This is a genomic window from Curtobacterium sp. PhB142, from assembly GCF_004341255.1.
GTDB lineage: Bacteria > Actinomycetota > Actinomycetes > Actinomycetales > Microbacteriaceae > Curtobacterium.
On sequence record NZ_SLUT01000004.1, the window covers coordinates 225,933 to 439,932 of the forward strand.

Consider the following 214,000-nt stretch of genomic DNA (forward strand, 5'->3'; position numbering starts at 1 on the left):
CGCGGCGAGCACGGCCTCGGCGCGTTCCGCCGTGACGGGAGCGCCGAACAGGTCGTGCGCCCGACGAGCCGAGTCGAACAGGGTCGCGGCCACCCACAGCTGCCGGTCGACGTCGTCCGCGCCGGTCACGGGCGCGTGGGCACGGTTCACGAAACCCGCGGCGATCGCGGCGTCCTGCTCCGTGCCGGAGACGACGGCGTACACGAACATCAGGGTGTGGGCCAGCCGCTGCTGCGGTCGACGGGCGAAGTCCGAGTGCCGGCGGACCCCCGCCGCGACGACCGGGTCGGCGATCTGCAGCAGGATGGCGCGGCCGCCCGCGGCCACGGGTGTGCTGTCACCGAGGAACCGACGCAGGCTGCGGTCGTGGACGCGACCGGACGACGGACGGGAGGTGGGCCCCACCAGCCGGTTCCGGCGCACCGCGCCAGCGGGGTGACGGCCGTGACTGGAGGGACGTGGCGGGCCCGGCACCGGGCCTCCAGGCCGTGGGGTGGTCACGGTCCACCCCGTCGGCGTCGCGCCCGCAGGACGGTGACGAGATCAGCGACGATCGCCGCGACGAGCGCGACCGCGCCGGTCACGAGGGCGGCCACCAGGTACGTGCCGTCGACCCGGACGTCGCCCGTCAGGGCGAGCAGGGTCGCGACGAGCCAGATCGCGGGGAGCGGCCAGAGGCGGCTCGGTGCTCCGGTGACGACGGCTCCGACCACCGCGACCGCGAGGAGCGGCACCCATCGACCTGCCGGCTCCGACTGCGCGGCGAGGTGTGCGGAGGCCGCGACGAGCAGCATCGCCGCGATCGCCACCAGCCGGGCGGCCGACGGCATGCTGCGGACGCTGGCTCGGACACGACGGAACACGGCCCGATGCTACGGGCCGTGTTCCGCGGATCCCTGGAGGAGGCGCTGATCAGGGGATGCGGATCAGAGCGGCTTGGTGCCGAGGTCGCCTCCCAGGTCCGGCCGGTCCTCGTCGGCGTCGTGCTCCCACAGGTCGGGGGAGCCCTCGCGCGGAGATCCGCCGGTCGGGCCGTCGTCGGTACCGTCGCCGGGCTGCGGCTCGACGGTCTCGCCGGCGACGGCGTCGTTCGTCACGGTCTCGAGGGACTCCTCGGACTCGTCCACCTCGTACGGGCCGACGTGCTCGCGGTCGATGTCGTCGTCGCGGCGCTGCTGGGCCTCGAAGTCGTCGACGGGACTGATGCCGGGATCGCTCATGGTGTCCTCCTGGGTGTGGGTGGTGCCGGGTGTCGGATGGTGTTCAGGCGCTGACGAAGTGGACGTCGCCGGAGCCGAGCGCGAGCTGCTCCGCCAGACCCTTCTCGTCGGTGGCACCCCAGCGTTCGGCGATCTTGCCGTCACGGAACTTCGAGACCTGGATGCCGCGGACCTCGAAGATGCGACCCGTCGGCGCGTGGCCCTGGAACGGACCGGTGTGGGTGCCGCGGATCGTGAACACGGCGGTGATGTAGTCGTCCGTGACGACGAGCGGGTCGGGCTCGAGCGTGAGGTCCGGGAACGCGGTGGTGAACTCGGTCCAGAAGTCGACGATCCCCGCGAGGCCGGGCTGCTGGTCGGGCGCGGGGTCGTGGTCCACGACGTCCTCGGCCCACACCTCGGGGAAGCGGTCGAAGGCCCGCGCCTCCAGGATCTCGCCGAGTCGTTCCTGTGCCTGCTGGTTCTGTTCCGCGGTCATGCGCGCTCCTTCGTTCGGGCCATCCGGTGGTTCGGGCCTGCCGGTGGTTCGGGCCTTCCGGTGTACGCCGGGTCGGTGAGAGCGGCGTCCAGGGTGCGCGAGTTCACCTCCGGGACACCTCCCCGTCACGACGGCCGTGCACACTGCCGGTGCTCGGGGGAGTGGAGCGCGGTCGCCGACGGGTGGTCGAGCGACCGCGCCTTCCCCTGCGTCCCGCGCCGCCCGTTGTCTCGACGTCCATGTCGCCGCGCTAGGCTGCGTGACGGCCGTTGTCTCGACATCGAGCGACCCTCGATGTGGAGTGCGCGACCGGGAAACCGATGCCGATCGCACGAACCGTGCGGGAAGAAGAACAGCGTGGATCTTTTCGAGTATCAGGCCAGGGACCTCTTCGAGTCCTACGGCGTCCCCGTCCTCCAGGGGATCATCGCCGACACCCCGGAAGAGGCGAGAGCGGCGGCCGAGAAGATCGGTGGCGTCGTGGTCGTCAAGGCCCAGGTGAAGGTCGGTGGGCGCGGCAAGGCCGGCGGCGTCAAGGTCGCGAAGACCCCCGACGAGGCGTTCGAGCACGCCCAGGCGATCCTCGGCCTCGACATCAAGGGCCACACCGTGCAGCGCGTCATGATCGCCCAGGGCGCCGACATCGCCGAGGAGTTCTACTTCTCCGTGCTGCTCGACCGGGCCAACCGCTCCTACCTCTCGCTCACCAGCGTCGAGGGCGGCATGGAGATCGAGCAGCTCGCCGTCGAGAAGCCCGAGGCGCTCGCCCGCGTCGAGGTCGACCCGCTCACCGGGATCGACGCGGCCGCCGGTCGCGCGATCGCCGAGCAGGCCGGGTTCCCGGCGGAGCTCGTCGACCAGGTGGCCGACGTCTTCTCGAAGCTCTACGACGTCTACAAGGGCGAGGACGCCACGCTCGTCGAGGTGAACCCCCTCGTCCGCACCGGCGACGGCCAGATCCTGGCGCTCGACGGCAAGGTCTCGCTCGACGAGAACGCCGACTTCCGCCACCCCGCGCACAAGGACCTCGAGGACTCCGCCAGCGAGGACCCGCTCGAGGCCAAGGCGAAGGCCCACGGCCTGAACTACGTCAAGCTCGACGGCCAGGTCGGCGTCATCGGCAACGGTGCGGGCCTCGTCATGTCGACGCTCGACGTCGTCGCCTACGCCGGTGAGCGCCACGGCGGCGTGAAGCCCGCGAACTTCCTCGACATCGGCGGCGGCGCCTCGGCCGAGGTCATGGCCAACGGCCTCGACGTCATCCTCGGCGACCCGCAGGTGAAGAGCGTGTTCGTGAACGTCTTCGGCGGCATCACCGCCTGCGACGCCGTCGCGAACGGCATCGTCGCCGCCCTCGGGATCCTCGGCGACGCGGCCACCAAGCCGCTCGTCGTGCGCCTGGACGGCAACAACGTGGAAGAGGGCCGACGGATCCTGGCGGAGGCAGCGCACCCGCTCGTCACCGTCGCCGCGACCATGGACGACGCGGCCGAGCAGGCCGCCGAACTCGCCGCTGCCGCGGCCTGAAGGGACTGACCATGTCGATCTTCCTCAACAAGGACTCCAAGGTCATCGTCCAGGGCATCACCGGCGGCGAGGGCACCAAGCACACCGCCCTCATGCTCAAGGCCGGCACCCAGGTCGTCGGTGGCGTCAACGCCCGCAAGGCCGGCACCACCGTCACCCACGGTGACGTGTCGCTGCCCGTCTTCGGCACCGTGCGCGAGGCCATCGACACCACCGGTGCCGACGTCTCCATCGTCTTCGTGCCGCCGGCGTTCGCCAAGGACGCCGTGCTCGAGGCCATCGATGCCGCGATCCCGCTCGTCGTCGTCATCACCGAGGGCATCCCGGTGCAGGACGCCGCCGAGTTCTGGGCACACGCCAAGGCGCTCGGCGGGACGACCCGCATCATCGGCCCGAACTGCCCCGGCATCATCACCCCGGGGGAGTCGCTCGTCGGCATCACCCCGGCGACGATCACCGGCAAGGGACCGATCGGCCTCGTCTCGAAGTCGGGCACCCTGACCTACCAGATGATGTACGAGCTGCGGGACCTGGGCTTCTCGACCGCCATCGGCATCGGCGGCGACCCGGTCATCGGGACGACGCACATCGACGCGCTCGCCGCGTTCGAGGCCGACCCCGAGACCGAGGCCATCGTGATGATCGGTGAGATCGGTGGCGACGCCGAGGAGCGCGCAGCCGAGTTCATCAAGGCGCACGTCACGAAGCCGGTCGTCGGGTACGTCGCGGGCTTCACCGCCCCCGAGGGCAAGACGATGGGCCACGCCGGAGCGATCGTGTCCGGTTCCGCCGGCACCGCCGAGGCGAAGAAGCAGGCGCTCGAGGCCGCCGGCGTCAAGGTCGGCAAGACGCCGTCCGAGACCGCTGCGCTGCTGCGTGAGGTCGTCGCCGCCCGCTAGTAGCCATCGCCCGGCACACGGTCGGGACGAAGCCGGGAGGCTCGGTGCGGGTTCCGCGCCGAGCCTCCCGTCGTTCGGGGGTCGGCTCACGTATCCTCGCTGCGATGAACCGCCTGGGAACCGCTCTGCTCGCCGCGATCGAGGCGGTCGTGACGGTCGGCGTCGGCATCGGGATCGCACTGGTGCCGCTCACCCTGCTGTGGGGCTTCGAGTACGGCCTGCAGATCGACTGGGACGTGTTCTGGAAGGCCACCGGCAGCGTCTGGCTCGTCGGCCACGGCGTCGACGTCTCGTTCCTGCTCGGGTCGGCACTGGCGAAGAGCTCCGGGGTCAGCGGTGCCGCCGATCCCATCCACGTGACGCTCGCGGCGCTCGGCTTCGCGGTCGTGACCGCCTGGCTCGGCGCCCGCGCCGGTCGACGCTTCGCGGAGACCGAGCACCGGACCACCGGCCTGCTGGTCGGGACGGCGGTCGTCGCGGCGCTCGGCCTGGGCGTCGCGTTGTCGTCGACCTCCGCCGTCACGCAGCCGACGATCTGGCAGGCCGTGGTCCTGCCCGCACTGTGGTTCGGGATCCCGGCGCTCATCAGCTCGGAGGTCTGCCGACGACGGCGCGACCTGCCGGCGGACCCCGCCACCCAGCGTGTGCTCGACCTGCTCGACCGTGCGCCCGTGCTCTGGCGTGCGATCGCCGGGTTCGGTCTCCGTGCCGGGACCGCCGCCACCGGAGTCGTCGTCGCGTTCGCCGGGGTCGTCGTCGCGCTCCTGCTCTTCACCTCGTTCGCCGAGGTGATCACCCTGTACGAGCAGTCCCACGCCGGCGTGATCGGCGGCATCGCCCTCACCGTCGGGCAGCTCGCGTTCCTGCCGGACTTCGTCGGGTGGGCGACGTCGTGGCTGATCGGCCCCGGGTTCGCCATCGGCACCGGTTCGAGCGTGTCCCCGATCGCCACGACCCTCGGACCGATCCCCGGACTGCCGGTCTTCGGCGCACTGCCGACCTCGGGCCACACCTTCGGCCTGGTCTGGATCCTGGTGCCGGTGGTCGCCGGCTTCGCGATCGGCGGCTCGATGCGCCCGCGACTCGTCCGTGCGCTGGGGAACGCCGACTCCGCACTCCACCGAGCGTTCGCCGGTGTCGCGACGGGCATCGTCGCCGGTGTCCTGACCGGGCTGATCGCCTGGGTGTCGTCCGGATCGTTCGGCCCCGGGCGACTGGCCGACGTCGGCCCGCACGCCCTGGTGGTGGGTGGTTTCGCCGCGCTCGAGATCGGCCTGCCGGCGGTCATCGCCCTCGCCGCTGGCAGCGACCTCGTCCGCCTGCCCGACCGGGGCTGGACACGGGAGCGCTGGACCGAGGCGGACGACGACGACGCGGACCGCAGCGGAGCCGAGGCCGTGACGGGATCGCTCCTCGCCGCGCTCGACCAGGCCGGCGCGGGACGGACCACCGACGTGCACCGGTTCGTGGTCGAGGAGTCCCACGACGGGTCGACCGCTGCCCGCCCCCGCACCGCCGTGGACAGCCCGACGGAACCGATCGCCGACGAACCAGTCGCGCCGGCGCCCGTCGCAACGCCTCGGACGCCCCCGCGCGACCCGGACCACGACGTGGAACTGCCGGCCTGGGCGAAGACCGACGCCGTCGCCTCGGAGCGTCTGTCGGACGAGAGCCCGAGCGAACCCCGCTCGTCGGGACGTGCCGCGATGGGTGCCCTGCGCGATCGACTGCACGGTGCCGCCGACGGTGTGCGCGAGCGGGCCGGTGGACTCCGCGAGCGAGCTGGCGGACTCCGCGACCGGGTGACCGGTGCCGACGCCGAGCCTCAGCGCCCCGCGTCCGCTCCGGAACGGCCCGCCACGTCGACGTCCACGCCCGACCACACCGACGCGCAGCCGGCGTTCCCGTGGAGCACCGAGGAGTTCGTCGCCGGACGGGACGACGTCGACGACGAACCGGCCGCACCCGAGGCCCCCGCCGCCGCTCCCACCCAGGCGGCCCGTCCGACGAACTGGGACGTCACCGACCAGATCCCCGACGAGGAGCTGCCCTGGTGGCGCCGCCCGAAGGACGATCGCTAGCGCCGACGTCACGACGCGCGGGTCCCGGTAGGGTTGGTGCCGTGCTCGAACTGGTCGTCCTGATCTCCGGTACCGGGTCGAACCTCCGAGCCCTGCTCGAAGCGACCTTCGACGCCGAGTACCCCGCCCGTGTCGTCGCCATCGGTGCCGACCGCGATGCCGAGGGTCTCGGTCTGGGCGAGGAGTTCTCGATCCCCACCTTCACGGTGCCGTTCTCGCGCTACGAGACCCGCGCCGAGTGGGGGCAGGCACTCGCCGAGCAGATCCGCCCGTGGTCGCCCGACCTGCTGGTGCTCTCCGGCCTGATGCGCCTGCTGCCCCCGGCCGTGGTGTCCGAGTTCGCCCCGGGCATCATCAACACCCACCCGGCGTACCTGCCCGAGTTCCCCGGCGCCCACGGCGTGCGGGATGCCCTGGCAGCCGGCGTCACGGAGACCGGCGCGAGCGTCATCGCGGTCGACGACGGCGTGGACACCGGCCCGATCCTGGCCCAGGAGCGCGTCCCCGTGCTCCCGGGTGACTCCGAGTCGACGCTGCACGACCGCATCAAGCCGGTCGAGCGCCGCCTGCTCATCCAGACCATCCTCGACATCGCCAACGGCACCACCGACCTGAAGGGCACCCCGAGCGCATGAGCGTGCACGCAGCCGACCCCAGCCTCTACCGCGACCGTGACGTGGTGCCGGTCCGCCGCGCACTCATCTCGGTGAGCGACAAGTCCGGCCTGCTCGAGCTCGCCGGTGCCCTCGCCGAGTCGGGTGTCGAGATCGTGTCGACGGGGTCCACCGCCCAGACGATCCGTGACGCCGGGTACGCCGTCACCGACGTCGCGAGCGTCACCGGGTTCCCGGAGTCGCTCGACGGCCGGGTCAAGACGCTGCACCCGTCGGTGCACGCCGGTCTGCTCGCCGACCTGCGCCTCGAGTCGCACGAGCAGCAGCTCGCCGACCTCGGGATCGCGGCGTTCGAGCTCGTCGTCGTGAACCTGTACCCGTTCGTCGAGACGGTGGCCTCTGGTGCCGACACCGCGACCGTGGTCGAGAACGTCGACATCGGCGGCCCCGCGATGGTCCGTGCGTCGGCGAAGAACCACCCGAACGTCGCGATCGTCGTCTCGCCGTCGTCCTACGCCGAGGTCGTCGAGGCCGTCCGCGCGGGCGGCACCTCGCTCGAGCTCCGCAAGCGTCTGGCGGCCCAGGCCTTCGCGCACACCGCGGCGTACGACACCGCGGTGGCGTCCTACTTCGCCAGCGACGTCGTCGCGGCCGCTGCGGCGCCGACGACCAGCGGCGACATCCAGACGCCCGGTGCGTTCGACGAGCACCTCGGCTTCACCGCAGACCTGTCGGCCACGCTCCGCTACGGCGAGAACGCGCACCAGGCAGCCGCGTTGTACACGAGCACCGACGGCGCCGGCATCGCGCAGGCGACGCAGCTGCACGGCAAGGAGATGTCGTACAACAACTACGTCGACGCCGACGCGGCCGTCCGTGCGGCGTTCGACTTCGACACCCCCGCGGTCGCCATCATCAAGCACGCCAACCCGTGCGGCATCGCGATCGCCCCGGCGGACGCCGCCGACCCGATCGCCTCGGCCCACGCCGCCGCGCACGCCTGCGACCCGCTGTCGGCGTTCGGTGGGGTCATCGCCGCGAACCGTCCGGTCACCGTGGCGATGGCCGAGACCGTGAAGGACATCTTCACCGAGGTCGTCGTCGCCCCGGGCTTCGACCCCGAGGCGCTCGAGATCCTGTCGCGCAAGAAGAACATCCGCCTGCTCACGCTGCCGGCCGACTTCGCCCTGGCACCGCGCGAGGTCAAGCAGATCTCCGGCGGCTTCCTGGTGCAGGACGCCGACCGCTTCACGGCGTTCGACCAGTCCACGTGGACCCTGGTCGCCGGCGCGCCCGCCGACGAACAGACCCTCGCCGACCTGGCCTTCGCGTGGAAGGCGAGCCGTTCGGTCAAGTCGAACGCCATCCTGCTGGCGAACCAGGGCGCGAGCGTCGGGGTCGGCATGGGCCAGGTCAACCGGGTGGATTCGTGCCACCTCGCGGTGAACCGTGCCGGTGACCGCGCGACCGGCAGCGTCGCGGCGTCCGATGCGTTCTTCCCGTTCGCCGACGGCCTGCAGGTGCTGCTCGATGCCGGTGTGCGCGCGGTGGCCCAGCCCGGTGGCAGCGTCCGCGACGACGAGGTCATCGCCGCGGCGACGGCCGCGGGCGTCACGATGTACTTCACGGGTGAGCGTCACTTCTTCCACTGAGGCGAGCACCACTTCTTCCACTGAGGCGAGCACCACTTCGTCCACTGAGGTGAGCACCACTTCGTCCACTGAAGTGAACAAATCGCGGCACCCTATTGCGCGCTGAGAGTCACTGTGAATAGTCTGTAAGGCTCCGCGACAGGCAGCCGACGGTCCCTCGGGACCGGTGGCACCGCGGACACAACGGTGACGAAGACGACGACTGGAGTGACGATGGACAACATGACCGGAACCGTGGCGACGGCCGCCCGTGCAGGTCTCGTGTCCGTCGTGGGGACCACTCCCGCACGGCGATCCCTGATCGCACCGCGACCGCGCGTCGCGGCCGCCGTCTAGCCAGGCCGTTCCCACGGCCTCGCGGCGCCGCACGACCAGCGTCCGCGAACCACCCGCCTGAACCCGGGGGACGAGTGTCTCCCGGTGCCCTCCGGCCCGACCGACGTCACGCGAGTGACGGCGGAGGCGCGACCACGCGCCCGGCCGATGATCACCACGCAACGCCACACCGAGCCTCCAGGTCGAGGCCGCGCACGCACCGCACGCCAGCAGCAAGCAAGCAGCAGGCGGCCAGGGCGCAGCGCGACCCGGGGACCCGGCAGACGCATGAGGACGCAACGCATGTCCAAGTCGCCCACCACGGCGCGCCCGTCCACCTTCCGCGCGATCGCGCGGATCTACCCCTACGTGAAGCCCTACCAGGGGCGCCTCATCGGCGGCATGGCCGCAGCGATGGGAGCCTCCTTGGTGGCGCTCGCAATCCCCTACGTCCTGCAGTGGCTCGTCGACGGCCCGCTGTCATCGAAGGACGGCGCACAGATCTGGCCCGCCGGCCTCGGCGTGCTCGCCCTCGGTGTGCTCGAGGCGTTCTTCATCGCCTCGCGCCGCCGGATGGTGATGCGCCCCTCGACGCGGATCGAGGCCAGCATGCGGAACTCGCTGTACGCGAAGCTGCAGGACCTGCCCGTCGCGTTCCACGACCGGTGGGAGTCGGGGCAGCTGCTGTCCCGTTCCGTGTCGGACCTGTCGTTGATCCGCCGCTGGCTGGCCTTCGGTGTCGTCCTGCTCGTCGTGAACGTCGTGACGATCGTCGTCGGCTTCGTCGTGCTGTTCACCTTCGGGTGGCTGCTCGGGCTGATCTTCCTGATCGCGTCGATCCCGCTGTGGATCAACGGGCTGCTGTTCGAGCGTCGGTACTCCGTCGTCGCGCGCCGCAGCCAGGACCAGGTCGGTGACCTCGCGACGAGTGTCGAGCAGTCGGTGCACGGCATCCGCGTGCTCAAGGCGTTCGGCCGCGGCGGGTCGAAGCTCGAGGAGTTCAGCGAGCAGGCCGAAGCCCTGCGCGGCACGGAGATCAAGAAGGCGAAGGCCATCGCGAGCATCTGGCTGTGGCTGCTGCTCGTGCCGGACGTCGCGTTCGCGCTGTGCCTGCTCGCCGGCATCTGGCTGGCGTCGCAGGGCGAGATGACCGTCGGTCAGCTGTTCGCGTTCTTCGCGACGGCGACGGTGCTGCGGTTCCCGATCGAGTCGATCGGCTTCCTGCTCTCGATGACGTTCGACACCCGCACGGCGGTCGACCGCTTCTTCGAGGTCATGGACTCCGAGAACACCATCACGGACCCGAAGGACCCGAAGACGATCGTGGAGCCGCACGGTGCGCTGTCGTTCAACGGCGTGCACTTCCGGTACCAGGACTCCGCGCCGCAGTACCCGGACCTGATCAACGGCGTCGAGCTGCAGCTGCAGCCGGGCGAGACCATGGCGCTCGTCGGGCTCACGGGCTGCGGCAAGACGACGCTGCTCTCGCTCGTGCCGCGTCTGTACGACGTGACCGGCGGATCGGTGACGATCGACGGGGTCGACATCCGCGACCTCACCCGCGAAGAACTGCGCCGGCACGTCGGCGTCGCCTTCGAGGACGCCACCCTGTTCTCGTCGACCGTGCGTGAGAACGTGCTGCTCGGTCGACCGGACGTGCAGGGTGCCGAGGCCGAGGCGCTCATGCGCGAGGCACTCGACATCGCGCAGGCGTCCTTCGTGGACGACCTGCCCGACGGCGTGGACACCCGGGTGGGCGAAGAGGGGCTGTCGCTGTCCGGTGGACAGCGACAGCGCCTGGCGCTCGCTCGCGCGATCGCCGCGCGGCCGTCGGTGCTCGTGCTCGACGACCCGCTGTCGGCGCTCGACGTCGACACCGAGGCACGGGTCGAGGCGGGCCTGCGGCGCGTGCTCGCCGACACCACGTCGCTCATCGTGGCGCACCGTCCGTCGACGGTGACGCTGGCCGACCGGGTCGCCCTGATGGAGAACGGCGTCGTCACCGCCGTCGGGACCCACCACGACCTGATGGCCACCAACGAGCACTACCGCTACGTCATCTCGTCGCTCGACGACGACGACGCGACCGCACGACAGGAGGCGATGGCATGAGCCAGCAAGAGAAGAACCTGCCGCTGGACACGGCGGCCGGGCCGGGAGGCGCGGATCCCGTCGTCGACGACATCGCCGACGCGCAGTCTGCCGCGCCCGTCACCGCCTCGATCACCACCCTGGGCGTGCGCGGCGAGGAGCGCGAGGACTTCACCAAGGCGGAGAGCAAGCGCCTGCGGCGTCGCTCCCTCGCCCTGCTCGGTTCCCTCGCGGCCCCGCTGAAGCTCCGCCTCGTGCTGCTCGGGATCGTCGTCGTGGTCTCCACGGCGGGCACCGTCGCGGGCCCGGCGCTCATCGCGTGGGGCATCGACAACGCGCTGCCCGCCGTGATGGACCAGAACGACTGGGTGCCGGCGTTCGGCGTCGTCGCGACGTACATCGTCGTGGCCGTCCTCGGCGCGGTGCTCACCGCCTGGTACACCGTGCTCGCCGCACGGATCAGCCAGGCGATCCTGTTCGACCTGCGCAAGCGGGTGTTCCTGCACACGCAGCGGCTGTCGCTCGAGTTCCACGAGACCTACACGTCCGGCCGGATCATCTCCCGCCAGACGAGTGACCTCGACTCGATCCGCGAGCTGCTCGACTCCGGCCTGAACCAGCTCATCCAGGGCGTGCTGTACATGGTGTTCACCGCCGTGGCCCTGGTGTTGCTCGACCCGACGTCCGGGCTCGTGCTCGCGGTGTCGCTCGTGCCGCTCTGGTTCCTGATCCGCTGGTTCCAGAAGAACTCGCAGACGCTGTTCCGCGCCACCCGCGTCACCTCGGCGCGCGTGATCGTGCACTTCGTCGAGACGATGACGGGCATCCGTGCCGTGCAGGCGTTCCGCAAGGAGTCCCGCAACAAGGACGAGTACGGCGGCTTCGTCGAGGACTACCGGCTGGCGAACACGAAGGTGTTCAACCTGTTCGGGACCTTCGACCCGGTGCTCGTGCTCATCGGCAACGCCACGCTCGCCGCGGTCGTCATCGTCGGTGGGTTCCGGATCGTCGGCGGGACGCTCGAGGTCGGTGCGCTGCTCGCGGTCGCGCTGTACGCCAAGCGCTTCTTCGACCCGGCGCAGGAGCTCGCGATGTTCTACAACGGGTACCAGTCGGCCTCGGCGGCGATGGAGAAGATCTCCGGCGTCCTCGAGGAACGGCCGAGCGTGCCGGACCCCGTGAAGCCGGTGAAGCTGGCCGACGCCACGGGCAAGATGGACTTCGACGAGGTCGTGTTCGCGTACAACGCGGGCAAGGTCGTGCTGCCGGAGTTCGACCTGCACATCCCGTCCGGGCAGACCATCGCGCTCGTCGGGTCCACCGGCGCCGGCAAGTCGACGCTCGCCAAGCTCATGGCGCGCTTCTACGACCCGTCGCACGGTTCCGTGCGGCTCGACGGCGTGGACCTGCGCGACCTCGACACGAAGGACATGCGCCGCGCGATCGTCATGGTCACGCAAGAGGCCTACTTGTTCTCCGGCACGGTCGCGGACAACATCGCGCTCGGCAAGCCGGGGGCCTCGCGCGCCGAGATCGAGGCGTCCGCCAAGGCGGTCGGCGCGCACGAGTTCATCATGGCGCTCCCCGACGGGTACGACACCGACGTGAACAAGCGCGGTGGTCGTGTCTCGGCGGGACAGCGGCAGCTGCTCTCGTTCGCGCGGGCGTTCATCGCGGACCCGAAGGTGCTCATCCTCGACGAGGCCACGGCGTCGCTCGACATCCCCTCGGAGCGGCTGGTGCAGGAAGGGCTCGAGACCCTGCTCGCCGACCGCACCGCGGTGATCATCGCGCACCGCCTGTCCACCGTCGCGATCGCCCACCGGGTACTCGTGATGGAGCACGGGAAGATCGTCGAGGACGGCACCCCTGCCGACCTCATCTCGGGTACCGGGCGGTTCGCCCAGCTGCACGCGGCCTGGCGCGACTCGCTCGTGTAGGACGCAGCCGGGCTGCACCACGTGGTTGGCTTGCTCCATGAGCAACGACAGCGTGCAGCCCGGCGGCGTCGCCCTGCGCGACCCCTTCTACGGCGCACCCTTCACCGAGGCCGTCCGGCGGTTCTGGCGGAAGTACACCGTGTTCACCGGACGGGCCTCGCGTGCCGAGTTCTGGTGGTGGTGGATCACGTCGCTCGCGATCGGACTCGTGCTGCAGCTGGTCCCGCAGGCGTTCACGCCGGACACCGCGCTGTTCGAGAACCCCGTCGGGTCCTACCTGTTCGTCCTCTGGGGCCTCGCGACCCTGATCGGGTCGCTCGCCCTCGGTGCCCGACGGCTGCACGACGCCGGCCTGTCCGGCTTCTGGCAGTTCCTGCACGTCGTACCCGGCATCGGCTCGCTCGTCGTGTACGTGCTGTGCCTGATCCCGACGAGCCCGAAGGGCGAGCGCTTCGACCGCTGACCGGCGGCGGACGGACGGCCGACGTGCGCGGGCCCGACGTCAGAACGGGTCGTCCGCATCCGTGGACGGCGACCAGCGGGCACGACGCATGTCGAGCCTCCAGGCCGCCGTCCCCTGCGCGAGGGGCGTGCCCTCCGCGCGGTAGTGCTGGAGCGCACGGGCTTCGTGGTGCAGCGGTGGGTGCCCACCCGCGCGCACCACGCGCCACCAGGGCAGGTCGGCGCCCTCGTGCGCCATCACCTTGCCGACCGCACGCGACGCGCGTGAGCCGAGCGCCGCGGCGACGTCGCCGTACGTCATGACGTGACCCGGCGGGATCATCCGGACCACCTCGGCCACCGCCGCCCCGAAGTCCTGCTCCGGCGCGGGGGCGTCGTCCTCGGGCACGTCGTTGGTGAGTGCGTCGTCGGAGACGTACTAGAGCGTCAGGACCGCGAAGTGGTCGCCGTACTGGGTCTCGCGGACGACCTCGAAGCCCACGGCGCGGAAGAACGCCTCGGGGCTGTCGTCGCCACCGGGCTCGTACACGACCGTCAGGCGTTCCTGCCCGCGGCTGCGCGCTTCGTCGGCCAGGCCGTGCACGGCGAAGCGGCCGACGCCGCGACCCTGCGCCGTGCCGGCGACGTTGACCCGCCAGATGGCGCTGCGCAGCTCTTCCTGCGCGTTGTCCGCGTCGAACGAACCGATGATGAGGCCCAGGACCTCGTCGCCGTCCAGAACCACACGGGTCCACGCGGAGCTCGGCTTGACGTCGGACTCGGCGACCCCGTAGGTGGTCGGCTGCACGAACTGTTCCTGACCCGGCTTGAGCGTCAGGGAGTTCGCCGCGGCAGCGGTCTTCGCGGAGAGTTCTTCGAGACGCAGGTCGGCCATGCGGCCAGGGTAACGGTGCGACCCGTGTGGGGGCCAGCGCGGACGGCAGACCGAGACCGCACCGTTGCCGCGGTATGGTCGCGGAATGGCAGAACATCGGCGTGGAGCGAACCTCCCGTCGATCGGCGGGTTCAACCGCACGGTCGTGCTCGATGCCGTCCGACGCTCGCCGGACGGCCTGAGCCGCGTCGAACTCGCCTCGCGAACGGGCCTCAGCGCGCAGACCGTGTCGAACGTCACCCGGTTCCTGATCGAGGCCGGCATGATCGTCGAGTCCGGCACCGTCGTCGCCGGTCGGGGCAAGCCGCGCACCATCCTGCGGCTCGAACCCGGCAGCCGCTACGCCGTCGGCGTGCACGTCGACCCGGCCGTCGTCACCTACGTGCTCCTCGACCTGGCCGGCACCGTCGTCGCCTCGTCCACCACCTCGACGCCGACCGCCGACGACCCGTCCGAGGTCGTCCGCACCATCGGCTCCGCCGTCGACGGCCTGATCGCCGACGCCGGCGTGGACGTCGACGGGGTGCTCGGCGTCGGGATCGCCAGCCCCGGCCCCATCGACGTCGACGCCGGCATCGTCGTCGACCCGCCGTTCCTGCCCCGGTGGCGGGACGTGCCCCTGCGCGACGCGCTCGCCGAGGCCACGGGCTACCCCGTCCTGCTCGAGAAGGACGTCACGGCCGCTGCGGTCGGCGAGATGTTCCTGGCGGGGGAGTCGTCGGCGCGGAACTTCGCGTTCGTGTACTTCGGCACCGGGTTCGGCGTCGGGCTCGTCGTCGACCACGAACCCGTGCGCGGGGTCGGGTCGAACGCCGGGGACGCCGGGCACATCATGGTCGACCAGCGATCGCTCGCCGGCACCCCGGACGGGTCCGGCACCCGCGGCGAGGTCGGTGCGGCCGTGGCGCCGGATCGGCTCGTGCGGATCGCGCGGGAGCGGGGGGTGGCGTTGTCCGGCAGCGGTGACGCTGCTGGTGCGGTTTCGTCCGGTGGTGCGGTCTCGTCCGGTGGTGCGGTCTCGTCCGATGGCCCGGTCTCGTCCGACGGGTCGGTCGACGCGGTGAACCGTGCCTGGGACGAACTCGCCGAGGCCATCGCCGCCGGCGACGAGGCCGCGATCACGCTCGCCGCCGAAGCCGGCACCGTCATGGGCGACGCCGCCGTCGTCATCGTGAACCTGCTCGACATCGACCGGGTCGTGTTCGGCGGACCATTCTGGTCCCGCATCGCGAGTGCCGCACTGCCTGCCGCCCGCGCGGCGATCGTCGGGTCGCCGTTGCTCGTGCCGAAGCACGCGGTCGACGTGGTCGAGAGCGACCGCGGTGCCGACGTCGCCGCGGTGGGGGCCGCGTGCCTGGTGCTCGACGCCGCGTTGTCACCGCGGGCGAGCGGGCTGCTCATCCGCCGCTGACCGCGGTGCATCCGCCGCTGACGGCGGTCGGGGCGGCTCGCACCGCCCGCTACGCTGCGAACCGACGGATCCGCCAGGTGGGCGGCGAACGACGGGGGACACATGACGGACAACGGCGCCGCGGGCACGATCGACCGACGCTGGGCGAAGGTCCGGCCACTCGTGTTCCGGACGATCATCGGCGCGGTCGTCGCAGCCGGGCTCGTCGGCATCGTGGCGGTGCTGGTCGGCGACTTCGGACGGGTCGCGGTGCAGCTGCTCCTGACGATCGTCGTGGTGGTCGTCTTCGCCCTGCTGTCCTGGTACGACGCCGACGTCTCGTCACGCCGATCGGGCACGTTCGCGTTCGTCAGCATCGCCACGTCGATGTACCTGCTCGTCGCGGGGCTGTACAAGGTGTGGCTCGCCCCGACGGACTCCTCCGGCGATGACGGCCTCTGGCTCGTCGGCGAGCGGTTCTGGCACTGGATCTGGCTCGTCGGCGTCGCCCGCGTGGCGCTCCTGCACGTGCACCTGCTGCTCGTCATCCACCGCCGCTACCCGACACCGGCACTCCAGGTCGTCGCGAAGGCCACCGTCGGGGTCATCGCCCTGCTCGCACTGCTGCTGTCGATCCCGCTGCTCGCACCCGACGTGGACTACGCCCGCGGCTACTGGCGACTCGTCTGGGTGGTGGTCATCCTCGACCTGCTCGGAACGGTCGTCGTCCCGCTCAGCAACGCGCTCTTCCGCCCGCGGGGCGCCGTCCCGGCGGGGGCGGTCGGAGCGTGGCCGACGCCGGAAGCGCCGCCGGCAGCACCCCCGCTGGCGCCCGCGGCACCGATCGCGACGTGGGCCGCCACTCCGGTGCCCGATGCCCCGACGGCTGCCACGGCTGTCACGGCGGCCGGCCCGGTCAGCGCGGACCGGTACCGGTACGAGCCACGTCCGGCGTCGTCGCGTGCCCTGGCGTGGCCGCGGTACGTCGATGGCACGCCACTGCCAGCGCTGCCCGACGGGTCGCCCGACTTCTCCGGGGTTGCACAGGGCTGAGGGGTCGCGGGCGCCGAGGGATCCCGGCGCTGGGGCGCCGCACGACACCTGTCGTTCACCGGGCGGCCACCGGTCGGATGCCCGGGTGCTGAACAGTCGTGCAGGTCTCCCCTCCCCTCCCGAGAAGGACCTGCATGCGCACTCCTGCCCTGCGCCCCCGCTCCGTGCGGATCGGTGCTGCCATCGTCACCGCGCTGGCCCTCGGCGCCGGTGTCGTCACGGCCAGCCCGGCACTCGCCGCCGTCGGTGACGACGACCCGAGCGTCGGCGCCGCCGCCCCGAACGGCCTCGTCGTCAACGAGGTCGAGTCGAACGGCGACGACACCGACTGGGTCGAGCTCGCGAACACGTCGTCGGCGTCGATCGACCTGACCGGCTACGCGTTCCTCGACGACGACAGCACCCACGACGCCTACGTCCTGCCCGCCGGCTCGACGATCGCCCCCGGCGGGTACTTCGTCATCGACCAGCTCTCGGCGACCGCGCCCGGGTTCGACTTCGGGCTCGGCGGCGCCGACACCGCGCGGGTGTACGACCCCGCCGGCGACCTGGTGCTCCGGTACTCGTGGACGAGCCACGCGGTGGTCACGTACGGCCGGTGCGCCGACGGGACCGGTGCGTTGGTCGACACCACCGCGTCGACGAAGGGGGCCGCCAACGACTGCTCCTCGCCCGTGCGCATCAACGAGGTCGAGTCGCAGGACGGCACCCCCGGCGACTGGGTGGAGCTGACCAACGTCGGCAGCACCACGGTCGACCTGGGCGGGTACGTCCTCAAGGACAGCGAGGACGACCACGCGTACACGATCCCCGCCGGCACGACGATCGCGGCCGGGGGCTTCACCGTCCTCGACGAGGCGGACTTCGGCTTCGGACTCGGCAAGGCCGACTCCGCCCGGGTCTTCGATCCGCGGGGTGCGCTGGTCGACTCGTACTCGTGGACGGCCCACGCTGCCGCCACGTACGGCCGCAACCCGGACGGCACCGGCGACTTCGCCGAGACCGCCGAGTCGACGAAGGGCACCGCGAACCGGTTCGCCGGAGTCGTCACCGCCGAGCCGTGGCCCGGCGGCCCGGACGAGACCGTGCTCGACGACGAGGACACCTTCACCGGTGACCTGAGCGGCATCGACTGGACCACGTCCAGCACGTCCGAGGACGGCCAGCTCTGGGCCGTGCAGAACGGCGACGGCCTGCTCTACCACCTGACCTCGGACGGGCGGGGTGGCTGGGCGCCGTCGAACGCCGCGGGCACGGACCTGCGGTACGCCGACGGCACGGGGACCCCGGACGCCGAGGGCGTCACCGTCACGAGCGACGACCCGGGCGCCGTGTACGTGTCGACCGAGCGGGACAACGACGTGTCGAAGACCAGCCGTCCGTCGGTCCTGCGGTACGCCACCACCGACGGGTCCGAGTCGACCCTGCGCGCCACCGACGAGTGGGACCTCGCAGCCGACTTCCCGGGGCTCGGTGCGAACGCTGGCCTCGAGGGCGTCACCTGGATCCCGGACTCGTGGCTCACCGAGCAGGGCTTCGCCGACGAGCACACCGGCGCGGCCTACGCACCGTCGACGTACGCCGGCCACGGCGAGGGGCTCTTCTTCGTCGGCGTCGAGGGCACCGCGAGCGTCTACGCCTACGCCCTGATGGCGGACGGCTCGTTCCAGCGCGTTGCCACCATCGGATCGCCGTTCGCGGTCGTGGCCGACGTGCAGTTCGACCCGACCCTCGACGCGCTCTGGGTGGTGTGCGACGACGCCTGCGCCGGACGCACCGCGCTGTACGAGCTGACCGACGGTGCCTTCACCGCAGCGAAGGTCTTCGAGGCTCCGTCGAACGCGGACCGGACGCTCGCCAACGAGGGCTTCGCGATCTCCGTCGTCTGCACCGACGGGCAGCGTGCAACGTTCTACGCCGACGACAACGACACGGACGGGTTCTCGCTCCGCACCGGGACGTACCCGTGCGAGGGCGGCGGCACCGACCCGGGCACGGACCCGACGCCGACTCCGACTCCGACCCCCACGCCCACCCCCGCTCCGGGTGACGGCGGATCGACGCCTGCGCCGACCCCCGGGACCGGTGGACCGACGCCGACCCCGTCGCCGACCGCTCCGATCGCCCCGGTGGCTCCCTCGGAGACCGGCCTGACCGACACGAACCGTGGGGGCGTCTCGGCCCCGTCGTCCGCCCGCGCGGGAGAGACCATCACGGTCACGGTGGGCACGCAGTACGCCGGCGACCGGGTGAACGTGTGGCTGTACTCGACGCCGACGCTGCTCGGCACCGTGACGGTCGGCGCTGACGGCACGGTGCGCGTCACGATCCCGGCCGATGCTCCGGCTGGCGAGCACCGCATCGTCGTGACCGCTGCGGACGGCACGGTGCTGGGCTGGACCCCGATCACGATCACCGCTGACGGGCAGCTCGCGTTCACGGGCGCCGAGGGCCTCGGTGCCGGAGCACTCGTCGCGTTCCTGCTGCTCGCCGCGGGCGCGGGTGTGCTGATCGCCCGACGTCGTCGCCGGGCCGCCGCGGAGTAGTCCCCACGCCCCACGGGGGCAATTCGTGAGCAGGAATGGTCGGGTTCGCTCAGCGGACCCGACCATTCCTGCTCACCATGCGTGATCAGCAGTCCTCGCCGCCCCCGCAGTAGCGTCGCACCATGAGCATCGACGTCCTCCGGTACACCGCCTTCGCCGCCGAGCCCGGGGGTGGCAACCCCGCCGGACTGGTCCTCGACGCAGCGGCACTGACCGACGACGAGATGCTCGCCGTCGCCCTCGAGGTCGGCTACCCCGAGACCGCGTTCGTCGTCGGCGCCACGGCGACGGGCCCGCACGTCCGCTACTTCTCGCCCGCCGCCGAGGTGCCGTTCTGCGGGCACGCGACGGTCGCGCTCGCGGTGGCGCTCGCCGAACGGCAGGGGCTCGGCCGCCGGGTGTTCACGACGGCCGCCGGCGAGGTCGCCCTCGACGCCACCACCGGCCCGGACGGGGTGGTCCTGGTCGCGATGACGAGCGTCGAACCGGCGACGCGGGACATCGACCCGGCGCTCCTCGGGCGGTTGTTCGACCTGCTCGGGCTCACGGCCGACGACATCGCGCCGGACTTCCCGGTGCTCGAGTCGTTCGCCGGCAACTGGCACCCGGTGCTCGTGCTGCACGACCGGGAGCTCTTCCATCAGTTCCGGTTCGCACCCGGCCCGCTCGCCGACCTCAAGCGCGAGGCCGGCTGGCAGGGGACGGTCACGGTGCTGCTCCGGACCGGGGATCGCGAGTACGAGGCGCGGAACCTGTTCCCCGCCGGCCGCATCACCGAGGACCCGGCGACGGGTTCGGCGGCAGCGTCGACCGGGGCGTACTTGCGCGAGACCGGTGCCGTCGAGCCGGGGGACCGCGTCGTCATCCGGCAGGGGCGCCACGTCGGTCGTCCGAGCCTGCTGCTCGTCGACGTGCCGGAGTCCGGCGGGATCACCGTGACGGGGAGCGCGACACCGATCGACTGACGGACGTTCCTTCCCAGAGCGCGTGCGATGGGAAGCGAAATCGGGCGTACCTGGTCGAAAGTTCCGACCAGGTACGCCCGATTCGACCAGGTACGCCCCAAACAGCAACGCCCCGACGCGCGCGGCGCGAAAAACTCCTTGACACGGATAAGTCCATACGCTGGACTAATCCTGCGCGCGGGCGATGGAGCCCGCGGATGTCACCCGTGCAAAGGAGCACCGATGAAACGCACCCGCATCATCGCCGGACTCGCAGCCGTGGCCGTCGCCGCGGTCGGCCTGGCAGGCTGCTCAGCCTCGGGGTCCGCCTCGAGCGACACGATCAAGATCGCGTACCAGAAGTTCGGAGCCTTCCAGCAGCTCGACGCCCAGATGAAGGTCGTCAAGAAGGAGTACGAGAAGGACAACCCGGGCAAGAAGGTCACGCTCGTCCCGATCCAGGCCCAGGGCAACGACTACTACACGAAGCTCGCGCTCATGAACAAGGCGCCCGCGACGGCTCCCGACGTCATGTACGAGGACACGTTCCTCGTCAAGGCCGACGCCGAGGCCGGCTACCTCCTGCCGCTCGACAAGTACACGGCGAAGTGGAAGGACTGGGACCAGTTCTTCGACAACGCCAAGCAGGCCGGCCAGGGTGACGACGGCAAGATCTACGGCGTCCCGATGGGCACCGACACCCGTGCGCTCTGGTACAACAAGGACATCTTCAAGTCCGTCGGCCTGCCCGTGCCGTGGCAGCCGAAGACCTGGGACGACGTGCTCGCCGCGGCGAAGACGATCAAGGACAAGAAGCCCGACCTCATCCCGTTCAACATCTACTCGGGCAAGGCGCAAGGCGAGGCGTCGACCATGCAGGGCTTCGAGATGCTCCTGTACGGGGCGGACGGCTCCGGCAACACGCTCTACAAGGACAAGAAGTGGGTCACGGGCTCGAAGCAGTTCGAGGACTCGCTGCAGTTCGTGAAGGACGTCTACCAGGGCGGCCTCGGCCCGACACCGCAGCAGGCGCTCGACACGAACGTCGGCACGACCATCGCGCAGACGTGGCTGCCGAAGGGCAAGCTCGCGATCGACCTCGACGGTTCGTGGCAGTCCGGCACGTGGCTCAAGTCCGGCACCGCGCCGTGGGCCGAGTGGAACGACGTGATGGGTCAGGCACCGATGCCGACGCAGAACGGTCAGGACCCGGGCTACAACTCGATGTCCGGCGGCTGGACCCTGGCGGTCGGCGCGAAGTCGAAGAACCCGCAGGCGGCGTTCGACTTCATCACGAGCTTCCTCGACAAGGACGGCTCGCTGAAGTACGACACCGAGAACAGCCAGATCGCCGTCCGCAAGGACGTCGCGGACGATACCGCCTACACCGACGCCAACCCGACCTTCAAGTTCTTCTCCGGACTGGTGGAGAACACGAACTTCCGCCCGGCGACGAGTGACTACTCGCAGGTGTCCAACGCGATCCAGGTCGCGATGGAGTCGGTCATGACCGGACAGCAGACGCCGAAGCAGGCGGCTGCCGTGTACGACAAGGCCGTCACGCAGGTGGTCGGCAAGGAGAACACCGTCTCGGCTGGTTGACGGACGTCACCCACTGACGGACGGGAGGCGCGGGGCGGCCCCGCACCGCGCCTCCCGGTCCGTCCTTCCCCACCTTCGGAACCCCTCCGCACCCGGAAGGCACCCATCGTGTCCAGCACCCCCCTCGCGCCGACGCTGTCGGCGCCCGGTGCGCCGAAGCGCACCGATCCACCCGTGCCGCGCAAGCGGCGACCACTGCGGAACGTCGGTCGAGCGGTCCCGCTCCTGCCCGCCCTCGTCCTGCTCGTCATCTTCCTGCTCGGCCCCGTCATCTCGTCGTTCTACGGGTCGTTCACGAACTCCGCACTCACCGGCGCCGGCGCTGCCGACCAGCAGTTCGTCGGCTTCCAGAACTACGTCGAACTGTTCCAGGACCCGGACTTCCCGAAGTCCGTCATCCTGACGGTCGTGTTCCTGCTCGCCTCGGCGGTCGTGGGACAGAACGTGCTGGGGCTCGGCCTCGCACTCCTGATGCGCTCGGCCAACAAGGCCGTCCGCGCGATCGTCGGCACGTTCGTCGTCGCCGCCTGGGTCCTGCCGGAGATCGTCGCCTCGTTCGCCGCGTACGCGTTCTTCAACGACGAGGGCACGCTCAACGAGTTCCTGAAGTCCATCGGCATCAGCGGACCGAACTGGCTCTACACGTTCCCGATGTTCGCCGTGATCCTGGCCAACATCTGGCGCGGTACGGCCTTCTCGATGCTCGTCTACTCCGCCGCCGTGCAGGAGGTCCCCGAGGAGATCACCGAGTCCGCCGAGGTCGACGGTGCCACGGGGTGGCAGCGCCTCGTCTACATCACCCTGCCGGTGATCCGACGGAGCATCTCCACCAACCTGATGCTGACGACGCTGCAGACGCTGTCGGTCTTCACCCTCATCTTCGTGATGACCGGGGGTGGGCCGGGCACGAACTCGTCGACCCTGCCGATCCTCGCCTACCAAGAGGCGTTCAAGTTCTCGCAGCTCGGCTTCGGGACCGCGATCGCGACCATCCTGCTCGTGGTGGGGGCGGTCTTCTCGATCATCTACATCCGAGCCCTCAAGCCGGAGGTGGACTGATGGCCATCACTGCCCCGTCCCTCGACCCGACCACCACCCGCTCGGTGACCGCTCCCGGTTCGCTGCACATGACGTCGCCCCGCGGCCGCACCATGCGGTGGGTGGCGAACACCGTGCTGCTCGTCATCGCGGTGTGCTTCGCGGTCCCGCTGCTCTGGCTCGTCCTCGCCTCGGTCGACACCCAGGCGTCGCTGTCCGTGAAGCTGCCGACGCAGTTCACGCTCGACAACTTCACCAAGGTGCTCACGCCCGAGCTGTCGTTCATCCCGCTCGCGAACAGCCTGCTGCTCTCCGGCGGCACGGCAGTCGTCACCGTGGTCTTCGCACTGCTCGCCGCCTACCCGCTGTCCCGCTACAAGATGCGGGTCAACAAGCCGTTCCTGTACAGCATCCTGTTCGGGACCGGCCTGCCGATCACCGCCATGATGGTGCCGGTCTACGCGCTGTTCGTGTCGCTCAACCTGATCGACAACGTGTGGGGCTGCATCTTCTTCCTCGCCGCGACGTCGCTGCCGATGGCGATCTGGATGGCGAAGAACTTCATGGACTCCGTGCCGATCTCGCTCGAAGAAGCTGCGTGGACCGACGGGGCGTCGATGATGACCACCCTGACGCGCATCGTCGTCCCGCTCATGCGTCCGGGCATCGCCGTCGTGTTCATCTTCGTGTTCATCCAGGCGTGGGGGAACTTCTTCGTCCCGTTCGTCCTGCTGCTCTCGCCCGACAAGGTGCCCGCCGCGGTGAGCATCTTCAACTTCTTCGGGCAGAACGGGGCGGTCGCGTACGGACAGCTCGCCGCGTTCTCCATCGTCTACTCCGTGCCCGTCATCGCCCTCTACGTGATCGTGTCCCGAGGCCTCGGCGGCGGCAACGCCCTCGCCGGCGGCATCAAGGGCTGATCCGCTGGCTCCGGCCGGCTCTCTCGAAAGGAACCACATGCACCAGGACGAACCGCTCGTCGAGGCCCGGATCGCCCGCCTCGTCCGCGACCGTGTCGACCCCGCCGTCCACCGCCGCTCGGCGCCGGTGACGATCGAGGCGTGGGAGGTGCCGGACGAGCCGGTGCCGTTCGACTCCGCCGTCCAGCAGGCGTACACACCGTTCACCGTGGGCAGCGCCTGGGGTGGCCGGCCGTGGGGGACCACCTGGTTCCGGATCACCGGCACCGTCCCCGCCGACTTCGGTACCGCGCCGGGGACCACTGCGGAACTGCTCGTCGACCTCGGGTTCACCAAGCGGCACCCGGGGTTCCAGGCCGAGGGACTGGCGTACCGGCCCGACGGCTCCACGATCAAGGGCGTGGAGCCGCGGAACGACACCGTGCCCGTCGAGGTCGGTGCAGGGGAGTCGTTCGAGCTGTACGTCGAGGCCGGCGCGAACCCGGACATCGGCGGCGACTCGTTCCAGGGCGCGACGCCCCTCGGGTCGCGCTCCACCGCGGGTGACAAGCCGATCTACCGCGTGCGCGCCCTCGAACTCGTCGAGCGCGACGACACCGTGTGGGAGCTGCAGCAGGACTTCTGGGTCCTGCGCGGCCTGATGGCGGAACTCCCCACGGACGGCACCCGCGGCGCCGACATCCTGCACGCCCTCGAGCTCGCCGCCGACGCCCTCGACCCCGACGACGTCGCCGGCACCGCAGCGGACGCCCGTCAGGTGCTCGCACCCGTACTGGCCGTCCCCGCCAGTGCCGCCGCACACCGGGCGATCGCCGTCGGCCACGCGCACATCGACTCCGCCTGGCTCTGGCCGGTGCGCGAGACGATCCGCAAGTGCGCCCGCACCTTCTCGAACGTCCTCGACCTGATGGACCGCGACCCGGACTTCACCTTCGCGTGCTCGTCCGCGCAGCAGTACGCGTGGATCCGCGACGGCTACCCGTCGATCTGGGCCCGGATCAAGCAGCGCGTCGCCGAGGGCCGGTGGATCCCGGTCGGTGGCATGTGGGTCGAGTCGGACACGAACCTGCCCGGTGGTGAAGCCCTCGCCCGACAGTTCGTCGCCGGCAAGCGCTTCTTCCTCGAGGAGTTCGGCATCGACACCCCCGAGGCCTGGCTGCCCGACTCGTTCGGCTACTCCGGCGCGCTGCCCCAGATCGTCCGCGCCGCCGGCTCGAAGTGGTTCGTCACCCAGAAGCCGTCGTGGAACGAGACGAACGTCATCCCGCACACCTCCTTCCACTGGGAGGGCATCGACGGCTCGCGCGTCCTGACGCACCTGCCGCCGGCCGACACCTACAACTCCGACGTCTCCGCCGCCGATCTGCACCGGGGCGAACGCAACAACAAGGAGCGCGGCGTCGCCAACACCTCGATGCTGCTCTACGGCTTCGGTGACGGTGGCGGCGGACCCACCCGCGAGATGGTCGCCGCCGCCCGACGCCAGCACGACCTGGACGGCTCGCCGCGCGTGCAGCTCGGCACACCCGCCCAGGTCTTCGAGGAGCTCGAACGGGTGCTGCCGACCCCCGGTGTGTGGTCCGGCGAGATGTACCTCGAGTTCCACCGCGGCACCTACACGTCGCAGATCCGCACGAAGCAGGGCAACCGTCGCTCCGAGCACCTGCTCCGCGAAGCCGAGCTGTGGGCGTCGACCGCGGCTGTGCGCCTCGGGCTCGACTACCCCTACGAAGAGCTCGAGCGCGCCTGGCACACCGTCCTGCTGCAGCAGTTCCACGACATCCTGCCGGGGTCCTCGATCGCCTGGGTCTACGAGAACGCCGAGGAGAACTACGCGCAGATCGCCCAGGTGCTCGAGGGGCTGATCGGCAACGCGACGACCGCGCTCGCGAACGGGGGCGCTGCGGCGCTCGCCGGGGTCGGGGCCTCGTCGTCGGCCGCCGCCGGCGGCAGCAGCGCGCTGCTCGACGCGCCGTCCGGCGCCGACGCCGTCGGCGGCAGTGGCTCGTCCGGGAACGTCGTGCGCTTCAACGCCTCGCCGGTCGCGGCGGGAGACGCGGCCGCCCTGGGTGGTTCGCTCGGCTCGGAACCGCGACCCGTGCCTCCCGTCCGCTCCGGCGACCACTTCGTGTTCGACACGGGCGTCGTCACGGCGACCATCGACGGCGCCGGCCACGTCGTGTCGCTCGTCGACCGCGCCAGCGGGCGCGACGCGATCGCACCGGGTGCGGCCGCTGCCGAGTACACCGTCTTCCGCGACACCCCGAACCAGTGGGAGGCGTGGGACATCGACCGTGCGTACCAGCGCAACGGCACCGTCCTGTCAGCGTCGTCGGTCGCGATCGACGGCTCCTCGCTCGTGGTGGAACGGTCCTTCGGGTCGTCGACGCTCACGACCCGGTACTCCGCCGTCGAGGGCGAGGCCGAGCTGGTGATCGAGACCGAGGTCGACTGGCACGAGCACCAGAAGCTGCTGAAGCTCGCGTTCCCGGTGGACGTCCGTGCGTCGTCCGCCTCGAGCGAGATCCAGTTCGGGCACATCGACCGGCCGACCCACCAGAACACCTCGTGGGACCACGCCCGCTTCGAGACGTCGGCGCACCGCTGGGTCCACGTGGCGGAGCCCGGGTTCGGTGTCGCGGTGGCGAACGACTCCACGTACGGACACGACATCACGCGCTCCACGCGGGCCGACGGCGGCACCACGACGCTCGTGCGCGAGTCGCTGCTGCGCGGGCCGACGTTCCCGGACCCGAACGCCGACCAGGGGCACCACGTGTTCCGGACCGTGCTGCGGGTGGGGGCCTCGGTGCTCGACGCCGCCGACTCCGGCTACCGGTTGAACCTGCCGGTGCGCTCGGTCGCGGGGACGACTGGCGTTTCGCCGCTGGTCTCGGTGTCGTCGCCGCAGGTCCTGGTCGAGGCCGTGAAGCTCGCCGAGGACCGCTCCGGTGACGTGGTCGTGCGACTGTACGAGGCCTCCGGTGGTCGGGCGACCGACGTCGGGGTGTCGTTCGGGTTCGACGTCGCTTCGGTGGCGACGGTGGACCTGCTGGAACGCCCGCTGGGGGACTCGTGGGACTCGGGGGAGCCGGTCGTGCTCACGCTCCGGCCCTTCGAGATCGTGACCCTGCGGGTACGCCGGGCCTGAGGCAGCGGGGCCGGTCCCCCTCGGGGGAGAGACCGCGGCGCCGGACGGGACACGGGTGCGTTCCGTCCGGCGCCGCTCTGCGTGTGGTGCGTGCGTGGGTGGGTGGGTACCTGGTCGATTCGGGCGTAACTGGTCGAAAGTTCCGACCAGGTACACCCGATTCCGCTTGGCATCGCGGCCGTTCTGGGAAGGAACGTCCTCCCTCCACAGGCGGGCAGACCTGGAGGCCCGTCCACAGACCTCGACGTCAGCCCGCTGGGCGCATGGCGGGTCGGGCAACGTCTCCTCCATGAACGAACCGCTGCCCATCCTCCGAGCCTCGGCCACGCGTGAGGCCGGACTCGACGCCACCACCCTGCGCCGCCGGACCAGGCTCCAGGGTCCGGGCCGACTCGTCCGGGCAGGGCCGAACGCGTTCGTCGACGGGGCAGCGTGGGACGCGGCCGGGCCACGGCAGCGGTACGTCACCCGCGTGTACGCGCGGCTCGGCCGGCTCGGCTCGCGGGCGACGGCATCGCACGACTCGGCGGCCGCGGTGCACGGGCTGCCCGCGCTCGGCGGGTGGAGCGTCCCGGTGCACGCCACCGTGCCGGAGTCGATGTACCGGGGCAGGACCCCCGAGCTGGTCCTGCACACGAGACCGGTGTCCGGCGCCGAACGGGTCCGGGTCGGCGACCTCGCCGTGACCGCGGTCCCGCGGACGGTGATCGACATCGCCATGAGCGGGGACCTGCGCACGGGGGTCGTCGTGGCAGACGCTGCGCTGCGCAACGGGACCGAGCGCGACGAGCTGTGGCGAGCGGTGCACCCGAGTGCTCGCGGGCGGGCCCGGGCCGCACAGGTCCTCGACCTGGCCGACGGGCGTTCGGGGTCGCCGGCGGAGTCACTCGCGCGCGTGGTCTTCCGCGAGCTCGGGTTGCCCGCTCCCGTGCTGCAGCAGGAGTTCGTCGTCGACGGTCGCCGGTCCGCCGTCGACTTCTGGTTCCCCGCAGAAGGCGTCGTCGTCGAGATCGACGGACGCGCGAAGTACACGCAGGACCGGTACCTCGGCGGTCGCAGCCAGACCGACGTGTTCCTGGACGAGAAACGTCGCCACGCCAGGCTGCTCACGGTGCCTGGTGTGCGGACGATCATCCGGCTCGAGTGGCGGGACCTGTTCGACCTCGATGCGCTGGCGCTCCGGTTCCGCGCCGCGGGGTTGCCGTGTGCGATCCGCCCGGTGCGGAGCGCCCGCCGCACCGCAGTCGGTGGGCGTCGGTGAGCCGGCTCAGCGCGGCGTGGTTAGCGTGGCGGCATGGCAGTGCAGGAGATCTGGCTCGTCCGCCACGGTGAATCGCTCGCGAACGTCGCCGCCGCCCGAGCAGAGGGCGCGGGCGACGACGTCATCGACGTCGAGTACCGGGACGCCGACGTCCCGCTGAGCCCGCTCGGCGAGTCGCAGTCGCGGTCGCTCGGACAGGAACTCGCCGATCGTGGCATCGACGACGTCCCCGTGGCGCTGTGGGTCTCGCCGTACCTGCGTGCGAAGCAGACCATCGAGATCGCGCTCGGGGCCGGCGGGCTGGCCGAGCCCGAGAAACGGGTGGACGAGCGGCTCCGCGACCGCGAGCTCGGTGTGCTCGACCTGCTCACCCTGCAGGGTGTGCGGAACCGGTACCCCGACGAGGAACGTCGCCGGCAGTGGCTCGGCAAGTACTACCACCGGCCAGCGGGCGGCGAGTCCTGGGCCGACGTGATGCTCCGGCTCCGATCGGTACTGGTCGACGTCGAACGGATCGAGGGCACCGAGCGGCTCGTCGTCGCGGCGCACGATGCCGTCGTGATGCTGGTCGTGGCGGTGTGCCTCGACCTCGACGAGCCGGCGCTCATGGAGTTCGCTCGGACGCACGCGGTCGCGAACGCCTCCCTCACCCGACTCCGCCGCGAGCGTGCGGGCGCACCGTGGGTGCTCGAGGAGTTCTCCTCCGTCGGGCACCTCGACGACGACGAGATCACGGCGCACACCGGTCGGAAGGACGACGAGCATGTCCGCTGAGACCGTCACCCCGAACTTCCTGCGGGACTGGCCGCTCCCCGAGCCCGGCGCCGGCAAGTACGGTCGCGGGCAGGTGCTCGTGGTCGGCGGCGCAGCGCGGACGCCCGGAGCCGCGATGCTCTCGGCGCTCGCTGCACTCCGGGTGGGAGCCGGGCGGCTCACCCTCGCGGTGGGGCGGAGCATCGCGAACGAGGTCGCGGTCGCCGTGCCCGAGTCCGGCGTCGAACCGCTCGACGAGGACGCGGACGGTCACGTCGCCGTGGGCGCGATCGAGGGCATCGCCGCCTCCGCCGCGAGTGCGGACGCGCTGCTGGTCGGCCCAGGACTCGACGAGCCGAACGGCACCCGTGACCTGGTGGCCGGACTCGCCGACGTCGTCGGACCACAGACCACCGTCGTGCTCGATGCGTTCGCCCTCGGGGTGGCGGCCGACGTGCGGGACCGTCTGGAACCGCTCCGGGGTCGGCTGGTGATGACACCCAACTCCGGCGAAGCCGAACGGCTCCTCGGTCGGGAGGGCAGCGACGACAACGTGGCCGACGCGATGGCGATCGCGCAGCGGTTCGGTGCGGTCGTGGCCCTGGGCGACGCCATCGCGACGCCGCAGGGGCGGAGCTGGATCAAGGGCACCGGCTCCGGAGGACTCGGTACCAGCGGCAGTGGCGACGTCCTGTCGGGTGCGGTCGCCGGCCTGCTCGCTCGTGGCGCGGAACCGGCACAGGCGGTGGCGTGGGCGTCCTACGTGCACGCGGCTGCCGGTGATCGGCTCGCGGTGCAGGTCGGGCCGCTCGGCTACCTGGCGAGCGAACTCGTGACCGAGATCCCGCGGGTGCTCGTCGAACTCGGCGCCTGAGCTCGCCCGTTCTTTCCCAGAGCGCGCGCGATACCTCATGCTTTCGGGCATACCTGCCAGGAACTTCTGACCAGGTACGCCCGAATCGACCAGGTACGCCGCCGCCCCGCCCCGCGCCGCGCCCCGCGCCCCGCTCAGCCCTGCAGCGCCTCGACGGCCTTCGCGATGCGCCGCGCTCGGGTCTCCGGCGCCTTCGCCTGCGACACCGGGTCGGCGAGCGCTCGCTGCCGCGAGTTCGACAGGGTGTCGAAGGCTGCACGCACCCCAGCGTCCTGCAGCGCCGCCGTCAGGTCGTCGGGCAGGTCGATGACCCGGGGCTGCGTGTCGACGACGAGCGTGACCTCGACGGTGTCCTCGGCCGCGATACCCGCGGCCTCGCGGTGCGACGCGGACAGCGGCACCAGGAACTGCTCGTCCATGACCCCGACGGTGGACCGGTAGGTGTAGCCGCCGTTGATCGTGACCACCACCGGCGGACGCTTCCCCGAGCCGAGCGCATCGATCACGGACGACGGGACCGGGAGCCCTGTCGCCGTCTTCCTCGCCAGCAGGACCGTCGTCGTGAACTGCATCCGTGCCTCCAGTGCGATGTGGACGCGACCGTGCGTCCGAGGTGGGAAACCAGCAGAACGGTACAGGCGTACCCGCTGTTCCGCCACCGTTCACCGCCGCAGCACGGGCCGGAAACCGGCCGCCTCCACGATCGTCCCGGGCCGAGAACCGCGGCCCCACCCGCAGCACCCACCCGAAAGGCACCTCCCGTGCAGCACAAGCGCACCATCGCCGGCATCGCCCTCGCCGCCGCAGCGATCGTCACCCTCGCCGGATGCTCGGCCACGAGCTCGGCCAGCACGACGAAGGACGACACGAACTGGAAGACCGCCACGAGCGCCGAGGCCTCCGGTGGCATGGACGCCCTCGTGAAGGCCGCGAAGGCCGAGGGGCAGCTCAACGTCATCGCGCTGCCGCCGTCGTGGGCCAACTACGGCAAGATCATCGACGGCTTCACGAAGAAGTACGACATCAAGGTCAACTCCGCGAACCCGAACGGCTCCAGCGCCGACGAGGTCGCCGCGGTGAAGTCGCAGAAGGGGCAGTCCACCGCTCCCGACGTGCTCGACCTCGGCAACGCCGTGCTGCAGGAGAACCTGGACCTGCTGACGGACTACAAGGTCGCGAACTGGAGCGACATCCCGGACACGCTCAAGGAGCAGGACGGCGCCTGGACCCGCGACTACACGGGCCTGATGTCGATCGGCTACGACTCGTCGAAGATCACGGACGCCCCGAAGGACCTGACGGACCTGCTCGGCTCCGAGTACAAGGGCAAGGTCTCCATCGCGGGCGACCCGACGCAGGCGAACCAGGCTGCGTCCGCGGTCTACCTGGCCGCGCTCGAGAACGGCGGCTCAGCCGACGACATCACCAAGGGCGTCGACTACTTCGGCAAGCTGAAGCAGGCCGGCAACTTCCAGAACGTGCTGCCCACGCAGGCCACGGTCGCGTCGGGTGAGACCCCCGTGGTCATCCAGTGGTCGTACAACAACCTCGCCTGGGGCCCCGCCGCCGGTGCGAGTGGCAACAAGGACTGGAAGACCGTCGTGCCCGAGGGTCAGGCGCTCGGCTCGTACTACTCGCAGGCGATCAACAAGGACGCCCCGCACCCCGCCGCAGCGCGCCTGTGGCAGGAGTACATCGCGAGCCCCGAGGCACAGAACCTGTACCTGAAGGCCGGTGCGTTCCCGTCGACCCTCGCCGCCCTGGAGGAGTCCGGCAAGGTCGACCAGGACGCCCTCGACGCCGCCGGTGGTGCGCCGAAGGACTACGTCGAGCTGACCGACGCGCAGGTGGCAGACGCCGCGAAGGTGCTGTCCGCCAAGTGGTCCTCGACCATGGGGTCCTGACCAGCATGACCACCGCATCGGCGGGCGCGCCCGCGCCAGCAGCGAGCGCACCGGCGACGAGCGCGACGAGCCCCGTGCTCCCGACGTCCGCACGAGCGCCCGTCGATGCCACCCACGGCGCCGGACCCCGTGTCCGGCGCCGCGTCGGCCTGGCCTGGCTCGGCCTCACCCCGTTCGCCGCGTACGTCCTGCTCTTCCTCGCCGTCCCCGCGGTGATCGCGGTCGGCAGCGGGTTCTTCACCGACGACGGCGCGTTCACCCTCGCGAACCTCGCAGCGTTGGCCGAGCCCTCCGTCCTGCGGGCCTTCGGCGGCTCGTTCGGCCTGTCCGCCGTGTCCGCCGTGATCGGCGCCGTCGTCGGAGCGCTCGTCTGCTGGGCGCTGTCGGCACTGCGGCCCGACGGGCTCGTCCGGTCGATGATCGACTCGGCCGCGAGCGTCCTCGCCCAGTTCGGCGGCGTCATGCTCGCGTTCGCGTTCATCGCCACGATCGGCGTGCAGGGCCTCGTCACGACGTGGCTGGTGTCCCTCGTCGACGTGGACCGCAACGCGACCGGCGCCTTCCTCTACACGGTGCCCGGTCTCGTCATCCCCTACGTCTACTTCCAGGTGCCGCTGATGGTCCTCACGTTCATGCCCGCGCTCGAGGGCGTGAAGACGCAGTGGGGCGAGGCCGCCGCCACCCTCGGCGCCTCCCGCGCCACGTACTGGCGCCGGATCGCCCTGCCCGTGCTCGCACCGGCGTTCTGGGGCTCGTTGCTCCTGCTGTTCGCGAACGGCTTCTCGTCGTTCGCCACCGCCGCGGCACTCATCTCGCAGGGCGGCATCGTGCCGCTCACGATCCGCACGCAGCTCACCAGCGAGACCCTCATCGATCTGCAGAACGTCGCCGGCGTGCTCGCCTTCGGCATGGTCGTCGTGATGGCGGTCGTCATGGGCGCGTACTCGTTGCTGCAGCGCCGGGCCGCAAGGTGGCAGCGATGAGCGCGGCAACGCCGGTGGGGCCGTCGCGTCCGACGTCGGTCGCGTCCGGTCGGACGGGAGGCTCGCCCCGCGTCGGCCGCTTCGGCACGGCCCCGTCATGGGGCACCGCCACGGCCGTGCTCACGGTCGTCGGGATCGTCTTCGCCGTCCCGCTGGCCGCGCTGGTGCAGTTCACCTTCCGCCAGGGCACCGACGACGGTCTGACCTTCGCGCACTGGGCGGCCATCGTCGACCCGGTCAACGCGTTCACCTACCAGCCGGTGTTCGACGGCCTCGGGGCATCGCTGCTCATCGCGGTCATCACCGTCGGCATCGTGCTGTTCGTCCTGCTGCCCGCCCAGATCATCACGGCGTTGCGCTACCCGAAGCTCCGCCGCGTGCTCGAGTTCGTCTGCATCGTCCCGATCACGGTCCCCGTGGTGGTGCTCGTCGTCGGCTTCATCCCCGTGTACCAGGTGGTCTCGCGGGTCTTCGGGTCCGGCGCGTGGACGCTGGCCTTCGCGATCGGCATCGTCACGCTGCCGTTCGCGTTCCGCCCGATCGCAGCCGCCATCACCGCGACGGACATGACGGTGCTGTCCGAGGCCGCCCGGTCGCTCGGCGCCTCGTGGTGGACGGTCACCTGGCGGGTGCTCCTGCCGAACCTCCGCCGGGGCATCACCGCCGCGTGCTTCCTCACCATCACGGTGGTCCTCGGCGAGTACACGCTCGCCGCGTTCCTGTCCCGCACCACCTTCCAGACCGCCCTCGTGCTCGTGCAGCAGACCGACCCGTACGTCGCCGCGATCTTCTCGGTCGCGGCCCTCCTGTTCGGCTTCGTCCTGCTCGTCGTCATCGGCCGCATCGGGACGGGCCGTCGTGCCGGCCGTACCCGCACCGTCCGCACCACCCGCGTCAAGGAGTCCGCATGACCGTCACCGCACCGGCAGCCCCGGCGTCCCTCGCCTCCACCGGCGCCGTCGTCGAGCTCGAGGCCGTCGAGAAGCACTACGGCACGCACCGGGCCCTGGCCGGACTGTCGCTCCGCGTCGAACCGGGCGAGTTCGTGTCCCTGCTCGGCCCGTCGGGCTGCGGCAAGACGACGGCGCTCCGAGCGCTCGCCGGCCTCGAGGCCATCGACGCCGGCGCCATCCGCATCGACGGCCAGGACGTCGCCACCACCCCGGTGAACAAGCGCGACATCGGGATGGTGTTCCAGCAGTACTCGTTGTTCCCGCACATGACGGTGCGGCAGAACGTCGCGTTCGGCCTCGAGATGCGCCGTGTCCCCGCCGCCGAGCGCAGGAGCCGCGTCGTCGAGGCACTCGACATGGTGCACCTGGGCGAGTTCGCCGAGCGCTACCCGCACCAGCTGTCGGGTGGCCAGCAGCAGCGCGTCGCCCTCGCCCGAGCCCTGGTCACGCGGCCCCGCGTCCTCCTGCTCGACGAGCCGCTCTCCGCCCTCGACGCCAAGGTGCGCGTCTCGCTCCGTGAGGAGATCCGCCGCATCCAGAGCGACCTCGGCATCACCACGGTGTTCGTCACCCACGACCAGGAAGAGGCGCTCGCCGTCTCCGACCGCATCGCCGTGATGAACGCCGGCGACATCGAGCAGATCGGCACGCCGGAAGAGCTCTACCGTTCTCCATCGTCGGCGTTCACGGCGGACTTCGTCGGCCAGTCGAACCGGCTGCAGGGCGACCTGCGCGGCGGCGACGTCTTCGTGTACGGGTTCCGCGTGCCCGCGCTCGACGCCTCGGTCGCCGACGGGCCGGTGCTCGCCTACGTCCGACCGGAGGACGTCGCCTTCGCCCCGGAGGGCATCACCGGCACCGTCGTGTCGTCGAGCTTCCTCGGCTCGATCCGCCGCACCACGGTCCGGCTCGACGACGACACCGTCGTGATCGTGCAGCACGAGGTCGGCGACCGTCGCGCCGCCGGCGAGTCCGTCGCCGTCCGCCTGCTCGGCGCCCCCGTCGCGGTCGCCCCGCTCACCTGACCGCGACTGCTCGTTCGACGAAAGCGACAGTCCTCGCCGGGCCAGGCGCGTCCCCTCCGCGAAAGCGACAGTTCCCCGCGGAACGTCGGCGGCACACTGTCGCTTTCGCGGGGTGGGCGCGACCACGGGCGGACGGGAGGCGCGTGGCGGGGCCGCCCCGCGCCTCCAGGCCGGTGGGGTCAGCGCTGGAAGCGCGCCTCGCGCTCGTCGGCCAACGCCGCCGCGACACGGGCACGCATGTTCGCGGGCATGTCGGGCAGGTCGTCGAGCCGGGCCCAGAACGCCTCGGTGTTCTCGCCGTCGGCGGGGTTCGGCGTGCCCGAGACGTACCGGCACGCGAACACCAGGTCGAGGTACTGCGCCCGGTCGCCGTTCGGGTACGTCATCTCCGGCAGCACCTGCACCCACGCCAGCCGTTCGGCGACGGCGACGACGTCGGCCTCTTCCAGGACCTCGCGCTCGGCGGCGACGGCGGGTTCCTCGCCCGGGTCGACGATGCCGGTCACCGGGGTGAAGGCGCCGTTGTCCGCACGACGGACCACGAGCAGCTCCTGGTCGGCACCGGAACCCCGCGTGACCACGGCGGTGACGCCCGTCAGCCACAGCGGATCGGTGCCGATCCTCGAGCGGAGGGACAGGACGAAGTCGGGGGTGGGCATGTCCCCACGCTACCGATCCCGCCCTGTCGGAGACTGGTCATGACCAGTAGCATGGGCGTGTGGAGATCATCATCCTGCCCACGCCGGCTGAGGTCGGTCGCGTCGCCGCGGCCAAGATCGCGTCCGTCGTCGCCAAGAAGCCGTCCGCCGTCATCGGTCTCGCCACCGGATCCAGCCCGCAGGGCATCTACACCGACCTGCAGCGTCGGGTCGGTGCAGGCGAGATCTCGTTCGCCGAGGCTCGCGGGTTCGCCCTCGACGAGTACGTCGGCATCCCGCTCGAGCACCCGGAGTCGTACGCCAGCGTCATCGCGCGCGACGTCGTGGCGCCGCTCGGGTTCGACCCCTCGCGGGTGCGGGTGCCCGACGGTCGTGCCGACGACCTCGAGTTCGCGGCGAAGGAGTACGACGCTGCGATCCGTGCCGCCGGCGGGATCGACGTGCAGATCCTGGGGATCGGCGCGAACGGCCACATCGGGTTCAACGAGCCGACGTCGTCGTTCGCCTCGCGCACCCGGATCAAGACCCTGGCGCCGTCGACCCGTGACGCCAACGCGCGGTTCTTCGACTCGCCCGAGCAGGTCCCGACGCACTGCATGACGCAGGGGCTCGGCACCATCCTCGACGCCCAGCAGCTCGTCCTCGTCGCGCAGGGCTCCGCCAAGGCCGACGCGATCGCCGCCGCGGTCGAGGGGCCGCTCAGCTCGTTCGTCCCCGGTTCGGCGCTGCAGCTGCACGAGCACGCGACGGTCGTCGTCGACGAGGAAGCCGCGGCCGGCCTGCAGCTCGCTGACTACTACCGCTACACGTACGCGAACAAGCCCGCGTGGCAGGTGTTCGAGTAGGACCGACGATCAGCCGTCTGCGCGTTGCCGGAACGCGGTGTGCAGGCGGCTGAGGCCGTCGTCCAGGGTCTCGGCCGAGCACCCGAAGTTCAGCCGCGCGAAGCCCTGACCCTGGCGTCCGAACGCCGGGCCGGAGGCGAGCGCCACCTTCGCCTCGTCGACCAGCAGCGCCGCGGGGTCGTCGCCCCACGGCAGGGCGCGCAGGTCCAGCCACGCCAGGTAGGACGCCTGCGGCTGCCGGTACTCCGCCCCGGGCAGGACGTCACCGATCCGCTCGGCCAGGGTGCGGCGGTTCGCGGCCAGTTCGGTGAGCAGGGACGCGAGCCACGGCCCCCCTTCGCTGAACGCCGCGACGCTCGCGGTGTACCCGAGGATGCCCGTGCGCTCGACGACCTCGGTCGGCAGGGCGTCGAACCAGGCACGGGCCCGCTCCGAGGCGCCGACGATGAGCGCGCACTTCGTGCCAGCGAGGTTCCAGGCCTTGCTCGCGCTCGTCAACGAGACCCCGAGCGCGGCGGCCTCGGGGCAGGAGTCCAGGAACGGCGTGAAGACCGCGTCGGCGTGCACGAGCGGCGCGTGGATCTCGTCCGAGACGACCACGGCGTCCCACTCGGCGGCGAGCTTCGCGAGTGCGACGAGCGACGAGCGGTCGTGCACCAGGCCGAGGGGGTTGTGCGGGTTGCAGAGCAGCACTGTACGCGCGCCGTCGGCGAACGCCTGCGCGAGGCCGTCCAGGTCCATCCGCCAACCGGCCGTGGTGTCGAACGGGTCCGCGGGGCCGTCGGGTGCGAGCAACGGGACCTCGGTCACGGTGCCGCCGGCCTCGGACACGTACTCCCAGAACGGCGGGTACACGGGCGGCATGATGACGACCTGGTCGCCCGGCTCGATGATCCGGCGGAGCATCTCCACCGCAGCGACCGACACGTCGGTGGTGGTGCGGACGAGGTCGGGGTCGACGCGCCAGGCCCACCGGCTCTCGGCGAAGTCCGCGAACGCCTCGGGCAGCGCACGACCGTGGCCGACGTACCCGGTGTCACCGTTGGTGACCGCGGCGACGAGGGCGTCGCGCACCGGCTCCGCGAGCATCGAGTCCATCTCGGCGACGAACATCGGCAGGACGTCCGGCGGGTACGCGGTGTACTTCTCGCTCGTACGGCTGCGGTGCGCATCGAACACGGAGACCATGACGCTCATGCGCCCATCCTGACAGTGCCCGCCGCCGCACGGCAGGATGAACCCGTGGAACACCGCTCGCGCACCGTGCTCCGGGCCGTCCGTGACGCGGTGCTGGTGGCCGTCGGCAGTGTCGCGATCGGCCTGGTCATCGTGATCGCCGGACTGGGGTGGCTCGACGACATGCCCTACCGGGGGTCCTCGACCGAAGCGGCCTACATCGCGGTCGCGGTGGCGGCGGTCGCCGTCTGCGGGTTCGGGGCGCTGGTCGGCCTCGCCGCGATCAGGGCGTCGGTCAGCTCGTCGGACGGAGCCCGGCGAGCAGGATCTCGACGTAGCGCTCCGGATCGCTGACCCGGGTACCGCCGGCGACGGCGGCCTCGCGCAGCCCGCACAGCAGTCGGCGGAGGTCGTCGGCGTCGATGTCGGTCCGGACGATCCCCTCGGTGCGTCCCCGCGCGAGCAGCGCGTCGACGGACACCACCAGGTCGCCGGCGAGGGCAGCGGTGTCCGCGCAGGAGAACCCGCCGTTCGTCAGCAGGTCGCCGAGCGCTGCGTCGTCCACCATGCTCCGGAACGCAGCGGTGACGACCCCGCGGAGCGCATCGGCCGCGTCCGGCAGGACGACGGCGTCGCGGACCTGGTCGAGCATGTCCTCGAGCGCGTCGATCGCGAGCGCTTCGAGCAGGTGCTGCTGGCTCGGGAAGTGCCGGTAGGCGGTCCCGACCCCCACTCCGGCCTCGTGCGCGACGGCGTTGAGCAGGGCCGGTTCTCCCCGGTCGACGAAGGTGCGGGCGACGTCGAGCAGCGCCGTCCGGTTGCGCTGGGCATCGGAGCGCAGCGCCTCGGGTCGAGCCATCGCGATCGTCATGTGGACACTCTATCCGGTTGTGCTAGCGTTCCGGATGAATCATCCGATTGGGTGCGCCGAACGAGCAGGAGACGACGATGGACAGCTTCGAGTGGGAACCGGCAGCGATGCCCGACCAGCACGGCAGGACCGTGGTGGTCACCGGCGCGACCGGTGGGCTCGGCCTCGTCGTCGCCACGACCCTCGCCTCGGCCGGCGCCCGCGTCGTCGCCGGGGTGCGCGACCTCGACAAGGCGGCTCGCGTCCTCCCCGTGGGACTCGACCTGGAGGCGCGGCTCGTCGACACCGCGTCCGTCGCGTCCGTCTCGGCGTTCGCCCGGCAGCTCGCCGAGGACGGCATCGCCGTGGACGCCCTCGTCAACAACGCCGGTGCGACGATCGGCACCTTCGGGCGCACCGACGAAGGAATCGAGCGCACCTGGGCGACGAACGTCGTCGGGCCGGCCGTGCTCGCCGAGGCGATGCTCCCGCTGCTCGGCGGGCCGTCGCCCCGCGTCGTGCTCGTCGGCTCGAACCTGTCGCAGCGCACCCGCCGCGTGCCTGGTCCGGGCGGGGTCGACGGTCCGGACGACTACTCGCAGTTCGGTGTGTACACCGACTCCAAGACCGCGGCCGCAGCGCTGAGCGTCGACCTCGGTGAACGACTCCGTGCTGCCGGTTCGGACATCCGGACGGTCATCGCGCACCCCGGCATCGCGGCGACGGGGATGAACGACCAGGCGGAGACCCTGACGCAGCGCCTCGGCGGCATGGTCGCACGCAGCTTGGCCCGGACCGCTGCGGACGGCGCTCGTTCGACCCTCTGGGCAGCCACCGCCGCGGACGTCACCGAGGGGGTGTTCGTCGGACCGGCGCTCCGTCGTGGTGACCGGCGGCTGCACGTCGTGCCGGTGCAGGGCCCGGCGGCGGACCCGGCGTTCCGCGCTCGCGTCCGGGCCTTCGTGGACCAGGTCGCGGTGCGCGACGGGTCCTGATCATCCGTTCACGTGGGCAGCAGGTGCCGGAGTGCCGCTTCCGTGATGCGCGCCGGCATCGTGTGGCCGCCGTCGAACACCTCGGTCGTCGCGACACCCGGAGGGAACGCGTCGAGGACGCGCCGGACGCCGGCGAGGGGGAACAGTCCGTCGTCCCGTCCCGCCGCGACGAGGACCGGTTGATCAACGGCCGACGCGACCAGGGGGACGTCGCCAGCGGCGGTGAGTCCCGGGACGAACCAGGCCGGGTTGTGGCGGATCCGAGCGTCCTCGAACGAGGCCAGCGTACCGAGTCCGCAGCTGACCACGCCCCGCGTGAGTCGGGCGTCCACGGCGAGTGCGAACAGCGCCACCTGTCCGCCGAGGGAGTGTCCGACGATGCCGAGTTCGGTGTCGGCAGTACTCGTCTCGATCATCCAGGACGTCACCGTGGCGATGTCACGCGAGTGCTTCGCCTGCAGGCTGCTGCCGTCCGCCACACGGAAGAGCGCGTCGAGGCGTTCGTCGGCCGCCGGGTCGTCAGTCCAGTCGCGTCGGCGTTCCTCGAAACCGATCAGATCGGGGATGACCACGCGGGCCCCACTGCGAGCGAGCACCACGCCGTAGGCGAGAGTCGGATCCCCCGCCCGCCCGGCGGCCTCGCTCTTCCCGGAGGTGAAGTCGCCCGCGTGCTGGTGGACGGCGATGACGTCCGTTCCCGTGCCGTGGTCCGGGGTCAGGAGGAAGCACGGGATGGTGTCGCCGTCGGCCGTGTCCAGCTCGACGCGTGCCCACCGCACCGACCCGTCGCGTCCGAGCGGCTCCAGGCGGACCGCCACCGGACGGAGCTCGTCAGGGGACGGCAGCCCGAGCAGGTCGCGGACGCGTCCTCGGGCCGGTTCGTCGGTCGTCGACACCATGCCCGGACGCTACCAGCGGCGGTGAACCCGCCTGTGGGCCCCGAACACGCCGACCGTGGTGAACAGCAGGAGAGGGCTCGGTGACGGATCGCGCGTCCCCCGTCCGAGGGGGCTAGCGTCGCCGACGTGAACCGTTCTCGCGTGCACCGTCGCCCGCTCGTCCGCCCGCTCCCGCTCGCCGCGGTGGCCACGATCGCCGCGCTGCTCGGGACGGGGGTCGTCGCCGCGCCGGCCGTCGCCTCGCCGTCAGGGCAGGCAGCGCAGGCGGGGCGGACCGTCTCCGACCCGGCTCGGTACGTCGACCCGTTCATCGGCACGAGCGGCGACGGCAACACCTGGCCCGGCGCGACCGCACCGTTCGGCATGCTCCAGTGGAGTTCCACCGGCACCGCGGGCGACCAGACCTCGACGCCGGTCGCGAACGGCTACTCGTACGACGTGAACCGGCTGCGCGGCTTCAGCCTGACGCACCTGAACGGTGCCGGCTGCGCGCCGGGGGCCGCCGGTGACGTGCCGATCATGCCGGTCACGACCCCGATCACGACGTCGCCGTCGGCCGACTCCACCGACGCGGTCTACGCCGCCGGCTACTCGCACGACGACGAGTCCGCGAGCCCCGGGCGCTACGGCGTCGCACTCGACAACGGCGTCCGCACCGACCTCGCCGTCACCACCCGGGCCGGGATCGGCGAGTTCGCGTTCCCCGCCGGGAAGGCCGCGAACCTGCTCTTCCGCACATCGAACTCGATCAACGGCAGCGAGGCCGCGACCACCCGCGTCGACGCCCGCACCCGCACAGTGAGCGGCAGCGTCCTCACCGGCGGCTTCTGCAGCCGCCGGGCGAACGGCGGCGGGGCCACCAACCCCGACCGGCGCAGCTACTACCGGCTGTTCTTCACGGCCACCTTCGACAAGGCGTTCACGAGCACCGGCACCTGGCAGGACGGCACGGTCCGACCGGGAGGCACGTCCTCCTCCGGTGGGGAGGGCTACCTGACCGGCGCCGACCGTGCCGGACGCGGCTCCGGCGCATGGGTCGGGTTCGACGCGCGTCGCGGTGCGACGGTGCACGCGAAGATCGGCATCTCGTACGTGAGCGCCGCAGGAGCGATCGCGAACCGCGACGGCGAGGTGACCCAGCGCTCGACCGTCGCCAGCGTGGCGGCCGGCACACGGGCCTCCTGGAACCGCGAACTGTCGCGTCTGCGCGTCGGAGGCGGCACCGCGGACCGCACCACCCAGCTGTACACGTCCGTGTACCACGCGCTCATGCAGCCGAACACGCTGAACGACCGCGACGGCCGCTACCTCGGGCCGGACCAGCGGGTGCACCGCATGGACCGAGGGCACCGCGCCGTCTACGGCACGTACTCCGGGTGGGACCAGTACCGGGCGCAGATCCAACTGCTCGCACTGCTGCGGCCGGACGTCGCCGGGGACATGGCGCAGTCGATGCTGCGGTTCGCCCAGCAGAACGGTGGGGTGTGGGACCGCTGGCTCCACCTCGGGGCGCCGACGCACGTGATGACGGGTGACCCCTCGGCCGCGACCCTCGCCACCTGGTACGCGATGGGGGTCCGGAACTTCGACGTGCGGGCCGCCTACGCCTCGCTGAAGCACCAGGCGACCGTCGAGAACGCCGACGCCGAGAGCGACATCGGGTGCCCGGGCCAGTGCCTGGCCCAACGCCCGGCGCTCGACGAGTACCTGCAGCGTCAGTACGCCGCGAACGACGACTGCTCGTGCTGGGGTGGCGCTGCCGAGACGCTCGAGGACTCGATCTCCGACAGTGCGCTCGGGTACTGGGCGGGTTCCCTCGGGCTGCGCTCGGACGCCCGGGTGTTCGCAGAGCGCGGGACCTACTGGAAGAACACCTTCAACGCCGCCGTCGGGTACCAGGCCGCTCGTCAGGCCGACGGATCGTGGACGCCCGACTGGTCACCCTCGACCGGCACCGGGTTCGCGCAGGGGACGAGTGCGCAGTACACCTGGCTCGTGCCGCAGGACGTACAGGGGCTGTCGACGGCCTTGGGTGGCGACGACGCGGCGGTCGCACGACTCGATGCGTTCTTCCACGACAGCACTGGTGCGTTCGCGGTGACCGGCGGCGACGCCACGAAGTTCGACCCGACCAACGAGCCCGACATCCACACGCCGTGGATGTACAACGCGCTCGGGAAGCCGTGGAAGACGCAGGAGACCGTGCGTCGGGTCGTCGACGACGCCTACACGACCGGGCCGAGCGGGCTGCCGGGCAACGACGACCTGGGCACGATGAGTGCCTGGTACGTCTTCGCGTCGATCGGGTTGTTCCCGCAGACGCCGGGGCGGGCGGAGATGCTCATCGGCAGCCCGACGTTCAGCACGGTCGACATCCGGCGGTCGAGCGGGGAGCGGATCGTCGTTCGGTCCTCCGGCACCGCGCCGTACGTGCACGGTGCTCGGTTGGACGGGCGCACCCTCGAGAGGTCGTGGGTCCCGGCGTCCTTCGTCACCCGCGGTGGCACCCTGTCGCTCCGGGTCGGGGACACGGCGGACACGACGTGGGCGAGCGGCGCTCGGGGGCGCCCGATCGACCGCTGAGTCGGGCCGGACACGTCGGGGTCTCGCCCTCTGGTGGTGCGGTCAACGGCTGGGTCTCCGCATGGCGTCTCGAACAGGCACGGTGGGATGCAGTGTTGATACATTACGATCGACCGACAGAGGGGGACCACCATGACCGAACTCGCCGACTGGGAGACCGAGGGCGCCAAGGCCCGACCGACGACCCCGGACGATCGCAACCGGCCACCAGCACCGGCCGCCCTGCGCGCCACGACCTGGATCGGCGTGCTGCTGCTCATCGCGGCGGTGTTCGTGTTCGTGGGTGCGTCGTCCCTCGGCGTGCGCGAGGACGAGTCCGAGGTGCACTTCCTCACCCGGCTCGTCATCGTGGTCGTCATCGGGGTCGCCGTCGCCGGGCTCGGTGCGGTCGCCCTGCTGCTCCGGCTCGTCGCGGGGGCACTCGTCCGGCGCTGATCAGCGCAGCTCGCGCCCGCCGCCCCACACCCGCTGCACCTCGAGCGCCGGGGACAGCGCCACGAGGTCGGCCGCGTACCCCGGCGCGAGCTGTCCCAGTCGGTCGCCGAGCCCCAGGGCCGCGGCCGGCACGCTCGTCAGGGCCGCGACGGCCTCGGGCAGCGTCCGTCCGGCGAGCGAGACCGCGTTCCGCAACGCCACGTCCTGCGTCAACGTCGACCCCGCGATGGTGTCGGTCCCGGCGACGTGCGCGACGCCGTCCGTCACGGTGACGTCGAGCGATCCCAGCCGGTACGAGCCGTCGGCAGCGCCCGCAGCACCCATGGCGTCGGTGATGAGCGATACCCGGCCCGGGGCAGCGCGGAACAGGGTGTCCGCGACGACCGGGTGCACGTGCACGGCGTCGAGGATGAGCTCGAGCGTCACCCGGTCGTCGGCCACCGCAGCACCGATCGGCCCCGGGGCGCGGTGGTGCAGCCCCGGCATCGCGTTGAACGCGTGGGTCAGCAGCGTCGCACCGGCATCGAACGCGGCACGGGCCTGGTCGTAGGTGCCGACGGTGTGGCCGACGGCGACGGTGACCCCGGCGGCGACGAACCGGCGGACGGCGTCGAGCGCGCCCGGCAGTTCCGGCGCGATGGTGACCTGGCGGATGACGCCCGCGCCGGCCTCGAGCAGTGCGTCGACCGCTGCGGGGGACGGGTCGATGAGGAACGACTCGTTGTGGGCGCCCTTGTTGTGCGGGGACAGGAACGGCCCCTCCAGGTGCACGCCGAGCACGAGCGGGTCGGTCGCCATCACGGAACGGATCCGCGCGAGCGAGTCCGCGAGCGCGGGGACCGGGTTCGCGACGAGGGACAGGACCGACCGGGTCGTGCCGTGGGCCCGGTGGACGGCCAGCGACTCGGCGAAGGAGTCGTCCTCGTACGACTCGGTCGCACCGCCGTGCCCGTGCAGGTCGGTGAACCCGGGCGTCAGGACCGCGTCGCCCAGGTCGACGACCTGGTCCGCCGCGGGGGCTTCGGGGCCGGAGCCGACCGCGTGCACCACGTCACCGGCGAGCAGGACCCAGCCGTCCGCCGTGGACCCGGCCGCGTCGACGACGCGGGATGCGCGCACCAGGGTGCGCTGGGCCTCCCGGCCGGCCTGGAGGCCCGTGGCGGTCATGCGGTCTCCCTGCGGAACGCGATCACGCCGCTCAGGGCGGCGATCACGATGAAGACGAAGCCCACGACCGGGTGGCCGATGGAGATCCAGGTCGCGCCTGCGGCGATGACCAGGGCGACCTCGACGATCGTCTTGCCGACGATGTCGGTCTCGATCGGCGACGCCGGCGAGCGGAAGAAGTACCAGACGACGGCCGCGAACAGCGGGGCGCCGACCATGAACAGGTAGCCGGGCAGGGGGAGTTGCCACGACCAGTAGCCCCAGAACGCCAGGGAGAGCAGGCCGAACGTGCAGACCAGGACGCGGAGCACGCGCCAGACGTCGAACGGCCGTCGCTGCTTGCCGGCGGGTGCCGGGCCGGGGACTGCTTCCCAGTCGACGGGGGACTGCGGGGCGTTCGTCATGGTGCTGCCTACTTGAAGATGATGGTGCGGGCGCCGTCGAGCAGGACGCGGTCCTCGGCGATCCAGCGCACTGCCTGGGTGAGGGTGCGGGACTCTTCGTCCTGGCCGATGGAGACCAGCTCGGCGGGGTCCTTCGTGTGGTCCACGCGCACGACGTTCTGCTCGATGATCGGGCCCTCGTCAAGGTCGCTCGTGACGAAGTGGGCCGTCGCACCGATGAGTTTCACGCCGCGGGCGTGCGCCTGGCGGTAGGGGTTCGCGCCCTTGAAGCCGGGCAGGAACGAGTGGTGGATGTTGACCGCGCGGCCTTCGAGCGCCGCGCAGAGCTCCGGCGACAGGATCTGCATGTAGCGGGCCAGGACGACGAGTTCGATGTCGTGCTCCTCGACCGCTTCGAGGACACGGCGCTCCATGGCCGACTTGCTGTCCGCGTCGGTGACGGGACGGTGCTCGAACGGCACCGAGTAGAACGACGCGAGTTCGGACAGGTCCGGGTGGTTGGACAGCACGAGGGGGACCTCGATCGGCAGCTGCCCACCGCGCTGGCGGTAGAGCAGGTCGTTGAGGCAGTGCCCGGCCTTCGACACGAGGACGAGGGTGCGCAGCGGGCGACCGACGACGTCGAGCTGGACGCGGGCGTCGTACCGGGCGGCGACGGGGGCGAGGGCCGCCTCGAAGGTCGCACGGTCCACCGGCGCCATGACCTGCAGGCGCATGAAGAACGTGTTCGTGTCGACGCTCGAGAACTGCTGCGACTCGGTGATGTTGCCGTTGGCGGCGACGACCGCTCCGGAGACGGCGTGCACGATCCCGGGCTGGTCGTCGCAGACGAGCGTCAGGGTCCAGTGCGTGGGGGTCGGGTCGGTCACCGGATCAGGGTACCGGGCGCGGCGAGCGCGGTGCTTCGTGAGCAGAAATGGTCGAGTGCCGTCACCCGACCCGACCATTTCTGCTCACGAAGCGGGCGCGGCGGCGGCGGCCGTGCGGAGGCGCCGGTCGGTCAGGGTCAGGACCGTCAGGAGCACCGCGACGCCGAGGATCACCCACGCCAGCACGTGCAGGTCCGGGGTGGTCGGGGCCTGGCCGAACACACCACCGATGAGCGACGAGGCCCCGATCGCCCCGATGTACACCGCCGTGCGGGACAGCCCGGCCGCGGTGCCGATGTACGACGCGGGCACGAGCCGGTACAGCGCCGCCTGGTTCGACACCGACGCCAGGGCCTGCGGGACGCCGAACAGTGCCGGCGCCAGGGCGAGCAGCACGACCGGCGACCCGGTGTGCAGGAAGAGCAGGAGTGCCCCGCCGACGATCGGCACCACGGCCGCGACGATCAGGGGTCCGCGCACGGCGGTCTTCCGGGCGACGACGAACGACGCGATCCCGGCCACGATCGCGGCCGGCAGCTGGATGTACCCGGCGACGTCGCTCGAGTACCCGGCGACGTCCTGCACCCACTGCGAGAACCCGTAGGTCATCGTGTACGCGAGCAGGTACGTCAGGAACAGTCGCACGTAGGTGCGGGACAGCGCGCCGTTCCGCGCGAGCATCCGGACGTCCACGAACGGTCGGACCGCGCGCAGCTCCCACAGCACGAGGGCGACGAGCAGCACGATCGCCACCGCGAGCAGCCACCACAGGCCGGCGGACAGGTCGAGCAGGAACACGAGCAGCGCCGAGACGGTGCCCGTCATGAGCAGCATGCCGAACGGGTCGAGCGCCTGCAGGACGGGCAGGGCCTCGTCGTCACGCGGACGGAGACGGTCGGACGGCAGCCACATCGATGCCACGACGATGCCGAACGCCGCCAGGGGCACGTTCACCAGGAAGATCGCGTGCCAGCCGAACGCGGCGATGAGCGCGCCGCCGAGCGGAGGCCCGGCCGCCGCGGACACGAGCGAGGTGATGGACAGCGCTCCGAGCACGAGCGGCGGGGTCGGCTTCCCGATCCGTGCCGAGTGCTGTCGGAGGGTGGTGAGGGCCGCCGGGTACGCCGACGAGGTGCCGATGCCGATGAGGACACGGGCGAACACCGCGCCGCCGAAGCCGGTCAGGAACTCGGGCACGACCCCGGCGACACCGACGATCACGAGCCCGGTCAGGAACACCTTCTTCGGGCCGAAGCGGTCGGCGAGCTTGCCCATCGTCGGCTGCGCGATGGCACTCGCCAGGTACAGGGCGGCGACGAGCCAGATCGCCTGCGCCGCACCGATCCCGAGGTCGCGGGAGATCGGCGTGAGCGCGACGGACACCATCGTGGTGTTGATCGGGTTGAGCAGCGGCCCGACGAGCACCGGGATGAGGAGCTTCGGGCCGAAGCCACTGCCGGTGCTGCCCGGGGCGACGACGGGGGTGGGAGTGGTCGAGGTGGACGTGGGAGTGCTTCTTCCGGGGTCAGCGTTCGGTGAGCGGGGCGAGGATCGCGATCGCTCGGGCGACGGTGTCGCGGTCGGCGTCGGGCAGCGCGGCGAGCCGGTCGGTCAGGACGCGGGTGCGGGCGGTCCAGGCGTCCTCGCGGGCACGGGCGCCCTGGTCGGTCGCGCGGACGAGCGCACGGCGGCCGTCGGCGGGGTCTGGACGCCGTTCGACGAGGCCGAGGTCCTCGAGCGCCTGGACGGTCGCGCCCATCGACTGCGGCCGGACGCCCTCGGCGCGGGCGAGCTCGGCGACCGTGCTCTCGCCGTACCGCAGCAGGCGGCCGAGCGCGGCGGTCTGGGACGCCGTGACCTCGTCGGCCTTGCCGGTCAGCAGCGTGCGACGGATCCGACCGTAGAGCGTCAGCAGGTCGCCGGCGAGCGCGGTCGGATCGGGTGATTCCATACCGGCACGGTACTACTTCGACAGGACAACTTGCAAGGTCGCCTTACGAGTTCCGGGTCTGCCGCTCCGGATCGGCTCAGCGCTCGAACACGACGCGGCGCTTCGTCACCACGAAGCCGGCCCGTTCGAACGCCCGGCGCATCGGGGTGTTCGCCGCGTCCGTCGTGCCGACCACCTTCGGCTCCCCGGCCTCGGCGTGCACGCGCAGCCCCTCGGCGAGCAGCCCGTCGACCACACCGCGCCCACGGTGCTGCGGCAGCACCCCGATGAAACTGATCGCCGCGTCGTACGCCGTCCGCGTCGCCAGGACGAACCCGACCACCAGGCCGCCCGGGTCGAGCGCGATCCGCCAGCCGTCGCGCGACCCCGGCAGCGAGCGGTAGAACTCGAGGTCGTCGGCGGCGGCGCCCCGCGGGCCGAGTTCGTCCACCGAGGCCACGGTGTGGGCGTCGAGGCTCCCCACCGCGACGCGGGCGAACAGGTCCACGAACTCGTCGTCGTCACCGGACCGGAAGCGCAGCGAGGACGGCATCGGCACTCCGTGGTCCGGCGTCCACGCCACACTCACCCGCTCCGTCGATCGTCCGAGCCCTGCCGCCCGGGCGGCCGCCGTGCGCCACGACACCGCGGCGACGGCGTCGGGGTCGTCGTGCCAGTCCACCGCGACGTCGACGATCCACTCCGGCACCACCCCGAACGCAGCGGTCGCCCCCGTGATCAGCCCGGCGGCGATCGCCACCCGCTCGTCCTCGGGCACGTCCGGAGCGACCAGCAGGTCGTCGAGGGTCGACGGCGCCTCGGCGTCCGCGCCACCCCACCAGAGCGCCCGTGCCACCGGACGGCCGTCGCGCTCGGCCAGCCACGACCACCCCGGGCGGTAGTTGTCCGTGCCGGACTCGGCGCGGTACCGGTCCGGACCGATCCACGCGACCGGTTCCGACGTCGAGAACGCGAGCAGGGCCTCCCGGTCGTCCTCGGTGGTCGCGCGGAAGGTGACCGTCACCGCGGGTCGGTCATCGTCGTGATCAGGTGCTCCTGCACGTAGCCGAGCCAGTCGTAGACGTCGCGCAGGCCGACGCCCGCGTCGGCCTCGACCGAACGCTCCTCGTCGTCGGCGTCGACGATCCCGAGGCGGTCGGCGATCGTCAGCCGCAGGTCGGTCAGGGTGCGGAGCCAGGCCTGCTCGTCCTCCGGGTCGAGGGCGCCGTCGCGGGTCCCCGTCAGCCACTCGTGCACGGTCGTCGCGTTCGTGGTCTTCTGCGCCAGCAGGTCGGACTGCGTGTACTTCCGGAACTCCGCGCTGGCGTCGTCGTCGTCCGGGTAGGCGTCCGGGAACATCCGCTCGGCCACCGGGTCCGCCGTCAGGTCGCCGTCGAGCACCTGGCGCAGCTGCTCGGTCAGGGACGTGAGCAACCCGCGCTCGCCGGAGGACATGCCGAGGTGGACGCCGTCGGCCCGGCGGACGAAGGGGATCACGCTTCGGGCGCCTTGTCGACGGTCGCCTGCAGGCCGTAGCCGTGCATCGACTGGACGTGGGCCTCCATCGCCTCGCGCGGACCCGTCGCCACGATGGCCCGACCCTCGGTGTCCACCTGGTGCATGAGCCGTTCCGCCTGCGCGCGGCCGAAGCCGAAGTGCCGCTGGAAGACGTACGTGACGTACGACATCAGGTTCACCGGGTCGTCCCACACGACGGTGACCCACGGGGTGTCCGCGCGCGCACTGGTGCGTTCGTCCGGGGTGGTCCGTTCGTCCACGTCGGGCGAGGTCAGCGTCATGCATCCAGGGTGACACAGGGCGGACGGCTCGGTACGATCGTCACGTCGCGACTGGCGTTGGATGGGTCACCATCGGGGAGCGACACCTGACACGGTGCGCGGCCGTACGCCTGGGCTGCACCGACCGATCGTCCGTGCGCGACCCACCGGTCGTCGCCAACCCACGTAGGAGAACCGTGTCCATCACCGATCTGCCCGCCGTCGACGGCTCCGTCGACACCGACCGCGCAGCCTTCAACGCCCCGCTCACCGAGGTCGACCCCGAGATCGCCGCCGTCCTGCAGCAGGAGCTCGGCCGTCAGCGCGACACCCTCGAGATGATCGCGTCCGAGAACTTCGTGCCGCGCGCCGTGCTCGAGTCCCAGGGCTCCGTCCTCACCAACAAGTACGCCGAGGGCTACCCCGGCAAGCGCTACTACGGCGGCTGCGAGTACGTCGACGTCGCCGAGCAGCTCGCCATCGACCGTGCCAAGGCGCTCTTCGGTGCTGCCTACGCCAACGTCCAGCCGCACTCCGGTGCGACCGCGAACGCGGCCGTCCTGCACGCCATCGCCTCGGCTGGCGACACGATCCTCGGCCTCGAGCTCGCGCACGGCGGGCACCTGACCCACGGCATGAAGCTCAACTTCTCCGGCCGCATCTACAACGCCGTCGCCTACGGCGTCGACCCCGAGACGTTCGAGGTCGACTACGACGACATCCGCGCCAAGGCCATCGAGCACCAGCCGAAGGTCCTCATCGCTGGCTGGTCCGCCTACCCGCGCCAGCTCGACTTCGCGAAGTTCCGTGAGATCGCGGACGAGGTCGGCGCGAAGCTCTGGGTCGACATGGCGCACTTCGCCGGCCTCGTCGCCGCCGGTCTGCACCCGTCCCCGGTCCCGCACGCCCACGTCGTCTCGTCGACCGTGCACAAGACCCTCGGCGGCCCCCGCTCGGGCATCATCCTGTCCAACGACGAGACCCTGTTCAAGAAGCTGAACTCCGCGGTCTTCCCGGGCCAGCAGGGCGGCCCGCTCATGCACGTCATCGCCGCCAAGGCCACCGCGTTCCTGCTCGCCGGCACCCCCGAGTTCAAGGCCCGCCAGGAGCGCACCATCCGCGGTGCCCGCTTGCTCGCGGATCGGCTCACGCAGCCGGACGCCCGCGCGGCCGGCGTCGACGTCCTCACCGGTGGCACCGACGTGCACCTGGTGCTCGTCGACCTGCGCACCTCCGAGGTCGACGGCAAGCAGGCCGAAGACCTGCTGCACGAGGTCGGCATCACCGTGAACCGCAACTCCGTGCCGTTCGACCCGCGTCCGCCGATGGTCACCTCGGGTGTCCGCATCGGCACGTCGGCGCTCGCCACGCGTGGCTTCGGCGACGCCGAGTTCACCGAGGTCGCGGACATCATCGCGCTGACCCTCATGCCGAACCCGGACATCGCAGCGCTCTCGGCCCGGGTGAAGACCCTGACCGACGCGTTCCCCCTCTACGCGTGAGCGACGCCCTGAGCCCCCTGCCCGTCGAGCGATGGGCGGGGGAGGGCACTGCCGTCCGCATCGACGGCACCGCCCTCGCTGCCCGGACCCTCGACGAACTGCGGGTCCGCATCGACCGGCTGCACGAGCACGGCATCCGTCCGGGGCTCGGCACGATCCTGGTCGGGGAGAACCCCGGTTCCCTGTCCTACGTCGCGGGCAAGCACCGCGACTCGGCGCAGATCGGGCTCGACTCGCACCGCATCGACCTGCCGGCGACGGCATCCGCCGCAGACATCCGAGCCGCGATCCTGCAGATGAACGACGACCCCCGGGTCACCGCGTTCATCGTGCAGCTGCCGCTGCCGGAGGGCATCGACCCGACGCCGATGCTCGAGCTGATGGACCCGTCGAAGGACGCCGACGGCCTGCACCCGACGAACCTCGGTGAGCTCGTGCTCGCCGTGCCCAGTGGTGCCGGCACCATCGACGCGCCCCTGCCCTGCACCCCGCGGGGCATCGTCGCGATGCTCGAGGCGTACGACATCCCGATCCGGGGCGCGCACGTCACGATCATCGGGCAGGGCCTGACGGTCGGCCGGCCGCTCGGTCTGCTGCTCACCCGCCTCGAGGCCACCGCCACCCTGACCCACTCCCTGACGGCGGACGTCGCCGCGGAGTGCCGTCGCGCCGACATCGTCATCGCGGCGGCCGGGGTCGCCGGGCTCGTCAAGCCGGACTGGATCCAGCCCGGTGCGGCCGTGATCGACGTCGGCATCACCCGCGTGGTGAACGACGAGACGGGGAAGGCCAAGCTGCACGGCGACGTCGACCCCGCCGTCGCGTCCGTCGCTGGGTTCATGTCGCCGGTGCCCGGCGGCGTCGGCCCGATGACCCGCGCGATGCTCATGAAGAACGTGGTCGAGGCTGCGGAGCGCCACTTGAAGTAGGTGCGGCGGTCGGTGCCGCTGGCGCGCGTTGGCATCGTGAGCAGAAATGGTCGGGTCCCGTCGTGGGACTCGACCATTTCTGCTCACCAGATGCGGCCAGGAGGCACGGCTCGCCCCCGCCCCGCGCGTTCGGGGGACGGGTGCGGAGCCGCCCCCAGTGCTACGGTCGCCGCATGGGGGAGAACGTCCAGACCGCGCCCGTGATGGCGGCCACCGGCAGGAAGCTGCGTCCGCGTGCGTGGGGACTCGTACTCGTCGGGATCGTCGCACTGGTGCTGTCCCCGAACCTGGTGCTCTGGAGCACGTCGACGGGCTACGGCGGGGTCGACGCCGACGACAACTGGATCGACAACGGCGGCAAGGTCCTCGAGACCGCGCCCATCACGGTGCAGGTCGAAGCGCACGTCGCACCGGCCGCACTCGCACTGCTGCTGCTCGTGGTCGTCGTCGGGATCGTCCTGCCGCCGACGCTCGCGCGCTCCGGGCACCGCACCCTCGGCGACATCGTGCGGTACTCGGCGTACCTGGCGGTCCCGGTGTGCATCGTCGTCGGCGTGCTGGTCTACACGGTGTGGCAGGGCCACGTCGTGATGGACCAGCTCCAGCACGAGGTGCTGCACCCGCACGGGTTCCCGTGGGGCGGCGTCACCGTCACCACGGGTCACATGACCCGCTGACGCACGGCCTCGCGCTGGATTGCGCCGAAGTTTCGCGGTCAGCGACACCTCACGGGCCGTGCGCCGCGTGACGTGTCGGTGAGCGCGAAACTCCGCCGGTCAGGCTCAGTCGCGGCGGGCGCCCTGCGCGGCGTGCACCGTGAAGACGTTCGGCTCGCGGTACCCGGCGGCTGCGAAGGCGGCGGTGACGGCCTCGGTGATCGCACCACGCGATCCCCGGTCGACCAACGCGATCGCCGCACCACCGAACCCACCGCCGGTCATCCGCGCACCGACCGCACCGTGCTCGACCGCGGTCGCGACGGCCAGGTCGAGCTCCGGCACGGAGATCTCGAAGTCGTCGCGCATCGACTCGTGCGACGCGACGAGCAGCGAACCGATCGCCCGCGGGCCCTGTTCGCGCAGCGTCCGGACGGTGTCGAGGACTCGTTGGTCCTCGGTCACGACGTGGCGCACGCGGCGCAAGGTCTCGTCGTCGAGCAGCTCCTGCGCACGGGGCAGGTCATCGACGCTCAGGTCACGCAGGGCCTCGACACCGAGCACCTGCGCACCCTTCTCGCACGAGGCCCGACGAGCTGCGTACCCACCGGTGGCGTGGGCGTGCTCGACCCGGGTGTCGATGACCAGGACCTCGAGCCCGTTGGCCTCGAGCGCCAGGTCGACCACGGCGGTGTCGAGCGTGCGGCAGTCCAGGAACACGACGGCGTCCTGCTCGCCGAGCAGTGACGCGGACTGGTCCATGATGCCCGTCGGTGCGCCGACGGCGTGGTTCTCGGAGTACTGCCCCACGCGGGCGAGGGCCTTGCGGTCGAGCCCGAGCTCCCACAGGTCGTTGAAGGCGAGCGCGACGCCGCACTCGATCGCGGCGCTGGACGACAGGCCGGCCCCGACGGGGACGTCGGACTCGATGAAGACGTCGAACCCGGTCTTGTCCGACAGGTCTGCGCCGGCCTGCTCGCGGAGTGCCCAGGCGATGCCGAAGACGTACGCCGACCAGCCGGTCATGTTCGACGGGTCGAGGTCGTCGAGCGACAGTTCGAGCACCGTGTCGGCGTCGAACGCGGACGAGACGCGCAGCAGACGGTCCGGCCGCGGGGCGATCGACGCGGTGGTGCGCCGGTCGATCGCGAACGGCAGGACGTACCCGTCGTTGTAGTCGGTGTGCTCACCGATCAGGTTGACCCGGCCGGGGGCGGAGTACCGCACCGCCGGCTCGTACCCGTAGACCTGCTGGAACGTCATGCTCGCTCGATTCCCTGTCGGATGAACTCGGCTGCCTTCTCGGGCACGAGGTCCCCGATCCAGGCGCCCATGGCGGCTTCGCTGCCGGCCAGGAACTTCAACTTGTCCGCCGCCCGACGCGGCGACGTGATCTGCAGCATGAGCCGCACGGTGTCCCGCCCGACGTGCACCGGTGCCTGGTGCCACGCGGCGATGTACGGGGTCGGGTCGCCGTAGAGCTCGTCGATGCCCCGCGTCAGGCGCAGGTGCATGTGGGCCAGTTCGTCCTTCTCGGCCTCGGTCAGGCCGGCGAAGTCGGGGACGTGGCGGTGCGGCAGCATGTGGATCTCGATGGGCCAGCGTGCGGCGAACGGCACGAAGGCCGTGAAGTGCTCGCCCTGCAGGACGACCCGGTCCGAGGCCCGCTCGTTCGCCAGGTGCTGTTCGAACAGGTCCGGTCCGAAGCGCTCGATGGAGTCGAGCAGCCGCTGCGTGCGGGGCGTGACGTACGGGTACGAGTAGATCTGCCCGTGCGGGTGGTGCAGCGTGACGCCGATCGCTTCGCCGCGGTTCTCGAACGGGAACACCTGCTGGATGCCGGGCATGGCGGAGAGCGCGGCGGTGCGGTCCGCCCAGGCCTCGACCACGGTGCGGGCACGCGACTCGGAGATCGACGCGAAGGACCCCTCGGTCGCGGGCGAGAAGCACACGACCTCGCACCGGCCGACGCTGCGGAGCTGCCGGTTCAGGCCGACGTCGGACAAGGACTGGAGCGAGGACGGAGCGTCATCGGCCTCGAGCAGCGGACCGAACGACGGTGACCGGTTCTCGAACACGGCGACGTCGTAGGTGCTCGGGATCTCGGACGGGTTCTGCGGTGTCTGCGGCGCGAGCGGGTCCTGGTCGGCCGGCGGCAGGAACGCACGGTTCTGCCGGCTCGCGGCGATGGAGACCCACTCGCCGGTCAGGACGTCCTGGCGCATCCGCGCGGTCTCGGGCCGAGGGTCGAGCGCACGCTCGTCGATGGCACGCTCAGCGGGCAGGGTGCTGTCCGCATCGTCGAAGTAGAACAGGTCGCGGCCGTCCGCGAGCTTCGTCACGCGCTTGGTGATCACCGGAACAGCCTAGCGCCGATCCGAAGCGTTGCGAAAGACTTCGGAAGCAAGCGAAACTAGAGCCGTGACCGACGACGACCTCTCCTTCCTGGCCGGATCGCTGCCCGCGCCGCTGCGGCAGGACCGCATCGTCTCCATCGTCGAGGGCGCGCCCGGCATGGTCCGGACCGCCGCGCTGGCCGCGTCGCTCGGCACGAGTGAGGTGACGGTCCGGCAGGACCTCGCGGTCCTCGACCAGGAGGCCCGGATCCGCCGGGTGCACGGCGGAGCGGTCCGCCTCGGGGCCGGGTCCACCGAGCGCCCCTTCGAGGAGACCGCCGTCGAGCACCAGGTGGCCAAGGCCGCCATCGGCCGTGCGGCCGCGGCGCTCGTGCGCTCCGGCGAGTGCGTCGTGCTCGACGTCGGCACCACCCCGGCAGCGGTCGCCGAGGCGCTCGTCGCCCGCACGGAGCTGTCCGACCTCACCGTCGTCACGAACTCGCTGACCACCGCCCTGGCCCTCGAGCGCGCGGTGCCGCGGTTCACCGTGATCGTCACCGGCGGCACCCTCCGACCCCTCCAGCACTCGCTCGTCGCACCGTTCAACAACACCCTGTTGCCGGTGATCGCGGCCGACATCGTGTTCCTCGGTGGCACCGGTGTGGACGTCGCGCACGGTCTGACCAACGTCAACCTGCCCGAGACCGAGGCGAAGCGGGTGCTCGCGGCCACGGCTCGGCGTACCGTCGTCGTCGCGGACGGGTCGAAGTTCGGCCGGGCCCACATCGGGGTCGTCCGCGCGCTCGAGGACATCGACGTCGTCGTCACCGCCGAGGCCGAAGCCGACGCGGTCGCCACGATCCGGGCGGCCGGCGTCGAGGTCGTCGTCGCGGACGGCGAGGACACAGCCGGAAGGAACCACACCCCATGACCGCAGCACCCACCGGTGGCCAGTACCGCCTGCACCACGCCGGACCGGACGGCGTCGTCGAGGCCGTCGTGACCGAGGTCGCCGCCGGCATCCGAGAACTCCGCGTCGCCGGCTTCGACCTGACCGAGCCGTTCCCCGTCACCGAGCAGCCGCCCGGCGCAAACGGCATCGTGCTCGTACCGTGGCCGAACCGCGTCGCCGGCGGGGTCTGGGAACTCGACGGCAAGCGGCAGCAGTTGGACATCTCGGAGCCGAAGTACGGCAACGCGTCGCACGGCCTGCTCCGCTTCGCGCCGTACCGCGTGGTGTCGCAGACCGAGACGGGCATCGTGCAGGAAGCCACGATCCACCCGCAGCACGGCTGGCCGTTCACCCTCGAGACCCGCGTGCACCACGAGCTCGTCGACGACGGCATCCGGGTGACGCACGAGATCACGAACCGTTCCGGAGCCCGCGCACCCTTCGCCGTGGGGGCGCACCCGTACCTGCGCGCCGGCGACACCCCGGCCGACGACCTCGTCGTCACGCTCGACGCCGCCACCGCCTTCACCGTCGACGAGCAGAAGGTGCCGAACGGGTCCGTGTCGGTGGAGGGCACGCCGTTCGACCTGCGCCGGGGACTGCGTGCCGGTGACGCGGGTCTCGACACCGCGTACTCCGACATCACCCCGGATGCCGACGGGGTCCGTCACACGACGCTGCACGGCCCCGAGGGTGACGGCGTGCAGCTCTGGCAGGACGCGTCGTTCCCGTACGTGCAGGTGTTCACCTCACGGGAGTACCCCCGCGGCGACGGGAAGGGTCTGGCCGTGGCGGTCGAGCCGATGACCGCTCCGGCCAACGCCCTGAACTCCGGCGAGGGCCTGCGGTGGCTCGAGCCCGACGAGACCTGGACGGGCACCTGGGGCATCCGCCGCGTCTGGTCCTGATCGTCGTCGTGCACTGAGAAGGCCCCGTCGGATGTCCGGCGGGGCCTTCTGTGTTCGTGGCGGGGAGCTGCTGGTCAGCCGCGGCGCATGCGGAGTGCCTCGACCGCGAGTGATTCGCTGGCGTAGCGCCCGACCTCGTGCGCCCAGGCCGGGTCGTCCCCGCGCAGGGCGATGAAGTCCTTGCGCTGTCGGCACACGTAGCCGAGCACCGCGGTGGCCGTCGCGACCTCGATGAAGTCCTTGCGGATGTGCCGGGTCGTGACCTGCGCGTTGCGACGGAGCGTGTCGAGCAGGAGCTCGTTGCTCATCGTCGTGTTGGTCGCTGCGGCGAGCTCGACGATGCGGCGCGCGTCCCCGGTGCTGCTGGTCTGCGTGGCTTCGATGGGCTCGGTCACGGTGTACCCCGTTCGTTCGTGGTGGTGCGGTGCTGCAGGATCCGGTGATCGGATCCGGGAACGACACTATCGGCGGCAGCCCAACAGTCGGCTGTGCGCAGGCTGTTGTGGGCAGGGGATCTGCCATGAGCCAGCTGGGGACGACTTGTACCCCGAACCCGAACCCGAGGTCAGGCGCAGCGTTCGTCGTCGGAGACAGCGAGCGCGTCGAGGGAGTCCGAGACCCGGTCCGCCAGGTACTGGTAGCCGGCGTCGTTGAGGTGTCCGCCGTCGATCGCCGCGTAGCCCGGGCTGTTCGCCGCGGTGAACCACTGCCCGGCGAGCGCGTCGATGTACGGCACGCCCGCTGCTGCCGCCCCCGCGGAGACCGAGGCGGCGACCCCGACGGTCGACTTCGCCCACGGCAGCGGCGCCGACGGTCCGAGCGCGACGATGACGGCGTCCGGCCAGGTCTGTTCGGCGTCGCGGAGGGTCTTCTCGACGCGGGCCTGCAGGACCGACGCGTCGACGAGCCAGTCGTTCTGGCTGCCCTGCACGATGACGAGTTCGGGATCGACGGTCGCGGCGTGCCGTTCGAGGCGGGGGCCGAACGTGTAGTGCGAGGATCCGGTGCGGCCGGTGTCGACGTAGCCCGTCCCCGGGTAGCCGTCGATCGTGGCCTTCCAGTCCCGGTCGGCCGCGAGGTCCTGCGCCCACCCGTCGATGCCGCTGGTCGAGCCGCGGCCGGAGGTGTACGAGTCGCCGACGATCAACACGTGCGAGCCGGGGGCGATCGCGTCGGAGACCTCGGCGGACGAGACGCTCGACGACGTCGTGACGGGCTGGCAGGCACTCGACACGGTCGGGAGGATGACGAGCAGCCCGCTCACGCCGAGAGCCATAGCTCCGAGCGCGATGCCGGGGAGGAGTCGTCGTGCCATCCGCCACATCTTAGACAACGCAGTCCGGACGGCCGCCGAAGGGAAGGGTGTGTGGGCCCCGTGGGGCTCGAACCCACGACCCTCGGATTAAAAGTCCGGTGCTCTACCAACTGAGCTAGAGGCCCTCACCCGCAAGGCTAGCGGGTGAGGGCCTCTGGGAAGAACCTGGCGTCGAGGGTCAGCCGCGACGCCCGGTGAGCGTCCGCAGCAGCCACAGGACGACGGCCACGATGAGCAGCACGATGCCGACCCACAGCAGGAACTTGAGGCTCGCGGTGAAGCCACCGACGAACAGCAGGATGACCGCGATGACGGCCAGGATGATGAGCAACGGGTTCATGGGGGAGTCCTCTCCTTCACGTTCGGGAGGAGCGCCTCCCGACGAGACACCGTACCCGCGGCGCTGCCGTTGCGTTCTGGGCGAACGGAGGGCGGGCGTGTCACCGGCCGTGCCTACACTGACGCGGTGCCTCGCGATCACCACCGTCCTGTCCACTTCACCGATGCCGAGTTCGCCGCGATCCAGGGCGGCGAGGACCCCGCCGTCGTGAACCGTGTCGCGCACGAGACCGCGAACGCGCTGCTGCACCGGGTGCGTCAGGACCCGGACCCCGCGGTGGTGGAGCGACTCGTGACCTACACCGACGTGCACGGCATCGACGCGATCGCCGAACTCTGGGCACGGGTGGGTGCGCACACCCTGCCGGGTGCCCTGTGGCGGGTGTACCTCGTCCGCACCGTGATCCGGCAGAACCCGGAGGAGATCGCTTACTTCTTCCAGCGCGGCACCGAGCGCATCGGCACGATCGACCAGGCCGTCGCGGGGGCGGAGCAGCCGACGGGCCCTGCCGAGATCCTCACCCTGGCGGACCGCATCCTGCACGGGCTGTACACGGGCGACTTCGCCGTGGCGCTCGACCGTGGGGCGGCGTTCTGCCGGCTGACGGCGGCCGGTGCGACTGCGGTGGCGGACGAGTCCGACCTCACCGCGACCGGCCGCGCGAGCGAGCTGACGCGGCGGGCGCTCCGTCTCACGGAGCTGGCGGCCGACCTGACCGAGGCGGCGGCGCTCTGGCGTCGCGAGAGCCTGGACTAGCGAGGGAACGCGCCGGACCCGCACCGGGCCTCCCGGCCGACTGCGCATGGTGAGCAGAAGATGTCGGGTCGCAACGATGCAAGCGACCATTTCTGCTCACGAAGCGAGACGAGACGAAGCGAGACCGGACGACGCAAGACGGCAGAGAAAAACCGGGCCGCAGAAGCGCCTCTCGGCGCGAGGCCGCTCGAAGCGGCGAATTTTGGAGCCCGGGGCTTGCTGCGGCCCGGCGACACCAACTCTACGACGCGTCGGCTGAGTCCGCTGCCCTGTTCACTCTCGGTGGACAGATCCGGACCCGGGCGTGCCCGGCAGACGGCCCGGACGCGGCGTCCCGACAACTTCTCGGCATCCGATCCAATCCACCACGGGCACCGCGCCGAATCATCAGCGTGACGGACTTGATGACCGTCACGAACGCGAGAGGCCCGGCGTGACCCGGACCGGTATCCGCCGGTCAATTCCCTGTGGGTCACGCTGGCCTCTCGTCTCGACCGCACGACGCGGCGGCTTCGTCCTCCCCGGGGCGCGACCGCAGCACAGCACCACCGCAGCACAGCACCACCAGCACCACCGCATCACCGCAGCACAGCACCACCAGCACCACCACATCACGCAGCACCCCTGACAGAACGGCCACAACCGGTCGCCGAAGCACCCGAGAGGAGGGAAACCTGCAATGCTTGCCCTCGTGGATAGCGACACCGAACGCTGGAGCTCGTCAGAGCCAGCCCAGGCATCGCCGGACGACCTTCTGGCGCGGGTTGCCTCCGGTGACCAAGCCGCCTTCGCGGACCTCTACGACGCCCTCTCCGGCCGGGTCCTCGGACTCGTGACGCGGCTCCTCCGGGACCGCGCCCAGTCCGAAGAGGTCACGCAAGAGGTGTTCCTCGAAGTCTGGCAACAAGCCACCCGGTTCGACCGGAAGCGCGGGACCGCGTCCAGCTGGGTCCTGACCATGGCGCACCGCCGAGCGGTGGACCGGGTCCGGGCGTCGCAGGCCTCGCACGACCGGGACACGAAGATCGGTATCCGCGACCTCGAGTCCGGTTTCGACCAGGTCTCCGAGTCGGTCGAGATCCGCATCGAACACGAACGTGTCGGCCGGGCCCTTGCCAAGCTGACCGAGTTCCAGCGCCAGGCCGTGCAGCTCGCGTACTACGGAGGCTTCTCGCACAGCGAGATGGCCGAGCAACTCGGTGTCCCCATCGGCACCGTCAAGACCCGTCTCCGTGACGGGATGATCCGACTCCGAGACGAAATGGGGGTGACCTCATGACCGAACGACACGACGACCCCGCCCTGCTGACGGGTTCCTACGCACTCGACGCGCTGTCCGACGATGAGCGCATGCTCCTCGAGGACGTCCTCACGACGTCGCCCGAACTCCAGGCCGAGGCCGACTCGCTGCGCGAGACTGCGCTGCAGCTGGCCTTCGCCGCCGCTCCGATCGAGCCGCCGACGTCGCTCCGCGCGTCGCTGCTGGCCCAGATCGCGACGACCCCGCAGGCTGCACCACTGGCCGACACGGCTCCTGCCGTCGACACGACCTCCGTCCAGGAGGCCCGTCCCGAGCCCGCCAGGCACGTCGCCTCGATCGCCGACGGCTCCACCACCGGTGGCCGGGCGACCTCCGAGGCTCGCCGCCGCTGGTTCCAGCGTCCGGCAGTGATGCTGACGGCCGCCGCTGCCGTCGCCGCGGTCTTCTTCGGGGGACTCGGGTTCGGATCGGTCTTCGACCCGAACGGCTCCGGACCGGGCACCGGCACCACGCAGGCATCGAGCGGCCTCGACCGCATCTACGCCGCGTCGGACTTCCAGCGCAGCACCACCAAGGTCGAGGGCGGCGGCACGGCCACGGTCGTGTGGTCGAGCGACCTCGGCAAGTCCGCGGTGATCCTCGACGGTGTCGCCCAGGCGCCGAAGGGCAAGACGTACGAGCTCTGGTACATCGGCTCCCAGAACGAGGGCGGCACGATCAAGTCGGCCGGCCTGGTCGACGGTGTCGCGGACGGCGTGCACTCGGCCGTGCTGAAGGGCTCGATGTCCGACGGCGCGACGATCGGCATGACGGTCGAGCCGGCCGGTGGTTCGGAGCAGCCGACCACGACGCCGATCATGGCGGTCCCGACCACCTCGGCCTGACCCTCCCGGAAGGCCGACCCCGAACGACACCCTCGACGTCGCACGACATCGAGGGTGTCGTTCTGCGTCGGCACGGCCCCCCGCGCCCAGCGCAACCACGAAGGCCCGGTGCGCGTCCGTGGCGGACGTGCACCGGGCCTCCCGGTCGTCCGTCAGGCCGACGGACGGACAGCGATCAACCGAAGCGACCCGAGACGTAGTCCTCGGTGGCCTGGACGGACGGGTTCGAGAACATCGTGGCGGTGTCGTCGAACTCGATGAGCTTGCCCGGCGCACCGGTGCCGGCGATGTTGAAGAACGCCGTCTTGTCGCTGACGCGCGAGGCCTGCTGCATGTTGTGCGTGACGATGACGATCGTGAACTCCTTCTTGAGCTCGCCGATCAGGTCCTCGATGGCAAGGGTGGAGATCGGGTCGAGCGCCGAGCAGGGCTCGTCCATCAGCAGCACGTCGGGCTGCACCGCGATGGCACGGGCGATGCAGAGACGCTGCTGCTGCCCACCGGACAGGCCCATGCCGGGCTTGTCGAGGCGGTCCTTGACCTCGTTCCACAGGTTCGCGCCCTGCAGGGAGCGCTCGACGATGTCGTCGGCCTCGGACTTCGAGACGCGCTTGTTGTTGAGCTTCACGCCCGCGAGCACGTTGTCCTTGATGGACATCGTCGGGAACGGGTTCGGACGCTGGAAGACCATGCCGACCTGGCGACGCACGAGCACCGGGTCGACCCCGGGGCCGTACAGGTCGTCGCCGTCGATCTTGACCGAGCCCTCGACCCATGCGCCGGGGATGACCTCGTGCATGCGGTTCAGGGTGCGGAGGAAGGTGGACTTGCCGCAGCCGGACGGGCCGATGAAGGCGGTGACGGTGCGGGGCTCGATGGTGATGTCGACACCCTCGACCGCCTTGAACTTCGAGTAGTAGACGTTGAGGCCGTCGACCTCGATGCGCTTGGACACGTTGATCCTTCTGGTGGGTGGGGAAGTGGGTTCGCTAGCGCGAGAGCTTGGGGGCGAAGAGTCGGGTGACGAACCGGGCGAGCAGGTTGAGCGCCATCACGATGAGGATGAGCACCAGCGCGGCGGTCCAGGCGCGGTCGACGAACGGCTGCGGGTTGGCGCCCTGCTGCGAGTACTGCGTGTACGCGTACACCGGCAGGGTCATCATCGGGTCCTTGAACAGGTCGTAGTTCATGCTCGCGGTGAACCCGGCGGTGACGAGCAGCGGAGCCGTCTCGCCGATGACGCGGGCGATGGAGAGCATGACGCCGGTGGTGATGCCGGCGAGCGACGTGGGGAGGACGACCTTGAGGATCGTGAGGTACTTCGGCACCCCGAGGGCGTAGGACGCTTCGCGGAGCTCCATCGGCACGATCTTCAGCACCTCTTCGGTGGAGCGCACGACGATCGGGATCATCAGCACCGACAGGGCGACGGAGCCGACCAAGCCGAAGCGGGCACCAGGGCCGAGGAACAGCGCGAACAGCGAGTACGCGAACAGACCGGCGACGATCGAGGGGATGCCCGTCATGACGTCGACGAAAAACGTGATGCCCTTCGCCAGTGCACCGCGGCCGTACTCGACCAGGTAGATCGAGGTGAGCAGCCCGATCGGCACCGAGATGAGCGCCGCGAACAGGGTGATCTCGAGCGTGCCGACCAACGCGTGGATCGCGCCGCCGCCCTCGGAGATCACGCCGCGCATCGAGTACGAGAAGAAGTTCGCGTCGAAGCGGGCCAGGCCGTCGGCAATCACGGTCCAGAGCAGCGACACCAGCGGCAGGACCGCGATGACGAAGGCGGTGATGACGAGCGACGTGACCAGTCGGTTGACGGCCTGACGACCGCCCTCGACGATGCGCGAGACGACCACGATCAGGACGTCGAACAGGACGGTGCCGAGGAACAGGGCGGCGACGACGTTGAAGTCCTTGACCGCACCGCCGGCGTTGAGCAGGGCGAACACGGCCACCAGGGCGACCCAGCTGCCGACCAGCAGCAGCCACGGCACCGAGCGGTGCAGCTTGCCGTTGGCGTAGACGTTGCCGGCGGTGCCGGTCTGACGGAGCGCGAGGGACATCGGGTGCGACCTCTCAGCTGACCCGCGTGCGGACGATGTACCGCGCGAGCATGTTGATGACCAGGGTGATGACGAACAGGATCAGGCCCGTCGCGATCAGGGCGTTCAGGGCGGTCCCCGATGCCTCGGCGAACTGCAGCGCGATGTTCGCGGCGATCGTCGAGGGGTTCTGCGAGGTCAGCATCTGGAAGGTGACGTTCGTCGAGACCGACAGCACCAGGGCGATCGCCATCGTCTCGCCCAGGGCACGTCCGAGCCCGAGCATGATCGCGGAGACGATGCCGGACTTCGCGAACGGCAGCACGGACAGGCGGATCATCTCCCAGCGCGTCGCACCGAGGGCCAGGGCGGCTTCCTCGTTGAGCGTGGGCGCCTGCAGGAAGATCTCGCGCATGACGGCCGTCATGATCGGGATCGCCATCACGGCGAGGACGATCGACGCGGTCAGGATGGTGCGGCCGGTGCCGGACACCTGGCCGGAGAAGAGCGGGAACCAGCCGAGGTGCTCGTTCAGGAAGCCGTAGAACGGCTTCACGAACGGCGCCAGCACCACGATGCCCCAGAGGCCGTAGACGACCGACGGGACCGCGGCGAGCAGGTCGATGACGTAGCCGAGCACCGGCGCGAGGCGTCGCGGTGCGTAGTGCGAGATGAACAGGGCGATGCCGAGGGCGAGCGGGACCGCGATCACGAGCGCGATGAGCGCGGACCAGACGGTGCCGAACACCAGGGGGCCCACGTAGTCCCAGAAGTTCGTGGCGTTGTTCGGCAGGTCGCCGACCTTGGCGGCGAACGCCGGGATGCTCTGCCAGACGAGGAACGCGGCGACGAGCACGAGCACGAAGAGGATGAGGCCGCCGGCGATCACCGAAGCTGCGGAGAACACCCGGTCACCGACGCGGACGACGGCCTTCGGCTTGGTCGGGGTGACGGTGGCCCCTGGCTGGGCCGGTGCGGTCGTCATGGGACTCCTGTCGGAGGAACGCCGGGGGAGGCGACGGGTTCGGGTGGTGGAGCGTGGAGCGTGGAGCGGGGCGCTGGTCGGACGGGCGCTGGCGGTTCAGCCGGGCTGCTCGCGTCGCGACGAGCAAGGGCCCGGACGCCGGTCAGGTGGGTGGGACCGGCGTCCGGGCGCTTGGGGGTCTTACTTGATGGAGTCGACCGCGGCAGCGGCCTTCTCAGCCAGGTCGGACGACAGGGCGGCCGACTTGGCCTCCTTCGCCGCGGCGTCCTGGGCGTCGCCGGTGACGACGTAGTTCAGGAAGCCCTTGACCAGGTCGGCCTTGTCCGAGTCCTTGTACTCCTGGCACGCGATGGCGTAGGAGACGAGGACGAGCGGCCAGGCACCGTCAGCGGTGTCCTTGCGGTCGATGTCGATCGCGAGGTCGTTGTCCTCGCGGCCGGTGGCGACCTTCGAGTCGGCGACGACCTGCGCGGCGCCGTCGGCCGAGATCTCGGTGGCCTTGTCGCCGACCATCAGCTTCGCCTTGTCGAGGTCACCCGCGCCGGAGTCGTCGATGTAGGTGATCGCGTTGGAGGCGCTGCCCATGGCGGAGGCGACACCGGAGGTGCCCTTCGCGCTGTCACCGACCGAGTACGGGAAGGTCTGGCTCGGCTCTTCGGTCCAGACGTCGCCGGCGTTCGCGGAGACGTACTCCGAGAAGTTCTGCGTGGTGCCCGAGTCGTCGGAGCGGTGCACGACCGTGATGTTCGCGTCCGGCAGGTCGACGCCGTCGTTCAGGTCGGCGATCTGCGAGTCGTTCCACTTGGTGATCTTGCCCGAGAAGATGCCCGCGATGGTCTTCGCGTCGAGGGTCAGGTCGCTGACGCCGTCGACCTTGTAGGCGATCGCGATCGGGGAGATGTAGACCGGGATGTCGATGGCCTTGGTGTCGGCCTTGCACAGGTCGAAGGAGCCCGAGAGTTCCTCGTCGTTCAGTGCTGCGTCGGAGCCGGCGAAGTCCGCGGCGCCCGAGATGAAGTTCTTGCGGCCGGCGCCCGAGCCGTCGGGCGAGTAGTTCACCGTGACGCCCTTGGCGACGTCCTGGAAACCGGCGGCCCAGGTGGCCTGCGCGGTCTGCTGGGCGGACGAACCGGAGCCGGTCAGGGTTCCGGTGAGGCTCGAGGAGCCGGTGTTGCTCGAGGAGGACTCGGTGCTGCCCGCGTCCTCGTTCGCCGCGCAGGAGGAGAGCACGACTGCGCCGGCGATCGCGATTGCTGCGATCGAACCGATTCGCTTGATGTTCACAGGGGTCCCTTCGGGGATGGGGTGCAGTGGGACCACTGCGGTCCCTGGGCCGGTGCCGACCCGGGAGCGACTGTAGGGACGCGAGGTGACGGGGATCACGCGCGTTGGTGAACGGAAGGTGAACGAGGGGTTGTACCGACCGGGAGGCGCGGATCGCGTTCCGGGCGCGGCGGACGCCCGGCCCGTGGCCGGGTGCAGGGCGTCCGGTCGCTACGCCGGGATCGTGTTGCGGTGCGTCTCGACGGCGACGAGGGTCTCGCCGGCGATGTGCATCACCGAGAAGTCGCCGACCGAGAGCATCGCGGCGCGGCGGAGGTCGAACCGGCCGGAGTCGTCGGCGGTCGCGGTGGCGATCCGGGCGATGATGTCCGGCAGCACCGGCCCGTGCGAGCAGAGCACCGCGGTCTTGCCCTTGTCGAGCCGGCGGCGGACGATGCCCTTGACGTCGGCGGCGCCGCGGTCGTGGGCGTCCTGGCTGATGTCGGGGGTGCTCGAGACGCCGAGCTTCGTGGTGGCGGACAGCGGTTCGACGGTGGCGAGGCACCGTGCTGCCGTGCTGCTCACGATCTTCTTCGGACCGAACGCGGCGACCGGCGACGCCGCGGCCTTGGCCTGCGAGCGGCCGACGGGCAGGAGCGGACGGGTGGCGTCCGGGCCGTTCCAGTCGGAGCCGGGCACGGTCTTCGCGTGCCGCAGCGCGATCAGGGCGAACGTGCGGTGGTGGCCCGCGGCGGCGCGCTCGTCGAACCGGTCGAGGATCGCCACGTCGCGCTCGTACGTCAGGCGGTTGCGGGCGTCGTCGATCGTGACCCACTCGAGGGCGGCGACCTCGTGGTTCGGGGTGAAGTCACCCGCCCGGGCGTACTCCTTCGACGAGACGCGGGCGGCCCAGTAGTGCACGACCTTGTCGCGGCCGTTCGGCAGCACGTACTCGGCGGTGCCGAGCGGAGCGCCGAGGTGCACGCGGTACCCGGTCTCCTCGTCGATCTCGCGCACGGCGGTCGTCGGGACGGCCTCACCCGGATCGACCTTGCCCTTGGGCAGGGAGACGTCCTTGTGGTGGTCGCGGTGGATGAGCAGCACGAGGGGCGTGCCGTCCTGTTCGCGCCAGACGACTGCGCCGGCGGCGAGGACGGGGCCCGAGGGACCGCCGCTCACCGAGTGGAGCGCTTCCGAGCCGAGATCTTCCGCATGGTCACATTCTGCACGTCTTCGAGCGGACGACCGTCATCGTCGGTCGAGTGCCGCGTCCACTCGCCGTCGGACTCGAGGTGCCACGAGCTCGCGGTGTCGGCCATCGCCAGGTCGAACATCTCGAGCACCTCGTTGATGTGGTCCGGCGCGGTCAACCGCACGAGGGCTTCGACCCGGCGGTCGAGGTTGCGGTGCATCATGTCGGCGCTGCCGATGAACACGGCCGGGTCGCCCTCGTTGTGGAACGCGAACGCGCGGGAGTGCTCGAGGTACCGGCCGACGATGCTCCGCACCCGGATGGTGTCGCTCACCCCTTCCATCCCCGGCTTGAGCGAGCAGATGCCGCGCACCCAGATGTCGACCGGCACACCGGCCTGGCTTGCCAGGTAGAGGGCGTCGATGATCTGCTCGTCGACCATCGAGTTGACCTTGATCCGGATGCCGGACGGCTTGCCGGCGCGGGCGTTGTCCGCCTCGGTCTGAATGCGCTTGAGCAGCCCCTTGCGCAGGTGCAGCGGTGCGACGAGCAGCCGCTTGAACTTCTTCTCGATCGCGTAGCCGGACAGCTCGTTGAACAGGCGCGTCAGGTCCTTGCCCACGGTGTCGTCCGCGGTGAACAGGCCCATGTCCTCGTAGATGCGCGAGGTCTTCGGGTTGTAGTTGCCCGTGCCGATGTGGCTGTAGTGCTTGAGCGTGCCGCCCTCCTGCCGGATGACGAGCACGAGCTTCGAGTGCGTCTTCAGCCCGACCAGGCCGTAGACGACGTGCACGCCGGCCTTCTCGAGCTTGCGGGCCCACGTGATGTTGTTCTGCTCGTCGAAGCGCGCCTTGATCTCGACGAGCGCCAGGACCTGCTTGCCCGCGGCGGCGGCGTCGATCAGGGCCTCGACGATGGGGCTGTCACCGGAGGTGCGGTACAGCGTCTGCTTGATGGCGAGCACGTGCGGGTCGGCCGCGGCCTGCTCGAGGAACGCCTGCACGCTCGTCGCGAAGGACTCGTACGGGTGGTGCACGAGGACGTCGTTCGCCTTGATGGCGCGGAACAGGTCGGGCTTCGTGTTCGGTTCGCCCGGCTGGAACTGCACCGGGGTCGTCGGCACGTGCTTCGGGTAGTGCAGGTCCGGACGGTTGATCTTCGAGATCTCGAACAGGCCGCCGAGGTCGAGCGGCGACGGCAGCCGGAAGACCTCCTGCTCGGTGATGTCGAGCTCGCGCACGAGCAGGTCGAGGGTCACCGGGTCCATGTCCTCGGTGATCTCGAGGCGGATGGGCGGACCGAACCGGCGACGCAGCAGTTCGCGCTCGAGGGCCTGGATGAGGTTCTCGGCCTCGTCCTCCTCGATCTCGACGTCCTCGTTGCGGGTGACCCGGAACACGTGGTGCTCGAGCACCTCCATCCCCGGGAACAGGTCGTCGAGGTGGTTCGCGATGAGGTCTTCGAGGGGGATGAACCGCATCCGCCCGGAGTTGTCGTCCGGCAGCTTGATGAAGCGGGAGAAGTTCTGCGGCACCTTCAGGCGCGCGAACTCCTGCCGCTGCGACTTCGGGTTGCGGACCCGGACCGCCAGGTTGAGCGAGAGCCCGGAGATGTAGGGGAACGGGTGCGCCGGGTCGACCGCCAGGGGCATGAGGACCGGGAAGATCTGCTCGTTGAAGTACTCGCGCATCCGAAGCCGGTCGGCCTCGTCCAGGTCGGACCAGTGCTCGATGTGGATGCCGGCGGCGTCGAGGTCGGGCTTGAGCGAGCCGATGAACGCCTGGGCGTGGCGGTCCTGCAGCTCGTGGGCCTTCTTCGCGATGTCGCGCAGGACGTCGCTCGGTGCGCGGCCGACGTTGGTCGGGACGGCGATGCCGGTGTCGATGCGGCGCTTCAGGCCGGCGACCCGGACCATGAAGAACTCGTCGAGGTTCGACGCGAAGATCGCCAGGAAGTTCGCACGCTCGAGCAGGGGCTGCGTGCGGTCCTCGCCCAGTTCGAGCACCCGCTGGTTGAAGCGCAACCAGCTGAGCTCACGGTCGAAGTAGCGGTCCGACGGCAGCGACTCGTGCTCGATCTCGACGACCTCGTCGAAGTCGTCGAGGTCGGGTGCGACGGATTCGCCGTCGAGCTGCGGTTCGGTGTCCATGTCCACATCCTGCCACCAGGGCACCACGGCCGGAGGGGCTCTGGTGGACGCTGTGGAAACCCGCGGTGAACGGACCGTTTGTGAAGGAACGGTCACGATATACGAACGGTGACATCTGCGCCGGTTTGTGGGTATGGTGGGTCCCGTCAGAGCCTCCGGGGGGATTCCACTGCGCGGGGGTGCAGCTACGAATGAAAGAGGTTCATCATGTCGCGTGTCCTTTCGACCGAGCAGGCCAAGACCGCCATCCGTCAGGTCCAGTCGATCATCAACGGTGGGTTCACCGACCAGATCTCGCAGCTCGACGCCCAGGGCCGGATCCTGTCCGACTCGAACGTCTGGGACGGCCCGCTCGCGGCGACGTTCCGTGGGTCGACCTGGCCGGAGACCAAGGCCGCCCTCGACAAGGCGAAGACCGAGCTCGAGCAGCTCCGCACGCAGCTCGACAAGATCTCGCAGGACATCTTCACCGCGGGTGGCGGCGCGTAAGCAGCCACTCGTTCCGCCCGGACCGTCGCGCTCGCGGCGGTCCGGGCGTTCGCGGTCGGTGGGGCCGCGTGACCAGCACGACCAGTACGACTTCGGGGGATGAACCATGGCTGACCTGCACGGCAACGATCCGGTCGAGTTCGACAACGCCACGGCCGACGCACTCAGCACGGCACTGAACGGCGCGGCCGAGTCGATCGAGGGACAGGCCGGCTCACGGCAGTCCTACGTCACCACCGCGTCGCAAGAGTTCCGCGGGCACTTCTCCGAGCTCTTCGCGCAGAACGCGTCGACGGCAGCGTCCGACGGTTCGACGATCGCCGCGAACCTCCGCACCGTCGCGGGGTGGGTCGACAAGATGAAGGCCGCCGCCGAGCGGGAGAACGCTCGTCGCAAGGAAGCCCGCGACTGGGAAGCGGAGTACGGCGACCGGAACTTCTTCGAGTGGGTGCACGACAAGGTCGCCGGGGCCCCCGTGCCGCCCACCGTCCACCACGAGGACGCGCCGACCTTCGACCAGGCGACCGGACCGAGCACTCCGCGCCAGACACCGAACCCTGGCTCGGGCGGCGGGGGTGGGGGCGGGACGTCGTCCGCGAAGCCCGCCGACCTCCGCTCGTTCGCCACCGGGTCGTCGACGCTGAACCAATCCCTCGACGGCAAGCCGGCCGGTCTGCGCGGCAAGCTCACCGACTTCGCGTCGAAGTGCTCCTGGGGGCACATCGACGCGACGAGCCTGGTGAACGCCTTCGAGCAGTGGATCACCGCCAACGGCCAGGACGTCACGTGGGCGAACACCATCGCCGACGCGTTCGCTGCTGCCGGCGGTGAAAGCGCCGTCTCCACGGTCTCGGATGCCGCGCTCGCCGCAGCCCTGGCTGCCGCGGGGGTCTCGCAGTCCCGCACCGACCTGCAGTTCGATCCACCATCCGCCTACGGGGCCCAGCCGACCACCGGCTTCTCGATGGACCCGGTCAACACCACGACGGGCAACTTCCTCGAACCCGAGCTCGACCTCGGGTTCACCGGTGCATCTGCAGCGCTGCAGGTCACCCGCATGTACAACTCCCTCGACCAACACGTCGGACTCTTCGGTCCGGGATGGGCGTCGATCCTCGAGACCCGGCTGCTCATCGACGACGAAGGCGCGTCGTTCGTCGGCGCCGACGGTCGCCAGGTGCGCTTCCCGCGCGACGGCGAGGGGTGGGCCCGCGGCGTCGGCGAGAACCGCTGGCTCGCGGCCGAGGGCGACCGGCTCGTCGTCCGCGACAACCAGGGCGGGCGCATCGACTTCTCACCGTCCGGGCTGTGGCTCGGACAGCGTGGTGGGGCCGGCACCGCGGTCCGCGTCGAGCGGGACGCCGCCGACGTCGTCGTGCGCCTGGTGCACGAGCGCGGTCGCTCGATCGACGTCGACCACGTCGACGGCCGGGTGGCGGTGCTCCGCGCCTCCGACGGCCGCCGGGTCGAGTACGGGTACGACGATCGCGGCCGACTCGTCTCGGCGACCGATGCCGTCGGCAACCGGATCTACGGCTGGAACGACGACGACCTGATCACCACGGTCACGAGCGCGGCCGGTGTCGTCGAGGTCGACAACACCTACGACGACCAGCGCCGCGTCGTCGAGCAGGTCAGCCCGCACGGCCGCACCGTGCGCTTCGCCTACCTGCCCGGTCGTGTCACGGTGGTGTCCGACCACGACGGATCCAGGTCGAACTCCTACATCGCCGACGCCAAGGGGCGTCTCGTCGGGGTCATCGACTCCGACGACCGCCGCCAGTCGATGAGCTACGACCGCCACGGCAACCTGGTGTCGGCGACCGAGCGCGACGGGTCCGTCACCGTGCACGCGTACGACGACCGCGGCAGGAAGACCCGCACCGTCACGCCGTCCGGCGGTGACCTGACCTACGGGTACGACGAGCAGGACCGCGTCACGACCGTCGTCACCGAGGCCGGCGCCGTCGTCACCTACGAGTACGTGGGCGACGACCGCGACCCGTCGGTGATCACCGACCCGGTCGGCGGCCGGACGGAGCTGACCTGGCGAGACGGCGCGCTCACCCACGTCGTCGACCCGACCGGCGTGGTCCTGACCTTCGACCACGACGCGTTCGGCGAGCTCGTCGCGACCACGAACGCCGTCGGCGCCACCGCTCGGATCGAGCGCGACGCCGCCGGTCGCCCGGTCGCCGCCGTCAGCCCGTCCGGCGCCCGGAGCGAGTACCGCTACGACGCAGCGGGGCTCCTCGTCGAACGGCGTGACGCCGACGGGGCCGTCTGGCGCTTCGAGTACGGCGCCGGCTCACGCATCGCAGCGGTCGTGGACCCACTCGGAGCACGCACCACGTTCGACTACGCCCCGAACGGTGAACTCGCGACGACCATCGACCCGCTGGGTCGGCGTGTCTTGCGGACGTTCGACGACCAGGGGAACCTGGCGGAGCTCGCATTGCCGGGCGGCGCGGTCTGGACGTTCGCGCACGACGCGTTGTCGCGCCTCCAGGCCGTCACCGACCCCGCCGGCGCGACCTGGCGTCGTGAGTACGACGTCGTCGGCGAGCTGACGGCGACCATCGACCCGACGGGGGTCCGCCAGGAGTTCTCGGACGACGTCGCGACCGGCGTCGCGACCCTGCGTGACGCCTTCGACGCGGCGACCGTCCGGTTCGACGAGTACGGCCGACCCGTCGAGTCCACGTCTGACGAGACCGGTTCCGAACTCATCACCTACGACGCCGCCGGTCGCCCCGTCGAACTCGTCGACGGCGAAGGCGGACTGACCCGACTCGAGCGCGACCTCGCCGGTCGCGTCGTCGCGTTGGTCGCCCCCTCGGGCGCGCGCTCCACGTACGAGTACGACGCCTGCGGGCGTCCCGCCGCAGCCACCGACGCCGCGGGGGCGCGGACGACGCTCACCTACGACGCGGACTCCCGTGTCGTGGCCCGGACCCTGCCCACCGACGAGGTCGAGGAGATCACGTACGACGCCGTCGGGCGCGTGGTCACGCAGACGACTCCGGGTTCCGGCACCGCGCGGTTCCGCTACGACCAGGCCGGGAGGCTCGTCTCCAGCCACGACGCACGCTTCGGCCGTCGTCGGTTCCGCTACGACCCCGCGGGCCAGCTGATCCAGGTCGTCAACGGTCTCGACGGGGTCACCTCGTTCGAGTACGACGAGCGCGGGCGCCTGGTGACGATCACCGACCCTGCCGGCGGGACCACTCGACGCGAGTACGACGCCGCCGACCGTGTGGTCGCGGTCACCGACCCGCTCGGCCGGACGACCACCGCGGCCTACGACGCCGCCGGCCGTCAAGTCCGGCAAACGGATGCCGAGGGACGAACGACCGAGTGGACGTACGACGCGGCCGGCCGACAGCGGGCCGTGCTCGTCGACGGTGCGGTGCAGTCGGAGATCTCCCGCGACGCCGTCCACCGCACGGTCGTCGTGTCGGACCACACCCGTGGTGCCGGTCGGACGATCGAGCACGAGCTCCAGCGCGACCGCCGTGGCCTGCTCGTCCGCCGTGCCCGAGGCGACCGGTCCGTCGCGTGGGAGTACGACGCCGACGGCAACCGCACGGCTCGGGTCGACCCGAACGGCACCCGCACCACCTACCGCCGCGATGCCGTCGGCCGCGTCGTCGGGGTGGAACGGGACGGCGCCCCTGCCGGCACGTTCTCCTACGACGCCTCGGGTCGGATCGTCCAGGCGGCCACGGGCGAACTGGTGCAGTCGTGGTCGTACGAGGGCGGCGCACTCGTCGCGCACACCTCGACGACGCTCCACGCTGCCACCACCACGCGCATCGAGCGCGATGCCGACGCGCGGATCACCGCGATCGACGGACCGTCCGGAGTGGTGTCGTACGAGTACGACCCTGCCGGCCAGCTCGTCCGCGCCGGGGACTCGACGTGGACCTACGACGACCGTGGGCGACTCGTCGCCGAGACCGTCGGCGGTGTCGAGACGCGCCACGAGTACGACGCCACCGGACAGATCATCGCGACGATCACCGAGGATGGCCGGACCGAGTACGTCCACGACGGTCTCGGCCGACGAGTCCGGCGGACCGCCGCCGACGGGTCGACCACCGAGTACGCGTGGTCCGACCTCGGTTTCCTCGCGTCGGTGGTCGACCGTGACGCCTCGTACGCTGAGACCGGCCGGCTCGACGTCTGGGTCGATGCCCTGGGTGAGCTCGCCGAGGTGGGCGGGGTCGCGGCGTGGTGGGACTCCGCCGCGGTCGTTCCGTCGCTCATCAGCATCGCCGACACGTTGCTGCTCGACCTGCCGGGGGGTGTCACCGCGATCGGCGATGTCGTGACGCAGCCCGCGTGGCGCAGCGCGCGCCCCACCGATGCTGCGGATCCGTGGGCCGCGCTCGCTGCCGTCACCGACGTCGGACTGCCCGCGGGGGTGGCACTGACCGGTTCCGGCGGGGTGTCCGTCGCGGGGCTGGAGTGGCTCGGCGCCCGTGTGTACGACCCGGCGGCGCGGGGCTTCCTGTCGGTCGATCCGCTCGCGCCGATCCTGGGTGCGGCGTGGTCGGGGAACCCCTACTCGTACGCTGGCAACGACCCGTTGCAGGCCGTCGACCCGCTCGGGTTGCGGCCGGCGACGGACAAGGACCTGCAGGCGTACCGGGATGCGAACCAGGGTGCGATCGCTGGCGCCGGCAAGTGGATCGCCGACCACAAAGAAGCGATCGCGGCGACCGCGATGATCGTCGGGGCTGTGGCCCTCATGTTCGTTCCCGGAGTGAACATCGCAGTGATGGCGTTGGCCGCAGCCGGGTCGGGTGCGCTCATGGCCGGCGGGATCTCGATCATTCAGCAAGGTCCCGACAGCGGAAAAGTGAACTGGGGAGACGTGGGGCGCCAGATGGCGATCGGCGGAGCGGCGGGTTTGGTCGGAGGCGGTGCCGCCGGGGCCATCGCCAAGTACGGAACTCAGGCGACCAGGGCAGCCCTCCCGGCGATTCAGGGCATCGGTAACACGGGCGTTCGGAACGCAGTTCGTGCTGCAGTAGGCACTACGGGTCAACGAGCGGCTTCAGGAGGGTTGCAGCAAGCGACTTCGAACGTGCTCGACTACCGGATCAACGGCGAGGACCAGAACATCGGTGGATACGCGCAAGCGTTCGGCAGCGGCTTCGCTACTGGCGCGGGCGGCAGCGTCTTTGCTGGCAAGCTCGCCGGTGACCTTCGGCTGCCTCTGGTGAATAATGATGGCGTCGTGTCTCGAGCTGCCGGACTGGTCAACGAGGGCGCAGACCTCGCTGTCAATCATGTTGTCGGAGCGGGACAGTCCGTGGCCAACGAGATCGTGCGACCCAACGGTGACCGGGGGGCGGATCTGCTCCCGGATGCTCTGGGCGGACTCATCTCCGGGGCGAAGGGGCCACGTTGGCCCGGACATTGAGAGGGTGTGTGTAATGAGCGACGGTTCAACCGCGCGATCCGTCAGCAACGGTCCAGGTCATGTGAACAGGGAAGCCTACTCGAGGTCGCGTTGGATTCGCTATTTCTCGGCGCTCGGTGTATTGATTCTGATAGTCCTTGCCGTGTTTGTGGCTCCGGCGTCGCTGAATGCCTATGATGCGGCACACCATACCTGGATATCCTGCGAAGTGCAGTCCGCCCATGCGGAGACCGGTAGTAACGTAAGTCGAACGGGAATTGGCGGTTCACGTGCCGAGGTTGAAATACGCACGAAGGGTTGCGGGTCGCTGCTGCTGCGCGAAGGTGTCACCCAGGCGAATTCAAAGCGCGTTGCCACCAGTTTGGAGAAAAGTCCGAAGGTCCAGATCGAAGTAGGGTCGGGGTCCTACGCCATCCGATCGATTCTTGGCTTGATAAACCGCTTACCTACCGCTTACGGGTTCCGCGCTGCATAGCTCGTCGCATTGACTGGGTCATCCACCATCCCGAATCCAACCAAAGAAGGGGGGCGAAAGCCCTGGGTCATCCTCGCCGTTTGGGCATTCGGCGTCGTGGCATCGCTCATGATCCTGCTTGTGTGGCCCTATTGGATGAGCGCGTACGACGAAACGCACCGGAGGGCCGTGGCCTGCGATGTTTCTGATGCAGAAGTCTATGCAGGGTCCACGGTGAGCCGGACCGGCTTGGGTGCCCCGTTCTCGTACGTGAAAGTCGAGACGCGAGATTGTGGCGTACTCATCTTGCAGGGTGTCAAGAAGACAGTACAAGAACGGGTCGCACGAGACTTAGCGACTGGTGGGGAGACGCGGTTTTCTGTAGGCAAAGGGTCATGGTGGTTCCGGAGTGCGCTCAACTTGATAAATCGATACCCAACGGCATTCGATTACGAGCGATGAGTTCGCGTTCCTTGTCCTGATTGTTGGAGCATCCACATCGCCTCTCGTTGCGCGAGGGGAATCCTGCTTAGACTTTCGGTTCCCCTGAAGCTCCGAAGCAGTCCAACGGCCGACTGCATCGGAATCACCGAATACGAGGTCGTGGGATTGGACTCGTCGAGAAAGGCCAAAACAACTGCGTGGTGGCGTTGGGGTGGATCGGGCGTAGCGACTGTCGAGACAGTGAGCTGAATCGGAAGCCAGATTAGTGTCGGCTGACGGCAAGACTTAAATCATGTTTGAATGGACACGAATGGATGAGCCAGGAGCGATCGTGCGGCACCATCGACGTGTAGAACGCAGCAAGGGAAATGGCCGACGGGCCGCGCGGCCCATAAGAAGTACCCGTCGTCGTGTTCTTCGTGACCGCGCCAGCGCGATCGCCGTTCTCACGGGTGTCGTGGTGGTCCCTGTCTTGGCATTCGGTGCCGGCCCGTGGGTATTAGGGCAGTATGACGATGAGCACCGCGTGAACGTTGTCTGTCGCGTGCGGTCCGTTGCTGCGGAAGTTCATTCGTCGAGGGGCGGTTCGCAGCCCCAAGTGAACTTCCACACCGACTGTGGGAATCTGCTTTGGGTTGGCGGGGATCGCTCGAACGTGAACGATGTAGCGTCCGCAGTGAATGCGGGGGCAGAATACCGGTTCGAACTCGGCGCTGGCTCGTTCAAGCTCCGGAAAATGCTCAAGGTTGTGAAAGTGGTCCCTACGATCTACCGTTACACCGAGGTTCCCGGATAGCGTGTAGTCGGCTGGCGGATGGATGGTCGTTGTGCTGTTCTTGCGCGCGCGGACGGGGCAATGCTCCTTGGTGGGACCGAGCCCTTTCCCCGAGTACGACACGCAATGGTGAGTAGGACCGATCGGTGCGTCATGTCTGCGATTCAACAAGCGGAGCGCGGTCAGCGCCCGAAGACCCGCACGAACTCGTTCCACTGCGTCGGCGCACGCTGCTCGAGCCATGCGCACAGTTCCGGGTATGCCGCATCGATGGAGATGACGCTGATGACGCCGCCTTGCCCGTTCACCTTGATGTCCAGGCTGGGAGTCGTACGCCTCGGCTCGGCGACGTTTCTGCCCGATGCCGAGGTAGACGAACAGGAGCTCGAAGAGCACCATGCCGACGGCGGTGAACCCGTGCACTCCACGCCAGGCAGGAACAGCGGATTGAGGGATGCCATCAACGAAGCCGTGTCAGGTGCCGGCGGGCCCAGGGTTGGTCTCCGCAGCCGCTGATGCGGAACAACGAACATTGGAGTTGCAGTTGACGAGATCGGCGCTCGAGCGCGCTGCGCAGAGAAGGCGCGTGCGCAGGAGGCGGATCGTTGCTTCCATCGTCCTGGCGTTCGTTGTCTTGGTTCCGCTGCTCGGCTTCTTCGTCGGACCCATAACCTTGAAGGCGTACGACGCCGGACATCGGGTCGAGCCGATCTGCACAGTCAGCTCGGCGCACAGCAGCATCGGTTCGTCTCGTTCGTTGAAGGGCGTGGGGTCGTCGACATCTCAAGTCGTGTTGGAGACGTCTGACTGTGGAACGCTCGTGCTGCAGTGGGGTGTCACGCGCGACAACGAGGACGACATCGCCCGAAGTGTCGACGAGGGCGGGCGTTACAGATTCGACGTGGGAGAGGGGTCCTACAACATGCGGGGATTCCTGAACGCAATCCGCCAAGCCGTCTACGTGAAGAGCTTCGAGCCCGCTTGACCTCGCATCTGCCATTGACGACCATGCGCTCGACCGAGCCGAAGCTGGACGCTGATCGGAGCGCGGCGCTCAGCAGCCGGTGTTGAGCCCAGTTCCCACCGGGCTCGACTTCTTGCTCGCTGGTATCCGTGTCTGGGCCGGGATGCACGTCACGTTGTAGGTGGACATCGCGACTGGGTCCGCGTCCTTACTCGGGCGGTACTCCACGCAGACCGTTCCGCTGATGTTGGTCGACCTCTTCGTGATCTCCCACGTGCCGAGACGGTGGTGCTCGCCGAGCGGGTTCGCTTGCAAGTAGTCCTCGCTGTCCGCATCCAGCTCGCCTGCTGCGATCTACTCGAGCATGGAGCTGGCGGCAGCCTCGGCATTGGACGTGAGCCCTGGCTTGGTCGCCTTCCGTTGTGCCTGCGACATGTCTGGTTCCGCCGTCTGTACAGGGGCGGAATCGATGTTGGCCCCGCTGCAGCCGGTGATCGCCACCAGAATCGCTCCGAAGGGGAAGCCGAGGGCGCTGGTCGAACGGCGGGTGTTCATCGTCGTGTGCTCCTTTCGTGTCATCCCCCGAAGACCCGCACGAAGTCGTTCCACTGCGCCGGCGCACGCTGCTCGAGCCATCCGCACAGCTCCGGGTAGGCCGCATCGATGGAGATGACGCTGATGACGCCGCGCTGCCCGTTCACCTTGATGTCCAAGCCGCCGAACCGGTTGGTGGTGGGACGGATGTGCTTGATCGCCGTCGGGTCGATGGTCCGTGCTGCGCGGAACATCGGGGTGACCACCAGCTGGGAGTCGTACGCCTCGACGCGACGGCGCTTCTGCCCGACGCCGAGGTAGACGAACAGGATCCCGAACAGCACCATGGCGACAGCGGTGATGAGCATCCCGATCGCGTCAGGGTCGTCGAGCAGCGTGAGCGTGGCGAGGAAGAAGAACCCTCCCACGACGATGAACACGATCCCGATGATCCGGAGCAAGAGGTAGTTCCACCGGCGTGCGCGGACGGTGAAGAGCACGCCGTACGCCTCGTCGCCCACGACGGTGGACGGTGGTCGCTTGCGATCACTCCGGCGGACGAGCGCGCTGACGGCGGCCGGGATCGCGATCATCGCGATCAGCGCGATGAGGACCGGCGAGAGGTTGAGTGTCACCGATCTGCCCCCGGTCGTGCGTACGGACGTCGTCGTTCGGTGGGCCCGAAGCCCTGGTCCCCCTGGATCATGCGTGGAGAGTACCAGCGCGGTTGTGGACAGCGATCGTGCGACGCTCCGGATGCGATACGTTGTATGCCAGTCGGGGTGTGTGGCCCGAACGGGGGCGGCCAGGGTGGCCGATCGACGCGGACCCGACGTCATCGAGCAACTAGCATCGATGTGCTCGACGATTCTCTTGGGGGGAAGACCGTGATCAACCAGCGTGCCGGGAACACCGGAGCACGAAGCACTACTCGCCGGCTCGTGGGGGCGGTCGCCGTCACCGGCATCGCCGCGCTGGTGCTCGCCGGGTGCACGTCCGACGACAAGCCGGTGGCTGACCCGTCACGGATCCTGCAGACGGTCGACACGCGTCTGGCCGCGGACGGCTCGATCACGTCGATCTCCGACACTGCGATCTCGGTCGCGGGCAAGGACTCCTCGTCGGCGACGACCGACCACGACCCCGCCAAGGCGGCTGGCGACCTCCCGCTCCGCATCACGACGCAGTACTCGACGTCCGAGAAGACCGGTACCGACCTCGCCGACCTCGACGGGTAGTCGGGCCGGATCGCGATCGACCTGACGATCGAGAACCTCACGGTCACGTCGAAGAACCTGACCTACGACGTCGCCGGGACCTCTCGCTCGACGCCGGCGCTGGTGGGCGCGCCCTTCAGCGTCGCCGCTTCGACCGTCCTCACCGGCACCGCGGCCGACCGGATCGTCACCGATGCCGCTGACTCCGGTTCGTCCACGGACGGAGTCGTCAGCACGAACGAGGACGGGGACGCGGTCGTCCAGTGGGGCCGCCTGCTGGCACCGCCGACATCCGGCGCGAGCAGCACGCTGCACCTCGTCGCCGACGTCAAGGACTTCACGGCGCCCACGTTCGACGTCGCCGCGCAGCCCGGGCTGTCCACGGACCTGTCCTCCACGGGCGTCGTCAACGCGGCCTTCGGGTCCGACAGTGACTCCGAACTCGCGCTCCAGCGCCGCACGATCGACCTGATCTCGCAGGTGAACGAGGTGCTGGCGCGCGCCGGTGGCACCATCACCGAGGTCCGGTCGAACCTCGAGACCACGTCGAAGACCCTCGGCGTCAGCACCGCCGAGCGGCTCAAGGAGAGCAGCTCGTCCCTGGCAGGCACCATGCGGTCCCTGTCCGGCGAGCTCGGTTCCCTGAACGGCGATCTCGGCACGACCGTCAAGGCGACACAGTCCACCGTGCTGCAGCAGCTCCAGCAGACCACCACGAGTCTCGACAGCCTGCTCGGCGACACCTCGGCGACGGCGCCCGCTCCGGTCCTCGACGGGAACGGATGCGCGGCGACGCCCAAGACCTCGACCGCGGGCGGCAGCGTCTACGGCAACCTGCTCAGTGTCTCGTCGCAGCTCAAGGGCTACGCCGATGCGAGTGAGGCGTGCAAGCAGCAGGTGAGTGCGCAGCTCGCCACTGCCGTCGGCCCGAAGGCTCCGGACGCGACGACCTGCGCCGCGACGGACGCGCGAGACTCGCTGACCTGCACGCTCTACGAGTCGTCCACCGCGATCAACGGTTCGCTGATCGGCCTGGTGAGCACCGGGCAGGCACTCGCCGCGCGGCTGCAGCCGGAGACGGTGGACGCCGCGATCGCGAGCGCTGCCGACCTCGACACGCAGCTCACCCGCATCTCCGACGCACTGGACGAGTACGAGAACGGTGGGGACGGCGGCACCGGTGACGCACTGCGCGCGTTGTCGACGAGCGCGGACCAGATCGGCACGCGAATCGACGCACTGGCGACGGCCGTGCAGACGACGCACGACCGTGCCGAGGCGGCACGTGACCTGCTCGACGGTGCAGGGTTCCCGCTGTCGATGCAGCGCCAGAACTCGGCGGTCGCGGACCAGCTCTGCGCCCTCGCGACGCTCGGACAGCTCGACCAGGCCGATGCTGATCGCCTCCGCGGCTACCTGACGGCCGAGCCCTGCGCCGGTGCGCCCGAGGGAACCGTGCTCCAGCCCGGCCTCGGGTTCACCGACCCGATGGACGAACGACTGGACGACCAGACGACGCGCTGGCAGGAAGTCGTCGACTCGACCAGTGCCGACGCGACGACCGAGGGAACCATCGGCAGCGCGGTCGCCGGCCTGCGGACCGATCTGACCGCGCTCGACGACAGCATCCGCGCTGTCCGTGATGCTGTCCGTGGTGGGAGCGACGACGTGGGTTCCACGATCGAACGCCTTCGCGCAGCGGTCTCGGACGCCGACCGGTCGCAGACGGTCATCGCCACACAGCTCGGGACCGTCCGCCAGACGCAGATCGACCTCGCTGCGGAGGTCCAGAAGACCTTCGAGGACGCCTCCGACCAGTCGTCGGAGACCTTCAAGAAGGCCATCGACGCACAGGTGCGGAAGGTCTCGACCACGGCCTCCGAGAGCAACCAAGCCGTCCGCGACGCCTTCGACAAGTCGATCTCGGGCCTGCAGTCCACCGCTGACGAGGTCACGAAGGACTCGAAGGGCACGATCGACGAGCAGAAGAGCACGCTCGAGCAGGAAGGCTCGGAGCTCTCCTCGGCGGTCGACCGGCAGACGGCGTCCAGCCTCGAGCGGATCGCGGCCAGCACGAGCGCCTCGACGCGTGACGTGCAGGGCGCTTCGACGCTGCTGACCGGCGACCTCAACCGGGTGATGCTCGACCTCGGCGACCGCAAGGTCAACGGCTCCGGCATCCTCGGCGCCATGGCCACGAGCGCGGCGAAGTCCGACTCCGCCGACTACCAGCTCGCCCTGGCGTCGCAGAACGCCGCGGGATACGCGAACGTCCGCGCCGAGGACGTCGCCGGCATCCTGCTCCAGCAGGAGCAGTTCCGTGCATCGCTCGATGCGGCGACGACGCTGCCGGCGTTCCAGCTGAAGGTCCCCGCCAGCGCGACGTCGACCACGCTGTACACCTTCCGGATCGGGGCGGACCGATGAGCGACCAGACGACCGAAGCCACGGCGACCGAGAGCGCCGACGGAACGCGTCCGCGCAGCCGCCGTCCGCTGCTCTTCGTCGGCATCGCGGTGCTCCTGGTCGCCGCGGTGGTCGCCGCCGTCCTGACGTTCCGGGCGTTCGGCAGCAGCACCCCGGCCGAAGCGGTGTCGGCGACCGTGCCGGTGAAGATCACCGTGGCACACGTCCCGACGAAGACGAAGATCGGCATCATCGTCACGCTCGGAGACGGCGAGGGATCCGAGTGGAACGAAGCGGCGCAGGGTGCGCTGGTGGCGGAGCGTCGGCTCGCACTCGGCGGCACCGACGTCGCGCTCGTCACGAAGAACGACGGCGGAACCGCTGCCGGGGGCACGGCCGCGGTCGAGGCCCTCGCGAAGAGCGGGGTCGCGGGCATCGTCGTCGCCTCGTCGGGCAGCCACGTGTCCGGCGCCCTCACGGCTGCTGCGGCGAAGGGCATCCCGGTCGTCCTGCCCTACGCACCGGCGGAGAAGGACTCCTGGTCGACGGCGCCGGCGGCAGGCTCGATCAGCACGGCGATGACCACGGCACTCGGCGACGCCGACGCGCCACTGCTGGTCGACCTGGGCGGCGGTGCTCCGGCGGGCCTGCGGGTCGCGCACGTCCTGGACGGGGACGACACCGCGGACACTGCAGCGCTGGCCACGACCGTCGCCGAACGCACCGGCGCGACGAGCAACGAGGAAGACGCCGATGCCGATGCCGATGCCGATGCCGACGCCGACGCGAAGACGGTGACGCCGGACTCCGACGCCGTCGTCGTCAGCGGCTCCGCGGAACGCCAGGGTGCCTTCGTCGCCGCGCTCCAGGCCGAGGACGTCACGGTGCCGGTCGTCCTCACGCCGGATGCGACGAGCCCGGCGTTCGGCGCCGCACTCGTCGAGGCCGGCGGCAGCCTGAGCGGTTCCTTCCGGACCGTGGGCGTCGCCACCGACGACGCTCGAGCACTCGCCTCCGACGCCGGGGGCCGCGCGATGTCCGCCTTCCTCGGTGGTGTCCGGGTGCTCGCCGGTGACCAGGACGCCGAGAACCTGACCGGTGACCAGCCGTTCTCGGCGGTCGCGGGCGCAGCGGACTCGCGCAGCCACGACGCCGTCATCGCCCTGGTCCGCGCCGTCGGTTCGGCGCGGAGCGTCGAGCCGGCGGACGTCACCGACGCCCTCGCCGCGCTCGACCTCGACGCCGATGCGGGCATCGCCGGCCCCGCGCTCGACTTCACGCAGCAGCAGGCACTCGGGACGCCCGCGACGGTGCTCGCGGCGTCGGCACAGCAGCTCGGTCTCCGTCCGGCCAGCACCGCGTCCGGCGACGGCACCGGGAGCGGAACCGACGCTGCCCGGACCGCGTCGCTCGTCTGGTTCGACGACTCCAGCACGGACTGACCCACCCACGCACCGACCCGGAAGAGGAACGCGAGCATGCGCCTGTTGATCGAGCTCGACGACCGACGTGATGCGGTCGAGGTCGACGGGTGGTCCGGCGCATCCTCGCTCGGGGACCTCGTGTCCGCGGCCATCGGCCTCACGCTCGAACCCGGCACCACCCTGGCGGTCGACGGGCACCGCACCAGCGTCGACACCCCGCTCCGGGACCTCGTGCTGCTCGAGGGATCCCGCATCGGACGAACCCCCGAGGAGCGTCCGCTCGGCACCGACGGCTGGACCGTCACGCTCGCCGGCGGGCTCGAGGCCGGCCCCGTGGTGCCGGTCCCGCGCGGGCGGAAGCTCGTGGTCGGCCGGGCGCCGCAGGCCGACGTCGTGCTCCCCACCGAGAGCGCGTCGTGGGAGCACTGCACCGTCGAGCGCGAGGACGACGGTGTGCGGGTGCGTGATGCGGGATCGACGAACGGCACCGTCGTCGCCGGGGAGCGCATCGACGCCGAGGGCGTCCTGCTCACCGGGACGACGAGCGTCATCGTGGGCGGGGCCGTGCTGCTCGTCCGGCCGGCGCTCGACGAGGTCCCCGTGCCCGCGGCCGGCTCGGTGGCGAACCTGACCCCGGCGGCGACGGCACCGTTCAACCGCCCACCACGCGCCGGCCGGACCTCCGACGCCGAGACGGTCGTGCCGCCCGGACGCAAGGACGTGCCGCCGGCCTCGAAGTTCAGCTGGATCACCGTCGCGGCACCCCTGGTGCTCGCCGGCGCGATGGTGCTCCTGCTCGGCGACGCGCGGTTCGCGCTGTTCGCTCTGCTCTCCCCGGTCACCGCGATCGGCATGTGGTTCGAGCAGAAGCACCGCCGCGCGAAGAACCTGAAGGAGGAGGACACCCGCTTCGCCGAGGCCGTGGAGTCCTTCCGCGGTGAGATCTCCGAAGCCGCGGCCGTCGAGGCCGCCCGCCGCCAGGAGCTCGTGCCCGATCCGGCGACCGTGGTGCGGCGAGCCGAGCTGCCGACCACCCTGCTGTGGCAGCGTCGCTCGGATGACGAGGACTTCCTGAGCCTGCACGCCGGCACCGGGGACGCTCCTTGGCGGCCCGAGGTCGACCAGCGTGCAGCGTCCGCGAAGCTCGAGGACGAGGCGAAGGCCGCGATCGCCGACAGTCGTCTGACGGCCGCGCCGGTGGTTGCCGACCTGTCCGACGCTGGCGTCGTCGGGATCGTCGGCGACCGTCAGGGCGCCCTCGCCTTGGCGCGCAGCCTGCTCACGCAGGCCACCGTGCACTGCGGTCCAGCGGACCTGACGGTGGGTGTCTTCTGCGACGCGGGCCGCGCGGAGGACTGGGGGTGGGCCTCCTGGCTGCCGCACGCGCGTGTGGCGGGGAGCAGTACCGGCGCCCGCTGGATGTCGGCGCAGCGCGACCAGAGCGCGGCGATGCTCCGTGGCCTGCGGGAGTCGCTCGACGAGCTGCCGACGCCGAACCTGCTCGTCGTGGTCGACTCCGAGGTGCTCACCGAGGGACGGGATGCCCCGGCCCGCAACCTGCTCGGCCAGGGCCGCTCGGTACCCGGGCAGTCCCTGCGCCCGGGGGAGCGACCGCGCCGGGTGTGCGGCATCGTCATCGCGACGAACGAGCAGCAGCTCCCCGCCGCCTGTACGTCGATCATCACGGTCGGTGCCGATGCCGCCGCCACGGTCTACCGGCCGGAAGACCGGACCCGTGTCGAGGACGTCGTGCTCGCCGGCCTCAGCGTCGAGACCGCCGAGCGCAGCGCCCGCAGCGTGGCGCACTTCGACGATCCCGAACTGCTCGTGCCGGGGGCGTCCTTGCCCGCGCTCGTCCGCCTGCCGGAGCTGTTGTCGAGCGACGGGATCCTCACGGCGTGGGACACGCGCACGGGCTTCTCGACCCCGATCGGCTCGTCGGAGAGCGGTGTGCTCGAGATCGACCTGGTGCGCGACGGCCCGCACGGTCTGGTCGGCGGAACGACGGGTTCGGGCAAGAGCGAGTTCCTGCGGTCGCTCGTCGCCGGGCTCGCAGCGCGGAACGACCCGACGCGTCTGAACTTCCTGCTCGTCGACTTCAAGGGCGGGGCCGCGTTCGCCGCCTGCGAGCGACTGCCGCACACCATCGGCACGATCAGCAACCTCGACGAGCAGCTCGCCGACCGAGCGATCCGTGCGCTCGAGGCCGAGCTCGAGCGACGCCAGCGGGTGTTCGCCGCGGCCGGAGCCGACATCGACAACCTCGACGCCTACCTGGCGACGAAGCCGGTCGAGCCGATGCCGCGACTGCTGCTGGTCGTCGACGAGTTCGCGATGCTCGCGAAGGACTTCCCGGACGTCCTGACGTCGCTCGTCAGCATCGCCGCCGTCGGCCGCACACTCGGCGTCCACATGATCCTCGCCACCCAGCGGCCGGCCGGTGTGGTGAGCGAGGACATCCTCGCGAACACCAACATGCGGGTCGCCCTGCGGGTGCAGAGCCGCGAGGACTCGACGAACGTCATCGGGGTCCCCGCCGCAGCCGGGATCGGTCGACAACAGACCGGTCGCGCCTACGTCAAGCTCGGGCAGGACGACATCACCCCGGTGCAGACCGCCCTCGTCACCGGCCGAGCCCGTGACGAGCGTGCCGAGCAGCTGGTCTCGGTCCGTCCGACCGACGTGTTCGGTGTCCCCGCGCCGCTGCCGGCACCGGCGCCGACCGCGTCGGACGTCACCGACCTCGACCAGCTGATCGAGGCGATCGGGCAGGCCAACACGGCAGCCGGGTACGCCCCGCCGCGTCCGATCTGGCCCGAGGCGCTCGGCGACCGCGTCGAACTGGCGGAGCTCACCGAGCCAGGCCCGGGCGCCGACCGACGACCCGGCACCGTCCCCGTCGCCCTGGCCGACGACCCGGACCACCAGCGTCAGATCACCACCGGATGGGACCTCGACGAGGGCAACCTCATGCTCATGGGCATCCCCGGCAGCGGGACGAGCACCGCCCTCGCCACGATCGCGCTCCAGCTCGCCGCCGCGTCGAGCCCCGACGAGCTCGACCTCCTCGTGCTCGACATGGGTCCGGGGGACCTCGCTCCGCTCGCACAGCTACCGCACACGACGGCCTACGTCGGCTCCGGTGCCGGCGCGGGGGAGCTGCAGACGCGGTTCCTGCGGCACCTCCGCGTCGAGCTCGAGCGTCGCCGTGCGGCACCCGGTGGGCGCCGTGCCGTGGTGCTCATCGACGGCCTCGCCGCCCTGCGCGACGAGTACCAGGATTTCGAGGGCCAGCAGCTGCTCGACGCGCTCTACCGGGTGTACGCCGAGGGTCCCGCGCTCGGCATCTCGTTCGCGGTCTCGACGACGCGCGCGAAGGCGGTGCCGTCGGCGATGGACGAGGTCACCACGCAGAAGTGGATGTTCCGCCTCGCGGACCCCTACGACTACGCGTCCATCGGGGTCCGCCCCAAGGACGTCCCGCCGCCGGTGCCCGGCCGCTTCATCGACTCGACCAGGCGGCTGCAGTCGCACGTCGCGACGCCGGACGTCCCGCTCGCGCAGGCGGTCGCACGGATCGCGGAGATCCGGTCGGACGGTACGAAGAAGGCCAGTGCGGTCGGCCGGCTGCCCGACGCTGTGCTCGTGGACGAGCTCGGTGCCGGAGCGGTGTTCGCGGGTGAGCCCTGGCGGATCCCGATCGGCATCGCCGAGGACGACCTGCAGCCGGCGTCCGTCGAGGTCTACGACGGCGAACACGTGCTCGTCGCCGGCCCGGCGCGGTCCGGCAAGTCGAGCGTGCTCCTCGCCGTCGCCGAGCTCGCACGGACAGCCGAGGGTGTCCGTCCGGCGGTCTGGGCGATCTGCGACCGCCGGTCGCCGCTCGCCTCGGGTTCGTTCGACCGCATCGCCGTCGGCCCGGACGAGGTCCCGGCCCTGTTGGCTGGACTCCGCCTCGAGCGCGGCCCGGTCCTGCTGCTCATCGACGACGCGGAGCGGTTCGAGGACGGCGACCAGGCCATCGCGACGCTGCTCACGACCGAGCGCCCCGGGCTGTGCGTCGTGGCGGCCGGCCGGTCAGCTGACCTCCGGTCGCTGTACAGCCACTGGACCCGAGCGGTCCGGAAGTCCCGGTGTGGCGTCCTGCTGCAGCCGGACGTCGACTACGACGGCGAGCTGCTCGGTGTCACGCTCCCGCGTCGTGCACCGGTCGCGCTGACCGTCGGCCGCGGCTACGCCGCTTCAGGCGGGACCGTCCGTCTCGTGCAGACCGCGTCTGCTGGCAGCTGACCGAGACGCCGAGACCGTCGGCCGGGAGGCCCGTGGCCGCGTCCGCCACGGACGGCAGGATCGACCCGCAGTCACGACCAGAGCGCGCTCAGTCGCGCGTCGTGATCCCGAAGGGCGAGCTCTCGAGGTTCGTGAAGTTCCCCACCGTCGCCCGCACCGTGCACGACGGCGCGACCGACAGCGCCGTGACGACCAGCCCGTCGGACGACACCGCCAACGCCCCCGAGCAGCCGTCGGCGAACCGCACGCCGGACTCCCCGCCGGCCACATCGACGAGCATCTGCGACGGGCGTCCCGTGGCGGGACTGCGGTACAGCGGGTTGAGCTCGTCGGCGCCGTTCGGCCACACCGGCACGAGCGTCACCGGCAGGGCCGTCTGACTGACCGTGCGGTCGGGCGTCCGGACCTCGACGCCCTGCAGCCGCTGGACCGGGTAGGCGGTCCCGCGCACCGAGTCGTCGGTCACGGCAGCAGTGGTCGCCTCGCCGACGCCGTCGAGCCACGTCTGCAGCGCCGCGCCGTCCGTGACGGAGGCGAGCGGCACGGAGGCCTCGACCGTGACGTCGCCGCCGGCGGGGACCTCGACCCCGGACAGGGCCCAGGCACACGCGGCATCGACACCCGTCAGCGAGGGTTGGTTGCGCTTCGCCGAGATGCCCTCGCCGGACCAGGTGACCGCGGGGCAGGACGCCCCCGAGCGGGAGCCCGGCACGACCTCGAGGAACGGACCGGTCAGGGCCGATGCCTGCGCCGCGTACGTGACGCGCAGGTCGACGGTGCCCTTCGCGGGGTCGATGGTCGCGCGGCGGGTGGTGGCGAGGCCCGTGGGCAGTGGGCGGTCCTGCTGGTAGGCGTTGGCGGCCTGTGCGGTCGCGGTGCCGACGCCTGGCGTCTTCCGCAGCGCACCGGGCAGCCACACGACGCCACCGACGACCAGTGCGGCCACGAGCACGACGCCGATGCCGCCGAACAGGAGCGCACGGTTCGTCAGCCACTCGGGACGGGCGAACCGACGCGCCGGTGGGGGCTCGGCAGCGGGGGCGGCCGGCAGCGGCTGTCGGGCCATCGGCCGGATGACGGTCTGCGATCCGGCCGGGCCCAGTTCCGGAGCCGGCCCTGCCAGGGCTTCGTCCTCTAGTACCCCGGTGTCATCCCGATCAGCATCGCGCTCGGGACGGACCCCGCGGACCACGGTGGCGGGCCGCTCGACCTCGTCGAACGCGTCCGGGTCGCTCGTCGCGGCCAGCGCAGGGGCCGAGGCGAGGGACCGGGCGAGTCGCCGCAGGGTCGCCGCCGCGTCCGCTGCTGCCGGACGGCTGTTCGGGTCCTTCGTCAGCAGGGCGGACACCGCAGACCACAGCGCATCGGGCACGTCGAGCGGCGGCGGGTTCGACGTGACGTGCCGGTACGCCACGGCGAAGTCCGTGCCCGGTCCGGCGAAGGGTGTGCGGCCGGACAACAGCTCGTAGAGCATGACCCCGGCGCCGTAGACGTCCGCAGCGGGACCCGCGCGGCCGTGGCTGATCGACTCGGGCGCCATGTACTGCGGCGTGCCGAGGAGCCCGGTGGTGGTGCGCTCGCGCTCGGCGACGACCGACGCGATGCCGAAGTCGGTGACCCGGACGTCGCCCGTCGCACCGGCGGCCCAGGGGGTCTGGAGCAGCACGTTGTCGGGCTTGACGTCGCGGTGGGTCACGTCGCGTTCGTGTGCCGCGGCGAGGGCATCGAGGGTCTCGGCGGTGATCGTCAGAGCGTCCCGCGGGGTCAGCGGACCGTTCGATGCGAGCAGATCGCGCGCGGACCCACCGGGCACCAGGTCCATGACGATCGCGAGCCGGTCGCCCTCGACGACCAGGTCCCGCACCCGCACGATCGAGGGGTGCTGCAGCGCGAGGAGCACCGAGCGCTCGCGGACGAAGCGTTCGACGATCTGCGGGTCGGCGGCGAGCTCAGCGCGGAGCAGCTTCGCAGCGACGTGCTCGCCGGTCGCGGTGTGTTCTGTCCGCCAGACCTCGCCGGTGGCACCGGTCCCGAGCAGCTCGACCAACCGGTACGACGCACCGAGTGGCTCACCCTGACCGTACTGCGCCACTGCGTCCCCGACTTCCCGATTCCCCCGCTGGCCGACCCCTCGCCGACCACGCAATGTTACCGGCCGGTCGGCGCCTCCGCCTGCCCCGGCGCGGCGTACTGCACGTCGATCGCGTACTGCTCGAACCCGGATCGCCGGTACAGCGCCAGCGCGGGTTCGTTGTCGCCCTCGACGTACAGTGCGGCGGCGGTCAGCCCACGGCCGCTGAGTCGAGCGGTCCCGGCACGCATGAGCACCCCGCCGAGCCGTTGCCCCTGCAGGTCGGGTCGGACAGCGACGGCGTAGAACTCGCCGATGCCGTCCTCGACCTTGAGCCAGCACGAGCCTGCCAGCTGCCCGGAGGCGTCGCGGAGCAGCAGCAGGTCCTCGCCGGAGAACCAGGCGTCCGACTCGCGGGCGTGCAGGTCGTCGAGCGTCATCCGGCCCTGCTCGGGGTGGTGTGCGAAGGCCGCGGCGTTCAGGGCGAGCCAGTCGGCCTCGTCCTCGGTGCCGGGTCGGAAGGCGGACAGGCTGTACCCGGCCGGCACGTCGACGGACGGGGCGTCGGTACCGTCGATCGGCGCCCGGAGCTGCAGCAGTGTCCGAACCGCGCGCCAGCCGAACCGATCGGCCAGGGCCCGCGCTGCGGGGTGGTCCCCGTGTGCCCAGGCGAGCACGGGAGCGGCCCCGCCGCCCAGCGCGAGCGCCTGCGTCACGAGGGCAGTGCCGGTGCCGCGACCACGGGCCTCCCGGTCGACCACGAGTTCCAGCTCGCCGTCACGGACCACGGCGACCCCGTCGTCGACGGCGAGGACGGTCGCGCGCCCGGCGCGGACGTCGACCAGGGTCTGGTCCGAGAACGGCGGTGCTTCACCGGGCACGACGAACCGCGCGAGGTCCGGCACTACTGGCCCATCAGGCGCTCGGCCTCGTCGTCGTAGACGTTGAAGCGGTAGCCGACGTTGCGGACCGTGCCGATGAGCGACTCGAGGTCGCCGAGCTTGGCGCGGAGACGTCGGACGTGCACGTCGACCGTGCGGGTGCCGCCGAAGTAGTCGTAGCCCCAGACCTCGCTGAGCAGCTGCTCGCGCGTGAAGACGCGGGACGGGTGCGTGGCGAAGAAGCGCAGGAGCTCGAACTCCTTGAACGTCAGGTCGAGCGGCCGGCCGCGGACCTTCGCCGAGTAGCTGGCTTCGTCGATGACGACACCCGACGCCTGGATCTTCGAGCTGGACTGCCCCTTGGCCGCACGGCCCGCGGACAGCCGGATGCGGGCGTCGATCTCGGCCGGGCCCGCGCTCTCGAGCACCACGTCGTCGACGTTCCACTCGCTGTTGACGGCGGTCAGGCCACCCTCGGTCACGACGAGCACGATGGGCGTCGTCGAGCCGGACGAGGCGAGGATCTTGCACAGGGCCTTCGCGCTGACCAGGTCGGTGCGGGCGTCCACGAACATCAGGTCGCTCTGCGGCGCGTTGACCAGCTGTGCGGCCTCGGCCGGCACGTGACGGATCCTGTGGCTCAGGAGACCGAGGCTCGGCAGGACGTCGCCGGGCGCGGTCGAGGTGAGTACCAGGAGCTGTGCCACAGGACCTCCGCAGGTGGATGACGTCGTGGACACATCCTAGTGATGCTCGGGAAGTCCTCATCCGGCCGGACGGTTTGCGCGGCAACCCGCAAGCGCGCGCCGGGCGCGGAGCCGCTGCGCCTGCGCGCCGGGCGTGACGCCTGTCATGATGGAACGCGTGACCCAGCCAGTGCAGCCCACCGACCAGCGGCGCCTCAAGCTGACGTCCGTCCTGCCGGTCTGGATCCTGGCCGTCGTCGGGGCGGTGCTCGTCCTGACGCTCGCCGAGCGCGACGCCTTCGCCTGGCTGCTGCTCGTGTTCGTCGCCTGCGTGATGGTGAGCTTCGTGCTCCAGCTCATCACCGCGACGAAGGACGGACTGGTCGAACGGATCAGCATCGCGTCGTCCGGTGCCTTCGTCGTGGTGCTCGTCACCGCGGTGGTGCTCCTGGCGCGTTGAGCCGAGCCGCGTAGACTCCGGGGCATGGATTCGCTGCTTGCGCTCGAGCTGTTCTACGTGGGCCTCCTCGGCCTGGCGTCGCTCGCGATCGCGTTCATCTCGGTCGTCGTCGTCGTGAAGCTGTTCAAGGGTCAGCGTTGATCGAGCTCCCCGAGGGCCTGGCGCCCGAACTGGTCCCGTTGTCGTGGCTCGTCGGCGTCTGGGAGGGCACCGGCGTCGTGGAGTACCCCGTCGGTGACGAAGAGGCACCCCGCACCTACGAGTTCGGCCAGCGCGTGAGCTTCAGCCACGACGGCCTGCCGTACCTCAACTACTCGTCCACGACCTGGCTGCTCGACGACGACAACACCCCGCTCGCCGCCGAGATGGGCTACTGGCGGATCGATCGTCCGACCGAACCCGGCGACCGCGGCCCCGCGATGCTCCTGGGCGAGGGACCGACGCCGTTCACCACCGTCGAGAGCGTCGAGGCGCTGCGCAACACCACCGACGGCTTCGACGTCGAAGCCGCGATCGTGCACCCGACGGGCGTCAACGAGCTCTACGTCGGCCGCGTCCTCAAAGGCCGGATCGACCTGGCCACCGACGCCGTGATGCGCTCGCCGAACGCGAAGGACTACTCCGCCGCGACCCGCCTGTACGGCCTGGTCGAGGGCAAGTTGTTCTGGGCGTGGGACATCGCCGCCCTCGGTCGCGAACTCACCTCGCACGCCTCGGGGCAGCTCGCGAAGGTCGACTGATGTCGGCGTTCGCGGTGCGCGACGGCTTCGTCGCGGCATCTGATGCGCCCGGCGCACCTGCAGCCCACTTCGGCAACCCCCTGGGTGAGCAGCGGCTGCTGGCCCGTGGCCGCGCGGTCGTCGAGCTCGGTCTCGGTGTCGTCACCGTCTCCGGGCCGGACCGCCTGTCGTGGCTCAACTCGATCACCTCGCAGCAGCTGACCGGCCTGCCGACCGGCGTCAGCACCGAGACCCTCGTGCTCGACCAGTCCGGCCGGGTCGAGCACGCCGCCCGCGTGGTCGACGACGGTGCGGTCGTGTGGCTCCTCACCGAGCCGCAGGACGCCGCGCCGCTCGCCACCTGGCTCGACTCGATGCGCTTCATGCTCCGGGTCGAGGTCGCCGACCGTTCGGCCGACTTCGCGACCCTCGGCTGGTTCGGCGAGGCCGCCCCGTTCGCGTCGACCGTCCTGCCGGACCCGCCCGTCGTCGAGTGGGTCGACCCGTGGGCGGCCGTCACGCCCGGTGGATGGAGCTACGCCGACCAGGAGGCCCATCCCGGCTCCGACTGGACCCTCCGCATCGCCGTGGTCACGCCCGGCACCTCGGCCGCGATCGCTGCGTCGGACGAACCCGTCGCGGGGCTGCTCGCGTACGAGGCACTCCGGATCGCCGCCTGGCGTCCGACGCTGTCCGATGCCGACGAGCGCACCATCCCGCACGAGCTCGACTGGCTCCGCTCCGCCGTGCACCTGACGAAGGGCTGCTACCGCGGGCAGGAGACCGTCGCGAAGGTGCACAACCTGGGCCACCCGCCGCGTCGGGTCGTGCAGCTGCACCTCGACGGCTCCGACGCCGTCCTGCCGGCTCCGGGGACTCCCGTGATGCTCGGCGACAAGGAAGTCGGGCGACTGTCGGCCTCGGCGGTCCACCACGAGCTCGGCCCGATCGGGCTGGCCGTGGTCAAGCGTTCCCTCGACCCCACCGCGACGCTGACGCTCATCGCCGACGACGTCGTGGTGACGGCGGCGCAGGAGACCATCGTCCCGCCGGAGGCCGGCGCCACGGCGAACGTCCCTCGGCTGCCCCGGCTCGGAGCCGTCAAGCGCTCCTAGGCTCCGTCCGGCGGTCGTCGGTCGCCTGGTGTGCGCGCAGGTTTCCGACAGACCACGAGTTGATCGACTGGTGTTCCGTCGGGTGATGCGCACGCATCGTGTGCGTGTGCATCTTCCGACAGTGCACGCGGTGATCGACTCGTGGATCGTCGCCAATTCGCCGCCGCCGCCGTGGCGCAGTCCCGCCGCCGCCCCGCCGCCGCGTCAGGCGGGCTCGACCGTGGCCCACGGCACACTGAGCTCGCCGAGCCGCCACCTGGTCGGCCCGTGCAGCACCGGCCAACCGCGGTCGCGCATGCCCCGCACCGTGGCGATCCACCGCTGCCGAGGTCCGTACGTGCCGAGCGGCGCCGCGACCGCCCACGACAGGTCGAGGTCGCGCAGGAACGCGTGCACCCGCTCACCCGGCACGTTCCGGTGGATGAGCGCCTTCGGCAGCCGTTCGGCGACGATCGACGGCACGTCGAGTCCGGCGAGCCGCAGCGACACCGTGAACGTCACGGGCGCGTGCTCGTCGAGCGTCACCCACGAGGCCACCCGCCCGACCTCGTTGCACGTCCCCTCGACCAGCGCGCCGCCGGGCTGCAGTCGGTCCTGCATGATCCGCCACGACCCCACCACGGCGGACTCGTCGTACTGCCGCAGCACGTTGAACGCCCGGATCACGGCGGGTCGACGCTGCCCGGGCGTGGGCGTCTCGAAGCCGCCGAGCCGGAACGTCACACCGTCGCGAGTGCCCGCGTTCGCGAACGCAACGCGTGCCGGTTCGATCTCGATGCCGGTGACCTCGACGTCCGGACGCACCAGGGCGAGACGGTCGCGCAGCTCGAGCGTCGTCGTCGGCGAGGCCCCGTACCCGACGTCGGCGACCAGCGGGTCGTCGGCCTTGCGGAGCGCCGGCAGCGACGCGATCCACCGGTCGACACGGCGGAGCCGGTTGTACCCGGTCGTCCCGCGCGTCACGTTCCCGATGGGCATGACGTCAAGGGTACGGGCCTGCCGACGCTCGGTAGACTCGGGAGCATGACCTCCACGCTCGTCCTGCTCCGTCACGGAAACAGTGACTGGAACCAGAAGAACCTGTTCACCGGTTGGGTCGACGTCCGGCTCAGCGAGCTGGGCGAGAAGGAGGCGAAGCGCGCCGGCGACCTCATCGCCGAATCGGGCATCGTCCCCGACGTCCTGTACACCTCGCTCCTCACCCGCGCGATCCAGACGGCCGACATCGCGCTGCTCCAGGCCGACCTCGCCTGGCTGCCGGTCAAGCGCGACTGGCGCCTCAACGAACGCCACTACGGCGACCTGCAGGGCAAGGACAAGGCCCAGACGCTGGCCGAGTACGGCGAGCAGCAGTTCATGGAGTGGCGCCGGTCGTTCGACGTCCCGCCGCCCCCCATCGCCGACGGCGCCGAGTGGTCGCAGGCCGGTGACCGCCGCTACGCCGACCTCGGCGACCAGCTGCCCCGCACCGAGTCGCTCAAGCTCGTGATCGACCGCCTGCTGCCCTACTGGGAGTCGGACATCACGAAGGACCTGGGCGAGGGCAAGACCGTGCTGGTCACCGCCCACGGCAACTCGCTCCGCGCGCTCGTCAAGCACCTCGACGACATCTCCGACGACGACATCGCCGGGCTGAACATCCCGACGGGCATCCCGCTGGTGTACGAGCTCGACGACGACTTCCGTCCGACGAAGCCGGCGTACTACCTCGACCCCGAGGCCGCTGCCGCCGGCGCTGCCGCCGTGGCCGCCCAGGGCGCCAAGAAGTAGCACCGCGCACACGAACGCTCCGTCCGGTCTCCGGGCGGGGCGTTCGTCGTTCTGCTTGTGGGGGCCGCGAAAGCGACAGTGTGCCGCGAATGTTCCGCCGACCCCTGTCGCTCTGCCGGGAGGAACGGATCACCGCTCCGACGACGTGTCGCTTCGGCAGGGCGGTCGGCTCCTCGAGCCTCGGCTGATCAGACGAAGTGCGACGCGATCTCCTGCACGAGGGCACCGACGTCGTAGGGCTTCGTCGTGTCGACGCGGACCACCGGGACGCCCGGCAGCCCGACCGGCTGCGCATCGTCGCCGTGCTCGTCCCAGAAGGCCAGCACGCCGGCCAGGTCCCCGTGCACCTCGTGCCGCACCGGGACGGTGCCCGGGTCGTACCGGTCGTGCAGCCGATCTGCGGCGGCGGCGCGGTCCGTGTCGCACCACACCTCGACGGCGCGAGGCGACCCGGCGGACGCGAGCCCGGCCTCCAGGAGGTCGCGGTCGCGTGACGGGAGCCAGACGGCGTCGAGGACGACCCCGTTCTCGACGGCCCGCGTCATCGACCACATGGTCTCCATCGCGATGCCACCGAGCGGCCGCGACGCGATCATCGGCCCGACGATGTCGGCGAGGGGCTCCTTGATCCGGTCCTTCGACAGGAACGGGCAACCGAGCACCTCGGCCAGCGCAGCTCCGATCGTGCTCTTGCCGGAACCGGGCATGCCGTTGACGATGATCGCGACCTGAGCCATGCGTCGATCCTCGCAGACCGCGCAGCCGCGGTCAGACCACGGCGCTCAGACCGCGGCGGTCGAACTCGAGGCGCCGGTCCAGTCGCCGGTCGCCAGGTACTCGACCTTCTTGGCGATCGACACCGCGTGGTCCGCGAAGCGCTCGTGGTAGCGGGAGGCCAGGGTGGCGTCGACGGTGTCGATCGGTCCGCCCTTCCACGCCTCGCCGAGCACGAAGTCGAACACGCTCGCGTGCAGCTCGTCGACGGCGTCGTCCTCGTCGCGGATCTCCGCGGCCAGGGCGATGTCCTCGGTCGCGAGCAGCCGCGTGAGCTTCTGCGACATCGCGACGTCGTGCTTGCCCATCTCCTTGAAGGTGCCGCGGAGGCCCTTCGGCACGACCTTCTCGGGGAAGCGCTGGCGGGCGAGCTGCGCGATGTGCTCGGCCATGTCGCCCATGCGCTCGAGCGAGGAGCTCACGCGCAGGGCGGTGACGACGACGCGCAGGTCGCGGGCGACCGGTGCCTGGCGGGCCAGGATGTCGATGGCGATCTCGTCGAGGCTGTTGGCGGCCTCGTCGATCTTCTGGTCATCGGCGATCACCTCCTCGGCGAGGGCGACGTCGGAGTCGCTGAAGGCCTGGGTGGCCCGGGTGATGGCGGACTCGACGAGTCCTGCGATCTCGGTCAGTCGCTCCTGGACGTCCTGGAGTTCCTGCTGGAAGACTTCGCGCATGGGGGAGTACCTCTCTCTGCGTACCGGACGAGTGTCGTCAGCCCAGGTGAACGAACGGTGACGTGGGGCTGAACGCTTCGCGATCCGGCCTTCCGGGACGGGTGAACGGTACCGGAACCCCGCATGACCATCCCTACACTGGCGGCATGGACAACGCGTGGCTCGTGCCACTGTCGATGCTCCTCGGCGGGGTCTTCGGCGCGGGCGTCGTGGTGCTGATCATCACCGCCGAGCGCACGGCTCGTGCAGCAGACGTGGCGGAACGCACCCTGCCGGACGGTGTCGCAGCGGTGATCGCGACGATGCACAACCCGGCGGTGGTCATCGACCCGTCGAACACGGTCGTGGCCGCATCGCCCCAGGCACTGACCGTCGGACTCGTCGTGCGGCGCCGGCTCGTGCACCAGGAACTCCTCGACCTGGTCGACCGGGTGCGCAAGAGCGGCGAGATGGGGGCGGAGGACCTCGAGCTCCCGCGCGGACGGCACGGGGAGCTCATCGGCTACCTCAGCTTCCGGGCCGCGCAGCTCGGCAACCGGTACGTGCTCATCACGGCCGACGACCTGACCGAGAGCCGGCGCATCGACGAGGTCCGCCGTGACTTCGTCGCCAACATCTCGCACGAGCTGAAGACCCCGATCGGCGCCATCGGCCTGCTGTCCGAGACCCTCGTGATCGCGGCCGACGACCCCGCGCACGTGAAGAAGTTCGCCGCGCAGCTCATCACCGAGTCCGAACGGCTCGGCGCCCTGACGAAGGACATCATCGAGCTGTCCCGGCTGCAGTCGGTCGACGCGTTGGAGAACAGCGAGGAGACCGGTGTCGACAAGATCGTGCAGGCCGCGGTCGACGCGAACGAGGTCGTCGCGCGCGCCCGCTCGATCGAGATCATCCGGGCGAAGAAGTCGAAGCTCCGGGTGATGGGCGACCCGGGCCTGCTGCAGGTCGCCGTCTCGAACCTCATCGCCAACGCGGTGAAGTACTCGCCCGACGGCACCCGCGTCGGCGTGGGCGTCCGGTCCGCGAAGGGCTTCGTCGAGATCGCGATCACCGACCAGGGCGTCGGCATCCCCGAGGCCGACCTGGACCGCGTGTTCGAGCGGTTCTACCGTGTCGACCCGGCACGGTCACGGGCCACCGGCGGCACCGGCCTGGGGCTCGCCATCGTCAAGCACGTCGTCGGCAACCACGGCGGCGACGTCCGTGTCTGGTCGCAGCCCGGCAAGGGCTCGACCTTCACCATCCGCCTGCCCGAGGCGGACACCGAACTGACCACCGCACTCGAAGAGCAACTGGAAGAGCAGCCATCGTGACCAAGATCCTCATCGTCGACGACGAGCCGGCCCTGAGCGAGCCCCTGGAGTTCCTGCTGCAGCGTGAGGGGTACGAGACCTCCGTCGCGGCCGACGGCGTGACCGCGCTGTCGAAGTTCGACTCGGAGAACCCGGACCTGGTGCTCCTCGACCTCATGCTGCCGGGGCTCTCCGGCACCGAGGTCTGCCGCCAGATCCGCACCCGGTCGAACGCGCCGATCATCATGTTGACGGCGAAGGACTCCGAGGTCGACATCGTCGTCGGGCTCGAGCTCGGCGCGGACGACTACGTGACGAAGCCGTACTCGACGCGCGAGCTGCTGGCCCGCATCCGTGCGGTCCTGCGCCGACGCACCGAGGACGACCCGGCGGACAGTGGGATCCTGCAGGTCGGGGGCATCCGGATGGACGTCGAGCGGCACACGGTGTCGGTGGACGGGTCGGAGACGGCGATGCCGCTCAAGGAGTTCGAGCTGCTCGAGCTGCTGCTCCGGAACGCCGGCCGGGTGCTCACCCGTGGGCAGCTCATCGACCGGGTGTGGGGCTCCGACTACTTCGGCGACACGAAGACGCTCGACGTGCACATCAAGCGCATCCGCTCGAAGATCGAGCGCGTGCCGTCCACCCCGGAGATCCTGGTGACGGTCCGCGGTCTCGGGTACCGCATCGAGGCCTGAGACGGACGGACAGGAGGCCCGGTGCGAGTCCCTGGGACTCGCACCGGGCCTCCCGTCTGACGCGGTGGCGCTTGCGCGGTGTGGCTACTCGCCGTCCGTCGGCGTGGCCGACGGGGTCTCGACCGGCAGCGTGATCTGGCTGGACGGCTCGGGGGTCGAGGTCGGCGCGAGGGTGGCGTACTCCTCTTGCGCGGTGGTCAGCACCGGCACGTTGGCCGAGACGCCCTCGGCGTCGGGGTACGAGAAGTACACCTTGACGAGCGAACCGGGCTTCGCGTCCGCGCTGTCGAAGTCGAGGGTGTCGTGCTGCGAGTCGTTCGCCAGGTCGACGTGCGAGTTCGCCGGCACCAGCACGGTCTCGGTGTCGCCACCGATCTCGACCGAAACGGTGATGCCGTCGGTGTCGGAGTTGTTCACCAGCGTGCCGATGAACCGCGCGCCCTCGCCGTCGTCCGAGATGAGGATGGCGTTCCGCACGTCGACCTTGCCGGTCGAGACGTTGACGCCGTCGGTGATCTGCTTGATGTCGACGGTGTGCGCGGGCGACATGAACTCGCACCCGGTGGCGCCCAGCGCGATGGTTGCCGCAACGGCGACGGACACGAGTACCCGAGCTCGCAAGAGATTCCTCCGTAAGTCGATGAGGACCAGACGGTCCCGCTCCATCTTAGCGATCACCGGGAAGGCCCAGTGCTGAGGGTCCCCTTACCCGAACACCCCTTGTGGTAAACTGGAAGTCTGGGAACGGAGCCTGATACATGCAATTCGAGGTCGGCGAGACCGTCGTCTACCCCCACCACGGGGCGGCAACCATCTCTGAAGTCAAGACGCGCGTCATCAAGGGCGAGGAAAAGGTCTACCTGAAACTGCGGGTCACGCAGGGTGACCTGACGATCGAGGTACCGGCGGACAACGTCGACCTGGTCGGAGTCCGCGACGTGATCGGCAAGGAAGGGCTCGACAAGGTGTTCGAGGTCCTCCGGGCGCCGTTCACAGAAGAGCCCACCAACTGGTCGCGCCGGTACAAGGCGAACCTCGAGAAGCTCGCTTCCGGGGACGTCATCAAGGTCTCCGAGGTCGTCCGCGACCTCTGGCGACGCGATCAGGACCGCGGCTTGTCCGCGGGCGAGAAGCGGATGCTGGCCAAGGCGCGGCAGATCCTGATCTCCGAGTTGGCCCTGGCCGAGAAGACCGACGAGGACAAGGCATCGACCGTCCTCGACGAAGTCCTCGCGTCCTGAGCGCACTGCACACCACGACGACCGCACGGTTCCCCGAAGGGGTGGACCGGGCGGTCGTCGTCGTTGCAGCCGGGTCCGGAACCCGGCTCGGCATCGGCACCGCGAAGGCGTTCGTGCCCGTCGCGGGGCAGCTCGTGCTCGCGCGGGCGCTCGAGCCGCTGTTCACGTTGTCGGCTCCGACGCTGGTCGTCGTGGTCGCGCCGTCGACCCTGCTCGAGGACTGCCGTCAGGTGGTCGCCTCGGTCGCGGGCGCTGCGGTCGCGTACACGGCGGTGGTTCCGGGAGGCACGGATCGCCACGGCTCGGTCCAGGCCGGCCTGGGCGTGCTGCCGGACTCCGTCACCGCGGTGCTGGTGCACGACGCGGCGCGGTGCCTCACGCCGGCCGCGCAGTTCGACCGGGTGTTCGACGCGGTCGAGGGTTCGGTCGCGACCGGCACCGGTAACGGCGTCGTCCCCGCGCTCCCCGTCACCGACACGGTCAAGCGGGTGTCCGGCGACGTGGTCGTCGAGACCGTCGACCGGTCCGCGCTCGTCGGGGTCCAGACGCCGCAGGGCTTCCCGCTCGACGCACTCCGACGGGCGTACGCGGTGTCGACGCAGTCCGAGACCGATGACGCCGGCGTGTTCCAGGCGGCCGGTGGCACGGTGCGCTTCGTGCCGGGTGACGCCGATGCCTTCAAGATCACGACGCCGTGGGACCTCGGACGAGCAGAGTCGATCGTCCGGTCGCGCGCCACGGTCCCGGGCGACCCCGGTGCCTCGGCGGCCCGGCTCGGGCTCGGGGTCGACGTGCACGCGTTCGACGTCGAGTCGCCGTGCCGCGTCGGCCTGCTCGACTTCCCCGGCGAACCCGGCCTCTCCGGGCACAGCGACGGTGACGCCGTGGCGCACGCGGTGTGCGACGCCCTGCTCTCCGCGGGTGGCCTCGGTGACATCGGTGGGACGTTCGGCACCGCGGACCCCGCCTACGCCGGTGCCGCCGGGGACGTCTTCATCCGCGGTGCCGTCGGGCTGCTCGCCGACGCCGGCCTCGTCCCCGTGTCGGTCACCGTCCAGGTCATCGGGAACCGGCCGCGCATCGGGGCCCGTCGCGCCGAGATGCAGGACGCCCTGTCCGCCGTCGTCGGTGCCCCCGTCGCGGTGTCCGGCACGACGACCGACGGCCTCGGGTTCACCGGCCGGGGCGAGGGGCTCGCCGCGATCGCCACGGCCGTCACCCGACCGGCCTGACGTCCTAGGCTTGGGATCGTGACCGTTCGCCTCTACGACTCCCGCGCCGCAGCCGTCGTCGACCTCGTCCCCCTGGTCGACGGACAGGTCAGCGTCTACGTCTGCGGTCCGACGGTGCAGTCGTCGCCGCACATCGGGCACCTGCGCTCGGCCCTGGTCTACGACATCTGGCGCCGCTGGCTGACGTACCGCGGTCTGCGCGTCACCCTCGTGCGGAACGTCACCGACATCGACGACAAGGTGCTCGATCTGGCCGCCGGCACCGACGAAGCGTGGTTCGCCCGCGCCTACCGCGTCGAGCTCGAGTTCACCGCCGCGTACAACGCCCTCGGCATCCTGCCCCCGACCTACGAGCCGCGGGCAACAGCGAGCGTGCCGCAGATGCACGACATCATCACGAAGCTCATCGACCGCGGTCACGCCTACGTCGCCGCCGACGACTCGGGCGACGTCTACTTCGACACCGGCAGCTGGGAGTCCTACGGGGCACTCACCCGGCAGCGTCGCGAGGACATGGTCGAGGCCGCCGACGCCGACCCCCGCGGCAAGCGGGACGCCCGCGACTTCGCGCTCTGGAAGGGTGCGAAGCCCGGCGAGCCGTCGACCGCGTCGTGGGACTCCCCGTGGGGCCCCGGTCGTCCGGGCTGGCACATCGAGTGCTCCGCCATGTCGCGGCGGTACCTCGGTCCGGCGTTCGACATCCACGGCGGCGGACTCGACCTGCGGTTCCCGCACCACGAGAACGAGCTCGCGCAGTCCACCGCGGCGGGCGACCCGTTCGCGTCGTACTGGTTGCACAACGGGCTCGTCACGGTCGAGGGCCAGAAGATGTCGAAGTCGCTCGGCAACTCGATCTTCGCCGCCGACTTCCTGGCCGCTGCCCGTCCGGCCGTGGTGCGGTACTTCCTGGGCGCCGCGCACTACCGCTCCTCGATCGACCACCACGACGGCTCGTTGGCCGAGGCCGAGGCGGCCTACGACCGCATCGACGGGTTCCTGCAGCGGGCCGAGGTGCGGCTCGAAGGCGTGCACCTCGCCGACGCCCCCGCCGTGCCGGACGCCTTCGCTGCCGCGATGGACGACGACCTCGCAGTGCCCCAGGCGCTGGCCGTCCTGCACGAGACCGTGCGCACCGGCAACGCTGCCCTGGACGCCGACGATGCGGAAACGCTCGGGGTCGCGTACCATCAGGTGGCCGCCATGGTAGAGGTCCTCGGCATCGACCCGCGAGCCGCCCACTGGTCGGGGGGCGGTCAGGACACCTCGGCAGGCCCGCTCGCCGCTCTCGTCGAACGCCTCGTGCAGGAGCGCGCGGACGCCAGGGCAGCACGGGACTTCGCTGCGGCCGACCGCGTGCGCGACGACCTCGCCGCCGCGGGCATCACGATCGAGGACACGCCGTCCGGAACACGCTGGAGCATCGCCTGAACACGGCAGTGCCGAACAGGAGCTACGCATGAAGAACGTCTCGGGAAGCAAGAAGGGTCGGCCCGGCGCCGTCCGCACCGGTCGCAAGGGCAACAAGCAGGTCGGTTCCGGTGGTCAGGGTGCCCAGGCGCTCGAGGGTCGCAAGCCGACCCCGAAGGCCGAGGACCGGCCGTACCACCCCGCCGGCAAGCGCAAGGCGGCGAAGGACCGCTTCGAGGCAGCCAAGGGCCGTCACGGTTCCTCGAGCACCCCGCAGGGCCGCACCGGTCGTCCGCCGGCCCGGAAGACCGATGACTCCGAGCTCGTGACCGGCCGCAACTCCGTGCTCGAGGCGCTGCGCACGAAGACCCCGTCGACGACGCTCTACATCGCGTCGCGCATCGAGGTCGACGACCGCGTCAAGGAGATCCTGACGCTCGCGAACCACCGCAGCGTGCCGATCATCGAGCTCATGCGCCCCGAGCTCGACCGCATCACCGGCCACGACAGCGTGCACCAGGGCGTCGCGCTCAAGGTGCCCGCGTACCAGTACGCCGTGTCCGAGGACATCGTCGAGCAGGCCTTCTCGCGCGACCAGGTCCCGCTGCTCGTCGCGCTCGACGGCATCACCGACCCCCGCAACCTCGGTGCGATCATCCGCTCGACCGCCGCGTTCGGCGGACACGGCGTCATCGTGCCGCAGCGTCGTTCGGTCGGCGTCACCGCGTCGGCGTGGAAGACCTCGGCCGGCGCCGCGGCCCGCACGCCCGTCGCGATGGCCCCGAACCTCACCCAGACGCTGAAGTCCCTCAAGTCGATGGGCCTGTTCGTCCTCGGTCTGGACGGCGACGGCGACGTGGAGCTCGACGGCCTCGCGCTCGCCGACCGCCCGATCGTGATCGTCGTCGGTTCCGAGGGCAAGGGCCTGTCGCGCCTGGTCACCGAGACCTGCGACGCGATCGTGTCGATCCCGATCTCGAGTGCGACTGAGTCCCTCAACGCCGGCATCGCCGCGAGCGTCACCCTGTGGGAGGTCGCCCGGCGCCGTCGCGCCGAGTAAGCCCCGGCGCTTCGTCCGCAGGAACGGTCGCCTCCCCTTGTGGGAGGCGGCCGTTCCTGCGTGCGGTGCCGGCCGGGTCAGGCCGGACGGGTCAAGACACGTCGGATGATGCCCGCCGTGTGGTCACGAGTCGTCGCTGCGCGACGCCTTAGGTGACGGTCCGTGACCGGCCGACGTGCACCTGGCGGGGTGTCGTGACCGCTCGACGTCCAACGGCATCACCGGCGGTGCAGGCGTGACGGTCTGGAGGTGCGGCGCCGGTCTCCGAGACGCGCGCCGGGCCTCCAGGCGGTCGCGTTCACGGACCCCGAACGGTCACGACATGTCGGACGGTGTCCTCCGGGTGGTCACGTGTCGTCGCTGCGCGACGCCGCCGGCGACGGTCTGTGACCAGTCGGCACCCACCCGGCGGGGTGTCGTGACCGACCGGGGACCGCGTCAGACGGTGGTGCGCCAGTCCTGGACGTCGGCGTCGTCGTCTGCGGGTTCCGCGTCGTCGACCACGGGGATCGGCAGCGTCATCGACGAAGTCGGCGGATTGATGAGCAGGCGCTCGTCGCGGCGGTGGCGCAGCACGTCGTTGATGTACGCCGTGGTGGCCTCGGGCAGCGAGACCGACCGCTCCTCTTCCTGCGACATGAACCAGCGGTGCTCGAGCAGTTCGTGGAAGACCTCCGCGGGTTCGAGGCGACCGCGCAGGTCACGGGGGATCGAGCGGACGACGGGCTCGAAGACCCGCGAGACCCACTCGTGCGCCACCATCTCCTCGTCGAGTTCGTCGCGGCCGTTGCGTGCGCGGTACGAGTCGAGGTCGTTGAGCAGGCGTCGGGCCTGGTTCTCGCCGGCGTCCAGGCCGGTCAGCCGCAGCAGGCGTCGCTGGTGGTGTCCGGCGTCGACGACCTTCGGCTGGATCCGCACCTGCGAACCGCCCTCGGTCGTGTGGATCGAGAGCTCCTCGATGTCGAAGCCGAGCTCGTTGAGCCGCTCGACGCGGTCGTTGATGCGCCAGCGTTCCTTGATGTCGAACTGCTCGGTGCCCGTGAGCTCGGTCCAGAGCGTCCGGTACTGCGCCACGATCCGGTTGGAGACGTCCACGGGGTCGGCGTTCTCGTCGAGACGGCCACCCGCCTCGAGGTCGAGGAGCTCGCCGGCGATGTTCACGCGCGCGACCTCGAGGTCGTTCTCGCGCTGCCCGTTCGACAGACCGCCGGGGTAGAGCTTGCCGGTCTCGGCGTCGACCAGGTACGCGGCGAACGAGCCCGCGTCGCGACGGAACAGCGTGTTCGAGAGCGACACGTCGCCCCAGTAGAAGCCGATGACGTGCAGCCGGACGAGCAGCAACGCGAGGGCGTCGACGAGACGGGTCGCGGTCTCCGGGCGCAGGGTCTGCGAGTACAGCGCGCGGTACGGCAGCGAGAAGCGCAGGTGCCGCGTCACGAGCACGGGGTGCAGCTGCTCGCCGTCCGCGTCGACCCGACCGGTGATGACGGCGACGGGGTCGACGCACGGCACGTCCATGCGCTGCAGCGTGCGGAGCATCTCGTACTCGGAGCGCGCGATCTCCTCGCCCGTCTCCTTCACGGCAGCGACGTACCCACTCAGGTGCACGAAGCGCACGAGGTGCCGCGAGATGCCCTTCGGCAGCGCGACGATCGTGTCGTCGGGCCAGTCCGCCAGCGGCAGGTCCCACGGCAGGTCGAGCAGACCGGGGTCAACGGTCGCTGCGGTGATGGACATCGAGTCGGGCACGGTGGATCCTTCGGTGTCGTGGGGGACAGCCGAGAGCCCGCGACCCGCCCTTGTGAGGCGGCGCGGGCTCTCGGGGAGTGCGCTTCGGTTACGCGCTGACGACGGCCTTGTCGTCCAGGCGCTCGCCCGACTCGGTGTCGAAGGCGTGCACGTGGCCCGACTTCGGCGTCACCACGATGGTGTCACCGATCGACGGGTGCGAACGGCCGTCCACGCGGGCGACGATGTCGACGCGCGTGCCCTTGACGTCGGCGTGACCGTAGAGGTAGCCGTCGGCGCCGAGTTCCTCGACCACGTCGACCGTCACCGGGAGGCCCTCGCCCGACTGCGCCACGACGACGTCCTCGGGGCGGATGCCCACGGTGATCTGGGCGGAACGCGCGTTGGAGAGCGTGTCGCGGTCGATCGCGTGGTTGAGCGTGCCGAACTTGATGCCGCCCTCGACGACGTCGGCCGGCAGCAGGTTCATCGCCGGCGAGCCGATGAAGCCCGCGACGAAGACGTTGTTCGGCTTCTCGTACAGGTCGCGCGGCGTGCCGACCTGCTGCAGGATGCCGTCCTTGAGCACCGCGATGCGGTCACCCATGGTCAGTGCCTCGGTCTGGTCGTGCGTGACGTAGACCGTGGTGACGCCGAGACGACGCTGGAGCGACGCGATCTGCGTACGGGTCTGGACGCGGAGCTTGGCGTCGAGGTTCGACAGCGGCTCGTCCATGAGGAACACCTGCGGCTGACGGACGATCGCACGGCCCATCGCGACGCGCTGACGCTGACCACCGGAGAGCGCCTTCGGCTTGCGGCCGAGGTAGTCCTCGAGGTCGAGGAGCTTCGCGGCTTCCTGCACGCGGGTGGCGCGCTCGTCCTTGCCGACACCGGCGATCTTGAGCGCGAAGCCCATGTTCTCGGCGACGGTCATGTGCGGGTACAGCGCGTAGTTCTGGAACACCATCGCGATGTCGCGGTCCTTCGGCGGGACGTCCGTGACGTCGCGGTCGCCGATGCGGATCTGACCGGAGTTGACCTCTTCGAGGCCGGCCAGCATGCGGAGCGAGGTGGACTTGCCACAACCCGAGGGGCCGACGAGGACGAGGAACTCGCCGTCGGCGACGTCCAGGTCGAGGGAGTCGACCGCGGGACGGTTGCCTCCGGGGTAGAGACGGGTTGCCTTGTCATAGGTGACGGACGCCATGAGCGTTCGGTCCTTTCTTCACCGGCAGGTACGTGCCGGACGATCCGAGTGAAGCGGTCAGCCCGCGAGGGCCCCGGATGGTCGTCGTCGACCATCGAGGTTCATACAACACGAGTTCTCGCGGGTGCGCCAGTGTTTTCCCCCTGGCCGGTCGGTTCCCAGAGCGTGGTTGGGTGGTTCCCAGAGCGGCCCACTACAATCGCCGGGTCCGTCCGCCGAGCGGGGGTAGGTCGTGCGGACGCCGATCAGGAGGACGACGCACCGATGACCAACCGCCCCGAGGGTGATGCCCGCGCCGCGCGGAACGAGCGCCGCGAAGCCGCCCGACAGCGAGCGCAGCGCCACAGGACACAGCAGAAGCGCCGCCAGCGCGGAACCCGGCTCGGACTCCAGATCGGACTCGGTGTCGTCCTGCTCGCAGCGGCCGCCGTCGTCACGCTCGTCCTGGTCGACTCCGTGAAGCCAGCAGGCCCCGGGCCCTCGACCATGTCGCAGGGCGGCATCACCCTCGGCGAGGGGCTCAAGCCCGTGACCGCGTCGAGCAGTGCGTCGCCGAGCGCCTCGGCGACCGCTGGTGCGGGCACGGTGCGCATCACGCTGTACGTCGACTACCTCTGCCCGACCTGCGGCGAGTTCGAACAGGCCAACGGCGACTACATCGAGAGCCTCGTCGACTCCGGCGCCGCCACCGTCGACATCCACCCGCTCGCGGTCCTGTCGAACCGGTCGCAGGGCACCAAGTACTCACTGCGCGCCGCGAACGCCGCGGCCTGCGTCGCCGAGCACTCGCCGGACCAGTTCTACGCGGTCAACAAGGCGCTCTACGCCGAGCAGCCGGAAGAAGGCACACCCGGGCTCACCGACGCGCAGCTCACCAAGGTCGTCACCGGGGTCTCCGGCCTGCAGGACCGCCGGGCCGTCACGAGCTGCATCGCCGACCAGGACTACAGCAAGTGGGTCGACGAGCAGACGACCGCGGTGTCCGGCGGCGACATCCCCGGGTCGACCCTGAGCGACTTCCCCGGCACGCCGCTGGTGCTCGTCAACGGGCAGCAGTACGAGCTCACGTCGCCGATCACGAACGACGACTTCCGCACCTTCGTGGTCACCGCGGCCGGTGCCACCGAGGCGACGCCCACCCCGACCCCCACGCCGAGCGCGACGCCGTCCCGCACGCGGAGCGCGACACCGACGCCCACGCCGACGAAGGGCTGATCGCTACAGCGACGAACCAGGGACGCTGAACGTGTCGCAGCTCGTCGCGCCCTGCTGGTAGCCGCGGACGAACCACTTCTGGCGCTGCTCACTCGAGCCGTGCGTGAACGAGTCCGGATCGACCCGGCCGCTCGAGCGCTCCTGGATGCTGTCGTCGCCCACGGCGCTCGCGGCGGACAGGGCATCGGCGATCTCGGACCGGCTGATCGGCTCGAAGAAGGTCTCGCCGTTCGCGTCCTCGGTGTTCGCCGCGTCGCCGACCCAGGCGCCGGCGTAGCAGTCGGCCTGCAGCTCGACGCGGACACTGCCGGACGAGGCCCCGGTGCCCGATCGGTCCGTGCTCGCGAAGGCACCCTGCAGCTGCTGGATGTGGTGGCCCCACTCGTGCGCGACGACGTACATCTGCGCGAGCGGCCCGCCCGACGACCCGTACTTCGACTGCAGGTCGTCGTAGAACGCGGTGTCGAGGTAGATCGCGCGGTCCGGCGGGCAGTAGAAGGGCCCGGTGGCGGCGGACGCCTGACCGCACGACGTGTCGGTCGAGCCGTCGAACAGGAAGAAGTCCGGCGCCGTGTACGAGATCCCGAGCTTCCGGGCCTCGGCCGTCCAGTAGCCGTCGAGTGACTCCGCGGCGCCCTCCATCCGGCACTCGACCTTGAGGTTGGCGTCTCGCCCGGTGCGGCACTCCGGCGCGGCGTCGACCGGCTGGTCCTGCTGCTGGATCTGCGTCGTGCCGCTGCCGCCGTCGACGAACCCGCTGAGGTCGACGCCCGTGAACTGCGCGATCAGGAAGACGACGATCGCCGTGACGCCGACGGCGCCGCCGCCGACCGCGGCCGTCCGACCCCGGCGCTTCACCCTGCCGCCCTTGAGCTGCGAATCGTCGTTGAACGTCATGCCCCCGAATGTACGGCCCACGGGACTCGCACGCCGCACGCATGCCCCGCGCGTACCGTCTGGGACGTCGGCGACCCCGACACGTGTCGTACAACCGGAAGGAACCGCAACCATGGCCACTCCCATCAGCACCGTGATGAGCCCCGCCCGCTACGTGCAGGGCAAGGACGCGATCACCCGCGTCGGCGAGTTCGTCGCCCCCATCGGCAAGCGCCCCCTGATCGTCGCCGACGACGTCGTGTGGGGCATCGTCGAGGCCGCGGTGACGACGAGCTTCCAGGCGGCCGACCTGCGGGTCGAGCGGGTCGGCTTCGGTCGCTTCGCGACGCCGAAGGCGGTCGACGACCTCGTCGAGCAGATCCGGTCGACTGACGCGGACGTCATCGTCGGGCTCGGCGGCGGTTCGGCGATCGACGCGGCCAAGGCCTCCGGGCACCTGGCCGGCATCCGCTGGGCGAGTGTCCCGACGGCGGCGAGCACCGACGCCCCGACCTCGGCGCTCGCGGTGATCTACTCCGAGGAAGGGGAGTTCATCGAGTACCGGTTCTTCCCGCACAACCCCGACCTCGTCCTCATCGACACGAAGCTCGTCGCGAACGCTCCCGTCCAGTTCCTGGTCGCGGGCATCGGCGACGCCCTGGCCACCTGGGTCGAGGCCCGTGCCGCCAAGCGTGCGAACGCCGACACCATGGCCGGCGGGCTGCAGACCGAAACCGGCGTCGCGCTCGCCGAGCTGTCCTGGAAGCTGCTGCACGAGAACGCCCTGCAGGCCATCGAGGCCGTGAAGGCCGGGGTCGTCACGCCCGCGCTCGAGAAGGTCGTCGAGGCGAACACCCTGCTGTCGGGCCTCGGGTTCGAGTCCGGCGGACTGGCGGCAGCGCACGCGATCCACAACGGACTGACCGCCGCTCCGCAGGCGCACGGTCTGGCGCACGGGCAGAAGGTCAACATCGGCACGATCGCGCAGCTCGTGCTCGAGGGTGCACCGGCCGAGGAGATCGAGGACTTCGTCGTCTTCACCACGAAGGTCGGCCTGCCGAACACCCTCACCGAGATCGGCCTGACCGTCGACGACACGACGGAACTCCGCGCCGTGGCCGAGGCCGCGACCGTCGAGGGCGAGACCATCCACAACATGCCGTTCCCGGTCACGCCGGAACTCGTGGTGGACGCGCTCATCGCCGTCGAGGGCATCGCGCGGAGCATCCGCGCCGAGCACGGTCTGCCGGAGCCGGTCCTGTACCAGCACCACTGAGGGACTGCTGCGCTGACGGATCGGGGTCAGGTGCGGACCAGCGGCTCCATCGTCGCCAGGTCCGCACCGATCCCGACGTCCACCAGCTCGATCCGTCCCGCGAGGGTGGCGGCGGGCCCCGTCAGCAGCCCGGCCTTCACCCCGCCGAACGTGACCGTGACGTCGGCGTGCAGCACGTGGTCGTCCGCGATCCCACCGGTGTCGACGTCGATGCCGCTCGGCACGTCGACGGCGACGACGAACGGTGCGCGCTGGTCGCGGGCGAGTTCACGGATGGCGTCGACGACCTCGCGGGCGGGGGAGCGGAGGGCCGCAGGCCCCTGCACCCCGATCCCGAGGATCGCGTCGAGCACCAGGTCGGCGTCGAGTGCCGCGTCCGTCACCGCAGCCTCCGGTCCGGCAGGATCATCGAGGAGGCGCGCCCCGGCGTCCAGCGCCGCTGCCAGGCCCGCCTCGTGCACGCGTGAGCCGACGCGCAGGACCGCCACGTGCCTCCCGGTCGCCGCCAGCCGCGCACCCGCGAACAGGGCGTCGCCACCGTTGTCGCCGCTGCCCACCCGCAGTAGGACGGACCCCGGTCCGTCGCCCGGCCGGACGGCCGGATCGTCGAGCAGGTCGCCGACGATGCGGGCCAGCCCGTCGGCCGCTCGTTGCATGAGGGGCTCACCCGCATCGAGGTGCGGCCGCTCTGCCGCCCGGATCTGGTCACCGCCGTAGCCGTCCATGGCGACCACAGTGCCCCGGTACCCTGGAGGGGACATGTCACTCGTCCCCGAAGCGCCCCGTCCCCGCATCGTGATGTCGCCCGACGGCCTCCGGATCGCGACCTACGACTTCGGCGATCCCGACGCCCCTGCGGTCGTCGCGGTGCACGGGTTCGCCTCCGGCGCGGTGCTGAACTGGCACGCCTCCGGCTGGACCCGCGACCTCGTCCGCGCCGGCTACCGCGTGCTGGCGTTCGACCAGCGCGGGCACGGTGCGAGCGCGAAGCCGCGCGACCCCGGCGCGTACTCGATGGACCTGCTCGTCGCGGACGTCACCACCGTCATCGACACGTACCTGCTCGACGAGGTCGCGTTCCTCGGGTACTCGCTCGGCGCACGCGTCGGCTGGCACACCGCCGAACGGTTGCCGGACCGCATCACCCGCGCGGTGTTCGGCGGCATCCCGGACGCCGACCCGATGCGCCGCGTGCGGGTCGACCAGGCGAAGGCGTACCTGGCGGACGGCACGCCGATCGAAGACCGCGTGACGAACGGCTACCTGACCATGGCCGGGAACGTCGAGGGGAACGACCTCGCAGCGCTCGTGGCGATGGTCGAGGGGATGCGCAACAGCATCGAGCCCACGCCCGACAACGCCCCGGCGCAGCCGATCCTGATGGCGGCCGGCAGCGAGGACGGCATCCGCGACAGCGCCGTGCGGTTGGCGCAGGCGGCCCCGGACGCGTCGTTCTTCGAGATCCCGGGGCGCAACCACTTCAACGCGCCGACGTCGCGGGCGTTCCGCGAAGCCGCGCTGGCGTTCCTGCGTTCCTGACCGCGGCGCGTTGTCCGCCCCGCGCTGAGGGGTACTCGTAGGTCCTCGTTGTCCCGGGACACCGCGCGTACCGTCCCGGCCATGGACTACAGACTCCTCGGCAACAGCGGGACATCGGTGTCGACGCTGACCCTCGGCACCATGACGTTCGGCAGCGAAGCCGACGAACCCACCTCCCACACCATCATCGACACGTTCGTCGCGGCCGGCGGCACCCTGATCGACACGGCCGACGTCTACTCGGGGAACGAGTCCGAGCGGATCATCGGTCGCTGGCTCGCGGCACACCCCACCGAGGCGCAGCAGGTCGTCCTCGCCACCAAGGGCCGCTTCCCGCAGGGTGACGGTCCGAACGACGTCGGCCTGTCGCGCCGGCACCTCCGGGTCGCCCTCGACGCCTCGCTCGAGCGCCTCGGCGTCGAGCACATCGACCTGTACCAGATGCACGCCTGGGACGCCCTGACGCCGATCGAGGAGACGCTGCGGTTCCTCGACGACGCGATCTCCGTCGGCAAGATCGGGTCCTATGGGTTCTCGAACTACCTCGGCTACCAGATCACGAAGGCCGTGTACGAGGCGAAGGCGCACGGTTGGGCCCCGCCGGTCACCCTGCAGCCGCAGTACAACCTGCTCGTCCGCGACATCGAGCACGAGATCGTCCCCGCCAGCCTCGACGCCGGGATCGGCCTGCTGCCCTGGTCGCCCCTGGCCGGCGGCTGGCTGTCCGGCAAGTACCAGCGCGACGAAGCGCCCACCGGCTCCACCCGCCTCGGCGAGAACCCGGCACGCGGCATGGAGGCCTGGGAAGCGCGGAACGGTGACGAGCGCACCTGGGCCGTCCTCGACGCGGTGTCCGCCGTCGCCGACGCGCACGGCGCCTCGCGGTCGCAGGTCGCCCTCGCCTGGCTGCTCGCCCGGCCGGCGGTGACGAGCGTGATCCTCGGCGCCCGGACCGTGTCCCAGCTCGAGGACAACCTCGGTGCGGCCGACCTCGTGCTGACCGACGCGGAGCTCACGCAGCTCACCGACGCCAGCGCGCCGCGCATCGACGACTACCCGTACGGCACCGCGGGCGTCGCACAGCGGGGGCGCAAGATCACCGGCGGGCGCTGAGGATCCGTGCACGTTCGTGCGGATTCGCGCTGATGTGGGCTCCGGGTGTGGACGCACGGTTCGGTGAGGTGTCATCCTCTTCGCACGACCGGCTGGTTACCGCGTCCAGCGCCCGGAACACTCCCTGATCCGTGTTCCACACGCGCCGATGCCCCGGGTGAGTGATCACCCGGGGCATCGCTTCGTGCCCGGCAGTGCGTCGCGATCCCTGCCGCGCATCGTGTACGGCAGTATTCCAGCGTGCTGCTCTGTTTCGTCGACGAATCGTTCAAACCGGACCTCTACGGGTTCGGCGCCGTGATGGCGGATGCCTCGCAGACCCGCTGGCTCACGCAACGCATGCACGAGATCGTCGCCGCGCTCCAGGAGTACGGCGTCGAGCCGCAGACGGAGTTCCACGCCCATCCGATCTTCCACGGAAAGGGAGCATGGAGCGGGGTGCCTCCGCGCGTGCGCGTGAAGGTGTTCCTCGACGTCGTCGAAGCCGTTGTTGCCTCCGGCGCGACCGTGTTGCTCCGCGGCGCTCGGCCGGAGCAACTCCGCCGTTACCAGGACACGCGTGGGTTCCGCGATCGGCACACTCCGGAGCAGGTTGCGTTCCAGCACCTGCTGCAACGGGTGGACAGGAGGGCCGGCGACCTGGAGATGCACGCCCTGGTCATCGCGGACGAACGGTCGGATCGGGACCGTCATCGTGAGCGCTTCGCGGTGTACCAGGCCTACGGGACCCCGGGAACGTACATGCAAACCCGGCTTGAACGGCTTCTCGACACGGTGCACTTCGCGCCGAGCCACTACTCCAGGATGCTGCAGGTCGCTGATCTCGTCGCGTTCGTCTGGGTGCGGTCCCAGACCGTAGACGAACGGGATCATCGTCAGGCGCGGGTCCTCTCCGCACTCGTCTCGGACATCGAGAGCTGCGCGTACAGCGCGGGGGTCTGGCCCTGACGAGTGCGGGGTGGAAGAAGCCCTGGACGCACGACAGCCCCGCTCGCGGCGGGGCTGAAGGCGGTGCGGGCGGCGAAGAGGTCGCGGCCTGCGAATCCAGTATATGGGGCCGGCAGCGGGACTTGAACCCGCAACCCCCGTATTACAAGTACGGTGCGCTACCAATTGCGCCATGCCGGCTGACGCCGCTCATCTTACCGGTGAGGGCGTCGGGGTCTCACTCGGCCGGCTTCTCCGAGAAGTTCAGCGAGATCGAGTTCATGCAGTACCGGTCGCCGGTGGGGGTGCCGAAGCCGTCGGGGAACACGTGGCCCAGGTGCGAACCGCAGTTCGCGCAACGGACCTCGGTGCGCACCATGCCGAGCGACTTGTCGTCGATCAGCTGCACGGCGTCGGGGTTCACCGACTCGTAGAACGACGGCCAGCCGCAGCCGGAGTCGAACTTCGTGCCGCTCTTGAACAGCTCTGCGTTGCAGGCCGCACAGGTGTAGACGCCAGCACGCTCCTCGTCGAGGAGTTCACCGGTCCACGGCCGTTCGGTCCCCGCCTGACGCAGGACGGCGTACTGGTCCGGGGAGAGGTCCTCGCGCCACTGGGCGTCGGACTTGTCGACGTTGTATGCCATTGTTTCCTCCTGCTTCCGGTCGGGTTCTTCCGGGCACTCCCGACCACTTCAGTAAACTCGCGACGATGTCCGAGCATTCCGTGCACCACGCCCGCTGGACCCGTCTGACGACGGACGAACTGTACGGCATCGTGGTGCTCCGGAACCGCGTCTTCGCACTCGAACAACGGGTGACGGCCGAGGACTTCGACGGCCGTGACCGCGAGCCCGAGACCGAGCACTGGTGGTTCGGTACGGACACCGAAGCGGTTGGGTACCTGAGGCTGATCCGACCGGCTGCGGGCGAGGAGCACCCGGCGGATGCACCGCCGCCGTCCTGGGTGATCGGCCGGGTCGCGACGCACCCCGACCACCGTGGGCAGGGCATCGCTGGCCGGCTCGTCGCCGCCGTGCTCGCGGCCCACGGGCACGAACCCGTCGTCCTGCACGCCCAGGAGTACGTCGCCGCGCTCTACGAACGCCACGGCTTCGTCCGGTTCGGGACGCCCTACGACGAAGCCGGCATCCGGCACGTCGGCATGCACCGCCCGGGGCGCTGATGGACACCCTCGGCCGGTACGCCGCCTACGCCGACCGCATCGAGGCCGTGTCCCCGTCCTACGCCGCCTGGGCGCGGTCGCTCGACCCTGCGTTGGTCGCGCTCCTCGACGAGGTCGCCGAGCAGCAGCGGCAGCCGGAACTCTTCTTCGCGGTCGCGCGGCGGCTCGGCGCGGATCCGTCGGACCCCGGTGCGCTGCGCGCGATCGGTCGGGAGGCCCGCCCCGCCCTGGTCGCAGCGCTCGCCTCCGCCACGGTGCAGGCCAACGACCCGCGGCGGCTCGGTCCCGTCGTCCCGCTGTTCGCGGCGCTCGCCGAGCGGGCCTCGCGGCCGCTCGGGTTGGTGGACGCAGGGGGTGCCGCCGGGCTCTGCTCGATCCCGGACCGGGTCACGCTCGACCACCGGAAGTCGGAGTCCCGGGTGCCGGCGGATCGCGCCCCGGTGCTGTCGTCGCGCCCCGACTCCTCGGGGCGCGACGACCACGGCGGGGCGCGCACCGAGGTCGTCCGGATGCACACGGCGGTCGACGACCCGTCGATCCGGCTCGTCGTCGAGGCCTCGGGGACGGTGCCGGCTCCGGCCCGCGCGCCGATCCGCGTCGGTGCGCGGGTGCTGCTCGACCCGAACCCGATCGACCTGTGGGCGGACGGCGCGTTCGACCGTCTGGTCGAAGCGGTCCCACCAGAGGCCCTGGACCGGACCGCCCTGATGCGCGAGGCGGCGCGCGCGACGCTCGCCGTGCCTCCCGTACGGATCCGGGGCACGCTGCCGGGCGACCTCGACCGTGCACTGGACGCCCTGCCGGACGACGTGGAGCCGGTCGTGCTGACCACCGGCACCCTTGTCTACGTGCCGGGTGCCGAGCGCCAGCGGTTCGTGGACCGCGTCCGCGAACGCGGCGTGCACTGGATCGCGCTCGAACGCACCGGGATCCTGCGCGGTGTGGCGGCGACGCTGCCCGACGACGTCGACGTGGCGGATCCGGACGCCTTCGCCACGGCCTCGATCGACGGCACCGCGGTCGCCGTCTCGGACCCGTTCGGCACGCGTGTGCGCTGGTTCCGCGACCCGAACCTGTGACCGGTGTTCGCGACAGTCCAGCGCCGTGCCAGGGTCCGGATGCTCTCCGCCCCTACGATGTGCGAGACCCGTTACCCGACCGTGATCGGAACCGCCGTGACCAGCCCCACCGACGAGCACCGCGCTGACGAGCACCGCGCTGACCAGCACCGCGCTGACCAGCACCGCGCTGACCAGCACCGCGCTGACCAGCTCAGTGAGCTCGCGCAGCGTGTGCTGTCGTTCGAGCACGACCGGGCACGGCACGACCGCACGAAGGAAGCGGAGATCCGGGTCGAGTTCGAGATGTCGGCGGCGCGCTACTACCAGGTGCTGAACCGCGTGATCGACTCGCCCGCGGCACTCGCGTACGACCCGCAGCTCGTCAGCAGGCTGCAGCGGCTCCGGCACGCGCGCACCAGCGCCCGGGCGACGCGCAGCTTCGTCGCGCCCGGTGCTGCTCCCGAAGGACGTGAAGAGGAACGATGAGCACCAGATACCCCCGTGACCGGTTCGACGACGTCGCCGACGGCCCCCGGGTCGGCGCACACCGCGGTGCCCAGCGCCGCGGCCGTGGCTGGATCGCGTTCGCCTGGGCGGCACTCGCCACCGGTGTGCTCGTCGGCATCGGTGTGCTCGTCCTCGCGCTCCTGAACGGCAGCTACTCGTTCAGCGGCTCGGACTCGCCCTCGGCGTCGACGAGCTCGTCGGCCACGTCGAAGCCGTCCGCGTCCGCCACCTCGAAGCCCTCGGCGTCGTCGTCGGCCGGGTCGGGTGCGGACTCCGGAGCCGCTGCCGCGACGCCGGCACAGCAGGGCACGACCACCGTCGTCGTCCTGAACGGCACGACGACCACCGGTCTCGCCGCCCGCGCCAGCGCCACACTGACCGGTGCCGGCTGGCAGGTCGCCTCGACCGGGGACGCCGGCACGACCGGGTCGACCTCGACCGTCGTGTACTACCAGCAGGCCGCACAGGCGGCGGTCGCGCAGGGCATCGCGAAGCAGCTCGGGGTCACCGCCGTGCAGCAGTCGGCAGCGTTCCCGAACGCCGACGTGAGCGTCGTGCTCGGGGCCGACTACACCGGCTGATCCGCATTCCGCGGGCGCTCCCCACCCGCATTTGTGACGGTCGTGTTTCGGGCACGTTGATTTCTGACGGAATCGACGTGAAACAACGTCACACCTCTTGCCTGATCGGCGCGCTTCGAGCAGAGTCCCTTGCAGACGGCGAACACGTCGTTCGCACGGCAGTACCAGGGAGCAAGAGATCATGGCCAACGGAACCGTGAAGTGGTTCAACGCTGAAAAGGGCTTCGGCTTCATCACCGTCGATGGAGGAGGCCAGGACGTGTTCGTGCACTACTCGGCCATCGACATGTCGGGTTACAAGGTCCTCGAGGAGGGCCAGGCAGTGGTGTTCGACGTCGGCACCGGGTCGAAGGGCCCGCAGGCGGAGGCAGTCCGACCGGCCTGAACGCACGACACTCATCGCGAACGCGCCGTCCCGTCAGGGGCGGCGCGTTCGTCGTGCGTGGCCCGCGCTGCATGACGTGCGTGGCGGGCGGTCCGCGGCGGTGGTCGGGGTGCGCTGTTGGCGGGGCGTGTCCTGGGAAGACGTGACGAGCCTCCCGATCGTGTTGCACTCGCACCGGTCGAGTGCCAGAATCGGCGTTGGCACTCGCTCACGTTGAGTGCCAGCACGACCCCACGACGTCCGGGAGGGACGAGAACTCACATGGCTAAGATCATTGCTTTCGACGAGGAGGCCCGCCGTGGCCTCGAGCGCGGCCTGAACCAGCTGGCCGACGCCGTGAAGGTGACGCTCGGCCCGCGCGGCCGCAACGTCGTCCTCGAGAAGAAGTGGGGCGCCCCCACGATCACGAACGACGGTGTCTCCATCGCCAAGGAGATCGAGCTCGACGACCCGTACGAGAAGATCGGTGCGGAGCTCGTCAAGGAGGTCGCCAAGAAGACCGACGACGTCGCCGGTGACGGTACGACCACCGCGACCGTCCTCGCCCAGGCACTCGTCCGCGAGGGCCTCCGCAACGTCGCCGCCGGCGCCGACCCCGTGTCGCTCAAGCGCGGCATCGAGAAGGCCGTCTCCGCCGTCTCCGACCAGCTCCTCGCCAACGCGAAGGACATCGAGACCAAGGACCAGATCGCCGCGACCGCGTCGATCTCGGCTGCAGACCCGACCATCGGCGCGCTCATCGCCGAGGCCATCGACAAGGTCGGCAAGGAAGGTGTCGTCACCGTCGAGGAGTCGAACACCTTCGGCACCGAGCTCGAGCTCACCGAGGGCATGCGCTTCGACAAGGGCTACCTGTCGCAGTACTTCGTCACCGACCCCGAGCGTCAGGAAGCCGTCTTCGAGGACGCCTACATCCTGATCGTCAACTCGAAGATCTCGAACATCAAGGACCTCCTGCCGGTCGTCGACAAGGTGATCCAGGCGGGCAAGCAGCTCCTGATCATCGCCGAGGACGTCGACGGCGAGGCCCTGGCCACGCTCGTCGTGAACAAGATCCGCGGCATCTTCAAGTCCGTCGCCGTCAAGGCCCCGGGCTTCGGCGACCGCCGCAAGGCCATGCTGCAGGACATCGCGATCCTGACCGGTGGCCAGGTCATCTCCGAAGAGGTCGGCCTCAAGCTCGAGAACGCGACGCTCGACCTGCTCGGTCGTGCCCGCAAGGTCGTCATCACCAAGGACGAGACCACGATCGTCGAGGGTGCCGGCGACGCCGAGCAGATCGCCGGCCGTGTCCGTCAGATCCGCGCCGAGATCGACGCGACCGACTCCGACTACGACCGCGAGAAGCTCCAGGAGCGCCTCGCGAAGCTCGCCGGTGGCGTCGCCGTCATCAAGGCCGGTGCCGCGACCGAGGTCGAGCTCAAGGAGCGCAAGCACCGCATCGAGGACGCCGTCCGCAACGCGAAGGCTGCCGTCGAAGAGGGCATCGTCGCCGGTGGTGGCGTCGCCCTCATCCAGGCCGGCAAGGTCGCGCTCGACGCACTCACCCTCGAGGGTGACGAGGCGACCGGTGCGAACATCGTCCGCGTCGCCATCGACGCACCGCTCAAGCAGATCGCGCTGAACGCCGGTCTCGAGCCGGGTGTCGTGGCCGCCAAGGTCCGCGAGCTCGAAGCAGGTTGGGGCCTCAACGCCGCGACCGGCGAGTACGTCGACCTCATCGCCGCGGGCATCATCGACCCGGCCAAGGTCACGCGTTCGGCGCTGCAGAACGCTGCGTCGATCGCTGGTCTGTTCCTGACGACCGAGGTCGTCGTCGCCGACAAGCCCGAGCGCGCCGCGGCCGCTCCGGCCGGCGACCCGACGGGTGGCATGGACTTCTAAGCAGTCCTGTTCGAAGGGCCCCGCACGCTGCGCGTGCGGGGCCCTTCCGCGTGCGGGGGGGCGCTCAGGTTCGCCGAGCGGTCACCAGACGTCGGCAGCGCGAGCGCGTACCGACAGCAGGCGACCGGTCGCCGACGTGCGAACGGGGTGTTCTGGCCGTTGGTGGGCACGCGTGCCGGCTCGGGCGGAGCCCAGTCCTGCACAGGAGGCCCGGCTCGCCTCCTCTTCCACAGCCCGGTCCGCCCGTGCCTCACGTCCCCCTCCCGCGCCTCAAGCTGGCCAGATGCCGACGCCGCGCCGCCTGCCCCGAGCCCTCGAAGTCCGCACCTTCACGGTGGCCGAGGCCGTGGGGAAGGGTGTGCATCCCGAGCGGCTCCGCCGGAGTGACCTCGTCGCGCCGGTCCGAGGTGTTCGCGCGCCGGCAGGGTCGGCGGACTTCCTCGAGGCCGTCGCGCAGGTGATGCGCCCTGATCAGTACTTCAGCCACACCACGGCCGCTCGGCTCTGGGGTGCGCCGCTTCCCGCGTCGATGCGGTCCGAGACGGCCGTCCACGTGACGACGGTTGAGAACGGGGTGCGGATGCGCCGTCCGAACGTCGTCGGGCACCGACGTGCAGAGCCCGAGGTGGCGGAGCACAGGGGCCACCGGGTCAGTGCCCCGTCCGCGATGTGGTTCGAGTGTGCTGCGAGTCTCGACGTCCCCGCGCTCGTTGCGGTCGGTGATCACCTGGTCGGCCGATCCGGATTGGCGACGATCGACGACCTCCGGGCGGCGGTGTTGCCGGGCAGCCGCTACGTCCGCCGGGCGCGGAGCGCGCTTGACCGGATCCGCGTGGGGGCAGAGTCCGCGATGGAGACCTGGCTCCGGCTCGCTGTCGAGGACGCAGGGTTCCCGGAGCCGGAACTCAACCTGGACGTGCACGACCCGAGCGGGCTGTTCCTTGGTCGCGTCGACCTCGTCTGGCCGGCGCTCCGGATCGGTCTCGAGTACGACGGCGACCACCACCGGGAGCGCGACGCGTTCCGTCACGACCAGCGACGCGACAACGGATTCGTGGTGAACGACTGGCTCATCATCCACGCGACGGCTGCCGACGCGGGGCGGCCAGCGGTGCTGTTGGAGCGGCTTCGCCAGGCCTTCGAGGCGCGGACGGTCACGATCCGTCTCCGCCGGACGTGAACTCCCGGCAGTCCGGCGCCACAGAGTGGTCGCAACGTGCTGTCGGGTGCACGTCGAGTGGTCAGGGCTCGTCGCACGGACAGTTGCGGGGCGACGGTTCGTGACCAGTCGGCAAGCGCCCGCGTCAGGCGGCGTAGTCGCGCGGCAGCAGGGGCAGCCAGACGCGGAAGGTCGCGCCGCCACCCTCGGTGTCGAAGACCTCGACCGAGCCGTGGTGCGCCGCCACGATGCCCGACACGATCGCGAGCCCGAGGCCCGAACCACCGGTGTCCCGCGCACGCGAGGTGTCGGCACGCCAGAACCGCTGGAAGATCTTGTCGCGCAGCTGCGCCGGGATCCCCTCACCGTGGTCGATGACGTCGATGTGGGCCATGCCGCGGTCGTCGTCCACCCCGACGCCGATCTCGATCGGGTCGTCGTGCTCGGTGAACCGCATGGCGTTGCCCATCAGGTTCGTGACGATCTGGCGGATCTTGTTCTCCTCCGCCAGCACGATCGGGGGACGCTGGGGCATGACGACCGTCGGCAGTGGCGTCGTCTCGTCGGTGGGGGCGGTACCGGCCTCGATGTCCATCGCCCGGGTCCTCCGAGCACGCAGCCGCGCGATCGTCTGCCGCGAGAACGCGATAGGCCCCGTGGTGTTCGCCGACGTGGGCGATGCCGGGGGGACCTCGCCCGTGTCGGACAAGGAGCCCGACGAGTCCGACGACCCCGACGAGAGCGACGACGACGACGCGGGCGGCCGCACTGCCTGGGGGACGCTCTCGCCCGTCATGGCGTCCTCGACGAGGACCTGGATCTCGCGGTCCGGGTTGGAGGCCATGGTGTCGAGCGCCGAGTCACGGGCGATCGCGACGAGGTCGACCGGGCCGAGCTCGAGCGGCTTGGACTCGTCGATCCGGGCGAGCTGGAGCAGGTCCTGCACGAGCAGGCCCATCCGCTTCGCCTCTTTCTCGATGCGCTCCATCGCCTGGGCGACGTCTTCTTCCTTGCGCAGGGCGCCCATCCGGTACAGCTCGGCGTACCCGCGCAGGGACACCAGCGGGGTGCGGAGTTCGTGCGAGGCGTCGCCGACGAACCGCCGCATCTGGTCGATGGTGCGCTGGCGGTCCTCGAACGCGGTGTCGATGCGCTCGAGCATGACGTTCAGGGAGCGGTTCAGTCTCCCGACCTCGGTGTTCGGGGTGTCGGCCTCGAGGCGCTGGTTGAAGTCACCGGCGGCGAAGCGTGCGGCGGTGTCCTCGACGTCACGCAACGGATCGAACGTGGCGGTGACGAGCAGCCGCGTGAGCATGGCGCCGAGCAGGATCACCGAGATGCCGAAGCCCAGGAAGATGACGGTGAACCGGGCGATGGTCTGGTCCGTGTCGGCGCTCGACACCGCGACGAGCACGAAGCCGGTCTCGGTGGAGCCGCTCGTCTGGTTCTGCAGTGACGCCGGGATGACCTGGGCACGCCACTCGTGGTTGTGCTGGCTGTCGTAGAGCGAGAAGCGCGCACCGTTCTGCGCCGCTGCGGAGAAGTCCAGTTCGCGGATGTCCGGGCGGCTCGATGCCTTCGTCTGGCAGATCTGGTCGCCGTCGGCGTCGTACGCGGCCACGTAGGCGCTCTGCGACAGCACGACCGACAGCTTGCAGTACTGCTCGCCGTCGCTGATGTTCTGGCCCTCGAGCTGCTCCGTGGTGCCCTTGACGTTGTTGTCGAGCTGCGCCATCAGGTACGTCGACAGGACGGTCATCGTGCCGAGCCCGGCGACGAGCAGGCCGAGCGCGACCAGGAGCACCGTGATCCCGGTGATCTTGGTGCGCAGGGAGATCCCGTCCCACCAGCGGCTCATTCGCGTGTGCATGCTGCCCCAACGATAGACAGCGGCCGCCCGGTGAAACCGGACGACCGCCGTGAAGAACGGAGGTGCTACGAGGCCTTGGACGCCTTGAGCATGTACCCGAAGCCGCGCTTGGTCTGGATGATCGGCTCGGCCGAGTACTGGTCGAGCTTGCGACGCAGGTACGAGATGTAGCTCTCGACGATGCCGGCGTCGCCGTTGAAGTCGTACTCCCAGACGTGGTCGAGGATCTGCGCCTTCGACAGCACGCGGTTCGGGTTGAGCATCAGGTAGCGGAGCAGCTTGAACTCGGTGGGGGAGAGCTCGATCTGCGCGTCGCCGATGGTGACCTCGTGCGTGTCCTGGTCCATGGTGAGCTCGCCGGCGCGGATGATCGCGTCTTCCTCGTCGTTCATGGTGCGACGCAGGATGGCCTTGATGCGAGCGACGATCTCGTCGAGGGAGAACGGCTTGGTGACGTAGTCGTCGCCGCCGACGGTGAGGCCGGTGATCTTGTCCTCGGTGTCGTCCTTCGCGGTGAGGAAGAGGATCGGCGAGGTGTACCCGGACGACCGCAGGCGCTTGGTGACGCCGAAGCCGTTCATGTCGGGGAGCATCACGTCGAGGATGATCAGGTCGGGTTCTTCCTCGAGCACGGCCGAGATCGCCTGTGCGCCGTTGCCGACGGCACGGACGGCGAACCCGGCGAAGCGCAACGAGGTCGTCAGGAGGTCGCGGATGTTCGGCTCGTCGTCGACGATCAGGATCTTGGGGCCATCGCTCATGGTCCTATCTTCTGACCGTTCCCTAATGGTTTCCTGAGAGCGGTGCGTACGTCAGCCCACGGGCGCCTGGACCTGGTCGGCATCCAGGATCGTGTAGGAGTACCCCTGCTCGGCGAGGAACCGCTGCCGGTTCTGCGCGAAGTCCTGGTCGACGGTGTCCCGCGCGACGAGCGTGTAGAACGACGCCGGCAGGCCGTCCTTGTTCGGACGGAGCAGTCGACCGAGGCGCTGCGCTTCTTCTTGCCGTGACCCGAACGACCCGGAGACCTGGATCGCGACGGTGGCGTCGGGCAGGTCGATCGAGAAGTTCGCGACCTTCGACACGACGAGCACGTCCACCTCGCCGGCACGGAACGCGTCGTACAGCCGTTCGCGCTCGTCGACGGGCGTCGCACCCGTGATCTCGGCCGCGTCGAGCGACGCCGCCAGTTCGTCGAGCTGGTCGATGTACTGCCCGATCACCAGGATCTGCTCGCCGCGGTGCTTCTCGATGAGCTCGCGGACGACCGGAGTCTTCGCGGGCGAGGTGGCAGCGAGCCGGTAGCGCTCGTCGTCGCTCGAGGCCGCGTACTCCAGGCGTTCCTGGTGCGGCAGGTCGATGCGCACCTCGTAGCACTCGGCCGGGGAGATGTAGCCCTGCGCCTCGATCTCCTTCCACGGAGCGTCGTAGCGCTTCGGGCCGATGAGCGAGAAGACGTCGCCCTCGCGGCCGTCCTCGCGCACGAGCGTCGCGGTCAGGCCCAGGCGTCGGCGGGCCTGCAGGTCGGCGGTCAGCTTGAACACCGGGGCCGGCAGCAGGTGGACCTCGTCGTAGACGATGAGGCCCCAGTCGAGGGCGTCGAGCAGGGACAGGTGCGTGTACTCGCCCTTCCGACGGGCGGTCAGGATCTGGTAGGTCGCGATCGTGACCGGCCGGATCTCCTTGACGCTGCCCGAGTACTCGCCGATGTCCTCGGCCTTCAGGGTCGTGCGCTTGAGGAGCTCGCTGCGCCACTGCCGTGCGGACACGGTGTTCGTCACGAGGATGAGCGTGGTCGCCTTGACGGTCGCCATCGCCCCGGCGCCGACCAGGGTCTTGCCGGCGCCACAGGGCAGCACGACGACTCCGGACCCCTGCGCGAAGAAGGTGTCGACGGCCTGCTCCTGGTACGGGCGCATGTGCCACTCGGCCGTGTCGAGGTCGATCGGGTGCGACTGCCCGGGGGTGTAGCCCGCCAGGTCCTCGGCCGGCCAGCCGAGCTTCACGAGTTCCTGCTTGATCTGCCCGCGTGCCCACGGCTGCAGCTCGACCTCGGAAGGCGTCCGCATGTCGCCGAGCAGTGGCTTGATCCGCTTCGACCGGATGACCTCGGCCAGCACGGACGGGTCCTCGGCGGTCAGGAGCAGGACGGGCAGGCGCTCGAGTTCCTCGGTGGGGGAGTTCGCGATGACCGGGGCGTCCTCGCGTTCCTCACGCCGGATGACGAGTCGGCCGTAGCGGGACACCGTGTCGCGGATGTCCACGGTGACGCTCTGCGGCACCGGGAACTTGGCGAAGCGCTCGAGGGTGGCGATCATCGCCTCGGCGTCGTGTCCGGCGGCCCGTGCGTTCCACAGGCCGAGGCGGGTGATGCGGTAGGTGTGCACGTGCTCGGGGGCGCGTTCGAGTTCGGCGAAGGCCGCGAGCTCGTGGCGTGCGTCCTCGGCGTCGGGGTGTGCGACCTCGAGGAGCACGGTGCGGTCGCTCTGCACGATCAGCGGTCCGTTCATGACCTGCCAGCCTAGCCGTCGTCACCTGCGTTCGGGTGACCGTGCACCTCAGGCGTCGCTCTCGACCGCCACGACGAGCGACAGCGGCAGCGTGCGCTCGACGTCGACGCTGGTGTCGCGCCCTCGGACGCGTCCGGCGGCGACCGAGGTCGGGATGATCGAGAACGGCCGTTCGGAGCCGTCCGGCATCCGCACCGTCAGCCGGATCGGCGTGCGACCGCGCACGGCCAGGTCGATCTGCCGCCCGAGCCACTCCTGCTCGGGTTCCGCATCGCCACGCTGGGTGGTCAGGCGGAGCCGTTCCACGAGTGCGTGCGCCGCCTGCTCCGGCGAGCGTCCGGTGGGGCTGCGCCGACCGGGAGGCCCGTGGTGCGTCTCGGGGCGGGCGCCGGTCGCGAGCACGGCCGGGTAGCGCTGGTCCTCGAGCGCGGTGTGCACGACGTGCGCCGGGTAGCGGGTGGTGAGCGTCGTCAGGTCGCTGCGCTCCCACGCCATCTGCCGGAGTTCGGCGTCGACACCGATCAGGTCGAGCTGGTCCGCGGTGCCGCGGACGACGGTGCCGACCCCGCCCTCGCCGCGGTCGACGACGATGCTGCCGTCGCGTCCGGCGACCTGGTCGACCAGGTAGGCGAGGGGCTGCGGGACGCCGGTCGACGACAGCCGGGTGAGCAGCGCCAGGACGTCGTCACGGGAGTGCCCGGCACGGAACGCCGTGCGCAGGGTGTCCTCGGAGATGCGGTAGCGGGCGGCCAGACCGGGTGCCTCGAGCACGGCGACCGTGCGCAGGGCGGCGTCGTCGACCGGGGCGAGGGGCCCGGGGGCGATCACGGTCAGGTCGTGTTGCAGGTACACCTGGCCGACGGTGCCGGGCAGGTCGTCCGCTGCAGGCCTGGCGTCACCGTCCAGCAGTGCTCGGCCGGTGCTCGTGACGATGCCGTCGACCGCGAGTCCGAGCGACGCGGCGGTGCCGGCGGCGTCGAGCAGCACGGCGTCGAGCCAGCGGGAGCCCGCCGGGTACGCCCAGCGGCCGAGTGCCACGAGGTCGCGCAGGTCGTCGTCGGCGAGTGCGAGGACCTCGTGCACCGCGGGGCCGAGGGTGTCCGCCCAGGCCGACACGAGGGTCGCCCAGCGGTCCGGCCAGTCGGCGACGAGCCAGTCCTGTCCGGCGTCGGTGACCGTCCACCGGCCGGAGCCCGGGTCGGCGAACCCGACCCGGTCGAGCAGTGCGAGGCGGCCGGGCACGACGTCGGCGTCGGTGCCGATGCGCTCGGCCAGGGCCTTGGCGAGCGGCGTGCCGATGCCGCCCTTGACGAGTTCGCGGACGGTGCCGGCGTCCACCGCACGCAGCAGCTCGGCGAGCACGGTCATGCTCGAGAACGCCTGCTCCGCGCCCGTGGTGCGCGCGCGGTCCTGGCCGGCCACGTCGTCGGCGTGGGCGGCGCGGTCGGGGCGATCCGGGCCTCCCGTCGATCGCAGTGCCACGAGGTCGGGGTGGGCGGCCACGCGTGCGGCGACCGCGTCGTCGACGGCGCCGTCCTCGTCCGCCAGGCCGAGCGTGATCGCCGGACCGAGGCGGTCGGCGTCACCGCCGTCGCGGAGCGCCAGGATCGTGGCGCGGGGCAGGTGCTCGACGGCGGCGTCGACCGCGTCGTCGGTGCGGAGCGCCTCGGCCAGGTCGAAGAAGTCGGTGATCCGTTGCGGACCGGTCTCGCCGAGGGCGGCCGGGGGCAGGCTCCGCGCAGCGACGAGTCGTTCGAGGGAGTCGTCCGGCAACGCCCGGAGTCGGGCGGCCAGGTCGGCGGTGGTCGTCATCGTCCGGTGCCAGCGTCCGGGGCGGACGTCAGCGAGCCGTCCGGTTGGCTCGTGCGCGGCGCGTCCAAGTGATGGCGAGGAGCGTGAAGACCAGGACCATGCCGATCGGGAAACCGACGAGCGGGATCGCCATGATCACCGGCCACGGCATGGAGCCCTGCGCGCTCGGGACCGTCAGCCACATGACGATCATCGCCGCCATGCAGAGGAACGCAGCGATGAAGATGCCACCGACCATGAACGCCAGAGCGCGTTCGGTACGATTGAACGTCACCGGGGGTTCTGCGGAATCCTGCGGGTTCCCGGTTGATCGGGTCGGATTGGCCATCGACCCAGGATATCCGACGCACCACGGCCGTACCACGACCTCGAGGAGTCCACGCATGCCCACCGGCAAGGTCAAGTTCTACGACGACGACAAGGGCTTCGGCTTCATCACCGGAGACGACGGCGACCAGGTGTTCCTGCACGCGTCCTCGCTGCCCGAAGGCGTCGTGACCGTGAAGGCGGGATCCCGGCTCGAGTACGGCGTCGTGCAGGGGAAGAAGGGGTCGCAGGCACTGTCCGTGCGGCTCCTCGACCCGCAGCCGTCGTTGTCCCGGATGACCCGTCGCTCTGCAGACGACATGGCCGTGATCGTCGAGGACCTCGTGAAGGAACTCGACCGGATCAGCGGAGACCTCCGCCACGGCCGCTACCCGAAGAACGGCGATCGACTCGCCGCCATCCTGCGGCACGTCGCAGACCAGTTGGAGGCGTGACGCCATGACAGACAGCGACGCAGTACCTGTGGACGCAGTACCCGTTGACTACACCGACCTGGCGCGGACCGCGCTGCTCGAGGTGACCCCCGAGTCGAGCATCGGCGCGCCCGTCGGCACCGTGGACGAGGGCGACGGCGTCGTCTCCGTCCTGTTCGCGAACCGCATGCCGGGCTACCCCGGCTGGCGCTGGACCGTCAGCGTCGCGAAGGTCGGCGACGAGGACCCCACCGTGCTCGAGGTCGAGCTGATGCCCGGCGACGGCTCGCTCGTCGCACCGGAGTGGGTGCCGTGGTCCGAGCGACTGGCCGAGTACCGGGCGGCGCAGGACCACGAGTCGGACGAGGAGTCCGACGACGAGGGCGACGACGACGAGTCGGACGACGAGGACGACGACGACTTCGATGACGAGTCGGACGAGGACGCCGACTACGACGACTCGGACGACGACGAAGCCGACGACGAGTCGGATGACGACGAGGACGACGAGGACGCCGAGTTCGAAGCGGACGAGGACGACCTCGACGAACCGGACGACGACGACATCGATGGTGTGGACGTCGACGCGCTCGCCGACACCGCTGATGCGGACGACGAGGACGTCGACGACGCCCCGCAGCCCCCTCGCCGTCGTCGCGCGCAGCGCGTGCAGCCCGTCGACCCGGACGCCGACCTCGACGGCGCCCAGCTCGATGCCGGTGAGGTCGACCCGGACTTCCACCGCTCCTGACACGCACCCGAACAACGACGAAGCACCACGGGATCCCGTGGTGCTTCGTCGTTTCCGTGGTGTTCGTCGCCGGCTCTGGCCCGCGCGACGGACGGGTCAGCGCAGGGCGTCGACCGTGAAGTCGATCGCCTGCACGAGCTTCGCGACGTCGTCCGGGTCGATCGCGGTGAACGTCGCGACGCGCAGCTGGTTGCGCCCGAGCTTCCGGTACGGCTCGGTGTCGACGATGCCGTTCGCGCGCAGGGTCGCGGCGACGGCCTTGGCGTCGACCGAGTCGTCGAGGTCGATCGTGGCGACGACCTGCGAGCGGGCTGCGGGGTCGGTCACGAACGGCGTCGCGTAGTCGACCGACTCGGCCCAGTCGTACAGCGTCGACGACGAGGTCTTCGTGCGGGTGTCGGCCCAGGCCAGGCCGCCGGACTCGTTGATCCACCGGACCTGGTCGTCGAGCAGCAGCAGCGTCGAGATCGCCGGGGTGTTCAGCGTCTGGTTCAGGCGCGAGTTGTCGACGGCGTTCTTGAGCGACAAGAACTCGGGGATGTACCGACCGCTCGCCGCGATGCGCTCGACGCGCTCGATCGCCGCGGGGGAGAACAGCGCGAGCCACAGGCCGCCGTCGGAGGCGAAGTTCTTCTGCGGGGCGAAGTAGTAGACGTCGGTGGCGTCCACGTCGAACGCGGCACCACCGGCGGCGCTCGTGGCGTCGACGACGGTCAGCGCTCCGGCGTCACCGGCGGCGCGGACGACCGGGGCCATGACACCGGTCGAGGTCTCGTTGTGCGGGTAGGCGTAGACGTCGACGCCGTCGACGGGCTCGAGCGCGGCGAGCGATCCGCCGGGGGCCTCGACGACGTGCGGTGCCTCGAGCCACGGGGCGCCGGCGGCCTTGGCGAACTTCGACCCGAACTCGCCGAAGGACAGGTTCTCTGCGCGACGCTCGATGAGGCCGAACGCGGCGGCGTCCCAGAACGCGGTCGAGCCGCCGTTGCCGAGGACGACCTCGTAGCCCTCGGGGACCTGGAACAGGTCAGCGAGCCCGGAGCGGACGCTGCCGACCAGGTCCTTCACGGGCTTCTGGCGGTGGGACGTGCCGAGGATCGTGGCCCCGCGCGTCACGAGGGACTCGAGCTGCGCGCCGCGGATCTTGGACGGTCCGCAGCCGAAGCGGCCGTCGGTGGGGAGGAGTTCGGCGGGGATGACGATGTCTGCCATGCACCGATCCTACCGAGCGCGATCCCAGTGCTGGTGCGCCTGTACCGGCCGGACGGGGAGGCCTGGAGTGCTGTGGCCACGGCCCTCTTCTTGCCCCGTGCAAGTGTCGGTCGGAGTTCGTCGGTCCGAACAAGTAGGGTGGTGGCCGCTGGGCCCAGACATGAGAGGCGGACCGTGACCGATCTCGTCGACACCACGGAGATGTACCTTCGCACCATCCTCGACTTGGAGGAGGAGGCGATCGTTCCGCTGCGCGCTCGCATCTCGGAGCGCCTCGGCCACTCGGGCCCGACGGTCTCGCAGACCATCGCCCGCATGGAGCGCGACGGCCTGGTCGTCGTCTCCGGCGACCGCCACCTCGAGCTCACCGACGAAGGGCGCTCCCGAGCCACCCACGTCATGCGCAAGCACCGTCTGGCGGAGCGCCTGCTGGCCGACGTCATCGGACTCGACTGGGCGTTCGTCCACGACGAGGCCTGCCGGTGGGAACACGTCATGAGCGAGCAGGTCGAGGTCCGCCTGCTCGAGATGCTCGGCAACCCGACCGAGTCGCCCTACGGCAACCCGATCCCCGGCCTGGCCGAGATCGGCGGCCCCGCAGCCGCCGGGTTCCTCGACGGCGTGCAGAACATCGTCGCCGCGACCGAGGGCACCGACGCCGTCGCGACCGGTGTGATCCGTCGTCTGGGCGAGCCCGTGCAGTTCGAGCCCGAGCTCCTGCACCAGCTCCGCACGGCCGGCGTCATGCCCGGTCGTCTGGCGAGCGTGCAGCGCGCCGGGGCCTACGTCGCCGTCCGCGTCGAGGGTGAGGACTCGGGCATCGAGCTCCCCGTCGAGGTCGCGCAGCACGTGTACATCGAGCGGGAATGATTTCACGCCCCTGAACAGGGCTTCTTTACCGTTTCGTTACAAACGGCCCGTTTCATCTCGACAAGGTAACGACGGCCCCGTACACTCGTCGAGTCCCCGCGCTGCGCCTGAGCCGGAGACCCGTGGCAGGACGTCTCGAACCCGTCTCCTGCCTCGATCGGAAACGATGACGAACGGATGGGGTTGCACGTCGCCGGACACCCACGGCAGCGTGATGACGAGACGCCGGAGACCACACCCTTGACGCAGACCGGTTCCGCCGCGGACGACCAGACGCCCGCCAACCCGACGAACACCGAGAACGCCACCGACGCACCGCTCACCCGGCGGTCCGTCCGCCAGGCGGACACGCGCCCGACCCGCAAGGTCGTCCCGGTCCGCTCCGCCCCGCTCCCCGGTGGTCGTCGTGCCGCACAGGCCGCAGCCACCGCGACCGCAGCCAAGGCGAGCTCGTCGTCGCGCAAGCGCAAGTTCCTCGCCCCCATCGTCCTGACGGTCGCCGCCGGCATGTTCGGCACCGTGGCGGTCGCGCCGGCCTTCGCCGCGCAGACCTCCACCGGCACCGAGGCGGCGAACGCGCAGCGCCAGGTCCGTGCGACGGAGAGCCAGGAGTTCTCGGTGTCCGACGCCGTCGCACTGGCCGGCACGAGCCGCGACGGCTACGGCGCCACGTCGACCGCGACGCTCGACGCACGTGCAGCGGCCAAGCAGGCTGCAGCCGACCAGGCCGAAGCGACCGAGGCAGCCGCTGAGCAGGCCGAGCAGGCAGCATCGGCCACGCAGGCGGCGCGTGCCCAGACCGCCGAGCAGTACGCCTCGTACACCGGCCCGTCCGCCGCCGACTACGTGGCCAGCTCCAGCGCCGCGGACACCCCGTTCTCGCTGCCGGCCGTGGTCGCCACCGCCAAGCAGTACATCGGCACCCCGTACGTCTTCGGTGGCGCCGACCCGTCCGGCTTCGACTGCTCGGGCTACGTCATGTTCGTCTACGCCCAGTACGGCATCAACCTCGCGCACTCCGTGCCGCTGCAGGACCAGGCCGGCACCACGATCCCCGAGTCCGAGGCGCAGCCCGGCGACGTCGTCATCTTCAACAACGAGGCGCACGACGGCTTCTACATGGGCAACGGCATGATCATGGACGCCCCGAAGCCCGGCGGCTCCGTGTCGATCCGTCCGATCTGGACCAGCGACTACCACATCGTCCGCTTCGGCATCTGAGGCATCCGACCCGACCGCGGGGCATCGAACCCGTGAACATCGCCGAAACCGGCCCGTGCACCCTCGTGCCGGGCCGGTTTATGACGTAGCCTGGCGCTGCACCGGTCCGCAAGGCCCCGAGCAGGGAGACCCCATGTCGTTGTTCCGCACGACCCGCACCATGGGTCGGCGCGCGCGCATCGACATACGGTCGACCACCGCCTGCGTGCACGAGCACGCCCCTGCATGACCAGAGCACTGCCCTTCCGGGTGGTGCTCTTCGTGGTTCAGGGGACGTGTGCGCGAGCGACGGTCACCTGCGAAGGACCCCGGTCCGACGCACCCGCAGCGCCTGGAAGCCGTCCAGGCACGTCGGAAGGGAACCAATGCGCACTCTCGTCCTCAACGCCGGTTACGAGCCCCTCGCGGTGATCTCGTTCCGACGAGCCCTCGTGCTGGTCATGAACCAGAAGGCCTCCGTCGTCGCAGCCGACCTCGAACACCCGGTGACCGGGTCGACCTCGAGCTTCGATCGGCCGTCCGTCATCATCCTCACCCGGTACGTGCGCATCCCGCACTCGAGACTCGTGCCGGTGTCGCGCCGCGGAGTCCTGCGCCGTGACGCCAACCGGTGCGCGTACTGCGACCGGCACGCGACGACGATCGACCACGTGCAGCCGAAGTCGCGCGGTGGGCAGGACTCGTGGGAGAACCTCGTGGCCTGCTGCCTGGCGTGCAACAACTTGAAGGGTGACCGCACCCCGCAGGAGATGGGGTGGCGGCTGCGTTTCCGTCCGAAGATCCCGCACGGTTCGTCGTGGGTCGTGCGCGGCATCGAGCGTCCGCAGGCGGAGTGGGACGAGTACCTCGTGGCCGCGTAGCGAGCCGTGTGCCCTCGTCCGTCGTCCCCCCCCCCCTGTCGCTACGCTCAGGTGAGGGCAGCTCAGTCGTAGCGCTCCGCCCGCTCACTCAGGACGAACGGACCCCGTCATGGACACTGCCCCTGCCCACCACAGTGCGATCGAGACCAACGGATGGCAGCGGTTCTGGAACCGCGGCGGCTGGTGGCGCGCCGTGCTGGCCGTCGTCCTCTACCTCGCCGTCTACGAGGGGCTCGGCTGGCTGAACGCCCACACGCTCGCCCGTGGCATCACCGCTGACGAGCTGTTCGCCACACCCCGTGGCGCCATCGTGGGCGTCGCCTTGCCGATCATCGTGATGGGGCTGTTGACCGTGGTCTTCGTCCGTACCCTCGGGTGGGGGCGCGAGGTCTTCGGGCGGCAGCCGCTGCCGGGGCGCGGGTGGATGTGGATCGCCGTGGTCCTGCTGCTCGTGCCGATCGTGATCCGGCTCATCGCGACGAACTGGTCGTCGTACTCGGTCTCCGTGGTCTTCGCGGTGCTGTTCCTCGGCCTGTGCATCGGGTTCGCCGAGGAGCTCATCGCCCGTGGCGTCGCCGTGAACCTCCTCCGACGTGGGCACCACACCGAGCGGACGGTCGCGCTGTTGTCGTCGCTGCTGTTCGGGCTGATGCACGCGTCGAACGCGATCGGCGGGGCGGCGTTGCCGACGGTCGCTGTGACCGTCGTCTACACCTTCGGCATCGGCATGATGTTCTTCCTGTCGATGCGGGTCACCGGCAGCATCGTCCCCGCGATGCTCCTGCACGCCGCGACCGACCCCACCACGATCCTCGCCACGGGCGGCATCGACACCACCGCGGCGACCGCTGGCGATGCTAGCCTGATCGGCTTCGCCGGGATCTTCAACTTCGTCTACCCCGTGCTCGCGCTCCTGGTGCTCTTCTTCATCAAGGGTCGTGTCAGCGGTCGGGCCCCCGAGGCGCAGTCGGCCGGGGCAGCGGCGTGACCACCGACATCGGTCGACGCCGCGAGGTCCCGCGGCTGTTCTGGATCGCGCTCGTCGCCTGCGCGGTCTACGTGGTGATGGCCGCGGGGTTGGGGAACCTGCTCAGCGCCGCGGTTGACGGGGAGAACCACCCGATCGCCGACTGGCTCGCCGGTACCTGGATCCCGGTCGGCATCATGATCATCGTCGGGCTGTACTTCGCCCGTCGCTCCGGCTGGTGGAAGGACATCTGGCACGAGCGTCCCGTTGCGGTCGAGCGTCCTCGGCGCTGGTGGTGGCTCGCCGCACCGTTGCTGTCTCTCGTCTCCACAGTGATCCTGTTCAGCCTCGTGCCGTGGTCCGAGGCCTCTGCCGGGATCATCGTCGTCGTCCTGATCGGGGCCCTCGGTGTCGGCGTCGGCGAGGAACTGTACTTCCGCGGGATCCTCGTCACCGCGCTCCGCGCGCACCACTCCGAGTTCGTCGTCCTCATCGTCTCCTCGGTCGTGTTCGGCCTCGCGCACGTCGTGGGGTACCTGATCGCGGGCCTGCCGCTCGGCTTGATCCTGTTCCAGGTGGCGTTCATCAGCATGGACGGCGCCCTGTACTACGCCGCGCGCCGCGCAACCGGGCGGCTGTGGGTGCCGATGCTCCTGCACGGGCTCAACGACGCTGCGCTGTTCCTGCAGACCGCCGGGCGGAACCACGAGGGTGCCGAACCCCCGGCCACCACCGGGGTCATCGAGATCGTGCTGATCGCGTTGTCCGTCGCGATCGCGATCAGTGTCCTCCGCGAGACGCTCCGGGATCGCCGCGAACGCCGCGCGACCGCCGACACGAGGGAACCGCGCTGACGCGAAGCTCGCGCCGACGAGAAGGGTGCGCGCCCCGCGCGGGTCGTGCGCGGCGCCGAGTGAGCAGAAGGCGACGGGTCGCGGGTGGCGACCCGTCGTCTTGTGCTCACTCGATGACGGCCTGGAGGCACGTGGCGGGGCCGCCACGGGCCTCCAGGCCGTCAGGTGGGTGCGCTCAGAGCGCGCGCTTGCGGCCCGGCAGGAGGAAGACCGCAACGATCCCGAAGGCGATGTAGACGAAGTTGAACAGCGACGCGAAGGTGACCAGTGCGTGCGATCCGCCGATCACGACGGCGTGCGCATCGTTGATGCCGCCCGCTGCCATCAGGGTGGTGGGGTCGGTGAGGGCGTGCAGGAGCATCGGGACGATCAGCCACCGGCTCACCCGGAGCGCGAGGAACATCATCGCGCCGAAGCCCATCGCGTAGCCGACCGTCGCGAACACGAGCAGCGGGTTGCCGCCGCCGAGCAGGTTCTGCAGGTGGATCAACCCGAAGACGACCGACGACAGCACGTAGACCGCGCGTTCGCTGTACCCGTGGTGTTCGAGCAGCTCGACCGTGAGACCGCGGGTGAGGAGTTCTTCGGCGAACCCGACGCAGAGGCCGAAGAACAGGATCGCGAGGACGAGCGTGGGGGTGAAGCGGGACCAGTCGGTGCCGGCGAGCTTCATCACCGGCGGGACGACGGTGATGACGACCGCGATCCACATCCACCGCGGGGCGCGTGCAGTGCGCCGGCGGAACAGGTGCGGCAACCAACCGAGTGAGCGCGCGAACAGCAGCAGGAGCAATCCCATCAGGCCGATCGGCAGGATCGAGGCCAAGAGCACGCTCGCGGGGTCGCCGTACAGGTCGTCGAGGTCGATGAACGGCCGCACGAACAGGCCGATCAGCTGACTGATGCCGAGGTACACGAGCAGGTAGACGGCGGCGAGCAGGACCGAACGCCACCACCCGCCGCGTGCCCAGAAGCGTTGCCACGCGTTCGCGGTCGTCTGATCCGTCATGTGGTTTCCCCTGAGGTGTGTGTCGTGTGCGGTGCCTGGTGGGTGGCAGAGGGTCCCAGCCTGGCGTATCCCGGGTCCGCAGGGAGCACCCGCCGTCCTTGTGCTCACTCGGTGACCGCCGTCCGGGTGTCGGTCCCGCTGAGTAGCGTCGCGGGCATGGGCGAGACACCGAAGATCGACGACGCGACCATCGAGGACCTCCGCGCGCGACTGCGGGCCACGCGCTGGCCGGACGCACCCGCCGGCGCTGGCTGGTCCCTCGGGGCGGACGTCAACGAGCTCCGGTCGCTCATCGAGTACTGGGCCGACGGCTTCGACTTCGACGCGCACCGGGCGGCACTCGCCGCACTGCCCAGCCGACGGCTGACGATCGACGGCACCGGGATCCACGTGCTGCACGCCCGAGCGGGCACGCCCGATGCGCTGCCGCTCCTGCTCGCCCACGGCTGGCCGGACTCCGGGTGGCGGTACCGCAAGGTCCTGCCGATGCTCGTCGAGGCCGGGTTCGACGTGGTCGTGCCGGACATGCCCGGGTACGGGTTCTCCGACGCCCCGCCGCAGCCCCTCGACGCCCGCGCGGTCGCCGGCATGTGGGCCGAGCTGATGACCGAGCTGGGCTACGAGCGCTTCGCGGTCGCCGGCGGGGACATCGGCACGCACGTCGCCCGCTACCTCGCGCTCGACCACGCCGACCGGGTCGTCGCCGTGCACCGCATCGACGGCGGGCTCGCCTGGCCCGGCATCGACCTCGACACGTTGTCGCCGGAGGAACGCGGGTTCGTCGCCGCGACCGCCCGGTGGCGCGACGCCGAGGGTGCCTACGCGATGATGCACCGCACCAAGCCGCAGACCGTCGCGGTCGGCCTGAACGACTCACCCGCCGGACTCGCCGCGTGGATCGTCGAGAAGCTCCGGTCGTGGAGTGACTGCGACGGCGACCTGTGGTCCGTGTACACGCAGGACGAGGTGCTCGCGCTGCTGACCGAGTACTGGGCCACCGGCACGATCGGTTCCGCGATGCGGATGTACCACGCGAACGCCGCCATCCCGCCGGAGCAGTCGGCCCGACGGGTCGAGGCGCCCTCCGGTTTCTCGCTGTTCCCCGGCGACCTGGTGGAGCCGCCGCGGGCGTGGCTCGAGCGGACGACGAACCTGGTGTCGTACCGGATGATGCCGCGCGGGGGACACTTCGCGCCGTTCGAGCAGCCGGCGCTGTACGTCGACGAGCTGACGACCTTCCTGGAGCCGTTCCGCCGCTAGAGTGGACGGGCCAGCCTCTGTAGCTCAATGGAAGAGCAGTTCCGTCCTAAGGAAACGGTTGGGGGTTCGAGTCCCTCCAGGGGCACCGAAGCCGGGCGCCGCGGATCACCCCGCGGCCGGCGGGTCCTCCGGGATCGGGTGCTCGCCCTGCCAGATCGTGTCGACCTGCGCGAACTCGCGCGGTGCGCACTGCGTGTCGAGGACGTCGACGGCTTCGGTCGGCGTCGACCAGATGTACCACGGGCCGGCGCCGGGGCCCGTGCTCGACCACAAGCCGTCGGCGTACCACGACGGCGCCACGTCGCCGATCGGGTGCCCCGCCTGCGCCATGCAGGCCGCGAGCCGGTCGAAGGCGGCGGTGTACTCGGCCAGGGTGATGGTGCCGTCGGCGATCGCAGCCTGCTGCTGGGGCGAGGGCTGCGCGATCCGTGCCGACCGGGCCCACGACGCCCACACGGCGTAGCGGGCACCGCCGCCACCGGAGACCGACACGGCGGCCGCTCCGGATGCGGTCAGCGGGGAGAGGCTCCATCGCGGCATGGAACCCGGCGTGCACGCGACGGCGTCGGCGACGGTCGTCCCGCCGACCTCGACCGTGAAGGTGCCGGGGTCGAGACACTCCCACGTCAGCGTCACCCGGTCGGCTCCCTCCGGCCGAGCGCCGAGGGAGAACGAGGCGTCGCCGTGGGTGACGGTGAACGCGGGGGAGCCGAGCATCGATGCGTGGTTGACCTCGACCGTCCCGTAGCGGGTCGTCGTCGCGAGCAGATCCTCGCGTGCGGCGTCCGCGGTGGCGCCGGGGAGCGCCGCAGCCGTGATCCCTCCGGTGAGTCCGGCGCCGACGGCGAAGGCCGTCACGACCGCGGCGACCGTGCCGCGAGTGGGTCGCCGCCGACGCGCGGGGTGGGCCGTTGCGTCGACGTCGGCGACGAGGGCGTCGCGCATCGCGGCGAGACGAGGGGAGATGCGGTCGTTCACAGTGTGCCTCCGAGGGGTTCCGCTGACGTCGAGTACTGCTGCTGGAGTCGTGCCTTCGCCCGGTGGAGCCGGGACTTCACGGTGCCCGGTGCGACCCCGAGGGCTGCGGCCGCTTCGCGTTCGCCGAGGCCTTCGAGCACGCAGAGCGTGAGGACCCGCTGGTCTGCGATCGGGAGCCCGCGCAATGCTGCGACCGCTTCGGCGTCGGTGAACGACTCTGCGGGGTCGGGAGCGGGGTCGTCGACCGGGAACCTCCCGAGGAAGAGCCGGTGACGGCGGGTGGCGCGGGTCAGGTTGTGCGCGGTGTTCGTCGCCGTGACGAGCAGCCAGGGCAGCATGGAGTCGTCGACGAAGCGGACGCGTTCGCGCTTCCGCCAGGCCTCGAGGAACGCGATGGCCACGACGTCGTCGGCGTCGGCCGGTGTGGGGACGAGGCCGACGGCGTGCCGGCGCAGGCGTGGGGCGTGGCGGTCGAAGACGCGTCCGACCGCTCGGCCGTCGCCGGCGATGCCCAGCGCCCAGTCCGCTCGGTCCCCCGTGATCTGGTTCATGCCCTGTATTGTCCGGGCGCAGCGGATCGGTTCCCGGTTCGCGGGACGAGTTCTCCACAACCGTCGCGCTGGACGGTAGCGACCCCCGGTCTCCCCGTACGATTGACCCCGTGTCCAAGGTCCTGAGCAGTCTCCCCGTCGGCGAACGAGTCGGCATCGCGTTCTCAGGGGGTCTCGACACCTCCTGCGCCGTTGCCTGGATGCGCGAGAAGGGGGCGATCCCCTGCACGTACACGGCTGACATCGGTCAGTACGACGAGCCGGACATCGACGCCGTCCCGAGCCGCGCCCACGAGTACGGTGCCGAGATCGCCCGCCTGGTCGACGCGAAGAGCGCCCTGGTGGAAGAAGGCCTCGTCGCCCTGCAGACCGGCGCGTTCCACATCCGCTCCGGCGGCAAGACGTACTTCAACACGACGCCCCTCGGTCGTGCGGTGACGGGCACGATGCTCGTCCGCGCGATGAAGGAGGACGGCGTCGACATCTGGGGCGACGGCTCCACCTACAAGGGCAACGACATCGAGCGGTTCTACCGCTACGGTCTGATGGCCAACCCGCGTCTGCGCGTCTACAAGCCGTGGCTGGACTCCGAGTTCGTCGAGGAGCTCGGCGGTCGCAAGGAGATGAGCGAGTGGCTCGTCGCCCGCGGCTTCCCGTACCGCGACTCCACCGAGAAGGCGTACTCGACCGACGCCAACATCTGGGGTGCCACGCACGAGGCGAAGAGCCTCGAAGAGCTCTCGAGCGGCCTGGACATCGTCGAGCCGATCATGGGCGTTGCCGCCTGGCGTGACGACGTCGAAGTCGCCACCGAGGTCGTCAGCATCCGCTTCGAGGCCGGACGCCCCGTCGCGATCAACGGCGAGGAGTACACGGACGCCGTCGCACTCGTCTACGAGGCGAACGCGATCGGCGGTCGTCACGGCCTCGGCGCGTCCGACCAGATCGAGAACCGCATCATCGAGGCGAAGAGCCGCGGCATCTACGAGGCACCGGGCATGGCCCTGCTGCACATCGCCTACGAGCGGCTGCTCAACGCGATCCACAACGAGGACACGGTCGCGTCGTACCACAACGAGGGCCGTCGCCTCGGGCGCCTGATGTACGAGGGCCGCTGGCTCGACCCGCAGTCGCTCATGCTCCGCGAGTCCCTGCAGCGCTGGGTCGCGTCGGCCGTCACCGGTGAGGTCACGTTGCGCCTGCGCCGCGGCGACGACTACACGATCCTCGACACCACGGGTCCGGCGCTGTCGTACCACCCCGACAAGCTCTCGATGGAGCGGGTCGGCGACGCCGCCTTCGGTCCGGACGACCGCATCGGTCAGCTCACGATGCGCAACCTCGACATCGCGGACTCCCGCTCACGGCTCGAGCAGTACGCGGCGGCCGGCCTCATCGGCGGTGCGACGGCCGAGCTCGTCGGTGAGCTCGAGGCGGGCGAGTCCGAGGAGATCCTCGGTGGCGCCGTCATCGCCTCGGACGCCGAGGATGCGCTCGGACGCCGGACGGACCTCGCCTCCGAGGGCGCAGCCTTCGACTCCGGCACCGACTGACGAGCGCAGCGCCACGCGACCGGTACCACGCGGCCGGTCACGCGCGGTGGACGCGCAAGGAGACGGACGGGAGGCGCGGTGCCAGCTGGCATCGCGCCTCCTGTGCGTCGTCCTGCCGCCGGCTCAGGCCGCGGCGCCTCCGAGCAGCAGCTCCAGCTGCTCGACGACCAGGTCGGGCCGCGTGATGAACGGGTGGTGCCCGGTCGGCACGTCGACGCTCCGCGTCGCCCGCGCCGCGTGCGCGCGCTGCAGCCCCACGGTGGTGCTGCGGTCCTCGGTGCAGACGAGGTATGTCGAGTCGACGTCCTGCCACCCTGCTGTCGTCGTCGGTGTCACGAACGCCCCCGCCGACTGGGCGGTCACCCGCCCCCATGCCGCTCGCTGCGTGTTCCCGTCGGCGTCCTGCAGGAAGCGCGCACCGAAGGACGCAGCGTCGTACCCGGCGACGGCGAGGACACCGTCACCGGCCGGGCCGATCGACACGGGATCGGGCTCGTCGGCCATGATGCCGGCCTGCGCGGAGCCGACGTCGGGCAGGTACGAGGACACGTACAGCAGGTGTGCGACGGCGTCGTGCCGTCCGGCCTCGGCGATGACGGTGCCGCCGTAGGAGTGGCCGACGACGATCGCCCCGTCGCTGTCGTCGAGGGCGGCGCGCAGGGCGGCTGCGTCCTCGGCGAGCCCACCGTCGGGGTGACCCGCCGGGCCCTCGCCGCAGGACGGCAACGAGACCGCTCGGCTGCGGATGCCGGTGCGGCCGCGGGTTCCGGTGCGGCTGTGCAGCAGGTCGGCGGTGGGCTGCCACCACCAGGCACCGTCTCGGACCAGGGCGCCGTGGACGAACAGGATCTCCATGCCCCGACGCTACGGCGATCCGGGCGGCGGCGTGCGATCGGCCGGGAAGCGCACCGCGCTCGACGGCGTCGGACGCAACCCCTACCGTGGAGGAACTGGATCGGTCATCAGGGACCCGTCGTCACGATGCTCCTCACAGATGTGAGGTCTGGCACAGCGGGTCGATCCGGACGAATCCGAGATGCGCATCATCTCGACGAAGGGCTGGTCGTCATGACCGCCAGGATGCAACACGATTGGCACCGCCACGGCCTCCGGTCGCCGGAGGACCTCGAAGCCCTCGTGGCCGAGCGCCTCGAAGGAACAGGCCACGCTTCCACCAGCACGGGTGACGCACGGCGCGAGCCGTCCTACGCCGACTTCCTCGGCGAGCAGATCTGATCCGTCCCGGTCCGCTGCTCTACGGCTTGTAGAGTCTGTGCATGCGGACAGGACGAACGACGGCAGCTTCCCTCGCGATCGTCGTCGGAGGGCTCCTGGCGCTCGTCGGGGTTCAACCGGCCTCGGCGCACTCGGCCCTGACCGGCAGCTCGCCCGCTGACGGCGCGGTCGTCACCGAACCGCTCGACCGGGTCGACCTGACGTTCAGCGAGGCACCGCTCGCGGGTCTCGACGCGGGACTGCGGATCCAGGTCACCGACGCCGACGGCACCGACGTGTCGACGGGCGAGGTGACCGTCTCCGGCATGACGATGGGCAAGGCCGTCGACCTCGAGAACGGCGCGTACACGGTGCTCTGGCGGTACGTGTCGCCGGACGGCCACCCGATCGACGGCTCGTACGGGTTCGAGTACCGGGCCGCCGTCACGACGCCGTCCGCGACGACGACATCGCCGACGTCGGATGCCGCCACCCCCACTCCGACGTCGACCGGGACCGCCACCGGGGCCTCCGATGGCGCTCCCGACTCGGCGCCGGGCATCGCCCCGGGAGTCTGGGTCGCGCTCGGCGCCGGCACGGTCCTCGCCGCCGGGGCCGTCGTCGTGCTCCTCCTGCGCCGCACCCGACGCACTTCGTGAGCAGAAATGGTCGGGTGGCCGAGCGCCACGCGACCATTCCTGCGCACCATGCGCCGCGCCCGCGACCCGGCCACGCACCGGACGGGAGGCCCGCCACCCGGCCGCCACGGGCCTCCCGTCCGACGCCGGCCGCGTTCACCCCCGCTTCGTGAGCAGAAGCGGTCGGATCCTGGAACGGGACCCGACCTCTTCTGCTCACCATGCGAGCGCGGCGCGCGCCGCGCACCGCGCTACGCGGCGGCGGGCGCCTCCTCGAGCGCGGCGTCCGCCCGCTCCTCGCTGCCGGCGGCCAGGCCGCGCGCGATCTTCCCGCGCGACGCCAGCCACAGCACCACCGCGGCGGCGAACACGATGACCTCGGTGACGGTCAGCGCCCAGATGATCCCGGCGAGTCCGAACCACAGGTTGCCGGCGATGACGATCGGGATGAACAGCACGCCCTGCGCCAGCGACAGCACCATCGCGGGCAGCACCATGCCGGTCGCCTGGAACAGCGAGGTGAGCAACCCCGTGAACCCGTTCACGATGGCGGCGACGAGCTGCGCGGTCAGGATCGTCAGGCCGATCGCGAGGACCGAGTGGTCGCCGGAGAAGATCGTGAACACCTGCTCGCGGAAGGTGAAGACCGCGCCGGAGAACACGAGGACGATCGCGCCGACCGTGAAGGCGGCTCCGCGCAGGGCGGCCCGGAGACGTGCGGCGTCGCCCTTGCCGAACGCGTAGGCGAGCAGGGGCAGTACGCCGATCGTGACGCCCATCACCAGGAACTCCGGCACCTGCGCGATGCGGACCGCGACGCCCATGGCGGCGAGCGGGTCGTCGCCGTAGGCGGCGGCGAGGTTGTTGAGCACGAGCGTCGTGACGATCAGGAAGGCGGACTGCAGCAGTTCGCCGACGCCGATGCCGAAGACGGGCTTCAGGATGTCGGCACGGAGCGTGAACCACTTCGGCGCGAAGCTGACGTTCTCGCTGTTCCGCTGCAGCCAGGTCACCCAGTATGCGATCGACACGACGTTCGCGAGTCCGACGGCCAGCGCTGCACCGCCGACGCCCCAGTGCAGCACGAGGATGAAGAGCACGTCGAACACCAGGTTCCCGATGGTCGACAGGACCAGGCCGATCATCGCCTGGCGTGCGGCACCCTCGGAGCGGACGATCTGCTCGAGGGCGAACGACGAGGCGAGCACCGGGACGAACGCGAGCATCACGGCGACGTACTCGCTCGTGGCGGGGACGGCTGCTGCGTCGGCGCCGAGCACGGCGACCAGGGGGCGGAGCAACACGAGCCCGACGACGGCCAGGACCGCACCGGTGACGACGGCTCCCCACAGCGCGAACGAGGCGACGTGCTTGATGTCCTGCGCCTTGGCGGGGTCGTGCTCCGAGGCGCCGAGCAGGCGGGACATCAGGGCGCTGCCGCCGACGCCGAACACGCCGCCGACGGCCATGACGATGCCGAGCAGCGGGGTGCCGAAGGTGATCGCGGCGAGCAGCGACGTGTCGTGCTGCGAGCCGATGAAGCCGGCGTTGATGACGTTGTACAGGGCGCTGACGACCATCGCAGCGGCCATCGGCACACACAGGTGCACGAGGGCCCGGGCGATCGGGGCGGCGGAGAGGTACCAGCGGTTGGTGGCCGCGGCGGTGTTCTCGGGGGTGGTGGTGGTCATGACTGCCTCCTCGTGGGCAGGACTGAGGGCGCGACGGGATGCCGTCGCGTGCGGGGGTGGGGGCCGGGAGGCCCGTGGCGCGTCGAGCGCGCCGGTGACGTCGGTGCCGGGGCGGCGCTACCGCGTCGGTGGCGTCACCGGGTCCGCGGTGCTACCGCGTCCGCGGCGCTACCGCGTCGGCGGTGCGAGCTCTGCGGTCACCTTCTGCAGCAGGTGCCGCAGGGTGGCGCGTTCGTCCGTGTCGAGTGGTGCGAGCAGGGTGTCGTCGAGGGCGACCATCGCGTCTGTGAAGCCGGCGATGAGGTCGATGCCCGCCGGGGTGGCGTGCACCGTCTTCGTCCGACCGTTCGTGGCGTCGGGACGTCGTTCGACGAGGCCGCGCCGCTCGAGGCCCTGCAGGAGGCTCGAGACGCTGGCCGCGCTGGTCCGGGTGATCTCGGCGATGTCGCGTTGGATCGCTCCGGGGTTCTGCTGCAGGTACCCGAGCACGAAGCTCTGCTCGCGGGTGAGGTCCCGATCACGGACCCACTCGTCGGCCGCCTTGCGCTGTGCCCATCCGATCCACCGCATGAGTTCGAGCGGGGTGGTGAGATCCGGTGCCTGCATGATCAGAACTCTAACTGTTTGATATCTAACTGTCAACGAACGCGGGCTCCGGTCGCGAATGGCCCCCGGACGGGTGTGCTGGGCCATTCGGTCGGACGAGTAGATTGCAATCGAGCGGGCTCACCACCCGCGGTCGGTCCCGGCGCCCTAGCCGGGAGTCACTCGAGGATCAGGACACCACCGTGCACGATCACGACACCCACCCGCTCGACCGTCGAGTCGGCCCGCCGCACGTCGAGCGGTTCCGGCTGACGCAGAGCGCCGAGACGCTCGGCGTCGTCTGCACCTGCGCGATCGGCGTCGACCACGACAACACGATCCGGCCGGTGGACGCAGAACCCGTCCGCTGAACGCTGTGCACACCGGCGGGTGCAGCGGGATACTGGGGTGGTGCGTGAACTCCAAGCCGCCATCGCCGCGGACCTCAACGTCCAGCCGACCATCGAGCCGGAGCAGGAGATCGCCCGCCGTGTCGGGTTCCTCCGTGACTACCTGCTCACGACCGGCGCGAAGGGGTTCCTGCTCGCGATCAGCGGTGGCCAGGACTCCACGCTCGCCGGGCGTCTGACCCAGCTCGCGGTCGAGTCCCTCCGTGCCGAGGGCCACCCCGCCGAGTTCACGACCGTCCGCATGCCGTACCGCGTGCAGGCCGACGAGGACGACGCCCAGCTCGCCCTGCAGTTCATCGCAGCCGACCCGGGCATCACCGTCAACATCGAGCACGGCGTCGACGGCGTCATGCTCGACACCGCTGCCTCGGGCGTCGAGCTGAGCGACTTCGTGAAGGGCAACGTCAAGGCCCGGATGCGCATGGTCGCCCAGTACGCCGTCGCCGGCCAGCGCGGGCTGCTCGTCGTCGGGACCGACCACGCGGCCGAGGCGGTCACCGGCTTCTTCACGAAGTACGGCGACGGCGGCGTCGACCTGACGCCGCTCACCGGCCTGTCGAAGAGCCAGGGGCGGCAGCTGCTCGAGCACCTCGGAGCGCCCGCCCGCCTGTACGAGAAGGCCCCCACCGCGGACCTGCTCGACGAGACGCCCGGCCAGACCGACGAAGCGAACCTCGGGTTGTCCTACGCCGAGATCGACGCCTACCTGCAGGGGCACGACGTGCCGCTCGAGGTCGCCGAAGCGATCGAGTCGCGGTACCGCGCGACCGAGCACAAGCGCCAGGTGCCGGCGACGCCGTTCGACGACTGGTGGCGTGCGGGCGCGTAGGCGCTGACGCGACCATCGACAGGAGGCGCGCTGCAGGTGATCCTGCACTGCGCCTCCTGTCCGTCCGCGCGGTCTCCTAGGATGGGAGCCGACGGAACAACAGATGCGGAATCCAGGCTGGCGCCTGGTCCGGAGGGGGAGTCATGGAAGTCCTGTTCGCGCTCGGAGCCATCCCGCTGATCATCGTGGGGATCATCGTCCTCGCCGTGATCGCGCTGATCTACGCGAAGGTCGTGTACCGCAACGCCGGCGCCGACGAAGCGCTCATCATCACCGGCAAGCGCTCGCGCAAGGTCAAGAACGACGACGGCACCGAGACCGTCGAGTCCGGTATCAAGGTCGTGCTCGGCGCCGGCGTCCTCGTCCGACCGTTCTTCGAGAAGGTCGCGAAGCTCTCGCTCAGTTCCCGGGCGATCGACATCAACGTCAACGCGCAGGACTCCCGCGGCGTGACGATCGACGTCGAAGCGGTCGCGCTGGTCAAGGTCGGCGAGACCGACGCGTCGATCCGGGCGGCCGCGCAGCGGTTCCTCGGGCAGGAGAAGAAGATCGACGACTTCGCGCGCGAGGTCCTGTCGGGATCGCTCCGTGCGTCGATCGGTGCGACCGACGTGTCCACGATCATCCGCAACCGCGACCAGCTCACCGTCGCGGTGCTCGACGTGGCGAAGGAGGCCCTGCACAGTCAGGGGCTCGACGTCGACTCCTTCGAGATCAAGGGCATCTCGGACCGCAACGAGTACATCAGCGACCTCGGTCGTGCCGAGCGCGCCCGCGTCCGGCTCGAGGCGGAGAACGCCGAGGCGCAGGCCGACCGCGAAGCGCGAGAAGCCCGTGCCACCGCCGACCAGGCCATCGCCGAAGCCGAGAACACCCTGGCGATCCGACGTGCCGCACTGCAGCTCGACGCCGACCGGGCATCGGCCGAGGCCGCAGCCGCCGGTCCGCTCGCCCAGGCCCGTGCGGCGCAGGGCGTCGTCGAGCAGGAGCAGATCACCGCGCAGAAGCGTGCCGAGCTGCGCCGTGCCGAGCTCGAGTCCGAGGTCTCCGCCGTCGCCGAGGCGCAGGCGCGCAAGACCCGCGTCGAGGCCGAAGCGGCCGCCGGGGCCCAGGTCGAGACGGCCCGCGCCCAGGCCGAGGCCCGTCGGATCTCCGCCGAAGCGATCGCCGCCGAGGCGAAGGCCGAGTCCGAGGCGCGCAAGCTCGCCGCCGACGCCTCCCGTGCCGAAGGTGAGGCAGCGGCCGACGCGATCCGCGCCAAGGGTCAGGCCGAGGCGGACGCCACGAAGGCCCAGGCCGACGCACTCGCACAGCACTCCGAGGCCGTCCTGCGCGTCAAGGCCATCGAGACCCTGCCGAGCATCGCCCGCGAGCTCGCGGCGCCGATGGGCAACATCGACAAGCTGACCGTGGTGTCCTCCGACGGTGCCGGCGCCCTGTCGAAGAGCATCGTGAGCCAGTTCAGCGAGGTCGACGCCCTGCTCGGGACGACCGCCGGGTTCACCCTGAGCGACATCGTCAAGAGCTCGACGACAGGGCAGGCCGCCGCACGGGCCGTCGTCCGCGAGCAGTCCACCGGTGTCGTGGAGCCGACCGAGTAGTCCTCAGCGGTCCCCGGGGCGGGCGTGGCGAGGATCAGTCCTCGTCGCGCCCGTTCTCGTCGCGGCGCTCGCGCTGCTGGCCGCCGGCGTCCTCGCGCTGGTCGGCGAGCCGCTGCTGCCACACGACGCTGCGGGCCGCGCCCTCGAGGATGTCGTCGACGCTCCGTCCGGTCTGCGCCGCGAGCGCACCGCTGAGTCCGGCGGTGAGGGTCCCGCCGGCGGATGCCAGACGTTCGATCACCTGCTCCTGGCGTGGGGTCAGGGGCTCGTCGATCATCTCGTCGATGGTGTCGCGGATGTTCTGCTCGCTCGCGTCCAGTGCCGCCTCGTCACCGGAGTGCAGCGCTGCTGCCTCTCCGACGACGACGAGACCGAGGCGCGCTGCGTCGTCTTCGGGACGCGGAGTGCGGTGCTCATCAGTCATGCGGGGGACCGTACGCTCCGCGGTGCCGCGCTTGCTGGACAGACGGGGTACCCGACGCCTGTCGCCCGTCGTCAGTGCGGTGTCGTGTCCCACCGGCGGAGCAACCACTCCGCCGCGGCCAGACCCTCGCGCCGTTGGAAGTCACGGATGGTCGGCATGTTCGGCGGTGCCGGCGGCAGCGCGTGCTCGAAGAACAGTCCGGCGAGACCAGCGAGGGCGGCGTCGACCGTCGCGGCGGGCAGGCCGGCGAACACCGGGTGGGTGGCGAGGTGGTGCTCGACGTCGCTGTCCTCGCCGCGGACGAGTGTGTCGATCAGGTAGGTCAGCGGGTCGAGCCAGTGCGCGCCGATGCTCGCCCACGGCCAGTCCACGACCCAGACGACCCCGGAACCGTCGACGAGCAGGTTGTCGGCACGGCAGTCGGCGTGCACGAGGTGGTCGCCGTCGACGAGTGCCGCTGCCCGGTCGGCGGCTCGGGCGATCGCGGGTCCGGCGGTGAGGACGTGTGCCGGCACGACCTCGGCCACCCGGTCGGCCAGGGTCGGGTCGCCGAGCATCCGGTCCCAGGCGCCGAACTCGTGGCGCAGGTCTTCGGCGATCCGGGGGAGCGTGCCGAGGTCGCCGGTCGCCGGCGGCAGGGTGTCCAGCGCATCGAGCACCGCCGCGGTGTCGCTGCCGTCGAGTGCTGCCCCGGGGTGCTCGCCCTCGATGTCGTCGAGGACCAGGACGACCCACTCGTCGCCGTCCACGGCGGCGTCGAAGGCGTCCAGCAGGGGTGGCGCCTGCACCGTCGACGGCAGCTGCGCCACCACGCGGGCTTCCCGGCGGTGCAGGGCGAAGGCATCGGCGTTCCGCGATCGCGAGACCGTCTTGACGAACGCCCGTCGCCCCGTCGCCGTGACCACACGGCCGGCACTCCCCGGCGACCACCCGGCGGTCTGGGACTCGGTGGTCGTCACCGCTCCGCCGAGGGTCTGCTCCACCCGTCCGCGCAGGATCGTCGGCACGTCCGTCCACGCAGTTCGCCCCATGGCCGATGACGCTACCTGAGAAGCCGTTCACGAACATGCACGGACGGCAAGTTTGCGTTGGTAGCAAACGTGCTGATGATGTAAAGTTGCAGCGTCTGCAAGGTTGACCCGCCGTTCGACGGCCCGCCACACACGCTCCGGCGTCCCTTGCCCGCACGACGACCACCACGCACCCCTGAAGGACCCCCATGTCTACTGCCACCGCACCCGTCGAGGTGTCGCGCGGACGACACGACTCCCCGGCCAGTACGCCGGGCAAGCCGATCATGTCGCACCGTCAGATCCTGCTCGTCATCTACGGCCTCATGGCCGGCATGTTCCTGTCGTCGCTCGACCAGACGATCGTCGGCACCGCGATCCGCACCATCGGCGACGACCTGCACGGTCTCGACCAGCAGGCGTGGGTCACGACCGCGTACCTGATCGCGTCGACCATCACGACGCCGATCTACGGCAAACTCTCCGACGTCTTCGGTCGCCGCCCGCTCTACATCTTCGGCATCGCCGTCTTCATCCTCGGCTCGCTGCTCTCGACGATGTCGACCTCGATGATCATGCTCGCCGCGTTCCGCGCCTTCCAGGGCATCGGGGCCGGTGCGCTGATGTCGCTGCCGCTCGCGATCATGGGTGACATCCTCGCCCCGCGTGAGCGCGCCAAGTACCAGGGCTACTTCCTCGCTGTCTTCGGCATCTCGTCCGTGATCGGCCCGCTCATCGGTGGCCTGTTCGCCGGTGCGAGCACGATCCTCGGTGTCACCGGCTGGCGCTGGGTCTTCCTGATCAACGTGCCGATCGGCGTCGCGGCGCTCCTGATGGTCATCGCCTTCCTGCACCTGCCGAAGTTCGGTGACGCCAAGGCGAAGCCGCGCATCGACTGGTGGGGTGCCACCTCGGTGATCGCGACGCTCGTCCCGCTCCTGCTCGTGGCCGAACAGGGCCGCACCTGGGGTTGGGGTTCGGCCGGCGCCATCGCCTGCTACGTGATCGGTGCGCTCGGGCTCGTCGCCTTCCTGGTGATCGAGACCCTGATGAAGGACGACGCGATCATCCCGCTCAAGCTCTTCCGCTCGGGCACCTTCTCGATGGCCACGATCCTCGGGTTCCTGGTCGGCTTCGCGATGTTCGGCGCCATGCTGACCATCCCGCTGTACCTGCAGATCGTCACGGGGCTGACCCCGACGGAGTCCGGCTTCGCGACCCTGCCGATGATCGGTGGTCTGATGATCGCCTCGATCGCCTCGGGGCAGATCGTCGCCCGCACCGGTCGCTACCGGATCTTCCCGGTGATCGGCACGGCCCTGGTCTCGGTCGGCTACGTCGTCCTGACGTTCATGTCGATCGACAAGCCGCTCTGGTTCCTGATGATCGGCATGTTCCTGATCGGCCTCGGCCTCGGGCAGCTCATGCAGAGCATCACCCTCGCCTCGCAGAACTCCGTGCAGCCGCGGGACATGGGTGTGGCGACGTCGTCCGCCACGTTCTTCCGCCAGATCGGTGGAACGCTCGGTACGGCGGTGCTGCTCAGCATCCTGTTCTCGATCATGCCGGCGAACATCCTGCACGCCACCGCGGACCAGAAGAACCTGTCCGGTGCACTCGACGCCGCCCTGAACCCGACCGTCGCCACGGCGAAGGCGAACGCGGGCGTCATGGAGCAGATCTGGAACCCGATCGTCACCCCGGTGAAGTCGCAGGTGCAGTCCGGCCTCGACCAGGCCACCGCGCAGGTCACCGCTGCGACGACCGGCGCCCCGGAGGCCGTGCAGCAGCAGGCCCTGACCGCCGCAGCCGACAAGGCGCACGCCAGCGTGCAGGACGGCAAGCTCGTCGTCGACTGGTCCGACGCCTCGCAGCGCTCGTACTGGGTCGGTGAGCTCGCCCCCGGACTGTCGAAGCAGATCGACAAGGGAGCCGGCGACGGCAGCAGCTCGAGCAGCGAGACGAGCGACACGTCCTACCTCAACGGTGCGACCCCGGCGCTGACCAAGCCGTTCATGACCGGCTTCAACGCGTCGGCCGTGACCGTCTACTGGGTCGGCTTCGCCGTGATCCTGCTGGCGTTCATCCTCAGCTGGTTCTTCAAGGCGCCGCCGCTCCGCAAGAGCTCGGCCCTGCAGGAGCAGGCCGACCAGGCCGGCACCGCCGACGACCTCGAGGTGCAGGCCGTCAAGGCGGCCGACACGATGGGGTCGCCCACGGCACCCGTCACCGGATCGATCCCCGTGCAGCGGGACCGCGCGTAGGACCGGCCACCGGGGCCTCCCGTCACCAGACGGGAGGCCCCGACCCGCACCAGGAGCAGCAGTGAGCACGATCGAATCGCACCCGGCAGGCGACAGTGGCCTGCGCGAACGCAAGAAGCAGCAGACCCGGCACGCGATCCACCAGGCCGCACTGGCGCTGGTCTCCGACCGGGGCCTGGCCGGCGTCACGGTCGAGGAGATCTGCGCCGACGCCGGCGTCTCGCCCCGCACCTTCTTCAACTACTTCCCGTCGAAGGGCGACGCGGCACTCGGGCTCCCCGAGAGCTCGGTGCCCGAGGCGGCACGACAGGCGTTCCTGACTGCGGAGGGCCCGCTCGTGTCGGACCTCTGCGACCTCGTCGCCCGGACGGTGACACTGCCGGCGGACCGCCGTCGCATGAAGGAACTCGTGCAGGCGCGGCCGGAGATGGTGCCCGCGATGCTGCAGTGGATGGCGCGTGCCCGGCTCGCGGTGTTCACGGTCGCCGCCGAGCGCACCGACGTGGACTCCGCACGGACCGCGGTGACGCTCGTCATGGCGGCGCTCATCGAGTCGGCACACCGCTTCGCCGACGGCTCGCGCGACGAACTGGCGGACCGCCTCCGCGGTGTGGTGGCCGAGATGGGCCGGCTCGCCTCCGCCTGAGGCGCGACCGGTCGCCCCCGCTGAAGCGACAGATGCGCGCGCTCCGCTGTCGACGGTTCCGCGAAAGCGACAGATGCGCGCGCTCCACTGTCGACAGTGCCGCGAAAGCGACAGATCTCCGCGAACAGTTGGCGGGGATCTGTCGCTTTGGCGGATCGGCCACGCAAGCGCAAGCCGCGCAGCCATCCGACGACTCGGCCCCGTTCGAGACCAGAACGTGACGAAGAGTTCTCTTGACGCGCGAGACATCCGATGTTTTGATTGCCTCGTTCGGTCGACGGAGACCGGACGGCAGGAGACACGAATGAGCCGCATCACCGGTCTGCACGTGCGCGACATCCGCTTCCCGACCTCTCGGGAGCACGACGGATCCGACGCCATGAACCCCGCGCCCGACTACTCCGCCGCGTACGTCGAGATCACGACCGACGCCCTGGACGGTCACGTCGGCACGGGCTTCGTGTTCACGATCGGCCGCGGCAACGAGGTGCAGGAAGCCGCGATCGCCGCCCTGCGCGGGCACGTGGTCGGTGCCGACGCCGAAGCGGTCCTCGCCGACATGGGCGGCACCTGGCGCGCGATGGTCCACGACTCGCAGCTGCGCTGGCTCGGCCCGGAGAAGGGCGTCATGCACATGGCGATCGGCGCCGTGGTGAACGCGCTCTGGGACCTCCGGGCGAAGCGCGCGGGACAGCCGCTGTGGGCGCTGCTGGCGGACCTGAGTCCCGAGGAGCTCGTCGACCTGGTGGACTTCCGGTACCTCACCGACGCGATCACCCCCGACGAGGCGCTCGAGCTGTTCCGGGCCGCCGAACCGCACCGCGCGACCCGTCGGGCCCGGCTCGAAGCGCAGGGCTACCAGGCGTACACGACGACCCCGGGCTGGCTCGGCTACGACGACGAGAAGCTCGCCCGGCTCTGCCGCGAGGCCGTCGACGAGGGCTTCGAGCAGATAAAGCTCAAGGTCGGCGGCGACCTCGACGAGGACGTCCGCCGGATGGGCATCGCCCGCGCCACGGTCGGCCCCGACATCCGCATCGCGGTCGACGCCAACCAGCGGTGGGACGTCGACGAGGCCGTCACCTGGATCGAACGGCTGAGCCCGTTCGACCTCGCCTGGGTCGAGGAACCCACGAGCCCCGACGACGTCCTCGGGCACGCCGAGATCGCCCGGCGCATCGCCCCGATCCCGGTCGCGACCGGCGAGCACATGGCCAACCGGGTGATCGCGAAGCAGCTCATCCAGGCCGGGTCGATGAGCGTGCTGCAGATCGATGCCACCCGGGTCGCGGGGGTGAACGAGAACCTCGCGATCCTGCTGCTCGCCGCGAAGCACGGCGTCCGGGTGTGCCCGCACGCCGGCGGGGTCGGCCTGTGCGAGGCGGTGCAGCACCTGTCGATGTTCGACGCCGTCGCGCTGACGGGCGACCTCGACACCCGCTGCATCGAGTTCGTCGACCACCTGCACGAGCACTTCGTGACCCCGGTGGACGTCCACGACGGCCGCTACTGGCCGCCGACCGCTCCGGGAGCCGGCACCGAGATGCTCGCCGACTCCCTCGACGCCTACGCGTTCCCGGACGGCCCGGCCTGGGCCGTCGTCGACACCGAGACGGTCCCCGACGCGGTCCGCGTCGCCTGATCCAGCAAGCCAGCAAGCCAGCAAGCCAGCCAGCAAGCCGGCAAGCCAGCAATCCACCCCACACACCCCATCACCACGACGAAGTGGAGACTCCGATGCAACGACGACGCATCATCACCGGGCTCGCGGCAGCAGCTGCCGCGGCCCTCGTGCTCACCGGCTGTTCCTCCGGCAGCAGTGCCGGTGGAAGCCAGTCGAAGGACGCCCTGACCTGGTCCATGTGGATCGCCGGGAAGGAGGACAAGGCCGCCTGGCAGAAGGTCGCCGACACCGTGAAGAGCGAGGACGACATCACCCTGACGATCCAGGGCGCGCCGTTCGAGAACTACTTCACGAAGCTCAGCACGCAGTTGAGTGCCGGCGGCGCGCAGTGCGTCGTGAGCATGCAGTCGCTCCGCACCGCGAACTACACGTCGTCGCTGCTGCCGCTCGACGACCTCGCGAAGCAGGACGGCACCGACCTGTCCGCGTTCGACAGCACCGCGCTCGACGGCATGAAGGTCGACGGGAAGCTCTACGGCCTGCCCTACGACACCGGGCCCATCATGATGTTCTACAACAAGGACGTCTTCACGAAGGCGGGCGTGGCCGAGCCGAAGCCGGGATGGACCGTCGACGACTTCGAGGCGGCGGGCGCCGCGCTCAAGGCGAAGGGCGTCACCATGTTCGGTTCGACGGTGGGCGACCTCAACCTCGAGTCGATGGTCTACGGCTACAACGGTGGCCGGGTGATCACGTCCGACGGCGAGCTCGACGCGTCGAACGCGAAGTTCGCGGACGGCCTCGACTGGCTCTCGACACTGGTGAAGAAGGGCTACGCGACGCAGGCGTCGTCAGACGCCTCGACACCCGGCAACGACTTCGCCGCCGGCAAGGTCGCCATGTACACCGACGGTCCGTGGTCGCTCATCAGCCAGAAGGCCAAGGTGAAGTTCGACCTCGGGGTCACGACACTCCCCGCGGGGACGTCCGGTCCGTCGACCTTCGCCGCCGGCTCCGGCTTCGGTGTCTCGAAGCAGTGCAAGTACCCGGAGCAGGCGTTCAAGGCCGTCCAGACGATGACCAGCGAGAAGGTCCTGACGTCGCTCGCCGAAGCGGGACGAGCCTTCCCCGGCCGCACTGCTGCCCAGTCGGCGTGGTACTCGAGCGCCGGCATCGACGGCGCCGAGGCCGCGCTCAAGGCGGGACTCGCCAAGTCCTCGCCGCTCCTCGGGAACAAGCAGAGCGACCAGCTCTCCCAGCTGTTCACGCAGTACGCCCTGCAGGCGGTGAACGGGCAGACCTCCGGCAAGGAGACGATGTCCTCCATCGCCGGCCAGCTCGGAACGCAGTGACCAGCTGAACCAATGAGCGGACTGGAGGCCCGTTGCGGCCCCGCCACGGGCCTCCCGTCCGATCCATCCCCTGTTCAGGACCGCGCGAACGACGAGGAGGTCGTCGCATGACCACCATCCAGGACCCACCGGCCGAAGCGGCCGTCCCCGCGGTCGCGACCGCGATCGCGGTCGGAGCCGCCACCCCACGGCGGAAGGACGGCGAGGACACGAGCGCGCTCGGGCGCCGCTCCTGGTGGGGCGCCGCGTTCGCTGCACCGCACTCGATCGGACTCGTCGTGTTCACGGCGTTCCCGATCGTCGCCTCACTCGTCGTCAGCTTCATGAACTGGCCCATGCTCGGCGAGCGCAGTTGGGCTGGCATCGAGAACTACACCCGGCTCTTCGCCGATCCGGTCTTCCGCACCGTCGCCCTCAACACGGCGCTGTTCGTGGTGCTCTACGTGCCCCTCAACCTGGTCGTGTCGCTCGGGCTCGCCGCCTGGCTGACGCCGCGGATCGCCGGCCGGCACGTCTTCCGCGTCCTGTTCTTCATCCCGACCATCACACCGATCGTCGCGAACGTCGTGGTGTGGCGGATGCTGTACCAGCCCGGGGGAGCGATCGACGCGTCACTGCAGTCCACCGTGGGCGTGCACGCGCCGAACTTCCTCGCCGACGAGCACTGGGCGATGCTCGCCATCGTCGCGATGAGCGTCTGGCAGGGCTTCGGCTACAACATGCTGATCTTCTCGGCGGCGCTCGACGCCGTGCCGGAGAACCAGATCGAGGCCTCGCAGCTCGACGGCGCGAACGCCTGGCAGACCTTCTGGGCCATCAAGTTCCCGCTCATCTCGCCGTCCGTGTTCTTCGCGACGATGATGACGCTGATCACCTCGTTCCAGGTGTTCGTGCAGCCGTTCGTCCTCACCAAGGGCGGGCCGGGCACCGCGACGGAGACCCTCGTGCAGTACATCTACAACACCGGCTTCCAGAACCAGCAGCTCGGTCTGGCCTCGGCCGGCGCCTGGGTGCTGTTCGTCATCATCCTCGGGATCACGGCCGTCCAGTTCCTCGGGCAGAAGCGGTGGGTGCACTATGAGTGAAGCGGTCCGCGGGCACGTCGGTGCCACCACGTCGAACCGGACGGTCAACCCCCGTGCCGTCGCCAGGACGAAGTCCGCGCCACGACCGGGGCGGGTCCGGCACGCGATCGGGTACGCCCTGCTCTGCCTCGTGACACTCCTGTTCGTCTCGCCGCTCATCTACATGGTCGCGACGAGCCTCAAGCCCGCCGACCAGGTGTTCACCACCCCGCCGACGCTCTGGGGTCGCTCGCTCGAGTGGGACAACTACGTGCAGGCGTTCACCTACCTGCCGTTCGCCCGCTTCATCCTCAACGGCGTGTTCGTCGCGGCGGTCGGGACAGCCATCAACGTCGCCGTGGCCGTGCTCTCCGGGTACGCGTTCTCACGGTTGCGCTGGCGCGGCCGGAACACGGTGTTCCTGCTGTTCCTCGTCACGCTGATGATCCCGCAGGACGTCCTCGTCATCCCGATGTACGTGATGATGCAGGGCTTCGGCTGGGTCGACACGTTCCAGGCACTCATCATCCCGTGGGCGTTCACGGCCCTCGGCGCGTTCCTGGTCCGGCAGTTCTTCCTGACCGTTCCGCAGGAACTCGACGACGCCGCCCGGGTCGACGGGGCTGGCGCGATCCGGACCTTCTTCTCGGTGATGATGCCGCTCGCCCGACCGACCATGGCCGTCCTCGCGGTGTTCTCGTTCATCTCGTACTGGAACTCGTTCCTCTGGCCCCTCGTCATCGTCAACGACGTCGAGGCCCGGGGCACCATCCCACTCGGCCTGCAGCAGTTCTTCGGCCAGCAGGGCTCCGAGTGGAACCTCGTGATGGCGGCGTCGGTGATCTCGATGCTGCCCACCGTGATCCTGCTCATCCTGCTGCAGAAGCACCTCGTCAAGGGCATCGTCACCAGCGGCCTCGGCGGCCGGTGACACCCCTCCCCCCTCTGAAAGGAACACTGGCCTCATGACCATCACCGCACCTGCAGAGCCGCAGACCGCGACCGACGCGAGCGGCCTGCCCGCCTGGTTCACCCACGACCGGTTCGGCATGTTCATCCACTGGGGGCTGTACGCCCTGCCGGCACGGCACGAGTGGGTGAAGAACCGCGAACGGATCACCGACGCCGACTACCAGAAGTACTTCGACCACTTCGACCCCGACCTGTTCGACGCCGCCGACTGGGCCCGCCGTGCTCGCGAAGCCGGCATGAAGTACGTCGTGCTCACCACGAAGCACCACGAGGGCTTCTGCCTCTGGGACAGCAAGCTCACCGACTACAAGTCCACCAACACCCCGTTCGGCCGCGACATCGTGCGCGAGTTCGTCGACGCCGTCCGGGCCGAGGGACTGCGGGTCGGCTTCTACCACTCGCTCATCGACTGGCACCACCCGGACTTCACCGTCGACGGCGTGCACCCGAGGCGCGACGACTCGCCCGAGGAGATCGAGGCGTTCAACCAGGGCCGCGACATGTCGCGCTACCGGGAGTACCTGCACGGGCAGGTCGAGGAGCTGCTCACCGACTACGGGCAGGTCGACTACCTGTTCTACGACTTCTCGTACCGGGACAACGACCACGAGGACATCTGGGGCGGCAAGGGTCGCGACGACTGGGGATCCTCGGAGCTGCTCGAACTGACCAGACGGCTCCAGCCCGGCATCATCGTCAACGACCGGCTCGACCTGCCGGGCGACATCGTGACCCCGGAGCAGTACCAGCCGGACAAGCCGATGGAGGTCGACGGCGCCCAGGTGCCGTGGGAGGCCTGCCAGACGCTCAACGGGTCGTGGGGCTACGACCGCGACAACGTGAACCTCAAGCCCGTCGACCTGCTCGTCCGCATGCTCGTCGACGGCGTCTCGAACAACGGGAACATGCTGCTCAACATCGGGCCCACCGGCCGTGGCGAGTTCGACGGGGTCTCGCGCCAGACCCTCGACGGCATCGGGACGTGGATGCACCAGCACGCCCGGTCCGTCTACGGCGCCGGGCCGTCGTCGTTCGTCGCGCCGCGGAACACCGTGTACACGCAGAACGGCAACCGCCTGTACCTGCACCTGTTCGCATGGCCGTTCGAGCACGTGCACCTGCCCGACCTGGCCGGCCGAGTCGCCTACGCCCAGCTGCTCAACGACGCGTCGGAGCTGCACTTCCGCGAGATCCCGCCGGGGACCCGTGCGCAGAACACCGGGCTCGGCGGGCAGCCGGCGGGGACGCTGACGCTCACGCTGCCGATCGTGCGACCCGACGTCGCCGTGCCGGTGGTCGAACTGTTCCTGCGCGACTGATGCAGCGCATCCTGTCGAGGACCCGGCTGCGCAGCGGGACGGAGGCGGAGTACGAGCGCGTGCACGCCGCCGTCCCGCCCGCGCTCGTCGACCGACTCCGGGCAGCCGGGGTGTCGAACTGGAGCATCTGGCGCGACGGCCAGGACCTGGTCCACCTCATCGAGGTGTCCGACTACCGGGCGATGCGACGCTCACTGGCGGACGACCCGGTCAACGCCGAGTGGCAGGAGACCATCAACCCGCTGCTCGAAGCCGACGACGACTACTCGGGGAACGACGACGGGATCCCGCTCGTCTGGACCCTGGAAGGACAGGGATGACCGACCTCGACCGCGGTCCGTTCTGGTTCGGCGGCGCCGGCATCGGGAACCTGCTGCGCCCGGTGTCCGACGACGACGCCCGTGCCACGGTCGACGCCGCCTGGGACGCCGGCGTGCGCGGGTTCGACACCGCGCCGCACTACGGCCTCGGGCTGTCGGAGCGGCGGCTCGGGGCGGCGCTCGCCGACCGTCCGCGCGACTCGTTCCTGGTGTCGACGAAGGTCGGGCGGCTGCTCGTCCCCGGGCGTGGCGACGGGGACGACCTGGCCTCCGGCGGGTTCGCGGTGCCGAACGACACCGTGCGGCAGTGGGACCCCTCACCGTCGGGTGTTCGGCGGTCGTTGGACGAGTCGCTCGGGCGGCTCGGACTCGACCACGTCGACGTCGCGTACCTGCACGACCCCGACGTCTACTCGCTCGAGGACGGCCTGACGCAGGCGCTGCCGACGCTCGCCGAGCTGCGGGACGAGGGGGTGGTCCGCGCCGTCGGCGTCGGGTCGAACTCGGTCGAGGCCCTCGACGCCGCGGTGTCCACCGGGCTGTGCGACGTGGTCATGCTCGCGGGCCGGTACACGCTCCTGGAACAACCCGCGGCGGAGCTCGTCGCCCGGTGCGCCTCGCTCGGCGTCGCGGTCGTCGCGGTCGGGGTCTACAACTCGGGACTGCTCGGGCGAGACCGGCCGGACGCCACGGCGACGTACGACTACGCCACGGCACCGGCGGCACTCGTCGCGCGGGCGAACGCGATCGCCGACGTCTGCGAGCGGCACGGGGTCACGCTGCCCGAGGCGGCGCTGGCGTTCCCGCGCCGTGCGGCTGCGGTGGCCGCGATCGCCCTCGGCGTGCAGTCCGCCGCGCAGGTGCGCTCCAACGTCGAGCGGGTGGCGGCCGTGGTGCCGGAGGCCCTGTGGGACGACCTCCGCGCGGCGGGCCTGCTGCACGACTGACGTCCCTGCCGAAACGACACCAGGTTCCGGACACCGCACCAGGCGTTTCCGCGGTGCTGTGTCCGGAACCTGGTTCCGGCGGGGGTGCTGGTGCCTAGCGGGTCTTGGCGCTGCGACCCGAGAAGCGGATGTAGATGATCAGCACGATGATGGCGCCGATGATCGAACCGATGATGCCGGCCGGCTGGAAGAAGCCGTCCATCGGGTCGTGCTGGAAGATCAGGAACCCGAGGAACCCGCCCACGAACGAGCCGATGATGCCCAGCAGGATGGTCATGGGGATCGAGATGTTCTGCTTGCCGGGGACGACGAGCCGGGCGATGGCGCCGGCGATGAGTCCGACGATGATCAAGCTGATGATGAGACCGAGCACGGTTTCCTCCTCGTGGGTGCGGTTGCCGCGGCATGGTTGCCGGAGTCAGGGCCGACGACCGACACAACACCCACCCGGCTGCACGCGTTCTCGGTTTCAGTCGAGGGAGCGCCGCAACCAGCGCTCGACGCCCTCGACGTGCGACACCACGAGCGCCTGCACGAGCTGCGGATCCCGGCGTCGGATGGCGTCCACGATGGCGGCGTGCTCGTCGAGGGTGCGCTGCACCGAGCCGTTCTGCGTCAGCCCTCGCCAGACCCGCACCCGCACGGTCTTGCTCGACAGTGCGTCGAGCAGTCCGGACAGGTACTGGTTGCCGCCGATGCCCGCGATGGTCGAGTGGAACAGCAGGTCGTGGGCGACGAGGTCCTCGACACCGGTGTCCTCGCCGACGGACTGCATCAGCGTGGCGAGCTCGTCGATCTGCTGCTCCGAGGCCCGCGCGGTCGCCAGGACGGCGGACGCGGGCTCGAGGATGCGGCGGACCTCGAGCAGGTCGACGAGGGACCGGTCGTGGTGCATGTCGACGACGAACGACACCGCCTCGAGCAGCACGCCGGGTTCCAGCGACGTCACGTAGGTGCCGTCGCCGCGTCGGACGTCGAGCACGCGGATGAGTTCGAGGGCCTTCACCGCTTCGCGCAGGCTGTTCCGGGACAGGCCGAGCGACTCGCTCAGTTCTTTCTCGGGCGGGAGGCGCTGCCCGGGTTGGAGCTCACCGCTCACGATCATCTGCTGGATGCGTGCGATCGCATCGTCGGTCAGCGACGCCACGTCACCACCTCCTGATCCCGGCCAGCTCGCGGACGCGAGCCGACAGGTCGACGATAGCCGGGCCTCCCGGTCGTCACGGCCGGACCATCAGGCGGGCCGCAGCCGGAGGGCCTGCATCCCGCCGTCGACGGCCAGGTCGACGCCCGTCGTGGACCGGGCGAGCGGGCTCGTCAGGTAGGCGACCGCCTCGGCGACCTCCTCCGCCTGCACGAGTCGGCCGTGCGGCTGCCGGGCCTCGAGCGCTGCGCGTTCGGCGGCCGGGTCGCCCGCGGTGGACAGCAGCCGCGCGACCCAGGGGGTGTCGGCGGTGCCGGGGTTGACGGCGTTGACGCGGATGCCCTCGCGGATGTGGTCGGCGGCCATCGCGCGGGTCAGGGCGGCGATCGCACCCTTGGTCGCCGAGTAGAGCGCCCGCTGGGGCAGCCCTGCGGTGGCGGCGATCGAGCAGGTGTTCACGATGCTCGCGTTGCCAGAGGCCCGCAGGTGGGGGAGCGCAGCCCGCGACAGTCGCACGGCCCCGAGGACGTTGACCTCGTACACGCGGCGCCACTCGTCGTCGTCGTTGTCCTCGACCGTGCCCTGGGCGCCGATGCCGGCGTTGTTGACCAGGACGTCGAGGCCGCCGAGATGCTCGACGGCGGTGGCGGTGGCGACGGCGGCGCGGACCGAGGCGTCGTCGCTGACGTCGCACGTGACCGAGAGGAACCCCTCTGCGGTCGACGGCTGGAGGTCGAGCACGGCGACCGTGGCACCGCGATCCCGCAGGGCAGTGGCGATCGCTGCGCCGATGCCGGACGCGCCCCCGGTGACGATGGCCCGGACGCCGTCGTGGCTGGCAGCGCTTCGAGCACTGCCGGTGCTGCCGGTGTTGCCGGTGTTGCCGGCGCTGCCGGTTGCGTCCGCCATCAGGCTGCTCCGACCGTCTGGCGCTGCGAGCCGAGCCCGTCGACGGTGAGCTCGACGACGTCGCCGGGCTGCAGGTAGGGCGCGTGTCCGGCCAGCGCGACGCCCGCCGGGGTCCCCGTGCTGATGACGTCGCCGGGGTACAGCACCATGAACTGCGACAGGTACCGGACGATCTCCACAGGACGGAAGATCATGTCGGCGGTGGTGCCGTCCTGCCGGACCTCGCCGTTGACGGTCAGCTGGAGCGCGAGTGCCGCGGGGTCGAGGCCGGCGGCGGCGAGCGACCCGGGCGTCACCAGCCACGGTCCGAGCGGGTTGAAGGTCTCGCAGGACTTCCCCTTGTCCCACTGCCCGCCGCGTTCGAGCTGGAACTCGCGCTCGGACACGTCGTTCGCGATGGCGTAGCCGGCGATGGAGGCCTCGGCGTCCGCATCGGTCTCGCAGTACCGAGCCGTGCGGCCGATGACGATCGCGAGCTCGATCTCCCAGTCGGTCTTCGTGCTGTTCCTGGGGATCAGGACCTCGTCGTCGGGGCCGATCACCGTCATCGGGTCCTTCATGAACACGATCGGTTCGGTGGGGATGTCGGCGCCGGTCTCGGCGGCGTGGTCGCGGTAGTTCAGGCCGATGCAGACGACCTTGCCGGGGCGGGCGATCGGTGCCCCGCGCCGCATGCCGTCGGCCCGGTCTCGCCCGATGATCGTCAGGTCGCCGGCGCTGCGGGCGTGGTCGACGCGGCCGACCGGGTCCGAGGCCAGGAAGGACCCGCTGATGTCACTGGTGATCGAGCGGAGGTCGAAGACCTCGCCGTCGGTGTCGATGGCCACGGGGATCTCGCTCCCCGCCGGGCCGAGTCGTGCGAACTGCATCGTTCCTCGCTCTCCGGCTGCGGCAGTGCAGCCAGAAACATCCTATGTCTGCGTGGTCCTCGGGACAAGGTAGATGCGCTCCGCGGTTCCGCCGAAGACGGCGTCGTGCTCGGTCGTGGACAGGTCGGCGAGTGCGTCCGTCGTCCGCTGCACGACCTCGGCGTACTCGGTCGCCAGGGTCGACACCGGCCAGTCCGAGCCGAACAGCGACCGCTCGGGACCGAACTGCTCCACGACCTCGCGGACGTGCCGGTCGACCGGGCGGTCGCGCCAGTCCGGTCCGGCCTCGGTGAGCAGGCCGGAGACCTTGCACGTGACGTTCGGGCGTGCGGCGAAGTCGGCCATCCGTCCGCGCCAGGCCGGGTCACCCGTGTCGATCGATGGTTTGCCGGCGTGGTCCAGCACGAACGATGCGTCGGGGACGGCGTCGACCAGGGCCAGTGCGGCCGAGTGCTCTCGGGCGCGGACGAGCAAGTCGAACACCAGGCCGGCACCGGCGAGGGCTCGCACCCCGCGGGCGACGTCGGGGCGGCCGAGCCAGCCGGGGTCCGGCTCGTCCTGTGCCAGGTGCCGGATGCCGACAAGGCGATCACCGCCGGGGAGCGCACGGACGGCGGCGATCCGGTCCGCCACGTCCGGCGCGGTCAGGTCCACCCAGCCGACGACGCCCGCGACCGGTCGGGGCTGCTCGAGGAGCCAGGCCGTCTCGTCGGGATCGTGCACGGCCTGCACGACGATGGTCCGCGTCACGCCGGTGTCCTGCGTCGCTGCGCGGAGGTCGTCCACGTCGAACCGGCGGCGGATCGGGGCGACGGAGTCGTCCATCCAGGGGTACGGCCGCTCGGCGGGGTCCCAGAGGTGGTGGTGAGCGTCGATGATCACGCCCTCATGATGCCCGATTCATCCGATGTCCGCCCGGTGCTCGATGTGCTTGGTGCGAAAGCGACAGAAGTCGCCGCACCTGCCGGTCCGGTCCGCCAGAGCGACAGTGTGCCGCCGATGTTCGGCGGCACACTGTCGCTTTCGCGAAAGCGTCACCCGCGCCCGACGGCGACCGGTGGGCTCTGGACACGACCACGGCCGGGAGGCACGGTGCGGGTCGGGCGCGCACCGCGCCTCCTGGCCGGGTTGATCCCAGAGCATCCCGCGAATGCGACAGATCTCGTCCCGTCGCGCGGTCGGTGCCGCCAGCGCGACAGTCTGCCGCCGATGTTCGGCCGAGATCTGTCGCTTTCGCGGAAGCGACAGATCTCGGCCGAGCCGCCCGCGGCTCAGACGGCGCCGGAGGCCTCGAGCTCGGCGCGCAGCTCGGCGTCGGACGGCTCGACGAAGTGCTTGCCGTTCGGCAGCACCACGACGGGGATGTTCTTCCGGCCGCTGATCGCCTCGGCGCGGTCGGCCGCCGACAGGTCCTGCTCGACGTCGACGTACTCGTAGTCGACACCGAGGGTGTCGAGCAGCGCCTTGGACCGGCGGCAGTCGCGGCACCAGTCCGCACCGAACATCGTCACCTTGTCGAACACTTCGGTCGTGGATGCATCGCTCATGCCCAGAGAGTACGTCGGCGGACCCCCGCGCATTCCCTACGATTGGGGCATGCCGCCAGGACCCGACCCCGAGACGCGATCCTGGGCGTCGGCGGCCGTCCGACGCTTCGCCGCGGTCACGAACCTGCTCGTCGCGGCCCGTCGGTTCCGCATCGTCGGTGGCGACCCCCGCGACGCCGCGGCGCTGCACGGGCTGCTGACCGGCCTCGGCGCTCGCCCGGCCGCGGAACACGAGCCGATCGACCAGCTCTGGTGCCTCGGTTCCCCCGAGGACTCAACCCCCGTCATCGAGCGCGAGGCGGACCGCCCCCGCGGTGCCACGCTCATCGTGATCGACGCCGGCCGGCACCTGCCCGCGGTCGACGAGGACGCCTTCGGTCCCGTCGTCACAGCACGCCCCGGCGTGCTCGGCGTCCCGATGCTCTCCGACGACGTCTTCCTGGTCTCCACCGGCCGCGACCCCGAGGACGACCCGGCCGCCGACGCCCGGCTGCGCTGGGCACGGCGCTCGATGCCCGTCTCGCGCGCGGTCGCCGCCGAACTCCGCGACGGCGGACTCCTGCGTGGCACCCGCATCGGCGTCGCGATGTTCCTCGAGCCGAAGACGGCGGTGCTGAGCCTGCTCCTCCGCGACGCCGGTGCCGAGGTCGTCGTCTACGCGCACGCCGACGAGACCGACGACGCCGTGGCCGCGTCGCTCCGGGAAGCGGGTCTCACGGTGCACGCCAGCAGCACGGCCTCGCTGCCGGAGCAGAAGGCGCTCGCCCTCGCGATGCTCGACACCCGGCCACACATCCTGCTCGACGACGGTTCCCACGTCATCCGGCTCGCCCACCAGGAGCGTCCGGACCTGCTGCCGACGATGCTCGGCGCGGCCGAGGAGACCACGAGCGGCCTCCGACCCCTGCGCGTGATGGCGTCGCGGGGCGAGCTCGGCATCCCCGTGGTCGCCGTCAACGACGCCCGCACCAAGACGTTCTTCGACAACCGGTACGGCACCGGGCAGTCGACGGTGTTCGCGATGCTCGACCTGGTCGACGGGCTCCCGTCCGGTACACACCGAGCGATCTCGGGAGGCGCGGCGGTCGTCGCCGGGTTCGGGCACGTCGGCGAGGGGGTCGCGTTGGTGCTCACCGCCCTCGGGTTCCGGGTCACGGTCGCCGAGACCGACCCGGTGCGCGCCCTGCAGGCGCTGTTCGCCGGCCACGCCGTCGCGCCGCTCGCCGAGGCGGTGCAGGACGCCGACCTCGTTGTGAGCGCCACCGGGATCGCCGACACCATCGACCTGCGCGTGCTGCGCTCGTGCGCGGACGGTGCCGTCGTCGCCGTCGCGGGTGGGGTCGACCACGAGGTCGCGCTCGACGACGCCCGCGCCGCCGGAGCCGAACTGCGGCCAGTGGGTCCGAAGGCCGAGCGCCTCGTGTTCCCCGACGCCGAGGGCGGACCCATCGTGCTCGACGGTGGCGGGTGCATCAACATCACCGCGGCCGAGGGCAACCCGATCGAGATCATGGACCTGTCCTTCGCAGCGCAGCTCGGGGCCGTCCGCATGCTGCTGGAGCGCGGCGACGAACTGGAGCGAGCCGTCGTGCCCATCGATCCCGCGGTCGACGACGCGACCGCCCGCACGGCGCTCGCCGCGTTCGGAACGCATGTCGGGCCTCCCGGCCTTCCCCCTGAACACCTCGCGGACCGCGAGCCGGACGTCCGGACGCGTCGTTTCGGAGACCCCGCATGAGCGCCGCGCACCCGAGCGACTCGCACCCGCGTGCCGACCACTCCGTCGTCGTGCACTCGGCGCGCGTCGTCGTGCCGATGACCGCGCCCCCGATCGCCGACGGCGCGGTCGCCGTGCAGGACGGCCGCATCCTGCACGTCGGCGACCGGTCCTGGGTCGTCGACCAGCTCGCCGGCTCGGGTGCGACGTTCACCGAACGGCAGTGGCGCGGAGCCCTCCTGCCGGGCCTCGTCAACGCGCACTCGCACCTGCAGTACACCGGCATGGCCAGTGTCGGCCGAGGCCAGTACGACGGTTTCGAGGACTGGGCGTCCGCGTTCAACCAGGACTACGCCGAACCGCACGACTGGCGGGCCGAAGCAGCCGCTGGCGCCGCCGCCTCGATCCGCGCGGGCGTGACGAGCATCGCGGACATCGTCACCGACATCGAGGCCTCCACCGCGCTCGAGGATGCCGGGCTCGGCGGCATCGCCTACTGGGAGGTCATGGACTGGGAGAACGACGCCTGGCAGTCGCACGGCCGCGACCAGGTGCTCGACGAACTCGCCCGGATCCCGACGAACCCCGGCGCCGGTCTGTCGCCGCATGCGCCGTACTCGCTCGAGGTCGCGCCCCTCCTCGAACTCCCCGACATCGTCCGGCAGCGTGGGCTCCGCCTGCACCTGCACCTCGGCGAGGCCGCCTTCGAAGGTGAGCGCATCGCCCTCGGACCGGTCCCCGGACTCGACGGCGTCGACGGCGTCGGCCACGGCAACGACTGGCACCTGGCGAACGTGCCCTCGTTCCGGGCGCTCCGGGCACTCGGGTTCGGGGCGAGCGCCACCGCGTTCGTCGACCGGCTCGGGGTGCTCGGCCCGGACTGCCACATCGCGCACGGCGTGTACATGACCGCTGCCGACCGGGCGCTCCTGCGCGCTCGCGGCACCGCAGTCGCACTGTGCCCGCGGTCGAACGCCGTCATCGGCCTCGACCCGCCTCCCGTCGCCGACTACCTGCGCGAAGGCAGCCCGATCGCCATCGGCACCGACTCGCTGTCGTCGTCACCGTCCCTCGACCTGATGGCCGACGTCACGGCGTTGCACCGGATCGCCCGTGCCCAGGGCTACGGGCACCGGGACCTGCACGAGCGGCTCCTGTCTGCGGCGACGCTCGGTGGTGCGCACGCCATGGGACTCGCCGTCGGCCCGGACCGCATCGGCCACCTCGCCGTGGGTGCCCGCGCCGACCTGGCCGTCTTCGACGTCGACGCCCGGACCGTGCCCGACGCACTCGCCGAGCTCGTCGAGGACGGTGCCGGGCGTGCGTCCGCCACCGTCATCCGTGGGGTCGTCCGCGCCGTCGACGGCGCGCTGACCGGCGTGCCCACGTCGGCGCCCGACCGCCCCGCTCGCCCTGTCATCCCTGTGGAGGAATCATGACCGAGACCGCACCCCGCCCCGGCATGGCCGCCCGTCGCACCGTCGACGGCGAACTGATCGAGTGGCTCGACGTGCCGAAGCGTGCCATCGCCCTCGGCATGGAGCCGCACCCCGAGGGCGGTTGGTACGTCCGCACCTGGACCTCGCCGGCCACGGTGACGACGCCCGCGGGGGACCGCCCCGCCGCGACCCTGATCCACTTCCTGCTGCCCCCGGGCGAGGCCTCGGCCTGGCACCGGGTGACGAGCGACGAGATCTGGATGTGGCACGGTCCGGACACCGTGGAGCTCGAACTCGGCGGCTCCGGCGATGCTCCCGAGCCCGGCGCGCGGATCACCCTCGGGCCCGACGCCGGTCGCGACCGGGTGAACGACGCACAGGCGTTCGTGCGCGGCGGCGTGTGGCAGCGGACGATCCCGAACGACGGCGAGGTGCTGCTGAGCTGCCTGGTGTCGCCGGGCTTCTCGTTCGAGGACTTCACGATGGCCGACTGACGTACCACTTCCGTGACCGCGGCGTCGAGTGGCGAGGGTTGGTCAGCGGATTGCTGCGTTGTCCCAGATGTTCCGCACGAAGCCAGCAGCACGTGGAAGCAACGGGCCGGCCAAGAGGGCCGTGGTTGCGAGCAGCGTTGCCGCCTGCAGGGCAAGGAACAACTCGAGCCACAGCGGCACGAACCCGCCCACTGCCCACGACACCGCCAGGATCGCCGTGAGCGACGACCCCACGCGCAGCACCTTCAGCGGAGATCTGCTCCATGTGACGAGCGCGGAGGCCGCAAACGCCAGTGGCACGAGCGCGTGCAACGCGGTCGACAGCGGGAGCCACAGATCGGTGCCGAGAGCCGGCGACTGTGTCACGACGAACCCCGCCACGGATGCGGCGGCGATGCCGGGTGCGAGATCACGTGCACGCACCGCGAACACCATGCAGGCCGATCCAGCGAGCAAGGCCAACGCGACGAAGAGCGCCGTCGCGCCGAAGCCGAACAGGTGGGAGCCACCGAAGCCGAGCAGGTTGTCGACGGACAGGACGGTGCTGCTGAGTGATGCGATCGTTCCGGTGGTCGCGACCGCGGTGCGCTCCGAAGCAGGCCTGGACGTGCTCGTCACGGGCTTCCCTCGACTGGACTCACGGTGGCGGCCACCTTCTCGTACGCGGTCGCGCACTTCGCCTTGAGGCGAGGACCGATCGGTGAGAGCGCTGCTGCCCATCGCTCCGTGTCCGGGACCTTGCGGATGCGGTCCCTGCCGAGGCTGTCGACTGCTCTGTGCACTTCGGCAGTGACGGCCGGGAACAACCTGTCGTACTGGGCCGCTGTCTCGTTGCGCTCACCCGGATGGTTCACGTATCGTTCTCCCTCGCTCGCGACGAACTGCGTGCAGGTGGTGAGGTACTCCTGCTCCGCTGTCAGCTTCGTGGGGGACCCGGCATCCCCGGCGATCTTCGGCGCGTCTGGAGGAGCGTCCAACGCCGCGACGATGGCAGGTGGTCCGATCACGTACCAGTTCTCACCGCGAGCGACGGCACGTTCCCCGTTGAACGTGTCGGCCCAGTCCTCAAGCGTCTGAGGAACGGACGCGGTGTGAGCGTAGGCGCGGACGAACGTTGCATCACCACCGTTGAAGCAATCGAATCCCCGCATTGCGTCCCAGAAGGAAAGGTCATCGAGCAACGCGTCGGCGTCTTCGCACGGCACGGAATCGCGGAGCTGATCAGCGATTGACTGCATCGAAGCCACGTCGAGCGCAGGCTCGTCGGGCCGGGACGCCGGGCCGGAAGGAGCCGCTCGGAGTTCGCCGGATGCGCAACCCGACAGAAGAGCTGCGGCGACGCAGCTCGAGGCGATGACCCCGAGCCCGCGTCGCCGCATGCTGTGCCGTGTCACTGCCACTGCACGCCGGCCCAGCCGACCGCGGTGAGCCCCTTCATCTTCTTGGTGCCGGCAACATTGCCCCACGGAACGGTCTTCGTCTGCCCCGAGCCACAGCCGATCGCCGTCCAGGTGGGTGCGTGCTTGGAGTTGAACCCTTTGCCCCAGATGCAGGGGTTGGTGGTACCCATGTGCTTATACCACTTGTACGGGGCCCGCGCTGCGGCGTTCCAGCCGATCACGTTGCAGCCGTTGACGGACTGGCCCATGACCGGTAGCACCGTGAAGGCGCGGTCCTTGCAATTACCGGACTGGGTCGTGGGGCCGTCGCCGACCATCACGACCTCACTGTCGGGATCAAAGCTCCCATCGACCACGACGTGTGGCGGGATCGAGGTCCGTAGGCGTTCACTGCTTGCATGCGCCGGGACGGCGGGTGCCAGCACTGAAGCCGCGACTGCGGTCGACACGAGGACAGCAGAAAATGTGTTCTTCTTGGTCATCTCTCACCCTTGAGTAGCCGGTGAAGTTTTACCGGATTAACACATACTGCACGGCGACAGCGATCTCGGCAACCCGTCTCCTGGCCGGACGAGAAGTCGTTGCCGTGACCTCCCGCGTCGTCGACGTTGGGTCGGCATCGGAGGCTGATGCCCGACCGGCTGTGACTGCAAATCTCGGCGGATCGCCTGGTGCGCTCGGCGCGAGGCTGTCGTCGGTCTGCGGGACAGAGCGGGCGGAGGACGTCCAGAGCGCAGAAAGGGGGCGCCCCGTGCTGGGACGCCCCTTGATCTCAGACCTCAGCCGAGCATGCGCTCGGTTCAGCCCGCGTCGCCAGATTACCAGCCAGACGTCGACCCGTCGACTGGTGTGTGACACGAGACCGGGTCACGAGGGGCACCCGGAGTCGCGTTGGTATCCCACCGCGAAGTACACTTCGACCTGCCCCCACCCCCCCCCTCGCACGAAGGCCCGACCGTGACCCGATCCCTCCGCCTCACCCTCGCCGTCGCAACAGCCGCGGTCGCCGCCCTCGCCCTGACGTCGTGCGCCGCCGGCAGCGGCAGCAACGAAGACGGCACCGTCACCGACGGCAAGCTGACGGTCGCCACCGGTGAGCCGGCGTACTCGCCGTGGATCGAGGACAACAAGCCGGAGTCCGGCAAGGGCTTCGAGTCCGCCGTCGCGTACGCGGTCGCGAAGGAGATGGGCTACGCCAAGTCCGACGTCGTGTGGAAGCGCAGCACCTTCGACAGCGCGATCGCACCGGGCCCGAAGGACTGGGATCTCAACGTCCAGCAGTTCTCGATCGACGCCAAGCGCAAGAAGGCCGTCGACATGTCGAGCGCGTACTACACGACCACGCAGGCCGTGGTGACGACCAGCACCTCGAAGGCCGTCGACGACACGAGCATCGCCGCCCTCAAGAAGGACGCGATCGGCGTCGCCACCGGGTCCACGTCGATCGCCAGCGTGAAGAGCGTGCTCGGGATCACCCCGCAGGTCTTCAACTCGAACGATGACGCCGTGCTCGCACTGAAGTCGGGCCAGATCGACGCGATCGTCACCGACCTGCCGACGGCGTTCTACATGGCGGCAGCGCAGCTCGACGACGGCACGGTGTCGGCGCAGTTCCCGTCCGACGGCAAGGGCGACCAGTTCGGTTTCGTCCTGCCGAAGGGCTCGGAGCTCACGAGCAAGGTGGACAAGGCGCTCAAGTCGCTGACGGACGACGGCACGCTCGAGGACCTGCAGACCAAGTGGCTCTCCTCGGAGACCAACACCCCGGTCCTGAAGTAACCGCATGACCGTGCCAGCAGGCGCCGGTACCCGGGGCGCCGCAGCCGCGCCGAGCCAGGTCGAGGCCGAGCGGCGGCTCTACCGTCGGCAGCGCGGACGCCGGTCGATCGTGGTGTCGGTGGTGTCGACGCTCCTGGTGATCGCGATCGCCTACTTCGGCGTCGTGAACACCCCCGGCTGGGCAGCGGTCCAGCAGTCGTTCTTCGACCCGCAGACCGCGATCGACACGTTCCCGGACATCCTGCTGGGCCTCTGGCTGAACGTCCGGATCCTGTTCTTCAGCGCCATCGGCGTCGCCGTGTTCGGCACCCTGCTCGCAGTGGTGCGGGGGCTGCGGAACCCGGTCTTCTTCCCGCTGCGGATGCTCGCGACCGGCTACACGGACCTGTTCCGCGGCCTGCCGCTCATCATCGTGCTGTACCTGGTCGGCTACGGGATCCCCGGTCTCGGGGTGTTCCCGCGGTTGCCCGCCGAGGTCTGGGGCACCATCGCGATCGTCCTGACGTACTCGTCGTACATCGCCGAGGTCCTGCGTGCCGGCATGGAGGCCGTGCACCCCTCGCAACGTCTGGCCGCGCGGTCGCTCGGGCTCTCGCACGCCAAGACGCTGCGGCTCGTGGTGCTGCCGCAGGCGATCCGCAAGGTCACGCCGGCACTGATGAACGACTTCGTCTCGATGCAGAAGGACGTCGGCCTGGTGTCGATCCTCGGCGCCGTCGACGCGGTCCGTTCGGCGCAGATCGCGCAGGCGGAGACCTACAACTTCACGCCGTACTTCGTCGCGGGGCTGCTGTTCGTGGTGATCAGCCTGCCGCTGATCCGCGTCACGGACGCGATCGCGCGCCGCCAGCAGCGGCGTGAGCAGATCGGAGGGACCGTATGAGCGAGGTCGGCCAGGAGGCCCGCGGTGCGTCGGGTGCGGACGCTGCGGTCCTCGAGCTGCGCGGGTTGCGCAAGGCCTTCGGCGAGCACGAGGTCCTGCGCGGCATCGACCTGACGCTGCACCGCCACGAGGTCATCTGCGTCATCGGGGCGTCCGGCTCGGGCAAGTCGACCCTGCTCAAGACGGTGAACCTGCTCGAGGGCATCGACGACGGCGAGATCCTGCTGCAGGGGACCGACATCGCCGATCCCCGCGTCGCGGTCGACGGCGTCCGGGCGCGGATCGGCGTGGTCTTCCAGCAGTTCAACCTGTTCCCGCACATGCGCGTGCTCGACAACGTGACGCTCGCCTCGCGGCAGGTGCACGGCGTCGGCAGGGCCGAGGCGGAGGCGACCGCGCGTCGGCTGCTCGAACGGATCGGGCTCGCGGAGTTCGCCGATGCCTACCCGGATCGGCTCTCCGGCGGCCAGCAGCAGCGCGTGGCCATCGTCCGGGCGATCGCGTCCGACCCCGAGCTCCTGCTGCTCGACGAGGTCACGAGCGCCCTCGACCCCCAGCTCGTCGGCGAGGTGCTCGACCTGGTCACCGAGCTGAAGCGGCAGGGCTCGACGATCCTGATGACCACGCACGAGATGCACTTCGCGCGGAACGTGGCCGACCGGATCGTCTTCCTGCACCGGGGCGAGGTCGTCGAGCAGGGCGTCCCCGCCGAGGTCCTGAACGCCCCGCAGCACCCGGCGCTGATCGAGTTCCTCTCCCGCGTCCACGCCTAGGGCGTCAGCAGCACCTTCCCGACGACCTCGCCGTCGCGGACCTTCCGGTGCGCCTCCTCGACCTCGGCGAGCGGCAGGACGGTGTCGATCACCGGGCGGACGCTGCCGTCGGCGACGAAGGGCCAGACGTGCTCACGGACGGCGGCGACGATCGCGGCCTTCTCGGCGAGCGGCCGGGCGCGCAGGGTCGTCCCGCTGATCGACGCCCGCTTCCGCATCAGCGCGCCGAGGTCGAGCTCGGCGGTGCTGCCGCTGCCCGAGGCGATGACGGCGATGTGCCCGTTGGGTGCGAGGGCCTGCAGGTTCCGCTGCAGGTACGACGGTCCGACGACGTCGAGCACCACGTCGACCCCGACGCCGTCCGTGAACGCCAGGACGCGCTCCACGAAGTCCTCGGTGCGGTGGTCGACCACCAGATCGGCACCCAGGTCACGCGACGCCTGGACCTTGCGGTCGCCACCGCTCGTCGCGATCACCGTGGCACCGAGGGCCTTCGCCCACAGGACGGCGTGCGAGCCCATGCCGCCGGTGCCACCGTGCACGAGCAGCGTCTGCCCGGGGCGGAGTCCGGCGAGCATGCCGATGTTCGAGTACACGGTGCAGGCGGCCTCGGGCAGGCCGGCGGCCTCGACCAGGTCGACCGTGTCGGGGACCGGCAGCACTTGCGTCGCGGGAGCCACGACGAGCGAGGCGTAGCCGCCGCCGGACAGCAGGGCGCACACGCGGTCGCCGACGGCCACCGAGGTCACCCCGTCGCCGAGAGCCCGGACGGTGCCGGAGACCTCGAGCCCGAGGATCTCCGAGGCTCCGGGCGGCGGCGGGTAGTTCCCCGCGCGCTGCTGCAGGTCGGCGTTGTTCACCCCGGCGGCGGCGACCTCGATGAGAACCTCGCCCGCGGCGGGCACCGGGTCGGGCAGATCGGTCACGGACATGGTGGTGTCGTCGAACGTGATGGCGCGCATGCCCTCGACGGTACGCCGGGCGGCCGGTCATCCTGTGAGTGCCCCATGTACGCTCGATGACGGATCTGCACCTCATCCGGGGGAGTGCGGACCGATCGAGGGGGACTCTCCACCATGCCGAAGAACAAGTTCATCGCGCTCGCCACCGCTGGCCTCGCGCTCACCCTGCTCGCCGGTTGCTCGACCGGGCCGTCGAAGGCCGACCAGTGCACCCAGTTCGAGAAGACGGTCAAGTCCGCCGCCGAGGGCGTGCAGTCCGAAGCCGCGAACCTGCAGTCCGACCCGGACGCCGCCGTCACGAAGCTCAAGGAGCTCGACGAGAAGATCTCCGACGGCGTCGACGACCTGTCCGACGACGCCCTGCAGGACAAGGGCGAGGCGTTCGAGGACGCCTACGGCGACCTCGTCGACCAGATCGAGGACATCGCGAAGGACCCGCAGTCGGCCGACGTCTCGGCGCTCACGAAGTCCAGCACCAAGGTGCAGGACGCCGGCAACGCCTTCCAGAAGGAGTGCAACTCCTGATGCGCCGCACCCTCACCGCGGTGACCACGGCGCTCGTCGCCGTAGCGCTGCTGGCGGGCTGCTCCGGCGGCTCGTCCAACCACGGCGGCTCGTCCGACGACGGCGCCTCGGCGGAGACGTCGAAGACGTCCGCCCCGTCGAAGACCTCGGCCGCCGCTCCCGCACAGACCAAGACCGAGGCGTGCGCCCTGGTCGAGAACGAGCTCAAGTCGTTCATCGCCGAGCAGACGTCGTCCTCGGCGCCGGCGGACCCCGCAGCACGGGCGAAGCTGGTCGGCGAGTTCACCGACCGTCTCGACGCCGCGCTGCCGAAGGTCACCAACGACGACGTCCACGACGCCTTCGAGGACTTCACCGAGGACGCGAAGGAGTACGCCTCGGCGCTCACCTCCAGCGGCTCGAGCGACTCCGCCGAGGCGAAGGACGCCCAGACCGACGTGCAGTCCTCGCTCAACGAGGTCTCGGCGGTCTGCCCGAGCAACTAGTCGCGACACCCGGCCCCGACACCACGACGCCCCGCAGCTCCGACCGGAACTGCGGGGCGTCGTCGTCAGGGGTTGCCTCAGACGGCCGCCGGCTGCGACGCGTCCAGACGGGCGACGTCCTCCGGCCGCAGCTTCACGGTCGGTGCGGTCAGCGAGTTGAGGATCGACTGCGGCCGCGACGCCCCGGGGATCGGGACGACCACGTCGCTCTTCTGCAGCTCCCACGCGAGCGCGATGACCTGCGGGGTCACGCCACGGTCGCGTGCGATGTACGCGAAGTCCTCGTAGGCGGTGCCGAGGTCGGCGGCGTTCGCGATGCCACCGAGCGGGCTCCACGGCAGGAACGCGATCCCGAGCTCGTCGCAGAGCTCGAGTTCCGGCTCGCTCGACCGGAACTTCGGCGAGAACTGGTTCTGCACCGAGGCGAGTCGTCCGTCGAGGACCTCGTTCGCCGTCCGGATCTGGTCGGGGTCCGCGTTCGAGATGCCGGCCATCCGGATGACGCCCTCGTCGAGCAGCTCGCCGAGCGCGCCGACGGATTCGGCGTACGGGACAGCGGGGTCCGGACGGTGGAACTGGTACAGGCCGATCGCCTCGACGCCGAGGCGCTTCGCCGACGCCTTCGCCGCCTGCTTCAGGTACTCCGGGTGGCCGTTCTGCGCCCAGGCGCCAGCTTCCGGTCGCAGGTGTCCGCCCTTCGTGGCGATGAGGATCGACTCGGTGTCGCCGTGGAACTCGCGGACCGCCCGGGCGATGAGCTCCTCGTTGTGCCCCACCTCGTCGTGGGCGGCCAGGTGGTACGCGTCCGCGGTGTCGATGAGCGTGACACCGTTCTCGAGCGCGGCGTGGATGGTCGCGATGGACTGTCGTTCGTCGGGGCGCCCCTCGATCGACATGGGCATCCCGCCCAGACCGATGGCGCTGACCGACACGTCTCCGATGACTCGTTGCTTCATGGCCCCAGCATGCGCCGGGGGTGCGCAGTCGCGCACAGGGTGCGTCGCGCAGTGGTGGTGACCACCCGCCGACCGGGAGGCCCGTGGCGGCCCCGCCCCGCGCCTCCCGTCCGCCGTCCGGTCCCGTCCACCGCGCCCGCTCCGTTCAGCGCCGCGCCCAGCTCGGCGCGTGCTCCGGAAGCGGCCCGAACGCGATGCCCCGGGCGTAGAGGCCGCGTGACGGCGGCACGTACCGGGCGAGCAGCACGGGCAGCAGTGGTGGCCCGTCCTGCAGCTGTCCGGCGAACGCCCGCTCGAACACGACGCGGTGCAGTACGGCCTGCGCCGACTGGACGATGACTGCCGGCGGCCTCCGACGACGCTGCACCGCGGCCAGCGCACCGTCCAGCCCCGCACCTCGGAGCCCGTGCCGCAACGACGGAACCAGGATCGCCGCCGTCGCCGCGGCGTCCTGCACCGCCAGGTTGATCCCCACCCCGCCCGCGGGCGACATCGCGTGCGCCGCGTCGCCGATGCACAGCAGCCCCGGCCGCCACCACCGCCGCAACCGGTCCATCCGGACGTCGAGCACGTGCACGTCGTCCATCGACCCGATCGTGTCGACCCGGTCGGCGAAGTCCGGACGGAGCCGGGCCACCCGCTCCCGGAAGGCGTCGATCCCCTCAGCTCGCAGCGCCGCGTCCGAGCCCTTCGGGGCGAAGTACGCGACCTGGTGGTAGTCGGGCCGCGGGAAGCTCAGCAGCACGTCGTTGCCCGAGAACGCGGGGGTCAGGGCGCTCGCCGCGTCTCCCGGCCGCCGGGGGAGCCGGAACCACCAGGTGTCGAACGGCACCGGGAACGCCCGTGGCACGAGCCCCGCCGCCCGGCGCAGGACCGAGTTCCGTCCGTCGCACGCGATCACGACGTCGGCGCGGAGTTCCTCGGGTTCGCCGCTGCCGTCGCGCGAGCGGAGGTGGACCCCGGTGACCACGCCGTTCTCCTCGATGAGCCCGGTCGCCGTGCGGCCCATCGCGATGTCGAACGACGGTTCCTGCCGGGCAGCGGTCACGAGCAGGTCGAGCAGGTCCCACTGCGGCACCATCGCCACGTGGTCGTACGGGGGATCGAGCCGCGAGAAGTCGCCGAGCAGCAGCCGTGACCCGTCGGGCATGGGCAGGGAGAAGTCGTCGAGCCGTGACTGCGGCAGGGCCCGGAAGCGGTCGCCGAGGCCGAGCTCGTCGAGCAGCCGGATCGTCGAGGCGTGCACGGTGTCGCCCCGGAAGTCCCGGTTGAAGTCGTCGTGCTGTTCGATGACGCGCACGGCGATGCCGGCCCGGGCGAGCAGCAGGCCGAGGACGACACCGGCGGGGCCACCACCGACCACCGCGACCGTCGTCCGCGACACCGTCACCATGCCGTGGACGCTACGCCCTGTCGGACCCGCGCACTGTGCGCACGCACGACGCGACAGGACACGAGGTGATCACCTCGTGTCCTGTCGGAGAAGTGGTGCGCGACGGCGCTAGGCGCTCGCGGACACCGAGGACGACGCGGTCTCGTCGTCGGCGGCGTTCGCGAAGACGACCCCACCCCACGTGATGACGGCGATCGCGAGCACGAAGCCGACCGCGGCGATCCACCACGACGACTTCCGACGGATCCACGCGCCGATCGCCAGCACGATCGTGGCGACGCCGATCACGAACGCGCCGCCGACCGCGATGGCCGTGCCGCCGATGTACCCGCCGGGCGAGCACCCGGCCGAGGCATCGCAGGTCGCGGTCGCCGAGATGACCGCGATGATGCCGACGACGGCGGTGACGATGGTCATCACGGCACCGAAGGCCAGCAACAGCACGGTGGAGATCCGGTCGGCGAGCTTCGCCGGCGGGAACAACGTGGTGCCGCTGCGCTCCCAGGCCGCGCGCTGCGGGTCCTGGGGGCCGGGCGAGGAGTGCGGCGGACCGCCGGGGACGTTGGACCAGGTCATGGGAGCAGTCCTACCGCGCTTCGACGCCGAACGCCTGTGCGAGCCGCTGGATCTTCTGCGCCCGACCCAGGCGGGGCAGGTCGGAACCGTCGCGGATGACCTTGCCGCGGGCCTCGAAGTCGTCGAGGAAGTCCTGCGCCCAGGCGACGTCGGTCGGCGTGGGGGAGATGACCTCGTTGATGACGGGCAGCTGCTCGGTGTCCAGGCAGAGCTTGCCGGTCAGGCCGAGCGACACCGCGACCTGGGACTGCTCGCGCAGGATCGGGTGCGACGACCCCACCGTCGGGCCGTCGATCGGGCCGGGCAGGTCGCCGACGCGCGAGGCGACGACGAGCTTCGACCGCGGGTACGCCATCGCCAGGGTGTCGGCGCTCGTGCCGGTGTCGCGGCGGTAGTCGCCGGAGCCGAACGCCAGCCGGAACGCGCCCTGCGCCCGCGCGATCGAGACGGACTCCTCGATGCCGAGCGCCGACTCGACCAGGGCGATCACCGGGGTCTGGCCGCCGAGCCGGTGCCACGTGTCGGTGACCTGGGCCGGGGACTCGGTCTTCGCGAGCATCACGCCCTGCAGTCCGGGCAGGCCGCGGAGTTCTTCGACGTCGTCGGCCCAGAAGTCGGTCGTGACGTCGTTGATCCGGACCCAGGCCTCGCCGCCTCCGGCCAGCCACGCGGCGACGCCCTGCCGAGCCGAGGGCTTGGCGGCGGGGTCGACGGCGTCCTCGATGTCCAGGATGATCTGGTCGGCGCGGGACCGCTGTGACTTCTCGAACCGGTCGGTCGCGGTGCCGGAGACGAGCAGCCACGAGCGGGAGATCTCGGCGGGGACCGATCGACGCCGGTTCGGCGTGGGGGCGGACGGGGTGGTGCGGTCGTCGATGGCCATGCCCCGTTGGTACCACATCGGACGCGTCGGGCGCGGACCCTGAGCGCTTCACCGTGTACCGGAAACCCCGAAACCTCGGTTCATTGCCAGAGAGGGCGCTCGTTCCCGCCTACAGTGTCGGATGTGTGGCGAGCGGACAGGGTGACCGACGGTGAGGACGACGTGAACGACGACGTCCCCGTCGAGGGTGCCCACGAGCGCCCGGATGACGAGCGAGACGACCGCGGTCAGCGCGACCACCGCGACGAGCGAGACGACCGAGACGAGCAGCAGGACGTGGACGAGGACCGGACCGACGACGAACCGGACCGCACGCTCCGCCCGGAACTGCAGCTGACCAGCCCGCAGGCGATCAGCCTCGGCGACCCCCGGCTGCAGGCGGGCAACGCGGCCGAACCGACGTGGGACGGCTGGCGCGGCCAGCTGACCGGCGTCGGTGGCACGAGCCCGCTCACCCACTTCAGCGACCACCCCCGCGCGCGCATCGAGCTGTCGACGACGCACCCGGGCGGACTCGCCCAGTTCATCACCGGCAAGACCACCCTGCTGTCCAGCCTGATCCGCGACGAGGTGGCGCTCCGTGCGGCCCGCGTCGCCGCCGGCCAGGTCGAGGCGAAGGGCACCGAGCTCGCCACCGTGCGCGGGATCGACGCCGTGAAGCTCGGCATCGGCATGGCCGACTGGAAGCACGGCGACGAGCAGTTCCGCGGCCCGGTGCTCCTGCGCCCGCTGGCGATCCGCCGCCACGGCCGTGACTTCGAGGTCCGGCTCCTCGGCGAACCGGTGCTCAACCCGGGTCTCGCCGACGCCCTGCACGAGCAGTTCGGCGTCATCCTCGACGCGCAGTCCTTCGTGGCACTCGCGCAGCAGGACGGCTCATTCACCCCGAACCCCGTCATCGACCGCCTGCGTGGCCTGACCGCGCACATCCCCGGCTTCTCCGTGCACGCCCGGCTCGTGGTCTCCACGTTCGCCGAGGTCGCGACCGGTCTGGTCGAGGACACCGGCGACCTGTCCCACCCCGTGCTCGACGCCCTGGCCGGCAACCCGAGCGCCAAGTGGCAGGTCGAGCAGTCGTACCACCCGGTCGAGCAGACCCCGTCGGACGAGCGCAGCCCGGAGACCGACACGCTGCTGCTCGACGCCGACGACGAGCAGGAGAACGTGATCGCGCAGATCGCGGCCGGCAACTCCATCGTCGTCAAGACCCTGCCCGGCACCGGCGGCACCCAGACGATCGTGAACGCCCTGGGTGGCCTGGTCGCCGCGAACAAGCGCGTCCTCGTGGTGAGCCCGCGCCGTGCGACCCTGCGGGGCATCGCGGCGCGCTTCGGCGAGGTCCAGCTGCCCGGCGTCGCGGTCACACCGTCGACCCTGCGCCGTGACGTCGTCCGTGCCATCGCCCGGAACGAGAAAGCGGCCCGTCCGAACCTGCGCGAGGTCGACGACGCCCTGGTCCGGCTCCGCAAGGTGCTGAAGGACTACCGCGGTTCGCTCACCCGCAAGGACGCCGACTTCGGCGTCTCGGTGCTCGACTGCCTGGTCGAGCTCTCGCGCCTGTCGCTCCTGCCGGTCCCGCCGTCGACGACCGCGCGGCTGTCGAAGCAGTCCGTGGCGTCCATGGTCGAGGGTCGTTCGCGCGTCGCCGAGACGATGGTCAGCGCGGCCAACCTCGGTGAGTTCCGCTACGGCCCCGACGACTCGCCTTGGTACGGCGCGAAGTTCTCCACCAGCGACGGCGCCCAGCGCGCCCACCGCATCGCGAAGGACCTCGACTCCGACGGGCTGCCGACGCTGCTCCGCCGGGCGCACGACCTGGTGAGCTCGACGCACATGCGCCAGTTCACGACGATCAACGAGCTCGGCATCTACCTGCGCCTGCTCACCGAGATCCGTGACACCCTCGACCGCTTCCTGCCGGTGGTCTTCGACCGTTCGGTGTCCGAGCTCGTCGCTGCCACCGCCCCGCGTGGCGAGGGCGCTCCGATGTCGTCGACGAACCGTCGTCGCCTGAAGAAGCTCGCTCGTGAGTACGTCCGCCCCGGCGTGCACGTCTCCGACCTGCACGAGGCCCTGACCCGGGTGCAGCAGCAGCGCGTGCTGTGGCAGCGCTACGTCGCGGCCGGCGTGAACCCCGAGGTGCCCACGGGCATCGCGGACGTGCAGGTGCTGTTCTCGAACGTCGCCGAGGACCTCGCGCGCCTCGACGAGCCGCTCGGCCGGACCGAGCGCGACCGTCAGCTCGCGAACACGCCGGTCGACCAGCTCGTCCCCACCATCGCCGAGCTCGCGGCCGAGTCCGACGTCCTGCACAACCTGCAGGAGCGCACCGAGCTCATGCAGACCCTGCGCGACCTGCAGCTCGAGCCGCTCATCACCGACCTGGCGAACCGGCACGTGCCGGACCTGCAGGTGCCGGCCGAGCTCGAGCTCGCCTGGTGGCAGTCCGCCCTCGAGACCATGCTCGAGTCCGACCGGGCACTGCTCGGCGCGAACACCGACATGCTCGATCGGGTCGAGGCCGACTTCCGCCTCGTCGACGACGCCCACGCGGCCGGCGTCTCCCAGGGCCTGGCGTGGCAGCTCGCCGAGAACTGGAAGGTCGGACTCGTCGACTGGCCGGAAGAGGCCACCGCGCTGAAGACCCAGCTGCGCGAGGGTGCGATCACCTCGCGGCTGCTCCAGGACTCCGCACCGCACCTGTCCCGTTCGATCGCGCCCGTGTGGCTCGCGAGCCCGTACGAGGTGTCGCAGATCGCCGACACGATGCCGTTCGACACCGTGATCCTGGTCGACGCCGGAGCCGTGACGATCGCCGAGACCGTCGGAGCCGTCCGTCGTGCGCGCCAGACCGTCGTCTTCGGTGACCCGGTCACGCAGACGCCGTCGCCGTTCCGCATCGCCGTCGACCCCGAGCACCGTGCGCTGCAGGTCGACGAGGGCACCCTCGACGCCTTCCACGCCGACTCCGCCCTGGCGAAGCTCTCCACCCTGCTGCCGACCCTGTCGCTCTCGCGGTCGTACCGTGCCGGCGGCGAGGACCTGGCCGAGCTCGTGAACCGTCGCTTCTACGGCGGCAAGATCGAGTCGCTCCCGTGGGCCGGGTCGTTCCTCGGCCACGGCTCGATCGCGCTCGACTACGTCAGCGACGGCAAGGCCGTGCCGGACCCCGAGTCCGGCGCCGTCGAGAGCGTCGACGCCGAGGTGGACCGCGTGGTCCGACTCGTCATCGACCACGCCCGAACCCGCCCGAGCGAGTCGCTCATGGTCATCACCGCCTCGGCGAAGCACGCCGTGCGCGTCGAGCAGGCCGTGCTGACCGCGGCACAGGGCCACAAGGACCTGACCGAGTTCGTCATCGGCGACCGCGCAGAGCCGTTCATCGTGGCGACGCTCGAGCAGTCGGTGGCGCAGAGCCGCGACCGCGTCGTGTTCTCCATCGGCTACGGCCGTACCCCGCACGGCCGCGTCCTGCGTGACTTCGGTCCGCTCGGCAAGCCCGGCGGCGAGCGGCTGCTGGCGGTTGCGATGACCCGTGCGCGCCGCTCGATGGTGATCGTGACGTGCTTCCAGCCGTCCGACATCGAGGCCGAGCGCATGGGCCACGGCACCGTCGCCCTCGCCGAGATCCTGGCCGAGGTGCGTGCGCGCACCACCGCCGAGTACGTGCCGGACGACTCCGACCCGCTGCTCGTCGACCTGGCCCGCCGACTCGAGATGCGCGGCATCCCGGTCGCGCTCGGACACCGCGGCAAGCTCGGCCTGGTGGCCGCGCACGGCGGGGTCTGCGTCACGATCGAGACCGACGCGTCGCTGGTCAAGGGGTCGCTGCGCGAGTCACTCCGCCTCCGCCCCGAGGTCCTGCGCCGACTCGGCTGGCACTACGTCCGCGTGCACGCGTTCCAGCTGTTCTCCGACCCGGACCGTGTCGCGAACACCGTCGCCGCCGTGCTCGGTGTCGACCGTGGCGCCACGCAGGAGATCTCGATCCCGCCGATCCCCGCACGCCGATGACTCCTCGGCCGAGTCGGCGGGCCTCCCGGCCCGCCGGTCCGGTGACGCCGGAGACGGACCAGCTGGTGGGCACGTGGACGCGAGCCGACGACGCGTCGTCAGCCGCGCCTCCCGTCCGGTTAGCGTCTCCGGAACGCGACACGGACGACCTGTCGGGAGGCCCGGTGCGGCGCCGCAGACGCGTCACCACCCAGCCGGTGCCTGGCTCGGACCCCACCCCCGCGCCGGAGCCGGCGCGGCACGGATCCGGCGAGAACGATGTCCGTCTCCGGGCGGACGTCCCGCCCCACTGGTAGCAGGTAGCCTGGCCTGCGATGACTGACACCGTGCGGGAGCGCCCCGACTGGCAGACCTGGCCGAACCTGATCTCGCTGTTCCGGCTGCTGCTGATCCCGGTCTTCGTGTGGCTCGTCGTCGCCGGACACCCGGGCTGGGCGTTGGTCGCACTCGTCGTCATCGGCGTGAGCGACTGGGCGGACGGCTTCATCGCGCGCAAGTTCGACCAGGGCTCGAAGCTCGGCAAGGCGATCGACCCCGTCGCCGACCGACTCGCCATCATCGCGATCGTGCTGTCGCTCGTGCTGACCGGCCTGCTGCCGTGGTGGGTCGTCGCCGTCGTCGTGCTCGTCGACCTGGTGCTCGTGGTGCTGTCCAGCGTGCTGTTCCACGGCAACCCGGACCTCGACGTCACGTGGACCGGCAAGATCCGCTCCGCGCTGCTCTTCGTGGGCCTGCCGGTGCTGCTGTTCTCGGCCGTGCACGCCGTCGACGAGAACGCGCCGTGGGTGCGGGTCGTCGCACTGGTCTTCGTCTACCTCGGCACCGTGGGCCACGTCCTGGCGGGTATCCAGTACGCGACGGCGATGTTCGCCAAGCGGCGAGCGGTCACGGCCGCCTGACGCGCCCCCTGCCGCGGCGTGACGCCGGCTGCGGCCGGTAGCGCACGATCGCGCCCCTCCACGGCCATCGCGCCCCGAAGAGTCGGGGCGCGATGGCCGTGGAGGGGCGCGATCGCGGCGCTTTCGGCGGGGACGACCCTGCTAGAGCTTCGTCGAGCCGCCGATGCCGGGTCCCTCGGGAGCGGTGTTCGGGGCGATGTGCGCGCCGGTTCCCGTGCTCGTGGAGACGCCGTTCTGGGAGCGCAGCAGGTCGCGGATCTCGAGCAGTACCTCGACGTCCGTCGGGGGCACGTCCTGCGGGGTCTGCTCCTCGTCGTTCTTGACGCGCTCGAACGCCACCTTCTTCAGGTGGTTCACGGGCACGACGAGGGCGAAGTACACGACCGCGGCGACGATCACGAAGTTGATGACCGCGCCGATGATCGCGCCGAACAGGATTTCCGCGTTGCCGCCGGAGACCGTCGGGATGGACCAGACGAGCGCCTTGTCGAGGCTCGACGCGTTGAAGACCGCGCCGATCAGGGGGTTGATGAGGCTGGTGACGATCGCGGTGACGATCGCGGTGAACGCAGCACCGATGACGACTGCGACGGCCAGGTCGATGACGTTGCCGCGGAGCAGGAACTCCTTGAAGCCCTTCACGGGACTCCTTCCGGTCGAGGACAGTCGCCGGACGGCGACCCCATCAACCTATCGGCGAGGAGCGCTCGTGGTCAGGAGGCGCTGGGCTTCGGCGTGCTCGGCTTCGACTCGGTCTTGGCCGGGGTGGACTTCGTCTCCGACTTGGCCGGCGTGCTCGACGAGCCCTCGGACTTCGGCGCCGGGCGGGAGTCGGTGCGGTAGAAGCCGCCGCCGTTGAACGTCACGCCGACGGGGGAGAACACCTTGCGCAGGACACCGCCGCACACCGGGCACTCGGTCAGGGTGGCGTCGGAGAACGACTGCTTGATGTCGAACGCGTTGTCGCACTCGGTGCAACGGTACGAGTAAGTGGGCACGTCAGCTCCGGAACGTGATGATGCGCGACGGCGTGATGATGCCGTCGACGGGTTCGTCGTGGGGTTCGCGCGGGACCTCGTCGAGGTACTCCGCGTCGAAGATCACAGCATAGACGGGCGGGCGCTTCGCCATGGACCCGAGGGTCTTGTCGTAGTAGCCGCGACCCCATCCCATCCGGACGCCGTCGTGCCCGACCGCAGCCGCGGGGGCGAGGATCGCGTCGACGTCGTTGATGGCGATCGGGGACAGGACCTCGCCGACGACCTCGGGCATGCCGAAGATGCCCTCCGTCTCGCTCTCACCGTCGCCGACCGCCCAGTCGAGCAGGCCGTCCTCGCGCGTGACCGGCAGGAGCACCCGGATGTCGTGCGCGAACGCCCAGTTCAGGAACGGCCGGACGTTCGGCTCGTCCGACGCCGACAGGTAGAGCGCCAGCGAGGTGACCTGGCGCTCCTCGGCGAAGCGCTGCAGGGTCGCGGTGAGCGCCGCACTGTCCGCGTCGCGTTCCGTCGTGGTCCGGGTGCGCCGCCGCTGCCGGAGTTCGGCTCGCAGGGCGCGCTTCTCGTTCCCGAGATCAGCGATCATGCGCAGGAGTCTACCGAGCGCATCCGTTGCGGCTTCCCGCCGGGAAACGCGCTGATGCCGTGTCCCCAGTAGCGATGACATGCCCCGGAAACCCGGATCGGATACGGTCTGGGGCATGGGCTTCCAGATTTCCAAGGCGGTGATCCCAGCGGCAGGGCTGGGCACTCGCTTCCTCCCCGCGACCAAGGCGATGCCGAAGGAGATGCTCCCCGTCGTCGACAAGCCAGCCATCCAGTACGTGGTGGAAGAGGCTGTCGACGCAGGACTCACCGACGTCCTGATGATCACGGGCCGCAACAAGAACGCACTCGAGAACCACTTCGACCACGTGTCGGAGCTCGAGGAGACCCTGAAGAAGAAGGGTGACCACGAGAAGCTGCAGAAGGTCAACCAGTCGACGGACCTCGCCGACATGCACTACGTGCGTCAGGGCGACCCGCTCGGCCTCGGCCACGCGGTGCTCCGCGCGAAGATGCACGTCGGCCGCGAGCCGTTCGCCGTGCTCCTCGGCGACGACATCATCGACGCCCGCGACCCGCTGCTCAAGCGCATGATCGAGGTCCAGGGCGAGAAGAACGCCACGATCGTGGCGCTGCTCGAGGTCCCCGAGTCGCAGACCCACCTGTACGGCATCGCCACGGTCGAGCCGACCGACACCGACGACGTCGTGAAGATCACCGGGCTCGTCGAGAAGCCCCCGCAGGGCGAGGCGCCCTCGAACCTGGCCATCATCGGCCGCTACGTCATCCGCCCCGAGGTCTTCGACGTCCTCGAGAAGCAGGAGCCGGGCAAGGGCGGCGAGATCCAACTCACCGACGCGCTCATGAAGATGGCGAGCGCCGAGGAGTGGACCGGCGGCGTGTACGGCGTCGTGTTCCGTGGACGCCGGTACGACACCGGTGACAAACTCGACTACATCAAGGCGATCGTGCAGCTCGCCTCGGACCGCGAAGACCTCGGCCCCGACCTCAAGTCGTGGCTGAAGGAGTTCAACGCGGGCGAATGAGTCGGCCATCCCGCCCGGGACCGTGCACACGGACCCGGGCGGGACACCCCGTCCCGCACAGCGGCGGGATCCCGGAGGAACCAAGCGATGACGACGATCCCGACCCTGTCCCACGGGCGGGTCACCATCCGGCCCCTCCGGCTCCGTGACACGCGCGACCTCGACCTCGCGCTGGCGTCGAACCGTTCGTGGCTCCGCACCTGGGAGGCCACGAACCCCTCAGGACACGTCTCCACCGACGTCCGCGGCAGCATCCGCGCGCTCCAGGCCAACGCCCGCGCGGGACTCGGACTGCCGTTCGCGATGGAACTCGACGGCCGGTTCGTCGGGCAGCTGAACGTCTCCGGCATCACCTACGGGTCGCTGGCCAGCGCCTCGATCGGCTACTGGGTCGTCGAGGACGCCGCCGGACACAACGTGACCCCGATCTCGGTCGCCCTGGCCGTCGACCACTGCTTCCGCGCGGTCGGCGTGCACCGCATCGAGATCTGCATCCGGCCCGAGAACGCCCCGTCGCTGCGCGTCGTCGAGAAGCTGGGCTTCCGGTACGAAGGGCTGCGCCGCCGGTACATCCACATCAACGGCGACTGGCGCGACCACTTCTGCTTCGCGCTCGTCGCCGAAGAGGTCCGCGAGGGCGTCCTCGAGCGCTGGGTCCGCGGGCAGGTGCCACCCGGCCTCGGTGCCGTGCCGCTCGCGGCCCGCGACGAAGCGGCGCTGCCGATCACCACCACGCCGCGGCTGTAGATTCCGCCGCGACACGCGCAACACGCGTTCCGCAATCACGCGACGGGGATACCCCCGCCCCTACCGTGTCCCCATGGCAGGAATCGGCTCGTGGGGTGGCGGCATCGTCCTGCTCGTCGCGGCCGTCCTCTGGCTCGTCTACCTGATGCCGTCGTGGGCCGCCCGACGCCAGTACCTGGCCACCGAACGCAACGCGATCCGGCTGCAGCAGACCCTGCGGATCCTGGCGCAGACCGCTGAACTGCCCGACGAGGTCCGTGTCGAGATGAACGCGAAGTCCCTGGCCGAGGCGCAGCGCGTCGCCCGGTCCGAAGAGGCCAAGCGCACCGCCATCGTCCGCGCCCACGAGGCCGCACGCCAGCGCGAGATCACCCGTCGGCTCGCCGAGCAGGGTCCCGTCCTCGAGCGTGCGTCGTCGGTGCCTGCACTGACCGCGATGCGCATGCGACGCTCCCGGCTCGGAGCCACCCTGTTCGGCACGCTCGGCGTCGTCGTCGCGCTCGTCGTCTTCGTCGCAGCGCCCGCCCTGTGGCTCGTCGGTGTCGCGGGGCTCCTCGCCGCGGGTGGGTCCGCAGCGGTCCTCGCCCAGCTGCACCAGGTGGCGACGGCGCGGAAGACCCGTGTCGCGGCGGCCGAGGCGGGCGCGACCCGTGCCTCCCGGCCTGCGAGCACGTGGACGGACCCGGCACCGCCGCTGACGACCGAGCAGTCCGCAGAACCCGCGCAGGACCGCAGCTGGACCCCGAACCGGGTGCCGAAGCCGCTGTACGTGGAGCGACCGACAGCGCCCGCTGCCTCACCGGAGTCGTCCGCCGAGCTCGCTGCGCGACTCAAGGAGCGCGTCGCCGAGGCCAAGGCAGAGGCGGACGCCGAAGCCGCTGCCATCCGAGCGGGCGAGGCCGACCCGTCGCTCGCCCGGGTGTCACGCATGCGGCCCGAGCTCGAGGACGCTGCCGCGTCGCTGTCCGCCCACGACCAGGGGCGTCTCGCGGAGCGGCTGGGGCTGCGTGCTCCCGCAGTACCGGAGCTCGTCGCCGAGACGCCGGACGAGCCGACCGCGCCGACGGGTCCGCCGAGCAAGTGGGCCGGCATGGGTGTCCTGGACGACGACGCGTACCAGCAGGCCGACCTCGACGCGATCATGCGTCGGCGCCGCGCGGTCTGAGTCGCGGCTCGCCCGACCGGCTGTCCACGATTTCGGATCGGCCGAACGGTGGTGCTAGCGTGGTCGAGCACTTGGGGCTATGGCGCAGTTGGTAGCGCGTCTCGTTCGCAATGAGAAGGTCAGGGGTTCGAATCCCCTTAGCTCCACCAAGGCAATGCCGAAACGGCCCGGAACCGACAGGTTCCGGGCCGTTCTGCGTTCGGTGTGTTCCACAGGCTCGCGTCACTGTGTCGTCATGCACAGTTCGCGGACAGGGGTGGTGTGTTGCTGAGCGCATCGTCCTAGACTCCCGGTGCGCCGACGGGGCGCGGGGAACGGGGGAACACGTGCGCTTCAGGACTGCCATCGCATCGATCGGGACGGTGCTCGCCGTCACTGCTGGGCTGCTCGTGGTCGCTCCGGTGGCGCCGGCCTCGGCCGCAGCGCCGACCACCGGGCGGTTCACGCCCGTGGCGCCGGCGCGAGCCTGGTCCGGTACCGCGACGAGCAAGCTGACGACCGTCACGCTCGGCGGCCGGAACGGCATCCCGTCGAACGCGACCGCGGTCGTGCTGACCGCGACCGTGACCTCGCCGAGTGCGGCCGCGTACGTGAGCGTCGCCCCGTTCGGCAGCACCGCGAGCCCCGCCATCCAGAACTTCGCCAGGGCGCAACCGATCTCCGGCACCACCACGGTCGGACTCACCAGCGGCAAGGCCCAGGTGAAGGTCTCGGCCGGCAAGGCGACCGTCGCCCTCGACGTCGCCGGTTGGTACGGCACCAGCGCCACCGGGTCGACCTACACGCCGCTCGCGCCGACGAACGTGCTGAACGGCACCGTCACCACCGGCGCCAAGCGCATCGTCGTCGCGGGCAAGGCGGGCGTGCCGTCGAACGCCACCGCCGTCGTGCTGCAGGCCGACGTGTCCCGTCCCGCGACGAGCGGCCGGCTGCGCCTCACCCCGTACGGCAACAACGCCGGCGTCGTCTCGCTCATGTACTCCAAGGGCACCACCGTCGCGAACACCACCACCGTCCGCCTGTCCGGCGGCGCCGTGCAGGCCAAGGTCTCCACCGGCTCCGCTCGCGTGCTCGCCGACGTCGTCGGGTACTACGCACCGAACGCCAACGGATCCGTGTTCGTGTCAGCGCACCCGGTCCGCGCCGCGACCGTCGCCGCGGGCACCACCGCGACGAAGGTCACCGTCGCCGGGACCGCAGGCGTCCCGCGCAACGCGACCGCGGCCGTCATCAACGCCAAGGTCGGCGGCGGCAGCGTCGGGGGATCGCTCCGCGTCGTCGGCGCCGGGCTCGCCTCGAGCGTGCCCACGCAGGTCTACGCCAAGGGGCAGACGATCGGCAACGCGCTCATCGCGCCGCTGGCGTCCGGAGGGCAGGTGCAAGCGAAGGTGTCCGCGGGCAGGGCCACCGTGTACGTCGACGTCGTGGGGTACTTCCTCAACGGCAACAGCGGGTCGGGGACGGGTGTGGACGTCTCGTACCCGCAGTGCGGCAAGAGCGTGCCGACCGACCAGTCCTTCGGCATCGTCGGGGTGAACTCGAGCCTCGGCAACACCACGAACCCGTGCCTGCAGCAGCAGCTGTCCTGGGCGGCGGCGTCGGCGGGTGGCACCGCGCAGCCGAAGACGCAGGTGTACGCGCTGTTCGCCAACCCCGGGGCAGGCGCAGCGTCGGTGTGGCCGACGTCGAACGTGTACCCGGCCGGGCACACCGTGACCCGCAACACCTACGGCACCTGCGCGGCGGTGAACGGCAAGCCGGCGACCACCCGCGCGTGCTCGTTCATGTACGGGTACGCCCGCGCCTACGACGACGCGGCCAGCCGGGGGATCACGAACCCTGGGCAGTACCGCTGGTGGCTCGACGTCGAGACGGGCCTGTCCCACCTGAGCGACACGACGCAGAACCTCGCGGCGCTCGAAGGGATGCTCGCCGGGCTGCAGGACGCCGGCGTCACCCAGGTCGGTGTCTACTCCACGGCGTACCAGTTCCGGACCATCGTCGGCACGGTCCCCGCGACGAGCACGCTGCGCAAGAACACCCTGCCGAGCTGGATCGCGATCGGTGACGGCCGTCTCGACCAGGCGCAGGCAGCATGCTCCGGTGCGCGGCTGCTCGGTGGCCCGATCGCGATGACGCAGTACAAGACGCCGTTCGGCTCGACGGAGATCGACCGCAACTGGTCCTGCTCCTGACGAGGCCGCACGCGGTTCGCGACGATCCACGAGTCGTTCGTCGGGTGTTCTGTCGGAAAACGCGTGCCAGCGCCCGCGGCCACCGCGTCAGCTCGCGAAGCTGTCCGTCAGGACACCCGCCTGCACGAAGGACGTGTGGATCGCGTTCGCGGCCTGCTCGAACGCGCGGTTGCCACGCGAGATCCCGATCGCCCCGCCCTTGATCGCGGACTTGCCGGAGCCGCGCAGCAGTCGAGCGACGGTGCGGCCGTCCGCGGTGACCATGATCTGCACGTCGAGCCGGGTGTGGAAGGTGCGGTCGTTCGCGAGACCGCCGATGAGGAGCGTCAGGCCCATGCTGCCGCGGGTGGCCCGGAGCGCGCCCTGTTCGGCGTCGTCCACCGTGTAGCCCTCGCGGCTGAGGGCGAGTCGGACCTGACCGCGAGCGGTCTCGGGGTCGGTGGCGACGAAGAAGTCGTGGCTCTCGGGCATGGTCTGCTGATCCTCTCGAACGCGTCCGTGCGGACGCGGAGGACGCTCGCCCCCCGGAGACGATCATGCCGTGTCGGAACGTCAGGTGCGTCGCTTACGCTGGCTGTGTCATGACTGCCTCGATGAACCGCCGCGCACTCCTGTCCCTCGCCGGTGTCGCCGGGATCGGGCTCGCGGTCGCCGCGTGCTCGTCCGGCAGCGACGATGCCGGCAAGAAGAACAGCAGCAGCGGCAAGGACGACAACGCCGAGGGCGGCACGAGCACGACCACCCCGAAGCCCGCCGCGAAGTCCCTGACCCCGGCGCAGGTCCCGCTCGTCGGCGGCGTCACGGTCACCGTCGCGGGCACCGGTCTCGCCGCGGTCAAGGGCGTCACCGTCGGCGGGGTCGCTGCCCGCGACGTCACGGCCACCGCGTCGAAGGTCACCTTCACGGCTCCGCACCAGGCGATGTACACCGCCGGTGACGCCGCCGTCGCGCTCTTCACCGAGTCGATCGACCCGACCCCGTCCGCCAACCAGTCGTCGGACGGCAACGGCAGCGCCGCGAACGACGGGCAGACCGGCGCGACGCAGGACTCGGCCACTGCGACGCCGACCCCCACGGCAGCGCCGGTGCCCGATGCGTCCACCGCGGTGGCGACGTCGTCGATGGCCTACGCCGCGCTGACCGACGTCGACCGGCAGCTCCAGTACGCGATGGCGCACTGGAAGGACTACAACCTGTCCGAGTACGGCACCATGAACCCGATCGGCGGCGACTGCGCGAACTACGTCAGCCAGACGCTCATCGCTCGCGGTTGGGAGCAGCGCTCCGACTGGTACAACCGGGCCGCCGGCGCGGAGCACAGCGCCACGTGGACGTACTGCCCGACGATGGACCCGTGGCTCGAGACGAACGCTGCGGAGTTCGGGCTCACCCGACGCTCCTCGGACGAGCGCGACAAGGTCAAGGTCGGCGACATCGTGTTCTACGACTGGAACGCGAACGGATCGCCGGACCACACCACCATCGTGTCCGAGGTCTTCACCGAGTCCGACGGCACCATTCGCATCAAGTCGGCGAGCCACAACCAGGACGGCCCGTACCGCGACCTCGACGAGATGATCACGGTGCAGCACCCGGGCGGGACGGCCTGGTTCCACACCTTCGAGGCGTAGGCCGACAGGCCGGCAGCATCGGCCCGCCGCTCAGGGGTACCCGAGGAACCAGAGCAGCACGATCGCGACGGGCTGCAGGCACACCCCGACCACGAGCCACGTCACCGCTCGCCGCCGCGTCCGCACGAACACGTCCGACCCGAGCAACGGCGCCATCGGCATGAGCAGCCGCGGCAACGACTGCTGCGGCAGGAACACCGCGACCAGGTACAGCCCGTACGACGCCGTGAACGCGAGCACGTCCGGTCCGAGGGACCGGGTGCTCCTGCGAGAGAAGAACCACACCGCGCCGACGAGCACCGCGACGACGAGCACGATGCCGAGCGGTCCGAGCCACGTCGAGGCCATCGTGAACCACGGCATCAGCGGGGCGAAGTGCTGTCGCCCGACGAACCCCACCCACCACGACAGTTCGGTGTCCAGGTAGGCGTTCGGCCGCCCGGTCACCGCCGAGGCGATCACCGGCCACGCCAGACCCGCCGCCGCGACGACGAGGCCGGAGACCACGATCGCGATGCGGTCACGCCACGGGAACACCTCGGCAGGTCGAGCAGACCGGCGGGACCCGACCCACCGGACGACCAGGTGCACGGCCAGCGCCACGGCCAACGCGAGGACCCCGGGTTTCGTGAACGCCGCGACCACCCCGAGCGGCGCGATCAGCCAGTACCGCCGTCGGACCAGCGCCAGCAGCGCTCCGAACAGCAGCACGAGCAGCAGGCTCTCGGCGTAGGCGACCTGCAGCAGGAACCCGGTCGGCGCGAACGCGAACAGTGCGGTGGCCCAGCGGGCCCGGTGCGAGCAGCCCACCGCGAGCACGAGCCGGTACAGCAGGACGCAGGCCCCGGCGCCGGCGATAGTCGCGACGAGCACTCCCGCGACCCAGAACGACGCACCCGTCAGGGCCATGACGGCACGCACGATGGCCGGGAACACCGGCAGGAACGCCCAGGCGTTCGGCGCGACGTGGCCCGCATCGTCGAGGGGGAGCGTGGCCGGGTACCCGTGCTCCGCGATGGTCCGGTAGAACGAGGCGTCCCACGATCCGGAGAAGGTGAAGAACGACGGGTCCTGCCGGTACGACGCGAACGTCCAGCCGTTCGCGGTCGCCAGCACGTACATCGTGGCGAGCAGCAGCGTGCTCACCAGGCGCGAGGCGGCCCAGATGAGCAGGGGCGCGGTCCACGCGCTGCGGGGTCCGGTCAGCAGGCTGCGCACCCCCGACCGGGAGGCCCGGCTCGTCTCCGCCACGCTCGTCACCCGCCCGATCCTCGCAGACCAGGGCCCGTGCCCGCGTCAGCGGGCGGCCGTGCGTCGGGCCGCGCGCTGACCTGCCCTCATGGTGAGCAGCGGTGGTCGGGTCCGTCTACCGGACCCGACCATTGCTGCTCACGAAGTGCGGGCCTCCCGGCTAGCGACCGGTGACCGCGCGACGGATCTGCTCGATCGGGACCTTCGGGGAGCGGTCGGCGTTGAGCAGGCCGTTCGTCTCCTGCATGGTGTCGGTCAGCTGCGTGTAGCAGGAGCCGGCCAGGAACGAGCTCGCCCGGATCGCGTCGTACAGTGCCGTGATGCGGGTGACCCAGTCGTCGCCGTCGGTGGCCGAGGTGTAGCCCCAGCCGTCCTCGCGCTGTGCACCCGGCTGGTAGTTCACGCCACCGAACTCGGTGAGCATCACCGGCTGGCCGAGGTCCTGCGCGCCACCCACGAGCACCCAGCGGTCCGACGGGCCGAAGTGGGTGAACAGCGCCGTGCGTGCTGCATCGTCGGCGTAGGTGCGGGCGAGTGCGTCGCCGGCACCCTCGTAGTCGTGGATCGTGACGATGTCGGAGTTGGTGTGCTCCCAACCGTCGTTCGAGATCACCGGACGCGTCGGGTCGATCGCCCGCGTGACGTCGGCCAAGGAGCGTGCGTAGGCCTGCTGCGCCGGATCCGTGCTGATGTGCTGCACGCCCCAGCTCTCGTTCGCCGGCACCCACGTGACGATCGACGGGTGCGAGGCATCACGCTCGACGGCGTCCATCCACTCGCGCATCAGGCGCTGGACGGCACGCGGCGAGAAGGCGTAGGCGCCGGGGGCCTCGCCCCAGACCAGGATGCCGAGTCGGTCCGCCCAGTACAGGAACCGGGGGTCCTCGATCTTCTGGTGGTTGCGGGCCGCGTTGAAGCCGAGCTCCTTGATGAGCTCGACCTCGCGGCGCAGTGCTCCGCGCGACGGCGCGGCGATGTGCGAGTCCGGCCAGTAGCCCTGGTTCAGGACACTGCGGACGTCGTAGCTGTGGCCGTTCAGCAGGAAGGTGCCGCCGTCGACGCCGACGGTGCGGAGCCCGAAGTAGGACGCGACGGAGTCGATCGGCGTCGTGCCGGTACGGGGGAGGAGCGAGACCGTGGCGTCGACCAGGCGCGGGGCGTCCGGCGTCCAGTGCAGTTCGTCCTCGGCCTGCCCGTTCGTCTGGCGCGCGATCGGCACGACCACGTCGAACTCGTCCGAGGTGTCGCCGAGCGTGGCCTCGACGGTGGCGAGGTGCTCGTCGCGCTCGTCCCACCGGGCGACGACGCGCAGGCGCTCGCCGCCGGTGCGGCCGCCAGCGATCCGGACCGTCAGGCGGACGGTGGCGTGGTCGACGTTCGTCCAACGCAGGTACTCGATCGAGGCGGTCGGCACGGCTTCGAGCCACACGGTCTGCCAGATGCCCGTGGTGCGGCGGTACCAGATGGCGTGCGGGTCCTCGTGCCAGTCCTGCTTGCCGCGGGGCTGGGTCAGGTCGTGCGGGTCGTCCTCGGCGCGGACGACCAGGGTGTGGACGGCGTCGGGGTCGGTGGCGAGGGCGTCGGTCACGTCGAAGGAGAACGGCGTGTGGCCGCCCTCGTGCTCGCCGACGAACTGGCCGTCGATCCAGACGCGAGCGCGGTAGTCGACGGCGCCGAAGTGCAGGACGAGTCGGGGTGCGGCGGTGCCGTGACCGGCGGCCTCGAGGTCGGCGCGGGTGATCGCACGGGAGTACCAGACCACCGGGTGGAAGCCGGGCTCGTCGATGCCCGAGGCGACGGACTCGGGCGGGAACGGCACGACGATGTCGCGGGCGTCGGGGAACCCGGTGCGCCAGGCGGTGTCGTCGCCGTCGTTCCGGAAGGACCACGTGCCGTCGAGGTCAGCCCACGCGGTGCGGAGCATCTGCGGCCGGGGGTAGGTGCCGTCCTGCCGCGAGGCGAGGGGGAGTGCGGGAGCGGATGCGGTGTCAGGTGCGGCCACGGTGCCGTCGAGCGTGCTCATGGGTCCATGCTCCCGCGCCGGTACATCGTTGTAAAGAGCGTCGCAACGATTGCCATCCGGAGAACCCGGCGGTCGCTCGGGGCGACGTCAGGCGATCGCGGCGTCGCGCGTCAGGACCATCACGTCCATGCGTCCCTGCTGCACGACGTCGCCGCGCTGGTTCCGCAGTGAGACCGTCCGCTCGACGATGCCGGTCGTTCCCGAGCTCGTCAGGCGCGTCGACAGGATCTCGACCTCGCAGGTCACGGTGTCCCCGATGAACACCGGCGCGGTGAACCGCCACTGGTCGATCCCGAGCAGTGCCACGGCCGACCCCTCGAACACCCCGGTCCGTGCGATCAGCCCCAGGCAGAGCGAGGTGCCGAGCAGCCCGTGCACGACCCGCTGGCCGTACCGGGTCCTGCCGGCGAACTCGACGTCGGTGTGCACCTGGTTGTTGTCGTTCGTCCACGAGGCGAACGACACGACGTCCGCCTCGGTGATCGTGCGACCCGGGGTCGTGAAGGTCTGTCCGGCGGCGAGGTCCTCGAGGTAGTGGGGCACGCCTGCGATTCTCGCAGAGCAGCAGGCCGAGCCGCGCTCACAGTCGGGCGAGCACCTTCCGCGAACGTCGCAGCCCCCGCTCGAGCACGGCGTGCTCGGCCGTCGCCAGTGCCCCGTACCCGAAGGTGTCCGCGCCGTCCCGGGCCGCGGGCCCGGACAGCCGCCGGTAGGCCTCCGCCGCGTGGGCCGCGTCGAGGGCGTCACCGAGTGTCTCCTGCACCCGCCGCAGTCGGCCGAGCCGTCGCTTCCCGAGGTCGGCGACGTCACCGGCTGCCTGCAGCGCGTACCGCAGGCGCCGTGCTGCCTTCCGGATCTCGTGCAGGACGTCGAGACCCGCCGCACCACCGTCGACCAGTCGTCGGACCCGAGCGCGCTCGCGGTCGATGCGCTGCGCGACGAAGGCAGCGGCCGCGTCGTCGGCGTGCGGTCCGGCCGGGGCGCGGAGCAGCAGCTGGTCGAGCGCGTCGAGGGTGCGGAACCAGTCGTCCGAGCGCAGGGCCTGGCGGAGTTCCGCTGCGGCCGCGCTGCGGAGTGCCGCCGCCTGCTCGCCGATCCGGTCCAGCGTGGGGGCGTCGACGAAGCCGTCGGGGGCCCGTGCCGCCGACCGGAACAGCCCGCCGTGCAGGACCTCGGCATCGCGGGCGACACCGGCGACCCGTCCGGCTTCGGCAAGGGCAGCCCGCACTGCCTCGGTCGCCTCACGGTCGAGCGCCCCGCGGTACGCGGCGAGCACGCTCCGCAGCCGACGGACCACCTTCCGGAAGTCGTGCACCGACTCGTGGTCGTCGGCGCGGACTCGGGGGTCGACCGCGACGAGGTCGGCGCGCAGCGACTCGAGGACCCGCAGTACGAACGCCGCAGCGGTGCCCGAACGTGGTCGCTTCGCCCGGTTGCCGCGCCGCTCCGGGGCGAGCACGGGAGTCGGCGGGACCACGACCGCCGAGGTCGACGGCGGCTCGGTGGCCGCGTCGTCCAGTGCTCGCTCCGCGGCCCGTGCAGTGGTGCCGTCCCGCCCGTCGTCCGACAGCGCCCACCACCGTGCGGACCGCAGCACGGAGGTGTCCGGGTCGCCTTCGTCCACCCGGACGTCGGCGATCTCGGCCCGGACCCGACCGTCCTTGCCGCGCAGGGTCACGAGCGTCGTCGTGGTGTCCCGGAGGCGGACCGTCGCCACCGCCCGCCCGCGCAGGAACACCTCCACACCGTCACGCGGGGGCTGCTCGCCGTCCGGTCGATCGAGGTCCGCGCCCACCGGCACCGGGCCGTCGCCGTGGTCGAGGCTCCAGGAACCGTCCTGGGCGCGGGTGAGCGTCACCCCTTCGGCCGCGAGCACGCGCTCGTCGGAGTCCCACACGGTCTCGCGGAGCGACACGGGCTCGTGTCGTTCGACGGCGGATGCGAGGGGCTCGAGTGCCGGCAACCGGCGGTCGTCGGGGATCCGCCAGCTCCGGCGGGGATCGGTGCGGGCGGTGTCGGGGGCGGGGTGCTGGCTCGGCATGTCCGCAAGTGTCGTCCGACGGTGCCCGTGCGGTCCGAGCGCAGGCGCGTTCTGTGGACGGGCGGCCCAGAACCACTCCCTGTGCAGGGATGAGCGACGGACTCGGCACCTCGCCAGCACTCGGCGCGTACGGTCCGCTGCATGAGCGACGGAGCCCGCCACCCCAGCGACACCGCACCCGACACCCGCGACACCGCACCCCCGAGCGCCACCGCACCCCCGAGCGATACAGCCCCGAGCGATACTGCCCCGACCGACACCGCCGCGAGCGACCACGACCTCGAGTCCTGGATCGCCGACCGCCGGTGGTACGCGTCGAAGGGGTCCGTGCCGCGCCTCCGCACCCTCTCCACCGCCGACGGCACCCGGCTCGTCCTCGACGAAGCCCCCGCAGCACCAGCGGCTCCGGTCCTCTACCAGTCACCCGTGACCAGCGGCCCCGACGGCACCATCGCCGACGCCACCGCCGACCACGCGTGGATCACGGCGCTCGCCGCACGCATCGACGCGGACCCGCAGAGCCTGCGCCCCATCGGCACCGTCACGGCTGCCCGCGTCCTGACGGGTGAGCAGTCCAACACCTCGGTCATCTGCGACACCGAGTCCGGCGCCCGCGTCATCATCAAGGTGTTCCGCGTCCTGCACCACGGCGACAACCCCGACGTCACGACGCAGCTCGCGTTGTCCGCAGCCGGCAGTGCTCGCGTCCCCCAGGTCTACGGCGCACTACGGGGCAGCTGGCCCGACGTCGGGCAGGGCAGCGGCACGGCGACCGGTCACCTCGCGTTCGCGCAGGAGTTCCTGCCGGGCCTCGAGGACGCCTGGCGCGTGGCCCTCGAGGAAGCGCGCGCCGGCACGCCCTTCGGCGATCGGGCCGAGCAGCTCGGGGCGGCGCTCGCCGAAGTCCACCGCACCCTCGCCGAGGCACTACCGTCCGAGCCCGCCGACGAGGCGCGACGACGGACCGCCGTCGCGACGATGCACGAGCGGCTCGACACCGCCGCGCGCGAGGCCCCGGCGGTCGCCGAGCACGCAGACGCGATCCGAGCGGTGTACGCGGCAGTGACGGCGACGCCCTGGCCGGACCTGCAGCGCATCCACGGCGACCTGCACCTCGGGCAGGTGCTCGCTGCCCCCGAGCCGCGCGGGTGGGTCTTCCTCGACTTCGAGGGGGAGCCGCTCCGTCCCCTGGCCGAACGCTCGTTGCCGGACGTCACGCTCCGTGACGTGGCCGGCATGCTCCGGTCGTTCGACTACGTCGCCGGAGCCCTGGCGCACGACGCGGAACCGGTCGACGCAGCGGGCTGGGCGGACGAGGCACGCGTGCGGTTCCTCGACGGGTACCAGCGGGGGACCGGCACCGACCTCGGCGCACACCGGGAGCTCCTGGATGCGTTCGAGCTCGACAAGGCCGTCTACGAGGTCGTCTACGAGACCCGGAACCGACCCGACTGGGTCGGCATCCCGCTCGCGGCCGTCACGCGCCTGGTCGGCCGCAGCGGGTCCTGACCGCGCACCCGAAGGCGGACGGGAGGCCCGTGGCGATCCCGCCACGGGCCTCCCGTCGGACGCCGTGACGGACAGTGCCCGTCGTGCGTCAGCCGCCAGCCGTCAGTTGACGGGGCCGGTGTACTTCTCGCCCGGTCCGGCGCCCGGTGCGTCCGGGATCGCCGACGCCTCGCGGAACGCGAGCTGCACCGAGCGCAGCCCGTCGCGCAGCGGACGGGCGTGGTGGTCGCCGATCTCGGTCGCCGCAGCGGTGACCAGTCCGGCCAGTGCGGTGATGAGCTTGCGCGCTTCGTCCAGGTCGGTCTGCTCCTGGGGGTCGTCGGCCAGGCCGACCTTCACGGCGGCGGCGCTGAGCAGGTGCACGGCCACGGTGTTGATGAGTTCGACGGCCGGCACCTCCGAGATGTCCCTGGCGGCGTCGATGCCGCTGCCGTCGTCGTCGATCGGGGTGTCGGTCACGGTGCTCCTCTGCTAGACTCGCTCGCGGCAGATGCTGTCCGTGTGCCATCAGGTTCTCCTGAAGCGCTCGGACGGTGTCACGAAAGAGGAGTCTCTCCCACCCGCGGCCGCGTTCCACCAGGCTACCGGGTCACCACCGCTCCACGAGTGCACAGCAACTGGGTGCACACGTCGGTCGGGTCCACGGATCCGACGCAGGGCGGCTGCCGAACGGGTTCCGATCCGTGCGTCAGATCTCCTCTCTCGTGCTGTCGTCCAGGGCAAACGTCCCGGACGACCACCACCTGATTGAAGGAGCTCCGCATCACCGATCCCCGTACCAACGACCGAATCCGCGTTCCCGAAGTCCGACTCGTCGGCCCGCAGGGTGAGCAGGTCGGCGTTGTCCCGATCGCCATGGCACTGCGCCTCGCGCAGGAAGCCGAACTGGATCTGGTCGAGGTCGCGCCGAACTCGAAGCCGCCCGTGGCCAAGATCATGGACTACGGCAAGTTCAAGTACGAAGCCGCTCAGAAGGCCAAGGAAGCCCGTCGCAACCAGGTGAACACGGACCTGAAAGAGGTCCGTTTCCGCCTGAAGATCGACGTGCACGACTACGAGACGAAGCGCAAGCGCGCCGAGGGGTTCCTCCTCGGTGGCGACAAGGTGAAGGCGATGATCCTCTTCCGTGGCCGCGAGCAGTCGCGTCCGGAGCAGGGTGTCCGTCTCCTCCACAAGTTCGCGGAGGAGATCGCCGAGTTCGGCGTCGTCGAGTCCCGTCCCACCCAGGACGGCCGCAACATGACGATGATCATCGCCCCCCTGAAGAACAAGTCCGACGTCAAGGGCGAGCAGAACGCGAAGCGCGCTGCACAGAAGGCCGAGCGTCGTGCCACCGAGCACGCTGCGAAGGACCACTCGGACGCCGAGACCGAGACCGAGGCCCCGGCCGAGGCTCCCGCGCAGGACACGGCACCGGCCAAGAGCGACGCTCCCGCCGAGTAGGTCACCCAGACCGACCCCGCAACGACGCGGCTCCCATCCATCCCACGGAAAGGCACCACCATGCCCAAGCAGAAGACCCACTCCGGGTCGAAGAAGCGCTTCAAGATCACCGGTACCGGCAAGGTCATGAAGCAGCAGGCCGGTATGCGTCACAACCTCGAGGTCAAGAGCTCCAAGCGCAAGGCCCGCCTGAACGAGGACCAGGTCCTCTCCAAGGCAGACGCGAAGAACGTCAAGAAGCTCCTCGGCCACTGAGCCCCCGGATCGTAAAGGAATAGTGCAATGGCACGAGTAAAGAGAGCGGTCAACGCCGCCAAGAAGCGCCGCGTCATCCTCGAGCGCGCCGAGGGTTACCGCGGCCAGCGTTCGCGTCTGTACCGCAAGGCCAAGGAGCAGGTCACCCACTCCCTGGTCTACGCGTACCGCGACCGTCACGCGAAGAAGGGTGAGTTCCGTCGCCTGTGGATCCAGCGCATCAACGCTGCGTCCCGTGCGAACGGCCTGACCTACAACCGTCTGATCCAGGGTCTGGGTCTCGCCGGTGTCGAGGTCGACCGTCGCATCCTCGCCGACCTCGCGGTGAACAACCCCGAGACCTTCACCGCGCTCGTCGAGACCGCGAAGAAGGCCCTCCCGGCCGACACCTCGGCCCCGAAGGCTGCGTAGTCAGTTCTTCTGCTCGCGAAACCCCCGCCGCACGGCGGGGGTTTCGTCGTTCCTAGACTTGGGTCGTGAGCGAACTCCTCGAGAACCCCCGTGCCGGACGCGTGAAGGCCGTCGCGGCCCTGTCGAAGAAGGACGTCCGTGCCGAAACGGGCCTCTTCCTGCTGGAGGGGCCGCAGGCGGTGCGTGAAGCACTCGAGTACGCCCCGGAGCTCCTGCGCGAGCTCTACGTGACGCCGACTGCCGCAGCCCGCTACGGCCTCGACGACGCGCCGGTCGACACCTGGTTCGTGACGGAGCAGGTCCTCGACGCGATGGCCGACACCGTGACGCCACAGGGCGTCGTCGCCGTCTGCCAGCAGTTCCCGACGTCGGTCAAGGAAGTCTTCCCGGACCGTCGCGTCGGTGACGCTGCTGCTGCCGTCGACCTGGAGGCCCGTGGGGACTCCGACGAGCCGGCCGCGTTGCCGGGGCTGGTCGCCATCCTCGAAGAGGTGCGGGACCCGGGGAACGCCGGCACGATCATCCGCGCCGCCGACTCCGCCGGCGCCGACGCGGTGGTCCTCACCGGGCGGTCGGTGGACCCGTACAACCCGAAGGTCGTCCGGTCGACCACGGGCTCGCTGTTCCACGTGCCGGTGTCGGTCGGCGTGACCCTGGCCGACACGATCGCGCGGGCGAAGGCACTCGGGTACACCGTGCTCGCGGCCGACGTCTCGGGTGACGACCTGCCGGTGGTCCGGTCCGAGGGCATGCTCGACGGTCCGACCGCATGGGTGTTCGGCAACGAGGCCCGTGGGCTCACCACCGAGGACCTCGCGCTCGTCGACCGTGCGGTGAAGGTGCCGATCTACGGCCAAGCGGAGTCGATGAACCTGGCGACGGCGGCCTCGGTCTGCCTGTACGAGTCGGCGTTCGCACTCCGGAGCTGACCTCCCTCCACAGGTCGGTCGTCGGCATCGGCCATCCACAGTCCGACCGGTGCAGGCGGGTGGTATCCCGTCGGCCGGTAGGCTTGGGTCTCGTGTCAGAACCTCTCGAGATCAGCGAATCGGCCGTCGCCGACGCCGTGGACGCAGCACTCGCCGCCGTCCGCGCCACGACGACGGTCGCCGAACTGAAGCAGGCCAGGGCCGAGCACACCGGTGAGCAGTCGCCGCTGGCTCGGATGAACGCGTCGATGCGCAGCGTCCCGCCGGAGCAGAAGGCCGCGGCGGGCAAGCTCGTCGGTCAGGCCCGCGGGCGGCTGAACGCGGCGATCGCGGAGCAGGAGTCGGTCCTCGCCGTGGCCGAAGAGCGCGCGCGGCTCGAGGCCGAGCGCGTCGACGTCACCGCGTTGCCGACCCACCGCCCGACCGGCTCGCGCCACCCGCTCTCGCTGCTCAACGAAGCCGTCGCGGACATCTTCGTCGGCATGGGGTGGGAAGTGGCGGAGGGCCCCGAGCTCGAGCACGAGTGGTTCAACTTCGACGCCCTGAACTTCGACCAGGACCACCCGGCCCGGGCCATGGCGGACACGATCTTCGTCGAGCCGGTCGACCGGCACCTGGTCATGCGCACCCACACGTCGCCCGTGCAGGTGCGGTCCCTGCTGTCCCGCGACCTCCCGCTCTACGTCATCGCCCCGGGCCGTGTGTACCGCGCCGACGAGCTCGACGCCACGCACCTGCCGGTCTTCACCCAGGTCGAGGGCATCGCGATCGACAAGGGCCTGACGATGGCACACCTGCGCGGCACGCTCGAGCACTTCGCCCGCCAGGTCTTCGGCGCCGAGGCACAGATCCGCCTGCGCCCGAACTACTTCCCGTTCACCGAGCCCAGCGCCGAGATGGACGTCTGGCAGCCGAACGCCAAGGGCGGCGCCCGGTGGGTCGAGTGGGGCGGCTGCGGCATGGTCAACCCGAACGTCTTGCGTGCCGCCGGCATCGACCCGGACGAGTACCAGGGCTTCGCCTTCGGCATGGGCATCGAGCGGACGCTGCAGTTCCGCAACGGCCTGAACGACATGCGTGACTTCCTCGAGGGCGACATCCGCTTCTCGCAGCAGTTCGGAACGGTGGTCTGATGCGCGTCCCACTCCGCTGGCTCGGCGAGTCCGTCGACCTCCCCGAGGACGTCACCCTCGAGCACGTCCACGCGGCGCTCGTGTCGGTCGGCTTCGAGGAAGAGGACGTCCACACCTTCGACCTGACCGGCCCCGTCGTGGTCGGCCGGGTGCTCGAGCGCGTCCCGGAACCGCAGAAGAACGGCAAGACGATCAACTGGTGCCAGGTGGACGTCGGCGAGCCCGAGCCCCGCGGCATCGTCTGCGGTGCGCACAACTTCGACGTGGGCGACCTCGTCGTCGTGACGCTGCCCGGTGCCGTGCTGCCCGGACCGTTCCCGATCGCGGCCCGCAAGACCTACGGCCACGTCTCCGACGGCATGATCGCCTCGGCACGCGAGCTCGGTCTCGGCGACGAGCACGAGGGCATCCTCCGCTTCGCAGACCTCGACATGGAGCCCGACGTCGGCCAGAACGCCATCGCGCTCCTCGGCCTCGACGACGCGGCGGTCGAGATCAACGTCACGCCGGACCGCGGGTACGTGCTGAGCATGCGCGGTGTCGCACGTGAGTACGCCCACGCCACCGGCGCGAGCTTCCACGACCCCGTCGACCGGGTCGCACCCCGCACGGCCGAGGGCTTCTCGGTCACGATCGACGACCAGGCCCCGATCCGCGGTCGCGTCGGCGCGAGCACCTTCGTCACCCGCGTCGTCCGTGGCATCGACCCCACCGCGAAGACACCGGCTTGGATGGTGTCGCGTCTCGCCCTGGCAGGCGTCCGTTCGATCTCGCTGCCGGTCGACATCACGAACTACGTCATGTTCGAGCTCGGCCAGCCGCTGCACGGCTACGACCTGTCGACCGTCCGCGGCGGCCTGGGTGTCCGTCGTGCGGCTGTCGGCGAGACGCTCGAGACCCTCGACGGCGCCGTGCGGAAGCTCGACCCCGAGGACCTCGTCATCACCGATGACGACGGCCCCGTCGGGCTCGCCGGCGTGATGGGCGGTGCCCGGACCGAGATCTCGGCGAGCACGACCGACGTCCTGATCGAGGCAGCCGGCTTCGACCAGGTCTCGATCGCGCGGACCGCTCGACGCCACAAGCTGCCGAGCGAGGCCTCCCGTCGGTTCGAGCGCGGCGTCGACCCGCTCGTGGCCGAGGCTGCTGCGAACCGTGCCGTCGACCTCCTCGTCGAGCTGGCCGGCGGCACGGCCGACGCCCTCGGTTCCTCGGTCGTCGACACCGAGCCCCGTGCAACGGTCGCCATGCGGACCTCGCGTCCGGCCGAGCTCATCGGCGTGGACTACAGCGACGCCGAGGTCGTGGACACCCTCCGTGCGATCGGCGCGACGGTGCAGGTCGACGGTGCGCAGCTCGCCGTCACCCCGCCGACCTGGCGTCCGGACCTGACCGACGACACCACGTTGGTCGAAGAGGTCGCGCGGATCGTCGGGTACGACCGCATCCCGAGCGTGCTCCCCGTGGCCCCGCCCGGACGCGGACTCACCCCGCACCAGCAGGCACGCCGTCGGGTCTCCGCGGCCCTCGCCGCCGCGGGTCTGGTCGAAGCGGTGACGGCGCCGTTCGTCTCCGCCGCGACGCAGGACGCCTACCCGGGGATCGACCCGGAGGGCGGCCCGAGCGTCGTCCTCGCCAACGCCCTCGACAGCGAGCAGAACCTGCTCCGCCGCAGTGGTGTGCCGGCCCTCGTCGACGCCGCCCGCCGGAACGTCTCGCGCGGCCTGCTCGACGTCGCGCTCTACGAGACCTCGCGGGTGTTCCTGCCGGTGACGGGCGTGACGCTCGGCACCGACGAGGTCCCGGCCGGTGCCGCGCTGCCCGACCGCGCGACGCTCCAGGCGCTCGACGCGTCCCTGCCCGCACAGCCGTTCCACGTGTCCGCCCTGCTCACCGGCAACCGCGTCGGCAAGCAGGCGGGCGTCGCGGCCGAGCCGTACGGCATCGCCGACGCGATCGACGCGGCTCGCCAGGTCGCGTGGGCCGTCGGCGTGGAACTGCGCGTCGTGCAGACCACCCACCCGTCCCTGCACCCGGGCCGCGCGGCGTCGCTGCTCGTGGGCGACACCGTCGTGGGCGTCGCCGGCGAACTCCTGCCGGAGCTGTCCGCCGCTGCGGTGCTGCCCCGCGTGGTGGCCGTGGTCGAGCTCGACCTCGACGCCATGGTGGCCGCGGCCCCCGACCTCGTCGCGGTCGCGCCGATCGTGTCGTACCCGGCAGCGACGCAGGACCTGTCCCTGGTCGTCGACGCCGAGGTGCCGGCCGGTGACGTGTTGGATGCGGTCCGCTCTGGTGCCGGAGACCTGTTGGAGTATGCTCGGCTCGTGGATGACTACCGGGGCTCCGGCGTGGACGAGGGACAGAAGTCCCTGACGTTCGCCCTGCGCTTCCGTGCCACGGACCGCACGCTGACCGCTGCCGAGGCCACCGAGGCCCGTGACGGCGCAGTCCGACGTGCCGGCGAGCGATTCGGGGCGACCCTGCGCGACTGACCCACGACGGGATCAGCACCGCCCGGGGTCGCCGCCTCCGACTCTCTCGACGACCAGTCCGACCAAAGGTGGAATCCCATGTCCGTATCCGTCGCCGTGGCGGGAGCCTCCGGCTACGCGGGTGGTGAGCTCCTGCGCGTGCTCTCCGCCCATCCCGAGTTCGACGTCAGGACGGTGACGGCGTTCTCGAACGCCGGACAGCCGTTGATCGCGACCCAGCCGCACCTCCGGTCGCTGTCGCACCTGACCCTCGAGAAGACGACGGCCGAGACGCTCCGCGGGCACGACGTCGTGTTCCTGGCGCTGCCGCACGGTCAGTCGGGGGCGATCACCGAGGAGCTCGGCGACGACGCCCTCGTGGTGGACTGCGGCGCGGACCACCGTCTGACGGATCCCGCGGCCTGGGAGCAGTTCTACGGCGGCGACTACCACGGCGCCTGGACCTACGGCCTGCCGGAGCTCCTGCTCGCCGCCCCGACCCCGGGGTCGGCCGACGAGTGGCGCGAGGTCGAGGACATCGCGTCGCAGGGCAAGCAGCGTTCGGCCCTGGTCGGCACCAAGCGGATCGCGGTCCCCGGGTGCAACGTCACCGCGGTGACGCTCGGCATCCAGCCGGGCATCCAGGCCGGGCTCGTCGAGTCGGACGACATCGTCGCTGTGCTGAGCGTCGGCCCGAGCGGTGCCGGCAAGAAGCTCGCCAACACCTACCTGGCGTCCGAGATCATGGGCTCCGCCAGCGCCTACGCGGTGGGCGGCACGCACCGGCACGTCCCGGAGATCCAGCAGAACCTGGTCGTCGCGGGTGCTGCCGACGTGACGATCTCGTTCACGCCCGTGCTCGTCCCGATGTCGCGGGGCATCCTCGCGACGACGACGGCCAAGCTCACCCCGGGTGTCAGCGCCCGCGACGTGCGGCTCGCCTGGGAGCAGGCCTACGCCGACGAGCCGTTCGTGCACCTGTTGCCCGAGGGCGAGTTCCCCCGGGTCGCGGACACCATCGGTGCGAACACCGCACTCGTCGGCATCGCGGTGGACGAGGCCGCAGGCCGCGTCGTCGCCGTCACGGCTCTCGACAACCTCGCGAAGGGCACGGCGGGTGCCGCCGTCCAGTCGACCAACATCGCCCTGGGTCTGCCGGAAACCCTGGGCCTCAGCGTGGACGGAGTCGCACCGTGACCGACCTCACCGACGTGAGCGAGCCCACCCAGGGCGAACCGGGCCTCCAGGGCGTCACCGCGGCAGCGGGTTTCCGCGCTGCCGGCGTGACCGCCGGCCTGAAGACCAGCGGCAAGCCGGACGTGGCCCTCGTCGTCAACGACGGCCCCGACGCGGCCGTGGCCGCGGTCTTCACCAGCAACCGCGCGCAGGCGCACCCGGTGATCTGGTCCCGCCAGGTCGTCGGTGACGGCGTCGCGCGCGCCGTCGTCCTGAACTCCGGCGGCGCCAACTGCTTCACGGGCCCCTTCGGCTTCCAGACCACGCACCTGACCGCCGAAGCCGTCGGCGACGCCCTCGGCATCGGTGCGGGCGACGTCGTCGTCTGCTCCACCGGCCTCATCGGGGTGGGCGACCAGACGTTCCGCGACAACGTGCTCCGGGGCGTCGACCTCGCGGGCGCTGCGCTCACCGCTGATGGCGGCCCGGACGCGGCCACGGCCATCATGACGACCGACACCAGGGCGAAGCAGTCCGTGGTGACCGAGGACGGCTGGACCGTCGGCGGCATGGCGAAGGGTGCGGGCATGCTCGCACCCGGACTCGCGACCATGCTCGTCGTGATCACGACCGACGCCGTGCAGACCCCGGACCAGCTCGACCAGGCGCTCCGCGCGGCCACCCGCATCACCTTCGACCGCGTCGACTCGGACGGCTGCATGTCGACGAACGACACCGTCGTGCTGCTGTCGTCGGGTGCGAGCGGGGTGACGCCCGAGGTCGGCGACTTCCAGGAAGCCCTGACCGCGGTCTGCGCCGACCTGGCCCGCCAGCTGCAGCAGGACGCCGAAGGCGCCAGCCACGACATCGCGATCGAGGTCGTGCACGCCGCGACCGAGGACGACGCCGTCACCGTCGGCCGGAGTGTCGCGCGCAACAACCTGTTCAAGGCGGCCGTCTTCGGCAACGACCCGAACTGGGGCCGGGTCCTCGCGGCCATCGGCACCACGGACGCCGACTTCGACCCGTACGCGGTCGACGTCAGCATGAACGGTGTCCGGGTCTGCCACGCCGGCGCCCCGGACCAGCCGAGCGACACCGTCGACCTGACGCCGCGGGACACCCACGTGCGCATCGACCTCGGCGTCGGGACGCACTCGGCGACGATCCTGACCAACGACCTCACGCACGACTACGTGCACGAGAACAGCGCGTACTCCAGCTGATGGCGAACGACACCGAAGGGGCCGGTACGCCCCTCACGAAGGAAGAAGAGCACGAGTTCGCCGCCGTCAAGGCCGCGACCCTGATCGAGTCCCTGCCGTGGCTCAAGCGGTTCTCCGGCAAGGTCGTCGTCGTCAAGTTCGGCGGCAACGCGATGGTGAACGAGGACCTCAAGCGTGCGTTCGCCGAGGACATGGTCTACCTCCGCTACGCCGGGTTGCACCCCGTCGTCGTGCACGGCGGGGGTCCGCAGATCTCGGCCGCGCTCAAGGAACAGGGCATCGAGTCCGAGTTCCGTGGCGGCTACCGCGTCACCACGACCGAGGCGATCTCGGTCGTCCGCGACGTCCTGGCTGGCGAGGTCAACCGCGAGATCGTCGACCTGATGAACGAGCACGGCGAGGGCCTGGCCGTCGGCGTGTTCGGTGACGGCGGGTCCCTGTTCACCGGCGAGCAGAAGGGCGTGGTCGTCGACGGGCAGGAGTACGACCTCGGGCACGTCGGCGACATCACCCACGTCGACCCGTCAGGGGTGCTCGCCGCGATCGAGGCCGGCCGGATCCCGGTGGTCTCGAGCATCGCGATCGACGACGCCCACCCGGACCAGGCGCTCAACGTGAACGCCGATGCGGCCGCGGGTGCCCTGGCGATCGCGCTGCGTGCGTCGAAGCTCATCATGCTCACCGACGTCCCCGGCCTGTACCGCAACTGGCCGGACCGCGACTCGCTCGTCGACCTCATCGCGGTCGAGGAGCTCCGCGCGCTCCTGCCGTCGCTCGAGTCGGGCATGATCCCGAAGATGACCGCGTGCCTCGACGCCGTGGTCGGCGGGGTCGGCGGGGCGACGATCATCGACGGCCGGATCCCGCACTCGATCCTGCTCGAGGTCTTCACCCTGCGCGGTGCGGGCACCGAGGTGATCCCGGACCCGAGCCGACGCACCGAGAACCAGATGACCCACGCCGAGATCGGCCGACGCGTCGCAGCACCGTCGACGAGCACCAGCACCGGCCAACACGTGGCCAGCACGACCGAGAAGGGGCAGCAGCCGTGAGCAGCGAGACGCAGACCGAGACCTGGAACGACCGGTTCGGGGCGTCGCTGATGCGATCCCTGACCCCGCCGAAGATCATGCTCGAGCGCGGACAGGGCTGCCGTGTCTGGGACGTGGAGGGCAACGAGTACCTCGACTTCCTGGCGGGCATCGCCGTGAACTCGCTCGGCCACGCGCACCCCGTCCTGGTCGAGGCGATCGCCGACCAGGCCGCGAAGCTCGTGCACGTGTCGAACTACTTCGCGACGCCGCCCCAGCTCGAGCTGGCGGAGCGCCTCAAGCGCATCACCGGTGCGGGCGACGCCGGGCGGGTGTACTTCGGCAACTCCGGTGCCGAGGCGAACGAGGCCGCGTTCAAGCTCGCGCGCCTGAACAAGGGCGCCGACGGGCAGAAGACCCGCATCCTCGCGCTGAAGCAGGGCTTCCACGGCCGGACGATGGGTGCGCTCGCGCTCACCGGCAAGCCCGCGCTGCAGCAGGACTTCCTGCCGATGATCCCGGGCGTCGAGCACATCGACTCCACCGTCGCTGCGCTCGAGGAGTCCATCGACGACACGGTCGCGGCGATCGTCATCGAGCCGATCAAGGGCGAGGCCGGCGTCGTCGACCTGCCCGAGGGCTTCCTGCTCGCCGCGCGCCGGCTGACCGAGGAGCACGGTGCGCTGCTGATCCTCGACGAGATCCAGACCGGTGTCGGCCGGACGGGCAACTGGTTCACCTACCAGGGCCACGGCTTCACCCCCGACGCCGTCACGGTGGCCAAGGGCATCGCCGGCGGCTTCCCGATCGGTGCGCTCGTGACCTTCGGGTGGGCGTCCGACCTGTTCTCGGCCGGCCAGCACGGTTCGACCTTCGGCGGCAACCCGCTCGGCACCCGCGTGGCGAACGCGGTGCTCGAGGAGATCGAACGCGCGGACCTCGTCGCTGCCGCCGTGGTCAAGGGCGAGCGGATCCGGACCGGCATCGCCGGCATCGGCTCACCGCTCGTCGAAGAGGTCCGCGGCACCGGTCTGCTCATCGGCGTCGGGCTCACCGGCCCGATCGCGGCCGCGGTCAACGCCGCCGCCCTCGAGCGTGGCCTCATCATCAACGCCCCGAACGAGTCGAGCCTGCGCCTCGCGCCGCCGCTCATCGTGTCCGACGCCGAGATCGACGAGTTCGTGTCGATCCTCGCCCAGAGCCTCGCGGCCGTCGCTGCCGCCCAGGAGACCTCCGCATGACCCGCCACTTCCTCCGGGACGACGACCTCAGCCAGGCCGAGCAGTCCGCGATCCTCGACATCGCCGACCAGATGAAGGCCGACCGTTGGGGTGCGAAGCCCCTCGCCGGCCCGCAGAGCGTCGCGGTCATCTTCGACAAGTCGTCGACCCGCACCCGGGTGTCGTTCCACGTCGGCATCTCCGACCTGGGCGGCAGCCCGCTCATCATCTCGACGGCGAACAGCCAGCTCGGCGGCAAGGAGACCCCGTCGGACACCGCCCGCGTGCTCGAGCGCATGGTGTCGGCGATCGTCTGGCGCACCTACGGGCAGGCCGGTCTCGAGGAGATGGCCGCCGGCACGACCGTCCCCGTCGTCAACGCACTGTCCGACGACTTCCACCCCTGCCAGCTGCTCGCCGACCTGCTCACCATCCGCGAGCACCGCGGCACGCTGGCGGGCCAGACCGTGGCGTTCATCGGCGACGGCGCGAGCAACATGGCGCAGTCGTACCTGCTCGCCGGCGCGACCGCGGGCATGCACGTCCGCGTCGCGGCTCCCGCTGAGTTCTCGCCGTCCCCGCAGGTCGTCACCGACGCCGAGCACCGTTCGGCCGAGACCGGCGGTTCCGTCCTCGTCGTCACCGACCCGGTAGCAGCGGTCGCCGGTGCCGACGTCGTGGTCACCGACACCTGGGTGTCGATGGGAAAGGAGTCCGAGAAGCAGTCGCGCCTCGACACCTTCTCCGGGTACCGCGTGGACGATGCCCTGATGGCGCACGCCGCCGACGACGCGGTGTTCATGCACTGCCTGCCCGCCGACCGTGGCTACGAGGTGACCGCCGACGTCATCGACGGGCCGCGCAGCATCATCTGGGACGAGGCGGAGAACCGTCTGCACGCCCAGAAGGCGCTGCTGGCCTGGCTCCTCGCCGCGAACGGCTGAGCACCATGGCTGACCGCGTCGTCCTCGCCTACTCCGGCGGCCTCGACACCTCCGTCGGGATCGGCTGGCTGCGTGACGCCACCGGCAAAGAGGTGGTGGCGCTGGCGGTCGACGTCGGCCAGGGCGGCGAGGACCTCGACGCGATCCGGCAGCGCGCGCTCGACTGCGGGGCCGTGGAGTCGATCGTGGTCGACGCCAAGGACGAGTACGCCGACGAGTACATCGTGCCGGCGCTCAAGGCCAACGCGCTGTACCAGAAGCGCTACCCGCTGGTGTCGGCGCTGAGCCGCCCGCTCATCGCGAAGCACCTCGCGTTGACGGCGAAGCAGCTCGGCGCCGACAGCGTCGCGCACGGCTGCACCGGCAAGGGCAACGACCAGGTCCGTTTCGAAGCCGCCGTCGCGGCGATCGCCCCGGACCTGCGGAGCGTGGCACCGGTGCGTGACCTCGCCCTGACCCGGGACAAGGCGATCGCGTACGCCGAGCAGCACGCCCTGCCGATCCAGCAGTCGCAGCGGTCGCCGTACTCGATCGACCAGAACGTGTGGGGCCGTGCGGTCGAGACGGGTTTCCTCGAGGACCCGTGGAACGCCCCGACCGAGGACCTCTACGCCTACACGCAGGACCCCGCCGTCCCGCGCGACCCGGACGAGGTGACCATCACGTTCGAGCGCGGCGTCCCGGTGGCGCTCGACGGGCAGCGCTTCAGCGTGCTGCGGATCGTGCAGGAGCTGAACGCCGTGGCCGGCAAGCACGGCGTCGGTCGGATCGACGTCGTCGAGGACCGCCTCGTCGGCATCAAGTCGCGCGAGGTGTACGAGGCCCCTGCGGCGATCGCGCTCATCACGGCGCACGAGGAGCTCGAGCGCCTCACCCTCGAGCGCGACGTGAACCGCTACAAGCGCGGTGTCGAGTCGGAGTGGGCCGACCTGGTCTACGACGGCCTGTGGTTCGGCGGGCTGAAGCGCAGCCTCGACGCCTTCGTCGACCACACCCAGCAGCACGTCTCCGGCGACGTCCGCCTCCAGCTGCACGGTGGTCGAGCGACGGTGACCGGCCGTCGCTCGGAGCAGAGCCTCTACGACTTCGACCTCGCCACGTACGACACCGGCGACACGTTCGACCAGTCCCTCTCGAAGGGCTTCATCGAACTCTGGTCGCTCCCCAGCAAGATCTCCGCCCGCCGCGACGCGGCGAACTGACACCCGCCGCCACCCGGCCCGACGACAACGACGCAGGACGACATGACCGACGAGAAGACCGACGCCACCAACACCGGAGCCCTCTGGGGCGCCCGCTTCGCCGACGGCCCGAGTGCGGCCCTGGCAGCGCTCTCGAAGTCGACGCACTTCGACTGGCAGCTCGCCCCGTACGACATCGCCGGCTCCCGCGCGCACGCCCGGGCCCTGCACACGGCCGGGTACCTGACGGCGGACGAGCTCGAGCGCATGCTCGCCGGACTCGACCGGCTCGAGGCCGCGCACGCCGACGGCACGCTGCAGCCCGATGAGTCCGACGAGGACGTCCACGGTGCCCTCGAGCGTCTCCTCATCGCCGACCTCGGTCCGGAACTCGGCGGCAAGCTCCGCGCCGGCCGCAGCCGCAACGACCAGATCGCGACGCTCGGCCGCATGCACATGCTCGACCACGGGCGGCGCATCGGCCGACTCGTGATCGACCTGGTCGACGCGATCACCCAGCAGGCCAACGAGCACCCGTCGGCGATCATGCCGGGTCGCACGCACCTGCAGCACGCGCAGCCCGTCCTCCTCGCGCACCACCTGCTGGCGCACGCGTGGCCGTTGGTCCGCGACCTCGAGCGCCTCCGCGACTGGGCGGGCCGCGCGAGCGTGAGCCCGTACGGCGCCGGTGCCCTCGCCGGCAGTTCGCTCGGCCTCGACCCCGCCGCGATCGCCGCGGAGCTCGGGTTCGACCGCCCGGCCGACAACTCGATCGACGCCACGGCCGCCCGCGACGTCGTCGCCGAGTTCGCGTTCGTCCTCGCGCAGATCGGCATCGACGTCTCGCGGCTGTCGGAAGAGGTCATCCTCTGGAACACGAAGGAGTTCGGCTTCGTCCGGCTCCACGACGCCTTCTCGACCGGCTCGAGCATCATGCCGCAGAAGAAGAACCCGGACATCGCCGAGCTCGCGCGCGGCAAGTCCGGTCGTCTGATCGGCAACCTGACGGGCCTGCTCGCGACCTTGAAGGGACTGCCGCTCGCCTACAACCGCGACCTGCAGGAGGACAAGGAGCCGGTCTTTGACTCGGTCGCCACGCTCGAGGTCCTGCTGCCCGCCTTCACCGGCATGATCGCGACGCTCACGTTCGACACGGACCGGATGGCCGAGCTCGCGCCGCAGGGCTTCTCGCTCGCGACCGACGTGGCCGAGTGGCTGGTCCGCCAGGGTGTCCCGTTCCGCGATGCGCACGAGGTGTCCGGTGCGCTGGTCCGGTACTGCGAACAGCGCGGCATCGAGCTCGACGACCCGACCGACGACGAGTACCGGTCGGTCTCCGAGCACCTGACCCCCGGGGTCCGTGCCGTGCTCACGATCGAGGGCAGTGTCGCGTCCCGCTCGGGTGTCGGCGGAACCGCTCCGGACCGTGTGGCCGAGCAGCTGGCGTCCGTCACGCGTCGCGTCCACGACCTGGCCGAGGGCGCACCCTTCACGCGATGACCGAGGGGCTGCTCGCGATGCTCGCTGAGCCGGCGCCGCGCATCGCCCCGGCGCTGCTCGGCGCGACGATCGCGGGCCGTGGCGTGACCCTGCGAATCACCGAGGTCGAGGCCTACTTCGGCCCCACCGACCCCGGCTCGCACGGGCACCGCGGTCCGACCGAGCGCAACCGCCACCTGTTCGGGTCGCCGGGCACCCTGTACGCGTACCGCTCGTACGGCATCCACACCTGCGTCAACGTCGTGAGTGCACCGGCCGGCACCTCCTCCGGTTCCCTGCTTCGCGGTGCGCAGGTGATCGAGGGCGTCGACACCGCACGCGGACGACGTGGCCCGTCGGTTGCCGACGTCGCGTTGGCGCGTGGCCCCGGCAACCTCGGTGGCGCCCTCGGCGCGGTGCTCGGACACGACGACGGCACCTCGCTGCTCGACGGGTCCGGTCCGTTCGTGCTCACGTTGGCACCCGGCCTGGAGGCGCGGCTCGCCTCCGCCTCTCCGGCCCGCGTCGTCGAGGAACTCCTGACCGAGACCGCACCCGGCCCCGGCGGGACGGGTCCGGTCCCGCGCATCTCGCGCGGACCGCGCACCGGCGTCGGCGGCATCGCCGGCGGTGCGCAGTACCCCTGGCGCTTCTGGTTGACGGGCGACCCGACGGTCTCGACGTACCGACGGCACAAGGGTGCTCTCGACTGATCCCCACCGGCACGGCCGGCCCGCCGCTGGCGCGTCGCGCCGGAACCGGCGGCGTGGGCCCAGACGCACCACGGGCCTCCCGGTCGACGGCGCGCTGTCGGTGGTGCGCCGCCGCTACGATGGCGGGGTGTCCAGTGATACCGCTCAAGACGTCCTGACGCGCCAGCAGAACGACCCCACCTTCGCCTCGGTGTGGGACGAACTGCGCTGGCGCGGTCTGGTGCAGGTCTCGACCGACGAGACCGCACTCCAAGAGGCCCTCGACGGTGATCCGATCACGTACTACTGCGGCTTCGACCCCACGGCACCGTCGCTGCACTGCGGCAACCTGCTGCAGCTCCTGACCATGCGTCGGTTGCAGCTCGCCGGGCACAAGCCGCTGGCGCTCGTCGGGGGATCGACGGGGCTCATCGGCGACCCGCGTCCGACGGCGGAGCGCACGCTGAACACCCGCGAGACCGTCGCCGAGTGGGTGGCGCGTCTGCAGGGACAGGTGTCGCGGTTCCTCAGTCCGGACGGTGACAACGGCGTCCGGCTGGTGAACAACCTGGACTGGACGTCGCCGATGTCCGCCATCGACTTCCTGCGCGACGTCGGCAAGTACTTCCGGGTGAACTCGATGCTCAAGAAGGACGCCGTCGCCGCGCGGTTGAACTCCGACGCTGGGATCAGCTACACGGAGTTCAGCTACCAGATCCTGCAGGGCCTCGACTACCGCGAGCTCTTCCGGCAGTACGGCTGCACGCTGCAGACGGGTGGCTCGGACCAGTGGGGCAACCTGACCTCGGGGACGGAGCTCATCCGTCGTGCCGAGGGTGCGACGGTGCACGCGCTCGGGACACCCTTGATCACGAACTCGGACGGCACGAAGTTCGGCAAGAGCGAGGGCAACGCGATCTGGCTCGACGCCGAGATGACGTCGCCGTACGCGCTGTACCAGTTCTGGCTCAACACGGCGGATGCCGACGTGATCGCCCGGTTGCGGGAGTTCACGTTCCTGTCCCGTGCCGAGATCGAGCGACTCGAGCAGGCGGTCGCCGACGAACCGTTCCGACGCGAAGCGCAGCGGACCCTCGCATTCGAGGTCACCTCGCTCGTGCACGGGGTCGACGCCACCCAGGCCGCGATCGACGCCGCGGCTGCGCTGTTCGGCAACGGGGACCTCGGTGCCCTCGACCCGGACACCCTGCGGTCGGCGATCGCGGAGCTGCCGGGGTCGGTCACCATCGAGGCCGGCGCCGACGTGGCCCGGGCCCTCGTCGAGACCGAGCTCGTGAAGTCCCTCGGCGAAGCCCGGCGGGCGATCGACCAGGGCGGCGTGTACGTGAACAACGTCCGAGCCGAGGACGCCACCGCACCGCTGTCGGACCTCGCCCTGCCCGGGGGAGTCCTCGTGCTCCGCCGCGGCAAGAAGACCCTCGCCGGTGTGACGCTGGCCTGATCGCCCCGGCACCCGGGCGACGCGTGTTGCACAACGCGACACGCCCGGGATTGGGCCTGGCTTGGCACACTCGCCCAGGCCTGCGTAAAGTTCCTACTCGTCACCCCAAAGGTGCGGCGGAGCGGCTGGAGCGAAAGCCCAGAGCACGTCGGCCCTCAAGCGGGACCATCCTCCACTGAAGATCAGATCTGGCCTTGTGCTCGATCGCTTCGAGGCCTAGGATGACAAGCCCACCGGTTCTCTCCCCTCGGGGATGAGCCACAGGACCTCCGGGTCCGACGACACACCGGTGGCAAGCCAAGTACACAAGCCTCGTGGCTGGAGCTCGAACCTGAGCCGAAGAGCGAGTGCGTCTGGTCCTTGAGAACTCAACAGCGTGCACATTGTCAATGCCAATTTATTGATTGACCTCGTGCCTGGCCTTCCTTCGGGTTGGTTGG

The 214,000-nt window shown here is 70.7% G+C and carries 202 protein-coding genes, 4 tRNA genes and 1 riboswitch (1 of these 207 running past the window's edge); of the genes, 122 read left to right on the plus strand and 84 right to left on the minus strand.

Going from position 1 to position 214,000, the window contains the following annotated elements:
* From EDF31_RS09825 to EDF31_RS09840, 4 genes are all read right to left on the minus strand, one after another.
* Positions 1–405, minus strand: partial view of an oxygenase MpaB family protein gene (locus EDF31_RS09825; RefSeq protein WP_165901384.1) — the 5' portion only. It extends 399 nt beyond the left edge of the window; only the first 405 of its 804 coding nucleotides appear in the window; its start codon is at positions 403–405; its stop codon lies beyond the left edge, outside the window.
* 92 nt (positions 406–497) lie between these two features.
* Entirely contained in the window at positions 498–863 is a 366-nt protein-coding gene (locus EDF31_RS09830; protein WP_131845993.1) for a hypothetical protein, read from the minus strand.
* Between the two features lie 63 nt (positions 864–926).
* Positions 927–1,220: a hypothetical protein gene (locus tag EDF31_RS09835; protein WP_123340961.1), complete on the minus strand. Its 294-nt coding sequence runs from the start codon at positions 1,218–1,220 to the stop codon at positions 927–929.
* A gap of 43 nt (positions 1,221–1,263) precedes the next feature.
* Complete coding sequence (locus EDF31_RS09840; RefSeq protein WP_131845994.1) at positions 1,264–1,698, minus strand: ester cyclase; 435 nt, start codon at positions 1,696–1,698, stop codon at positions 1,264–1,266.
* Positions 1,699–2,055: 357 nt separating this feature from the next.
* Here EDF31_RS09840 and sucC point away from each other — a divergent pair, with 357 nt between their 5' ends.
* The 8 genes from sucC (at position 2,056) to EDF31_RS09880 (ending at position 13,280) form a co-directional block, all read left to right on the plus strand.
* A complete protein-coding gene (gene sucC, locus EDF31_RS09845; protein ID WP_123671459.1) occupies positions 2,056–3,225 on the plus strand; it encodes an ADP-forming succinate--CoA ligase subunit beta in 1,170 nt (389 codons plus the stop codon).
* An 11-nt stretch (positions 3,226–3,236) separates the two neighbouring features.
* Complete coding sequence (gene sucD / locus EDF31_RS09850) at positions 3,237–4,124, plus strand: succinate--CoA ligase subunit alpha (protein WP_123340958.1); 888 nt, start codon at positions 3,237–3,239, stop codon at positions 4,122–4,124.
* Positions 4,125–4,228: 104 nt separating this feature from the next.
* The gene (locus tag EDF31_RS09855) at positions 4,229–6,205 is read left to right on the plus strand and encodes a DUF6350 family protein (protein ID WP_131845995.1); all 1,977 of its coding nucleotides are present in this window, start codon (positions 4,229–4,231) and stop codon (positions 6,203–6,205) included.
* A gap of 41 nt (positions 6,206–6,246) precedes the next feature.
* Positions 6,247–6,840 carry a phosphoribosylglycinamide formyltransferase gene (purN, locus tag EDF31_RS09860; RefSeq protein WP_131845996.1) on the plus strand — a complete coding sequence of 198 codons (594 nt, stop codon included), beginning with the start codon at positions 6,247–6,249 and terminating at the stop codon, positions 6,838–6,840.
* Positions 6,837–8,471 carry a bifunctional phosphoribosylaminoimidazolecarboxamide formyltransferase/IMP cyclohydrolase gene (purH, locus tag EDF31_RS09865; protein ID WP_131845997.1) on the plus strand — a complete coding sequence of 545 codons (1,635 nt, stop codon included), beginning with the start codon at positions 6,837–6,839 and terminating at the stop codon, positions 8,469–8,471. The genes purN and purH overlap by 4 nt, the downstream gene beginning before the upstream one ends.
* A gap of 618 nt (positions 8,472–9,089) precedes the next feature.
* Positions 9,090–10,898 carry an ABC transporter ATP-binding protein gene (locus EDF31_RS09870; protein ID WP_131845998.1) on the plus strand — a complete coding sequence of 603 codons (1,809 nt, stop codon included), beginning with the start codon at positions 9,090–9,092 and terminating at the stop codon, positions 10,896–10,898.
* The gene (locus tag EDF31_RS09875; protein ID WP_243649961.1) at positions 10,895–12,817 is read left to right on the plus strand and encodes an ABC transporter ATP-binding protein; all 1,923 of its coding nucleotides are present in this window, start codon (positions 10,895–10,897) and stop codon (positions 12,815–12,817) included. Before EDF31_RS09870 ends, EDF31_RS09875 begins: the two co-directional genes overlap by 4 nt.
* A gap of 37 nt (positions 12,818–12,854) precedes the next feature.
* A complete protein-coding gene (locus tag EDF31_RS09880) occupies positions 12,855–13,280 on the plus strand; it encodes a DUF805 domain-containing protein (RefSeq protein ID WP_123293233.1) in 426 nt (141 codons plus the stop codon).
* Between the two features lie 39 nt (positions 13,281–13,319).
* Here EDF31_RS09880 and EDF31_RS09885 read toward each other — a convergent pair whose 3' ends face one another.
* Both EDF31_RS09885 and EDF31_RS09890 read right to left on the minus strand, forming a co-directional pair.
* On the minus strand, positions 13,320–13,667 hold the full coding sequence (locus EDF31_RS09885; RefSeq protein WP_131845999.1) for an MGMT family protein: 348 nt from the start codon (positions 13,665–13,667) through the stop codon (positions 13,320–13,322).
* 30 nt (positions 13,668–13,697) lie between these two features.
* Complete coding sequence (locus EDF31_RS09890) at positions 13,698–14,153, minus strand: GNAT family N-acetyltransferase (RefSeq protein ID WP_111085338.1); 456 nt, start codon at positions 14,151–14,153, stop codon at positions 13,698–13,700.
* A gap of 85 nt (positions 14,154–14,238) precedes the next feature.
* Between EDF31_RS09890 and EDF31_RS09895 the strand changes: the two genes are divergently transcribed.
* From EDF31_RS09895 to EDF31_RS09945, 11 genes are all read left to right on the plus strand, one after another.
* The gene (locus EDF31_RS09895) at positions 14,239–15,564 is read left to right on the plus strand and encodes an ROK family transcriptional regulator (RefSeq protein ID WP_131846000.1); all 1,326 of its coding nucleotides are present in this window, start codon (positions 14,239–14,241) and stop codon (positions 15,562–15,564) included.
* Positions 15,565–15,666: 102 nt separating this feature from the next.
* Complete coding sequence (locus tag EDF31_RS09900) at positions 15,667–16,596, plus strand: hypothetical protein (RefSeq protein ID WP_131846001.1); 930 nt, start codon at positions 15,667–15,669, stop codon at positions 16,594–16,596.
* A gap of 134 nt (positions 16,597–16,730) precedes the next feature.
* Positions 16,731–19,142 carry a lamin tail domain-containing protein gene (locus EDF31_RS09905; RefSeq protein WP_131846002.1) on the plus strand — a complete coding sequence of 804 codons (2,412 nt, stop codon included), beginning with the start codon at positions 16,731–16,733 and terminating at the stop codon, positions 19,140–19,142.
* A 122-nt stretch (positions 19,143–19,264) separates the two neighbouring features.
* Positions 19,265–20,107 (plus strand): PhzF family phenazine biosynthesis protein, encoded by an 843-nt coding sequence (locus EDF31_RS09910; RefSeq protein WP_131846003.1) that lies wholly within the window; start codon positions 19,265–19,267, stop codon positions 20,105–20,107.
* Between the two features lie 222 nt (positions 20,108–20,329).
* Positions 20,330–21,688, plus strand: a complete 1,359-nt coding sequence (locus EDF31_RS09915; protein ID WP_123293238.1) for an extracellular solute-binding protein — start codon at positions 20,330–20,332, stop codon at positions 21,686–21,688.
* A gap of 174 nt (positions 21,689–21,862) precedes the next feature.
* Positions 21,863–22,747 carry a sugar ABC transporter permease gene (locus EDF31_RS09920; protein ID WP_235035790.1) on the plus strand — a complete coding sequence of 295 codons (885 nt, stop codon included), beginning with the start codon at positions 21,863–21,865 and terminating at the stop codon, positions 22,745–22,747.
* Between the two features lie 68 nt (positions 22,748–22,815).
* A complete protein-coding gene (locus EDF31_RS09925; RefSeq protein ID WP_173169120.1) occupies positions 22,816–23,646 on the plus strand; it encodes a carbohydrate ABC transporter permease in 831 nt (276 codons plus the stop codon).
* 37 nt (positions 23,647–23,683) lie between these two features.
* Positions 23,684–26,797 carry a glycoside hydrolase family 38 C-terminal domain-containing protein gene (locus tag EDF31_RS09930; RefSeq protein ID WP_131846004.1) on the plus strand — a complete coding sequence of 1,038 codons (3,114 nt, stop codon included), beginning with the start codon at positions 23,684–23,686 and terminating at the stop codon, positions 26,795–26,797.
* Between the two features lie 289 nt (positions 26,798–27,086).
* Complete coding sequence (locus EDF31_RS09935; RefSeq protein WP_131846005.1) at positions 27,087–28,058, plus strand: hypothetical protein; 972 nt, start codon at positions 27,087–27,089, stop codon at positions 28,056–28,058.
* Between the two features lie 33 nt (positions 28,059–28,091).
* Positions 28,092–28,832: a histidine phosphatase family protein gene (locus EDF31_RS09940; protein WP_131846006.1), complete on the plus strand. Its 741-nt coding sequence runs from the start codon at positions 28,092–28,094 to the stop codon at positions 28,830–28,832.
* The gene (locus EDF31_RS09945; RefSeq protein ID WP_131846007.1) at positions 28,822–29,685 is read left to right on the plus strand and encodes an NAD(P)H-hydrate dehydratase; all 864 of its coding nucleotides are present in this window, start codon (positions 28,822–28,824) and stop codon (positions 29,683–29,685) included. Before EDF31_RS09940 ends, EDF31_RS09945 begins: the two co-directional genes overlap by 11 nt.
* Positions 29,686–29,819: 134 nt before the next feature.
* On the opposite strand, the gene EDF31_RS09950 is transcribed toward EDF31_RS09945, so the two are convergent.
* Entirely contained in the window at positions 29,820–30,257 is a 438-nt protein-coding gene (locus tag EDF31_RS09950) for a YdeI/OmpD-associated family protein (RefSeq protein ID WP_131846008.1), read from the minus strand.
* Between the two features lie 189 nt (positions 30,258–30,446).
* On the opposite strand from EDF31_RS09950, the gene EDF31_RS09955 reads away from it, so the two are divergent.
* From EDF31_RS09955 to EDF31_RS09970, 4 genes are read left to right on the plus strand one after another with little or no spacing between them, the layout of a single operon-like run.
* Positions 30,447–31,589 carry an ABC transporter substrate-binding protein gene (locus EDF31_RS09955; RefSeq protein ID WP_131846009.1) on the plus strand — a complete coding sequence of 381 codons (1,143 nt, stop codon included), beginning with the start codon at positions 30,447–30,449 and terminating at the stop codon, positions 31,587–31,589.
* Between the two features lie 5 nt (positions 31,590–31,594).
* Positions 31,595–32,572, plus strand: a complete 978-nt coding sequence (locus tag EDF31_RS09960; protein ID WP_131846010.1) for an ABC transporter permease subunit — start codon at positions 31,595–31,597, stop codon at positions 32,570–32,572.
* A complete protein-coding gene (locus EDF31_RS09965) occupies positions 32,569–33,483 on the plus strand; it encodes an ABC transporter permease subunit (RefSeq protein WP_131846011.1) in 915 nt (304 codons plus the stop codon). The genes EDF31_RS09960 and EDF31_RS09965 overlap by 4 nt, the downstream gene beginning before the upstream one ends.
* A complete protein-coding gene (locus EDF31_RS09970; RefSeq protein WP_131846012.1) occupies positions 33,480–34,550 on the plus strand; it encodes an ABC transporter ATP-binding protein in 1,071 nt (356 codons plus the stop codon). The genes EDF31_RS09965 and EDF31_RS09970 overlap by 4 nt, the downstream gene beginning before the upstream one ends.
* Positions 34,551–34,729: 179 nt before the next feature.
* Here the strand turns inward: EDF31_RS09970 and EDF31_RS09975 are convergent, their stop codons facing one another.
* A complete protein-coding gene (locus tag EDF31_RS09975; RefSeq protein WP_123293248.1) occupies positions 34,730–35,209 on the minus strand; it encodes an NUDIX domain-containing protein in 480 nt (159 codons plus the stop codon).
* 59 nt (positions 35,210–35,268) lie between these two features.
* On the opposite strand from EDF31_RS09975, the gene nagB reads away from it, so the two are divergent.
* Positions 35,269–36,054, plus strand: coding sequence for a glucosamine-6-phosphate deaminase (gene nagB / locus EDF31_RS09980; protein ID WP_131846013.1), 786 nt, complete (start codon positions 35,269–35,271; stop codon positions 36,052–36,054).
* Positions 36,055–36,063: 9 nt separating this feature from the next.
* Here nagB and EDF31_RS09985 read toward each other — a convergent pair whose 3' ends face one another.
* Positions 36,064–37,251 (minus strand): aminotransferase class I/II-fold pyridoxal phosphate-dependent enzyme, encoded by a 1,188-nt coding sequence (locus EDF31_RS09985; RefSeq protein ID WP_131846014.1) that lies wholly within the window; start codon positions 37,249–37,251, stop codon positions 36,064–36,066.
* 45 nt (positions 37,252–37,296) lie between these two features.
* On the opposite strand from EDF31_RS09985, the gene EDF31_RS09990 reads away from it, so the two are divergent.
* Positions 37,297–37,584 (plus strand): hypothetical protein, encoded by a 288-nt coding sequence (locus EDF31_RS09990; protein WP_131846015.1) that lies wholly within the window; start codon positions 37,297–37,299, stop codon positions 37,582–37,584.
* Here EDF31_RS09990 and EDF31_RS09995 read toward each other — a convergent pair.
* A complete protein-coding gene (locus EDF31_RS09995; protein ID WP_131846016.1) occupies positions 37,526–38,101 on the minus strand; it encodes a TetR/AcrR family transcriptional regulator in 576 nt (191 codons plus the stop codon). The genes EDF31_RS09990 and EDF31_RS09995 overlap by 59 nt on opposite strands.
* 77 nt (positions 38,102–38,178) lie before the next feature.
* On the opposite strand from EDF31_RS09995, the gene EDF31_RS10000 reads away from it, so the two are divergent.
* Positions 38,179–39,075 (plus strand): SDR family NAD(P)-dependent oxidoreductase, encoded by an 897-nt coding sequence (locus EDF31_RS10000; RefSeq protein ID WP_131846017.1) that lies wholly within the window; start codon positions 38,179–38,181, stop codon positions 39,073–39,075.
* Between the two features lie 8 nt (positions 39,076–39,083).
* Here EDF31_RS10000 and EDF31_RS10005 read toward each other — a convergent pair whose 3' ends face one another.
* Positions 39,084–39,974, minus strand: coding sequence for an alpha/beta fold hydrolase (locus EDF31_RS10005; protein WP_131846018.1), 891 nt, complete (start codon positions 39,972–39,974; stop codon positions 39,084–39,086).
* A gap of 126 nt (positions 39,975–40,100) precedes the next feature.
* Between EDF31_RS10005 and EDF31_RS10010 the strand changes: the two genes are divergently transcribed.
* Both EDF31_RS10010 and EDF31_RS10015 read left to right on the plus strand, forming a co-directional pair.
* Entirely contained in the window at positions 40,101–42,557 is a 2,457-nt protein-coding gene (locus EDF31_RS10010; protein WP_243649963.1) for a GH92 family glycosyl hydrolase, read from the plus strand.
* Positions 42,558–42,689: 132 nt separating this feature from the next.
* Positions 42,690–42,992, plus strand: coding sequence for a hypothetical protein (locus EDF31_RS10015; RefSeq protein ID WP_131846019.1), 303 nt, complete (start codon positions 42,690–42,692; stop codon positions 42,990–42,992).
* Here the strand turns inward: EDF31_RS10015 and nagA are convergent, their stop codons facing one another.
* From nagA to clpS, 8 genes are all read right to left on the minus strand, one after another.
* Positions 42,993–44,159 carry an N-acetylglucosamine-6-phosphate deacetylase gene (gene nagA, locus EDF31_RS10020; protein WP_131846020.1) on the minus strand — a complete coding sequence of 389 codons (1,167 nt, stop codon included), beginning with the start codon at positions 44,157–44,159 and terminating at the stop codon, positions 42,993–42,995.
* A complete protein-coding gene (locus EDF31_RS10025; protein WP_131846021.1) occupies positions 44,156–44,563 on the minus strand; it encodes a YrdB family protein in 408 nt (135 codons plus the stop codon). The genes nagA and EDF31_RS10025 overlap by 4 nt, the downstream gene beginning before the upstream one ends.
* Positions 44,564–44,571: 8 nt before the next feature.
* Positions 44,572–45,432, minus strand: coding sequence for a formyltetrahydrofolate deformylase (gene purU / locus EDF31_RS10030; RefSeq protein WP_131846022.1), 861 nt, complete (start codon positions 45,430–45,432; stop codon positions 44,572–44,574).
* A gap of 84 nt (positions 45,433–45,516) precedes the next feature.
* The gene (locus tag EDF31_RS10035) at positions 45,517–46,857 is read right to left on the minus strand and encodes an MFS transporter (protein WP_207896164.1); all 1,341 of its coding nucleotides are present in this window, start codon (positions 46,855–46,857) and stop codon (positions 45,517–45,519) included.
* Between the two features lie 100 nt (positions 46,858–46,957).
* Positions 46,958–47,383, minus strand: coding sequence for a MarR family transcriptional regulator (locus EDF31_RS10040; protein ID WP_131846023.1), 426 nt, complete (start codon positions 47,381–47,383; stop codon positions 46,958–46,960).
* A gap of 76 nt (positions 47,384–47,459) precedes the next feature.
* Positions 47,460–48,386 carry a GNAT family N-acetyltransferase gene (locus EDF31_RS10045; RefSeq protein ID WP_131846024.1) on the minus strand — a complete coding sequence of 309 codons (927 nt, stop codon included), beginning with the start codon at positions 48,384–48,386 and terminating at the stop codon, positions 47,460–47,462.
* On the minus strand, positions 48,383–48,859 hold the full coding sequence (locus EDF31_RS10050) for a DUF2017 family protein (RefSeq protein WP_131846025.1): 477 nt from the start codon (positions 48,857–48,859) through the stop codon (positions 48,383–48,385). Before EDF31_RS10050 ends, EDF31_RS10045 begins: the two co-directional genes overlap by 4 nt.
* Positions 48,856–49,161, minus strand: a complete 306-nt coding sequence (gene clpS, locus EDF31_RS10055; RefSeq protein ID WP_185003162.1) for an ATP-dependent Clp protease adapter ClpS — start codon at positions 49,159–49,161, stop codon at positions 48,856–48,858. Before clpS ends, EDF31_RS10050 begins: the two co-directional genes overlap by 4 nt.
* 37 nt (positions 49,162–49,198) lie before the next feature.
* Positions 49,199–49,284: riboswitch (ZMP/ZTP riboswitch) on the plus strand.
* A 68-nt stretch (positions 49,285–49,352) separates the two neighbouring features.
* Here clpS and glyA point away from each other — a divergent pair.
* The 3 genes from glyA (at position 49,353) to EDF31_RS10070 (ending at position 52,248) form a co-directional block, all read left to right on the plus strand.
* Positions 49,353–50,642 (plus strand): serine hydroxymethyltransferase, encoded by a 1,290-nt coding sequence (gene glyA / locus EDF31_RS10060; RefSeq protein ID WP_123937599.1) that lies wholly within the window; start codon positions 49,353–49,355, stop codon positions 50,640–50,642.
* Positions 50,639–51,571: a tetrahydrofolate dehydrogenase/cyclohydrolase catalytic domain-containing protein gene (locus EDF31_RS10065; RefSeq protein WP_243649964.1), complete on the plus strand. Its 933-nt coding sequence runs from the start codon at positions 50,639–50,641 to the stop codon at positions 51,569–51,571. The genes glyA and EDF31_RS10065 overlap by 4 nt, the downstream gene beginning before the upstream one ends.
* Positions 51,572–51,744: 173 nt before the next feature.
* Positions 51,745–52,248, plus strand: coding sequence for a hypothetical protein (locus tag EDF31_RS10070; protein ID WP_131846026.1), 504 nt, complete (start codon positions 51,745–51,747; stop codon positions 52,246–52,248).
* A gap of 105 nt (positions 52,249–52,353) precedes the next feature.
* On the opposite strand, the gene galK is transcribed toward EDF31_RS10070, so the two are convergent.
* Both galK and galT read right to left on the minus strand, forming a co-directional pair.
* On the minus strand, positions 52,354–53,490 hold the full coding sequence (gene galK / locus EDF31_RS10075) for a galactokinase (RefSeq protein WP_131846027.1): 1,137 nt from the start codon (positions 53,488–53,490) through the stop codon (positions 52,354–52,356).
* Entirely contained in the window at positions 53,487–54,584 is a 1,098-nt protein-coding gene (gene galT, locus EDF31_RS10080) for a galactose-1-phosphate uridylyltransferase (protein WP_123340927.1), read from the minus strand. The genes galK and galT overlap by 4 nt, the downstream gene beginning before the upstream one ends.
* Before the next feature lie 64 nt (positions 54,585–54,648).
* Here galT and EDF31_RS10085 point away from each other — a divergent pair, with 64 nt between their 5' ends.
* Together EDF31_RS10085 and EDF31_RS10090 are read left to right on the plus strand one after the other, a co-directional pair.
* A complete protein-coding gene (locus EDF31_RS10085) occupies positions 54,649–55,494 on the plus strand; it encodes a DeoR/GlpR family DNA-binding transcription regulator (protein WP_207896166.1) in 846 nt (281 codons plus the stop codon).
* Complete coding sequence (locus EDF31_RS10090) at positions 55,491–56,423, plus strand: aldose 1-epimerase family protein (protein ID WP_131846028.1); 933 nt, start codon at positions 55,491–55,493, stop codon at positions 56,421–56,423. Before EDF31_RS10085 ends, EDF31_RS10090 begins: the two co-directional genes overlap by 4 nt.
* A gap of 74 nt (positions 56,424–56,497) precedes the next feature.
* On the opposite strand, the gene EDF31_RS10095 is transcribed toward EDF31_RS10090, so the two are convergent.
* The 4 genes from EDF31_RS10095 to EDF31_RS19945 form a co-directional block, all read right to left on the minus strand.
* A complete protein-coding gene (locus EDF31_RS10095) occupies positions 56,498–56,818 on the minus strand; it encodes a hypothetical protein (protein WP_123293269.1) in 321 nt (106 codons plus the stop codon).
* 170 nt (positions 56,819–56,988) lie between these two features.
* Positions 56,989–57,738 (minus strand): SGNH/GDSL hydrolase family protein, encoded by a 750-nt coding sequence (locus tag EDF31_RS10100; RefSeq protein ID WP_165901385.1) that lies wholly within the window; start codon positions 57,736–57,738, stop codon positions 56,989–56,991.
* Between the two features lie 52 nt (positions 57,739–57,790).
* Positions 57,791–57,863, minus strand: a tRNA-Lys gene (locus EDF31_RS10105).
* 53 nt (positions 57,864–57,916) lie between these two features.
* Positions 57,917–58,078, minus strand: coding sequence for a DUF2207 domain-containing protein (locus EDF31_RS19945; protein ID WP_146249745.1), 162 nt, complete (start codon positions 58,076–58,078; stop codon positions 57,917–57,919).
* Between the two features lie 126 nt (positions 58,079–58,204).
* Here EDF31_RS19945 and EDF31_RS10110 point away from each other — a divergent pair, with 126 nt between their 5' ends.
* From EDF31_RS10110 to EDF31_RS10120, 3 genes are all read left to right on the plus strand, one after another.
* Positions 58,205–58,834, plus strand: a complete 630-nt coding sequence (locus EDF31_RS10110; protein WP_131846030.1) for a DNA-directed RNA polymerase subunit beta — start codon at positions 58,205–58,207, stop codon at positions 58,832–58,834.
* A 679-nt stretch (positions 58,835–59,513) separates the two neighbouring features.
* The gene (gene sigK, locus EDF31_RS10115) at positions 59,514–60,113 is read left to right on the plus strand and encodes an ECF RNA polymerase sigma factor SigK (RefSeq protein ID WP_123340923.1); all 600 of its coding nucleotides are present in this window, start codon (positions 59,514–59,516) and stop codon (positions 60,111–60,113) included.
* Complete coding sequence (locus EDF31_RS10120) at positions 60,110–60,979, plus strand: anti-sigma factor (protein WP_131846031.1); 870 nt, start codon at positions 60,110–60,112, stop codon at positions 60,977–60,979. Before sigK ends, EDF31_RS10120 begins: the two co-directional genes overlap by 4 nt.
* Positions 60,980–61,154: 175 nt before the next feature.
* On the opposite strand, the gene pstB is transcribed toward EDF31_RS10120, so the two are convergent.
* The 6 genes from pstB to EDF31_RS10150 form a co-directional block, all read right to left on the minus strand.
* Positions 61,155–61,934, minus strand: a complete 780-nt coding sequence (gene pstB, locus EDF31_RS10125; protein ID WP_123293274.1) for a phosphate ABC transporter ATP-binding protein PstB — start codon at positions 61,932–61,934, stop codon at positions 61,155–61,157.
* 34 nt (positions 61,935–61,968) lie between these two features.
* Positions 61,969–63,054: a phosphate ABC transporter permease PstA gene (gene pstA, locus EDF31_RS10130; RefSeq protein WP_111085282.1), complete on the minus strand. Its 1,086-nt coding sequence runs from the start codon at positions 63,052–63,054 to the stop codon at positions 61,969–61,971.
* A gap of 13 nt (positions 63,055–63,067) precedes the next feature.
* Positions 63,068–64,018, minus strand: a complete 951-nt coding sequence (pstC, locus tag EDF31_RS10135) for a phosphate ABC transporter permease subunit PstC (protein WP_131846032.1) — start codon at positions 64,016–64,018, stop codon at positions 63,068–63,070.
* 180 nt (positions 64,019–64,198) lie between these two features.
* The gene (pstS, locus tag EDF31_RS10140; protein WP_123936877.1) at positions 64,199–65,302 is read right to left on the minus strand and encodes a phosphate ABC transporter substrate-binding protein PstS; all 1,104 of its coding nucleotides are present in this window, start codon (positions 65,300–65,302) and stop codon (positions 64,199–64,201) included.
* A 210-nt stretch (positions 65,303–65,512) separates the two neighbouring features.
* The gene (locus EDF31_RS10145) at positions 65,513–66,460 is read right to left on the minus strand and encodes an NUDIX domain-containing protein (protein ID WP_131846033.1); all 948 of its coding nucleotides are present in this window, start codon (positions 66,458–66,460) and stop codon (positions 65,513–65,515) included.
* Complete coding sequence (locus tag EDF31_RS10150) at positions 66,457–68,622, minus strand: RNA degradosome polyphosphate kinase (protein ID WP_123311951.1); 2,166 nt, start codon at positions 68,620–68,622, stop codon at positions 66,457–66,459. The genes EDF31_RS10145 and EDF31_RS10150 overlap by 4 nt, the downstream gene beginning before the upstream one ends.
* A 207-nt stretch (positions 68,623–68,829) precedes the next feature.
* Between EDF31_RS10150 and EDF31_RS10155 the strand changes: the two genes are divergently transcribed.
* From EDF31_RS10155 to EDF31_RS10165, 3 genes are all read left to right on the plus strand, one after another.
* Entirely contained in the window at positions 68,830–69,111 is a 282-nt protein-coding gene (locus tag EDF31_RS10155) for a hypothetical protein (protein WP_027466625.1), read from the plus strand.
* A 106-nt stretch (positions 69,112–69,217) separates the two neighbouring features.
* Complete coding sequence (locus tag EDF31_RS10160; RefSeq protein WP_131846034.1) at positions 69,218–74,542, plus strand: DUF6531 domain-containing protein; 5,325 nt, start codon at positions 69,218–69,220, stop codon at positions 74,540–74,542.
* A gap of 13 nt (positions 74,543–74,555) precedes the next feature.
* A complete protein-coding gene (locus EDF31_RS10165; protein ID WP_131846035.1) occupies positions 74,556–75,017 on the plus strand; it encodes a hypothetical protein in 462 nt (153 codons plus the stop codon).
* 1,380 nt (positions 75,018–76,397) lie between these two features.
* Here EDF31_RS10165 and EDF31_RS19950 read toward each other — a convergent pair.
* Entirely contained in the window at positions 76,398–76,676 is a 279-nt protein-coding gene (locus EDF31_RS19950) for a hypothetical protein (RefSeq protein WP_131973738.1), read from the minus strand.
* On the opposite strand from EDF31_RS19950, the gene EDF31_RS10175 reads away from it, so the two are divergent.
* Positions 76,670–77,200 (plus strand): hypothetical protein, encoded by a 531-nt coding sequence (locus tag EDF31_RS10175; protein ID WP_131973739.1) that lies wholly within the window; start codon positions 76,670–76,672, stop codon positions 77,198–77,200. The genes EDF31_RS19950 and EDF31_RS10175 overlap by 7 nt on opposite strands.
* 333 nt (positions 77,201–77,533) lie before the next feature.
* Here the strand turns inward: EDF31_RS10175 and EDF31_RS10180 are convergent, their stop codons facing one another.
* Positions 77,534–77,734, minus strand: coding sequence for a hypothetical protein (locus tag EDF31_RS10180; protein ID WP_131846038.1), 201 nt, complete (start codon positions 77,732–77,734; stop codon positions 77,534–77,536).
* A 20-nt stretch (positions 77,735–77,754) separates the two neighbouring features.
* On the minus strand, positions 77,755–78,348 hold the full coding sequence (locus EDF31_RS10185) for a hypothetical protein (RefSeq protein ID WP_131846039.1): 594 nt from the start codon (positions 78,346–78,348) through the stop codon (positions 77,755–77,757).
* 252 nt (positions 78,349–78,600) lie between these two features.
* On the opposite strand from EDF31_RS10185, the gene EDF31_RS10190 reads away from it, so the two are divergent.
* The 4 genes from EDF31_RS10190 (at position 78,601) to EDF31_RS10205 (ending at position 87,050) form a co-directional block, all read left to right on the plus strand.
* A complete protein-coding gene (locus tag EDF31_RS10190) occupies positions 78,601–78,951 on the plus strand; it encodes a hypothetical protein (protein ID WP_131846040.1) in 351 nt (116 codons plus the stop codon).
* A gap of 102 nt (positions 78,952–79,053) precedes the next feature.
* Positions 79,054–81,357 (plus strand): hypothetical protein, encoded by a 2,304-nt coding sequence (locus EDF31_RS10195; RefSeq protein WP_131846041.1) that lies wholly within the window; start codon positions 79,054–79,056, stop codon positions 81,355–81,357.
* Positions 81,354–82,778, plus strand: coding sequence for a hypothetical protein (locus EDF31_RS10200; protein ID WP_131846042.1), 1,425 nt, complete (start codon positions 81,354–81,356; stop codon positions 82,776–82,778). Before EDF31_RS10195 ends, EDF31_RS10200 begins: the two co-directional genes overlap by 4 nt.
* 36 nt (positions 82,779–82,814) lie before the next feature.
* Positions 82,815–87,050: an FtsK/SpoIIIE domain-containing protein gene (locus EDF31_RS10205; RefSeq protein WP_131846043.1), complete on the plus strand. Its 4,236-nt coding sequence runs from the start codon at positions 82,815–82,817 to the stop codon at positions 87,048–87,050.
* 88 nt (positions 87,051–87,138) lie between these two features.
* On the opposite strand, the gene EDF31_RS10210 is transcribed toward EDF31_RS10205, so the two are convergent.
* From EDF31_RS10210 to EDF31_RS10220, 3 genes are read right to left on the minus strand one after another with little or no spacing between them, the layout of a single operon-like run.
* Complete coding sequence (locus EDF31_RS10210) at positions 87,139–89,142, minus strand: serine/threonine-protein kinase (RefSeq protein ID WP_131846044.1); 2,004 nt, start codon at positions 89,140–89,142, stop codon at positions 87,139–87,141.
* A gap of 56 nt (positions 89,143–89,198) precedes the next feature.
* Positions 89,199–90,026, minus strand: a complete 828-nt coding sequence (gene mshD, locus EDF31_RS10215; RefSeq protein ID WP_131846045.1) for a mycothiol synthase — start codon at positions 90,024–90,026, stop codon at positions 89,199–89,201.
* The gene (locus tag EDF31_RS10220) at positions 90,026–90,709 is read right to left on the minus strand and encodes a response regulator transcription factor (RefSeq protein WP_123293289.1); all 684 of its coding nucleotides are present in this window, start codon (positions 90,707–90,709) and stop codon (positions 90,026–90,028) included. Before EDF31_RS10220 ends, mshD begins: the two co-directional genes overlap by 1 nt.
* A 157-nt stretch (positions 90,710–90,866) precedes the next feature.
* Between EDF31_RS10220 and EDF31_RS10225 the strand changes: the two genes are divergently transcribed.
* The 3 genes from EDF31_RS10225 (at position 90,867) to EDF31_RS10235 (ending at position 92,982) form a co-directional block, all read left to right on the plus strand.
* On the plus strand, positions 90,867–91,148 hold the full coding sequence (locus EDF31_RS10225) for a hypothetical protein (RefSeq protein WP_123936868.1): 282 nt from the start codon (positions 90,867–90,869) through the stop codon (positions 91,146–91,148).
* 137 nt (positions 91,149–91,285) lie between these two features.
* On the plus strand, positions 91,286–91,888 hold the full coding sequence (locus tag EDF31_RS10230; RefSeq protein WP_131846046.1) for an FABP family protein: 603 nt from the start codon (positions 91,286–91,288) through the stop codon (positions 91,886–91,888).
* Positions 91,888–92,982: a folate-binding protein YgfZ gene (locus tag EDF31_RS10235; protein WP_131846047.1), complete on the plus strand. Its 1,095-nt coding sequence runs from the start codon at positions 91,888–91,890 to the stop codon at positions 92,980–92,982. Before EDF31_RS10230 ends, EDF31_RS10235 begins: the two co-directional genes overlap by 1 nt.
* Before the next feature lie 204 nt (positions 92,983–93,186).
* Here the strand turns inward: EDF31_RS10235 and EDF31_RS10240 are convergent, their stop codons facing one another.
* Positions 93,187–93,960, minus strand: a complete 774-nt coding sequence (locus EDF31_RS10240) for a class I SAM-dependent methyltransferase (RefSeq protein WP_131846048.1) — start codon at positions 93,958–93,960, stop codon at positions 93,187–93,189.
* 45 nt (positions 93,961–94,005) lie between these two features.
* Between EDF31_RS10240 and EDF31_RS10245 the strand changes: the two genes are divergently transcribed.
* On the plus strand, positions 94,006–94,752 hold the full coding sequence (locus EDF31_RS10245) for a phosphoglyceromutase (RefSeq protein ID WP_123293294.1): 747 nt from the start codon (positions 94,006–94,008) through the stop codon (positions 94,750–94,752).
* 188 nt (positions 94,753–94,940) lie between these two features.
* Here EDF31_RS10245 and EDF31_RS10250 read toward each other — a convergent pair whose 3' ends face one another.
* Positions 94,941–95,489 carry an AAA family ATPase gene (locus EDF31_RS10250; RefSeq protein WP_131846049.1) on the minus strand — a complete coding sequence of 183 codons (549 nt, stop codon included), beginning with the start codon at positions 95,487–95,489 and terminating at the stop codon, positions 94,941–94,943.
* 45 nt (positions 95,490–95,534) lie between these two features.
* Entirely contained in the window at positions 95,535–96,203 is a 669-nt protein-coding gene (gene phoU / locus EDF31_RS10255) for a phosphate signaling complex protein PhoU (RefSeq protein WP_123293296.1), read from the minus strand.
* A gap of 146 nt (positions 96,204–96,349) precedes the next feature.
* Here phoU and EDF31_RS10260 point away from each other — a divergent pair, with 146 nt between their 5' ends.
* Positions 96,350–97,516, plus strand: coding sequence for an ATP-binding protein (locus EDF31_RS10260; RefSeq protein ID WP_131846050.1), 1,167 nt, complete (start codon positions 96,350–96,352; stop codon positions 97,514–97,516).
* Positions 97,513–98,193: a response regulator transcription factor gene (locus tag EDF31_RS10265; RefSeq protein ID WP_111085241.1), complete on the plus strand. Its 681-nt coding sequence runs from the start codon at positions 97,513–97,515 to the stop codon at positions 98,191–98,193. Before EDF31_RS10260 ends, EDF31_RS10265 begins: the two co-directional genes overlap by 4 nt.
* Positions 98,194–98,277: 84 nt before the next feature.
* On the opposite strand, the gene EDF31_RS10270 is transcribed toward EDF31_RS10265, so the two are convergent.
* Positions 98,278–98,814, minus strand: coding sequence for a hypothetical protein (locus EDF31_RS10270; RefSeq protein ID WP_131846051.1), 537 nt, complete (start codon positions 98,812–98,814; stop codon positions 98,278–98,280).
* 137 nt (positions 98,815–98,951) lie between these two features.
* Between EDF31_RS10270 and EDF31_RS10275 the strand changes: the two genes are divergently transcribed.
* From EDF31_RS10275 to rlmB, 4 genes are read left to right on the plus strand one after another with little or no spacing between them, the layout of a single operon-like run.
* A complete protein-coding gene (locus EDF31_RS10275; protein WP_017888066.1) occupies positions 98,952–99,434 on the plus strand; it encodes a CarD family transcriptional regulator in 483 nt (160 codons plus the stop codon).
* A gap of 41 nt (positions 99,435–99,475) precedes the next feature.
* The gene (gene ispD / locus EDF31_RS10280) at positions 99,476–100,666 is read left to right on the plus strand and encodes a 2-C-methyl-D-erythritol 4-phosphate cytidylyltransferase (RefSeq protein WP_131846052.1); all 1,191 of its coding nucleotides are present in this window, start codon (positions 99,476–99,478) and stop codon (positions 100,664–100,666) included.
* Between the two features lie 18 nt (positions 100,667–100,684).
* A complete protein-coding gene (gene cysS / locus EDF31_RS10285; protein WP_123671505.1) occupies positions 100,685–102,094 on the plus strand; it encodes a cysteine--tRNA ligase in 1,410 nt (469 codons plus the stop codon).
* Between the two features lie 28 nt (positions 102,095–102,122).
* Complete coding sequence (gene rlmB, locus EDF31_RS10290) at positions 102,123–103,133, plus strand: 23S rRNA (guanosine(2251)-2'-O)-methyltransferase RlmB (protein WP_123936859.1); 1,011 nt, start codon at positions 102,123–102,125, stop codon at positions 103,131–103,133.
* 438 nt (positions 103,134–103,571) lie between these two features.
* Here rlmB and EDF31_RS10295 read toward each other — a convergent pair whose 3' ends face one another.
* Entirely contained in the window at positions 103,572–104,882 is a 1,311-nt protein-coding gene (locus EDF31_RS10295; RefSeq protein ID WP_131846053.1) for a DUF4032 domain-containing protein, read from the minus strand.
* 88 nt (positions 104,883–104,970) lie between these two features.
* On the minus strand, positions 104,971–106,071 hold the full coding sequence (ugpC, locus tag EDF31_RS10300; protein WP_123293301.1) for a sn-glycerol-3-phosphate ABC transporter ATP-binding protein UgpC: 1,101 nt from the start codon (positions 106,069–106,071) through the stop codon (positions 104,971–104,973).
* 264 nt (positions 106,072–106,335) lie between these two features.
* Between ugpC and EDF31_RS10305 the strand changes: the two genes are divergently transcribed.
* Positions 106,336–107,286: a thioredoxin domain-containing protein gene (locus EDF31_RS10305; RefSeq protein ID WP_123936858.1), complete on the plus strand. Its 951-nt coding sequence runs from the start codon at positions 106,336–106,338 to the stop codon at positions 107,284–107,286.
* Between the two features lie 3 nt (positions 107,287–107,289).
* Here EDF31_RS10305 and EDF31_RS10310 read toward each other — a convergent pair whose 3' ends face one another.
* Positions 107,290–108,183: a neutral zinc metallopeptidase gene (locus tag EDF31_RS10310; RefSeq protein WP_131846054.1), complete on the minus strand. Its 894-nt coding sequence runs from the start codon at positions 108,181–108,183 to the stop codon at positions 107,290–107,292.
* Positions 108,184–108,295: 112 nt separating this feature from the next.
* Here EDF31_RS10310 and EDF31_RS10315 point away from each other — a divergent pair, with 112 nt between their 5' ends.
* A complete protein-coding gene (locus EDF31_RS10315; protein WP_111085230.1) occupies positions 108,296–109,438 on the plus strand; it encodes a glycerol dehydrogenase in 1,143 nt (380 codons plus the stop codon).
* A gap of 26 nt (positions 109,439–109,464) precedes the next feature.
* Here EDF31_RS10315 and EDF31_RS10320 read toward each other — a convergent pair whose 3' ends face one another.
* On the minus strand, positions 109,465–110,163 hold the full coding sequence (locus EDF31_RS10320; RefSeq protein ID WP_131846055.1) for an NAD(P)H-hydrate epimerase: 699 nt from the start codon (positions 110,161–110,163) through the stop codon (positions 109,465–109,467).
* 34 nt (positions 110,164–110,197) lie between these two features.
* Here EDF31_RS10320 and EDF31_RS10325 point away from each other — a divergent pair, with 34 nt between their 5' ends.
* The 3 genes from EDF31_RS10325 to EDF31_RS10335 all read left to right on the plus strand — a co-directional run bounded on the left by EDF31_RS10325 (position 110,198) and on the right by EDF31_RS10335 (position 113,038).
* Positions 110,198–110,977 carry an alpha/beta hydrolase gene (locus EDF31_RS10325; RefSeq protein ID WP_111085229.1) on the plus strand — a complete coding sequence of 260 codons (780 nt, stop codon included), beginning with the start codon at positions 110,198–110,200 and terminating at the stop codon, positions 110,975–110,977.
* A gap of 81 nt (positions 110,978–111,058) precedes the next feature.
* The gene (locus tag EDF31_RS10330; protein WP_131846056.1) at positions 111,059–112,090 is read left to right on the plus strand and encodes an aldo/keto reductase; all 1,032 of its coding nucleotides are present in this window, start codon (positions 111,059–111,061) and stop codon (positions 112,088–112,090) included.
* A gap of 240 nt (positions 112,091–112,330) precedes the next feature.
* The gene (locus tag EDF31_RS10335; protein WP_165901386.1) at positions 112,331–113,038 is read left to right on the plus strand and encodes a DUF3800 domain-containing protein; all 708 of its coding nucleotides are present in this window, start codon (positions 112,331–112,333) and stop codon (positions 113,036–113,038) included.
* A gap of 104 nt (positions 113,039–113,142) precedes the next feature.
* Here the strand turns inward: EDF31_RS10335 and EDF31_RS10340 are convergent.
* Both EDF31_RS10340 and msrB read right to left on the minus strand, forming a co-directional pair.
* Positions 113,143–113,218: transfer RNA gene (locus EDF31_RS10340), tRNA-Thr, on the minus strand.
* A 37-nt stretch (positions 113,219–113,255) separates the two neighbouring features.
* Positions 113,256–113,663: a peptide-methionine (R)-S-oxide reductase MsrB gene (gene msrB, locus EDF31_RS10345; protein ID WP_131846058.1), complete on the minus strand. Its 408-nt coding sequence runs from the start codon at positions 113,661–113,663 to the stop codon at positions 113,256–113,258.
* A gap of 65 nt (positions 113,664–113,728) precedes the next feature.
* On the opposite strand from msrB, the gene EDF31_RS10350 reads away from it, so the two are divergent.
* The 7 genes from EDF31_RS10350 (at position 113,729) to EDF31_RS10380 (ending at position 119,800) form a co-directional block, all read left to right on the plus strand.
* Positions 113,729–114,202, plus strand: a complete 474-nt coding sequence (locus EDF31_RS10350; protein ID WP_131846059.1) for a GNAT family N-acetyltransferase — start codon at positions 113,729–113,731, stop codon at positions 114,200–114,202.
* Entirely contained in the window at positions 114,202–115,281 is a 1,080-nt protein-coding gene (locus tag EDF31_RS10355) for a DUF2332 family protein (protein WP_131846060.1), read from the plus strand. The genes EDF31_RS10350 and EDF31_RS10355 overlap by 1 nt, the downstream gene beginning before the upstream one ends.
* A 96-nt stretch (positions 115,282–115,377) precedes the next feature.
* Positions 115,378–115,749, plus strand: a complete 372-nt coding sequence (locus EDF31_RS10360) for a DUF3263 domain-containing protein (protein ID WP_243649966.1) — start codon at positions 115,378–115,380, stop codon at positions 115,747–115,749.
* Positions 115,746–116,351, plus strand: coding sequence for a LytR C-terminal domain-containing protein (locus EDF31_RS10365; protein WP_131846061.1), 606 nt, complete (start codon positions 115,746–115,748; stop codon positions 116,349–116,351). Before EDF31_RS10360 ends, EDF31_RS10365 begins: the two co-directional genes overlap by 4 nt.
* 181 nt (positions 116,352–116,532) lie before the next feature.
* A complete protein-coding gene (locus tag EDF31_RS10370) occupies positions 116,533–116,736 on the plus strand; it encodes a cold-shock protein (RefSeq protein ID WP_111085222.1) in 204 nt (67 codons plus the stop codon).
* A 261-nt stretch (positions 116,737–116,997) separates the two neighbouring features.
* Positions 116,998–118,620 carry a chaperonin GroEL gene (gene groL / locus EDF31_RS10375; protein WP_111085221.1) on the plus strand — a complete coding sequence of 541 codons (1,623 nt, stop codon included), beginning with the start codon at positions 116,998–117,000 and terminating at the stop codon, positions 118,618–118,620.
* Positions 118,621–118,903: 283 nt separating this feature from the next.
* Positions 118,904–119,800: a hypothetical protein gene (locus EDF31_RS10380; protein WP_131846062.1), complete on the plus strand. Its 897-nt coding sequence runs from the start codon at positions 118,904–118,906 to the stop codon at positions 119,798–119,800.
* 124 nt (positions 119,801–119,924) lie between these two features.
* On the opposite strand, the gene EDF31_RS10385 is transcribed toward EDF31_RS10380, so the two are convergent.
* From EDF31_RS10385 to EDF31_RS10405, 5 genes are all read right to left on the minus strand, one after another.
* On the minus strand, positions 119,925–121,649 hold the full coding sequence (locus EDF31_RS10385; RefSeq protein WP_131846063.1) for a HAMP domain-containing sensor histidine kinase: 1,725 nt from the start codon (positions 121,647–121,649) through the stop codon (positions 119,925–119,927).
* Positions 121,650–121,714: 65 nt separating this feature from the next.
* Positions 121,715–122,410 (minus strand): response regulator transcription factor, encoded by a 696-nt coding sequence (locus EDF31_RS10390; RefSeq protein ID WP_017888045.1) that lies wholly within the window; start codon positions 122,408–122,410, stop codon positions 121,715–121,717.
* Between the two features lie 51 nt (positions 122,411–122,461).
* Positions 122,462–124,159, minus strand: coding sequence for a DNA repair helicase XPB (locus EDF31_RS10395; RefSeq protein WP_131846064.1), 1,698 nt, complete (start codon positions 124,157–124,159; stop codon positions 122,462–122,464).
* Positions 124,160–124,207: 48 nt separating this feature from the next.
* Complete coding sequence (locus tag EDF31_RS10400; protein WP_131846065.1) at positions 124,208–125,971, minus strand: helicase-associated domain-containing protein; 1,764 nt, start codon at positions 125,969–125,971, stop codon at positions 124,208–124,210.
* A gap of 28 nt (positions 125,972–125,999) precedes the next feature.
* The gene (locus tag EDF31_RS10405; protein WP_123340886.1) at positions 126,000–126,245 is read right to left on the minus strand and encodes a hypothetical protein; all 246 of its coding nucleotides are present in this window, start codon (positions 126,243–126,245) and stop codon (positions 126,000–126,002) included.
* Between the two features lie 109 nt (positions 126,246–126,354).
* Between EDF31_RS10405 and EDF31_RS10410 the strand changes: the two genes are divergently transcribed.
* On the plus strand, positions 126,355–126,732 hold the full coding sequence (locus tag EDF31_RS10410) for a cold shock domain-containing protein (protein ID WP_131846066.1): 378 nt from the start codon (positions 126,355–126,357) through the stop codon (positions 126,730–126,732).
* Positions 126,733–126,736: 4 nt separating this feature from the next.
* Positions 126,737–127,462, plus strand: a complete 726-nt coding sequence (locus tag EDF31_RS10415; RefSeq protein ID WP_131846067.1) for a DUF3027 domain-containing protein — start codon at positions 126,737–126,739, stop codon at positions 127,460–127,462.
* A 96-nt stretch (positions 127,463–127,558) separates the two neighbouring features.
* Here EDF31_RS10415 and serC read toward each other — a convergent pair whose 3' ends face one another.
* A complete protein-coding gene (gene serC / locus EDF31_RS10420) occupies positions 127,559–128,674 on the minus strand; it encodes a phosphoserine transaminase (protein ID WP_131846068.1) in 1,116 nt (371 codons plus the stop codon).
* 174 nt (positions 128,675–128,848) lie between these two features.
* On the opposite strand from serC, the gene EDF31_RS10425 reads away from it, so the two are divergent.
* The 5 genes from EDF31_RS10425 (at position 128,849) to EDF31_RS10445 (ending at position 133,446) form a co-directional block, all read left to right on the plus strand.
* Entirely contained in the window at positions 128,849–129,544 is a 696-nt protein-coding gene (locus EDF31_RS10425; protein ID WP_131846069.1) for a metal-dependent transcriptional regulator, read from the plus strand.
* A 177-nt stretch (positions 129,545–129,721) separates the two neighbouring features.
* Entirely contained in the window at positions 129,722–130,765 is a 1,044-nt protein-coding gene (locus tag EDF31_RS20505; RefSeq protein ID WP_131846070.1) for a C40 family peptidase, read from the plus strand.
* Positions 130,766–131,130: 365 nt separating this feature from the next.
* Positions 131,131–131,625: an HNH endonuclease gene (locus EDF31_RS10435; RefSeq protein WP_131846071.1), complete on the plus strand. Its 495-nt coding sequence runs from the start codon at positions 131,131–131,133 to the stop codon at positions 131,623–131,625.
* A gap of 109 nt (positions 131,626–131,734) precedes the next feature.
* Positions 131,735–132,613, plus strand: coding sequence for a CPBP family intramembrane glutamic endopeptidase (locus EDF31_RS10440; RefSeq protein ID WP_131846072.1), 879 nt, complete (start codon positions 131,735–131,737; stop codon positions 132,611–132,613).
* Positions 132,610–133,446, plus strand: coding sequence for a type II CAAX endopeptidase family protein (locus EDF31_RS10445; RefSeq protein ID WP_131846073.1), 837 nt, complete (start codon positions 132,610–132,612; stop codon positions 133,444–133,446). The genes EDF31_RS10440 and EDF31_RS10445 overlap by 4 nt, the downstream gene beginning before the upstream one ends.
* Before the next feature lie 175 nt (positions 133,447–133,621).
* Here the strand turns inward: EDF31_RS10445 and EDF31_RS10450 are convergent, their stop codons facing one another.
* Positions 133,622–134,455, minus strand: a complete 834-nt coding sequence (locus EDF31_RS10450) for a CPBP family intramembrane glutamic endopeptidase (RefSeq protein ID WP_131846074.1) — start codon at positions 134,453–134,455, stop codon at positions 133,622–133,624.
* 156 nt (positions 134,456–134,611) lie between these two features.
* On the opposite strand from EDF31_RS10450, the gene EDF31_RS10455 reads away from it, so the two are divergent.
* The gene (locus EDF31_RS10455) at positions 134,612–135,715 is read left to right on the plus strand and encodes an epoxide hydrolase family protein (protein WP_131846075.1); all 1,104 of its coding nucleotides are present in this window, start codon (positions 134,612–134,614) and stop codon (positions 135,713–135,715) included.
* Between the two features lie 13 nt (positions 135,716–135,728).
* Positions 135,729–135,800 (plus strand) — tRNA-Arg (locus EDF31_RS10460).
* Positions 135,801–135,820: 20 nt separating this feature from the next.
* Here the strand turns inward: EDF31_RS10460 and EDF31_RS10465 are convergent.
* Together EDF31_RS10465 and EDF31_RS10470 are read right to left on the minus strand one after the other, a co-directional pair.
* On the minus strand, positions 135,821–136,693 hold the full coding sequence (locus tag EDF31_RS10465) for a hypothetical protein (protein ID WP_131846076.1): 873 nt from the start codon (positions 136,691–136,693) through the stop codon (positions 135,821–135,823).
* Positions 136,690–137,244, minus strand: coding sequence for an RNA polymerase sigma factor (locus EDF31_RS10470; RefSeq protein WP_123293323.1), 555 nt, complete (start codon positions 137,242–137,244; stop codon positions 136,690–136,692). Before EDF31_RS10470 ends, EDF31_RS10465 begins: the two co-directional genes overlap by 4 nt.
* 110 nt (positions 137,245–137,354) lie before the next feature.
* On the opposite strand from EDF31_RS10470, the gene argG reads away from it, so the two are divergent.
* Positions 137,355–138,797, plus strand: coding sequence for an argininosuccinate synthase (gene argG / locus EDF31_RS10475; RefSeq protein ID WP_123293324.1), 1,443 nt, complete (start codon positions 137,355–137,357; stop codon positions 138,795–138,797).
* 123 nt (positions 138,798–138,920) lie between these two features.
* Here argG and EDF31_RS10480 read toward each other — a convergent pair whose 3' ends face one another.
* A complete protein-coding gene (locus tag EDF31_RS10480) occupies positions 138,921–139,652 on the minus strand; it encodes an alpha/beta hydrolase (RefSeq protein ID WP_131846077.1) in 732 nt (243 codons plus the stop codon).
* 213 nt (positions 139,653–139,865) lie between these two features.
* Here EDF31_RS10480 and EDF31_RS19955 point away from each other — a divergent pair, with 213 nt between their 5' ends.
* On the plus strand, positions 139,866–140,033 hold the full coding sequence (locus tag EDF31_RS19955) for a hypothetical protein (RefSeq protein ID WP_159570266.1): 168 nt from the start codon (positions 139,866–139,868) through the stop codon (positions 140,031–140,033).
* Between the two features lie 41 nt (positions 140,034–140,074).
* Positions 140,075–140,671 (plus strand): copper resistance CopC family protein, encoded by a 597-nt coding sequence (locus EDF31_RS10485; protein WP_131846078.1) that lies wholly within the window; start codon positions 140,075–140,077, stop codon positions 140,669–140,671.
* Positions 140,672–140,901: 230 nt separating this feature from the next.
* Here the strand turns inward: EDF31_RS10485 and EDF31_RS10490 are convergent, their stop codons facing one another.
* Both EDF31_RS10490 and EDF31_RS10495 read right to left on the minus strand, forming a co-directional pair.
* Positions 140,902–142,341 (minus strand): MATE family efflux transporter, encoded by a 1,440-nt coding sequence (locus EDF31_RS10490; RefSeq protein WP_131846079.1) that lies wholly within the window; start codon positions 142,339–142,341, stop codon positions 140,902–140,904.
* Positions 142,342–142,509: 168 nt separating this feature from the next.
* Positions 142,510–142,947 (minus strand): MarR family transcriptional regulator, encoded by a 438-nt coding sequence (locus EDF31_RS10495; protein WP_123340836.1) that lies wholly within the window; start codon positions 142,945–142,947, stop codon positions 142,510–142,512.
* A gap of 182 nt (positions 142,948–143,129) precedes the next feature.
* Here EDF31_RS10495 and EDF31_RS19960 point away from each other — a divergent pair, with 182 nt between their 5' ends.
* From EDF31_RS19960 to EDF31_RS10505, 3 genes are all read left to right on the plus strand, one after another.
* Positions 143,130–143,297: a hypothetical protein gene (locus tag EDF31_RS19960; RefSeq protein WP_165901387.1), complete on the plus strand. Its 168-nt coding sequence runs from the start codon at positions 143,130–143,132 to the stop codon at positions 143,295–143,297.
* A gap of 40 nt (positions 143,298–143,337) precedes the next feature.
* The gene (gene nadE, locus EDF31_RS10500; RefSeq protein WP_123293421.1) at positions 143,338–144,165 is read left to right on the plus strand and encodes an ammonia-dependent NAD(+) synthetase; all 828 of its coding nucleotides are present in this window, start codon (positions 143,338–143,340) and stop codon (positions 144,163–144,165) included.
* A gap of 143 nt (positions 144,166–144,308) precedes the next feature.
* The gene (locus tag EDF31_RS10505; protein ID WP_123293329.1) at positions 144,309–145,766 is read left to right on the plus strand and encodes an SPFH domain-containing protein; all 1,458 of its coding nucleotides are present in this window, start codon (positions 144,309–144,311) and stop codon (positions 145,764–145,766) included.
* Between the two features lie 34 nt (positions 145,767–145,800).
* Here the strand turns inward: EDF31_RS10505 and EDF31_RS10510 are convergent, their stop codons facing one another.
* Positions 145,801–146,190, minus strand: a complete 390-nt coding sequence (locus tag EDF31_RS10510; RefSeq protein ID WP_123293330.1) for a hypothetical protein — start codon at positions 146,188–146,190, stop codon at positions 145,801–145,803.
* 71 nt (positions 146,191–146,261) lie between these two features.
* The gene (locus EDF31_RS10515; protein ID WP_131846080.1) at positions 146,262–147,221 is read right to left on the minus strand and encodes a phosphotransferase; all 960 of its coding nucleotides are present in this window, start codon (positions 147,219–147,221) and stop codon (positions 146,262–146,264) included.
* Positions 147,222–147,409: 188 nt separating this feature from the next.
* Between EDF31_RS10515 and EDF31_RS10520 the strand changes: the two genes are divergently transcribed.
* The 9 genes from EDF31_RS10520 to EDF31_RS10560 all read left to right on the plus strand — a co-directional run bounded on the left by EDF31_RS10520 (position 147,410) and on the right by EDF31_RS10560 (position 157,708).
* Positions 147,410–149,464, plus strand: a complete 2,055-nt coding sequence (locus EDF31_RS10520) for an MDR family MFS transporter (protein ID WP_131846081.1) — start codon at positions 147,410–147,412, stop codon at positions 149,462–149,464.
* A gap of 61 nt (positions 149,465–149,525) precedes the next feature.
* Positions 149,526–150,110 (plus strand): TetR family transcriptional regulator, encoded by a 585-nt coding sequence (locus EDF31_RS10525; RefSeq protein WP_123293333.1) that lies wholly within the window; start codon positions 149,526–149,528, stop codon positions 150,108–150,110.
* A 304-nt stretch (positions 150,111–150,414) separates the two neighbouring features.
* Positions 150,415–151,752, plus strand: coding sequence for an enolase C-terminal domain-like protein (locus EDF31_RS10530; RefSeq protein ID WP_123293334.1), 1,338 nt, complete (start codon positions 150,415–150,417; stop codon positions 151,750–151,752).
* Between the two features lie 95 nt (positions 151,753–151,847).
* A complete protein-coding gene (locus tag EDF31_RS10535; RefSeq protein ID WP_243649969.1) occupies positions 151,848–153,086 on the plus strand; it encodes a sugar ABC transporter substrate-binding protein in 1,239 nt (412 codons plus the stop codon).
* 107 nt (positions 153,087–153,193) lie between these two features.
* Positions 153,194–154,171, plus strand: coding sequence for a sugar ABC transporter permease (locus tag EDF31_RS10540; protein WP_131846083.1), 978 nt, complete (start codon positions 153,194–153,196; stop codon positions 154,169–154,171).
* Positions 154,164–155,081, plus strand: coding sequence for a carbohydrate ABC transporter permease (locus EDF31_RS10545; RefSeq protein WP_131846084.1), 918 nt, complete (start codon positions 154,164–154,166; stop codon positions 155,079–155,081). The genes EDF31_RS10540 and EDF31_RS10545 overlap by 8 nt, the downstream gene beginning before the upstream one ends.
* A gap of 34 nt (positions 155,082–155,115) precedes the next feature.
* A complete protein-coding gene (locus EDF31_RS10550; RefSeq protein WP_111086327.1) occupies positions 155,116–156,441 on the plus strand; it encodes an alpha-L-fucosidase in 1,326 nt (441 codons plus the stop codon).
* Positions 156,441–156,761, plus strand: a complete 321-nt coding sequence (locus EDF31_RS10555; RefSeq protein WP_123293339.1) for an L-rhamnose mutarotase — start codon at positions 156,441–156,443, stop codon at positions 156,759–156,761. Before EDF31_RS10550 ends, EDF31_RS10555 begins: the two co-directional genes overlap by 1 nt.
* Positions 156,758–157,708, plus strand: a complete 951-nt coding sequence (locus EDF31_RS10560) for an aldo/keto reductase (protein WP_131846085.1) — start codon at positions 156,758–156,760, stop codon at positions 157,706–157,708. Before EDF31_RS10555 ends, EDF31_RS10560 begins: the two co-directional genes overlap by 4 nt.
* A 94-nt stretch (positions 157,709–157,802) precedes the next feature.
* Here EDF31_RS10560 and EDF31_RS10565 read toward each other — a convergent pair whose 3' ends face one another.
* The 6 genes from EDF31_RS10565 to EDF31_RS10590 form a co-directional block, all read right to left on the minus strand.
* Positions 157,803–158,081: a GlsB/YeaQ/YmgE family stress response membrane protein gene (locus EDF31_RS10565; protein ID WP_123312075.1), complete on the minus strand. Its 279-nt coding sequence runs from the start codon at positions 158,079–158,081 to the stop codon at positions 157,803–157,805.
* A 96-nt stretch (positions 158,082–158,177) separates the two neighbouring features.
* Positions 158,178–158,855 carry a FadR/GntR family transcriptional regulator gene (locus tag EDF31_RS10570; protein ID WP_111086323.1) on the minus strand — a complete coding sequence of 226 codons (678 nt, stop codon included), beginning with the start codon at positions 158,853–158,855 and terminating at the stop codon, positions 158,178–158,180.
* 87 nt (positions 158,856–158,942) lie between these two features.
* Positions 158,943–159,761, minus strand: a complete 819-nt coding sequence (locus tag EDF31_RS10575) for an SDR family oxidoreductase (RefSeq protein WP_131846086.1) — start codon at positions 159,759–159,761, stop codon at positions 158,943–158,945.
* Positions 159,761–160,630, minus strand: coding sequence for a fumarylacetoacetate hydrolase family protein (locus tag EDF31_RS10580; protein ID WP_131846087.1), 870 nt, complete (start codon positions 160,628–160,630; stop codon positions 159,761–159,763). The genes EDF31_RS10575 and EDF31_RS10580 overlap by 1 nt, the downstream gene beginning before the upstream one ends.
* 42 nt (positions 160,631–160,672) lie before the next feature.
* On the minus strand, positions 160,673–161,512 hold the full coding sequence (locus tag EDF31_RS10585) for an amidohydrolase family protein (RefSeq protein ID WP_131846088.1): 840 nt from the start codon (positions 161,510–161,512) through the stop codon (positions 160,673–160,675).
* A gap of 389 nt (positions 161,513–161,901) precedes the next feature.
* On the minus strand, positions 161,902–162,177 hold the full coding sequence (locus EDF31_RS10590) for a glutaredoxin domain-containing protein (protein ID WP_123340820.1): 276 nt from the start codon (positions 162,175–162,177) through the stop codon (positions 161,902–161,904).
* A 49-nt stretch (positions 162,178–162,226) separates the two neighbouring features.
* On the opposite strand from EDF31_RS10590, the gene EDF31_RS10595 reads away from it, so the two are divergent.
* The 3 genes from EDF31_RS10595 to EDF31_RS10605 are packed head-to-tail and all read left to right on the plus strand — an operon-like array spanning position 162,227 to position 165,827.
* Complete coding sequence (locus tag EDF31_RS10595; RefSeq protein ID WP_165901388.1) at positions 162,227–163,915, plus strand: adenosylhomocysteinase; 1,689 nt, start codon at positions 162,227–162,229, stop codon at positions 163,913–163,915.
* Positions 163,912–165,333 (plus strand): amidohydrolase family protein, encoded by a 1,422-nt coding sequence (locus tag EDF31_RS10600; RefSeq protein WP_243649971.1) that lies wholly within the window; start codon positions 163,912–163,914, stop codon positions 165,331–165,333. Before EDF31_RS10595 ends, EDF31_RS10600 begins: the two co-directional genes overlap by 4 nt.
* Positions 165,330–165,827: a cupin domain-containing protein gene (locus EDF31_RS10605; protein ID WP_235035774.1), complete on the plus strand. Its 498-nt coding sequence runs from the start codon at positions 165,330–165,332 to the stop codon at positions 165,825–165,827. Before EDF31_RS10600 ends, EDF31_RS10605 begins: the two co-directional genes overlap by 4 nt.
* A gap of 42 nt (positions 165,828–165,869) precedes the next feature.
* Here the strand turns inward: EDF31_RS10605 and EDF31_RS10610 are convergent, their stop codons facing one another.
* From EDF31_RS10610 to EDF31_RS10620, 3 genes are all read right to left on the minus strand, one after another.
* Positions 165,870–166,445 (minus strand): hypothetical protein, encoded by a 576-nt coding sequence (locus EDF31_RS10610; protein ID WP_131846090.1) that lies wholly within the window; start codon positions 166,443–166,445, stop codon positions 165,870–165,872.
* Positions 166,442–167,074, minus strand: a complete 633-nt coding sequence (locus EDF31_RS10615) for a hypothetical protein (protein WP_131846091.1) — start codon at positions 167,072–167,074, stop codon at positions 166,442–166,444. The genes EDF31_RS10610 and EDF31_RS10615 overlap by 4 nt, the downstream gene beginning before the upstream one ends.
* 143 nt (positions 167,075–167,217) lie before the next feature.
* On the minus strand, positions 167,218–167,709 hold the full coding sequence (locus EDF31_RS10620) for a hypothetical protein (RefSeq protein ID WP_131846092.1): 492 nt from the start codon (positions 167,707–167,709) through the stop codon (positions 167,218–167,220).
* A 475-nt stretch (positions 167,710–168,184) separates the two neighbouring features.
* On the opposite strand from EDF31_RS10620, the gene EDF31_RS10625 reads away from it, so the two are divergent.
* Genes EDF31_RS10625 through EDF31_RS10635 form a run of 3 tightly spaced genes read left to right on the plus strand, consistent with a single transcriptional unit; the run spans position 168,185 to position 170,662 of the window.
* On the plus strand, positions 168,185–169,006 hold the full coding sequence (locus EDF31_RS10625; protein ID WP_123293348.1) for an ABC transporter substrate-binding protein: 822 nt from the start codon (positions 168,185–168,187) through the stop codon (positions 169,004–169,006).
* A gap of 4 nt (positions 169,007–169,010) precedes the next feature.
* Positions 169,011–169,889 (plus strand): amino acid ABC transporter permease, encoded by an 879-nt coding sequence (locus EDF31_RS10630; RefSeq protein ID WP_131846093.1) that lies wholly within the window; start codon positions 169,011–169,013, stop codon positions 169,887–169,889.
* Entirely contained in the window at positions 169,886–170,662 is a 777-nt protein-coding gene (locus EDF31_RS10635) for an amino acid ABC transporter ATP-binding protein (protein ID WP_131846094.1), read from the plus strand. The genes EDF31_RS10630 and EDF31_RS10635 overlap by 4 nt, the downstream gene beginning before the upstream one ends.
* Here EDF31_RS10635 and EDF31_RS10640 read toward each other — a convergent pair.
* A complete protein-coding gene (locus EDF31_RS10640; protein WP_131846095.1) occupies positions 170,659–171,624 on the minus strand; it encodes an NAD(P)H-quinone oxidoreductase in 966 nt (321 codons plus the stop codon). The two genes, EDF31_RS10635 and EDF31_RS10640, sit on opposite strands and share 4 nt — an antisense overlap.
* Before the next feature lie 114 nt (positions 171,625–171,738).
* Between EDF31_RS10640 and EDF31_RS10645 the strand changes: the two genes are divergently transcribed.
* Together EDF31_RS10645 and EDF31_RS10650 are read left to right on the plus strand one after the other, a co-directional pair.
* A complete protein-coding gene (locus tag EDF31_RS10645) occupies positions 171,739–172,149 on the plus strand; it encodes a hypothetical protein (RefSeq protein WP_123936814.1) in 411 nt (136 codons plus the stop codon).
* A complete protein-coding gene (locus tag EDF31_RS10650; RefSeq protein ID WP_131846096.1) occupies positions 172,149–172,634 on the plus strand; it encodes a hypothetical protein in 486 nt (161 codons plus the stop codon). The genes EDF31_RS10645 and EDF31_RS10650 overlap by 1 nt, the downstream gene beginning before the upstream one ends.
* A gap of 77 nt (positions 172,635–172,711) precedes the next feature.
* Here EDF31_RS10650 and EDF31_RS10655 read toward each other — a convergent pair whose 3' ends face one another.
* The 4 genes from EDF31_RS10655 to EDF31_RS10670 form a co-directional block, all read right to left on the minus strand.
* Positions 172,712–173,590 carry an aldo/keto reductase gene (locus EDF31_RS10655; RefSeq protein WP_123312106.1) on the minus strand — a complete coding sequence of 293 codons (879 nt, stop codon included), beginning with the start codon at positions 173,588–173,590 and terminating at the stop codon, positions 172,712–172,714.
* A 145-nt stretch (positions 173,591–173,735) separates the two neighbouring features.
* Complete coding sequence (locus EDF31_RS10660; RefSeq protein ID WP_131846097.1) at positions 173,736–174,983, minus strand: FAD-dependent oxidoreductase; 1,248 nt, start codon at positions 174,981–174,983, stop codon at positions 173,736–173,738.
* Between the two features lie 108 nt (positions 174,984–175,091).
* On the minus strand, positions 175,092–175,559 hold the full coding sequence (locus tag EDF31_RS10665) for a DUF6264 family protein (protein WP_131846098.1): 468 nt from the start codon (positions 175,557–175,559) through the stop codon (positions 175,092–175,094).
* Between the two features lie 10 nt (positions 175,560–175,569).
* Complete coding sequence (locus tag EDF31_RS10670; RefSeq protein WP_111086303.1) at positions 175,570–176,442, minus strand: CoA ester lyase; 873 nt, start codon at positions 176,440–176,442, stop codon at positions 175,570–175,572.
* A 141-nt stretch (positions 176,443–176,583) separates the two neighbouring features.
* On the opposite strand from EDF31_RS10670, the gene EDF31_RS10675 reads away from it, so the two are divergent.
* Entirely contained in the window at positions 176,584–180,456 is a 3,873-nt protein-coding gene (locus EDF31_RS10675) for an ATP-binding protein (protein WP_131846099.1), read from the plus strand.
* A gap of 314 nt (positions 180,457–180,770) precedes the next feature.
* Positions 180,771–181,355, plus strand: a complete 585-nt coding sequence (locus EDF31_RS10680) for a CDP-alcohol phosphatidyltransferase family protein (RefSeq protein ID WP_123936808.1) — start codon at positions 180,771–180,773, stop codon at positions 181,353–181,355.
* 141 nt (positions 181,356–181,496) lie between these two features.
* On the opposite strand, the gene mscL is transcribed toward EDF31_RS10680, so the two are convergent.
* The 3 genes from mscL to EDF31_RS10695 all read right to left on the minus strand — a co-directional run bounded on the left by mscL (position 181,497) and on the right by EDF31_RS10695 (position 182,939).
* Positions 181,497–181,997, minus strand: coding sequence for a large conductance mechanosensitive channel protein MscL (gene mscL / locus EDF31_RS10685; protein WP_131846100.1), 501 nt, complete (start codon positions 181,995–181,997; stop codon positions 181,497–181,499).
* Between the two features lie 71 nt (positions 181,998–182,068).
* Entirely contained in the window at positions 182,069–182,353 is a 285-nt protein-coding gene (locus EDF31_RS10690) for an FmdB family zinc ribbon protein (protein WP_123293362.1), read from the minus strand.
* Position 182,354: 1 nt separating this feature from the next.
* Positions 182,355–182,939 (minus strand): 5-formyltetrahydrofolate cyclo-ligase, encoded by a 585-nt coding sequence (locus EDF31_RS10695; protein WP_123293363.1) that lies wholly within the window; start codon positions 182,937–182,939, stop codon positions 182,355–182,357.
* A gap of 115 nt (positions 182,940–183,054) precedes the next feature.
* Here EDF31_RS10695 and galU point away from each other — a divergent pair, with 115 nt between their 5' ends.
* From galU to EDF31_RS10720, 5 genes are all read left to right on the plus strand, one after another.
* On the plus strand, positions 183,055–183,945 hold the full coding sequence (gene galU, locus EDF31_RS10700; protein ID WP_111086297.1) for a UTP--glucose-1-phosphate uridylyltransferase GalU: 891 nt from the start codon (positions 183,055–183,057) through the stop codon (positions 183,943–183,945).
* A gap of 87 nt (positions 183,946–184,032) precedes the next feature.
* Entirely contained in the window at positions 184,033–184,692 is a 660-nt protein-coding gene (locus EDF31_RS10705; RefSeq protein ID WP_111086296.1) for a GNAT family protein, read from the plus strand.
* A 73-nt stretch (positions 184,693–184,765) separates the two neighbouring features.
* Complete coding sequence (locus EDF31_RS10710; RefSeq protein WP_131846101.1) at positions 184,766–185,857, plus strand: hypothetical protein; 1,092 nt, start codon at positions 184,766–184,768, stop codon at positions 185,855–185,857.
* A 73-nt stretch (positions 185,858–185,930) separates the two neighbouring features.
* Positions 185,931–186,006 (plus strand) — tRNA-Ala (locus EDF31_RS10715).
* Positions 186,007–186,183: 177 nt separating this feature from the next.
* Positions 186,184–188,052: a hypothetical protein gene (locus tag EDF31_RS10720; protein ID WP_131846102.1), complete on the plus strand. Its 1,869-nt coding sequence runs from the start codon at positions 186,184–186,186 to the stop codon at positions 188,050–188,052.
* Between the two features lie 87 nt (positions 188,053–188,139).
* Here EDF31_RS10720 and EDF31_RS10725 read toward each other — a convergent pair whose 3' ends face one another.
* Entirely contained in the window at positions 188,140–188,523 is a 384-nt protein-coding gene (locus EDF31_RS10725) for a hypothetical protein (protein WP_131846103.1), read from the minus strand.
* 110 nt (positions 188,524–188,633) lie between these two features.
* Here EDF31_RS10725 and EDF31_RS19965 point away from each other — a divergent pair, with 110 nt between their 5' ends.
* Complete coding sequence (locus EDF31_RS19965) at positions 188,634–189,683, plus strand: amidase domain-containing protein (protein ID WP_243649974.1); 1,050 nt, start codon at positions 188,634–188,636, stop codon at positions 189,681–189,683.
* A gap of 30 nt (positions 189,684–189,713) precedes the next feature.
* Here EDF31_RS19965 and EDF31_RS10735 read toward each other — a convergent pair whose 3' ends face one another.
* The 4 genes from EDF31_RS10735 to EDF31_RS10750 all read right to left on the minus strand — a co-directional run bounded on the left by EDF31_RS10735 (position 189,714) and on the right by EDF31_RS10750 (position 194,998).
* Entirely contained in the window at positions 189,714–190,943 is a 1,230-nt protein-coding gene (locus EDF31_RS10735) for a hypothetical protein (RefSeq protein WP_207896168.1), read from the minus strand.
* A 151-nt stretch (positions 190,944–191,094) separates the two neighbouring features.
* The gene (locus EDF31_RS10740) at positions 191,095–192,957 is read right to left on the minus strand and encodes a glycoside hydrolase family 2 TIM barrel-domain containing protein (RefSeq protein ID WP_131846105.1); all 1,863 of its coding nucleotides are present in this window, start codon (positions 192,955–192,957) and stop codon (positions 191,095–191,097) included.
* 87 nt (positions 192,958–193,044) lie between these two features.
* On the minus strand, positions 193,045–193,500 hold the full coding sequence (locus EDF31_RS10745; RefSeq protein ID WP_131846106.1) for a MaoC/PaaZ C-terminal domain-containing protein: 456 nt from the start codon (positions 193,498–193,500) through the stop codon (positions 193,045–193,047).
* 37 nt (positions 193,501–193,537) lie between these two features.
* Positions 193,538–194,998 (minus strand): CHAD domain-containing protein, encoded by a 1,461-nt coding sequence (locus EDF31_RS10750; RefSeq protein WP_131846107.1) that lies wholly within the window; start codon positions 194,996–194,998, stop codon positions 193,538–193,540.
* A gap of 141 nt (positions 194,999–195,139) precedes the next feature.
* Between EDF31_RS10750 and EDF31_RS10755 the strand changes: the two genes are divergently transcribed.
* Complete coding sequence (locus EDF31_RS10755; protein ID WP_131846108.1) at positions 195,140–196,507, plus strand: phosphotransferase; 1,368 nt, start codon at positions 195,140–195,142, stop codon at positions 196,505–196,507.
* A 102-nt stretch (positions 196,508–196,609) separates the two neighbouring features.
* On the opposite strand, the gene EDF31_RS10760 is transcribed toward EDF31_RS10755, so the two are convergent.
* Complete coding sequence (locus EDF31_RS10760) at positions 196,610–196,966, minus strand: DUF1844 domain-containing protein (RefSeq protein ID WP_173170823.1); 357 nt, start codon at positions 196,964–196,966, stop codon at positions 196,610–196,612.
* 288 nt (positions 196,967–197,254) lie between these two features.
* Here EDF31_RS10760 and infC point away from each other — a divergent pair, with 288 nt between their 5' ends.
* The 15 genes from infC (at position 197,255) to tyrS (ending at position 213,560) form a co-directional block, all read left to right on the plus strand.
* Positions 197,255–197,950, plus strand: a complete 696-nt coding sequence (gene infC, locus EDF31_RS10765) for a translation initiation factor IF-3 (protein ID WP_123293372.1) — start codon at positions 197,255–197,257, stop codon at positions 197,948–197,950.
* A gap of 60 nt (positions 197,951–198,010) precedes the next feature.
* Positions 198,011–198,205 (plus strand): 50S ribosomal protein L35, encoded by a 195-nt coding sequence (gene rpmI, locus EDF31_RS10770; RefSeq protein WP_111086286.1) that lies wholly within the window; start codon positions 198,011–198,013, stop codon positions 198,203–198,205.
* A gap of 27 nt (positions 198,206–198,232) precedes the next feature.
* Complete coding sequence (gene rplT, locus EDF31_RS10775; protein ID WP_111086285.1) at positions 198,233–198,616, plus strand: 50S ribosomal protein L20; 384 nt, start codon at positions 198,233–198,235, stop codon at positions 198,614–198,616.
* Positions 198,617–198,681: 65 nt separating this feature from the next.
* On the plus strand, positions 198,682–199,545 hold the full coding sequence (locus EDF31_RS10780) for an RNA methyltransferase (RefSeq protein WP_131846109.1): 864 nt from the start codon (positions 198,682–198,684) through the stop codon (positions 199,543–199,545).
* 92 nt (positions 199,546–199,637) lie between these two features.
* Complete coding sequence (pheS, locus tag EDF31_RS10785) at positions 199,638–200,678, plus strand: phenylalanine--tRNA ligase subunit alpha (RefSeq protein WP_111086283.1); 1,041 nt, start codon at positions 199,638–199,640, stop codon at positions 200,676–200,678.
* Positions 200,678–203,170, plus strand: coding sequence for a phenylalanine--tRNA ligase subunit beta (pheT, locus tag EDF31_RS10790; protein ID WP_131846110.1), 2,493 nt, complete (start codon positions 200,678–200,680; stop codon positions 203,168–203,170). Before pheS ends, pheT begins: the two co-directional genes overlap by 1 nt.
* A gap of 78 nt (positions 203,171–203,248) precedes the next feature.
* Entirely contained in the window at positions 203,249–204,346 is a 1,098-nt protein-coding gene (locus EDF31_RS10795) for an NAGSA dehydrogenase family protein (RefSeq protein ID WP_123293375.1), read from the plus strand.
* Positions 204,343–205,551: a bifunctional glutamate N-acetyltransferase/amino-acid acetyltransferase ArgJ gene (argJ, locus tag EDF31_RS10800; RefSeq protein WP_243649977.1), complete on the plus strand. Its 1,209-nt coding sequence runs from the start codon at positions 204,343–204,345 to the stop codon at positions 205,549–205,551. Before EDF31_RS10795 ends, argJ begins: the two co-directional genes overlap by 4 nt.
* Positions 205,551–206,603: an acetylglutamate kinase gene (gene argB / locus EDF31_RS10805; RefSeq protein WP_123293376.1), complete on the plus strand. Its 1,053-nt coding sequence runs from the start codon at positions 205,551–205,553 to the stop codon at positions 206,601–206,603. The genes argJ and argB overlap by 1 nt, the downstream gene beginning before the upstream one ends.
* Positions 206,600–207,823 carry an acetylornithine transaminase gene (locus EDF31_RS10810; RefSeq protein WP_123293377.1) on the plus strand — a complete coding sequence of 408 codons (1,224 nt, stop codon included), beginning with the start codon at positions 206,600–206,602 and terminating at the stop codon, positions 207,821–207,823. Before argB ends, EDF31_RS10810 begins: the two co-directional genes overlap by 4 nt.
* On the plus strand, positions 207,820–208,746 hold the full coding sequence (gene argF / locus EDF31_RS10815; RefSeq protein ID WP_131846111.1) for an ornithine carbamoyltransferase: 927 nt from the start codon (positions 207,820–207,822) through the stop codon (positions 208,744–208,746). Before EDF31_RS10810 ends, argF begins: the two co-directional genes overlap by 4 nt.
* Positions 208,747–208,751: 5 nt before the next feature.
* Positions 208,752–209,948, plus strand: a complete 1,197-nt coding sequence (locus tag EDF31_RS10820) for an argininosuccinate synthase (protein ID WP_123293379.1) — start codon at positions 208,752–208,754, stop codon at positions 209,946–209,948.
* Positions 209,949–209,990: 42 nt separating this feature from the next.
* On the plus strand, positions 209,991–211,427 hold the full coding sequence (gene argH, locus EDF31_RS10825; RefSeq protein ID WP_123293380.1) for an argininosuccinate lyase: 1,437 nt from the start codon (positions 209,991–209,993) through the stop codon (positions 211,425–211,427).
* Positions 211,424–212,119: a DNA-3-methyladenine glycosylase gene (locus tag EDF31_RS10830; RefSeq protein ID WP_131846112.1), complete on the plus strand. Its 696-nt coding sequence runs from the start codon at positions 211,424–211,426 to the stop codon at positions 212,117–212,119. The genes argH and EDF31_RS10830 overlap by 4 nt, the downstream gene beginning before the upstream one ends.
* A 127-nt stretch (positions 212,120–212,246) precedes the next feature.
* Positions 212,247–213,560 (plus strand): tyrosine--tRNA ligase, encoded by a 1,314-nt coding sequence (gene tyrS / locus EDF31_RS10835; RefSeq protein WP_123338478.1) that lies wholly within the window; start codon positions 212,247–212,249, stop codon positions 213,558–213,560.
* Positions 213,561–214,000 lie beyond the last annotated feature (440 nt).

What these genes read in the sequence shown, in the direction of transcription:
- EDF31_RS10260 (WP_131846050.1), top strand. Translation starts at nt 96,350, where the DNA reads ATGGACAACGCGTGGCTCGTGCCACTGTCGATGCTCCTCGGCGGGGTC.
- EDF31_RS10575 (WP_131846086.1), bottom strand. Translation starts at nt 159,761, where the DNA reads ATGGCGGACGCAACCGGCAGCGCCGGCAACACCGGCAACACCGGCAGC.
- EDF31_RS10150 (WP_123311951.1), bottom strand. Translation starts at nt 68,622, where the DNA reads ATGGACACCGAACCGCAGCTCGACGGCGAATCCGTCGCACCCGACCTC.
- EDF31_RS10390 (WP_017888045.1), bottom strand. Translation starts at nt 122,410, where the DNA reads ATGAGCGATGGCCCCAAGATCCTGATCGTCGACGACGAGCCGAACATC.
- argH (WP_123293380.1), top strand. Translation starts at nt 209,991, where the DNA reads ATGACCGACGAGAAGACCGACGCCACCAACACCGGAGCCCTCTGGGGC.
- EDF31_RS10650 (WP_131846096.1), top strand. Translation starts at nt 172,149, where the DNA reads ATGCGCCGCACCCTCACCGCGGTGACCACGGCGCTCGTCGCCGTAGCG.
- EDF31_RS10725 (WP_131846103.1), bottom strand. Translation starts at nt 188,523, where the DNA reads ATGCCCGAGAGCCACGACTTCTTCGTCGCCACCGACCCCGAGACCGCT.
- EDF31_RS10315 (WP_111085230.1), top strand. Translation starts at nt 108,296, where the DNA reads ATGGCCACTCCCATCAGCACCGTGATGAGCCCCGCCCGCTACGTGCAG.
- EDF31_RS10740 (WP_131846105.1), bottom strand. Translation starts at nt 192,957, where the DNA reads ATGAGCACGCTCGACGGCACCGTGGCCGCACCTGACACCGCATCCGCT.
- EDF31_RS10670 (WP_111086303.1), bottom strand. Translation starts at nt 176,442, where the DNA reads ATGGCCATCGACGACCGCACCACCCCGTCCGCCCCCACGCCGAACCGG.
- EDF31_RS10415 (WP_131846067.1), top strand. Translation starts at nt 126,737, where the DNA reads ATGACAGACAGCGACGCAGTACCTGTGGACGCAGTACCCGTTGACTAC.
- EDF31_RS09915 (WP_123293238.1), top strand. Translation starts at nt 20,330, where the DNA reads ATGAAACGCACCCGCATCATCGCCGGACTCGCAGCCGTGGCCGTCGCC.
- EDF31_RS10090 (WP_131846028.1), top strand. Translation starts at nt 55,491, where the DNA reads ATGACCGCAGCACCCACCGGTGGCCAGTACCGCCTGCACCACGCCGGA.
- EDF31_RS10330 (WP_131846056.1), top strand. Translation starts at nt 111,059, where the DNA reads ATGGACTACAGACTCCTCGGCAACAGCGGGACATCGGTGTCGACGCTG.
- EDF31_RS10820 (WP_123293379.1), top strand. Translation starts at nt 208,752, where the DNA reads ATGGCTGACCGCGTCGTCCTCGCCTACTCCGGCGGCCTCGACACCTCC.
- EDF31_RS10705 (WP_111086296.1), top strand. Translation starts at nt 184,033, where the DNA reads ATGACGACGATCCCGACCCTGTCCCACGGGCGGGTCACCATCCGGCCC.
- EDF31_RS10830 (WP_131846112.1), top strand. Translation starts at nt 211,424, where the DNA reads ATGACCGAGGGGCTGCTCGCGATGCTCGCTGAGCCGGCGCCGCGCATC.
- galK (WP_131846027.1), bottom strand. Translation starts at nt 53,490, where the DNA reads ATGACGTTCCAGCAGGTCTACGGGTACGAGCCGGCGGTGCGGTACTCC.
- EDF31_RS19945 (WP_146249745.1), bottom strand. Translation starts at nt 58,078, where the DNA reads ATGAACCCGTTGCTCATCATCCTGGCCGTCATCGCGGTCATCCTGCTG.
- EDF31_RS10355 (WP_131846060.1), top strand. Translation starts at nt 114,202, where the DNA reads ATGGACACCCTCGGCCGGTACGCCGCCTACGCCGACCGCATCGAGGCC.
- EDF31_RS10385 (WP_131846063.1), bottom strand. Translation starts at nt 121,649, where the DNA reads ATGCACACGCGAATGAGCCGCTGGTGGGACGGGATCTCCCTGCGCACC.
- EDF31_RS10710 (WP_131846101.1), top strand. Translation starts at nt 184,766, where the DNA reads ATGGCAGGAATCGGCTCGTGGGGTGGCGGCATCGTCCTGCTCGTCGCG.
- EDF31_RS20505 (WP_131846070.1), top strand. Translation starts at nt 129,722, where the DNA reads ATGGGGTTGCACGTCGCCGGACACCCACGGCAGCGTGATGACGAGACG.
- EDF31_RS09995 (WP_131846016.1), bottom strand. Translation starts at nt 38,101, where the DNA reads ATGACGATCGCGATGGCTCGACCCGAGGCGCTGCGCTCCGATGCCCAG.
- EDF31_RS10380 (WP_131846062.1), top strand. Translation starts at nt 118,904, where the DNA reads ATGCCGACGCCGCGCCGCCTGCCCCGAGCCCTCGAAGTCCGCACCTTC.
- EDF31_RS10635 (WP_131846094.1), top strand. Translation starts at nt 169,886, where the DNA reads ATGAGCGAGGTCGGCCAGGAGGCCCGCGGTGCGTCGGGTGCGGACGCT.
- EDF31_RS10370 (WP_111085222.1), top strand. Translation starts at nt 116,533, where the DNA reads ATGGCCAACGGAACCGTGAAGTGGTTCAACGCTGAAAAGGGCTTCGGC.
- EDF31_RS10365 (WP_131846061.1), top strand. Translation starts at nt 115,746, where the DNA reads ATGAGCACCAGATACCCCCGTGACCGGTTCGACGACGTCGCCGACGGC.
- EDF31_RS09935 (WP_131846005.1), top strand. Translation starts at nt 27,087, where the DNA reads ATGAACGAACCGCTGCCCATCCTCCGAGCCTCGGCCACGCGTGAGGCC.
- EDF31_RS09910 (WP_131846003.1), top strand. Translation starts at nt 19,265, where the DNA reads ATGAGCATCGACGTCCTCCGGTACACCGCCTTCGCCGCCGAGCCCGGG.
- EDF31_RS09870 (WP_131845998.1), top strand. Translation starts at nt 9,090, where the DNA reads ATGTCCAAGTCGCCCACCACGGCGCGCCCGTCCACCTTCCGCGCGATC.
- EDF31_RS10100 (WP_165901385.1), bottom strand. Translation starts at nt 57,738, where the DNA reads ATGGCACGACGACTCCTCCCCGGCATCGCGCTCGGAGCTATGGCTCTC.
- EDF31_RS10795 (WP_123293375.1), top strand. Translation starts at nt 203,249, where the DNA reads ATGTCCGTATCCGTCGCCGTGGCGGGAGCCTCCGGCTACGCGGGTGGT.
- galU (WP_111086297.1), top strand. Translation starts at nt 183,055, where the DNA reads ATGGGCTTCCAGATTTCCAAGGCGGTGATCCCAGCGGCAGGGCTGGGC.
- nagA (WP_131846020.1), bottom strand. Translation starts at nt 44,159, where the DNA reads ATGACCGCCACGGGCCTCCAGGCCGGCCGGGAGGCCCAGCGCACCCTG.
- EDF31_RS10040 (WP_131846023.1), bottom strand. Translation starts at nt 47,383, where the DNA reads ATGGAATCACCCGATCCGACCGCGCTCGCCGGCGACCTGCTGACGCTC.
- EDF31_RS10000 (WP_131846017.1), top strand. Translation starts at nt 38,179, where the DNA reads ATGGACAGCTTCGAGTGGGAACCGGCAGCGATGCCCGACCAGCACGGC.
- EDF31_RS10655 (WP_123312106.1), bottom strand. Translation starts at nt 173,590, where the DNA reads ATGAAGCAACGAGTCATCGGAGACGTGTCGGTCAGCGCCATCGGTCTG.
- EDF31_RS09900 (WP_131846001.1), top strand. Translation starts at nt 15,667, where the DNA reads ATGACGGACAACGGCGCCGCGGGCACGATCGACCGACGCTGGGCGAAG.
- EDF31_RS10245 (WP_123293294.1), top strand. Translation starts at nt 94,006, where the DNA reads ATGACCTCCACGCTCGTCCTGCTCCGTCACGGAAACAGTGACTGGAAC.
- EDF31_RS09835 (WP_123340961.1), bottom strand. Translation starts at nt 1,220, where the DNA reads ATGAGCGATCCCGGCATCAGTCCCGTCGACGACTTCGAGGCCCAGCAG.
- EDF31_RS10600 (WP_243649971.1), top strand. Translation starts at nt 163,912, where the DNA reads ATGAGCGCCGCGCACCCGAGCGACTCGCACCCGCGTGCCGACCACTCC.
- EDF31_RS10120 (WP_131846031.1), top strand. Translation starts at nt 60,110, where the DNA reads ATGACCGAACGACACGACGACCCCGCCCTGCTGACGGGTTCCTACGCA.
- EDF31_RS10515 (WP_131846080.1), bottom strand. Translation starts at nt 147,221, where the DNA reads ATGGGGCGAACTGCGTGGACGGACGTGCCGACGATCCTGCGCGGACGG.
- EDF31_RS10165 (WP_131846035.1), top strand. Translation starts at nt 74,556, where the DNA reads ATGAGCGACGGTTCAACCGCGCGATCCGTCAGCAACGGTCCAGGTCAT.
- EDF31_RS10015 (WP_131846019.1), top strand. Translation starts at nt 42,690, where the DNA reads ATGACCGAACTCGCCGACTGGGAGACCGAGGGCGCCAAGGCCCGACCG.
- EDF31_RS10235 (WP_131846047.1), top strand. Translation starts at nt 91,888, where the DNA reads ATGTCGGCGTTCGCGGTGCGCGACGGCTTCGTCGCGGCATCTGATGCG.
- EDF31_RS09890 (WP_111085338.1), bottom strand. Translation starts at nt 14,153, where the DNA reads ATGGCCGACCTGCGTCTCGAAGAACTCTCCGCGAAGACCGCTGCCGCG.
- EDF31_RS10450 (WP_131846074.1), bottom strand. Translation starts at nt 134,455, where the DNA reads ATGACGGATCAGACGACCGCGAACGCGTGGCAACGCTTCTGGGCACGC.
- EDF31_RS10620 (WP_131846092.1), bottom strand. Translation starts at nt 167,709, where the DNA reads ATGACCAAGAAGAACACATTTTCTGCTGTCCTCGTGTCGACCGCAGTC.
- EDF31_RS09880 (WP_123293233.1), top strand. Translation starts at nt 12,855, where the DNA reads ATGAGCAACGACAGCGTGCAGCCCGGCGGCGTCGCCCTGCGCGACCCC.
- EDF31_RS10505 (WP_123293329.1), top strand. Translation starts at nt 144,309, where the DNA reads ATGGAAGTCCTGTTCGCGCTCGGAGCCATCCCGCTGATCATCGTGGGG.
- EDF31_RS10025 (WP_131846021.1), bottom strand. Translation starts at nt 44,563, where the DNA reads ATGACGAACGCCCCGCAGTCCCCCGTCGACTGGGAAGCAGTCCCCGGC.
- EDF31_RS10540 (WP_131846083.1), top strand. Translation starts at nt 153,194, where the DNA reads ATGACCACCATCCAGGACCCACCGGCCGAAGCGGCCGTCCCCGCGGTC.
- EDF31_RS10510 (WP_123293330.1), bottom strand. Translation starts at nt 146,190, where the DNA reads ATGACTGATGAGCACCGCACTCCGCGTCCCGAAGACGACGCAGCGCGC.
- EDF31_RS10755 (WP_131846108.1), top strand. Translation starts at nt 195,140, where the DNA reads ATGAGCGACGGAGCCCGCCACCCCAGCGACACCGCACCCGACACCCGC.
- EDF31_RS10480 (WP_131846077.1), bottom strand. Translation starts at nt 139,652, where the DNA reads ATGGAGATCCTGTTCGTCCACGGCGCCCTGGTCCGAGACGGTGCCTGG.
- sucD (WP_123340958.1), top strand. Translation starts at nt 3,237, where the DNA reads ATGTCGATCTTCCTCAACAAGGACTCCAAGGTCATCGTCCAGGGCATC.
- EDF31_RS10660 (WP_131846097.1), bottom strand. Translation starts at nt 174,983, where the DNA reads ATGGTGACGGTGTCGCGGACGACGGTCGCGGTGGTCGGTGGTGGCCCC.
- EDF31_RS10155 (WP_027466625.1), top strand. Translation starts at nt 68,830, where the DNA reads ATGTCGCGTGTCCTTTCGACCGAGCAGGCCAAGACCGCCATCCGTCAG.
- EDF31_RS09950 (WP_131846008.1), bottom strand. Translation starts at nt 30,257, where the DNA reads ATGCAGTTCACGACGACGGTCCTGCTGGCGAGGAAGACGGCGACAGGG.
- EDF31_RS10395 (WP_131846064.1), bottom strand. Translation starts at nt 124,159, where the DNA reads ATGAACGGACCGCTGATCGTGCAGAGCGACCGCACCGTGCTCCTCGAG.
- EDF31_RS09905 (WP_131846002.1), top strand. Translation starts at nt 16,731, where the DNA reads ATGCGCACTCCTGCCCTGCGCCCCCGCTCCGTGCGGATCGGTGCTGCC.
- EDF31_RS10275 (WP_017888066.1), top strand. Translation starts at nt 98,952, where the DNA reads ATGCAATTCGAGGTCGGCGAGACCGTCGTCTACCCCCACCACGGGGCG.
- EDF31_RS10435 (WP_131846071.1), top strand. Translation starts at nt 131,131, where the DNA reads ATGCGCACTCTCGTCCTCAACGCCGGTTACGAGCCCCTCGCGGTGATC.
- EDF31_RS10305 (WP_123936858.1), top strand. Translation starts at nt 106,336, where the DNA reads ATGACCAACCGCCCCGAGGGTGATGCCCGCGCCGCGCGGAACGAGCGC.
- EDF31_RS19955 (WP_159570266.1), top strand. Translation starts at nt 139,866, where the DNA reads ATGACCGCCAGGATGCAACACGATTGGCACCGCCACGGCCTCCGGTCG.
- EDF31_RS10520 (WP_131846081.1), top strand. Translation starts at nt 147,410, where the DNA reads ATGTCTACTGCCACCGCACCCGTCGAGGTGTCGCGCGGACGACACGAC.
- ugpC (WP_123293301.1), bottom strand. Translation starts at nt 106,071, where the DNA reads ATGGCGTCCGTCACCTATGACAAGGCAACCCGTCTCTACCCCGGAGGC.
- pstA (WP_111085282.1), bottom strand. Translation starts at nt 63,054, where the DNA reads ATGTCCCTCGCGCTCCGTCAGACCGGCACCGCCGGCAACGTCTACGCC.
- EDF31_RS09840 (WP_131845994.1), bottom strand. Translation starts at nt 1,698, where the DNA reads ATGACCGCGGAACAGAACCAGCAGGCACAGGAACGACTCGGCGAGATC.
- EDF31_RS10680 (WP_123936808.1), top strand. Translation starts at nt 180,771, where the DNA reads ATGACTGACACCGTGCGGGAGCGCCCCGACTGGCAGACCTGGCCGAAC.
- EDF31_RS10440 (WP_131846072.1), top strand. Translation starts at nt 131,735, where the DNA reads ATGGACACTGCCCCTGCCCACCACAGTGCGATCGAGACCAACGGATGG.
- rpmI (WP_111086286.1), top strand. Translation starts at nt 198,011, where the DNA reads ATGCCCAAGCAGAAGACCCACTCCGGGTCGAAGAAGCGCTTCAAGATC.
- EDF31_RS09985 (WP_131846014.1), bottom strand. Translation starts at nt 37,251, where the DNA reads ATGAGCGTCATGGTCTCCGTGTTCGATGCGCACCGCAGCCGTACGAGC.
- EDF31_RS10750 (WP_131846107.1), bottom strand. Translation starts at nt 194,998, where the DNA reads ATGCCGAGCCAGCACCCCGCCCCCGACACCGCCCGCACCGATCCCCGC.
- rplT (WP_111086285.1), top strand. Translation starts at nt 198,233, where the DNA reads ATGGCACGAGTAAAGAGAGCGGTCAACGCCGCCAAGAAGCGCCGCGTC.
- EDF31_RS09940 (WP_131846006.1), top strand. Translation starts at nt 28,092, where the DNA reads ATGGCAGTGCAGGAGATCTGGCTCGTCCGCCACGGTGAATCGCTCGCG.
- EDF31_RS10490 (WP_131846079.1), bottom strand. Translation starts at nt 142,341, where the DNA reads ATGACCACCACCACCCCCGAGAACACCGCCGCGGCCACCAACCGCTGG.
- EDF31_RS10005 (WP_131846018.1), bottom strand. Translation starts at nt 39,974, where the DNA reads ATGGTGTCGACGACCGACGAACCGGCCCGAGGACGCGTCCGCGACCTG.
- EDF31_RS10550 (WP_111086327.1), top strand. Translation starts at nt 155,116, where the DNA reads ATGACCATCACCGCACCTGCAGAGCCGCAGACCGCGACCGACGCGAGC.
- clpS (WP_185003162.1), bottom strand. Translation starts at nt 49,161, where the DNA reads ATGACGCTGACCTCGCCCGACGTGGACGAACGGACCACCCCGGACGAA.
- EDF31_RS10665 (WP_131846098.1), bottom strand. Translation starts at nt 175,559, where the DNA reads ATGACCTGGTCCAACGTCCCCGGCGGTCCGCCGCACTCCTCGCCCGGC.
- EDF31_RS09970 (WP_131846012.1), top strand. Translation starts at nt 33,480, where the DNA reads ATGACCGTCACCGCACCGGCAGCCCCGGCGTCCCTCGCCTCCACCGGC.
- EDF31_RS09855 (WP_131845995.1), top strand. Translation starts at nt 4,229, where the DNA reads ATGAACCGCCTGGGAACCGCTCTGCTCGCCGCGATCGAGGCGGTCGTG.
- EDF31_RS10350 (WP_131846059.1), top strand. Translation starts at nt 113,729, where the DNA reads ATGTCCGAGCATTCCGTGCACCACGCCCGCTGGACCCGTCTGACGACG.
- EDF31_RS19950 (WP_131973738.1), bottom strand. Translation starts at nt 76,676, where the DNA reads ATGGCATCCCTCAATCCGCTGTTCCTGCCTGGCGTGGAGTGCACGGGT.
- EDF31_RS09960 (WP_131846010.1), top strand. Translation starts at nt 31,595, where the DNA reads ATGACCACCGCATCGGCGGGCGCGCCCGCGCCAGCAGCGAGCGCACCG.
- EDF31_RS10640 (WP_131846095.1), bottom strand. Translation starts at nt 171,624, where the DNA reads ATGCGCGCCATCACGTTCGACGACACCACCATGTCCGTGACCGATCTG.
- EDF31_RS10530 (WP_123293334.1), top strand. Translation starts at nt 150,415, where the DNA reads ATGAGCCGCATCACCGGTCTGCACGTGCGCGACATCCGCTTCCCGACC.
- EDF31_RS09875 (WP_243649961.1), top strand. Translation starts at nt 10,895, where the DNA reads ATGAGCCAGCAAGAGAAGAACCTGCCGCTGGACACGGCGGCCGGGCCG.
- EDF31_RS09975 (WP_123293248.1), bottom strand. Translation starts at nt 35,209, where the DNA reads ATGCCCACCCCCGACTTCGTCCTGTCCCTCCGCTCGAGGATCGGCACC.
- EDF31_RS10630 (WP_131846093.1), top strand. Translation starts at nt 169,011, where the DNA reads ATGACCGTGCCAGCAGGCGCCGGTACCCGGGGCGCCGCAGCCGCGCCG.
- EDF31_RS10200 (WP_131846042.1), top strand. Translation starts at nt 81,354, where the DNA reads ATGAGCGACCAGACGACCGAAGCCACGGCGACCGAGAGCGCCGACGGA.
- EDF31_RS10205 (WP_131846043.1), top strand. Translation starts at nt 82,815, where the DNA reads ATGCGCCTGTTGATCGAGCTCGACGACCGACGTGATGCGGTCGAGGTC.
- EDF31_RS09965 (WP_131846011.1), top strand. Translation starts at nt 32,569, where the DNA reads ATGAGCGCGGCAACGCCGGTGGGGCCGTCGCGTCCGACGTCGGTCGCG.
- EDF31_RS10180 (WP_131846038.1), bottom strand. Translation starts at nt 77,734, where the DNA reads ATGAACACCCGCCGTTCGACCAGCGCCCTCGGCTTCCCCTTCGGAGCG.
- rlmB (WP_123936859.1), top strand. Translation starts at nt 102,123, where the DNA reads ATGAAGAACGTCTCGGGAAGCAAGAAGGGTCGGCCCGGCGCCGTCCGC.
- argF (WP_131846111.1), top strand. Translation starts at nt 207,820, where the DNA reads ATGACCCGCCACTTCCTCCGGGACGACGACCTCAGCCAGGCCGAGCAG.
- EDF31_RS10560 (WP_131846085.1), top strand. Translation starts at nt 156,758, where the DNA reads ATGACCGACCTCGACCGCGGTCCGTTCTGGTTCGGCGGCGCCGGCATC.
- EDF31_RS10555 (WP_123293339.1), top strand. Translation starts at nt 156,441, where the DNA reads ATGCAGCGCATCCTGTCGAGGACCCGGCTGCGCAGCGGGACGGAGGCG.
- serC (WP_131846068.1), bottom strand. Translation starts at nt 128,674, where the DNA reads ATGGCAGACATCGTCATCCCCGCCGAACTCCTCCCCACCGACGGCCGC.
- argB (WP_123293376.1), top strand. Translation starts at nt 205,551, where the DNA reads ATGGCGAACGACACCGAAGGGGCCGGTACGCCCCTCACGAAGGAAGAA.
- EDF31_RS09895 (WP_131846000.1), top strand. Translation starts at nt 14,239, where the DNA reads ATGGCAGAACATCGGCGTGGAGCGAACCTCCCGTCGATCGGCGGGTTC.
- EDF31_RS10250 (WP_131846049.1), bottom strand. Translation starts at nt 95,489, where the DNA reads ATGGCTCAGGTCGCGATCATCGTCAACGGCATGCCCGGTTCCGGCAAG.
- EDF31_RS10545 (WP_131846084.1), top strand. Translation starts at nt 154,164, where the DNA reads ATGAGTGAAGCGGTCCGCGGGCACGTCGGTGCCACCACGTCGAACCGG.
- EDF31_RS10645 (WP_123936814.1), top strand. Translation starts at nt 171,739, where the DNA reads ATGCCGAAGAACAAGTTCATCGCGCTCGCCACCGCTGGCCTCGCGCTC.
- EDF31_RS09945 (WP_131846007.1), top strand. Translation starts at nt 28,822, where the DNA reads ATGTCCGCTGAGACCGTCACCCCGAACTTCCTGCGGGACTGGCCGCTC.
- EDF31_RS10470 (WP_123293323.1), bottom strand. Translation starts at nt 137,244, where the DNA reads ATGAACCAGATCACGGGGGACCGAGCGGACTGGGCGCTGGGCATCGCC.
- msrB (WP_131846058.1), bottom strand. Translation starts at nt 113,663, where the DNA reads ATGGCATACAACGTCGACAAGTCCGACGCCCAGTGGCGCGAGGACCTC.
- sigK (WP_123340923.1), top strand. Translation starts at nt 59,514, where the DNA reads ATGCTTGCCCTCGTGGATAGCGACACCGAACGCTGGAGCTCGTCAGAG.
- EDF31_RS09930 (WP_131846004.1), top strand. Translation starts at nt 23,684, where the DNA reads ATGCACCAGGACGAACCGCTCGTCGAGGCCCGGATCGCCCGCCTCGTC.
- EDF31_RS19965 (WP_243649974.1), top strand. Translation starts at nt 188,634, where the DNA reads ATGACTGCCTCGATGAACCGCCGCGCACTCCTGTCCCTCGCCGGTGTC.
- groL (WP_111085221.1), top strand. Translation starts at nt 116,998, where the DNA reads ATGGCTAAGATCATTGCTTTCGACGAGGAGGCCCGCCGTGGCCTCGAG.
- EDF31_RS09925 (WP_173169120.1), top strand. Translation starts at nt 22,816, where the DNA reads ATGACGTCGCCCCGCGGCCGCACCATGCGGTGGGTGGCGAACACCGTG.
- EDF31_RS10590 (WP_123340820.1), bottom strand. Translation starts at nt 162,177, where the DNA reads ATGAGCGATGCATCCACGACCGAAGTGTTCGACAAGGTGACGATGTTC.
- EDF31_RS10485 (WP_131846078.1), top strand. Translation starts at nt 140,075, where the DNA reads ATGCGGACAGGACGAACGACGGCAGCTTCCCTCGCGATCGTCGTCGGA.
- EDF31_RS10240 (WP_131846048.1), bottom strand. Translation starts at nt 93,960, where the DNA reads ATGCCCATCGGGAACGTGACGCGCGGGACGACCGGGTACAACCGGCTC.
- pheT (WP_131846110.1), top strand. Translation starts at nt 200,678, where the DNA reads ATGCGCGTCCCACTCCGCTGGCTCGGCGAGTCCGTCGACCTCCCCGAG.
- EDF31_RS10595 (WP_165901388.1), top strand. Translation starts at nt 162,227, where the DNA reads ATGCCGCCAGGACCCGACCCCGAGACGCGATCCTGGGCGTCGGCGGCC.
- EDF31_RS10455 (WP_131846075.1), top strand. Translation starts at nt 134,612, where the DNA reads ATGGGCGAGACACCGAAGATCGACGACGCGACCATCGAGGACCTCCGC.
- EDF31_RS10400 (WP_131846065.1), bottom strand. Translation starts at nt 125,971, where the DNA reads ATGACGACCACCGCCGACCTGGCCGCCCGACTCCGGGCGTTGCCGGAC.
- purH (WP_131845997.1), top strand. Translation starts at nt 6,837, where the DNA reads ATGAGCGTGCACGCAGCCGACCCCAGCCTCTACCGCGACCGTGACGTG.
- EDF31_RS10310 (WP_131846054.1), bottom strand. Translation starts at nt 108,183, where the DNA reads ATGACGTTCAACGACGATTCGCAGCTCAAGGGCGGCAGGGTGAAGCGC.
- EDF31_RS10695 (WP_123293363.1), bottom strand. Translation starts at nt 182,939, where the DNA reads ATGATCGCTGATCTCGGGAACGAGAAGCGCGCCCTGCGAGCCGAACTC.
- EDF31_RS10160 (WP_131846034.1), top strand. Translation starts at nt 69,218, where the DNA reads ATGGCTGACCTGCACGGCAACGATCCGGTCGAGTTCGACAACGCCACG.
- EDF31_RS10325 (WP_111085229.1), top strand. Translation starts at nt 110,198, where the DNA reads ATGTCACTCGTCCCCGAAGCGCCCCGTCCCCGCATCGTGATGTCGCCC.
- EDF31_RS10320 (WP_131846055.1), bottom strand. Translation starts at nt 110,163, where the DNA reads ATGGACGGCTACGGCGGTGACCAGATCCGGGCGGCAGAGCGGCCGCAC.
- EDF31_RS10495 (WP_123340836.1), bottom strand. Translation starts at nt 142,947, where the DNA reads ATGCAGGCACCGGATCTCACCACCCCGCTCGAACTCATGCGGTGGATC.
- EDF31_RS10070 (WP_131846026.1), top strand. Translation starts at nt 51,745, where the DNA reads ATGGGGGAGAACGTCCAGACCGCGCCCGTGATGGCGGCCACCGGCAGG.
- EDF31_RS10580 (WP_131846087.1), bottom strand. Translation starts at nt 160,630, where the DNA reads ATGCAGTTCGCACGACTCGGCCCGGCGGGGAGCGAGATCCCCGTGGCC.
- phoU (WP_123293296.1), bottom strand. Translation starts at nt 96,203, where the DNA reads ATGCGCGAAGTCTTCCAGCAGGAACTCCAGGACGTCCAGGAGCGACTG.
- EDF31_RS10605 (WP_235035774.1), top strand. Translation starts at nt 165,330, where the DNA reads ATGACCGAGACCGCACCCCGCCCCGGCATGGCCGCCCGTCGCACCGTC.
- pstC (WP_131846032.1), bottom strand. Translation starts at nt 64,018, where the DNA reads ATGACGACCGCACCGGCCCAGCCAGGGGCCACCGTCACCCCGACCAAG.
- EDF31_RS10535 (WP_243649969.1), top strand. Translation starts at nt 151,848, where the DNA reads ATGCAACGACGACGCATCATCACCGGGCTCGCGGCAGCAGCTGCCGCG.
- EDF31_RS10175 (WP_131973739.1), top strand. Translation starts at nt 76,670, where the DNA reads ATGCCATCAACGAAGCCGTGTCAGGTGCCGGCGGGCCCAGGGTTGGTC.
- EDF31_RS10410 (WP_131846066.1), top strand. Translation starts at nt 126,355, where the DNA reads ATGCCCACCGGCAAGGTCAAGTTCTACGACGACGACAAGGGCTTCGGC.